At 39.7% G+C, this 230,686-nt stretch carries 202 protein-coding genes and 2 riboswitches (2 of these 204 cut by a window edge); of the genes, 82 read left to right on the top strand and 120 right to left on the bottom strand.

Features of this window, described 5'->3' with window-relative positions:
- The 14 genes from FAX86_RS08485 to FAX86_RS08420 all read right to left on the bottom strand — a co-directional run.
- On the bottom strand, window positions 1-141 hold the 5' end (the start) of the coding sequence (locus FAX86_RS08485) for a tetratricopeptide repeat protein (RefSeq protein ID WP_144392896.1). 588 nt of this gene lie to the left of the window's left edge; only the first 141 of its 729 coding nucleotides appear in the window; the start codon lies at window positions 139-141; its stop codon lies beyond the left edge, outside the window.
- 12 nt (window positions 142-153) lie between these two features.
- The gene (locus FAX86_RS08480; RefSeq protein ID WP_144392895.1) at window positions 154-405 is read right to left on the bottom strand and encodes a phosphopantetheine-binding protein; all 252 of its coding nucleotides are present in this window, start codon (window positions 403-405) and stop codon (window positions 154-156) included.
- A 43-nt stretch (window positions 406-448) separates the two neighbouring features.
- Window positions 449-1,744 (bottom strand): hypothetical protein, encoded by a 1,296-nt coding sequence (locus FAX86_RS08475; protein WP_144392894.1) that lies wholly within the window; start codon window positions 1,742-1,744, stop codon window positions 449-451.
- The gene (locus FAX86_RS08470; protein ID WP_144392893.1) at window positions 1,744-2,646 is read right to left on the bottom strand and encodes an alpha/beta hydrolase; all 903 of its coding nucleotides are present in this window, start codon (window positions 2,644-2,646) and stop codon (window positions 1,744-1,746) included. The genes FAX86_RS08475 and FAX86_RS08470 overlap by 1 nt, the downstream gene beginning before the upstream one ends.
- The gene (locus FAX86_RS08465; protein ID WP_144392892.1) at window positions 2,643-3,671 is read right to left on the bottom strand and encodes a hypothetical protein; all 1,029 of its coding nucleotides are present in this window, start codon (window positions 3,669-3,671) and stop codon (window positions 2,643-2,645) included. The genes FAX86_RS08470 and FAX86_RS08465 overlap by 4 nt, the downstream gene beginning before the upstream one ends.
- A gap of 3 nt (window positions 3,672-3,674) precedes the next feature.
- Window positions 3,675-4,175 (bottom strand): hypothetical protein, encoded by a 501-nt coding sequence (locus FAX86_RS08460; RefSeq protein WP_144392891.1) that lies wholly within the window; start codon window positions 4,173-4,175, stop codon window positions 3,675-3,677.
- On the bottom strand, window positions 4,172-5,020 hold the full coding sequence (locus FAX86_RS08455; protein ID WP_144392890.1) for a hypothetical protein: 849 nt from the start codon (window positions 5,018-5,020) through the stop codon (window positions 4,172-4,174). Before FAX86_RS08455 ends, FAX86_RS08460 begins: the two co-directional genes overlap by 4 nt.
- Window positions 5,017-6,066, bottom strand: a complete 1,050-nt coding sequence (locus FAX86_RS08450) for a hypothetical protein (protein ID WP_144392889.1) — start codon at window positions 6,064-6,066, stop codon at window positions 5,017-5,019. Before FAX86_RS08450 ends, FAX86_RS08455 begins: the two co-directional genes overlap by 4 nt.
- Before the next feature lie 3 nt (window positions 6,067-6,069).
- A complete protein-coding gene (locus FAX86_RS08445) occupies window positions 6,070-7,233 on the bottom strand; it encodes a type III PLP-dependent enzyme domain-containing protein (protein ID WP_246128524.1) in 1,164 nt (387 codons plus the stop codon).
- Between the two features lie 3 nt (window positions 7,234-7,236).
- A complete protein-coding gene (locus FAX86_RS08440; RefSeq protein ID WP_164503512.1) occupies window positions 7,237-8,715 on the bottom strand; it encodes a class I adenylate-forming enzyme family protein in 1,479 nt (492 codons plus the stop codon).
- Between the two features lie 24 nt (window positions 8,716-8,739).
- On the bottom strand, window positions 8,740-10,614 hold the full coding sequence (locus FAX86_RS08435) for an acyl-CoA dehydrogenase (RefSeq protein ID WP_144392887.1): 1,875 nt from the start codon (window positions 10,612-10,614) through the stop codon (window positions 8,740-8,742).
- Window positions 10,615-10,643: 29 nt separating this feature from the next.
- Window positions 10,644-12,569, bottom strand: coding sequence for an NAD(P)/FAD-dependent oxidoreductase (locus FAX86_RS08430; protein WP_144392886.1), 1,926 nt, complete (start codon window positions 12,567-12,569; stop codon window positions 10,644-10,646).
- 883 nt (window positions 12,570-13,452) lie between these two features.
- The gene (locus FAX86_RS22605; protein ID WP_246128523.1) at window positions 13,453-14,280 is read right to left on the bottom strand and encodes a hypothetical protein; all 828 of its coding nucleotides are present in this window, start codon (window positions 14,278-14,280) and stop codon (window positions 13,453-13,455) included.
- A gap of 464 nt (window positions 14,281-14,744) precedes the next feature.
- Window positions 14,745-15,305, bottom strand: a complete 561-nt coding sequence (locus FAX86_RS08420) for an outer membrane beta-barrel protein (RefSeq protein ID WP_144392885.1) — start codon at window positions 15,303-15,305, stop codon at window positions 14,745-14,747.
- A gap of 592 nt (window positions 15,306-15,897) precedes the next feature.
- On the opposite strand from FAX86_RS08420, the gene FAX86_RS08415 reads away from it, so the two are divergent.
- From FAX86_RS08415 to FAX86_RS08395, 5 genes are all read left to right on the top strand, one after another.
- Complete coding sequence (locus tag FAX86_RS08415; RefSeq protein WP_144392884.1) at window positions 15,898-16,893, top strand: hypothetical protein; 996 nt, start codon at window positions 15,898-15,900, stop codon at window positions 16,891-16,893.
- 66 nt (window positions 16,894-16,959) lie between these two features.
- The gene (locus FAX86_RS08410; RefSeq protein WP_144392883.1) at window positions 16,960-21,087 is read left to right on the top strand and encodes a hybrid sensor histidine kinase/response regulator transcription factor; all 4,128 of its coding nucleotides are present in this window, start codon (window positions 16,960-16,962) and stop codon (window positions 21,085-21,087) included.
- Between the two features lie 462 nt (window positions 21,088-21,549).
- Window positions 21,550-22,134, top strand: coding sequence for a hypothetical protein (locus FAX86_RS08405; protein ID WP_144392882.1), 585 nt, complete (start codon window positions 21,550-21,552; stop codon window positions 22,132-22,134).
- Window positions 22,135-22,182: 48 nt separating this feature from the next.
- Complete coding sequence (locus FAX86_RS08400) at window positions 22,183-23,850, top strand: DM9 repeat-containing protein (protein WP_144392881.1); 1,668 nt, start codon at window positions 22,183-22,185, stop codon at window positions 23,848-23,850.
- 98 nt (window positions 23,851-23,948) lie between these two features.
- Window positions 23,949-26,288 carry a hypothetical protein gene (locus FAX86_RS08395; RefSeq protein WP_144392880.1) on the top strand — a complete coding sequence of 780 codons (2,340 nt, stop codon included), beginning with the start codon at window positions 23,949-23,951 and terminating at the stop codon, window positions 26,286-26,288.
- Between the two features lie 140 nt (window positions 26,289-26,428).
- Here FAX86_RS08395 and FAX86_RS08390 read toward each other — a convergent pair whose 3' ends face one another.
- From FAX86_RS08390 to FAX86_RS08340, 11 genes are all read right to left on the bottom strand, one after another.
- The gene (locus FAX86_RS08390; RefSeq protein WP_144392879.1) at window positions 26,429-27,430 is read right to left on the bottom strand and encodes a Kelch repeat-containing protein; all 1,002 of its coding nucleotides are present in this window, start codon (window positions 27,428-27,430) and stop codon (window positions 26,429-26,431) included.
- A 96-nt stretch (window positions 27,431-27,526) separates the two neighbouring features.
- A complete protein-coding gene (locus FAX86_RS08385) occupies window positions 27,527-28,213 on the bottom strand; it encodes a pseudouridine synthase (RefSeq protein ID WP_144392878.1) in 687 nt (228 codons plus the stop codon).
- Window positions 28,213-30,075, bottom strand: coding sequence for a serine hydrolase domain-containing protein (locus FAX86_RS08380; RefSeq protein WP_144392877.1), 1,863 nt, complete (start codon window positions 30,073-30,075; stop codon window positions 28,213-28,215). Before FAX86_RS08380 ends, FAX86_RS08385 begins: the two co-directional genes overlap by 1 nt.
- A 42-nt stretch (window positions 30,076-30,117) precedes the next feature.
- Window positions 30,118-30,978 (bottom strand): methyltransferase domain-containing protein, encoded by an 861-nt coding sequence (locus FAX86_RS08375; protein ID WP_164503511.1) that lies wholly within the window; start codon window positions 30,976-30,978, stop codon window positions 30,118-30,120.
- An 8-nt stretch (window positions 30,979-30,986) separates the two neighbouring features.
- Window positions 30,987-32,192, bottom strand: coding sequence for a DUF418 domain-containing protein (locus FAX86_RS08370; RefSeq protein ID WP_144392875.1), 1,206 nt, complete (start codon window positions 32,190-32,192; stop codon window positions 30,987-30,989).
- 45 nt (window positions 32,193-32,237) lie between these two features.
- Window positions 32,238-32,915 (bottom strand): tRNA (guanosine(18)-2'-O)-methyltransferase TrmH, encoded by a 678-nt coding sequence (trmH, locus tag FAX86_RS08365; protein WP_144392874.1) that lies wholly within the window; start codon window positions 32,913-32,915, stop codon window positions 32,238-32,240.
- Window positions 32,916-32,985: 70 nt separating this feature from the next.
- A complete protein-coding gene (locus FAX86_RS08360) occupies window positions 32,986-33,372 on the bottom strand; it encodes a RidA family protein (protein ID WP_144392873.1) in 387 nt (128 codons plus the stop codon).
- Window positions 33,373-33,399: 27 nt separating this feature from the next.
- The gene (gene spoT / locus FAX86_RS08355; RefSeq protein WP_144392872.1) at window positions 33,400-35,502 is read right to left on the bottom strand and encodes a bifunctional GTP diphosphokinase/guanosine-3',5'-bis pyrophosphate 3'-pyrophosphohydrolase; all 2,103 of its coding nucleotides are present in this window, start codon (window positions 35,500-35,502) and stop codon (window positions 33,400-33,402) included.
- A gap of 204 nt (window positions 35,503-35,706) precedes the next feature.
- Window positions 35,707-35,952, bottom strand: coding sequence for a DNA-directed RNA polymerase subunit omega (rpoZ, locus tag FAX86_RS08350; RefSeq protein ID WP_144392871.1), 246 nt, complete (start codon window positions 35,950-35,952; stop codon window positions 35,707-35,709).
- Window positions 35,953-36,070: 118 nt separating this feature from the next.
- Window positions 36,071-36,688: a guanylate kinase gene (gmk, locus tag FAX86_RS08345; RefSeq protein ID WP_144392870.1), complete on the bottom strand. Its 618-nt coding sequence runs from the start codon at window positions 36,686-36,688 to the stop codon at window positions 36,071-36,073.
- A gap of 177 nt (window positions 36,689-36,865) precedes the next feature.
- Window positions 36,866-37,732, bottom strand: coding sequence for a YicC/YloC family endoribonuclease (locus FAX86_RS08340; protein ID WP_144392869.1), 867 nt, complete (start codon window positions 37,730-37,732; stop codon window positions 36,866-36,868).
- A 264-nt stretch (window positions 37,733-37,996) separates the two neighbouring features.
- Between FAX86_RS08340 and rph the strand changes: the two genes are divergently transcribed.
- Complete coding sequence (gene rph / locus FAX86_RS08335; protein WP_144392868.1) at window positions 37,997-38,716, top strand: ribonuclease PH; 720 nt, start codon at window positions 37,997-37,999, stop codon at window positions 38,714-38,716.
- An 82-nt stretch (window positions 38,717-38,798) separates the two neighbouring features.
- On the opposite strand, the gene FAX86_RS08330 is transcribed toward rph, so the two are convergent.
- From FAX86_RS08330 to hrpB, 3 genes are all read right to left on the bottom strand, one after another.
- Window positions 38,799-39,335, bottom strand: coding sequence for a hypothetical protein (locus tag FAX86_RS08330; RefSeq protein ID WP_144392867.1), 537 nt, complete (start codon window positions 39,333-39,335; stop codon window positions 38,799-38,801).
- Between the two features lie 119 nt (window positions 39,336-39,454).
- Window positions 39,455-39,652, bottom strand: coding sequence for a hypothetical protein (locus FAX86_RS08325; protein ID WP_144392866.1), 198 nt, complete (start codon window positions 39,650-39,652; stop codon window positions 39,455-39,457).
- Window positions 39,645-42,194: an ATP-dependent helicase HrpB gene (hrpB, locus tag FAX86_RS08320; protein ID WP_164503510.1), complete on the bottom strand. Its 2,550-nt coding sequence runs from the start codon at window positions 42,192-42,194 to the stop codon at window positions 39,645-39,647. Before hrpB ends, FAX86_RS08325 begins: the two co-directional genes overlap by 8 nt.
- A 135-nt stretch (window positions 42,195-42,329) precedes the next feature.
- Between hrpB and FAX86_RS08315 the strand changes: the two genes are divergently transcribed.
- Complete coding sequence (locus tag FAX86_RS08315; protein WP_144392864.1) at window positions 42,330-43,082, top strand: DUF4097 family beta strand repeat-containing protein; 753 nt, start codon at window positions 42,330-42,332, stop codon at window positions 43,080-43,082.
- A gap of 207 nt (window positions 43,083-43,289) precedes the next feature.
- Entirely contained in the window at window positions 43,290-44,915 is a 1,626-nt protein-coding gene (locus FAX86_RS08310; protein ID WP_205859131.1) for a protein adenylyltransferase SelO, read from the top strand.
- A gap of 47 nt (window positions 44,916-44,962) precedes the next feature.
- Here the strand turns inward: FAX86_RS08310 and FAX86_RS08305 are convergent, their stop codons facing one another.
- The 4 genes from FAX86_RS08305 to FAX86_RS08290 form a co-directional block, all read right to left on the bottom strand.
- On the bottom strand, window positions 44,963-45,307 hold the full coding sequence (locus tag FAX86_RS08305) for a hypothetical protein (RefSeq protein ID WP_205859130.1): 345 nt from the start codon (window positions 45,305-45,307) through the stop codon (window positions 44,963-44,965).
- A gap of 24 nt (window positions 45,308-45,331) precedes the next feature.
- Window positions 45,332-45,913, bottom strand: coding sequence for a DUF6940 family protein (locus tag FAX86_RS08300; protein ID WP_144392863.1), 582 nt, complete (start codon window positions 45,911-45,913; stop codon window positions 45,332-45,334).
- 33 nt (window positions 45,914-45,946) lie between these two features.
- Window positions 45,947-46,612, bottom strand: coding sequence for a peptidylprolyl isomerase (locus tag FAX86_RS08295; protein ID WP_144392862.1), 666 nt, complete (start codon window positions 46,610-46,612; stop codon window positions 45,947-45,949).
- A gap of 65 nt (window positions 46,613-46,677) precedes the next feature.
- On the bottom strand, window positions 46,678-47,343 hold the full coding sequence (locus FAX86_RS08290) for a YceH family protein (protein WP_144392861.1): 666 nt from the start codon (window positions 47,341-47,343) through the stop codon (window positions 46,678-46,680).
- Between the two features lie 217 nt (window positions 47,344-47,560).
- On the opposite strand from FAX86_RS08290, the gene FAX86_RS08285 reads away from it, so the two are divergent.
- The 3 genes from FAX86_RS08285 (at window position 47,561) to FAX86_RS08275 (ending at window position 50,379) form a co-directional block, all read left to right on the top strand.
- Complete coding sequence (locus tag FAX86_RS08285) at window positions 47,561-48,232, top strand: MaoC family dehydratase (protein ID WP_144392860.1); 672 nt, start codon at window positions 47,561-47,563, stop codon at window positions 48,230-48,232.
- Window positions 48,232-49,428, top strand: coding sequence for a multidrug effflux MFS transporter (locus tag FAX86_RS08280; protein WP_144392859.1), 1,197 nt, complete (start codon window positions 48,232-48,234; stop codon window positions 49,426-49,428). The genes FAX86_RS08285 and FAX86_RS08280 overlap by 1 nt, the downstream gene beginning before the upstream one ends.
- A 114-nt stretch (window positions 49,429-49,542) precedes the next feature.
- Window positions 49,543-50,379, top strand: a complete 837-nt coding sequence (locus FAX86_RS08275) for a CvfB family protein (RefSeq protein WP_144392858.1) — start codon at window positions 49,543-49,545, stop codon at window positions 50,377-50,379.
- Between the two features lie 81 nt (window positions 50,380-50,460).
- Here the strand turns inward: FAX86_RS08275 and FAX86_RS08270 are convergent, their stop codons facing one another.
- Window positions 50,461-50,841 carry an STAS/SEC14 domain-containing protein gene (locus FAX86_RS08270; RefSeq protein ID WP_144392857.1) on the bottom strand — a complete coding sequence of 127 codons (381 nt, stop codon included), beginning with the start codon at window positions 50,839-50,841 and terminating at the stop codon, window positions 50,461-50,463.
- A gap of 469 nt (window positions 50,842-51,310) precedes the next feature.
- Between FAX86_RS08270 and FAX86_RS08265 the strand changes: the two genes are divergently transcribed.
- The 5 genes from FAX86_RS08265 to FAX86_RS08245 all read left to right on the top strand — a co-directional run bounded on the left by FAX86_RS08265 (window position 51,311) and on the right by FAX86_RS08245 (window position 58,605).
- Window positions 51,311-52,561 (top strand): efflux RND transporter periplasmic adaptor subunit, encoded by a 1,251-nt coding sequence (locus FAX86_RS08265; protein ID WP_144392856.1) that lies wholly within the window; start codon window positions 51,311-51,313, stop codon window positions 52,559-52,561.
- An 11-nt stretch (window positions 52,562-52,572) separates the two neighbouring features.
- Entirely contained in the window at window positions 52,573-53,286 is a 714-nt protein-coding gene (locus FAX86_RS08260) for an ABC transporter ATP-binding protein (RefSeq protein WP_144392855.1), read from the top strand.
- A 10-nt stretch (window positions 53,287-53,296) separates the two neighbouring features.
- Window positions 53,297-55,720, top strand: coding sequence for an ABC transporter permease (locus tag FAX86_RS08255; RefSeq protein ID WP_144392854.1), 2,424 nt, complete (start codon window positions 53,297-53,299; stop codon window positions 55,718-55,720).
- Window positions 55,721-55,866: 146 nt separating this feature from the next.
- Window positions 55,867-57,261 (top strand): sigma-54-dependent transcriptional regulator, encoded by a 1,395-nt coding sequence (locus FAX86_RS08250; RefSeq protein WP_144392853.1) that lies wholly within the window; start codon window positions 55,867-55,869, stop codon window positions 57,259-57,261.
- 15 nt (window positions 57,262-57,276) lie between these two features.
- A complete protein-coding gene (locus tag FAX86_RS08245; RefSeq protein ID WP_144392852.1) occupies window positions 57,277-58,605 on the top strand; it encodes a sensor histidine kinase in 1,329 nt (442 codons plus the stop codon).
- 53 nt (window positions 58,606-58,658) lie between these two features.
- On the opposite strand, the gene FAX86_RS08240 is transcribed toward FAX86_RS08245, so the two are convergent.
- From FAX86_RS08240 to FAX86_RS08220, 5 genes are all read right to left on the bottom strand, one after another.
- Window positions 58,659-60,194 (bottom strand): AbgT family transporter, encoded by a 1,536-nt coding sequence (locus FAX86_RS08240; RefSeq protein ID WP_144392851.1) that lies wholly within the window; start codon window positions 60,192-60,194, stop codon window positions 58,659-58,661.
- Between the two features lie 224 nt (window positions 60,195-60,418).
- A complete protein-coding gene (locus FAX86_RS08235) occupies window positions 60,419-61,102 on the bottom strand; it encodes an SOS response-associated peptidase (protein ID WP_144392850.1) in 684 nt (227 codons plus the stop codon).
- A gap of 19 nt (window positions 61,103-61,121) precedes the next feature.
- Window positions 61,122-61,502 carry an acyl-CoA thioesterase gene (locus tag FAX86_RS08230; protein ID WP_205859129.1) on the bottom strand — a complete coding sequence of 127 codons (381 nt, stop codon included), beginning with the start codon at window positions 61,500-61,502 and terminating at the stop codon, window positions 61,122-61,124.
- Window positions 61,496-62,620: a ribonucleotide-diphosphate reductase subunit beta gene (locus FAX86_RS08225; protein WP_144392849.1), complete on the bottom strand. Its 1,125-nt coding sequence runs from the start codon at window positions 62,618-62,620 to the stop codon at window positions 61,496-61,498. Before FAX86_RS08225 ends, FAX86_RS08230 begins: the two co-directional genes overlap by 7 nt.
- 11 nt (window positions 62,621-62,631) lie before the next feature.
- Window positions 62,632-65,415, bottom strand: a complete 2,784-nt coding sequence (locus FAX86_RS08220; RefSeq protein ID WP_144392848.1) for a ribonucleoside-diphosphate reductase subunit alpha — start codon at window positions 65,413-65,415, stop codon at window positions 62,632-62,634.
- A 112-nt stretch (window positions 65,416-65,527) separates the two neighbouring features.
- Window positions 65,528-65,765: riboswitch (cobalamin riboswitch) on the bottom strand.
- A 129-nt stretch (window positions 65,766-65,894) separates the two neighbouring features.
- On the opposite strand from FAX86_RS08220, the gene FAX86_RS08215 reads away from it, so the two are divergent.
- The gene (locus tag FAX86_RS08215) at window positions 65,895-67,700 is read left to right on the top strand and encodes an ABCB family ABC transporter ATP-binding protein/permease (protein ID WP_144392847.1); all 1,806 of its coding nucleotides are present in this window, start codon (window positions 65,895-65,897) and stop codon (window positions 67,698-67,700) included.
- Window positions 67,701-67,737: 37 nt separating this feature from the next.
- On the opposite strand, the gene FAX86_RS08210 is transcribed toward FAX86_RS08215, so the two are convergent.
- On the bottom strand, window positions 67,738-68,085 hold the full coding sequence (locus tag FAX86_RS08210) for a DUF5362 family protein (protein WP_144392846.1): 348 nt from the start codon (window positions 68,083-68,085) through the stop codon (window positions 67,738-67,740).
- Window positions 68,086-68,579: 494 nt separating this feature from the next.
- On the opposite strand from FAX86_RS08210, the gene FAX86_RS08205 reads away from it, so the two are divergent.
- From FAX86_RS08205 to FAX86_RS08195, 3 genes are all read left to right on the top strand, one after another.
- Complete coding sequence (locus FAX86_RS08205; RefSeq protein ID WP_164503509.1) at window positions 68,580-70,724, top strand: TonB-dependent receptor; 2,145 nt, start codon at window positions 68,580-68,582, stop codon at window positions 70,722-70,724.
- A gap of 66 nt (window positions 70,725-70,790) precedes the next feature.
- Window positions 70,791-71,216 (top strand): hotdog fold thioesterase, encoded by a 426-nt coding sequence (locus tag FAX86_RS08200; RefSeq protein WP_144392844.1) that lies wholly within the window; start codon window positions 70,791-70,793, stop codon window positions 71,214-71,216.
- A gap of 3 nt (window positions 71,217-71,219) precedes the next feature.
- The gene (locus tag FAX86_RS08195) at window positions 71,220-72,170 is read left to right on the top strand and encodes an endonuclease/exonuclease/phosphatase family protein (RefSeq protein ID WP_144392843.1); all 951 of its coding nucleotides are present in this window, start codon (window positions 71,220-71,222) and stop codon (window positions 72,168-72,170) included.
- 57 nt (window positions 72,171-72,227) lie between these two features.
- On the opposite strand, the gene greA is transcribed toward FAX86_RS08195, so the two are convergent.
- The 9 genes from greA to hrcA form a co-directional block, all read right to left on the bottom strand.
- A complete protein-coding gene (gene greA / locus FAX86_RS08190; protein ID WP_144392842.1) occupies window positions 72,228-72,707 on the bottom strand; it encodes a transcription elongation factor GreA in 480 nt (159 codons plus the stop codon).
- Entirely contained in the window at window positions 72,707-75,928 is a 3,222-nt protein-coding gene (gene carB / locus FAX86_RS08185) for a carbamoyl-phosphate synthase large subunit (protein WP_144392841.1), read from the bottom strand. The genes greA and carB overlap by 1 nt, the downstream gene beginning before the upstream one ends.
- A gap of 72 nt (window positions 75,929-76,000) precedes the next feature.
- Window positions 76,001-77,125: a glutamine-hydrolyzing carbamoyl-phosphate synthase small subunit gene (gene carA / locus FAX86_RS08180; RefSeq protein ID WP_144392840.1), complete on the bottom strand. Its 1,125-nt coding sequence runs from the start codon at window positions 77,123-77,125 to the stop codon at window positions 76,001-76,003.
- A gap of 757 nt (window positions 77,126-77,882) precedes the next feature.
- Entirely contained in the window at window positions 77,883-78,686 is an 804-nt protein-coding gene (gene dapB, locus FAX86_RS08175; protein WP_144392839.1) for a 4-hydroxy-tetrahydrodipicolinate reductase, read from the bottom strand.
- A 213-nt stretch (window positions 78,687-78,899) separates the two neighbouring features.
- A complete protein-coding gene (locus tag FAX86_RS08170; protein WP_205859127.1) occupies window positions 78,900-79,688 on the bottom strand; it encodes a class I SAM-dependent methyltransferase in 789 nt (262 codons plus the stop codon).
- Window positions 79,689-79,814: 126 nt separating this feature from the next.
- Window positions 79,815-80,951: a molecular chaperone DnaJ gene (dnaJ, locus tag FAX86_RS08165; protein ID WP_144392837.1), complete on the bottom strand. Its 1,137-nt coding sequence runs from the start codon at window positions 80,949-80,951 to the stop codon at window positions 79,815-79,817.
- 107 nt (window positions 80,952-81,058) lie between these two features.
- Window positions 81,059-82,987, bottom strand: a complete 1,929-nt coding sequence (gene dnaK, locus FAX86_RS08160; protein ID WP_144392836.1) for a molecular chaperone DnaK — start codon at window positions 82,985-82,987, stop codon at window positions 81,059-81,061.
- A gap of 194 nt (window positions 82,988-83,181) precedes the next feature.
- Complete coding sequence (grpE, locus tag FAX86_RS08155) at window positions 83,182-83,808, bottom strand: nucleotide exchange factor GrpE (RefSeq protein ID WP_144392835.1); 627 nt, start codon at window positions 83,806-83,808, stop codon at window positions 83,182-83,184.
- A gap of 96 nt (window positions 83,809-83,904) precedes the next feature.
- Window positions 83,905-84,945, bottom strand: a complete 1,041-nt coding sequence (gene hrcA, locus FAX86_RS08150; protein ID WP_144392834.1) for a heat-inducible transcriptional repressor HrcA — start codon at window positions 84,943-84,945, stop codon at window positions 83,905-83,907.
- Window positions 84,946-85,117: 172 nt separating this feature from the next.
- Between hrcA and FAX86_RS08145 the strand changes: the two genes are divergently transcribed.
- Together FAX86_RS08145 and recN are read left to right on the top strand one after the other, a co-directional pair.
- Complete coding sequence (locus FAX86_RS08145; RefSeq protein WP_246128521.1) at window positions 85,118-86,005, top strand: NAD(+) kinase; 888 nt, start codon at window positions 85,118-85,120, stop codon at window positions 86,003-86,005.
- A 132-nt stretch (window positions 86,006-86,137) separates the two neighbouring features.
- Complete coding sequence (recN, locus tag FAX86_RS08140) at window positions 86,138-87,796, top strand: DNA repair protein RecN (RefSeq protein ID WP_144392833.1); 1,659 nt, start codon at window positions 86,138-86,140, stop codon at window positions 87,794-87,796.
- A 25-nt stretch (window positions 87,797-87,821) separates the two neighbouring features.
- Here the strand turns inward: recN and fur are convergent, their stop codons facing one another.
- The gene (fur, locus tag FAX86_RS08135; protein WP_144392832.1) at window positions 87,822-88,226 is read right to left on the bottom strand and encodes a ferric iron uptake transcriptional regulator; all 405 of its coding nucleotides are present in this window, start codon (window positions 88,224-88,226) and stop codon (window positions 87,822-87,824) included.
- Window positions 88,227-88,333: 107 nt separating this feature from the next.
- On the opposite strand from fur, the gene FAX86_RS08130 reads away from it, so the two are divergent.
- A complete protein-coding gene (locus FAX86_RS08130) occupies window positions 88,334-88,669 on the top strand; it encodes an outer membrane protein assembly factor BamE (RefSeq protein ID WP_144392831.1) in 336 nt (111 codons plus the stop codon).
- Window positions 88,670-88,771: 102 nt separating this feature from the next.
- On the opposite strand, the gene FAX86_RS08125 is transcribed toward FAX86_RS08130, so the two are convergent.
- Both FAX86_RS08125 and FAX86_RS08120 read right to left on the bottom strand, forming a co-directional pair.
- The gene (locus FAX86_RS08125; RefSeq protein ID WP_144392830.1) at window positions 88,772-89,044 is read right to left on the bottom strand and encodes an anti-sigma factor family protein; all 273 of its coding nucleotides are present in this window, start codon (window positions 89,042-89,044) and stop codon (window positions 88,772-88,774) included.
- The gene (locus FAX86_RS08120; RefSeq protein WP_246128520.1) at window positions 89,038-89,649 is read right to left on the bottom strand and encodes an RNA polymerase sigma factor; all 612 of its coding nucleotides are present in this window, start codon (window positions 89,647-89,649) and stop codon (window positions 89,038-89,040) included. Before FAX86_RS08120 ends, FAX86_RS08125 begins: the two co-directional genes overlap by 7 nt.
- A 167-nt stretch (window positions 89,650-89,816) precedes the next feature.
- Between FAX86_RS08120 and FAX86_RS08115 the strand changes: the two genes are divergently transcribed.
- Complete coding sequence (locus FAX86_RS08115) at window positions 89,817-90,383, top strand: HvfX family Cu-binding RiPP maturation protein (protein ID WP_246128519.1); 567 nt, start codon at window positions 89,817-89,819, stop codon at window positions 90,381-90,383.
- Between the two features lie 85 nt (window positions 90,384-90,468).
- Here FAX86_RS08115 and FAX86_RS08110 read toward each other — a convergent pair whose 3' ends face one another.
- The gene (locus FAX86_RS08110; protein ID WP_144392828.1) at window positions 90,469-90,663 is read right to left on the bottom strand and encodes a hypothetical protein; all 195 of its coding nucleotides are present in this window, start codon (window positions 90,661-90,663) and stop codon (window positions 90,469-90,471) included.
- Complete coding sequence (locus FAX86_RS08105) at window positions 90,660-91,037, bottom strand: DUF423 domain-containing protein (protein WP_144392827.1); 378 nt, start codon at window positions 91,035-91,037, stop codon at window positions 90,660-90,662. The genes FAX86_RS08110 and FAX86_RS08105 overlap by 4 nt, the downstream gene beginning before the upstream one ends.
- Window positions 91,038-91,197: 160 nt before the next feature.
- Here FAX86_RS08105 and FAX86_RS08100 point away from each other — a divergent pair, with 160 nt between their 5' ends.
- Both FAX86_RS08100 and FAX86_RS08095 read left to right on the top strand, forming a co-directional pair.
- A complete protein-coding gene (locus FAX86_RS08100) occupies window positions 91,198-91,986 on the top strand; it encodes a hypothetical protein (RefSeq protein WP_144392826.1) in 789 nt (262 codons plus the stop codon).
- Between the two features lie 6 nt (window positions 91,987-91,992).
- Window positions 91,993-92,814: a glycosyltransferase family 2 protein gene (locus FAX86_RS08095; RefSeq protein WP_144392825.1), complete on the top strand. Its 822-nt coding sequence runs from the start codon at window positions 91,993-91,995 to the stop codon at window positions 92,812-92,814.
- Between the two features lie 5 nt (window positions 92,815-92,819).
- Here the strand turns inward: FAX86_RS08095 and FAX86_RS08090 are convergent, their stop codons facing one another.
- A complete protein-coding gene (locus FAX86_RS08090) occupies window positions 92,820-93,713 on the bottom strand; it encodes a glycosyltransferase family protein (RefSeq protein WP_144392824.1) in 894 nt (297 codons plus the stop codon).
- Window positions 93,714-93,791: 78 nt separating this feature from the next.
- On the opposite strand from FAX86_RS08090, the gene FAX86_RS08085 reads away from it, so the two are divergent.
- Window positions 93,792-95,000, top strand: coding sequence for a lysophospholipid acyltransferase family protein (locus FAX86_RS08085; RefSeq protein ID WP_144392823.1), 1,209 nt, complete (start codon window positions 93,792-93,794; stop codon window positions 94,998-95,000).
- Window positions 95,001-95,005: 5 nt separating this feature from the next.
- Here FAX86_RS08085 and FAX86_RS08080 read toward each other — a convergent pair whose 3' ends face one another.
- The 5 genes from FAX86_RS08080 to FAX86_RS08060 are packed head-to-tail and all read right to left on the bottom strand — an operon-like array spanning window position 95,006 to window position 99,047.
- Complete coding sequence (locus FAX86_RS08080; RefSeq protein ID WP_144392822.1) at window positions 95,006-95,674, bottom strand: SCO family protein; 669 nt, start codon at window positions 95,672-95,674, stop codon at window positions 95,006-95,008.
- Complete coding sequence (gene cyoE, locus FAX86_RS08075) at window positions 95,671-96,576, bottom strand: heme o synthase (RefSeq protein WP_144392821.1); 906 nt, start codon at window positions 96,574-96,576, stop codon at window positions 95,671-95,673. Before cyoE ends, FAX86_RS08080 begins: the two co-directional genes overlap by 4 nt.
- Window positions 96,569-97,594, bottom strand: coding sequence for a COX15/CtaA family protein (locus FAX86_RS08070; RefSeq protein ID WP_144392820.1), 1,026 nt, complete (start codon window positions 97,592-97,594; stop codon window positions 96,569-96,571). The genes cyoE and FAX86_RS08070 overlap by 8 nt, the downstream gene beginning before the upstream one ends.
- Window positions 97,587-98,258, bottom strand: coding sequence for a hypothetical protein (locus FAX86_RS08065; protein WP_144392819.1), 672 nt, complete (start codon window positions 98,256-98,258; stop codon window positions 97,587-97,589). Before FAX86_RS08065 ends, FAX86_RS08070 begins: the two co-directional genes overlap by 8 nt.
- 21 nt (window positions 98,259-98,279) lie before the next feature.
- The gene (locus FAX86_RS08060; protein ID WP_144392818.1) at window positions 98,280-99,047 is read right to left on the bottom strand and encodes an SURF1 family protein; all 768 of its coding nucleotides are present in this window, start codon (window positions 99,045-99,047) and stop codon (window positions 98,280-98,282) included.
- A gap of 47 nt (window positions 99,048-99,094) precedes the next feature.
- On the opposite strand from FAX86_RS08060, the gene FAX86_RS08055 reads away from it, so the two are divergent.
- Entirely contained in the window at window positions 99,095-99,316 is a 222-nt protein-coding gene (locus FAX86_RS08055; RefSeq protein WP_144392817.1) for a twin transmembrane helix small protein, read from the top strand.
- A 57-nt stretch (window positions 99,317-99,373) separates the two neighbouring features.
- Here the strand turns inward: FAX86_RS08055 and FAX86_RS08050 are convergent, their stop codons facing one another.
- From FAX86_RS08050 to FAX86_RS08025, 6 genes are all read right to left on the bottom strand, one after another.
- Window positions 99,374-100,321 carry a cytochrome c oxidase subunit 3 gene (locus FAX86_RS08050; protein ID WP_144392816.1) on the bottom strand — a complete coding sequence of 316 codons (948 nt, stop codon included), beginning with the start codon at window positions 100,319-100,321 and terminating at the stop codon, window positions 99,374-99,376.
- Between the two features lie 21 nt (window positions 100,322-100,342).
- Window positions 100,343-100,891 carry a cytochrome c oxidase assembly protein gene (locus FAX86_RS08045; protein WP_144392815.1) on the bottom strand — a complete coding sequence of 183 codons (549 nt, stop codon included), beginning with the start codon at window positions 100,889-100,891 and terminating at the stop codon, window positions 100,343-100,345.
- Window positions 100,892-100,930: 39 nt separating this feature from the next.
- Window positions 100,931-102,499 carry a cytochrome c oxidase subunit I gene (ctaD, locus tag FAX86_RS08040; protein WP_144392814.1) on the bottom strand — a complete coding sequence of 523 codons (1,569 nt, stop codon included), beginning with the start codon at window positions 102,497-102,499 and terminating at the stop codon, window positions 100,931-100,933.
- Window positions 102,500-102,511: 12 nt separating this feature from the next.
- On the bottom strand, window positions 102,512-103,672 hold the full coding sequence (gene coxB / locus FAX86_RS08035; protein WP_144392813.1) for a cytochrome c oxidase subunit II: 1,161 nt from the start codon (window positions 103,670-103,672) through the stop codon (window positions 102,512-102,514).
- Between the two features lie 220 nt (window positions 103,673-103,892).
- A complete protein-coding gene (locus tag FAX86_RS08030; RefSeq protein ID WP_144392812.1) occupies window positions 103,893-104,537 on the bottom strand; it encodes a hypothetical protein in 645 nt (214 codons plus the stop codon).
- Window positions 104,534-105,163 carry an RNA polymerase sigma factor gene (locus tag FAX86_RS08025; protein ID WP_205859126.1) on the bottom strand — a complete coding sequence of 210 codons (630 nt, stop codon included), beginning with the start codon at window positions 105,161-105,163 and terminating at the stop codon, window positions 104,534-104,536. Before FAX86_RS08025 ends, FAX86_RS08030 begins: the two co-directional genes overlap by 4 nt.
- Before the next feature lie 132 nt (window positions 105,164-105,295).
- Between FAX86_RS08025 and FAX86_RS08020 the strand changes: the two genes are divergently transcribed.
- From FAX86_RS08020 to FAX86_RS08010, 3 genes are all read left to right on the top strand, one after another.
- A complete protein-coding gene (locus FAX86_RS08020) occupies window positions 105,296-105,850 on the top strand; it encodes a YiiD C-terminal domain-containing protein (protein ID WP_144392811.1) in 555 nt (184 codons plus the stop codon).
- Between the two features lie 13 nt (window positions 105,851-105,863).
- Window positions 105,864-106,700: a hypothetical protein gene (locus FAX86_RS08015; RefSeq protein WP_144392810.1), complete on the top strand. Its 837-nt coding sequence runs from the start codon at window positions 105,864-105,866 to the stop codon at window positions 106,698-106,700.
- 282 nt (window positions 106,701-106,982) lie between these two features.
- Window positions 106,983-107,573 (top strand): hypothetical protein, encoded by a 591-nt coding sequence (locus tag FAX86_RS08010; protein WP_144392809.1) that lies wholly within the window; start codon window positions 106,983-106,985, stop codon window positions 107,571-107,573.
- A 75-nt stretch (window positions 107,574-107,648) separates the two neighbouring features.
- On the opposite strand, the gene FAX86_RS08005 is transcribed toward FAX86_RS08010, so the two are convergent.
- From FAX86_RS08005 to FAX86_RS07985, 5 genes are all read right to left on the bottom strand, one after another.
- The gene (locus FAX86_RS08005; protein ID WP_144392808.1) at window positions 107,649-108,236 is read right to left on the bottom strand and encodes a nucleotide-binding protein; all 588 of its coding nucleotides are present in this window, start codon (window positions 108,234-108,236) and stop codon (window positions 107,649-107,651) included.
- 26 nt (window positions 108,237-108,262) lie between these two features.
- Window positions 108,263-109,162, bottom strand: a complete 900-nt coding sequence (locus tag FAX86_RS08000; protein WP_144392807.1) for an adenylate/guanylate cyclase domain-containing protein — start codon at window positions 109,160-109,162, stop codon at window positions 108,263-108,265.
- Window positions 109,163-109,448: 286 nt separating this feature from the next.
- Window positions 109,449-111,095, bottom strand: a complete 1,647-nt coding sequence (gene groL, locus FAX86_RS07995) for a chaperonin GroEL (protein WP_144392806.1) — start codon at window positions 111,093-111,095, stop codon at window positions 109,449-109,451.
- A 49-nt stretch (window positions 111,096-111,144) separates the two neighbouring features.
- A complete protein-coding gene (gene groES, locus FAX86_RS07990) occupies window positions 111,145-111,432 on the bottom strand; it encodes a co-chaperone GroES (RefSeq protein WP_144392805.1) in 288 nt (95 codons plus the stop codon).
- 122 nt (window positions 111,433-111,554) lie between these two features.
- Entirely contained in the window at window positions 111,555-112,028 is a 474-nt protein-coding gene (locus tag FAX86_RS07985; protein WP_144392804.1) for an FxsA family protein, read from the bottom strand.
- Between the two features lie 136 nt (window positions 112,029-112,164).
- On the opposite strand from FAX86_RS07985, the gene FAX86_RS07980 reads away from it, so the two are divergent.
- The 9 genes from FAX86_RS07980 (at window position 112,165) to FAX86_RS07940 (ending at window position 124,190) form a co-directional block, all read left to right on the top strand.
- Complete coding sequence (locus tag FAX86_RS07980) at window positions 112,165-114,141, top strand: response regulator (RefSeq protein WP_144392803.1); 1,977 nt, start codon at window positions 112,165-112,167, stop codon at window positions 114,139-114,141.
- A gap of 126 nt (window positions 114,142-114,267) precedes the next feature.
- Window positions 114,268-114,597: a divalent-cation tolerance protein CutA gene (cutA, locus tag FAX86_RS07975; RefSeq protein ID WP_144392802.1), complete on the top strand. Its 330-nt coding sequence runs from the start codon at window positions 114,268-114,270 to the stop codon at window positions 114,595-114,597.
- Entirely contained in the window at window positions 114,594-116,576 is a 1,983-nt protein-coding gene (gene dsbD / locus FAX86_RS07970; RefSeq protein ID WP_144392801.1) for a protein-disulfide reductase DsbD, read from the top strand. The genes cutA and dsbD overlap by 4 nt, the downstream gene beginning before the upstream one ends.
- 117 nt (window positions 116,577-116,693) lie before the next feature.
- Window positions 116,694-117,605, top strand: coding sequence for an ABC transporter ATP-binding protein (locus FAX86_RS07965; RefSeq protein ID WP_144392800.1), 912 nt, complete (start codon window positions 116,694-116,696; stop codon window positions 117,603-117,605).
- Entirely contained in the window at window positions 117,602-118,378 is a 777-nt protein-coding gene (locus FAX86_RS07960) for an ABC transporter permease (protein ID WP_205859125.1), read from the top strand. Before FAX86_RS07965 ends, FAX86_RS07960 begins: the two co-directional genes overlap by 4 nt.
- 13 nt (window positions 118,379-118,391) lie before the next feature.
- Window positions 118,392-120,203, top strand: coding sequence for an amidohydrolase family protein (locus FAX86_RS07955; RefSeq protein WP_144392799.1), 1,812 nt, complete (start codon window positions 118,392-118,394; stop codon window positions 120,201-120,203).
- A 6-nt stretch (window positions 120,204-120,209) separates the two neighbouring features.
- Complete coding sequence (locus FAX86_RS07950; protein ID WP_144392798.1) at window positions 120,210-121,310, top strand: sensor histidine kinase; 1,101 nt, start codon at window positions 120,210-120,212, stop codon at window positions 121,308-121,310.
- Between the two features lie 97 nt (window positions 121,311-121,407).
- Complete coding sequence (locus FAX86_RS07945) at window positions 121,408-123,570, top strand: patatin-like phospholipase family protein (RefSeq protein ID WP_164503507.1); 2,163 nt, start codon at window positions 121,408-121,410, stop codon at window positions 123,568-123,570.
- Between the two features lie 8 nt (window positions 123,571-123,578).
- Complete coding sequence (locus FAX86_RS07940) at window positions 123,579-124,190, top strand: response regulator transcription factor (RefSeq protein ID WP_144392796.1); 612 nt, start codon at window positions 123,579-123,581, stop codon at window positions 124,188-124,190.
- A 74-nt stretch (window positions 124,191-124,264) separates the two neighbouring features.
- Here the strand turns inward: FAX86_RS07940 and FAX86_RS07935 are convergent, their stop codons facing one another.
- The 4 genes from FAX86_RS07935 to FAX86_RS07920 form a co-directional block, all read right to left on the bottom strand.
- Entirely contained in the window at window positions 124,265-125,458 is a 1,194-nt protein-coding gene (locus FAX86_RS07935) for a M12 family metallopeptidase (RefSeq protein WP_144392795.1), read from the bottom strand.
- Between the two features lie 245 nt (window positions 125,459-125,703).
- The gene (locus FAX86_RS07930; RefSeq protein WP_144392794.1) at window positions 125,704-126,699 is read right to left on the bottom strand and encodes a DMT family transporter; all 996 of its coding nucleotides are present in this window, start codon (window positions 126,697-126,699) and stop codon (window positions 125,704-125,706) included.
- A gap of 123 nt (window positions 126,700-126,822) precedes the next feature.
- Window positions 126,823-127,584 (bottom strand): alpha/beta fold hydrolase, encoded by a 762-nt coding sequence (locus tag FAX86_RS07925; protein ID WP_144392793.1) that lies wholly within the window; start codon window positions 127,582-127,584, stop codon window positions 126,823-126,825.
- A gap of 250 nt (window positions 127,585-127,834) precedes the next feature.
- Entirely contained in the window at window positions 127,835-128,302 is a 468-nt protein-coding gene (locus tag FAX86_RS07920) for a DUF3450 domain-containing protein (RefSeq protein WP_144392792.1), read from the bottom strand.
- Window positions 128,303-128,550: 248 nt separating this feature from the next.
- On the opposite strand from FAX86_RS07920, the gene FAX86_RS07915 reads away from it, so the two are divergent.
- From FAX86_RS07915 to accC, 4 genes are all read left to right on the top strand, one after another.
- Window positions 128,551-129,288, top strand: coding sequence for a hypothetical protein (locus tag FAX86_RS07915; protein ID WP_144392791.1), 738 nt, complete (start codon window positions 128,551-128,553; stop codon window positions 129,286-129,288).
- A 227-nt stretch (window positions 129,289-129,515) separates the two neighbouring features.
- Window positions 129,516-129,965, top strand: coding sequence for a type II 3-dehydroquinate dehydratase (gene aroQ / locus FAX86_RS07910; protein ID WP_144392790.1), 450 nt, complete (start codon window positions 129,516-129,518; stop codon window positions 129,963-129,965).
- A gap of 47 nt (window positions 129,966-130,012) precedes the next feature.
- On the top strand, window positions 130,013-130,459 hold the full coding sequence (gene accB / locus FAX86_RS07905; RefSeq protein WP_144392789.1) for an acetyl-CoA carboxylase biotin carboxyl carrier protein: 447 nt from the start codon (window positions 130,013-130,015) through the stop codon (window positions 130,457-130,459).
- A gap of 34 nt (window positions 130,460-130,493) precedes the next feature.
- On the top strand, window positions 130,494-131,846 hold the full coding sequence (gene accC / locus FAX86_RS07900) for an acetyl-CoA carboxylase biotin carboxylase subunit (RefSeq protein ID WP_144392788.1): 1,353 nt from the start codon (window positions 130,494-130,496) through the stop codon (window positions 131,844-131,846).
- Between the two features lie 82 nt (window positions 131,847-131,928).
- On the opposite strand, the gene FAX86_RS07895 is transcribed toward accC, so the two are convergent.
- Window positions 131,929-132,717, bottom strand: coding sequence for a crotonase/enoyl-CoA hydratase family protein (locus FAX86_RS07895; RefSeq protein WP_144392787.1), 789 nt, complete (start codon window positions 132,715-132,717; stop codon window positions 131,929-131,931).
- Between the two features lie 162 nt (window positions 132,718-132,879).
- Between FAX86_RS07895 and FAX86_RS07890 the strand changes: the two genes are divergently transcribed.
- Window positions 132,880-133,821, top strand: coding sequence for a phospholipase A (locus FAX86_RS07890; protein ID WP_144392786.1), 942 nt, complete (start codon window positions 132,880-132,882; stop codon window positions 133,819-133,821).
- Window positions 133,822-133,837: 16 nt separating this feature from the next.
- Here the strand turns inward: FAX86_RS07890 and FAX86_RS07885 are convergent, their stop codons facing one another.
- On the bottom strand, window positions 133,838-134,233 hold the full coding sequence (locus tag FAX86_RS07885) for a DUF4878 domain-containing protein (protein WP_144392785.1): 396 nt from the start codon (window positions 134,231-134,233) through the stop codon (window positions 133,838-133,840).
- Between the two features lie 286 nt (window positions 134,234-134,519).
- On the opposite strand from FAX86_RS07885, the gene FAX86_RS07880 reads away from it, so the two are divergent.
- Entirely contained in the window at window positions 134,520-135,047 is a 528-nt protein-coding gene (locus tag FAX86_RS07880; protein WP_144392784.1) for a hypothetical protein, read from the top strand.
- 22 nt (window positions 135,048-135,069) lie between these two features.
- Here FAX86_RS07880 and FAX86_RS07875 read toward each other — a convergent pair whose 3' ends face one another.
- The 3 genes from FAX86_RS07875 to FAX86_RS07865 form a co-directional block, all read right to left on the bottom strand.
- Entirely contained in the window at window positions 135,070-136,146 is a 1,077-nt protein-coding gene (locus FAX86_RS07875; protein WP_144392783.1) for an SO_0444 family Cu/Zn efflux transporter, read from the bottom strand.
- Window positions 136,143-136,559 carry a Zn(2+)-responsive transcriptional regulator gene (gene zntR, locus FAX86_RS07870; RefSeq protein ID WP_144392782.1) on the bottom strand — a complete coding sequence of 139 codons (417 nt, stop codon included), beginning with the start codon at window positions 136,557-136,559 and terminating at the stop codon, window positions 136,143-136,145. The genes FAX86_RS07875 and zntR overlap by 4 nt, the downstream gene beginning before the upstream one ends.
- 159 nt (window positions 136,560-136,718) lie before the next feature.
- Entirely contained in the window at window positions 136,719-137,285 is a 567-nt protein-coding gene (locus FAX86_RS07865) for a TIGR02444 family protein (RefSeq protein ID WP_144392781.1), read from the bottom strand.
- Between the two features lie 250 nt (window positions 137,286-137,535).
- On the opposite strand from FAX86_RS07865, the gene FAX86_RS07860 reads away from it, so the two are divergent.
- From FAX86_RS07860 to FAX86_RS07825, 8 genes are all read left to right on the top strand, one after another.
- Window positions 137,536-141,087, top strand: coding sequence for a hydantoinase B/oxoprolinase family protein (locus FAX86_RS07860; RefSeq protein ID WP_144392780.1), 3,552 nt, complete (start codon window positions 137,536-137,538; stop codon window positions 141,085-141,087).
- Between the two features lie 73 nt (window positions 141,088-141,160).
- On the top strand, window positions 141,161-141,655 hold the full coding sequence (locus FAX86_RS07855) for a hypothetical protein (protein ID WP_144392779.1): 495 nt from the start codon (window positions 141,161-141,163) through the stop codon (window positions 141,653-141,655).
- 539 nt (window positions 141,656-142,194) lie between these two features.
- Window positions 142,195-144,417 (top strand): M4 family metallopeptidase, encoded by a 2,223-nt coding sequence (locus FAX86_RS07850; RefSeq protein ID WP_205859124.1) that lies wholly within the window; start codon window positions 142,195-142,197, stop codon window positions 144,415-144,417.
- Window positions 144,418-144,504: 87 nt separating this feature from the next.
- A complete protein-coding gene (locus tag FAX86_RS07845; protein ID WP_144392778.1) occupies window positions 144,505-146,406 on the top strand; it encodes a M28 family metallopeptidase in 1,902 nt (633 codons plus the stop codon).
- 454 nt (window positions 146,407-146,860) lie between these two features.
- Window positions 146,861-148,312, top strand: a complete 1,452-nt coding sequence (locus tag FAX86_RS07840) for an NAD-dependent succinate-semialdehyde dehydrogenase (protein ID WP_144392777.1) — start codon at window positions 146,861-146,863, stop codon at window positions 148,310-148,312.
- 238 nt (window positions 148,313-148,550) lie between these two features.
- Entirely contained in the window at window positions 148,551-149,018 is a 468-nt protein-coding gene (locus tag FAX86_RS07835; protein WP_144392776.1) for a hypothetical protein, read from the top strand.
- A gap of 52 nt (window positions 149,019-149,070) precedes the next feature.
- On the top strand, window positions 149,071-153,096 hold the full coding sequence (locus FAX86_RS07830) for a hybrid sensor histidine kinase/response regulator transcription factor (protein ID WP_164503506.1): 4,026 nt from the start codon (window positions 149,071-149,073) through the stop codon (window positions 153,094-153,096).
- Window positions 153,097-153,330: 234 nt separating this feature from the next.
- Window positions 153,331-153,528: a DUF6316 family protein gene (locus FAX86_RS07825; RefSeq protein WP_144392774.1), complete on the top strand. Its 198-nt coding sequence runs from the start codon at window positions 153,331-153,333 to the stop codon at window positions 153,526-153,528.
- A 251-nt stretch (window positions 153,529-153,779) separates the two neighbouring features.
- Here the strand turns inward: FAX86_RS07825 and FAX86_RS07820 are convergent, their stop codons facing one another.
- The 8 genes from FAX86_RS07820 to FAX86_RS07790 all read right to left on the bottom strand — a co-directional run bounded on the left by FAX86_RS07820 (window position 153,780) and on the right by FAX86_RS07790 (window position 160,501).
- A complete protein-coding gene (locus tag FAX86_RS07820; RefSeq protein ID WP_144392773.1) occupies window positions 153,780-154,097 on the bottom strand; it encodes a helix-turn-helix transcriptional regulator in 318 nt (105 codons plus the stop codon).
- A 12-nt stretch (window positions 154,098-154,109) separates the two neighbouring features.
- Window positions 154,110-154,559, bottom strand: coding sequence for a hypothetical protein (locus FAX86_RS07815; protein WP_144392772.1), 450 nt, complete (start codon window positions 154,557-154,559; stop codon window positions 154,110-154,112).
- Window positions 154,560-154,870: 311 nt separating this feature from the next.
- Window positions 154,871-157,528 (bottom strand): hybrid sensor histidine kinase/response regulator, encoded by a 2,658-nt coding sequence (locus tag FAX86_RS07810; RefSeq protein ID WP_164503505.1) that lies wholly within the window; start codon window positions 157,526-157,528, stop codon window positions 154,871-154,873.
- Window positions 157,529-157,742: 214 nt separating this feature from the next.
- A complete protein-coding gene (locus FAX86_RS07805; protein WP_144392770.1) occupies window positions 157,743-157,994 on the bottom strand; it encodes a hypothetical protein in 252 nt (83 codons plus the stop codon).
- Window positions 157,995-158,207: 213 nt separating this feature from the next.
- On the bottom strand, window positions 158,208-158,624 hold the full coding sequence (locus tag FAX86_RS07800) for an energy transducer TonB (protein WP_144392769.1): 417 nt from the start codon (window positions 158,622-158,624) through the stop codon (window positions 158,208-158,210).
- Window positions 158,625-158,647: 23 nt separating this feature from the next.
- Window positions 158,648-159,886 (bottom strand): NAD(P)/FAD-dependent oxidoreductase, encoded by a 1,239-nt coding sequence (locus tag FAX86_RS07795; RefSeq protein ID WP_246128518.1) that lies wholly within the window; start codon window positions 159,884-159,886, stop codon window positions 158,648-158,650.
- 12 nt (window positions 159,887-159,898) lie between these two features.
- Window positions 159,899-160,153 (bottom strand): CBU_0592 family membrane protein, encoded by a 255-nt coding sequence (locus tag FAX86_RS22180; RefSeq protein WP_164503504.1) that lies wholly within the window; start codon window positions 160,151-160,153, stop codon window positions 159,899-159,901.
- 27 nt (window positions 160,154-160,180) lie between these two features.
- The gene (locus FAX86_RS07790) at window positions 160,181-160,501 is read right to left on the bottom strand and encodes a 2Fe-2S iron-sulfur cluster-binding protein (RefSeq protein ID WP_144392768.1); all 321 of its coding nucleotides are present in this window, start codon (window positions 160,499-160,501) and stop codon (window positions 160,181-160,183) included.
- Between the two features lie 409 nt (window positions 160,502-160,910).
- Between FAX86_RS07790 and glnA the strand changes: the two genes are divergently transcribed.
- From glnA to FAX86_RS07755, 7 genes are all read left to right on the top strand, one after another.
- The gene (glnA, locus tag FAX86_RS07785; RefSeq protein ID WP_144392767.1) at window positions 160,911-162,320 is read left to right on the top strand and encodes a glutamate--ammonia ligase; all 1,410 of its coding nucleotides are present in this window, start codon (window positions 160,911-160,913) and stop codon (window positions 162,318-162,320) included.
- Window positions 162,292-163,503: a nitrogen regulation protein NR(II) gene (glnL, locus tag FAX86_RS07780; RefSeq protein ID WP_144392766.1), complete on the top strand. Its 1,212-nt coding sequence runs from the start codon at window positions 162,292-162,294 to the stop codon at window positions 163,501-163,503. The genes glnA and glnL overlap by 29 nt, the downstream gene beginning before the upstream one ends.
- Entirely contained in the window at window positions 163,500-164,912 is a 1,413-nt protein-coding gene (gene ntrC, locus FAX86_RS07775) for a nitrogen regulation protein NR(I) (RefSeq protein ID WP_144392765.1), read from the top strand. The genes glnL and ntrC overlap by 4 nt, the downstream gene beginning before the upstream one ends.
- Window positions 164,913-165,066: 154 nt before the next feature.
- Complete coding sequence (locus tag FAX86_RS07770; RefSeq protein WP_144392764.1) at window positions 165,067-166,287, top strand: tyrosine-type recombinase/integrase; 1,221 nt, start codon at window positions 165,067-165,069, stop codon at window positions 166,285-166,287.
- Entirely contained in the window at window positions 166,284-168,326 is a 2,043-nt protein-coding gene (locus tag FAX86_RS07765; protein WP_144392763.1) for a hypothetical protein, read from the top strand. The genes FAX86_RS07770 and FAX86_RS07765 overlap by 4 nt, the downstream gene beginning before the upstream one ends.
- Complete coding sequence (locus FAX86_RS07760; RefSeq protein WP_144392762.1) at window positions 168,326-170,947, top strand: hypothetical protein; 2,622 nt, start codon at window positions 168,326-168,328, stop codon at window positions 170,945-170,947. The genes FAX86_RS07765 and FAX86_RS07760 overlap by 1 nt, the downstream gene beginning before the upstream one ends.
- Window positions 170,944-171,462, top strand: a complete 519-nt coding sequence (locus tag FAX86_RS07755; RefSeq protein ID WP_144392761.1) for a hypothetical protein — start codon at window positions 170,944-170,946, stop codon at window positions 171,460-171,462. Before FAX86_RS07760 ends, FAX86_RS07755 begins: the two co-directional genes overlap by 4 nt.
- A 135-nt stretch (window positions 171,463-171,597) precedes the next feature.
- Here the strand turns inward: FAX86_RS07755 and FAX86_RS07750 are convergent, their stop codons facing one another.
- A complete protein-coding gene (locus tag FAX86_RS07750) occupies window positions 171,598-171,948 on the bottom strand; it encodes a hypothetical protein (protein WP_205859123.1) in 351 nt (116 codons plus the stop codon).
- 89 nt (window positions 171,949-172,037) lie between these two features.
- Here FAX86_RS07750 and FAX86_RS07745 point away from each other — a divergent pair, with 89 nt between their 5' ends.
- A complete protein-coding gene (locus FAX86_RS07745) occupies window positions 172,038-172,286 on the top strand; it encodes a helix-turn-helix domain-containing protein (RefSeq protein WP_144392759.1) in 249 nt (82 codons plus the stop codon).
- Window positions 172,287-173,249: 963 nt separating this feature from the next.
- Window positions 173,250-173,930, top strand: a complete 681-nt coding sequence (locus tag FAX86_RS07740; RefSeq protein WP_144392758.1) for a hypothetical protein — start codon at window positions 173,250-173,252, stop codon at window positions 173,928-173,930.
- Window positions 173,931-174,137: 207 nt separating this feature from the next.
- Here FAX86_RS07740 and FAX86_RS07735 read toward each other — a convergent pair whose 3' ends face one another.
- The 10 genes from FAX86_RS07735 to FAX86_RS07690 form a co-directional block, all read right to left on the bottom strand.
- Window positions 174,138-174,884, bottom strand: coding sequence for a sulfite exporter TauE/SafE family protein (locus tag FAX86_RS07735; protein ID WP_144392757.1), 747 nt, complete (start codon window positions 174,882-174,884; stop codon window positions 174,138-174,140).
- A 114-nt stretch (window positions 174,885-174,998) separates the two neighbouring features.
- Window positions 174,999-175,445, bottom strand: a complete 447-nt coding sequence (gene moaE, locus FAX86_RS07730) for a molybdopterin synthase catalytic subunit MoaE (protein WP_144392756.1) — start codon at window positions 175,443-175,445, stop codon at window positions 174,999-175,001.
- A gap of 7 nt (window positions 175,446-175,452) precedes the next feature.
- A complete protein-coding gene (locus FAX86_RS07725; protein ID WP_144392755.1) occupies window positions 175,453-175,698 on the bottom strand; it encodes a MoaD/ThiS family protein in 246 nt (81 codons plus the stop codon).
- Between the two features lie 22 nt (window positions 175,699-175,720).
- A complete protein-coding gene (moaC, locus tag FAX86_RS07720) occupies window positions 175,721-176,218 on the bottom strand; it encodes a cyclic pyranopterin monophosphate synthase MoaC (RefSeq protein WP_425467771.1) in 498 nt (165 codons plus the stop codon).
- Complete coding sequence (gene moaB / locus FAX86_RS07715) at window positions 176,218-176,763, bottom strand: molybdenum cofactor biosynthesis protein B (RefSeq protein ID WP_144392754.1); 546 nt, start codon at window positions 176,761-176,763, stop codon at window positions 176,218-176,220. The genes moaC and moaB overlap by 1 nt, the downstream gene beginning before the upstream one ends.
- Window positions 176,764-176,766: 3 nt before the next feature.
- Window positions 176,767-177,318 (bottom strand): molybdenum cofactor guanylyltransferase, encoded by a 552-nt coding sequence (gene mobA / locus FAX86_RS07710; protein WP_144392753.1) that lies wholly within the window; start codon window positions 177,316-177,318, stop codon window positions 176,767-176,769.
- Window positions 177,319-177,326: 8 nt separating this feature from the next.
- Window positions 177,327-178,325: a GTP 3',8-cyclase MoaA gene (moaA, locus tag FAX86_RS07705; protein WP_205859122.1), complete on the bottom strand. Its 999-nt coding sequence runs from the start codon at window positions 178,323-178,325 to the stop codon at window positions 177,327-177,329.
- Window positions 178,314-178,501, bottom strand: a riboswitch (molybdenum cofactor riboswitch). Its footprint overlaps the gene before it by 12 nt.
- A gap of 86 nt (window positions 178,502-178,587) precedes the next feature.
- Complete coding sequence (locus FAX86_RS07700; RefSeq protein ID WP_144392752.1) at window positions 178,588-179,760, bottom strand: alginate export family protein; 1,173 nt, start codon at window positions 179,758-179,760, stop codon at window positions 178,588-178,590.
- A gap of 434 nt (window positions 179,761-180,194) precedes the next feature.
- Window positions 180,195-181,397: an NnrS family protein gene (locus FAX86_RS07695; protein WP_144392751.1), complete on the bottom strand. Its 1,203-nt coding sequence runs from the start codon at window positions 181,395-181,397 to the stop codon at window positions 180,195-180,197.
- A gap of 12 nt (window positions 181,398-181,409) precedes the next feature.
- Window positions 181,410-182,678 (bottom strand): MFS transporter, encoded by a 1,269-nt coding sequence (locus tag FAX86_RS07690; protein ID WP_144392750.1) that lies wholly within the window; start codon window positions 182,676-182,678, stop codon window positions 181,410-181,412.
- A gap of 325 nt (window positions 182,679-183,003) precedes the next feature.
- On the opposite strand from FAX86_RS07690, the gene FAX86_RS07685 reads away from it, so the two are divergent.
- Both FAX86_RS07685 and FAX86_RS07680 read left to right on the top strand, forming a co-directional pair.
- Window positions 183,004-184,479: a NarK family nitrate/nitrite MFS transporter gene (locus FAX86_RS07685; protein ID WP_144392749.1), complete on the top strand. Its 1,476-nt coding sequence runs from the start codon at window positions 183,004-183,006 to the stop codon at window positions 184,477-184,479.
- Between the two features lie 146 nt (window positions 184,480-184,625).
- Window positions 184,626-186,392: a bifunctional protein-serine/threonine kinase/phosphatase gene (locus FAX86_RS07680; protein WP_246128516.1), complete on the top strand. Its 1,767-nt coding sequence runs from the start codon at window positions 184,626-184,628 to the stop codon at window positions 186,390-186,392.
- A 36-nt stretch (window positions 186,393-186,428) separates the two neighbouring features.
- On the opposite strand, the gene FAX86_RS07675 is transcribed toward FAX86_RS07680, so the two are convergent.
- Both FAX86_RS07675 and ubiU read right to left on the bottom strand, forming a co-directional pair.
- Complete coding sequence (locus FAX86_RS07675) at window positions 186,429-187,328, bottom strand: U32 family peptidase (protein WP_205859121.1); 900 nt, start codon at window positions 187,326-187,328, stop codon at window positions 186,429-186,431.
- 12 nt (window positions 187,329-187,340) lie between these two features.
- Window positions 187,341-188,330 carry a ubiquinone anaerobic biosynthesis protein UbiU gene (gene ubiU / locus FAX86_RS07670; RefSeq protein ID WP_144392748.1) on the bottom strand — a complete coding sequence of 330 codons (990 nt, stop codon included), beginning with the start codon at window positions 188,328-188,330 and terminating at the stop codon, window positions 187,341-187,343.
- A 112-nt stretch (window positions 188,331-188,442) separates the two neighbouring features.
- Here ubiU and ubiT point away from each other — a divergent pair, with 112 nt between their 5' ends.
- On the top strand, window positions 188,443-188,949 hold the full coding sequence (gene ubiT / locus FAX86_RS07665; protein WP_164503503.1) for a ubiquinone anaerobic biosynthesis accessory factor UbiT: 507 nt from the start codon (window positions 188,443-188,445) through the stop codon (window positions 188,947-188,949).
- Between the two features lie 71 nt (window positions 188,950-189,020).
- On the opposite strand, the gene FAX86_RS07660 is transcribed toward ubiT, so the two are convergent.
- Window positions 189,021-189,305, bottom strand: a complete 285-nt coding sequence (locus tag FAX86_RS07660; RefSeq protein WP_144392746.1) for a hypothetical protein — start codon at window positions 189,303-189,305, stop codon at window positions 189,021-189,023.
- A 72-nt stretch (window positions 189,306-189,377) separates the two neighbouring features.
- Between FAX86_RS07660 and FAX86_RS07655 the strand changes: the two genes are divergently transcribed.
- Complete coding sequence (locus FAX86_RS07655; protein ID WP_144392745.1) at window positions 189,378-189,806, top strand: hemerythrin domain-containing protein; 429 nt, start codon at window positions 189,378-189,380, stop codon at window positions 189,804-189,806.
- Window positions 189,807-189,809: 3 nt separating this feature from the next.
- On the opposite strand, the gene can is transcribed toward FAX86_RS07655, so the two are convergent.
- From can to FAX86_RS07625, 6 genes are all read right to left on the bottom strand, one after another.
- Window positions 189,810-190,469: a carbonate dehydratase gene (gene can, locus FAX86_RS07650; RefSeq protein WP_144392744.1), complete on the bottom strand. Its 660-nt coding sequence runs from the start codon at window positions 190,467-190,469 to the stop codon at window positions 189,810-189,812.
- 14 nt (window positions 190,470-190,483) lie between these two features.
- Window positions 190,484-191,245: a peptidylprolyl isomerase gene (locus tag FAX86_RS07645; protein WP_144392743.1), complete on the bottom strand. Its 762-nt coding sequence runs from the start codon at window positions 191,243-191,245 to the stop codon at window positions 190,484-190,486.
- A 78-nt stretch (window positions 191,246-191,323) separates the two neighbouring features.
- Window positions 191,324-192,007: a respiratory nitrate reductase subunit gamma gene (gene narI / locus FAX86_RS07640; protein WP_144392742.1), complete on the bottom strand. Its 684-nt coding sequence runs from the start codon at window positions 192,005-192,007 to the stop codon at window positions 191,324-191,326.
- A gap of 11 nt (window positions 192,008-192,018) precedes the next feature.
- On the bottom strand, window positions 192,019-192,756 hold the full coding sequence (narJ, locus tag FAX86_RS07635; protein WP_144392741.1) for a nitrate reductase molybdenum cofactor assembly chaperone: 738 nt from the start codon (window positions 192,754-192,756) through the stop codon (window positions 192,019-192,021).
- Window positions 192,756-194,291 carry a nitrate reductase subunit beta gene (narH, locus tag FAX86_RS07630; RefSeq protein ID WP_144392740.1) on the bottom strand — a complete coding sequence of 512 codons (1,536 nt, stop codon included), beginning with the start codon at window positions 194,289-194,291 and terminating at the stop codon, window positions 192,756-192,758. Before narH ends, narJ begins: the two co-directional genes overlap by 1 nt.
- Window positions 194,292-194,302: 11 nt before the next feature.
- Window positions 194,303-198,028, bottom strand: a complete 3,726-nt coding sequence (locus FAX86_RS07625; RefSeq protein WP_144392739.1) for a nitrate reductase subunit alpha — start codon at window positions 198,026-198,028, stop codon at window positions 194,303-194,305.
- 351 nt (window positions 198,029-198,379) lie between these two features.
- Here FAX86_RS07625 and FAX86_RS07620 point away from each other — a divergent pair, with 351 nt between their 5' ends.
- Complete coding sequence (locus FAX86_RS07620) at window positions 198,380-200,203, top strand: type IV pili methyl-accepting chemotaxis transducer N-terminal domain-containing protein (RefSeq protein ID WP_144392738.1); 1,824 nt, start codon at window positions 198,380-198,382, stop codon at window positions 200,201-200,203.
- Window positions 200,204-200,381: 178 nt separating this feature from the next.
- Here FAX86_RS07620 and FAX86_RS07615 read toward each other — a convergent pair whose 3' ends face one another.
- Together FAX86_RS07615 and FAX86_RS07610 are read right to left on the bottom strand one after the other, a co-directional pair.
- Window positions 200,382-202,199 carry a thiamine pyrophosphate-binding protein gene (locus FAX86_RS07615; RefSeq protein WP_144392737.1) on the bottom strand — a complete coding sequence of 606 codons (1,818 nt, stop codon included), beginning with the start codon at window positions 202,197-202,199 and terminating at the stop codon, window positions 200,382-200,384.
- 124 nt (window positions 202,200-202,323) lie between these two features.
- Complete coding sequence (locus FAX86_RS07610; RefSeq protein ID WP_144392736.1) at window positions 202,324-203,937, bottom strand: MFS transporter; 1,614 nt, start codon at window positions 203,935-203,937, stop codon at window positions 202,324-202,326.
- Window positions 203,938-204,281: 344 nt separating this feature from the next.
- On the opposite strand from FAX86_RS07610, the gene narL reads away from it, so the two are divergent.
- From narL to FAX86_RS07595, 3 genes are read left to right on the top strand one after another with little or no spacing between them, the layout of a single operon-like run.
- A complete protein-coding gene (narL, locus tag FAX86_RS07605) occupies window positions 204,282-204,929 on the top strand; it encodes a two-component system response regulator NarL (protein WP_144392735.1) in 648 nt (215 codons plus the stop codon).
- A 25-nt stretch (window positions 204,930-204,954) separates the two neighbouring features.
- Entirely contained in the window at window positions 204,955-206,217 is a 1,263-nt protein-coding gene (gene moeA, locus FAX86_RS07600) for a molybdopterin molybdotransferase MoeA (protein WP_144392734.1), read from the top strand.
- Window positions 206,217-206,960 carry a HesA/MoeB/ThiF family protein gene (locus FAX86_RS07595; RefSeq protein ID WP_144392733.1) on the top strand — a complete coding sequence of 248 codons (744 nt, stop codon included), beginning with the start codon at window positions 206,217-206,219 and terminating at the stop codon, window positions 206,958-206,960. Before moeA ends, FAX86_RS07595 begins: the two co-directional genes overlap by 1 nt.
- A gap of 77 nt (window positions 206,961-207,037) precedes the next feature.
- Here the strand turns inward: FAX86_RS07595 and FAX86_RS07590 are convergent, their stop codons facing one another.
- Window positions 207,038-207,493 (bottom strand): hypothetical protein, encoded by a 456-nt coding sequence (locus FAX86_RS07590; protein ID WP_144392732.1) that lies wholly within the window; start codon window positions 207,491-207,493, stop codon window positions 207,038-207,040.
- Window positions 207,494-207,809: 316 nt separating this feature from the next.
- A complete protein-coding gene (locus FAX86_RS07585) occupies window positions 207,810-208,274 on the bottom strand; it encodes a tRNA (cytidine(34)-2'-O)-methyltransferase (protein ID WP_144392731.1) in 465 nt (154 codons plus the stop codon).
- A 262-nt stretch (window positions 208,275-208,536) separates the two neighbouring features.
- On the opposite strand from FAX86_RS07585, the gene FAX86_RS07580 reads away from it, so the two are divergent.
- The 4 genes from FAX86_RS07580 to FAX86_RS07565 all read left to right on the top strand — a co-directional run bounded on the left by FAX86_RS07580 (window position 208,537) and on the right by FAX86_RS07565 (window position 214,855).
- Window positions 208,537-208,962, top strand: coding sequence for a tRNA (cytidine(34)-2'-O)-methyltransferase (locus tag FAX86_RS07580; RefSeq protein ID WP_144392730.1), 426 nt, complete (start codon window positions 208,537-208,539; stop codon window positions 208,960-208,962).
- A 227-nt stretch (window positions 208,963-209,189) separates the two neighbouring features.
- Window positions 209,190-210,707 carry an aminotransferase class V-fold PLP-dependent enzyme gene (locus FAX86_RS07575; protein ID WP_144392729.1) on the top strand — a complete coding sequence of 506 codons (1,518 nt, stop codon included), beginning with the start codon at window positions 209,190-209,192 and terminating at the stop codon, window positions 210,705-210,707.
- A gap of 119 nt (window positions 210,708-210,826) precedes the next feature.
- On the top strand, window positions 210,827-213,034 hold the full coding sequence (locus FAX86_RS07570; RefSeq protein ID WP_144392728.1) for a S9 family peptidase: 2,208 nt from the start codon (window positions 210,827-210,829) through the stop codon (window positions 213,032-213,034).
- Between the two features lie 291 nt (window positions 213,035-213,325).
- The gene (locus FAX86_RS07565; protein ID WP_144392727.1) at window positions 213,326-214,855 is read left to right on the top strand and encodes a cytochrome-c peroxidase; all 1,530 of its coding nucleotides are present in this window, start codon (window positions 213,326-213,328) and stop codon (window positions 214,853-214,855) included.
- A 71-nt stretch (window positions 214,856-214,926) separates the two neighbouring features.
- Here the strand turns inward: FAX86_RS07565 and FAX86_RS07560 are convergent, their stop codons facing one another.
- Both FAX86_RS07560 and nhaC read right to left on the bottom strand, forming a co-directional pair.
- Complete coding sequence (locus FAX86_RS07560) at window positions 214,927-215,481, bottom strand: TFIIB-type zinc ribbon-containing protein (protein ID WP_144392726.1); 555 nt, start codon at window positions 215,479-215,481, stop codon at window positions 214,927-214,929.
- 97 nt (window positions 215,482-215,578) lie between these two features.
- Complete coding sequence (gene nhaC, locus FAX86_RS07555; protein ID WP_144392725.1) at window positions 215,579-217,132, bottom strand: Na+/H+ antiporter NhaC; 1,554 nt, start codon at window positions 217,130-217,132, stop codon at window positions 215,579-215,581.
- Window positions 217,133-217,471: 339 nt separating this feature from the next.
- Between nhaC and FAX86_RS07550 the strand changes: the two genes are divergently transcribed.
- Complete coding sequence (locus FAX86_RS07550; protein ID WP_144392724.1) at window positions 217,472-218,059, top strand: peptidylprolyl isomerase; 588 nt, start codon at window positions 217,472-217,474, stop codon at window positions 218,057-218,059.
- A gap of 10 nt (window positions 218,060-218,069) precedes the next feature.
- Here FAX86_RS07550 and FAX86_RS07545 read toward each other — a convergent pair whose 3' ends face one another.
- A complete protein-coding gene (locus FAX86_RS07545; protein ID WP_144392723.1) occupies window positions 218,070-218,987 on the bottom strand; it encodes a MerR family transcriptional regulator in 918 nt (305 codons plus the stop codon).
- Between the two features lie 96 nt (window positions 218,988-219,083).
- On the opposite strand from FAX86_RS07545, the gene FAX86_RS07540 reads away from it, so the two are divergent.
- A complete protein-coding gene (locus tag FAX86_RS07540; protein WP_144392722.1) occupies window positions 219,084-220,154 on the top strand; it encodes a sigma-70 family RNA polymerase sigma factor in 1,071 nt (356 codons plus the stop codon).
- Window positions 220,155-220,193: 39 nt separating this feature from the next.
- Here the strand turns inward: FAX86_RS07540 and FAX86_RS07535 are convergent, their stop codons facing one another.
- Together FAX86_RS07535 and FAX86_RS07530 are read right to left on the bottom strand one after the other, a co-directional pair.
- Window positions 220,194-220,757 (bottom strand): YceI family protein, encoded by a 564-nt coding sequence (locus FAX86_RS07535; RefSeq protein WP_144392721.1) that lies wholly within the window; start codon window positions 220,755-220,757, stop codon window positions 220,194-220,196.
- Window positions 220,758-220,774: 17 nt separating this feature from the next.
- Window positions 220,775-221,311, bottom strand: a complete 537-nt coding sequence (locus FAX86_RS07530) for a cytochrome b (protein ID WP_144392720.1) — start codon at window positions 221,309-221,311, stop codon at window positions 220,775-220,777.
- Between the two features lie 397 nt (window positions 221,312-221,708).
- On the opposite strand from FAX86_RS07530, the gene FAX86_RS07525 reads away from it, so the two are divergent.
- The gene (locus FAX86_RS07525) at window positions 221,709-223,802 is read left to right on the top strand and encodes a sensor histidine kinase (RefSeq protein ID WP_144392719.1); all 2,094 of its coding nucleotides are present in this window, start codon (window positions 221,709-221,711) and stop codon (window positions 223,800-223,802) included.
- Entirely contained in the window at window positions 223,799-224,191 is a 393-nt protein-coding gene (locus FAX86_RS07520; RefSeq protein WP_144392718.1) for a response regulator, read from the top strand. Before FAX86_RS07525 ends, FAX86_RS07520 begins: the two co-directional genes overlap by 4 nt.
- 12 nt (window positions 224,192-224,203) lie before the next feature.
- Here FAX86_RS07520 and FAX86_RS07515 read toward each other — a convergent pair whose 3' ends face one another.
- Both FAX86_RS07515 and FAX86_RS07510 read right to left on the bottom strand, forming a co-directional pair.
- The gene (locus FAX86_RS07515; RefSeq protein ID WP_164503501.1) at window positions 224,204-224,932 is read right to left on the bottom strand and encodes a 16S rRNA (uracil(1498)-N(3))-methyltransferase; all 729 of its coding nucleotides are present in this window, start codon (window positions 224,930-224,932) and stop codon (window positions 224,204-224,206) included.
- A gap of 4 nt (window positions 224,933-224,936) precedes the next feature.
- On the bottom strand, window positions 224,937-226,280 hold the full coding sequence (locus tag FAX86_RS07510; RefSeq protein ID WP_205859120.1) for an adenosylmethionine--8-amino-7-oxononanoate transaminase: 1,344 nt from the start codon (window positions 226,278-226,280) through the stop codon (window positions 224,937-224,939).
- A 171-nt stretch (window positions 226,281-226,451) separates the two neighbouring features.
- On the opposite strand from FAX86_RS07510, the gene FAX86_RS07505 reads away from it, so the two are divergent.
- Window positions 226,452-228,128 (top strand): M28 family metallopeptidase, encoded by a 1,677-nt coding sequence (locus FAX86_RS07505; protein WP_144392715.1) that lies wholly within the window; start codon window positions 226,452-226,454, stop codon window positions 228,126-228,128.
- A 6-nt stretch (window positions 228,129-228,134) separates the two neighbouring features.
- On the opposite strand, the gene FAX86_RS07500 is transcribed toward FAX86_RS07505, so the two are convergent.
- Window positions 228,135-229,184, bottom strand: a complete 1,050-nt coding sequence (locus tag FAX86_RS07500; protein WP_144392714.1) for a WD40 repeat domain-containing protein — start codon at window positions 229,182-229,184, stop codon at window positions 228,135-228,137.
- 102 nt (window positions 229,185-229,286) lie between these two features.
- On the opposite strand from FAX86_RS07500, the gene bamJ reads away from it, so the two are divergent.
- Complete coding sequence (gene bamJ / locus FAX86_RS07495) at window positions 229,287-230,108, top strand: BamJ family beta-barrel-assembly machinery protein (RefSeq protein WP_144392713.1); 822 nt, start codon at window positions 229,287-229,289, stop codon at window positions 230,106-230,108.
- 5 nt (window positions 230,109-230,113) lie between these two features.
- Window positions 230,114-230,452: an Mpo1-like protein gene (locus tag FAX86_RS07490; RefSeq protein ID WP_144392712.1), complete on the top strand. Its 339-nt coding sequence runs from the start codon at window positions 230,114-230,116 to the stop codon at window positions 230,450-230,452.
- Window positions 230,453-230,461: 9 nt separating this feature from the next.
- Here the strand turns inward: FAX86_RS07490 and FAX86_RS07485 are convergent, their stop codons facing one another.
- Window positions 230,462-230,686, bottom strand: partial view of an antibiotic biosynthesis monooxygenase family protein gene (locus FAX86_RS07485; protein WP_144392711.1) — the 3' portion only. Its footprint extends 66 nt past the window's final position; 225 of the gene's 291 nt are visible here — the last part of the coding sequence; its start codon lies beyond the right edge, outside the window — the gene reads right to left on this strand; its stop codon occupies window positions 230,462-230,464.

The raw sequence follows: 230,686 nt of genomic DNA, 5'->3' as shown, positions 1-230,686 counted from the left end.
AATATATTCTTTTCTAAGTTGTTCTTCAGTATCACTGATTTCAACAGGCTCAAACTTGATAGGCGCAGCTCCAGAGAGCCACGCAATCGTATTACCGATAACAAATGAAATAAGAACAAAGATAGCAATTTTTTTTAACATAATTTTCTCCCGTTATAGAACGACTGAGTTTTCTATTAATTGCTGATCCATCTCTCTCAAAGTCGTATTTTCGTCAAAAACAAGATTTTCTGGATTCATTACATCCGGGTAGAGTTGCTCACATATTAAAATAACTTCTACAATATTTAGTGAATCGACACCTAACTCAATTAATGGTGTATCACCATCAACTTGGTCTTTATTCAACATTTGAGCTACTTGAATTTGTAAATCACCTAAGTTTGACTCTACGATCTCAGACATAACACTTCCTCTTTCATTATTATTAATGTTTAACGACAACTTTTTATTTCACTAAAACCCACTGATTCATCCGTATTAAATAATCAACTGACAATAGTGATACTGCAAAACTTTCACAAAATACGGGATCTAATTTTCGTTTTTTAATTACACCGGCAGATAGCATAGGCGCCAAATTAAACCAATCATTCACTCCCCCAGGGACACCATGCCAAAACAAACGCTGCATCGCTTCAAACACATTGAACGGTGGTTTATCTTCAATATTAAACACTGGCTTTTCGTCTAATTCATTTTGGCTACAATCGATTTGCTCATGAACCACAGTATTTGAATAATCAGCACTCATCTCCCTTATGTCGCTCAAGAAATTGGGTAGATAGTAACGACAGGTAAACCACTCATTAAACGACTTGTACCTTGCGCCATATTGATCAAACTCATTAATCAGACGTTGTTTTTTATCTGATAAATATCCTTCAAGTTCTCTCTTAGTGATCTTCTTTTTAAGAATTGGATTAATCAAAGAAAGCTTATCGTCATAATCTAAAACATGGACTTCATCCACTACTTCATTAATATTAAAACTGATTTGGTTCGTATGATTTTTTATTGCTATATAGAGTTTATTGGCAATAAAGTAGCTGGTTGGTAAACCGAGGCTTCTTGCTAGTTTTGGTATGTAATTAAAAAAGCTATTTTCTATTGAAGAACTACCAACCTCAGGTTTCCAGTCGATACGACAGGTAATAGACGGATATTTTTTAAACCAATTTTTTTCACTAATAAAAGAATGTTCACTAACTTTCTTCAATAACTTATTTGTTGAAAAGCAAATCATTTCACCTGGTGATAGCTGATCTACATTATTGATCAATGTTGCCCTATCAGTGTTGATACCGAAGAACGTTTTTTCTAAAACTCGAAATATGTTGCATTCTGCGCCTCGTTGATTTATCCAAACATTGAGTCGATCAGATACTTTCAGTTTCGACGAGCTATCACTGTAATAAATAGGAAATGAAGAACTCTCACTTCGAAAAAAAGCTAAATTTGATTTATCAGAATCAAAAAATATGAAGGAAAAATCGCCCTTAATCTTATCAACAATCGATACATCATTATTCAATAATAGACTTATCATTAGCTCTCTATCGCTACACGAGTCTTTTTGCTGCGCTAAATAAAGTAGATCTTCTCTATTATTAATCACGCCCCAAAAAATACATTGAGAGTCTTTTGAATGAGGCAAAGTTAATTCGAACTCAATATTTTTCGGCCAGGCTTTTGATTTCGATGACCCTTCGGTATTCTTGACTAAAGGTTCCAACACTTCCATTACGCAGCCCTCCTTTCTGTTGAAGATATACCTTTCAACCAGTCACCTAATGTCTTACCTGCTCCTGAAATAACGCTCATATGATTGAGTCTCGGTAGAATTTCAAAGTGGCTGAATGTATTTGGTTTGACGTACCAAGAATAAAGCATCTCTAATGCCTGACTCGAAATCACATCGTCATTATCACCAACACAGAAAAAACTGGGAACATTAATAGAACTCAGTAGTTCTGGATAATTGCGAACACTATACCCTTGAAGTAACCTGAAACTATACGACATAGCTTCATTAGGAGAAGCTTGAACAACCGCTGGGAAGTTCAATACTTTTAATTTTCTGAAAAAGGGTATAAACAAAGCAATTAGAAACTTCCAGCGACTTAGCTTAGGTAAATACCTCCCAGCTTGTTTAGGCATTTGTCGAAAATAGGGACGGCGACGAGCATATTTAATTCGGTAAACAAAGTCACCTTTTGATTTGTCATACCGGCTGGTCTCTGAGAATTCCATCATAGTTGGCGATAACGAGAAATATGCAGTGATTTTATCGCAACCGAATTGATTTAAATAACGTAGGGCAATGAGTGAACCACCCGAGTGACCACCTAGTATAATAGGAACTTTTGATTGAGTTGATAAATGCTCAATAAGATTTCCCACATCTTGCTCAAGTTGGCCGACATATTCAATATCACCTGGCGCACCACCCGATTCACCGTGGCCTCTCCAGTCAGGTAGACACACATTATATCCACTACGATTGATCAACCTGGCTAATGTTGTATATCGAACACTTGTTAAACTGCTCCCGTGATAACAAATCACCGTGCCTTTTGCGTTATCTACAGGAAACCAACGGTAGGCAAGTTTTGTATCATCTGAATGGAAATACTCAATACTCATTCGGAGAGCTCCATAATCATTTTGTTTAATTTCTTGGTATTTGAGGATTCAAAAAGTTTGAAAATATTTACCCATGAGTAATTTTTTTGCCAGTGAAAGTACAAGTTCGAAATATCTCGAAAATCTTTAGATGGATATTTCATATAGTTGCTCAGACGATCGACAACCAATCGTGTCGTTGATTTAAACTCAACGATAGTTTCAAGTTCACTTTGAAGATCAAATGTTCTTCGGTTAATCGAACCAAATTGTGTTTTTGTTTTACAGCTAGTTGCATTACCAAGAAGTAGTAGGCCAACTCGGCCTCCACCGCCTAAAGTCATTAATAGCAAGGTTCGGTCACTTGTTTCATATTCTGGCAATCGTTGTAATTCAAATATGGGCTTTAAACTCAGATAATGGTGATGGTCTATTTCATAACTAGGAAGCCAACTTTCACTTTCCAATCCATCAAGTAATGAGTCAGACCAGCTTGAGCATATGGAAAACGACACGACATTACCCGTTAACTCAGCATCACTAATTTTATGACGTAAGTTGCGCAACATTGCTTGAGCGGACTGAATACCTAGAGCTTGACTCAAAATTTGCGTGTCCAAGACAACCCACTGACTATTATCCGACTCCTTTTGTAAAACCATCAATCCCACACAAGGTTTTACTGTTAAACCGCCTTGCGCTGGTAAATTACCAACACCAACTGCATTAAGACATTCCTGCTGCAATTCTCGATTACATTCCAGAGACAGAACTAAAGCACTGTCAAACGTAGATTCGCTAAATGCTAAGAGAGCGGCATGAATACTTGTACAGGCAGCTCCAACAAATTCGATAGGAACATTGTGCGATTCTAGCCATAAAACAAACTGCCTTACCTCTTCATCAAAAAATACATTTAATTCACCAGCAGACACTAAATAAATGACGCTTGGCATTTCATTCAGCTGATTAATGTCATTCTTTAATGCATCTATAGCACTTTTTGAATGACTGGTTTGTTTTGCCCAATATCGATGAATATACATAAATTATCGCGACTTAACGCCAACAGATGAGAGATATTCTTTTAAGGGCCTAAATGCATCAGGATCTTTAATGTTATGCATTCGTAAATGGATGCTATTATCGCCAGTTTGCAGTCGAAACCGACAAATATGGTCATCAATAACCAAAAACCGTTTATCAGATTTAACTAATCTCGCCTCTTCATCAGTAATATCTTGAAGCATAAAAACTCGATCATTTAACAGAGGCTTTGGTAATCTTCCTCCACTAGGCATCGAAACTGAAACTAAAATCTGTTCCAAATCTAAATTTGAATTTAATGCGACATCAACCAGTCCAGCGAGCATTTCAAAATAATCTGAAAAACTAAGGAGAACTCGAGTCTCATTTGCTGGCAAATCTGCCATAACAGTAAAGTCATGCTCATTGAATAAAGGCATCATTCGAGCTTGCGCGAGAGTGGGTCGATTAGGAAAAGGAGTTCGTTCCAAATCGCCAATATAATGTTGAATACTTGACGTCATATCAAATTACCTTCATGTCGACTAAAATGAAAACGCGTATTAGGGCTTATATTTATCTTTGCCAAGCAGTAATAGCCATTTAGTGCAATAGAACATGCTAAAACAGAATGATTTCTTTCCGCAGGTTGCTTCATACCTTCATCAATGATCGCTAACCAAGGGTCACTCCCAAAACAATGGCCATAATCATCATGTTTATCAGGTAATCGTTTGCTATTTGCTAGCATTCGATCGAATACGGTTCGAATATGTTCAGGAAAAAAGGGTAGAGACAAAGGACAATCGGGCTCTTTAGCCGACCAACGGCGAACAATAGTTGCAAACTCAGCAGTAGAGTTATAAGTTGTCGCGCACCCAGTAATGACATCATCTTTACTGTCACCCACAGCTTCAAGCAGCAAAGTACAAACACCAAAACCAGAGTCGCCCCAATTCTCGTTATGCTGCCAAAACTCTAGTCCCAACAAATTCGCATCGACTATAGTGACAAGCATTAAAGGATTGTCAGACTGATTTAAATAATAACGTAATGAGTAGCCCCAGGAAGCACATTCATAAGCATTAACGAAAGATCTTGGTAGAGCTGAGTGAGATGATGCGAACTCTTTTGTTAATGATTGCCAATCAATTGCTCCAGAAGTAAACGGCATCTCTATCATGGTTGAGCAAACGAAGTGTCGTGCTATTCGCTCTTGATCCACAATTTCTAAATCCTCTATAACATCGAGTGTTTGGTCTTCAACTTTTTTAAGTACCGCCTGACTCAGTCCTTCAAGGCTGTAGTTTTCTGCAAATAATTGTTGTGGTAATGAATGAAAAACAGCTGTTCGTAATTCGAGACTCATAATCTGCGCCCTCGTTGCTTTTTATAGATTTCGTACAGGCAACGATATGAACTCCCTTCCATTTTTGTAAACGCCAACAAATCTCGCTGATCGAAAATTGAAGGGGAACATCCCTGTAAGACCAAGTCCAATAATAGTTCGTTACTAGCAAACTTTAGTGCCAGTACACTATCAACAGAATGTACGGAAAATACAGTATCATCAATGATTGACTGTGCTACGTGCTTTAAGTACTCAATACATTCTTGATGTGACTGTTTCAGATCAAGTCTTTTTTGATTTTTCAAATAATCTAAATAGTTCATTAAAGACAGAACAAATCGAGGTCTGCATAAAGTTAAAAAACGGTTGACGGCACCTAACCCTCCTTTGAGTAGTAGATCTTCGTCTGAAATATCGATAAGTCCTTTTACATTGCCCAATTGAAGGTCACCATCAAGAAAGCTCTTACCTATTTTTTCACTGGTTAACTGCGATGCTCGTACAGGATCAACAAGAACAGTTACTGGATAAGGCTTTCCTTGTTGCTTAGCGACCAGCATCAAAAAACCTAAATTATGAGCCTCTATACCCCATTTTTTTGCAACCTTTAACTGAGTCCCATTTTCGGTTTTTACGATTTCTGTTTTCCATTGGTCCAATGCAGCGCCGCCCATATCTGTCATCAAAAAATGACCAAAGATTCCGTCATCAACCCATTGCGTTACTGCGTCCTGCTGCTTTTCGTTCGCGGAAAGCTGCAGCATGATTGAGCCAAACAATCCTATAATGTTGTGAAAATGTTTTCCGAAGCCATCCTCTTTAATGGCACTAACCAATTCGTCAATTACAAATTGCTGTTCAAACTTCGGTAAAGACTGTTGTACGCTGGAGGGCTTTAAAGGACTAATTGGTTCAAATGAATCCTCAATAATTATTTCTGAATCAATCAATCGAGTCGTAGCGCACTCCAAAATGGAACGCATTGATTGAGGTATCGACTCTCTATCATTTATTAAATCACTTATGTACAAAGAGAATATGGATTGTGTACTGATGTTAGTCATTGCCTACTCCACTATATATGCTTGTGCTTTTGGTAAACTTAGGAAATCACCTAAGGTGTAACTTTCGTTATAAGCACCACAATGACTAAACAATAACCCATCACCAACTGCCGGCATTACACTGATATTATTAATAGCACCAATAACATCATCTCGATTACAAGACGTTCCAACAATGTAAGCTTTTCCAGTTCCGGTCTCTTTGTCGTTATCGGATTCGTAATCATTAGAAGTCAAGATCATAGGCTCTTCATAACGCCGAAAACTGTTTTCCGTTTTCGCAAGTAAGAAATTTTGTTTCATCCCACCATCGGCAATTATGTAAGATTGATCTTCGATTTGTTTAACTGAGCGAACACGGGTTAGAAAATAACCCGCAGAGGCCATAATAGCTCTTCCCGCTTCATGAGAAATTTCGATGTGTTCAGGAATTTCCTGAAGGAGATTACGATAAGCATCAAAATCAAAATCAGAAAGTTCTGGTTGATTATCAAAACCGCCTCCCAAATTTATCATTTTAATGGGGTAACCCAGCGATTTCTCAAATTCATAAATGATTTTTAAAACTGCAGTTACAGAGGACATGGCAGTTTTCACAAAAGTGTTAGAACCTTTAAAAAGATGAAATCCTTGAACTTCAATATTATTATCATTGGCCCATTTGAGACAGCGCTTGGCAGTTTCCCAGTCCATGCCAAAGTGATCACTACGTACTGATTCGTGTTCCGGCATAAATGTCTTAAGTACACAACTATTGAGCCTGAATAAGACAGGGTTAAGAGGTCGTTTACCAATAAACTCTCCCAGCATATCGAGCTGCTGTTCATTATCAATAATTATTGTTGCCTTTGAACCTATAGCTGCGCGCATAGTTTGTTTATCCATGGAGGGATTATTAATAAACTTAACACCATCACCACCAGCAATAAGATTCAACTCGCCTACAGAAGCGACTTCAATTCCGTCGGTAAACAAGTGACCGCAACGAACCAATAAATCGACACAATGATTAGCTTTTAAAGAATAAACGAGGTTTGTTCCTAATAGATTTTTTAACGTTAAAAAATTCTTTTCCACCCCTGACACACTGTACAAATAACAAGGTGTTTGAAAATTCCTAGGCTCTTCGCGCCACATTAACTTAATATTATCTAGAGAGTGAGTCATAAGCTATTCTTCCATTACCAGTTTTTTTAATTGGTTCTTATCAATTTTGCTGTTAACTGTTAGTGCCATTTCTTCGACAAACCGAACTTCTCGCGGTAAATAATCGTTATCGATGGTTTCTTTCAGCCAATGCTTGATCGCTGTTTGAGCTTCTTCACTGTTGTCACACAATTGAATAAACATTAACGCAGTTTCATCGCCATACCTATCGGTTGAGCCAATGATGGCGCAGAGACTAACATTAGCGTGTTGCTCGACTGCGCTCTCAACTTCAACGGGATATATACAAAATCCAGCTTGTTTAATTAATTCTTTAGTGCGCCCTTTAAAATAAAAAAATCCGTCTTCGTCGTAGCAAAATAAGTCTCCTGTTGCCAACCAGTTATCGTCACGATAATCGCCGCTAATAATTCTTGCACCACCACCTGAATGACTTTTCCGGTATGACTGCATAACGCCACTACCACGTACGAATAATTCTCCCACTTGGTAAGGGTCTGCTTCGACATAATTACCTTCACCAGACTCAATAAACACTCTCGCATCCAGTCCGGGGATCGGTTTACCGACAGAACCCATTTTTGCGTTCCATAATTCGGGCTCAAGATATAAAGCTCGTTTACATTCGGTCAATCCATACATAGAAAAGATTTGTAACTCGGGGCAGTGCTTTTTCCACTCACGTATCGTCGACTCTGATAAGTGTCCACCTGTGTTGGTAAGCTTTCTCAAAGTAGCTAATTTACCCTTAGCAATTCTTGCGACCTTGGAAACTGCTGTAGCCATTGCTGGTACAATGGGTATTAATGTGATGGAGTGCTTCTCGATATTCGCAATAACTTTCATAGGATTAAACTGACCTTGATACAACACTAATGAACAGTCATTAGCTAGTGCAAACAACAGTTGATAAAGTCCATAGTCAAACGATAACGGAGACAATCCTAAAATGACTTCTTCAGTATCAAGCCGCAAATAATGACTGATTGAATTTAATGAAGTAATGACATTATTGTGAGTCAACATAATGCCTTTAGGAATCCCGGTACTACCAGAAGTATAAATAATCAAAGCTAGATCGGAACCAGTAACACGATGAGGTTGTCGTAATTCAAACTGTGACAACTCAGGTTTGAAGCCACCATTACTAATCCAGTTTCCCTCTTTCCAGATTGCTTTTGCATTACTATCGTCAGCAATTACTTGCACTGAGTCCATAGCCATATCAGACTTTACAGGAACAACCACAAGTCCGGCGTTCCAGCAAGCCAAAATCATTGAAACTGAATCAATAGAGTTATCAACGAGTAATACCACTTTCTCGCCATAATTAAATCCTTTTTCATATTCATCAATATCACGGGAAGCCTCAATCAACCCCTGTTTGGATAACTCCCTTGAATTATCATCGGGAATTATTTGACCTTTGTATTGATCATCAACTACTTTCGAGTAGAGTTCTGATAACGAAAATATTCTCATCTTAGCCAACTCCATGTTTAATTCTTATGCTAATAGCTCTTCTGGCAAAAATGTTTTTTCAGATGCTATAAGTGCGCTATTGTCTTCACTTTTTATAATCTCAGCAATTGAGTAGATTTCCGCAAGATGATTCTTAATAAAGTAGGACGCGGAAGTAATCTTGGCGTGATAAAACTCTTTCATCTCTTCAGATAACTCTTTATTTTGAAGATTTTCATGAGCAATATAAGCTGATTCAAGCAATAACCAGGACAAAGTTACTTGGGCCATCATATGCAAAAAGCGAGTTGAAACTCCGAAAATCATCTCCATTTTTTGTTGCTTTATCCACAATCCAAACAACTCATGAACTTCACACAATACAGAATGTGCGTTAATTAAAGACTGAAGTTCGGTTTGTAAGTATTCTTTATCTTTTTGCTGCGAGACAAACTCGTTAATATGTTTGCTGTATAATTTGAGAAGCTTTGAGTCACGTCCCATTGCTAGCTTGTCTCTAACCAAATCGGCAGACTGAACAAAGTTGGTCCCTTCCCAAATAGATAATACTTTAATATCGCGAGCGTATTGTTCAACCGGATGATCTGAAATGTAACCATGTCCACCGTAAACTTGTATTGCTAACTCGGCAACACGCCACGCTTGATCGGACGTATATGCTTTTACTATGGGAGTTAGCAAATTTACCATTCCTGAATGTTCATAATGGTATTGACGCCATTCGGCATTTTTATCTTTACAATCGGCGTTATCTGCTTCTAAGGTTGAAGCCATACTATGATGATAAGAAAGCTTAATGATTAACGCTCGACATCCTTCAACTTTTGACTTCATCTCCAGAAGCATTCGCCGCACATCAATATGATTAATAATCGGTACGCGTGGCGCTTTTGCATTAAATGATTGTCGTATATCGGTACCTTGTAATCGAGACGTCGCATATTCAGCAGCATTAAGATAAGCGCTTGATGCCATACCAAGTGCGTATACGCCAGTGGCTATACGAGCAAGGTTCATCATAGACATTAGCTGATAAAGACCTATGTTCTCCCTGGAACCCAATAATTGACCATAACATTCTATTTCTTCACCAAATTGCAAATGCGCCGTTGCACAGCCATGGAGCCCCATTTTTTCTTCGAGCCGTAGACAGCGAACTCCGTTATCGGAGCCATCATTATTCTTGCGAGGAACTATAAAGCAGCTCAATCCGGATGTTCCTGCAGGCGCTCCCTCTACACGAGCAAGAACGATATAAACGATGTTTGATGTTAGATCATGCATACCGCTGGAAATAAAAATCTTTTCGCCCTGAATTCGATAGCGCCCATCATCTTGTTTAATGGCTTTCGTGCGTAGCCGCCCAATATCACTGCCAGCTTCCGACTCTGTCATACATAAACACGCCGAATATTCTGCATTGGCTAGCTTAGAGCAATAAGTCTCTTTAAGTTCATCACTGCCGTATTTATCAATAAGATATAGCGCTGGATTACAAAATCCTGAATAAATCATAAATGAGGGATTAGCGCCCATTAAAATTTCATTTACCGCCTGACCTACAACATAGGGAGCACCTAAACCTCCATACTCCAGAGGCGATCCTAAGGGATTCCAACCTGCGTCTTTAAACTCATTCCATGTTTCAACAAAAGCCTCCGGTAACTTTACCGTTCCATCTTTATTGAGAATACAACCCTGCCGATCACCTTGTTGATATGACGTGCCTAAATATTGCGTTGAAAATGATTTTGCGTGCTCTAACAATCCATCGATATCTTCGCGAGTAAACTGTTGAAAGAATTCGTGACGTAATAAAGTATCTTGTACCTTAAACTGTTCCCAGAGTAGAAATTGAGTATCTCTTACATCGACTTTGAATACATTTCGATTGATCATAATCCGACAGCCTTTTCTTATTATATTATTTAAGCGGTTTCCAACTCTTCCTCAACTAACTTTACAGCCTGCATCATATAGTCTTCATCCAGACCTCTGCAGAATTTTAAAAATATTGGGACAACAAATGGCATCTCGATATATTCAGATTTATCTACCCACAGTCGGTTGGCAAACTTTTGAATTTTATTTAACTCGTCTTGCTCTATGTTTTTATCAAGTACTTGAACGGCAATATCATCTGTAGCGAATGATTCTGTTGTTATTTCAACTGCGATTGAGTAGTCAAATTTTTCCATTAGCTTGTCAGCTAATGACTGCGACAATTTAATTAAAAGTTCTGGTAGATCGTCTAACGAATAACAAGGCTTATTTAAAATATCAATAAAGGTAAGATTTTCCTGAACGATTCGTCGATAACTAAAGTCCTTAAGATTTAACTTTACACCCGTAACATATAAAAATGTGTAACTCCAAAGTTTAGTTCTTAAGTCAATTCGCCAGCCATCTCGATTTTTTTCGCCCATAGAAAAAACGAAATATTTATAAAGGTCGGCTCCCGAGTCGAAAAAACCAGTATCGTTTTCACGAAAATAGCGATCTTCTTTTTTGAGAATCTTTACGGTTTCTAATAGTTGCTTTTGTAATATTTTCTCAATTGCAAGATAACCTTTTCTTAGATGGTCTTTATTTTTCCAATAGGTCAAATCTCTGTAGTTACCTGCCATATAATCCCAAGCCGGCTCAATAAAGTATGCAGCTGTGTTGTAGGCTATAACTGGAGAGCATAGTTCTGCACAATCTAATATAGGATATGTATTACAAATATGTGCATACAGTAATTGATAAATACCATGCGCAACTTTATTCGATGTTTCAACAGGATCAGATGGTAGTGGCTGGCCAATGTCTTTATCAGAATGTATGTCATCGATAATTATGTCATGCAATAAATCATTCAATACCGCAATAACATCGCCCCCACCGCTGAATAAAGGATCTAGAAAAAATGCTGCAAAACCAGTGGCACCCCAACGCTCTTCGCTAATAAATTGATTCGCTCGATAAGCTAACTGTGGCCAACTTTCAAAGTCAACGAGTGAGGCACCATTCAAAAGTTGTGACAAGCCACGATGTTGATTTAGGAATTGGATAAAATCTTGGGCTTTGCGCGGTACAGATTTGACTCGTTCACGATCAGCAACAACACCAATACTTGTCGAGCCTCCACTTAATGGAATGACCCAAATCCAATATCCATCACCAGAAAAATGAATGGTCGATAAAAAGCGGCCAAATGCTTTACTCCGCCAACTTTCATCACCCATCGAATCAATATCTAAAACACCGTCAAAACGCCCCCAGGCGGAAGCATGCTTGGGAATATCATTAGAGTTGTGCCAATTTGCTTTTCCCGTAATTAAACGGCGGCGTCCACTAGCATCGATCACCCAACGTGAATGAACCGAATATTTTTCACTTCCAAGCGTAAATTCAATTTTGTGATCTCCATTTTTCAAGTCAACATTGGTGACCTTTGCGCCCATGACAACTTGAATACCGTCATCAAGATTCATCTTAACGAGATCACGTTCTAAAATAGCTCGGTCAATTTGAAATGCAGGGTGAGGAGGTATAGCCGTCGTTCCATGCTCACTCATTTGAGTCAATGGCAAATTATGATCGGGTGTGTCGTAAAAAAAGCGAAGTCCATTTTTAGGTAGGTGATTGCGATACATGTAATTGACCAGGCCCAAACGCTTTACAAAGTAATGACCTGTCAATTCAACCGTTGCTTCTCCAACCTTGGCTGAAAATTCCGTATTAGCTTCAAGAACTAATATTTTTAATTCACTGTCTGTGCGTCTAAGTTGACGAGCTAACGTCAGTCCCGCCCAACCACCGCCGACAATAACGACTTGATAATTGTCGTCTATACAACAAGCAACTTGCATATTTACCCCACGACAAAATAATTTGCGCAGAAGCTAAAACACTGCCCGTTTAAGTTACTACTCTATGATTAATCCATTAATCTACAACTAACTTAATGCTTTTGTGTAAAGCAACTTTAACTACCGGACGTATCTATTGCTGATACTTATCCGACCTCTCCGTTGATGGTTCTAGTAAACGACAAGTAATTACCAAGGGTCAAGAGTAAAAAATGATGGGCAAGTTGTGTATGCAACTTGCTTAAACCGATAGTTAGAAAAGATTATTACGTAACTTAACTACCAACTAACTGTGTCAAAATTGATTAGATTTTTTTACCTATGCAGATAACATTTATAACTCATTATCTCTATACAAGAAGCACAAAGAAAATTGCAACATCTGACAAATAAAAGCTGTATATATAGTTTCAAAATGAAGTATCTAGTATCGAAATAAAAAGATACAAGTTGCGACAATGACCTTTTATAAGGATAAGTTTTTTTATTATCTCATTGATGGTTTTATTCGGAGGATATTAATTATATTTCACATAAAAGGCCGAGTAAAAGCACACTTTTCACTCAAATCATCTACCTTTGCAATATAGAAGCAATGTCTATTTTGATCGAATAGTTCATCATTTTATTTCAATATATCTCATCAAATTCCAGATTTCTCTAACCACTAATTGAGATTTTAAACAAGCTTTACTCTACAAATCAGAGAACAAGTGTATATTTTTCTACTGAAAGATTCCTACGAAAGTAAATACGATAATGCTCGACAAATAGAGCTTATATGAGGTTTTAAAGAGGAAGACAAATAGATAGTGGGCATCAAAATATGCCCACCTTTATAATAATGACGAATAGTTTATTCAGTCTCTATTTATTTTGAAGGCTACTTAGCAATTAAGTCAATTGGGCTGAATCTAGACTCTAATTTTTCGCTACAAAGTAAAGACTCAAGATGCTCTTGTGTCATTTCAAGTCTCTCTCGAGAATATACAGGCTGATTTACAGCTGGATATTCGTATTCTCCAATTTCAAATGACAACCAATGAGAATAAAGCATCCCATCCTCTACCCAGTAATCAAAAACAGTCCTTCCTTCTAAAGGAAAATCTGAAGAGGATAGATCTGGCGCTCCGTCATATTCAGCCCAATAAAGAACGTTTAAATAAGACTGGGCATCATACTCATACCATAGAGCGAAAGTGCCTTCTGAAACATAAGTAAAATCACTCACACGCGTGTTATAACATTCATTCTCATCATCATATACGTATAACGTGTATGTGCCTTCTTCGATTTGACGGAAATTTCCGATCGAATTACCATCTTGAGGATTTTTCCAAAAGCCAACAATTTCTGCCCAAGGATCATCATTTCCTGAATCATCATTTCCTGAATCATCATTTCCTGAATCATCATTTCCTGAATCATCATTTCCTGAATCATCATTTCCTGAATCATCATTTCCTGAATCATCATTTCCTGAATCATCATTTCCTGAATCATCATTTCCTGAATCATCATTTCCTGAATCATCGTTTCCTGAATCATCGTTTCCTGAATCATCGTTTCCTGAATCATCGTTTCCTGAATCATCATCAACCGGATCGGTAATATCGGTGCCTGATTCTGTTGTATTTCCAGAGCCGCTGCTAGGACACCCTGTTAATAATAGCGAAAATAAAAACGTAAATAATATAGAACGGACTAACATTTAATTAACTTCCTGTGGAACCAAAATAATCTCAGCGCGAAATATACAAGAAAAAACGATAAAACCTCAGTGAAAATTACCAACATTAAGATTCCATCCTTAATTTATACTTTTCAAATAAAATCTTTAACCTATTGTTTTTTAAGTAACTATCTTAAGATTATTTAACTCACTAGAGAAAATTAGGTAATTTTCACGTATTCTAATCCCATGAAATCACCTCCCTTAAAGCTGGCCCTCAGTTTACATGACAAGCTCAATAGTCCGGCTTTTGAGTATGATCAGGTATTATTTAACGACTCAATAATACAGATAGATTTAAGCCACATGGATTAATAAAATGAATTTAAACGAAGCTACAATGAAAAAGAATAATAAAGACCGGAAACAAAAAAGCGACCCAGAGGTCGCTTCAAAAGAAGTACGGATTAACTAACATTAAGTTAGTAACAGTGATTATGTCACTAAAAGTAATAAGTAACCGTCAACTCAGTTTCTTTGACGTCGGTTTTATCAAATTTGTAACTGTTAAAATTAAATCCTAACTCAATAATACTCATATTGTAAGCAAGGCCAAGTCCCCATGCGAAATCACTATCCGATGCATTGGATGTTGTCGAGGTGTGCTCCCATCGGTTTCTCCAATCGTCATATTCACTCAATGTGGTTTCTGAATCGAATTTCCAATCTAAATAACCAACTTCAGCATTGAAAGTAAATGAATCATCCAAAGGCAAGCTGTAGACAAAACTAACGTTTCTTGAAGTCAACGTAGATTCAGTGGAAATCCTTGTTGAATCATTTATGCGGGCAGAATCGTCGTATTCACCGAAATCTTTAACGCCAAACTTCACAGTAAAGTTTTCATTCATTTTATATCCGAATTCAAATCCAGTTGCAGAATCAGTATTCGCCGCGCTGTCTTGGACTTCTGTATAGCCGCCATTTAAAGACACAAAAAATCCAGACTCCGCCTGTAAACTACCGGCAATCAGTAAACATAAAGGGGCTAACAAACGTTTCATAACAATCTCCTTAAAATAAAGTAATCGAGCTCCTAAAAGACAGCGCGCATTATGGAGATAGCCTCAGACTATTGAAAGATTGTTACTTTTCAATTTTCCGACATCATGTTTAACCTGTGCGACATACAAAAACTTTGCTAGTAATATCAATAAATTGCCTTCCCTTTTTGACTCTCTGGATCGTTCTGTCTAGGTTGAAGCTTCATTAATTGGCCTTAAAATTCAATCCTCTCGCATGCGACATCCCTGAATGTTATTTCCGCTTCATAGCAGTTTGTTTAATACATCGAATTGATTAAGTATTCATCTAAAACGACCTATAGAACCCTAACCTCAAACTCTGCGTTCACTCACTGTTGAATGAGTTGTTAACAGGAAAAGTATCTAAGCCAAATATTAACAATTCCCAGATTTAAATTACTCACAAAATGCGAAGAAAATCCTAACTATTTGTTTAATAAAGATTTTAATTCCGACCAAGAAGTTAAAAGTGTGACACCTGCATCGTTGTAACTGGGTATTATTTACGAGATTTAAGCCCCTATCTCATGTATTATCTCGCTCTGAAATTATCTAGCAGGTATTAGCTATCATGGACAAGTTGTTAAAGCTTAGTTTTGCTCTTTTGTTACTATCGAGTACGGTCAACGCAGATGTCCTATACTCTTCAGGATCTTCTAACTACATTTTTACAGGATGCAATGACTGTGAATACGACGATCAATTTATACAGCATGCAATTTCAAAAGCGGAAAGTAATTACAACTATTTAATTGATGCTCCGCAAGTTCAAGAAACCTACGTAGTTGCCAATTTAAGCAGCGACCAAATGTTTGGTAATTACAAAACTGTACTAATTACGAAAACAGCTAATGTGGCCAACTCTACCTACAATGTTTCTGGCCAAGTTACCAACACGCCCTATGCAATTACTTCTTTGTATGTGCAATATCTTAACGATAAAAGAGAGTTCGTGAACCATCAATATTATCGGTTTTATGGAAGCCAAGCTCCCATTGGCACAGTTGACAATGTATTAAGTGGCTTTTCTACCTCACAAAATTGGGCCGCCAATCCAGATTTTACGCAAGACATACAGATTCAACTTAACCAATTTGTGCGAAACAGCTCTTTTAATCCTTTTAAGTTTGCTAACTCTCCAATGGCTGTCGAAGTAAGAACAGGTGATGGATATACTGCTTTATTGATTAAACAGTCCCATGAATTTTTTGCTGAATGGAAAGTTGTTTACGCAGACCTACCAGTAAATACTTATAGTCACTTATGGCATAACGACCACCCAGTCTATGACGCATCTGGCAACGTATTAACTTATGATTTTAACCCAGCGTACATGACTTGCTTTAACTCAACACAACGAGAAGTATGTCGAGAAGTTATTAATGGAGAGCCTACTGGAAATATCTTTTATCGCTCGACAATTATTGTAGGTAGTAACCCTGCAACGAAGCCACCACCACCAGCAGGATGTCCGGTGAATAACCCCAGTTGTAGGCTGCAAAATCAAGAGAGAAACCCTCTTTTGCCTCCGATTATGCCGCCTCCAATACAGTTACCGGGATTCTAATTAGTTTGTGAAAATCAATAACTTGAACTAGTATTTTTAACATATTAGTTCAAGTTACCCCTCTGCATGCTACCTCGCTTTAAGTTTGATTTACTTAATTGCTTATTAACCTTAATCAAGGTTGCAGCTTTCTTTGCCTTTGCTTTGCACTCACCTTTAAGTCATTCAATACTAACTCCAACGTTAAAGTTCAAGCACTTAAAAGATCAGTTATCACAAATCTCGATCAATGATATAGAAAAAGATAAGCTAGGGCTCATCTGGATTGCAACGAATTCAGGACTCAATCGCTTTGATGGTTACAGCGTTAAAACTTATCTATCGCAGCAAGGAAAATCAATAAAGCTCTACACAACGGAGGACCAAGATCTCTATGCCCTTACTTCTTCAGGAGTATATTTCTATGATATCGAAAAAGATGTCTTTACAGAATCACCTTACGATGCACTTTTAGATAATGCATATTCTGGCACTACTGACCTAATTATAAATAACGGAATGCTCTACTTATCGACTGATGACGGAGAAGTACTTCAAGTTAACGATAATTCGATCATACGTTTCAGTCTAAATAGTAGCATTCCAGATAAAAACCATGTTAATCATCCGTACAAAATTTATTTGGATAAGAGTGAAGATGTTTATATCGGTACTCATTATGGGTTGTGGAAAAAGCAAAGTAACGATAATAACTTCCAACTTATTTCAGAAACGAAGAACTTGACGATTCGATCAATTACCTCTCTCAATAATGACGAACTTGCGTTAGCTACTGAAGATGGTTTATTTATATTTAATAAACCTAGTAATAAAGTTAAAAAAATAAGCTTTAATAACAGCGAATTAAAGAAAGAGAATCGGCTTCGAGACGTCATTAAATCAGATAATGATACACTATGGATCGCCAGCTTTAATGGACTCATTAATTACAACTATTTAAATGATAAAGTCTATTTCTATCAAAACATACCCAGTGACTCATCGTCATTATCATCAAACCTTATTAATCAGTTGTTTTTCGATAATAATACTTTGTGGGTCGGAACAGATGCATCCGGCCTAGATTATGTCTCTTTAGATACAAAAGAATTCGGTCTTTATCAATCTCAATATCAAGACAATGAATGTTTAAGTGGCAATACAATTTACGCTATAGAAGGACAACATAACTCTCTTTGGCTTGCTGTGTGGGAAAAGGGTATTCATAAGATAAACTATGGCAATAATTCTTGTGAACTGATTGAGAAAACGAACAGTGAAAACTCTATAACAAGCAACTACGTAATTGCATTGGAGTCAACAGAAACTGATTTGTGGATCGGACAATCAGGTCGCGGCCTTAGCCGCCTAAATATAGAGTCAAATAAAATAACTAACTTTCAACAAGAAACTAGTAACCCGAACAGTCTGGTTCATCAGGATGTCTTTGCAATCAAAGAAGGTGGAGATAAAAATATTTGGATTGGTACTCTTTATGGCCTTTCTAAATACAATACTGATAAGAATTCATTTACAAACTTCCGAGAAAACGATAGTGACTTACACAGCAATCAAATTTTTACTTTAGAGATAGATAGTAAAAATCAATTATGGTTTGGCACCAAAAACGGTATTGACCTATTTGATATTCAAAATAATACTTTTACCCGCTCAGAGTTGCCCGATACAATTAAAGCATTAACGACTGAAGTTTATTCGTTAAACGTAAGTAAAAATGGAGATATGTGGATAGGTACATTAAATGATGGTTTATGGCGTATAAGCAAAGACAATGAAGTAACTAGTTGGAATAAAAGTAATGGTCTACCAGATAATACAATTTACAATATAAAAGAAGATTCATTCGGTGATATATGGGCTACGACAAACAAAGGTATTTTTAGACTAACCCCTAATAGCAATAGGATCATAGCTTATACAGCGGAGCTAGGCCTGCAGGCAAATGAATTTACCACTGCAGGCTACTTCTCAGAGAATGATAACTCCTTGTATTTTTCAGGAACTGAAGGCTTTAATAAAATTGATATAGAAAACATAAGACAAGACAACAAAAATAAGAAACCTTTGATATCAAAGTTTTTAATCGAGAATCAGGAGTATGAAATTGCAAAGAATTTAAAAATATCAAATGGAAAAGCCATCGGCAGCACGAATAAAATTGAGCTCGATTACACTTTTGACTTTATTGGTTTTGAATTTATTTCTACCGACTATTATTTCTCAGACATCATAAAATATCGATATAAGCTCAGTGGCTATTCTGAACGTTGGATCAATACAGACTCTAGTAATAGAGTTGCTACTTTCACAAATTTACCCCACGGAAACTTTCGGTTATTGATCGAGGCCTCGGACCGATTTGGCCAATTTAATGGCCCCACAACTGAGCTTAACATTCTAGTTAAGCCACCATTTTGGTTGACATGGTGGGCAAAAGTCTCATATTTATTAGCTCTGTTAATAACACCCTATTTAATTTATTTATATCGCTCGAAAGCATTAAGAAAGAAAGCACGAAGCCTCGAAATCGCTGTTAAAAAGAGAACCGAGGAACTAACTAAAGAAAAGAAGAATGTTGAGCGATTACTCGCATTCAAAAATGAAGAGTTCGCCAATGTTTCTCATGAGTTTCGGACACCTCTCACTCTAGTTCTAGGACCATTAAAAAAGCTACTCGAAAACGAGCAAGAAGAAAGTAAGCGTCGTCGAATGATGACAATCAAAAACAATGCTTATCGCCTACTGAGAATGGTTGATCAGCTGATTTTTATGGAAAAGTTTCGATTTAAAAAAGAAGTCATTAAGAAATCGATCAATGTTTCAAAATTAGTTTCGGAGTACGTAACCAACTTCCGAGATCTTGCTGCAGAAAAAGGTATTACTATCAACCTATCCAGCGAGGACGAAATTTACTTTTCAAGTATGCCTGATGCTATTCAAAAAATAGTATTAAATTTAATTTCCAATTCTCTTAAATATACACAAAAAAATGGTGTTATCGATGTATCGCTAAGATCTATCGGCGAAGAGCAGTTTGAGTTTTCAGTAAAGGATAACGGCATAGGTATCGCCCCTGACATGCATGATAAGATATTTAATCGCTACACGAGAGTATTTGACGAACGTTCAGAAAAAGTAACTGGTGCAGGAATAGGACTATCTCTAGTTAAAGAGTTAGTTGAACATCACAAAGGAACAATCCGTCTTGATAGTCAACTAAATGAAGGCTCTTGTTTTTACGTAACTTTACCCAAATCACTGCCAGAAGAGTCTAGCAAGAAAAATGAGTATAGCAATTCTATCGACGACTCTATTGATGAATTGTTCGATGTTGAGCTTGAGAACTTGAGTTCTCAAATTACCGCTGAAAAAGATAACCTAGAAAATACAGAATATGATGAAAGTATTGAATCAAACAAACTCACCGTACTAGTTATCGACGACAATCCATCTATAAGATCGTATTTAAAAGAAATTTTGCAAGAAGAGTACAATGTCTTGACATCAGAGGATGGTAAAGCAGGTATAGAAATGGCGGAAGAGCATATTCCCGATTTAATAATTTCGGACATTATGATGCCATCGTTCGATGGTTACCAAGTAACCGAAACTCTCAAGTCAAATATTCTTACTAGCCATATACCTATAATCTTGCTCACTGCACGAGGGGATACAGAATCTCGCCTTAAAGGTTGGAAAATAAATGCTGACGAGTATCTTACAAAACCATTCGATGAGCATGAATTAAAGCTTAGGGTTGGTAACCTTCTGTCAATAAGACGATTAATTCAAACGCGATACGCTGCAAGCACCTCTGAAATAGCTAGCCCAGATTCACCAGAGTCGTCCCAAAACGTAGAAGAGGAATTCAGTACTGTCGATAAACGATTTATTGACGAGTGCGAAGCCATTATTGAAAAATTCTATCAGGATAATCAGTTCTCCTCGCAAAGACTATCTAGGGAAATAGGACTTAGTGATCGTCAGCTTCAAAGAAAGCTCAAAGGATTAATTGGTCAAAGTCCGTCAGACTTCATTCGTAACTTTAGATTAAGAAGAGCGAAAACTGCATTATCGGAAGGTTTACCGATTAAAGCGGTCGCCTTTGACCATGGCTTTTCGTCAGTATCGTATTTTTCTCGTTGCTTTAAAGCTTACTTTGGTGTGACGCCGGGCCAAAGTATCGATCAGTAGTCGATTAAATCATTAAACAGATACACTCCAAACTAGCAAATCTTTCAAGTAACCCAAAAAATCGAATCAAAATAATTTCTGTCGCATTTATCACTTCGCCTAATTACTCTGTTCCCAGGTAAGGCAAGCAACATTAAAAGTTGTATAAAAATATGATTTTTACAATACAATGAATGAAATTACTCACCCATATTCTTCTTTAATAACGTCACTTTATTCTATGTGATAAAGCCTATTAGCAAATCGCCTTTTTACTCATTAAAAACAAGCAAAACCAGCACGTCAAAACCACCAAAAACCCTTCTATCTTATTGTTTTATATGAATTTTAACCTGTGTCGCATTGGTACAATGAAATGTCGCGTAAGTGCAATGCGCCAAAGTATGAATTCGCAAGGGGATAGGTATGATGCTCGCCATATTAAGTATTTCCATTTTATAAAATTTCTCAAGGAGAATTTGTATGTTTAAGAAAAAGTTTTTAATTACTTTAATGTCATTAAGTATTTTAACGGCATGCTCAGGAGGGAGTAACTCTGGATCAAGCAACCTCAACGATAATGATAATCAAGACCCTGAAATTACTCCCGAAACGGCATGGGAAAGCATAACGGGTGTTTGGGATATGGGAGCCCTCGATCGAAATCCTGGCAAATATTTTGTAATGATTGAAGAAGGAAAAATGTCTTTCGCGGTTAAAAGCGACGCTCAATCTTGTTTTAGAATAAGAGAAACAGAGTTACAACATGAATATGAAACTACTTTTGCTTGGACGACATCTTACGACTACGAAGACTATCTAGATACGCTGGACGATTTTGAGTACGAAGGAGAGATTCATTTAGATGCCTCGAGCTTTGAGGAAAACCAATTACCTGTTAAGGAAATAATGGACATATGGAAAGAAGAATCAGAGCTTAATCTTAGAGTGCATGGCCTCGAAGTAGAAGGGTTTTATTATGAAGCAAAAGTATTTGAAATGTTTAGTCTACCTAAAACTAACGTCGAAATTGCTCCATTGTGCGAGTCAAATAATTGGGATGAATAGAAACGCATAGAAGCGTTTCTAGCTCATATTTTAATTCAAGGAATTACTATGAAGTCACTTTTTATAAAATTGATATTACTTAGTTTACTCTCGATCCATCTTTCTATTTCGGCAAGCTCAGACTTACCTAGAAATTATGAAGAAAAGATTCCAATGTATTTCTTAACAGGGTATGGCAGCACTCAATATCCAGTAATGTTTACAGGAAGAGACAACAGACAATATCAGTTCAGCTCAACCTACAAAAACGAACTTATAAAATACCGTCATGTTAACCGTCAAGAGGTTGATGACATCCTCGATCAGTTCTATGTACGTTTAGGTAGCTGGAATACTCTATCAGGAGGACCACAAGATACAAATCTTAGTGATACTGATGGTGAAGCCCGACGTGAAATTGAAGATGAACTTGTACACAACAGCGAGAACAACCGCTTAGTTGTTTTGATGGGTCACAGTTACGGCGGCGATACAGCTTTACTTCTTGCCCGTTGTCTTGGCGGCGTTGATGCTGACTGCAAAACAGGCAACATGAAACGCGCCAACGATAATCCTTGGACCGTTTTATACCTCGGACTCATTGATCCAGTTAAATCTGGTGGTCGTAGAGCATCAAGAACGCCGACAGAAAATGTAATCCACTTTGACAACTTTATGTCGCCGGAACCTTCGCTCGGAAAAGCTATTCCATATAACTATCGCTCAAGCGGGAATCTAGACAGAAGTCTTGCTGGTTCCAGCTGGCAAAGTCAATTAACTTACATTGGAGACTGGTCCGGCTATCCTGTAAGAGAGTCTACCCATCAAAAATTAGTAGACCCTCGTTCAAAATATATCAGTGTCCTAATTTTTGATTCGCTGCAGCGTATCTTAAGTAAAGATTCGGTAATTGAACGTCCCAAAGGTTCGTGGAAGTCATCAAGCATAAAATCAGATTACGTCTATGCAGGAAAAGTTCCCGGAGGTTCTCTTACAGTTGCTGTTTGTCGAGATAAAGACACAGGTACACCAGGAAAACTAATCGTAGAATGGAATAAGTGCTATATCCCTCATCTTGGAAGAGAAGATGTTCGAATAGGCCACCAGTATGAAGTACTCCATAATGATGGAACCTACAAATGGGAACAATATAACAGTGTTCTTCCGAAAAACGCGGTTAAAGCAGAAGTTATTCATTATGACGAGGAACAGTATTTTTGTAAGGTTAATGGCAGTAACAATGTTGGTAAATACTTAGTATCTACAGCGACATGCTATGTAGGAATTAGCGGACGAGAAGATCTTCATTTTAAAGATTTTCAAATTTTAACCAAAGGAAATGGTGCTGGTTCAGAGACAAACGGACCAACCCTTACTCAAGGTTTTTGCACGATAAAAGCAACCTATAGTTTAACCAGAAACTGTCAAAATGGTGGAAGCTATGTTGGACCATATGCAGCAAACAAGCATGGAGGCTTCTGTTTAGAGTCGATTGGAGATTGTTCTGTAACATCAGAAATCGTGCAATACAAAAATTGCTTTGGTGATGCTGTGTATATTGGTCCCAATGCAGTTAGCAAACACTGGGGTACCTGTGCCAACGTTAGTGGCGGTTACAAGTTCGAAACTCGATACACCCTCAGTAAAAATTGTAATACCAACGAAATTTATCTTGGAGCAAATGCCGCTAATCAGCATGGTGGTCACTGCGTAAGCTTAAATACCAGCTCTAACTAGAGAGCTAATTTTAGTCGGAAAGCGATAAACCCAAGTCTTTCCGACTTTATTTTTACAATAGTGGAAATTTTTAAATATTGAGCCAATAAGGAGGATATATGAAAAATTTATTTATAGGCTTATTAACTTCTATCGTTAGCATTCATAGTTTTGCTAATTTTCAAACGTTTAATAATCTAGACGATGATTTTTATGCGCAACCCAAAAATAGAACCAATGTTGTTTATATAAATAACCTTAACGAAATTCGGACATTAAACATTCCAACAGAAGCTAAATCTGACTTTCTATCTGATTACAATTTGACTTTGCGCGATGATTTAACGAGAACAAAACTTGATTCTCCGATTGTCGTTGATCTTAATGCTGTTAGAGCAGCTTTTTCATCTAATTATATTTATACCAAAAACTCAAGCGGTACAATTGAAGCTAAGTTTTGTGATAAAAAAGTTATTAAAAAGCAGAAGCGATTTAGTGTTCCTGTTAACTTTCAAAAAGAATATAGTAAAGAATCAAATAAAGATAATGTAAACGTCGATGTGTCTTTAAATATGAAGTTGCAAGGCAGTATTGATATAAAGGTCAACTACACAGCAAAACGTCGCTGTCACATTGAGTATGGTCATAGTTATAAAAACCATGAAATTGACGCTGATATCAGCTTTAATACACCAGAAAAAGACTTGGTCTTTTCGGGTGCAGTGTTGTCTGAATTTAATAAACGCATCTATGAAGAATCATTTGTACATTCGAAGGGGGATAAAGATTTTTGGCTAGGTCCCATTTTATTTACCTTTGATTGGAAATTTTATACGTTAGCCTATCTTGATTTGGTATCGAAACTTGAAGCACAATTTGAAGTTCAATCTGGTTTAGAGGGTCGTATCAAATATGGCCGAATTTGTACAAAAAGAGAATGTGACAAACGTATAGATAGCGAAGGAAATATCATTGATGATATTATCGAGTTTAACTATAAAAACATTGATGAATCGGACTCAAAAATCAACACAAACTTTTTTGTTGATGGTGAGTTTAAGGCAATTCCAGGTGTTGAACTAAGACTAGACGTCGACTTTGAAATTTACCGAATATTTAATCCGGTTGATCTTCGAGTTGCTTTAGGCGCTAGTGTCCCTGTTACATTTAACTATTACTATGGGAACACATGCGGTGATGGGAACTGGGATGGTAAAAATGAACTAGCCCGAGGACTTTATTCTGATTTATCTTTTAATATTTACGCTTATGCACAAATGAGAGTTCATACTCAACGTATTGTAGAGGCCTTGTTACCGGTAGGTCCAGCGGTTGTACGAACGTTCATTAACAATAAAGAGCCGTATGAAGACAAAATTGTTCGCTGGGATGGTCAGCTCTATGGCACTTCATTATTCTACAAAGAGCTATCAGGCAACTCCGTTGCTCTAACACCTATCGTTGTAAGCCCACAAAATATATCGCCAAACAGTCAAGTTGCTATCCGCATGAGATCTTGTTATCCATATAGCGATAATGTGACTTATGAGATTCAATGGGGTGATACTAATGAAGTTGAACGTGTTACAGGTTCACCAAACGGTATTGCAATTGAGCATGACTGGAAGGGATTAGGAACTTACCCTGTGTCTGTGCGTGTAATAGATGATGTTATGGGTCGAGATATTCAAAGTAACTGGACGAAAGTTGATGTCAATATTACTCAGTACGGCGGCTCATCGTCCTTACCACCACAAGTTAGTAAGCAAGTGTCTAACTTGGAGTTAGCACTGTCAAATGGTGAATTGATAAAACTAGAAATCGATAAATCTATATTTAGTGATCCAAACGGAGATCCGTTGATTTTTGAATTAAGTGATGGTTATGAAGCAAGTCAGAACGGTCCAAATGAAGGACAAGGATTCGGCACCCACTTTTTAAGACTTACGGACAAAGGCGATAAATTAGAATTATCAGGACGAGAATTCAATTCACAATATAATAGTTACTACGTATATGTGAAGGCGATAAACTCGAGTGGAGCTGCTGCTTTTCATCGGGTAAATCTGAAAGTTCATCGTATTGACTACGCAAAACCAAAATTAACAAAAGGCTTTTGTACGTTAACAGCAACATATACATTATCGCGAGACTGTGGCTCAGAAGGAAGTTACGTAGGTCCATATGCAGCCAATAAGCACGGTGGATTTTGTGTTGAGTCTTTCGGAGATTGCTCTGTTAGTTCTGAGGTGACTCAAACTAAAACTTGTGGTGATGGGGCTGAGTATATAGGTCCTAATGCTGTAAACAAGCACTGGGGAAGTTGCGTAAACATAAGTGGTGGCTACAACCTCAATACTCGATATACATTGACCAAACAGTGTAACGCGAATGAAATTTACTTAGGCGCTAATGCTGCCAATAAACACGGTGGACACTGTGTCAGTTTAACTGATTAATAAGTCCTTGATTTATTCGTTACTATTAAACATTAAGATGGATGTCTTCGGACATTCATCTTAATTCAATAATAGTTACGTTATAATTAAAAACAAATGAGTTTGTTCAGTAGCCAGTATACTTTTTAAGTATCTGAAGCTTATGAGACTAACCAGACTGTCATTTCATTACTCGTTCCTTTGCCACCTGGATACTTTGCTCCACCAATAACGAAAATCTTATTATTAAAAGAGACAGCTCCCAATCCGTGACGTGGAACTAACATATCCGTTACATGCTCCCAACGATCGATAGTCGGCGAATACTTCCAAACTTTTTTATAAACACCTCCACCATTGTCAAAATACTCTCCACCAAAAACATAAAGCTCATCTTCAATGGTTGCAGCAGCTAAACCACCCTGGGCTTGAGGCATGGGTGTTTTCGTGTGCCACGAGTCAGTCTCAGGATCGTAGACTTCGTTACTACTAACATTGCCCCCGTTAACCGTTCGCCCACCAACGACATACCACTTGCCTTTGATCAATGCGCTGGCCGCGCTATTTCTCGCAGTTGGTAGAGGTGCTTTTTTAATCCATTTTTTAGTATTCGGGTTGAACGCCCAATGCTGATTAGTATCAGAATGGTCGCTCCAGTTACCATTGGTTTTACCTAGAGGTCTCCGCCCACCCGCTATATGGATATGGCTACCAAATGACATAGCTACGGTCTCACACATGGGATGAGGCATACCAACATTCAGCTTTTTCCAGCTTAATGTTTTATCATCGAAAATTAAAATATCGGATGACGCCGTCCAGCGACCTTGTTCTGATTGTATGAAACCACTCAAAGCATAAAGCTGACTATTGTGTGAGATAAGATAAGGATGATGCCTTGGTTCTGGAAGATCGTTACCAAAAGACCATTCTTCAGTCTTCAAATCAAAAACTGCGACCTTCGATGAAACCCCTCCGGTTTGTGGACTGTCAGGAGAGAGTCCGCCAGCAACAAAAATTTTATTATTGTGAAGAGCAGGATAAATTTCTTGAACTCGATAAGGTAATGATGGTTTACTCACCCACTTAGAAAATGCAGGAAGCACAATGGCGCCTGAAGATAACAGAGTTAGTGAGATAAATTCACGGCGATTAAACGTCATGAAACGGCCCTTCATTCGAAAATATTTTAAGAAGTAATTTATAAAAGCCTAGATTTATGTAGCAGAGGAGTAAAGTTATTTTAAGTAACAGAATGATTACTTATTTAACCAACCAGAAATCTTACTTTCATTTAATATCAGTAACTCCTGAAAATCCGGTTCTTGAAATTTTTCACCTTCAAAAGGTGACGCTTTAATAGTAACCAGTTCACCATTTTGCGTTTGAAATCGACAAATATAATGATGTAAGTAACAGCGATCGATAGAACTATCATTTTGTTTTCCATAACGTGTATCACCCAGTACCGGTGTTCCGTTTGACTTTAATGCCACACGTATCTGATGAGTTTTTCCCGTCAGTATATTAATGAAGGCAAGTCTTAATCCGTCTTTATAACCCAAACTGAAAAACTGAGTTATGGCCGGGTTATTCATGCTTTTTGTTAATTTAAAGTTTCCGTTACGGACGGACACCATATCTCCCTTAATCATACCTTGCTTCTTTTTAGGCTTACCTTCTGTTATCGCGATATAGATTTTTTTTACATTTCGTAATTGGAACTGCTTCGATAAATGTGCTGCCGCTTCTTTATTTTTCGCTAACAGCAAGCAACCGCTGGTGACTTTATCGAGCCGGTGAACCAGTGCCAAATAATCGAGATTGAATTCTTTTTTAAGAAGGGAGACAACTCCTTCGGCGCCGTCTGTATCGTGAACAGAAAGGCCCGCCGGCTTATTAGCAGCAATCCAATCGTCCGTTTCTTTTATAACAGGAATATTCATTAGGCGTAAGTTTGAAGTCCTATCACACCAAAGTTTGCTAAATATATCGCCATAACAAAAAATACAATGCTACTTATAAAGCCAAATATTTTTGTAATTGGATTAACCTTTGCCGTGATATAACGAATATTCTGCAGTAACCCAATTAGTGAAGTAAAAAAGTACAAGTAGGTTAATACCATAATCCCTATTGAATAAATACTCACTGTCGCTAATGCAGATAGATCTTCTGAACCCATCAATACCAAAATAAAAATTAAACTCACTATAAAGCTCGATAAAAATGGCCAGACACGAACCTGCATTGCAGCTCCTCGTTCAATCTTTTTTGAAAAGCGTCGAACGCTCCAAATAAACGCCCATAAAACATTTAATATTATCAATAAGATCATTGCATTAGAGAAAAATAACGCAGAGTAATATTCAAAGGCGGATATTTTGGAATAGTAAGTCCCATTTTTTTCAATCGCAACACCATCTTGATCACGCAGTAAAATCATAGTTGCAGCACTCTCGTTATCTAAACGAAAACGATTATTGCCAACGGGAACATAAACTTCATTCTCCCGGTTTGAAAAGGAAACTTTATCCTTTTCAAAAGAAATATTAACCTGTCCAAGAAAGTATTCCGCAAAATAGTCGCTTTCACTTCTTGGATTGGTTGCTACATAATAGCCACTATAGTCATTGATAACAGAATCATTTACAGACTTTACTTTTGGCAACTTAGGACCTGAACGGCCATAGGTAATAAACCTTCGGACTCGTTGAGTAAGCTCTTCAAGACCTTCTGAGCTATCAGAGTTTATCATCAATACATAACCCACTTTTTCGTTAGGCAAATAACCTAAATTGGAAAGCCCTCCATTAACGCCTCCATTATGACCATAGATAATAAAGTTCTTGTAGGGAGTCGAAAAGTTCGCCAAACCATAACCATTAACCAAACCACTTCTTGCTGCTAATGATGATTCAGGATGCTCCATTCGATAAATCGATTGAGGCTTAAGTAGTTGTTCGCCATTAAAACTGCCTCGATTAATTAAAAATTTAACAAAACCCGACATATCCCTAGCCGATGCATTAATTGCTCCTGAAGGTCGCATAGAAACATGCCAGTAGGGTTGCTTGGTGCCGTATGAATACAGGCTCGCAGTAAGCACCTCACTTTCAGGTTTACGAAAAGTTGCCGTCATCATATCTAAGTTATTAAAAAATTCGTGTTTTACGTATTTTTCAAAGTCAGTATTTGTAATTTTTTGAATAACGTAAGCAGCGACGGCGGCACCAGAATTTGAATAAGCGACTTTGGTTCCAGGACGCCAACGTGACTGTCGAGAATCAGGATGAAGCATAATACCTTCTTCCAAACTCAATGGCTTGGGATCATTACTTGCAAACTCAGGTAAATGTAGGTCATCCCATCCTGTTGTATGCTCCAGTAAATGGACAAAACGAACGGGATCGTTTTTCTCCCAAGGATTATCAAACTCGATCTCTGGAGCTAAATCTCTTAACGGCGTATTTAATTTCAGCTTTCCTTCTTCAACTAATTTTAATGCAGCCAAGCCAACAAACATTTTTGATATAGAACCGATACGAAACAATGTCTCAGCCGATGCTTTCCGTTGAGATTCAAGATCGGCGTATCCCATTCCAGCAACGAAGAGATCATTCTTGTCTGTTACCACAGCAATACTCAAACCAGGGATATCATAGAGGTCCATGACTTCTCGGAGCTGTAATTTAAGTTCATCAACGGTTTTCGGCTGAATCTTCTCTTCCGCCGTACTCGATGATGAATAACCACATGAGAGCAAGAAAAAGATCAACATTTTAGTTAAAAGAACTTTATTCAACATAAATACGTAAACCGCCAGTTTAATGACTTAAAAGAAAGAAAACTAAGTTTTTTGCGCAACAAAATAAGAAACCGGACGTCCATCATTAAGAGATTCAGTTCGGTCTTCAAGTATATTAAATTCACTAAACACCTCTGCCAACTCACCTTTTTTCAGTAAAAAATTAGGGTTCTTTGGAGATCCAAATTTTTCGCTACCTTCCATAAAAGTGTGATAAGCAATCAAACCGCCAGGTGTTACATGCTCTTTTAACTGTTTTAATAATGGTCGATGTAAGTATCGACACACCATGATAGCCGAAGGATTTTCTGCTAATTTTTCATTAGTATGAAATTGAAAGTCCTTTTCTAAATCAGCTTGTACACAATCGATAGCAACATTGTGGTATGCAGCCGTTCTTTGACATCGTTGTAGCGCTGTTTGTAAATAATCGACTGCGGTGACACGATAGCCCTGCATTGCTAAATAGACGCTATCTCGACCAGAACCGCTGGCTAAATCATAAATAGAGCTCTGGGGACTTAAATATTTTTTAAAATAAAGATCGCAAACGTCTTTAACAAAAGGAGCCGGACGCCAAAAGTAATTATTGCTCGCATTTCCTGTGGCCCACCAATCATTCTCAGTCGCCACATTTAATGTTTCCCAATGTATGTACTGCTCGACGGGTAGATTTCTTTCTTCAAAGAAGATTTTTGCCAAAGAGTAAGAGCGGTCATCAACAATCACAAAAAAAGACTGTGATTTATCAGGCAACTCATGCATTCGCTCAAATAGTTCATTACTTGGGATATTGACACTTTCTCGCCAATGATTGGCGAGAAAGTCGGAGTGACTTCGACAATCATAAACGGGTAAATGATTGCTTTTAATACGCGATAACAACTCTAATTGGTCAGTCATATCAAGTCTTAAGAAACTTTTCCATAAGTTAGCGCTCGCCATACTTTCTCAAGAGGTCCAAATCGAAAACGACTCAACCAAACACTTGAAAATATAAGCAAAATCATCCAAACAGCAAACGTAAAGAGCACTTGATCAAAACGTTCTAGTTTACCGTACAGATTCAATCCATAACCGTAAATAATGGTCGTGCAGATGAGAGACTGTAGAATATAATTAGTAAATGCCATTTGCCCAACCTTTGCCATTGAGCGCTTAAAAAAGTTAGTTTCAATATTTTGACTCATCCACATCAGAAGGCTCATATAACCCAATGCAGAAAAGGTACTCCCCCAATAATTAAACTGTATGCCATAAGCAATTGAGAACTGCCATGAAAAATTACTTTCAATATTGTATGTCGCGCCGATACCAGTAAGCGTAGTTCCAATAATGACCAGCATGAGTCCGCTAAATAAATAAGTTCCTCTTCGATAACTACCTCTAAAGAAGTTCGACTTGTACAACGCCATGCCAATTAAGTTCAATCCCAATATTTTAAAGATATATAACAAAGTAAATGTTTGAACCATAATGGCTTGCGAAACTCTAAAATGAAAAGCCTCTAACCAGGTTCCGGAATAGGCAGCCACTTCTTTTCCAATGGCTTCTTCACCAGGAGACCAAAACACTAATATATTGTCAGCAATTTCTTTTTCCGACATGTGTGGCAAAGCAAAGCCTTGAAGAAGTTGAAATAAAGATACTAACAAAATAAAAGAAAACCCGGTTATTGCCAAAGCCTTTACACCAACATTTCGAAAGAGATAGGCAAGCGCACCACTTAAGGAATAAGCGACTAAAATATCCCCCCACCAAATGAAATAGGCATGAATCATTCCAAAGACAAATAACCAAAACATTCGAATATAATGACGTTTACCACTGTGACCTTCTTTTGCATCAGCACGTTCGGAGAAAATTAAAATGCCGACACCAAATAGTATTGAAAATATACTCATGAATTTTTGGTCAAAAAACAAATGCGACAAATACCAAGACCAGTAATTGATACCAGTTAAGTCGCCAAAGTTGGTGGGGTTCGCATAAGCAGCGAAAGGCATGGAAAACGCTTGGATGTTCATCATGAGAATACCCAAAACAGCAATTCCACGAATAAAATCTAATGAACGCAGACGTTCTTGCAGTACTAAAGGGGCTGATTGAGAGCTCATTTACTCAAGTTCCTGTTTGTTTTCCCCTCTAGTCATAAGAGAGGATTAAATATTACGTCTTAACTCTTGCCAAGCATCGTCGTCAATATCACCCTCTTCATTGAGTTGTGGATAACGAATTTTGTGCTTTTGGCAAAACCGTTTAATTTTGGGATGCAACCATTCGAAAACTAATCGCTCATAAACTTCATCGGATATTTTTCTTGTTCCATACATACCCGCAGCTTCACGTTGCCGTTGTGCCTCATACAAAATGATCGAATTCGCCACAGAAACATTTAACGACTGAACCATTCCAAGCATTGGGATAATGATGTGTTGATCAGCAGCATTGGCTGCTTCATCGGTTACACCTTCTTTTTCGGCACCTAATAAAATACACGTTGGCTTGGTGTAATCAATACTGCGAAAATCAACTGCCTTATCGGATAAATGAGCGGCTAAAACTTGCATGCCCTGCTTTTTAACGACTTCAATACCCTCTTTAAAAGTTTCATAACGATGCGTCGTTACCCAGCGATCACTGCCCATGGCTGTTCCACTGCATCGATGAATTGCACCCTCTGCTCTCACAGCATGCACTTCACCAATACCAATAGCATCAGCTGTACGAACAACGGCCGCCAGGTTATGAGGCTTATGAACCTGATCCATAAAAACAGTTAAGTCAGGTTGGCGATTATTGAGTAGCTCATTAATCCGAGCCAGACGGTTTTCTTTCATCAACGTTATCTCTCAACTCACCCGAATTTAGCAAATTGAATTTTGTTAAAAACTTTTAATGAACTAATTGTTATTTAGATAAAACCATAATGCCGTCCATTTCGACATTGGCACCTTTCGGTAATTCTTTTACACCAATTGCAGCTCGAGCAGGATAAGGTTGTTCAAAATATTCAGACATAATTTCATTAACGGTAGCAAAACACGACAAATCCGTTAAAAAGATATTCAACTTAACAATATCGTTTAACGAACCATTAGCAGCCTCTGCAACAGCAGATAGGTTTTTAAATACCTGATGAATTTGCTCTTCAATCGAGTCGTTTTTTAAAGTCATTGACTGAGGATCAAGCGGAATTTGGCCCGAAAAATAAACCGTGTCATTCACTTTAACCGCTTGAGAATAGGTTCCAATTGCTGCTGGAGCATTCTCTGTTGAAATGATTTGCTTAGCCATAGCATCCTCTTTAATTTTATTGTTAATTTATTTGCTTCGGGTAATTTTGTTGACAAACTTATGTTTTCTAACAAGTCGAATAATGTTTGCCAAATGAACTCGATCTCTTACCGTCATTGTGAAATTCAGTGCGTTGGTTGTACCATCTTGCTGATCAATGTCGATATTAACGATGTTAGCTTCGGCTTCCGCTATGACACTGGTGACTTTCGCAAGTACACCTCGATCATTAAATACAACCACTCGTAGCTCAATGGTAAATTCGCCTTGAATACCTTCTTCCCATTGTACGGGCATGTATTTATGGTCGTCGGCCTGATGTTTCGCAACATTATTACAATCTGCACGATGTATAATGATTCCCCTTCCGGCACTTACAAAAGCAACGATGGGTTCGTAAGGAATCGGATGACAACATTTTGCATAACTGACTAACAAGCCTTCGGTGCCACGAATCGCCATCGGCTTTTTATTAGAAACATCGTCATCAACAACCGATTCTTCTTCAGGCAATAGTCGATGCGCAATAACAATTGCAGCTAACCGACCCAATCCTATTTCCGTTAAAACTTCATCAAAATTCTTATGTCGCGTTTTCTTCGCAATGCTTTGCTTCAAGTCGTCATCATAGTCATCAAGAGACTTATCGCCCAAGGCTTGATCCAGTAAACGCTCACCTAATTTGAGTGCCTCATCCAATCGGAGATTTTTCAAAAAGTGGCGTATGTTTGCACGCGCTTTACCCGTAATAACAAAACTCAACCAGCTTGGGTTAGGTTTTGCACCTGGTGCCGTAATAATTTCAACCGTGCTGCCATTTACCAATGGCGTACTTAGGGGCATAATTTGGCGATTAATTTTGCTCGCAATACAACTGTTGCCGACGTCGGTGTGAATTGCGTAGGCAAAATCGACAGGCGTCGCACCATGCGGCAAAACAATAATTGAACCGTTTGGCGTAAAGACAAACACTTCGTCGGGGAATAAATCGATTTTTACATTTTCGATAAATTCCATGGAGTCGCCCGCTCGATTTTGTAACTCCATCAAACTCTTCATCCATTCTCGAGCTTTTAACTCCGCAGGATTCGAATCGTTATTTGATTTATACAACCAATGTGCAGCAACACCATTTTCAGCCATTTGGTCCATAGAGTCGGTACGAATTTGCACTTCGATGTGTAATCCGTGAGGACCTTTCAAAGTTGTGTGTAAGCTTTGATAACCATTGGCTTTGGGGATGGCAATATAATCTTTAAAACGACCGGGAATAGGAATGTAAAGACTGTGTAAGAAGCCGAGTATGCGATAACAGGTATCTTCTGTATCGCAAATGACACGAAAAGCATAAACATCCATTACGTCCGTTAACGACGTTCGCTTTTCTTTCATTTTACGATAAATGCTGAATAAATCTTTCTCTCGACCGACCACTCGGGCATGAAGCACATCAGCTTCGAGACGTTGCTGAATATTATCGATTATCGTGTTGATAATTTCTTTTCGATTACCGCGCGCTTTTTTCACAGATTCTTTTAACACCCGATAGCGCATGGGATAACGTGCTGAGAATCCCAAGTCTTCGAGTTCACTGCGAATGCCATACATACCTAATCGCAAGGCTATTGGCGCATAAATTTCGAGAGTCTCATTAGCGATACGCCGTCTTTTTTCTGGCTTTAGTGAACCCAACGTACGCATATTATGTAAACGGTCAGCTAACTTTATGAGGATGACTCGAATGTCCTGCACCATCGCCATCATCATTTTGCGGAAATTTTCGGCTTGGGCTTCGGCACGAGTGCGGAACTTAATTTGCGTTAATTTACTAACGCCTTCCACCAAATCGGCAACTTGAGTACCAAATTTTTCCGCCAATTCTTCTTTGGTTACATCACAATCTTCAATGACATCATGTAACAACGCAGCCATTATCGTCTGCGGGTCAAAGTGATATTCCGATAAGATACGAGCCACCGCCACCGGGTGAGTGATGTAAGGATCGCCAGACGAGCGCAGCTGCCCGGCATGAGCATCGCGCGCCACAATATAGGCGTCTTGAATTTGAGCGACCTGCTCTTTATCCAGGTATGTCTCGAGCTGTTCTTTTAAACCGACAAACAGGTACAAGTGCGTTCTCCGATAAACTGCCCAAAAACTTCCGTGCGATTGAGTGAAATCAAGACCTAAAATAGGTGACTCTGCCTCACTTCCGGCTGTTTCGGGTAAGCCGATTTTCTATAAGGTATATACTCTGGTAATAATAGATCAGATAAAAGAAAGCTACCGACTGTACTCAGACTCGGTAGCTTTGTAATTCAGGTATTAGAACGATTATTCGCCGTATTCCTGCTCTTGCTCGTCTTCAGCGACATGTCCTAAGCGGTCAACATTTCCACGGTTAACCAAACCCTCTTCAATTTCGCGCAACGCGACAACGGTTGGTTTGTCGTTATCCCAGTCAACCATTGGGTCTTTGCCTTGTGTCGCCAACTGACGCGCACGCTTGGCAGAAACCAATACTAAATCAAATCGGTTGCCGATTTTATCTACGGCATCCTGAACGGTAACTCGAGCCATTCAGCTTCTCCATATATCTATGTTACGAATTCTAACTCACCGGCTCACCAGATAGGCCCTGCCGGACCCAGCGAACAGCCGCCTATAATAACCTAAGTTGATGCAAATTTCCCAGTGATTAAGCTAATAGATTGTCGATTAATTGGGCATTTCTGCGAATCTGATGCTTTGCCGTCAAACGCTCGGCGATAAATATCGATTTTAGCTCTTGTTTCGCCTGCTCGAAATCATCATTAATCACGATATAGTCGTATTCTTTGTAATGAGACATCTCTTCCTTTGCAGCGGCCATACGCTTGTCGATGACCTCTTGCGAGTCTTGTCCTCGTCCTTGAAGCCGCTCTTCAAGAGCTTCTCTGGAAGGAGGCAGTATAAACACAGACCTGGCCTCTGGCATCTTTTCGCGAACTTGACGAGCGCCTTGCCAATCAATTTCTAATATCACATCAATACCACTGGACAGCTTTTTATCGATCCATTCTTTTGAAGTGCCATAGTAATTACCAAAAACTTCCGCATGTTCAAGAAATGAACCATTACCGATCATCCGCTGAAATGTTTCCATTTTAATAAAGTGATAATCGACACCATACTCTTCGCCCTTGCGTTGCGGACGTGTGGTATGAGACACCGACACAATAATGTTTTCGGCATTCTCTAAAACCGCTTTGAGTAAACTCGTTTTCCCCGCACCGCTCGGCGCAGAAACAATATATAACGTACCTTGATCAGACATATATCAATAATCAATGAAGTGCCAAAGTAAAATGATAGCAGTATTGCGCGCGAAATTAACCCAAATATTGAAAAAGCCGATCTCCCAAGAGAACTCTCTTTATTACCAATAACGATGAATAACCTATTGTTTTATCGGCTTTTAAATTAAAACGTCGCTTTCGTGCTGGCCCAGGTTTTACTCAATATTTTGGATCTGCTCGCGCATTTGCTCAATAAGAACTTTAATCTCGACTGAAGCGGCTGTTGTTTCTGCACTGATCGATTTTGAACCGAGAGTATTCGCCTCTCGATTGAGTTCTTGCATTAAAAAGTCCAATCGCCGGCCAATCGTGCCACCCTTTTTCGTTAAGCGAGATACTTCCTTGATATGCGTTTCGAGCCGGTCCAGTTCTTCGTCGACGTCAACTTTTTGCGCCAACATGACCATTTCTTGTTCCAATCTTTCAGGTTCTAGCTCGACCTTGGCGTCCTCAAAGCGTGTGGTAATCCTGTCGCGCTGCCATTTAATGATATCGGGCATACATCCACGAACTCGAACAACTTGCTCAGTAACTCCTTCAAGTCTGGCTTGAATGATTTGAGCCAATGACTCACCCTCTCGTTGACGCATATTAATTAGCGCAGAAATCGCTTCATCGAAAGCTCCCAAAAGCTCCTTTTCTACCGCAGACGTATCGAGTTCAGTCATTTGAATCAAACCCGGCCAACGCATAAGGTCGGTAATGTTCAATGATTGATCTTCGTTCGAAATTTGCTGTAGTTTTTGATGGGCTTGCACCAATTGCTTTGCCAAAACATCATTTATCGATATCGCATCGGCATCGGTAGGAGAGTACTCCACGCGTAAACTAACATCCACTTTGCCTCGCTGCAGACGTTTGCGCAATGCATTACGCAATGAAAACTCCATGCTGCGGAACGATTCCGGCAATCGAAAATTGGTTTCTAAATAACGCTGATTAACTGAGCGAATTTCCCAATGAGCATTACCCCAAGAGGCTTTAAGAGGTTGGCGAGCAAATGCCGTCATGCTGTAGATCATGTATAGCTTCCAATATGAGATAGGATATCTGGCCTATTGTATCGGAACTCTCGACTCGCATCACCTCTGATAACCAAAGAATAAACAAGTACAAAAGCTTCATACAGATAACATGCACTATTGCGTCTCAATGTTTTATAATATGGCCAAATTCGTGAGGCAACTCACTCAAAACGACTCAAATTTAACTCTTTTATTTCGTGCCTTGGTCAGACAAATTAGAATTGTCGAAACATTGCACAATAATTATCTCAGGAGAATCTAATGCGTCCCAGTGGCAGAACCCCTAATCAGCTACGTCCGGTTTCAATCACACGTCACTTCACCAAACACGCAGAAGGATCTGTACTAATAGAAATGGGAGAGACACGAGTATTGTGTACCGCTTCAGTCGTTGATGGCGTACCGCGCTTTTTAAAAGGCAAAGATCAAGGCTGGCTAACGGCAGAGTATGGAATGCTTCCACGCTCGACTCATACGCGAAGCGATCGCGAAGCAGCACGAGGCAAACAATCGGGACGAACTCAAGAGATACAACGATTGATCGGTCGCTCACTACGAGCCGCGATCAATCTAAAACAATTGGGTGAACATACTATTCACCTCGATTGCGACGTCCTACAGGCCGATGGTGGTACTCGCACAGCTTCAATAACTGGTGCTTGCATTGCAATGGTTGAAGCCATTAACTGGATGCGCAAAAACAATAAAATTAAAGTAAATCCACTGAAGCATATGATCGCTGCGATTTCAGTTGGTGTTTATAAAGGCGTTCCAGTTTTAGATCTTGATTACGCAGAAGACAGTACTGCAGAAACCGATATGAATATCATCATGGATGAAAATGGTGGATTTATCGAAATCCAGGGCACTGCTGAAGGCGACACTTTCTCGTATGACGATTTACAAGCGATGCTTGAACACGGGAAAAATGGTATTCGAGAACTGATCGATGAACAAAAACGCGCACTTGATATGGCTTAAATTTCCAAGTATCAAATGAATCAAAAAGGCGTCTAAAAGACGCCTTTTTACTTTGTGCTAAACATAATTGATAAAATCAACACTATTGCTCTTCCCGATAATGTTGCCACTCAACCTGAACAAAACTGACTAGGCTACTAATCACTGGCTCAAGATCCTTATCATTACTAAATGGCCAATCATTCATTACAAATAAATGCCCTTCTACTTCATAGTTTCGGTTGCGAAATGCACGACCAGCGTAATCGGAAATACCCATTTTAAAAAGATCTTCATCTTCGGGAAAAGAACGCTGAACATCATCAAACCGACAAAACTTATCTTGACCTAGCACTTTTTCGCAGGGAGTTTTTCTAAAATCATAAGTAAAGCAATCCACAAAAGAGCCTGAATCATATAATGCTAAAATCTCAGCTTCGGTTTTACCTTTTCTAATTCGACTAAATGCAGCCCAACGGCAGTGGCAAACAAGGGCGGCAGTTGCAGTAACCGCTTTTGGAAGCTCTATACTTTGGTTGCACAGCATATTCACCATGCCAAGCGCATTGTCGACCGGAGATAATCGGCGATCCAGTTCTAACTCAATCCGTTGATCTTTAGAAAATTCAACAAGCAACATAATCTAGAGTCCAAATTTAAACCTAATTCTAAGTTGTCTTTGGCTTATAACTGACAATACTTTTTATAAAGCAATGAAATAATTTTATTTAACAATTATAGACTTCAATAACAGATTAGCTAGAGAGCTTTAACTTTCTTTTCTCCACATCGCTCGCAGACATAAACAGTAACTAACTTGCCTTCTTTTACATCAAACTGCTTTTCTTTCCAGATTTTCCATCGATGAAAACCACTTTTACACATAGTCGTGTGCTTTCGTTTTTCTTGCTTTTTATTTTTTCGTCGAGAGTTTGTCAGTGGAATAATATCAGCCATGAGAGTTTCTCTTCTCTAACTGTTTCTTGGTCATCCGTGTTGCCTGAGCAGACATAGGATCATCAGGCCACGGATGCTTGGGGTAACGACCTTTCATTTCTTTTTTCACCTGTTCATAGCCATTGTTCCAAAAGCTCACTAAGTCTTCCGTTATTTGTAATGGTCGACCTGCTGGAGAAAGTAGGTGAAGAACCACATTCACCGTACCATTGATGATAGTCGGTGTTTGTACCTCACCAAATAACTCTTGCAGCTTAACAGCTAACACGGGTGCAGCATCGTCTCGATAGTCTAGTCTTATATTAGAACCCGAAGCGACCGGATATCGCTCAGGAGCAAGTTCATTTACGAGTGTTTGTTGCTCCCAAGTTAATAAGCTAGAAATAGCTTGTTTCAATAACTCATCTGAAATCTCTTTAAAAGAAGAAATTCCGTTTAGAAACGGATATAACCAACGGTCAATATTGTTAGTCAAACCGTCATCTGAAAGATCAGGTAAACGACTATCAACCGAATATTTTTTTATTAAAGCAACACGTCGTCGTAATTGTTGCAACGACTTACTCCAAGGTAAAACCTTGATACCTTCACGTTTGATAAAAGTTATTAATCCTTTCGTTATTAACTCAGGATCAGGATCGTCAACACGCTTTGACGATAAGATTATTTCCCCCAAAAGCTTTTGGTGCAAAAACTCAGTTTTGTGCTCTTGCCACTCTGCAACATCCAAGGTTCGTATTTGATTAGCAAACAAAGACTCTATACGCATTTTTTCTATATTGCCTAGTAAGCGAGCAACAATACCTTTTTCACTAAACGTCATACGTGGGATAACTACAAACTCAGATAATGCTAACTCAGGTTGAGCGAGAGAAACACGCTTACCATTCCGTAATTGATATCCATCATTGATGCGTTTAGCAATACGATCAGGAAAAGCATAAGCGAGATACTCGCCGGCCATCGATACATCGATTTTCTTATCCTGTCGCTCGTGATTAAACCACCTATTCGCCTGCTGTAAAATGCGATTAACAAGACCTTTAGCAGAGCTTTTCAACAAATAGAAATCGCTTTTAGCACTCTGATCTTTTTGAGACCAATGATCTAAAAGTTCGAGCCGCATTTCAATGTTCGGATCATCTCTAAAAGAGTCATCAACAAACTCTCTTTCTTCCAACAATGCAGCCAGCAAACAGGCCGTCCACTGAAAAGATGACTCTATTAGTAAGTGTCCCATTCTCGGATGTGTGCCAAGAGAAACCATCGCTTTACCTGTCTTACTTATCTTTCCATTGTCAGTCAGCGCATTTAATTCATAAAGTAATTGTCTTGCTCGCGAAATTGACGATTCTTTCGGCTGATCTAAAAATATGAACTGCTCGGTATCCATTTCTCCCCAAAGAGCCAACTCCAAAACAAAGCTGGTTAAGTCAACACGCTGAATTTCCGGAATCGTAAAAGGTTGCAACACATCGCTCTCACTCCAAAGCCGATAACAGACGCCTTCTTTGATTCGACCAGCTCTCCCAGAGCGTTGCTCGGCAGATGCTCGTGAGATTTGACGAGTGACCAACTTGTCGAGCCCTGCACCAACGTCAAACTCTAATAACTTAACTAAGCCACTGTCGATAACCAATTCAACGCCTTCAATCGTCACGCTGGTCTCGGCAATGTTAGTCGCCAAAATGATACGTCGATATTCAACATTCGACTTTAATAGCTTGTTTTGCTCTGCTAAGGAGAGCTCACCATGTAGAGCAAAGATTTCAATACTCTGTGCTTGAAGCTCATCCATACATCCTGACTCAATTTGCTTTCTGCTCCACTCAATTTCACCGCGTCCCGGCAAAAAAACCAGAATATCGCCATGCACTTTATGAAGCCCTCGCCTGACCGCCGTAACCAAAACATCACGCCAATTACCATATCGAGGCGGTGCCAGATATTCTATTTCTACAGGAAACATTCGTCCTGAGCTATGTAGAGCCGTTGAGTTTTCGAGCCTTGCTGTTAATAAATCCGCATTAATGGTTGCCGACATAATAATCAATTTAAGATCATCTCGAATGGCCTGCTGTGTTTCATAGACCAAAGCCAAAGATAAATCGGCTTGTAAACTTCGCTCATGAAACTCATCAAAAATAACAGCACTCACGCCGGCTAATTCAGGATCATTTTGTACCATTCGAATTAACACGCCTTCAGTAATCACCTCAATGCGAGTTTGAGCGGAACACTGGCTTTCATTTCGAACACGGTACCCAACGGTTTTACCAACAGTTTCCGATAGCATATCAGCCATACGCATCGCAGCTGTTTTTGCCGCGACTCTTCTTGGCTCAACTACGATAATTTTTCCTGATTGCAATGACTTAAGAGAGAGTAAAGGAATACAGGTGGTTTTTCCGGCACCCGGCTCGGCAGATAGCACTATGCTTGAATAGACAGATATTGCCCGACGGAACTCATCAAACAGTTGAGTTATCGGTAATTGGCATTTTGCCAGAATGATATCGATTCGATTTTCAAAGGATTGCAAAGCGATTCCTGCTGCTTAAAACTCGCTTATTATATCAACGCGACATGTCCAAGACTATTTATTAACTTTATTTTCAAACCTTTTGGAAATACCGCTCGTCCAAACAAGAAAATACCTCAACGATAAGGATTAAACATGATTAAATCACTTCCCATCGCACTGTTAGCCGTCGCTGGAACTTTTGTCTCGAGTAGCTTTGCCGATATCGAAGATACAATTTCTAAAACCTTCGATATTGGAATGACAGGCAAAATTCAGTTATCCAATATTAATGGCGATGTATCGATTTCGTCATGCGATTGTGCAACGGTCTCCGTCGAGGCAACCATCAAAGCACCCGATCAAGAAGCTCGCGACAGAATAAAAATTGAAATGGATCATTCTGGCGATCGCTTGGAAATTACCACTGAATATGAAAAGCGTAATTCGAAGAAAAATAGCGGTACCGAAGTTTCTTACCAATTGATGATCCCTGCTTCCAGCAATTTAGAAGATATCTCACTGGTTAATGGCGATTTAACAATTGCTGGTATCAAAGGGCAAGTAGAAACTAACTTGGTGAATGGAAAGTTTAATGCTCAATCTTTAGCATCGAGTATAAAAGCGAATCTCGTTAATGGCTCAATGGATGTTAATTACGATTCATTAAGCGGAGTTGAATCTATCGAGCTTTCTTCAGTCAATGGCAAGGTAGAACTCTTGCTTCCATCAAATGCAGAAGCTGATATTGATGCATCGACAGTCAATGGAAAAATTAGTAATGATTTCGGTATTAGCGTCATTAAAAATAAATACGTTGGTAGCTCTATGAGTGGCACTTTGGGTAACGGAAGTGTCAATATTGATATCGAGACCGTTAATGGTCGTATCAAAGTTAATCGCCGATAACGTTTATTACTTTACCGTTCGGGTGTGCCATTTCAGCTCACTGAATGCTCACACCCTTGATACCTCAGTTTTATAAAAAAACTGACTTTCATGCCTTTTAAATCCCATAAAGTCCTAATTTTTACAATTCATAAATCACTTTATTCACGAATAGACCAGTCCATTTATTAAGCGCAATGCCCATAAATAATTTGGTGTTTAGTTTCAATGCTGGACACTGCTAAACTGGCCTTTAGTACAATCAATCAACGTCGTTCTCATAGAGACTTTATGGAATATTCATCGCAACAACTCACCAATTCATTTTCCGAAGCACTCACCGGGAACCCGAGTAATAGCAATACTCCCCAGCAAACCCCGGGGCTTTTATGGCATTGCAGTGAGCCAACACCGGTGAGTAATCCTAACCTTATTGCTTATTTTGATGAAGTTGCTGAGTTATTAGGAATAACACCTTCAGCTATGCAATCCGACGACATGTTGGCACGATTGAGTGGTAACCAATTATTTTCCGGATTTACCCCCTACTCCGCTTGTTATGGTGGTCATCAATTTGGTCATTGGGCTGGTCAATTGGGTGATGGTCGGGCAATAACCATTGCCGAGCTGACTCACAATAACCGACGTCATGAATTACAGCTAAAAGGCGCTGGACTTACCCCTTATTCCAGAACAGCCGATGGCCGCGCTGTTTTACGCTCTTCGATTCGCGAGTTTTTATGCAGTGAGGCAATGCATCACTTGGGAATTCCAACCACTCGAGCGCTTTCTTTGGTTACGACGGGTGATTCCGTCATTCGAGATGTAATGTACGATGGTCACCCTGCACCAGAGCCTGGAGCAATCGTTTGTCGAGTAGCTCCCTCTTTTATACGTTTCGGTAATTTCGAATTACCAGCGGCCAGAAATGAACAGGATAATCTCAATCAGCTGATCGACTTTACGATTGAACATGATTTTCCAGAAATATCAGGAACTCGAGAACAAAAGGTTGCCAAGTGGTTTTCAGAGGTTTGCCAACGAACCGCTAAAATGCTCATTGAGTGGCAACGTGTCGGTTTTGTTCATGGTGTTATGAACACGGATAATATGTCCATTCTTGGGTTAACTATCGATTATGGTCCTTATGGCTGGCTGGATGAATTTGACAGTCAATGGACACCCAATACAACCGATGCTCAAGGTAGACGCTATCGTTTTGGTAATCAGCCTACAATTGGTCGGTGGAATCTTGTTGCACTTGCAAATGCACTTGCAAGCGTTATTGAAGATGTTGAAATATTTAAAGTAGGCATTGGGCTATTTGACATGACGATTAGCCAGGGAATGCTCAGCATGCAATGCAATAAATTTGGTTTAAACAACGTCAAAGAGTTTGATGAGAAAAATGCAGGAATCATTAACCGTGCTTATGAACTCATGCAAAACTCAGCCGTCGACTTTACGCTATTTTTTAACCAACTCACCAAAGTGGATTTGGAAAATCCAAGTGTCGATAGTTTGCTTGATACTTTTTATGAAGACACATCGGATTTAGACGATTTTTCTTCCTGGCTAAAGAGCTATTGCCAAATTATTCGAGAAACGAACGTTGATCGTGATGAACGCCACGATACTATGGAAAAAACCAATCCGAAATTTATTTTACGAAACTATTTGTCGCAACTGGCCATTGAAAATGCCGAAAAAGGGAATTGGGAAGAGCTGTTTAAACTCATGGAATTACTTCGCTCGCCCTACGAATTAAAAGATTCAGACTTAAATTATGCGACAAAACGTCCAGAATGGGCCAAGCATAAGGTGGGATGCTCAATGTTATCGTGTAGCTCTTAAGCAGAAAGCGAAACTACCAATCGACTTTGATAGTTTCGCTTAATAAATTACTGGCTTGTATCACCTTCTTCTGTTGGCTCTTCTTCCATTGCTTCCTCAGATCCTTGACCTTCTGTTTGAGCAAGTTCCTGGCAAGACCAACCCCATCCCTCTTGTTTTTCAACAAAAGCCTGGTACTTACTTTCACAATAGCCAGATTCGCCCACCGCACTCCATAGAACCTGCATGCCGCTATCTTTAGTATATTGGACTTCACAAGGTACTTCGGTTTGTTCTGGATATACTAAATCGATTTTCCGTTGTTTGTCGCCATGCTCACAAATTGTTGTCCGATTTTCGATAGCAAACGCTGAACCTGCAACAAGTAATGTCATTAATATTGTGTATTTCATTTTAGTCTCCTTCGTTGTCCAAGCTTAGTATAGTTGCTTATAAGGCAAATATTGATAATATATTGGTCGTGAATCAATTCGAACATGAAGCCAGGCTACACCATCGCCCGATGTATTGAGCCAAATAGGTTGAGAGCTCAATCTCTCCAGCATTGTCTCACTCACTAATCGCCATAAACTGCACTTTAAATCTTCGTCAGCTTCTCTTAGAAACTGCGCTAAATGACAAAAATTTCTAGATTGAAGAATATTAGGAACCACCAAAGTTGCGTCAGCTCCTAAGTTATCAAACGACAGCACTGATAAATTACAAGCTTCCAGATACGCTTTAAAAGGTGTGTAATCGGGTGCTCTATCAAGCTCTGGAGCATCGATAACAACGCACTCAAATGGCTGTTCAAGATTAGATTTGGTCAACGCTGGCATTTCCCATCGAAAGGCAACAAAGCCAACGCCAAGCAATGCTTGCGAAAAGAATTGTACGAAGTACTTATTGTTTTGCCATAAATTTAAAACATCATGAAAACTCAGAAAAGACGATGGCGAACTCAACTGGATTAAGTATCCAGAATCGATTGTTTTCTTGTTCGCCAACCATTGCACCATTATTAACTCCAAATTTACGAATTTGGATAACGTTTACTTTTTATCTGTCACTTTAATACTGGCGTTTTCGATAAATACTTTTTCTTTCGTTTTACCCATGCGTGAACCCAATTTCTCTATTTCTTTAAGTACATCCATGCCTTCAACCACTTCGCCAAATACAGTGTGTCGACCGTCTAAATGCTGAGTCTCTCTAAATGTAATAAAGAATTGACTTCCATCGGTACCTGGCCCGGCATTCGCCATACTCAAAATGCCTGCTTTATCATGTTTGGCATTCTCACTGTATTCACCTTTATACTGATAACCGGGATTGCCAGTGCCGTTGCCACGTGGATCGCCACCTTGTGCCATAAATCCAGTAATAACACGATGGAAAGTTAAGTCATTATAAAAGCCAAGACGTGTGAGATAGATAGTGCTTGAGACATGCATTGGCGCAACATCGGGCATAAAACGAATGACAATTTGACCTTTGTTAGTTTTTAAATACCAAAGATAATCTTTATTTGGGGTAAAAGTTAACTTAGGCGGCTCAGTAAGTTTTTCTTTCCAGCCAGGCTTTACTTTATCAACCTTCTGTTCCGCAATAAACGCATCGATTTGCTCGATTGCATCATCTTTCGCGGGTCCACAACCAACCAGTACCAAACAAAATAATCCCAACCCAAAATACGATAAATAATTCTTATTCAACATTTCTAATCTCTTATTTTAATAAATACAAAATCTAAAAAACGCCAATAGTTTAAGGAAACAAATTTTTATAAATATTGATGACTCTGCGCCAGCTGCTGCTTGATGAGCTGAATCTCTTCTTGCAGTTCTGCCACTTTATTTTCTAATGATTCGATGCGCAGTAATTGTTCATTACCTGAAGGCTCGACAGCTCTATCATCTGCCTCTACAGCCGAAGAGGATTTCAACTCACCCATTAAATGTCCCCATCGCGCCTCGCGCTTACCCGGCTCTCTAGCAAGTTGAACAACGAGTGCTTTGGGTCTTCCTGCCATAGCCCGCAAAGTCTCTTCAACCTCAACCACCGACTCAAACGAACACATTCTTTGAGTTCGAGTTCTTAATTCTCCCGGAGTTTGTGGCCCACGCAGAAACATAACGCAAATAATGGCTTTTTCTTGATCGCTCAACTTTAAGTCACCAAATTCCGTATTGCAAAAACGATGCTGATATTTTGCGACTCGACTGCCAAAACCGGCTGCTGACGTCACCAAATGGAGACTTGTTAACTCATCAACAACATTTTGAACATCGCTTTCTGTTAAATTCATAACAGGTTCGCGATTACTCTTTTGATTACACGCATTAACCAAAGCATTAAGCGATAATGGGTATTGATCGGGCGTAGTGACTTCTTTTTCAAGAAGACATCCGATGACTCGTTGCTGCTCTAAACTCAATTGATGTTCCATGAGAATTCCTCATAATTTAGGAAGTTAAAAGCAATTCGCACTATTTTAACCTGTTTTAAAGTGTTTGCTATCAAATTATGAGTAGCGTCTTATAATTACTCAATAGCTTTTCAAACAAAATAGAAATTAGTGTAAAATTGATCGAGCTGTTATTCAATTCGGACTGACAGCTGTTCGCCCAAAATTAACACCGACAATAAATTGATGTGGAACGGTTATGCGTGTTTTAGAGTTTATTCGAGAGAAAACAGAACAGCTGCAAAAGAACAATGCGGAATTTCGTGCCAAATTAGAACCCCAATTTAAAAATTTATCCGATAAATTTTCACAGACCGTTTCTAACACTTTAAATAATCCATGGGTGTCATTATTTAAACCGACGGATGATGAGCCACATGAAGAAAAGCCCATTGTTCAAGTCCCCGAGGCTGCAAAAGTTTACGAAGAACTCCATGAACAATTGAATCAAGAAACCTTTGTGGGTGACTGGTTTATGGTCGATCAAGCTTGTATCAATCAGTTTGCTGCAGTCACTGGCGACAAACAATGGATTCATACCGAGCCCGAACGTGCCGCAAATGAGTCACCTTTTAAAACAACCATTGCCCACGGATTTTTAACTCTCTCACTCATTCCAACCTTAACCGACGCTGTTAATTCCGAAAATAACCCTTATCCAGGCGCCAAAATGGTTGTTAACTACGGCTTGAACCAAGTTCGTTTTCCTTTTCCTGTGAAATCGGGCTCACGAGTCCGAGCAAGAACGACACTGGTGGGTTTAACGCCTATGAAACGTAGTATTGAAGTGGTTAATGAGGTTAGTATTGAGGTTGAGAATAGCAAACGATTAGCCTGCGTTGCTCAAACTGTACTACGCCTTTATTTTTAATGCGATTAAAATCGGCTTTTAGTTTTTTACCTTTATTCGCGTCAATTTATGCCATAACTCCGCTTGCCGTCGATATGTATTTGCCAGCTATGCCGCAAATGGCAGATAGTTTCAGCACGGGCATCAGCGAAGTGCAATGGTCATTAAGTATCTTTTTAGCAGGCTACGCACTTGGAATGTTATGTTTCGGTCCGATGGCTGATCATTACGGTAGAAAAGTATTTCTGCTCGGCGGCTTAAGCGGCTTTTTAGTTACAACTCTAGCGCTCGCTTTTGCGCCAGATATTCAAACCTTCATTACACTCCGCTTTTTTCAGGCTCTGTTTGGTGGAGCCGCCACAGTTGTTGTTCCTGGAACAATACGAGATCTATTTGGTAAAAGTACGGCCAAAGGCATGTCTTATGTCTCTATGGCAATGATGATTGCTCCCATGCTTGCGCCAACCATTGGCAGTATTATTTTGGCTTGGTCAGAATGGCAAGCCATATTTATGATTCTTACAAGTTACGCGGCCCTTATTTTATTTTTTGCCATTTTTAGGTTTCCATTTTTACCCGCCAGATCACAATCGCACTCTAACGTTATTTACAGTGTATTCAGAAGCTATCGTATTGTTTTGCTAAACACTTCCTGCCTTCCTTTCCTGCTAACTACCATGTTGACTACTTTTGTATTCTTTACTTATATCACTTCTGTTTCTTTCGTTTACATCACTATTTATGGCGTTTCAGAACAAGTATTCGGAATTCTATTTGGCGCTAACGTCGCCGCATTAATGTTAGGAAACTTGATTAATGCCAGACTGGTTAATCGATTCAGTCCCATTCAAATGTTACGAATGGGGCTTTTATCAGCGAGCATAGTGACATTATTTCTCACCTGGATCCTCATTCACCAAGCTTCAATTGCTTATTTGATCGTCAGTATTTTTGCGCTGATGGCTAGTTTGATTATCGTTTCAACCAACTCCGACGCTTTGGTACTAATAAGCTTTCCGCGTCAATCAGGCACTGCGACGGCAGTTATAGGCAGCCTTAAATTTGGCGGCGGAGCGTTTTCCGGGCTCATACTTTCTTGGCTTTACGATGGTTCAGCGGCTCCCGTCGCTTTGGTTATTGGGTCAGCAGTAACAATAATAATACTTTTACACCTGGCCATTCGGCTATTTAAACTTCCCATCCCAGGCACTAATTAACGTCTTAATCGCATTTTTCTATGTATCCGGTATTCTTGACAACTAAATCCAGTGAGCATCGCTCTAACTCCTGTTATCATTAACCTATCGTAATAATTAAACTGACTTCGCACTATGGTTAAAGTTGGACAGTATAATGAGTTAGTCATTGTTGAGAGAACGCCATTTGGCGTTTACCTGAATGCAGGCAATCAACGGCTGATATTCGCAGACAATACAATTGTCTCTAAAGATAAAGATATCGGTGAAAAAGTTCGCGTCTTTGTTTACGAAGCTTCCGATGGAGAGCTCAAAGCGGCAAATGATGAAGTGCTTGCTGGCGTGGACCAGTTTGCTCGATTAACAGTTAAAGAAGTGAATCAAGTTGGTGCATTTTTAGACTGGGGATTACCGAAAGATTTGTTTGTGCCTTTTGGTGAACAGCACCAAAAGTTGAAAGAAGGTCAAGCTCCCGTTGTTTATATTTATAACAACAAAGCCGATGGTCGCGTCATGGCGTCCACAAAAATAGAAAAATTCCTGGATCGTACCGAACATCAGTATAGCCAAGGCCAACCGGTGAAATTACTCATTCTCGACAAGAGCGATCTCGGAGTTAAAGTCATTGTCGATCATAAGTACGGCGGCTTAATCCATTTTGATGATATTCATAAAACCCTAAAATACGGTCAAAAAATCGATGGCTACATAAAGAACATTCGGCCTGACAGAAAACTCGATATTTCACTTGAAAAACCGGGTCTGCAAGGCAGAGACGATTTGGCCGACAGAATTCTCGCTAAACTCAATGAACACGATGGCGTTTTAACCATTTCAGATAAAAGCCCACCAGAACTCATCTCAAAAGTTTTTGGTGTCAGCAAAAAACAATATAAAGCTGCCCTTGGCAAACTTTATAAAAATAAACAGATCGAAATAGAAAATAATTTGGTTCGGCTAGTGAAAAAGTAATATTTAAAAGCTCAATAATTAAATAGGGTAATTATGAAATTGCCCTAGAGCTTTTATATTTTCCTTGCAAGTTCTGGCGTATTATTCCTCTTTACAAATCCATTCTATGGCTTCGGGCAAAGTTTTAAATAAATTAAAATTTCGATTAAGTTTTTGCGGCGCAATTGAAAGGTACAAACTCAATAACGTTTGTTCAGTCGAGTCAGAATTGACAAAAACAACTTTGAGATCATCATTAGAATTTTCAAACCTGCCTCTAATAAAATCGATTAAAGCCTGAATGTCATCCCCCCCCCAATCAAGAATGGCTTTTTCAAAGTTATAAAGTCGATTGTATTGTTCGGAAAACTCTTCATGCTCAACAACCGCCCGCATGATTTTTGTTGAGTCTTCTAATGTAATCGTGCCACTAATAGTAACCATTAAAAAGTTTTTGTCCGGAAAAAATTCAATAGAAAACATAATGACAAACTAAAAAGTTAGCTGAATTCAAAGTTTAGTTCGTATTGAGGTAACTTCAAATATTGGTTGAAATATCATCTCACCTGTTCATAGCGAGTTTTAACAATGGGTAAGAGCCGATTTACAAACGTAAATACGTCTTTAACTTAAAATTAATACCAACTTAAATTAAACATAAAATAGTCGCCAAGCACATCTTTAATCTATCTTAAGAAACCTCCCCTCTTCCAAGCTCGATAAAAACAACTCAAATTTAAAAGTAAATTAACTCGCCTAAACCAATAAACCAGTTACTTTGAAGTGTTCCACTTTCGGGACGATACACTCAGGACAGGTGTCCCAGAAGTGGGACAGAAAATACTCTTAAATAACAAGAGTTTAAAATATTAACATAAAAATCAGTAACTTAAACGACTGGCATAGGAATCGCACTATATCCAATATTGTTTAAAAAATTTGTTTTGATGTTATGGATATTGTTCGCAAAAAGAAGGTTTCAATCATTCAGAAGTATCGATGGTGGCTAACCGCCTTTACCATTATTTTAGGCGTTGTTTTGCTAGCTCCTAGAATAGTTAATTCTGAATATGAACTCGATAGTCAGCGCCTTGTATTCGGCAACGTTGAGCATGGTGTCTTTGAAATAAAAGTGCGCGGACCCGGTGTGCTAACTCCCAAGGATATTCGCTGGATATCATCTCCCGTTGAAGGACGAGCCGAGCGCGTGTTGGTAAAACCTGGCGCAATAGTCAGTAAGGGAGACGTGCTCATGATATTAAGTAACCCTCTACTACAGCGCCAATTAGAAGAAACGCAATGGGAACTAGAGGCTCTTGAAGCAGAGCATGCAGCAGCAAGTGTCGAACTAGAAACACGTTTACTCGATCAACAAGCCGCAGTTCTTAACGCAAAGTTGAATTACCAAAGTGCAGCCATGCGATTAAAAGCTGAAGAAACATTAATTAAACGAGGAACTCAAGCAGTATCGCAGCTCGACTATGAAAAAACCAAATTAGAAGTTGAGCAATATAAAGCACGCGTGAGCATTGAACAGCAGCGTCTAGCCAAGGTAACGCAAAACGTAACGGCACAAACTAATGCCCGAAAGGCTCGCTTGAATAAAATGAAAAAGACGCTGGAACGAGTGCAGGAGCAAGTAAATAACTTAAGTGTCAAAGCCTCCATCGACAGCGTAGTTCAAGACGTTGCAATTGAATCTGGCCAGCAAGTTGTTTTAGGAAGTAACTTAGCAAAACTGGCAAGACAAGACGAGTTAATTGCCGAAGTTCAAATTCCAGAAATTTCTATTGGCGATGTCACCGTTGGACAAAAAGCCCAAGTTGATACGCGTAAAAATAAAATAATTGGCACAGTAACTCGAGTTGCGCCATCAGTAAATAATGGAACGGTACAAGTGGATATTGAATTCGACGTGCCACTTCCATCCGACGCTCGTCCCGACTTAAGCATTGACGCTGTAATTATGATAGCCGAAAAACCGAATGCGCTTTTCGTGCGCCGCCCCTCATTCGCCCAAAGCAATAAAGTAACGCAGGTCTTTAAAGTCACACAAAGCGGAATTGCAGAAAAGACAACCGTTAACTTTGGACAAGGCTCAGTGCAATACATCGAGGTTGTAGAGGGATTGAAAGCAGGCGATCGCATCATTGTTTCCGAAGATACCGAATTCAAACGATTTAACAAAATTTCAATTAACTAGAGGCCATTACTATGTCAAAGCAAACACTTATTCGACTCAATAACTTGAAAAAAATATTTTACACTGACGAAGTTGAAACACATGCATTGTCAGACATTCAATTGTCTATTAACTCAGGTGAATTCCTGTCGATTTCAGGTCCGTCGGGCTGTGGTAAATCAACATTGCTTTCTATACTCGGGTTGCTGGACACTCCGAGTGAAGGCGAATATGTTTTAAATGGACATTCAGTCGTTGATCTTACTTCTGCGCAAAGAGCCGCTATTCGAAACAAAGAAGTGGGATTTATTTTTCAATCGTTTAATTTAATTAGCGACCTTACCGTTGAAGAAAATGTTGCTTTGCCACTGACCTATAGAGATAACCTAAAAAAAGCCGACATCAAATCTCAAGTAAAGTCGGCGCTAGAAAAAGTGGATATGGCCCATCGCTCGAACCATTTTCCATCGCAGTTGTCCGGAGGACAACAACAACGTGTCGCTGTTGCAAGGGCTATTGCAGGAAATCCTTCCATAATACTCGCGGACGAACCGACCGGAAACCTGGACACTAAAAACGCCGAAGCTGTGATGCAGTTGCTCGAAAAACTTCATTCAGAAGGCGCCACTATCTGTATGGTAACTCATGACCCTCGTTCGGCAGAACGAGCAGAGCGTATCGTTGAGATTCTCGATGGAAAAATAATCGCAGACTCAATTACTCACAAATCAACGGCCGTTGCTTAGGAGAAGTCTTATGAAGTGGTTATTTGATTTAAAATACGCCTATCGGATGCTTTTAAAAAATCCGGGATTTAGCGGACTTACAATTGCTGTTATGACAGCCGGGCTGGGCTTGTGTATCTATATGTTTTCGTTCATACAGTCGGTCATGTTTCGCCCATTACCGTTTGAGAATGGCGACAAGATGTATGTTGTTGAAGCTGAAATAGACGGCGTTTTCTACAACAATGGTTCACTCCTGTTACACGACTACCAAGAAATTAAACAACAGACAGACAGTTTTTCAATCATTGGCGCTTACTATCCTTCGACCGCAAACTTAAGTAATGGTGATCGAGCCGAGCGTTATGTAGCAGTGAACACCACAGCCAATTTATTCGATTACACAGGCATTCACCCCATTATGGGACGAACGTTAACACCAGAAGACAACCAATCGGGCGCCCAAAAAGTTGCTGTTATCGGGTATCGTCTATGGCAAGACTATTTTAATGGCGCGACTGATATTATCGGAAAAACAGTAAAAAATAATGGTGTGGTCACCGAGATTGTCGGAGTAATGCCTGAAGGTTTTCGATTCCCGATAAATCACCAAGTTTGGATTCCGATGACCGATGATCATACTCGGCTCTCTCGAACCGAGGCACCAAATGTCTCTGGTTTTGTTTTATTGAAAGACGACGTTTCTCTCGAACAAGCAAGCCAAGAAATCAAGACGATCATGACCGAACTGGAAAAACGCTATCCAGAAACAAATAGCAGAACTTCTGGTTATATTACGACTTTCAAAAAAGCCGTCATGGGCAACGGATCGGAAATGATTATCGGCATGATGTTGACCGCGGTTTTATTCGTTTTGATACTCGCCTGCGTGAATGTTGGCAACTTGCTATTTGCACGCGCCAATGAGCGCGCCAAAGAAACAGCCATTCGCGTTGCACTAGGTGCTCCACAATATCGACTAATCATGCAAATGATGTGGGAGAGTGTCATTATCTGCACAATTGGCGGACTCTTTGGACTTTTTGGGGCAGCTTGGGCACTAGAGCTAACCGTTGATACCCTACCATCATTAATGCCTATGGAAGTGCCTTACTTTTGGACACTTGAGTTAGATGCGGAATTAATTGCACAAACGACACTAATCGTTTTACTCACATCTTTCTTAACTGGAATTGTTCCAGCCTGGAAAATGTCTCGCAGTGACTTTAACGCGGTATTGCGTGATGGAACTCGAGGTGCACTAAGTAAGCGAGCTGGCCGCGTCAATCAAATCTTGGTTATTGTCGAAGTCGCATTGTCGTGTGTATTACTGTGTATGTCGGGTGTTTTGGTTGTTCTGCTTCAAGAAGTGGATCAAACTTATTATGGCGCCAACCTGGACAACAAGTTAAAAGCACGAATCGGTTTACCTGAAATTAGTTATGACGATGATACATCGAAAGAAACTTATTTTTTGCAGTTATTAACACGACTTAAAGACAAACCCGGTGTTAAAAGTGCGGGGGCCATGTCCAGCCTGCCTGGAGAAGGAGCTTGGTACACCACATTCGAAACAGATGGTCGAGAAGTGATTGAAAATAATTACCCCAGAGCTCATTTGATAATCAGTTACACGGGGACAATGCAAGCATTGAATATGCCGTTAGTAAGTGGTCGTTATTTCAACATAAACGATCGCAAAGGCAATCAACGTGTCGCAATCGTTACTAGAAGTTTGGCTGAAAAATACTGGCCAGGAGAAGATCCTTTAGGCAAACAATTACGATGGATTGAGACGGACAATAAAGAATGGATCACCGTTGTCGGAATCGTTAACCATACAATTCATGGCCAACCCTACTCTATGATGAAGCATCGCCCTTCAATTTATGTTCCGTACAGTCAGCAACCGAGCCGATTTATGGACCTCTTTATTGAAGTTTCTGGAAACCCTAACGATTATCGCCAAGTCCTATCATCCACAGTGAGTAGCGTTGATCCTGAAGTTCCAGCCTATAACGTTAATACTATTGATGACGCCCTACAACGCAGTACCGGAGGCATGTTCTTTATTCGAAGTTTGTTCAGCGTATTTGCATTGTGTGCGCTGCTACTCGCCTCCAGCGGTATCTATGGTGTATTAGCTAACAGTACGGCTCGCCGTACTCAAGAAATAGGTATTCGACGAGCCATCGGTGCCAGTGACGAGAAGATTCTGTCAATGATGATGCGCCAGGGCTGGTTCCAATTGAGCATTGGTTTACTATTTGGTTTACCGCTGGGTTATCTTACCAGCTTAGGTTTCGTCCAACTGGTGGGACCGGAAAGCTCAAACTACCTTTGGGTATTCCTCTTCATTCCTACGACTATCGCAATCGTTGTTTCTTTAGCGACCTTCTTCCCTGCGAAAAAAGCAATCCAAATGGAACCCAGCAGTGCTTTAAGATATGAATAAAGAGTTAACATCATAGCAATCATCAAAAAACGGCGGCAAGGACAGCTGTCGTTACTTGACACTGGATGAAGCCCTCGTAGTTTTCCGCTACACTCATCTCAGGCAAAAGTTAATATAAGTCGTAACTAAAAAAAACGGAGTAAACGTTGAAACATATTCTCATCGCTGATGATGATCACAATATTTTATCAGCACTGAAGATGTTACTGTCGAGTCAAGGCTATAAAGTCTCCATGGCCTCACAACCGGAGCAAGCTTTAGAACTTGCAAAACAATTTGAGTTTGATGCGATATTACTTGATCTTAACTACAGTCGAGATACCACATCAGGCCAAGAAGGAATCGACTTAATTAAATTAATTCGCTCAGAAAATAAGAGTGTACCCATTATTGTTATGACCGGTTGGGCAACTATCGACCTAGCAGTGAATACTATGCAAGAAGGGGCCTCGGATTTTATTCAAAAACCTTGGGAAAACGATCGTTTACTGCAAACAATTAACACACATCTCAGACTCGCAGAGCAAATCAAAAAGAGCGAAAAACTGATACGTCAAAATGAAATCCTTAAAAGTGACTCCGATCAATCCTCACCTATTATTGCACAATCCAACGAAATGAAATATTTACTTAGCACACTAGAGCAGATTGCCTCCAGTGATTTAAACGTTGTGATTACCGGAGATAATGGAACGGGTAAGAGTCTTTTAGCTGAATACTTACACAATCATTCTGAACGTTCCCAATCACCTTTTATATCAGTCAATATGGGAGCCATCTCAGAATCGCTATTTGAAAGTGAAATGTTTGGTCATATTAAAGGTGCGTTCACCGACGCCAAAGAAAATCGAATTGGACGATTTGAACTTGCCGATAAAGGGTCATTATTTCTCGATGAAATCGGTAATATCCCTACTTCACAACAAAGTAAATTACTACGCGTTTTAGAAAGCCAACAATTTGAACCTGTAGGTAGTTCAAAAACAAAAACCTCCGATGTTCGAATTATAGCGGCAACCAACGCTGACATACAGTCAATGCTCGCATCTGGAGAATTTCGCCAAGATTTGTATTACCGCCTAAATGGCATTGAAGTTCGAGTTCCCTCTTTAAGCGAACGTCCAGATGATATCTTGCCCCTCGCGGAGCATTTTTTAAAACAATATGGAAAAAAGTACCAAAAGCCGAACCTATCTTTGTCAAAAGAAGCCGAGATGCTTCTAGTCAATTATTCCTGGCCTGGTAATATTCGTGAACTACGCCAACTGATTGAACGGGCAGCAGTATTGGCAAAGGAATCAACCATCCAGCCAGAAGCCATGTTAATGCCATCCAGTGCAACAACAGCCCCAAAAAAATCATCTTCATCAGCTAATAACGCAAAGCTTTCCGATAATGACTCTCTGACTCTTGAAGATCTTGAAAAACAAATCATTCAACAAAGAATACAGCTTTTCGATGGTAATATGTTAAACGCGGCAAAATCGTTAGGCTTGAGCCGTAGTGCATTTTACCGCCGAATCGATAAGTATAACCTTTAAGAGAACCGTTCTACTTTGAAAAGACAAAAGTTTGAAATCAAATTACTCTCTTATCTACTGATCGCAACGCTACTACCTGCGTGCTTACTAGTAGCAACATTACTTTATTATGACACATCTATTTATTTAATTGGCTTCATTACTTTATTATTGCTTCTAGTTACAGGAATTAGCGCTAATAAACTCTATGAGAAAATACAAAACCAATTTTTAACACTATCAAATATTCTAGAAGCCATTACTAAAAACGACTATACCATGCGTAGTCGTTATTACAACGAAGGCGATGCACTCGGACAGTTAGTCAAACAAATCAATCAATTATCCGACACCTTGTCGAAACAAAAAACACAAGCAGCTGAAAGCCAACAACTGGTTAAGACGATCGTACAGCAAATTCATGTCGCGATAATAGCGTTGGATGAACATAAGAAAATAACGTTAGCTAACCCGGAAGCTCAACGTTTGTTTGGTAGATATGACCATCAAATTATTGGCCATACTCTTGATAGCCTCAACATCAACCTTTTAGAAAACATCGGTCGCGAAGCAGTAAAAGAATTTCAATTTCCAGGTCGCAGTGGTCACTTTCAAATTATAAAAGATCAGTATTTCGACGAGGGCAAGAGACACGACATCTACTTTTTAACCGACATAAAAGTACTATTACGCAAACAAGAGCGAGAATCTTGGCAAAAATTAGTCCGCGTTCTTAGTCATGAAATTAATAATTCATTAGCTCCTATTTCATCTTTTGCAGGAACTATTAGAAGCATTGCGAAAACCCAGTCGTTAGAACAAACGTTTGCTGAGCAGCTAAATGAATCGCTTTCTATCATAGCGGAACGCGCCAACGGCTTAAAAAACTTCATCGACACTTATCGTCAACTCACAAATACTCCCTCGCCCAATAAGCAACCACTAAATTTTAATAAAATCGTCCATCAAATTGCGTCGTTGTTCGATGATAGCCATTTCGAGACACAACTTGATGTTCAAGATGAAATTGTCGCAGATGCGACTCTGCTCGAACAGGTATTAATTAACCTAATAAAGAACGCTAAAGAAGCTCAAAATGATTCAGATAAAGCCATCACTATAAAAAGTCATCGCATGAATAACAGCTTTTTGATTGAAGTTATGGATAAGGGCTCAGGCATTCAAAACAGTGATAACTTATTTACGCCATTTTATACAACTAAAAAATCAGGCAGCGGTATCGGTCTTGCTTTGTGTCGGCAAATCATTGATGCACATGATGGTTTCATTTCCATCACAAATCGAAAGGATACTCAAGGTTGCACTGTTTCCATTGAACTTCCAGTAGAACAAAAGAAAACATAAATAAAAGCCCGGACATCCGGGCTTTATTTACAATCAAATAAGAAATTACAAGCTTATGGATAAACATAGCTCGCCTGAATACCCAGTGGAATTCCTAACCACCAGTAAATCAGTAAGAAAATCGTCCAACCAACCATCAGAGCAACACTGTAAGGCAACATCATAGAAATAACGGTTCCGATACCGGTTCCTTTCACATACCTTTGGCAATAAACCACCACTAATGGGAAGTAAGGCATCAGCGGGGTGATAATATTAGAGGTAGAATCACCCACACGATAAGCAGCCTGTGTTAAATCAGGTGATATACCTAGCTGCATTAACATGGGCACGAAAATAGGTGCTAACAATCCCCATTTGGCTGAACTCGATCCAACAAATAAATTGACGATACCCGTCAAAATAATAATTCCAATAATAGTAACAGCACTCGGTAACTGAAGCGCTTTCAAACCTTGCGCGCCTTCAATTGCCATTAATGCGCCTATATTTGACTGCTTGAATGCATCAATAAATAAAGCACAGAAAAAAGCCATAACCACATAGTAAGCCATCGAGTTCATCGACTTAGTCATTGCATCAACCATGTCTTTACTCGATTTAAAAGTACCTGACATAAACCCAAATACAGCACCAGGAACAATAAACAACAAGAAGATTAGAGGAACTATCGATTGCATGATTGGCGCACTAAAATCAGCCAATTTTCCATCAGCCGAACGCAATGGAGAATCATCGGGATAAACGGAAACAAAAAGTAAAACCAGGCCGATTAACATCACCAAAGAAGCAGCAAAGAAGCAACGCTTGTCTTTGCTAGTAATTTCGCCGAACTCAGGTAAATCATCACTGTTTGAATCAACTTTGGTTCCGGCAAGACGCGGCTCAACTATTTTGTCCGTAATATACCAACCTAATAAAATAATGAATAAACTTGAAGCTGAAGTGAAAAACCAATTGTTCAAAGGATTGATTTGCATTCCGGGTTCAATAATTTGTGCGCCCGTTTCGGTAAAACTTTGTAATAATGGGTCAATCCCCGAGGGTATAAAGTTGGCACTGAAACCGCCACTAACCCCAGCAAACGCTGCGGCGATACCTGCAATAGGATGACGGCCCATTGAGTAATAAATAATCCCTGCAAGAGGAATAACCAAAACATAACCAGCATCGGTTGCGGTATGGCTTACAATAGCAATCAAGATAATAGATGGTGTTAGTAACGCTTGTGGCGTTACTTTCAACATCATTTTGAGCCCAGCGTTAATGTAACCAGAATGCTCAGCAACCCCAACACCCAACATTGCAACTAACACCACGCCAAGCGGCGCGAATCCGGTAAATGTTTTAACCATTCCGGCAAGAAATGAAGCTAACGCATCACCAGTTAAAAGATTTTTAATTTCAATGGCGCCACCAGTACGAGGATCGATCGCTTCAAATGTCATATGTGACATAATCGCAGATAAAACCCATATAAGAACCATGGAAAACAAAAAGATCATGGCAGGATCGGGCAGTTTATTACCTGCTCGCTCGACACCATTTAGTATTCTCATTATTAGAGTTGGCTTGGTGAGTTCGGACATCTTTTCCTCCTGTTCGCTCACTCTTTCTTTACTTGGCAAAAATAGCGTATAAGTTGCCATCAAACGACAGCAAGCGCAAATCCTTTGCCCGAATTAAGGCCGATAAAGCTCTACATTAAAGAAAAAATTCAATTACGATGAGTTTAAGCAGTACAAATTGGTGAAATTTTAGTTAATCGATTATCGAACCAAAGTATTTCATTAAGAGATTATCAAGTATGACTTTAGTCAAACAATGACAAGTTGCCTTGTGAGAAAGGCTCTGCACACTCGGGTCCTTCATTGCGGGGATTCTTTGCTGTATCCCCAACGGGATAATGTAACAATCCTGTATATTCTCGCGATTCCAAACTCGACTGCAACTCATCTTCACTACTGTTTAGCCATAAAGCCCATTGCTCTTTTTCTAAGATCACAGGCATACGATGATGAATTGGCTTCATTAGAGAATTAGCCTCGGTCGTAACGATACTAAAATTCAAATAATCTTCAGACTCAGACTGGTGATGAGTCCATATACCAGCCATCATAAAAACGTGCCGATCTTCGTATTGAAACAGGTGCCAAGGCCGCGTTTTTTGCGAAGAGTCTCCTTTAGGTTCATAAAAGCCATCGGCAGGAACCAAACAACGTGTTTGATGTGCGGCTTTAGAAAACATTTTGCTGGAAAAAAGTGTTTCTCCACGCGAATTGATTTTAGCAAACGAGAGCTTTGCCCAAGTTGGTCGAAACCCCCACTGCATGGCAACTAACTGTGGCTGCCCGTCATTATTTATAATAACCGGACATTGCTGCGAAGGCGCAATATTATACCGCGGCACAAATTGACTAATATCCTCCCAGTATTGATTCCAAGGAGTATGATTAGCCCAATCAGGCTGATTACGAAGTAGATAACGTCCGCACATAATTGGTATTTAATCCGAGTTATTGACTATCCGATTGAATGAGTCGCTTATTTCCTTGATTATCCACACTAACAAAAGTAACTCGAGTTTCAAATAATTGCTTATCCGATCCTTTGCGGGTTCCCGTTACAGAAATATAGTAAGTGAGTGATGTTTTCCCTTGCTTTTCCAGTTCAACGTTAAAGCAAATGATTTCACCGCATTCAATGCGATGTTTAAACTCAACATTATCGAGCGCTATCGTTACAAACCGATGGTTGGGAAAATGTAAATTGGCAGTAACGTAGGCCATTTCATCGATCCACATTAATAAATAACCACCAAATAAAGAACCTTGGTGATTCATATGTTCAGGCAGCACCAACTTGTGATGCTGCTTTGATTTACCTTTGCTTACCACTGAAGCGCAGCTCCTGTTTGGTATTCAGTTACTCTAGTCTCAAAAAAGTTTTTTTCTTTACGCATATTAGCTTGTTCATCCAACCAATTTAACGTATTACTTGCACCGGGAAAAGGTTCTTTAATTTTAAGTTGCTTAGCTCTTCGGTTGGCAAGAAAACGGAATTGCTCACTATGGGATTCATACGAATAACCCAAAATAGGTTCGGGTAAAAGAAACTTAGCATATTCGTTCTCGGCAGCCTCTGACTCTAACCACATCTCTTCTAATGCTTTGGGATCTAAAGACACACCTTCTTCTTGAAGGATTTGCTTAACGACACGAATTCCAAAAGCACAATGCAAAACTTCATCGCGCATAATGTACTGTAATTGCTCGCCGGTTCCTTTCATTAAGCCTCTTCGTTGTAAAGAAAATATCGGACTAAAACCATTATAAAACCAACACCCTTCAAATATAGCAGCGAAGAACAAATAAGACATAATAAAGAGCTCAAGATCATCACGGTTTTTCAAGTTAATCGATGGGTCCATTACCGCATTGAGTCGACGATTCGCTATTTTAATTTTTCCATTTATCTGTGGAATTACACGATAACGATTGTATATTTCGCTTTGTTCTAAACCAATTGTTTCAATGCAATGCTGATAAGTCCAAGTGTGTAACGATTCTTCATAAACCTGTCTTGCCTGATATATTTGCAATTCAGGAGCACTCATTTTTTCCATCACTGCCAACCCAATATTTCTCATCGCAAGAATATCGGATGTCGTTAAATACGCTAAAACATTTTCATATACATGCTTTTCCTCTAAGGTCAGCTTATGGTGATAATCATGAACATCTTGCGTCATATTAATATCCAGAGGCGTCCAATGATTTTTATTTGCATTGAGAAAAAAGTCCCAAGCCCATGGATACTTAAATGGTGCCAACTGATTAACATCTGTCGAACCATTGACAACTCGCTTATCATCCGGGTTAATAGGTCGTATAGTTTCTAATTCTTCAGTCAATCGTTCTTCCACCTCGTTACTATTTAAATTTACTTCAATTTTATTCGAGGTTAATGGTGGAATCGCTGCGACTAAAGGATTATCCCAGTTTAATGTTTTCATTTCTTTCCTCCTTATTGGCACGCTTCGCATTCTGGATCATTAATATTACATACATTCACCATTTCATCAGATGCACTTTCAGCGCAATAGTTCGATGAAGCAATCGTTCCTTTATGACCTTCTGATTTTTCAGAGTGTGTTGCACCTAACGACCGTAAATAGTAAGTTGTCTTAAGTCCACGAGACCAGGCCATTTTATACAAGTTATCTAACTTTTTACCCGACGGCTCACTCATATAAAGATTTAAACTTTGAGCTTGATCAATCCATTTCTGTCGGCGAGCGGCAGACTCAACTAACCATCGTGGATCAATTTCAAAAGCGTTCAGGAAAAGATTTTTAATCTCTTGTGGAACGCGCGAAATAGATTGAACTGATCCATCGAAATATTTAAGGTCATTTGCCATAACACTATCCCACAGTTTATGTTTTTTAAGAGTCTTTACGAGGTGATGATTAGCAACAACAAATTCTCCTGACAAATTCGATTTAACAAATAGATTTTGATAAGTCGGCTCAATAGACTGGGAAACACCAACAATATTTGAGATAGTTGCAGTCGGTGCGATCGCCATGACATTGGAATTTCGCATTCCATTTTTTCTAACAAGATCACGTAATGGCCTCCAGTCCAATTGGGCCGTCATATCAAATGAACAGTAACTGTCGCCTCGCTCATCTTGAAGTTTTTCCAATGAGTCAACTGGAAATATATTTTTGTGCCAAAGCGAACCTTCATAACTTTCGTACTTACCACGCTCTGCAGCTAATAATGCTGAAGCTTCAATGGCGAAATATGAAATAATTTCCATACTGGAATCTGAAAAATGAACAGCATCAACGCTGGCATAAGGAATATTAAGTTGATATAGCGCATCTTGAAATCCCATAATTCCCAAGCCGACTGGACGATGCTTTAAGTTAGCGTTACGAGCTTTTTCAACCGGGTAAAAATTTATATCAATAACATTGTCGAGCATTCTGACAGCAGTGCGGATCGTTTGTTGTAACTTCAATTGATCAATACCATCATCTTTAATATGCTGACTTAAATTGATTGAGCCTAAATTACAAACAGCTATTTCATTTTCATTGGTGTTTAAAGTTATTTCCGTACATAAGTTGGATGAATGTACAACTCCTGTATGTTGTTGAGGCGATCGAATATTGCAAGCATCTTTAAATGTAATCCACGGATGTCCCGTTTCAAATAGCATCGAAAGCATTTTTTGCCATAATTGTTTAGCGGGTATTTGTTTAACTAATTTAATCTCTCCCTGATCTGCTTTTCTCTCATACACAAAATATCGTTTTTCAAATTCTCGGCCATATAGCTCATGCAGATCGGGAACATCATTCGGAGAAAATAGAGTCCAAATTTCATCGTTAATTACGCGCTTTATAAATAAATCGGGAATCCAGTTCGCCGTATTCATATCATGAGTCCGGCGACGTTCATCTCCAGTATTTTTTCGAAGCTCTAGAAAGTCTTCAATATCCAAATGCCATGATTCAAGATAAGCGCAAACGGCACCTTTCCTCTTCCCACCTTGATTGACAGCAACAGCAGAGTCATTAACAACCTTAAGAAATGGAATCACACCTTGCGACTGTCCGTTCGTCCCATTTATATGAGCGCCAAGCGATCTTACTGGTGTCCAGTCGTTTCCTAAGCCTCCCGCCCATTTTGAAAGCTGAGCATTATCGGCTACAGCTTGATAAATACTGGATAGGTCATCATCAACTGTCGTCAAATAACAACTAGATAACTGCGAGCGACAAGTACCAGAATTAAACAAAGTCGGTGTCGAACACATATAGTTAAAAGAAGACAAAACATTATAAAACTCAATAGCGCGTTCTTCTCGACGTTCTTCTTTTAATGCTAGCCCCATCGCAACTCGCATAAAAAAAGACTGCGGTGCTTCAAATCGTCGCTGTTGCCAATGTAAAAAGTATCGGTCAAACAGAGTTTGTAAACCTAAATAGGTAAACTGTCGATCTCGCTCAGGTTTTATAGCGATGGCTAGCTGTTCCAAGTCATAACTTAATAGTTCGCTATTAAGTAATTCTTTATCGACACCAAACTGGATTGTCTTTGAAAAAGTTTCTAAATAGAAATTATCATTTGATGGTGTGATAGAAAATTGCTCAGCTATTATATTCTGCAATGATTGATTGAGAAGTTGAGCACAAACAAAGGAATAATTGGGCTCAACTTCAATCATTGATCGAGCTGTCATAATTAAGGCTGAAACAATATCATGCTGATTCATTCCATCATATAAGTTATTTATGGCTAAATCGAAAATATGTTCAGGCTCAACATCAGAGAGGCCAGCGCAAGCATCAACTATATCTTGCTTTATCCTCGAAAGAGGATGTTCTGATAACTGTCCATTTTCTAATTTAACAGTCAGTGTCTCTTCCGACTTACTTTTATCAACCGATATATCAGGCACTCTTTTTCGAGCTCTTTCCTCTCGATATAAAACATAGGCTCGAGCAATTTGTTGTAATCCTTGACGCATAAGACCAAGTTCTACTTGATCTTGAATATCTTCAATATTGATAATTCCACCGTCAGGCATTAAGCGCCGGAATCGCGATACGATATCATTAGTAATATTCGAGACAACGCCATGAACTCTGGAAGAGCCTGAAGCAGATTGCCCCTCGACGGCTAAAATTGCCTTTGTAATTGCGGTAGATATTTTTTCGGGCTGAAATGGTACGGCATCGCCGTTACGTTTACTGACTAGAATGTTTAATTGTGCATTGTTGTGAAAAGTCATGTCGCGTCCTCTGAATTTAGTGTTTCACCATTCACGAAACAGGACACGCCATCGCCTTCGATTAAAAACCGAAAACAACCAGTACACGTGCACAATACCTTAATTCGCGAAGGCGTTGTATTTCACTTTGGCAGGTCTTCGGACTTATGAGCTTGCCTGGAGATCAGGCTCCTCAAGTAACGACTTCCCACATTAAAAATGCAGTGTCTGCATTGCCTTACAGCAAATGCATGTTACTTTTGTTCTCAAATACCGCTGCGCGTCAGTTCTGGAATTACACCAGATTCCCTCTTAGCAGCTATAACGTATGAAGATTAATCGTTCAGACGGTCAAATCACATACATATGGTAGCTAAACCAAAGTTTACGCACTATATATTGGTACACATTCTAGAAACAAGCAAATTTTTATTTGGCATTTATCGTCAAACACGACACAATCACGCTTACAAGTAAGTCAACAAACGAAGAGACGAGATATGCGCGGAGGCCATTTTCCAAATTACGAGAATCAAGACGTCAGCTGGAAAACATTAAAACAACTTATTCCGTATTTACTTGAATTTCGTACACGCGTGTTCTTCGCACTTTTTTTCCTGATTGGTGCCAAAGTAGCCAGTGTCACTGTTCCCTATCTTTTTAAATTGGTTGTCGATGATTTAAATGCAGAATCAACCAGCCAAGTAATCGCCGTACCTATTGCGTTAATTATTGGCTACGGCGCAGTAAGGTTAGCCAATGTTTTATTTGGAGAAATTCGCGACACTTTGTTTGGTCGTGTTACAGAACGAGCAATGCGACGCATTGGGCTTACTGTATTTAATCACTTGCACTCACTAGATCTCGATTTTCATTTGAGCCGCCGTACTGGAGGAATTGCTCGAGATATCGAACGAGGTACTTCAGGAATTAGTTTTCTATTACGATTTATGGTGTTTAACATCATCCCTGTGTTACTCGAGATTGCATTTGTTATCGCTATATTTTTGTACAATTACGATGGTTGGTTTGTCGCCATAATTATGAGTTCCATTTTGGCCTATATTGCTTGGACCGTAAAAGCTACCGAGTGGCGAACTCGATTTATTCGAGAAGCAAATGAAGCCGACTCCAAATCAAATACCGCTGCCGTGGATAGTTTATTAAATTATGAAACCGTAAAATACTTTAATAATGAAGACTACGAAGCCAAGCGCTACGACACAGATTTAGCAAGCTGGGAAACGGCTCGACGCAAAAATCGATTAACACTATTCGCTTTGAACAGTGGTCAAGCAACTATCATCGGGATTTCGATGACTGGTATGTTACTCTTGGCTGCACACCATGTTTCTCTCGGTAATATGACTCTGGGTGACTTCACCGCAGTAAACCTTTACATGATGCAAATTTTTATGCCACTTAATTTCTTTGGCTTCGTTTATCGTGAAATGAAAGGCTCGATGGCAAATATTGAACAAATGTTCAGTTTGCTGCGCCAAAGCCCAAATATTAAAGACGCAGAAAATGCTAAAGATCTGAACGTCACTCAAGGAGCCATTAACTTTAAGAATGTGTCGTTTCATTATACGGATGATCGACCAATCTTAAAGAATATTTCACTTACCATTCCAGCCGGAAAAAAAGTAGCTTTTGTAGGAAGTAGCGGTGCCGGAAAATCGACATTAATAAAGTTGCTCTATCGCTTTTACGATCCCACTTCAGGCCAAATAGAAATTGATGGTCAACCCATTAGTAAAGTCACGCAAAAAAGTTTACGTAAAAATATTGGCATCGTTCCACAAGATACAGTGTTATTTAATTCAACAATTGGTGAAAATATTCAATATGGGAATATTAATGCAACAAATAAGGAAGTTAATACAGCTATTGAGCATGCTTATTTAAGTAGTTTTATCGAGCAACTCCCAGACGGACTTGAAACACTAGTTGGAGAAAGAGGATTAAAGCTATCAGGAGGAGAGAAACAACGCGTAGCTATCGCACGTACTATTCTAAAAAAACCACCGATCATGCTCTTTGATGAAGCCACATCCTCATTGGATAGTAAGTCAGAAAAATTTATTTTAAAAGCTATCAATGAAGTAGCAGTTAACCATACTAGCGTGATGATCGCACATCGATTATCAACCATTGTTAATGCCGATATAATTTATGTTCTACACCATGGTGAAATTATCGAGTCAGGACAACACAACGAATTATTAAAATTAAATGGCCACTACGCTTCTTTATGGCATCTACAACAGGAAGAAGAGAAACAAGACTCAGCAGAGCCAGTATGATATTTAAGCTTGGTGATCCATGTGTTATTTTAATGACTTAAAGCGACTTTATGGCATTAGCAATAACTTCTACACCGTCAAAAGCAAAAAGCCAAACAGCCATTGATGTAAGCATTAGCAACAAAAGAGTACTTATGATGACGAAGTGAGTTTTAAGTTTTGACAAACTCATCATTAAAGCCGCTGCGTCGTCGGAGATATAAGCTTTTTCGATAGCAACTGCTGATTGAATCAGTGTAATCCCTGACCAGATAGGCAACCAGGCAATAACAGTTCCCAAAATAGTTAAAGCTAAACAGATTCCATATAAAATAAGTACGACACCGACAAACTTCATCCATTTTCGACCGGTAAAAAGTGACTCACTCAACGAACGAACATCCATTTACACTTCCTCTTTATTATTATGTAGAGCCTTTTTAACTTCGAACCTATCAAAACAGGTCTTTTCAAACAACTCCTTTGCGCTTCAACTAATAGACAAACCTACAATTTATTATAAATTTCACACAAGTTTCACGATACCAATTCGAATTATTCTATTTTGAAATACTCATCAATAAATCAATTACTGAATAATATTTCTATTAAAAACAATGAATTAGACCATCTGTTAAAAATTAATTGCCAAACATCAGTATCGCGCTCTGAAAAGACATTTTAACAATCAACCTAAATCCGGAAAAAAATCAACTATACTGATATTCAATGATTTTTGTTCGATGATAGAGCACTTTAAATCAAATAAAGTCTTTTTAGTCAATAACTTAAGGCTGTATCCTTTTTATGTCCAACTTGGGTTGCGTCCTTGCAAGCTGTGTCTTCTGTCTAGTTTCTGTTGATGTCTTTTCCGACAAAAAAGAGATTTGGGACATGAGTATGGATGAATTACTGAAAGTTAAAGTAAAGGTTGCCTCTAAAGTTGAAACAGAAGTATCACAAGCACCCGCCACAATTTCGTTTTTCGATAGTTACTATATAAGTCGTTACGGCCACGAAGTCATAAATGATTTACTCTATACACAACCAGGCTTTGCTCCGGCACAAGATTATGACAGGCCAACCGTCAGCTTTCGCGGTAACTTTGATAGCTGGAGCAACAATCATATCTTGCATTTAATTGATGGCATTCCCTTCAATGACAACTTGTACGGCACCGCTTACACTTGGTTAACACCATTATTTTTTAGCAAAAATATTGAAGTTATTCGTGGCCCAGGCTCCGCTTTATATGGTTCTTACGCAACGAATGGTGTAGTTCAGATGAATACACTCAAAGCTGCAGACTTGCACGGACGAGTCTATTCACGATGGACTCTACCAGGCAATAACCATCAGCAACGTTACGAGGTTATGAGTGGCGTTGAAAAGGAATACTTTGATTTTATATACGCTTACAGCTTCAACAAAAGCGAGGACTACCAATACAATAGCTTTGATGGTTCTGGACGTATTGCTACGTTAAGTGCTCCAAATACAGGGCGACCACAAGCTTTAAAGTTATCCGTTAACAATGACCAACAAAGCGATTATTTTTGGGCTAAAGCGACTATATCAGACAAATGGCAAATACAATTTCACAAGCATGGATGGGATTTTCAAACAGGTCACGGTTGGTTGTTTTGGATTCCTGACTTTGATGAAAATATGGTTGAAAGTCGTCATATATTGTCCTTGACCTACAAATCACAAAATAATAACGGTACTCAATATGAATACTTACTTAGATATCAAAAACACGATATTTCATGGAATCAACGTTACTACCCCAATGGAGCGTTTGAAAATTATTATCCAGCTGGCATGTGGGAATACCTAAAAACAGCTGCAGAAGATTTATTATTCCGAGCTCAAATTACTCAGTTTTTAGATGAGACCTCAGGGCTATCGTTAGTTGCTGGGTTTGAAAGCGATTATTTTTTATATAGTGGAGATAAAGAGCACTACAGTAATGTTAATGTCGACTCACTCAACTTCGAACCTTTTCCAAACAATGAATTTCGCTCACTCGGTCCATGGCTCGATTATCTATTTGACGAACCAGTAATAAATACTGCGATATATGCACAATTAATGACAGGAGATTTTCTCGATGAACAAATTGAGTTGACGTTGGGCTTACGTTGGGACCAAGTCTCTCTTAATTATCGAACAGTCACCGAAGATCCTATCGAAAAGATAAGCAAAACATCTTCACAACTTAGTCCCAGAGTTGCTATTGTCTATTCCGTACTACCTAACTACTCAATGAAATTTCTCTCGAGTAAAGCATTTCGCGCACCGACACCAACAGAAATGGGAGGCGCTCACACATTCTCTTTAGCTTCGAATATTACTGAGTTGAAACCAGAAAAAGTGATAACCTCAGAAATTGGCGGCAACTGGACAATAAATGACTCTTATAATTTATCGTGGAATTATTTTATAACGGAATTTAAAAATCAAATCGCTTACTCAACAACGAACTTCAACCTTAGTACCAATATTTTTTCTACGAAAAATTCTGGAGTTGAATTTGAAATTCAAGGACAACATAAGAAAGTTCACTGGTTTGCCAATGCTACTTTTACTCAACGCGATAAAGAACGAATTCTGGCCTTTGACGATAATGACATTCCAGAGTTCACCCCACACCCCAACGATCTAAAATGGTATCCCAAATTACTTATTAACACTGGGGTTTCAATTGAGCTAACTGATGGATGGTTAATCTCAACAAATATCCACTACCACGATAAAGTGAAAAGAAGAGCTAATGAGCAAGGAAATCCCGGAGGTGAACTTCCATTCGGAGTTTCTGTTCCCTTAGATTTTAACCTCGACGATCACCGGCCTAAAACTCTCGACTCTTGGGTCAATATAAACATGAAACTGTCTTACGAAATAAATGAAAAAATTAAGTCACATTTAAAAATTGACAATCTATCTGATTCAAATCAATCATTAGTGAAAATCGGCCCCTATCCATTTGATTATGAACAGCCAGAAAGAAACTTAGAGCTTTATTTTACGGCAGAATTTTAAAAAAGCGATCGAGGTTTTGTTTGGAATTTATTAGAATGAAGAAAATCTTCAACGTTTAAGCGTGCTATGACGACATCTATCTGGAAGAAAGACACCTCAATAGAAAAACTCAATCAAAGGAACGAAAATACCTTAGTTAGTTTTTTAAAAATGGAAGTTACTGAACTGGGTGATGATTATTTGATTGTATCCATGCCAGTGAATAATACGACGCATCAACCACTTGGCCTACTTCATGGTGGAGCATCAGCAGCACTTGCTGAAACCGTCGGCAGCATCGCATCAAATATTGCCGTCGATGACAATCATTTTTGTGTCGGTATGGAAATTAATGCAAATCATATTAAAGCGGTTAGGAATGGCACAGTCTATGGAAAAGCATCTCCCATTCATATTGGTAAAACTAGTCATGTATGGGATATACGAATTACTAATTCTCGAGATGAACTTATCTGTATTTCCCGTTTAACTATGGCTGTCAGGAAAAAATAAACTTTGGTTAGGCTTCGTATAGTTTTACGTAATTTATTATGGATAGGAACTGCAGGCCTGACTATTTTTTTCGTCTTTAGCACTTTCTTTCAATGGCACCGCTTGATAGAGCTATTTAGTCACTTCAAATTACTTTATCTATGGATAAATCTAGCGCTTTTGTTACTAGCAATAACGATAAAACAATGGAAAATCACATTAACTCTGTCTGTTTTAGCAGTCCTTAATCTACATTCAATTCTTATTTGGAGTATAAATCAACCTCAAAATGAATTAAATGGAGATAGTGTTAAATTACTTCACGCCAATGTTTATTTTCGCAATCATGACTACGATAAATTATCCGAACTAATTAGTAACGAAAATCCTGACTTGATAATGTTGCAGGAGTTTAACTTTGAGTGGCAACGTAATTTATCTTCATTAAAAAAGACGTACTCACATAATATAGAAGTCCCGAGACACGATAGCTTTGGCATCGCCGTTTACAGCAAAAGGCCACTTATCACTTTAGAAGAACGCGTATGGGGAGATGCCGGATTGCCAAGCATCTATGCTGAGCTTATGCTGGAAGGAATAAAAGTAAGCCTGGTTTCTACACATCCATTACCTCCAATTTCTTTCGAATACTACACTCAAAGAAACCAACAAATCGAAAAAATAATAGCTGACATGGCTCTGATTAATCAGCCTAAAATTATTTCTGGAGACTTTAATTTAAGTTTTTGGTCGACTCAATATCAACGTCTGGGTTTGGATAAGTACAACAATACACGAAAAGGATTTGGAACCTTACCAAGCTGGCCAGTTCAAGCTCCTTTATTCTACATTCCTATCGATCATATATTGGTTTCAGATGAGCTTAACTACACCAATACGAAAACAGGTCCCGATATTGGCTCGGATCATTTACCTGTAATAACGGAAATTAGTTTAAAGAGAAAGGAAGGTTAAATTCAAGCAGGCTGATAATAGAACAGCAATCTATTTACCAGCCTGACTTAGCCAAAATTAAATATATTTAACTTCAGCTATTTCATAATCAACATCACCACCTGGAGCACGAACGGTGACTTCATCACCTTCACTTTTACCAATAAGGGCACGTGAGATTGGCGAAGAAACAGAAATTTTGTTCTGTTTTATATCAGCTTCATCCTCTCCAACAATTTGATAAGCAACTTCTTCTTCAGTATCAATATTAATTAAATGGACTGTTGCACCAAAAATAACTTTTCCATTATTGGTCATTGAAGTCACATCAATAATCTGAGCATTAGAAATTTTTCCTTCAATCTCTTGAATGCGACCCTCAATAAATCCTTGTTGCTCACGAGCAGCATGATACTCAGCATTTTCTTTTAAATCGCCATGTTCTCGAGCTTCAGCAATTGCGGCAATTACTTTTGGTCGAGCTTCCATTTTTAAATGCTTCAATTCCTCGCGCAACTTGTCTGCGCCTTCTTTTGTCATTGGAACACGATTTTGCATTATGATAACACCTTCTTATGTAATTCTTGTACAGACACAACCTTTTCTCGAGTTTGTCGTTGTATCGCTTGAGTCGTTGCAAGTGCTCCAGCCAAAGTTGTTGTATAGGCTATTTTATGCTGCAACGCTGTTCTACGAATGACAAAGGAATCAGCGATAGCTTTGTGTCCTTCCGTTGTGTTGACGATATAATTAACTTCTTCATTTTTAATCAAATCAACGATATGCGGACGCCCTTCATTTACTTTATGAACGGTTTGGCAAGGAACGCCTGCTTCAACTAATGCTCTGGCTGTTCCCGAAGTCGCCACCAATTCAAACCCACATTCGATAAGAGCTTTCCCCGTATCTTTTAGTTTAGCTTTATCCGAATCTCTTACACTAATAATTGCACGACCACCTTTGGGCGCTTGAGAGCCTCCTCCCAATTGAGCCTTATAAAAAGCCTCACCAAAACTCTCACCGACACCCATCGCTTCGCCTGTTGATTTCATTTCTGGTCCAAGAATTGGATCGGAACCGGGAAATTTATTAAATGGGAATACAGGTTCTTTAACCGAATAATAAGGAGGAATAACTTCATCGGTAACACCTTGCTCTTTCAACGAAACACCAGCCATAACACGCGCTGCAATTTTTGCTAAAGGAACGCTGGTCGCTTTAGAAACAAAAGGGACGGTTCTTGAAGCGCGAGGATTTACCTCTAACACATAAATATCGTCACCTTTAATAGCAAACTGGGTATTCATTAAACCGCGAACTCGCAATTCTTTTGCCATAGCTGCAACTTGGCTGCGCAATTCATCTTGAATTTCTTTTGATAGAGTGTGCGGAGGAATAGCACATGCAGAATCTCCAGAGTGAACACCGGCCTGTTCTATGTGTTCCATAATTCCACCGATCAAACAGTCTTCACCATCAAAAATACAATCAACATCAACTTCGATAGCGTCATCCAAGAAGCGGTCAAGCAAAACAGGAGATTCATTCGAAACGCTCACAGCCTGACTCAAATAACGGCGTAATTCCTCTTCAATGTAAACAATTTCCATTGCCCGCCCTCCGAGTACATAGGAAGGACGAACAACCAATGGATAGCCAATTTCTGCCGCTAACCGAAGACCCTCTTCCATATTTTTTGCAGTTCGATTTGGTGGTTGCTTAAGGCCTAGCTTATCAATCGCCTTTTGGAAACGCTCTCTATCCTCGGCGCGATCGATAGCGTCTGGCGAAGTTCCAATTATAGTAACACCCTCAGCTTCTAAGGCTCGGCAAATTTTTAATGGCGTTTGGCCGCCGTAGTGAACAATAACGCCTTTGGGCTTCTCTTTGGCGACAATTTCTAAAACGTCCTCTAACGTGACAGGCTCGAAATACAAACGGTCAGACGTGTCATAATCCGTAGAAACAGTTTCTGGATTACAGTTGACCATAATTGTTTCATAACCATCTTCTCTCATTGCCAGTGCAGCATGCACACAACAATAATCGAACTCGATTCCTTGCCCTATTCGATTTGGACCGCCACCCAAAACCATTATTTTGTCGCGATCGGAAGGATTGGACTCGCACTCTTCTTCATACGTTGAGTACATGTATGCGGTATTCGTTGCAAATTCTGCTGCACAGGTATCCACTCTTTTATAAACCGGATGGACATTGTGAGAATGACGTAACTTTCGAATTTCTTTTTCAGATGCTCCAATGAGTTCACCCAGACGAGCATCAGAAAATCCTTTACGCTTGTACTTAAGAAGCATCTCCGTATCGACATCTCCCAACGATAATTTGGCAAATGCATCTTCAAGCTGAACGATTTCTTCAATTTGAACTAAAAACCAACGGTCAATATTGGTAAGTTCAAATATTTCTTCCAGCGAATAACCAATGCGAAAAGCGTCAGCAATGAACCAAATTCGATCAGCACCGGGAACAATTAAATTCTGACGAATATAATCTTTAGCATTATCTTTATCAAAATTAGTAACAGGATCAAATCCAGACTTGCCTTGCTCCAATCCTCGAAGAGCTTTCTGCATTGATTCTTGAAGTGTTCGGCCAATTGCCATAACTTCACCAACGGATTTCATTTGGGTGGTTAAAGTTGCATTTGAATTCGGAAATTTCTCAAAGTTAAAGCGAGGAATTTTAGTAACAACATAATCAATACTAGGTTCAAAAGATGCAGGAGTTTTACCGCCAGTAATTTCGTTTTGCAACTCATCAAGTGTATACCCAATCGCTAATTTGGCAGCAACTTTTGCAATTGGAAACCCAGTTGCCTTTGAAGCTAACGCCGATGATCGAGATACTCGAGGATTCATTTCAATAACAACCAGACGACCGTCTTTAGGATCTACCGCAAATTGAACATTTGATCCGCCTGTTTCAACACCAATTTCACGCAGTACGGCTAAGGAAGCATTACGCATAATTTGATATTCTTTATCCGTCAACGTTTGCGCTGGAGCAACAGTAATTGAGTCGCCTGTGTGAACGCCCATTGGATCGAAGTTCTCAATTGAGCAAACAATAATGCAGTTATCGGCTTTATCACGAACAACTTCCATTTCGTATTCTTTCCAGCCAATTAAAGACTCATCTATCAACAGTTCATGAGTTGGAGAAAGGTCGAGTCCTCGCTCACAAATCTCTTCAAACTCTTCTCGATTGTAAGCAATACCGCCCCCGGTTCCGCCCATAGTAAAAGAAGGTCGAATAATACAAGGAAAGCCTACGTGCTCTAATACTTCGTAAGCATCCTTCATGCTATGCGCAATACCTGAGCGAGGCATATCTAATCCAATGCGACGCATTGCTTTGGCAAATAAGTCTCGATCTTCAGCTTTATCAATTGCTTCGCGATTTGCACCAATCATTTCGACGCCGTGAATTTCTAAAACGCCACGCGATGCTAAATCGAGTGCACAGTTCAATGCCGTTTGACCACCCATTGTTGGCAACAAAACATCAGGCTTTTCTTTCTCAATAATTTTTGCAACGACTTCCCAATGTAATGGCTCAATGTAAGTTTCATCCGCCATCTCAGGATCTGTCATTATGGTTGCGGGATTCGAGTTCACCAAAATAACTCGATAACCTTCTTCTTTTAACGCCTTACATGCTTGCGCTCCCGAGTAATCAAACTCGCAAGCTTGTCCAATAACAATTGGACCGGCACCCAAAATAAGTATGCTTTCGATGTCTGTACGTTTTGGCATTATTTATTGCACCCCTGGTATAAATTCGATTTTCAACTTCACTTCGTATGAGTTTGAGCAATAACGCGTTAATCAGCGATTGGCTTGCATAAGTTCGATAAAGTGATCAAACAAAGGCGCCGCATCATGCGGGCCAGGACTGGCCTCAGGATGCCCCTGAAAGCTGAAAGCAGGTTTATCGGTTCGATGAATACCCTGCAAACTGCCATCAAATAAAGAAACATGAGTCGCTTTTATTGTCTCGGGTAAAGTTTTTTCGTCAATTGCAAAGCCATGATTTTGAGAAGTAATCATAACCACATCACGCTCGATATCTTTGACAGGATGGTTCGCACCGTGATGTCCGAATTTCATTTTTATCGATTTTGCACCACTAGCCAATCCCAACAATTGATGGCCAAGGCAAATTCCGAATATCGGAATATTTTTATCCAGAAAAGTTTTGATCGCATCAATGGCATAGGTACATGGTTCAGGGTCACCTGGACCATTCGATAAGAAAATTCCATCGGGATTCATTTTCAAAACATCTTCAGCAGGTGTTTGTGCTGGAACAACAGTAAGTTCGCAGCCACGCTCAACAAGCATTCTCAAGATATTATTTTTTGCACCAAAGTCGTAAGCGACGACTTTAAATTTCGACTCAGGAGCTTCTTGATAGCCACTATCAATTTTCCAAGTAGAACTTTTCCATTGGCTACTGTCCTTACAGGTCACTTCTTTGGCTAAATCCATACCTTTCAAACCGGGAAACTCTTTCGCTGCTTTTAAAGCTTTTTCTTCGTCAATATCTCCGGCCATAATGGCACCAGCAAGCGCACCCTTCTCACGCAAAATACGAGTTAATTTTCGCGTATCAATATCAGATATACCCAAGATATTGTTTTGTTTTAAATAGTCAGAGAGAGAGAGAGTATTGCGCCAATTGCTCGCAACTAATGGTAAGTCTCTAATAATCAGGCCAGTTGCCCAAATAGCTTTGGACTCAACGTCTTCTTCGTTGGTTCCAGTATTCCCAATGTGTGGATACGTCAGCGTAACCATTTGTTGAGCATATGAGGGATCGGTAAGAATTTCTTGGTAACCAGTCATCGACGTGTTAAAGACGACTTCTCCGACAGACAGACCGGTTGCTCCGATTGCCTTACCTTTGAAAAGGGTTCCATCTTCTAGAATTAAAATGGCGGGTTGACTCAAAAGGGACCTCCAGTAATGCTCCAGATACACAAAAAGCGGAATTCAACAACCTGGATTCCGCTTTTTTCAATTCGACTCGTACTGAAATTGTCCGCTTAGGACAAAATCGGTGTATTCTAAGCGATCGCTACCGAGCTTGTCCATTTAAGCCAATTAAGAATGTTGTAAATTATTGATTTTAAAGAAAAGAAAAAGGCGACTTTCGTCGCCCTGTATCCTTCAATCTTCATCCTGAAGTCTGCGTCCTTGACGTTCCATGTTTAACCCTTCCTGGGTATTAGTCCTTGTAACGAATCCTTTCTTCACTCCGTGATAAAGTATATCCGATTTCCCTTCACATCCTTTTGTCCTTGTTTCCTAAATCCCTTCCTATCCAATTTCCTTTCAGATAGCCTTCATCCATGCTAGCCCGTCCTGAGCTTGTCCTTGATTGCAATCCGTTGCCTGCCTGATGAGTTAAATATTAAATCTTTCAGTTTTTTGAACAAGGTGCTTTAAGCTGTTCAATAAACAAACAAACCAAGAGTTCAAAAATATTCCCATATATATCAACAAGTTAAATATTCCTGACACAATAACTCAAGAATTTCATAGGTATTAATTTGGTAAAGTCGCAATGAGGCTTGAGATATGGCTTACAGAACCAGGGGGCAATAACGATAGAACATAGAATGGTAAACAGTTATCCATTTACCATTTTGGTAAAAAATAATAGAGCTCCGAAGGTGATGACGCTTGGAAAGAACTTCAAAAAAGATTATTTAATATCCAACACATCCAACATGTCATAAACGCCTGGAGGTTGTTCAACAAGCCAACAAGCTGCCTTAACAGCTCCAATAGCAAATGTTTGGCGACTTTGGGCTTTATGAGTGATTTCGATTTCTTCTCCAGCCATGGCAAAGAGAGCAGTATGCTCTCCAACAATATTTCCTGCACGAATCGCTGAAAATCCAATCGACCCTGGTTTTCTAACAGCATCTTTTCCGCAACGATCAAACGCAGCAATTTCACTAAGCCCTTTTCCCAATGCTTGAGCAATTACTTCGCCCATTCTCAACGCTGTTCCTGAAGGAGAATCTTTCTTATAGCGGTGGTGCGACTCTATTATTTCAATATCTGATTCATTTCCAATCGCTTTCGTCACCAACTCAAGAATTTTTAAACTGAGAGTTACTCCGACACTTGTATTAGGCGCCATCAAAACCGGAATTTTTTCTCCCAAAGACTCTATTTCTTGTTTCTGCTTATAGCTAAATCCTGTTGTGCCAATAACAATAGGAATGCTCAATTCTGCACTTTGTTTTGCCGTCATTACAGAATGCTCTGGCATACTAAAATCAATTAAAACATCAACATCACTTTTAATTGAAGATAAATCATCCACTAATGGTATTTTAGAGGTCAATTCGGGAAACTGTTGATTAACTAAGCTACCTACCCAACTGTGTCCTTGTCGTAACACAGCTCCACCCAAATGCACGTCGCGACTTTTATCAACAGCTAACATGATTTCTTGGCCCATACGACCAGTACAGGCATTTACAGCAATTTTTGTCATAACATTAACCTAACAGAGACTCTTATAATTATTGTAGCAAAGTCAATCGCGTTACTTTATAACGAAATAATAGCAACGTTTATTAAGCACTAAATACTATCAGTCTGGTTCATTCTTGTCTTACTGCTTAACTTAGATTTGTATCAAAGCTCTTTTGCTAAGTTTCTATTTTCTGATAACAGAAATAAGTTTCCAAAGGAAATTAACACAATATTATTTTTTCAATGCACTCAAGGAATAAACTAAAGGGAGCTTTCCTTCCAATCCTTCAATTTGAAATCCATGTTCTGAAGGAACGCTTTTTCCTAGGCAGTCATATGGAGAATAATCATATTCATCAAAAGAATCCAATATCAGTCCCGCTTTTTGAATCGCATTAAACACTTCAGAAAGACTGTGATTCCAACCATATTCTTTTAAAGGTTGCTCCAATTGACTTCCGTCGGTATAGCTATTAGTGACCGTTTCAATAATGGGCTCTTTATTAAAATAACTGTAAACAACTTTGGATAAATTATTATCAAACATCCAAACAACAGGATGAAACTCAACGAAAACTAATTGACCGCCTGGCTTTAGAAGATAACTCGCCATTTCAAACCAGCGCTCAATATCGGGGTGCCAACCTATCACTCCATAGGAAGCGAAAACCACATCAAATTTTTGTTCTACTTTTTTATCTAAAGTTAAAATATCAGAAACAACAAACTCAGCATCTAAATTAAGCCGCTGATTCAATTCACGAGCCTTATCAATCGCAGCATCTGATATATCAACTCCAGTTACCTTTGCCCCCATTCTCGCAAGCGATAGAGAGTCTTGCCCAAAATGACACTGCAAATGCGCTACTTTTTTACCATTCACATTACCTAGCAACCCAAGTTCAATGGAGTTCAACGAATTTCGACCAGCTAAAAAGCTTTCGTTATCATAAAATTCAGAGTTTACATGAGCATCAACTCGCTGGTTCCATAGCTCCGTATTAGCTTTAAGGTAATTCACTATTCTTATCCTTTCTTATTATATTGATATTTAGAATAAAAAAATCTTGCACCTCATATTAAACCAATTGTAAAAAATGTGCATAAAAAAAGGCGCCTAAAGCGCCCTTTTTAAATCAATTTATGGTTACTTGGTCATTCCTTCCCAAAAGTTTTTTACGCCATCAAACCAACTTTTCGACTTTGGGTTGTGTCGTTGATTACCACTCTTTAACGAATCTTCAAATTGCCGCAATAAATCTTTTTGTTCTTTACTAAGATTCACAGGAGTTTCCACAACCACACGACAATACAAGTCACCTGGAGTCGATCCACGCATTGGCATTACACCTTTTCCACGTAATCTAAAGAGTTTACCCGACTGTGATTCCGCTGGAACTTTTAAATTCACTCGGCTATCTAACGTTGGAACTTCCAACTCGCCACCCAAACATGCGGTGATGAAACTGATAGGTACTTCACAGTACAAGTCATTTCCTTCTCGTGTAAATATTGAATGTTCTTTAACATGAACCTGAACATAAAGGTCACCAGGTTGTGTTCCAGGACCTCCTGCTTCACCTTCTCCAGACAATCGAATGCGATCGCCTGTATCAACACCTGCAGGAATTTTTACGGATAATGTTTTTTCTTTACGGGTCCGACCTTGGCCGTTACAGGTGCCACAAGGATCTTTAATCATTGAGCCCTGGCCGTGACATTTCGGACAAGTTTGCTGAACAGAAAAGAATCCTTGCTGCATTCGAACTTGGCCAGCACCACCACACATATCACAGTTTGTTGGTGATGTACCTTTTTTCGCGCCACTACCGTCACAAGTTTCACAAGTGACATAAGTCGGAACATGAATTTTCGCCTGGGTTCCATGAACCGCTTCTTCTAACGACAACTCTAAGTTGTAACGTAAGTCAGCGCCTCGACGTTGCCGATGGCCACCACCGCCACCCGCACGACCGCCAAAGATGTCACCAAATACATCTCCAAAAATGTCGCTAAAACTAGCTCCGCCTGCACCACCGCCAAATCCGCCTTGCGATGGATCAACACCAGCATGACCGAATTGATCATATGCCTGTCGTTTTTCGGCATTGGATAAAACTTCAAAAGCTTCTTTTGCTTCTTTAAATTTATCTTCGGCATCTTTTGAGTCTGGGTTGCGATCAGGATGATATTTCATCGCCAAGCGACGATAGGCTTTTTTAATATCCTGCTCACTTGCCGATTTATCAATACCAAGTATTTCGTAATAATCGCGCTTCGACATACTGCTTTAGTCCAATTTAAGTTTAAGCATTAATAGAATTCAGAGACGAAGGCGCGGACTGAATAGCCCGCGCAACATCGATACCTCTTTATAAACCTCAGAAGAAATTACTTTTTCTTGTCATCAACTTCTTCAAATTCAGCATCAACAACGTCATCACCAGCATTTTGCTGCTCGCCGCCTTCAGCTTGCCCTTCAGCAGCTTGTGCTTGCTGTTGCGCAGCTGCATACATGCGCTCTGCCATTTTTGCAGAAGCTTGCGAAAGAGCTTCTGTTTTCGCTTCAATCGCTGCTTTGTCGTCACCCTTGATAACTTCTTCAAGATCTTTAATGGCTGCTTCGATAGCTTCTTTTTCGCCATCTTCCATTTGAACATTTTCATCGTTCATACTCTTACGAGTCGCATGGATTAAGCCGTCAGCTTTGTTACGAACATCAATAAGCTCTTGGAACTTCTTATCTTCGTCAGCATGAGCTTCTGCATCTTTAACCATTTTTTCAACTTCATCATCCGATAAGCCAGAAGAAGCTTTGATTACGATGGATTGCTCTTTACCTGTTGCTTTGTCTTTGGCAGAGACATTCAAAATACCGTTCGCATCGATATCGAATGAAACTTCAACTTGTGGTACTCCACGAGGTGCTGGCGGAATATCTTGCAAATCAAACTTACCTAAAGATTTGTTTTGCGACGCTTGCTTACGCTCACCTTGCAACACGTGTACCGTTACTGCGGTTTGATTATCTTCCGCTGTTGAGAAAGTTTGCGAAGCCTTCGTTGGAATCGTTGTATTTTTCTCAATCAAGGTCGTCATAACACCGCCCATCGTCTCTATACCTAGAGATAGTGGAGTTACGTCTAATAATAATACGTCTTTTACATCACCAGATAATACAGCGCCTTGAATCGCCGCGCCCATGGCAACAGCTTCGTCTGGATTAACGTCTTTACGTGCATCTTTACCGAAGAACTCACTCACTGTTGACTGAACTTTCGGCATACGAGTTTGACCACCCACCAAAATAACATCGTCAATATCAGAAACATTTAAGCCAGCATCTTTCAATGCCATTTTAACAGGCTCTAAAGTGCGCTCAACTAACTCATCAACAAGCGATTCTAATTTTGCACGAGTTAATTTTAGATTTAAGTGCTTAGGCCCTGTTGCATCAGCAGTTATGTAAGGAAGATTTACATCTGTTTGCTGACTAGAAGATAATTCTATCTTCGCTTTTTCAGCAGCTTCTTTTAATCGTTGCAACGCTAATGCATCACTGTGTAAATCGATACCCGACTCTTTCTTAAACTCTTCAGCTAAGTACTCAATAACTTTAAGGTCGAAATCTTCACCACCTAAGAAAGTGTCACCGTTTGTTGAAAGAACTTCAAACGTGTGCTCGCCTTCAACTTCAGCAATTTCAATGATTGAAATATCAAAAGTACCGCCACCCAAATCATAAACAGCAATGGTGCGGTCGCCTTTAGCTTTATCCATACCATAAGCTAATGCAGCAGCTGTTGGCTCATTAATGATACGCTTTACATCTAAGCCGGCAATTCGACCAGCATCTTTTGTAGCTTGACGCTGCGAATCATTAAAGTACGCAGGAACTGTAATGACAGCTTCAGTTACTTTTTCACCTAGAAAATCTTCAGCTGTCTTTTTCATCTTTTTAAGGACTTCAGCAGAAATTTGTGGTGCCGCTTTTTTGTCGCCTTTTACTTCAACCCAGGCATCACCATTATCCGCTTTAACGATTTTATATGGCACCATCTTAATGTCTTTTTGTACGACATCATCTTCGAATCGACGACCAATTAATCGCTTAACCGCAAACAAAGTATTTTCAGGATTTGTTACCGCTTGTCGTTTGGCCGATTGACCAACTAAGGTTTCCCCGTCATCTGTAAAAGCAACAATTGAAGGCGTAGTTCGTGCGCCCTCTGCATTTTCGATGACACGAGGATCTTTACCGTCTAAAACTGCGACACAGGAGTTGGTAGTTCCTAAGTCGATTCCAATAATTTTACCCATGTTACTTCTCCAATCTCTAAATCTAAAAAACTTAAATCTAACTTTGGTTTTCAATCGACTTATCGCTCAATCGCTTTCGACTCAAAACCACACAATTCATCTTGATACTTTATCTTGGGGCTTTTTTGATCAATTCAAGGGAAATCAGCGAACTTTTGTTAACAATTTCCAACTCAAAAAAGCAAGCAAAAAACTTATGCCTTAGTATCAACCGTCGGTGCTTTACCTTTATTTACAACCACACGAGCGGGGCGCACTAAGCGACCATTCAGTGCATATCCTTTTTGGAACACAGCAATAACAGTATTCGGCTCAACTTCAGGATTTTCTTGCATCGACATAGCTTCATGCAATTCAGGATTGAAAGGCTCACCTTGCGGATTTAGTTGCTCTACATTTTTCTTCGCGAGGACATCAACAAACATTTTGAGCGTTAACTCCATACCTTCTTTAAGCGCTTTTGCTTCATCGCTTTCAGCTGGTTGAGCTAAGCCTTGTTCCAAACTGTCTAATATTGGAAGTAAGCTTTCAACAAAACCTTCTAAGGCATATTTGTGCGCATTTTGTACATCTCGCTCAGCGCGACGACGAATATTGTCTGCCTCCGCTTTTGCACGAAGCGCATTTTCCATGTGCTCTGACGCAGTGGCTTCTGCCTGTTGAAGTTTTGCCATTAAAGACTCTAAAGACTCATTCGCCTGAGCTTCATTGCCTTGCTCTTCAGTTGCTGCAACTTGTTCTGCTGCTGTTTCTGCAGTTGAGCTCTCCGAATTCAAGTTTTCAGAATTCATTTCAGTTTCATTGTGCGTTTGCTCTGACATTGAAATACCCCATTTTTAGCTCGCGTCAGATTGATTCAGATAATCGAATGCCTTGATTTTCGCAAGGATAATCAAGAGATGGAGGGTATATGGGGACTACTCTGGCTGATTCAAGGCCGATGAAAGTAATTTTGCGGTAATATCAACAACGGGAATAACTTTGTCATAGTACATTCGGGTAGGCCCAACAACAGCAAGAACTCCAACCGCGCGCCCCTCAAATTGATAAGGAGCGGTGACCACACTGCAGCTATTAAGACCGTCGGTTGCACATTCTTCACCAATAAAAATCTGCATACCTTGCGCTTCTAGGGCTTTATCCAGCAGGGCAAGTACATCCTGTTTCTGCTGAAAGGCGTTAAATATAGCCTTGAGATTATCTAGCCCTTCTTCGCCCTCCGCTAACTCGAGCAAATTTCGATCGCCTGCCAGATGGTAATCGTCATTCACTTGGTCAGTGGCTAATCCCTGCTCAGCCAATTCAATAGCGTGTTGCATATGTGAATCCAGAGCCTGCTTTTCTTCTCGCATTTTTTCGAGTAACGTTTTACGCGCAACAGCTAATTCTTGACCAACCAGATATTGATTGACGATATTAGTGGCCTGAACTAATTCAGATGGGGTAAAGGCTCGCTCAGAATAAATAACCCGATTTTGTACTTCATGATCATCCAACACCAGCACCACTAAAATGCGCTTTTCCGTTAATGGCATAAATTCCATATGTTTTATGCGTGTCACACGACGACTCGGCATTTTAACCAAACCAACCATTGACGTAATTTCCGACAATAACTGAGATGTACTGGTCAATAGTTCCTCGGTAGTTTTGTGAGCATCAAATGCTCCCGTTAATTGCTGCTTAATACCTGAGTCTAAATCTTTTATAGTCAGCAAATTATCAACAAAAAGGCGAACACCTAAGTTGGTTGGAATCCGACCTGCTGACGTATGCGGAGAGGCAACCAAGCCTTGTTGTTCTAACTCACCCATGATATTTCGAATCGTTGCTGAACTGACCGATAAGTCAGATATCTCAGCCAGCTTTCCTGAGCCAACAGGTTGACCGTGCTTTAAGTAGTTTTCTACCAGCACTTTCATTAGCTTGTGGGCCCTGGGGCTTAAGTTTGAGCTCATGAATATCAGTTAAGAGGTTATATTATAAATTCTATTAATTATGTTTATTGTTATATTGGTCATCAACAAGCGTCAAGTGCCTATATATTAATTCTTGAATTATTCACAAGGTAGCGGTTAGAGTAATCGCCAAGCCACTCATCACACCCGGCCAACCTAATTCGGGAACACTATGAAAAATAATAACCTGATGTTTAAAAATATTGGTATTGTCGGCAAGCCTAGAAACCCGCAAGCCGCCGAAACGATCCAAACTTTGCATGATCATTTGATTACTGAGGATTGTGAAATTTGGGTTCAAGACTCACTCTCGGGCGATCTTAACTCAGACAAAGCACATTTTATCGCTCCCGATAAGCTGGGACAGTCAGTCGATTTAATTATTGTCGTTGGCGGCGACGGAAGCATGCTAAATGCAGGCCGAACCCAAATTCAGCATCAAGTCCCCATGGTTGGCATCAATCGAGGCCACCTCGGCTTTCTCACAGATGTTCGTCCCACCGAAGTGGTTGAACGCATCAGTGAGATTCTAAGAGGACAGTACCGCGCCGAAGACCGCTACATCCTAAATGCAGAAGTTATTCGCGACCAAACGATTATTGGCCACTCAACCGCAGTTAACGAAGTCGTTATTCACCCTGGTGAAATAGCCAAAATGCTAGAGTTTGAACTGTTTATTGATGATCACTTTGTTTATAGCCAACGTTCCGATGGCCTTATCATTTCAACGCCTACCGGTTCAACGGCCTATGCGCTTTCTGGTGGAGGACCAATCATTTCTCCCCAGGTCGATGCGCTGGTTTTAGTCCCAATGTTTCCACACACCTTATCAAGCCGACCGATTGTTATTGACGCGAATAGCGTTGTCGAATTGGCTCTAGCTCAAGATAGCCGCCACTCTCCGATGGTTAGCTGTGACGGGCAAGAAAACATCGGACTAACTCCTGGTGACCGAATAAGAATTAAAAAACATCCTCAACCTATGCGAATCTTGCATCCAGATAGCCACGACTATTACGAAGTATTGCGTAGAAAACTGGGTTGGGGGCACAAACTTTAAAAACAAATGTCGAAACGAACAATAAATTAGCAATTTGAGCAAGATATCACTTGATAACTACTCAAATAATTAGTACAAATCACCTATCCGGCGTTGCCGGTTTAATAACCGCAGGAAAGGTGATTTGCGACTATGCTGGCATCCATTCAAATTAAGAACTTTGCCTTAATCGAACAACTCGAACTCGATTTTCAAACCGGATTAACAGTTATAACCGGAGAAACGGGAGCTGGAAAATCAATTGTAATTGATGCTCTCGGACTTGCTCTAGGAGAACGTGCCGAATCATCAATGATTCGATTCGGTCAAGAAAAGGCCGATATCTCGGCCTGTTTTCATGTTTTGCCAAATTCACTCACAGCCAAGTGGCTCGAGGAAAATGAGCTGGATGAAGGGGCTGACTGTATCCTTCGTCGCGTCATAGCCAAAGAAGGCCGTTCGAAATGCTTTATCAACGGCCGGTCAGCGACACTCTCAATGCTTAAAGCTTTAGGCGATACTTTAGTCGATATCCATGGCCAACATGCGCATCAATCGTTACTTAAACCGCATCAACAACTGGCTCTCCTTGATGAGTTAATTGACGACGAAAGCGTATTATCTCAAATTAAGCAAATTGCCACGGACTACAAAAGAGCAGCACGCCAACTGGCCACTCTTAAAAAAGACACGGCACAACGTGAAGAACGAGCCGAACTCTTGTCTTATCAATTACAAGAATTGGAAGCATTCAACCTCAGCAAGGAGGCGATAGAAGAACTAGAGCAAGAACACGCTCGCGCCTCCAATATTCAAGAGTTGACTCAAACCACGCAAATGGCGCTTAACGATTTGTTCGACCAAGAGCCTAATGTATATGGCCAACTTCAACACCTACAACAACAATTTAACGATTTGGCAGCAAAAGATCCGGCTCTACAAAGCATTAGCGATCTAATGGCAACCACCACCAGTAGCCTGGAAGAAGTAAAAGCGGAACTAAGACATTACGAAGGCTCTTTGGAAGTTGATCCTGAGCAATTTAACGAACTCAATGATCGCCTGACGGCGCTGTTTGATCTAGCTCGCAAACATAAAGTAGAAATGCATGAACTGCCTGAAGTTCAACAAGCTATAAAGACAGAACTGGAAGCACTGCAAAGTGACTCAGCTGAAACAACCGAGCTCGAAAAAACATTGCGTCAACTTGCGGAGGATTACCAAAACAAAGCGCAAAAGCTAACCAAATTGAGAGCTAAAACAGCCAAACAACTCAATAAAGATGTGACCAAACACATGCAAACGCTCGGTATGGAAGGCGGTCAATTTGAAGCCTGTTTTCAGGAAAACAAAGAATCCTTTTCAAAATTCGGTGCCGAACTGGTCGAGTTTCAAGTTACCGCCAACCCTGGACAGCCACTTCAATCATTAGCTAAAGTCGCATCAGGCGGCGAATTGTCACGAATTAGCTTAGCCATTCAAATGATTACCGCTAAAAAGCGTGTCACGCCTTGCTTAATATTCGATGAAGTTGATGTTGGTATTGGTGGGCAAACAGCTGATATCGTAGGCCGTATGCTCAAAAACATTGCCGAACACGCACAAGTATTGTGCGTTACGCATCAACCGCAAGTGGCAGCCAAAGGTCACCAACATCTACAAGCTAATAAAACACGACTCAAAGATGCAACAGAAACTGAGATGAATTGCTTAACAGAAGATATGAGAGTTGAAGAAATCGCCAGAATGGTAGGCGGCCAATCAATCACCGAGTCAACGTTAAGTCATGCAAAAGAATTACTAGCCAGCTAAATACTGGCTAGTAGAAAAGAAGTGTTTACTTGTCTTTTGGCTCAACATAGAGCACAAGTGAGTGATCGACCAAATCATAACCATGAGATTCGGCAACTTCTTTTTGAAGGCGTTCAATAGTTTCACTGTGAAACTCAATCACTTTTCCTGTTTTCATACAAACCATATGATCGTGATGCTCACCACGTTCAATTTCAAATACAGAGTGCCCACCCTCAAAGTTATGACGAACGACTAGGCCAGCTTGTTCAAACTGAGTCAAAACACGATACACTGTCGCAAGACCCACTTCTTCTTCTGCTTCCATGAGTGCTTTGTATACATCTTCCGCGCTCATATGAGGATCTTCGCTATTTTCAAGGATTTGTAAGATTTTGACTCGAGGTAAGGTGACTTTTAACCCCGCCTTTTTCAACTGTTGGTTGTCCAAAGATCACTCCTGTTTGCTATCTAATGGTATGTGTTTTGGGTCAATTACGGATATAATACCCAGTTTGGCGGTCGAACCCAAAACGAAATTAATTAAAAGAGATCAAAATGCGTATATCTGCTGTAATTTTAATCGCAACGCTTCTTCTGACGGGAATGAGTGGCTGCTCTATCTATAAAATGAACATTCGCCAAGGCAATATCATTGAGCAAGAAGATGTATCTCAACTGAAAAAAGGTATGACAAAAGCTCAAGTTCAGTTTTTATTGGGTAAGCCTTTGGTCAATGACTCTTTTGACGATAACACTTGGTACTATTTAAACCGCTTTAAAAATGGTCAAACGGGAAAGATCACCCAGCAAAAACTCACTATAAATTTTTCGGATGGGAAATTGATTAAAGTGAGCGGTGACTTTGATGTCCCAGAAGGAATCAAATCATAGCAGATTGAGCATTTCCGTTCGGTGCCATTACTCGTCGCCGACGGAGAAGCTTTTTTCTTTATCACCAGGCAAGGTTATAAGCGGAAGCTCAAGCTTAAATGCTTACTGTGAGTCATCCTTTTTGCCCGTATCTGGGTTGTTCATTTCTTGGAATTGCGTCAACAATTGCTGTTTGACCTCACTAGGCATACGCCTACCGCGCACCCAATATCGAACTGATGCATCAGTTAGCTTCATCTGTTTAACATAGCGGCGACATTGCTCACAGATAGCCAGATGCAATTTCAGTCGCGCGCGCTTGAGCATAGGCAGGTCTTCATCCAGCTGATAACTGCATTGTTCACTAACTTGCTTACAACTGGGTAAACCTAACATTTGCCCTCTCTCTCAAATCTATCAATTACTTGAAGTACCTTATCTCGTGCACGATGCAAGAGAACTCTGACATTAGACGAAGTAACTTCAAGAATGTTACAAATTTCATCCAACTCATAAGATTCTGTCTCACGAAGCATAAGTGCAGCTTTTTGCTTCTCAGGCAATAGATCAATGTGTTTCTGTATGCAATTTTTTAATTCATCTGCTTGCATCAGCTGATCGGGTGAATCTGCGTGCCAGCTTGAAGTTGTCGTTTGCCAATGCCCAACCGAGTCAAATCGAGGATCTGTCGACCAGGAATCTTCGATCTGCTCAAGAGATACATTGCGCGATTCTTTACGACGACGAGTTTTCGCCTCATTCGCTAAAATTCTCATGACCCAACTTTTTAGACTGGAACGGCCTTCAAATTTAGGTAAAGACTTTAAAACAGAGATCCAAGTTTCCTGTATGACTTCATCTGCAATCGCATCACTCGTGATGGAAGATGCAACATAATACATCGAGCCATACCACGCATCCATGACTTGCTGGAAAGCAGATGAGTCTTGATTGAGCAGTTGTTTAATCAATTGATCATCGGCGGGTAATTTATCAGACACATTGATTCCTACAAAGTGGGTGATATTCTTATTTCTTTAGCCCATTGATTTTAGGCCAATTTTAACGCGAATAACAATAATGAGTGACAACGCTGGCAGATTCAGTGAAACATTTCTCGACTTGCTGCATCTTTTAAAACAACAATATTGATTAAAAGGTAAAAACAGTGCAAAAAATAATCGAACTATATAAGACGGCATTAAATGGTCTCTCTCACGCTTCTGGACTTGGCCCATTATTTCTACGAGTTTTCCTGGTGTTTCCATTTTACATGGCAGGTAGTACAAAATTAGGTGGCATCGAAGGTACGGCAGCCTGGTTCGAACATTCTCTCGAGTTGCCCTTTCCTCTAGCAATGGCCTACCTTGCAGCGATTACCGAGTATTTAGGCGCAATACTACTGGCAATAGGACTGGCGACTCGATTTATCGCAATTCCTCTAATCATAACTATGTTAGTTGCCGCTTTAACAGCGCATTGGGATAATGGCTGGTATGCCATAGCCCAGTCTTCAGATCCTGAAGTAAGTAAACGACTTAATGCAGCACGCTCCATTCTTCAAGAGCATGGAAATTACGACTGGCTCACCGCAAAAGGTAGTTTTGTTATTTTAAATAACGGCATTGAATTCGCAGTCACCTATTTAGTGATGCTCATATCGCTCTTCTTTACAGGCGGTGGAAAATACTTCAGTGTCGATTACTGGATTGGTCGAAAATTCTTAAATAGATAAAACAAGATAATAATTCACTGACGCTCATATACTAAGGCGTGAAATGCGCCTTTTTAGATAACCCTTTAAAAATAAAGAGTTTTACTCAACTAAAATCTTCATTTTCAGGCTGCTTCCTTCGCTCTTGATAAGCACGCCTAACACGATAAATCACAGCACCAAGAAAAATAAGTAACATACCTATCAATCCAGTATTAAAGCCAAATTCGAGATATAAAAATTCGGGCCCTACTAAAAATACGACTCCAATAAGAATAATAAGACCTAAAAAATACTTCATTCGTAACCCTTAATCGCAAATATTAAGAGTGCGAGCCAACCAACAATAAATGCAACTCCGCCTATCGGGGTAATGGCACCTAACCATTTCATTCTTGTTAATGCAAGACAATACAAACTACCAGAAAAAATAACGATTCCGATTACCCAGCTAATACCAGCGACCTTAAGCGAACTTGACGTTACATAGTTTTTCATCAAAATGGCTAATATCATTAGAGCCAAAGCATGAGTTGTTTGATATTGAACAGCTGTTTCCCATATTCCTTTGGCGTAATCATCCAAACGAGACTTTAACCCGTGTGCTGCAAAAGCACCCAATATCACAGACAAAGCACCAAATACTGCTGCAAGAGCAAGATAAAGCTTATACATCCTATTCTCTCGTTATTTCATCTGTAGCAATACTAACATTAACTTTTTAATTTAAGGAGGGAATCGTTTAGAATGACAATGATCTTAGTTACTATTTATGGCTAATACATCCCTTAGTTTTACAGGAAACTGCCAAAACATTAAAACTTCTGGAAAAATAATGACATCCTTAGACAAAGTTCGATTTATATTTAGTGTTACAACCGGTAGAAGTGGCTCAAACTTCATTACCGAGGCTTTGTCTTGTTTACAAAATGTGGTGAGCGTTCATGAACCCAAACCACGTTATGATCGAGTAATGCGGATTGTTCAACACTACCCTAATGTAGCCAGCCAATTTTTAATAGAAAAAAAATTACCAGCAATTGAACGTCAGGTGAAAGCAGGTGATATTTATTTTGAGAGCAGCCATTTAATTTCAAAAGGATTTTTAGAGCCTTGGCTTTCCATAGATAATTTACCCACACCCGATCTCATTTGTTTAGATCGTCCGTTGCGAGAAATAAGTTTAAGTTTCAATCAACTCAATAGTATTCCCGGTAGGACTTTGAATGGACTCACCTATCTATTGTCTCCGCAAGACCCTAACACACTTACAACTCTAAAAGATTTGTCTCAATACAATGATTATCAGCTGTGTTATTGGTATTGCCTGGAAACAGAGGCACGCAAAGATAAATATCAAAAACTTATTGAATCAAAAGGTGGCAAAGTCGCTCGCGTGTCAGTGAATACAATTAAACAACTCGATGCATTTAATAGTTTCCGGGAAAGTCTCAATTTACCCGGCTTCAGCCTTTTAGGCCAAAGGAAATTTTTAAAATTAGCCAATCAGAGAGTTAATGCTAAATCTGAAAAAAAATCCGCCTTAGCTTATGATGAAAATCAGTTAATGGATTGGGAGAAGCAAGTGGAAGAAAATTTAACTCTTCGTAATCCGTCGAAATAGGTGCCCATGAAAATATCAGTCATATTTACCACTTACAATGCGCCATTATGGCTTGAGAAAGTACTTTGGGGGTACAGTGTTCAAACATATAAAGATTTTGAAATCATTGTCGCTGATGATGGATCTGGACCAGAGACAAAAGAAGTAATTAATAAACTTCAAAATGAAACAGACTTAGATATTAACCATTTATGGCACGAAGATGATGGTTTTCGTAAATGCGAAATATTAAATAAAGCTATACTAGCGGCAAAATACGACTACTTAATATTCTCAGATGGCGACTGCATACCTCGTGCTGACTTCGTTGAAGAACATGCAAAAAATGCGAAACCAGGCGTATTTCTGACAGGTAGTTGCATTCGGCTCCCCATGTCCACGAGTGAAACCATTACCAAAGACGACATATTGTCGAACACTTGTTTCGACTGGGAGTGGCTTACTAAACATGGTTTGCCGACAACTCGAAAAAATATCAAACTAAAAGCAAAAAAGCGTTGGTCTGGTATTCTAAATACGATTACTACAGCAAGAACAAATTTTACCGGAGGAAATGCATCAGCTTGGAAAAAGGATATTCTAGAAATCAATGGATTTGACCAGCGAATGCAATGGGGCGGACTGGATCGAGAAATTGGTGTTCGATTAAAAAATCTGGGAATAAAAGGAAAGCACATTCGTTACAATGCGCATATTATTCACCTAGAACACGCTCGCGGATATAAAGATCCAGAGATGGTCAGAAAAAATAAAGCATTACGCAAACATAACGAAAAAAATAAAGTGATTAAAACTGAGTACGGAATAAATTTATTAAACGAGGAATAAATCATTTACTCCTGCATCCTTCTGATTTTACTGCGTACCCGTGACCAAAAAGAATCTTTTTTGTATCGCCCTTTATGTATATGGCGAATTTGATAAACACCGGGAACTTCAATAGGTGTGCCTTGCGTGCCTACCAACCAGCGGAATGCTCTGTCTTCATAACATTTACACCAGTGATCCGCAGGTGTTTGATATAAAGATAATCCCTCACAATAGCCTATAGCGCGTGCAACATCACCATGAACGATCTGAAAAGCACCTTTGGCTCGGTCTCGAGAATGAAGTGAAAACTGGTCCGATTCAATATCCACCAATTGAGGTTTTCGCCCCGCTTGAAGCATCGGATCGGATGCAGCCAACATCGGCGTCGTACGTTCCTGTCGCGGAAATAACAAAGTATCTGTTCGGCCTTGCAACTGCTCACATAATGTATCAAGGCATCCCTCATGAAAAATGATGTCACAATCCGTGTACCAAACCCAGTCCGCTTCTGTCGATCGAGACGCCCAGTTACGGCCAATTCCACGACGGAACAACTGTTCTTTTGGTAATGGCTGCCAATTCCAATTTACATTCGAAATTCGGTGTTGAGAAAAGAACTGCAATAGTTCTGCAGTATCTTTGTCTGCTTCAGAGTAAAAAACAGTAACGGTTACTCGCGTCGTTTTTGGAGGGTGATTAACAAAAGAACTCAACTGATAGGCCAACATGTTAGAATATTGCCAACAATGACTAACAATTTCTAAATTCAATGGTCCATCCAGTTTCTTGCGATTTTCAACTTTAGGAATCGGGTCTCGAAACCAAGACGCAGGCAACATACCGCTCGCAGCCAAGCGAAAGAAATAACCTAAAAATCCATCATACCAGCGTTGTGGATAAACTTTAGTTTGCTGCATTAGTAAACGATCACTTTAAGACACTATTTTCGGTGTATAATAGCACATAGCCGTTGAACGAGACATAAATCGATAACAATGCCAAACACTTCGCCCAATCAACCTAATTTTTATGCTCCCAAATACTGGCCAACGCATTTCTTTTTCTTTCTAATGAAAGTCGTGGCGCGTCTACCTTATAGCATGCTAATTCGTCTTGGCGAGTGGTTCGGTCTTTTCATGTATAAATGCGTCAAGCAACGCACACGCATTGCAAGAATCAATATTCAACGATGTTTTCCAAACCTGCCAGTGAATGAGCAAGAGGAACTAGTTAGAGAGAACTTAATCTCGACGGGTGTTGGTATGATGGAAACAGCAATGCTTTGGTTTGGTCCAGACAGGCAGTGGGATAAGCATTTGGAAGTCATCGGTATGGAACATCTTGAAGCCGCACAAGCAGAGGGAAAAGGCGGTTTAGTTTTAGCATTTCATTTAACAAACCTCGAAGTCGGTGGCTCGTTACTAGGTACTCAATTTCAACTTGGTGCACTGTACCGTCGCAATGAGAATCCAGTAATCGAACACGCTATGGTTGAAGGACGAAAACGATTTGTTCACCCGATTCCAAGAGAAGCAACAAGAGACATGGTTAAGTGGATAAAAAATAATGGCTTTGTCTGGTATGCAGCTGACCAAGATTACGGCAGAAAACAAAGTATTTTCGTCCCTTTTTTCAATATATCGACAGCAACAATTACGGCGACAACACGTTTCGCAAAACTGACTAAAGCCCCTGTTATACCAATGACTCAACGCAGAATTGGTCGAGATAAAGTTCAAGTAACACTCTATCCGCCTCTAGAAAATATTGGTCAAGATCCTGATCAAGACGCGCGAGCAATAAATGAATTTCTAGAAAAGTATCTCGAGCAATATCCTGAAGATTATTTATGGGTGCATCGCCGCTTTAAAACTCGTCCAAATCTTGACGACCCATCTTTCTATCCTAAGAAAAATAAAAGTCGACCGGTTACCCCTGAGCGATACAAAAACATTCTAGAGGGTGCTGAATGGATAGAAGAAAAAGACGGTGTTCCAGTAAAGTTAAAACAAAAAAATGCGATTGTGTATTTTGTATATCAAAAAAGTTTTCTCGACCGAATTCGTTCAGCAGGTAAGAAGTTTGCTCAAACGCTATCGGACGAATACCTCGATGATCGGCATTTTCAATTTCAAGGTAGAGTTAGAAAATGTGATCACAAAAAATGCGAACTCGTCTATCTCGAAGCCGATCCTATAGAGTAGAAAATTTATCGATAGTTATTACGAATAATCGCGTAATCTTCTACCATTTGAGGAATATTATACTCGTAACCTTGAGTTGGATTTTCCATTGACTTGCTAAAAAAAGCATGTCGGTTACCATCAGGATCGACTAAAAATATTTTAGCCGTATGATCGACCAAGTAATCTTCCTGTTCTTCATTCACTTTATAATAAACCGCACCAAAAGAACGGGCAAAGGTTTCTAATTGCGAATGCTCTGCTGTTGCGCCAACGAAGTCAGGATTAAATGCTTTTGCATAATCAGACAAATTAGTCGGTGTATCTCTATCGGGATCAACTGAAATCAGCACCATTTGAGTATCAAATTGAAACTCTTGAGGTAAATTTTGATAAAAGGAGTTCATTGCTGACATTGTTGTAGGGCAGACATCAGGGCAATAAGTATATCCAAAAAAAACAAAGCTCCACTTTTCACTTAAAAAATCACGAGTTAAAGTAGTATCACCTGATTTAAGTGAAAAATCGGGTACTGGACGAAATTTTGGATAAACCATCGCGTTTTTGGGCTGCTCTTTTTGATTACTAAAATCCAAGGATAATTCATTACCTGACATGGAGAGTATGATTAATCCAATAAGGATAACGGCTAAAGTAATCGACGAATAAACAGTTATTTGTTTTAAATAATTCATAAGTATATCGGAAAGTAGTGATCAACTAACATGACAATAAACAAAAGCATTAAATACACAATAGAAAAACCAAAAGTTTCCATCGCAAGACCAGGACGATCAGCAAACTTCATTCTAAATGCATACACTAAAAAGATAATACCAAGTGCTGTTGAACCCAATAAATATATGAGACCGAACATTTGGATTAAAAAAGGTAATAAAGTCGCTAACAACAACAGTACCGTGTAAAAGATGATATTAATTTTGGTAAACTCGATACCGTGGGTTACTGGCAACATAGGAATATCTGCCTTAGCGTATTCATCTTTACGATGAATAGCCAGCGCCCAGAAATGAGGAGGCGTCCAAACAAATATAATTAACACCAGCAATAGAGCTTCCGCTGGAATTTGTCCATTATCACCAGTTACCGCAACCCATCCTAATAGCGGTGGAATAGCCCCCGAAAGACCACCAACAACAATATTTTGAGGGGTTGCCCGCTTCAGGTACATCGTATAAATGAAAGCATAACCCACGAGACCAAAAAACGTTAAAACTGCCGTTAGCAAGTTTATCCAAACAGCTAAAATGAGCATTGACGAACAAGCTAAAACAGCACCGAAAATCAATGCCGATCTTGGGTCAACCATTCCAGTAGCAACAGGTCGGTTTATTGTTCGACTCATTTTTGCGTCGATTTTGGCATCGACAACATGATTAACAACTGCTGCAGCACCTGAAGCCATACCAATACCGAGAGTCCCTAGTATCAAAATATCGAGAGGTACCATACCAGGAACAGCGAGAAACATTCCGACAACTGCTGTTAGTAAAATTAGCGCGACAACTTTGGGTTTGCATAACTCAAAGTAATCACGCCAACTTGGAGCTACAGCAACTACTTGAGCGTTAGACATTAATTGACTCCATTTTTTTATTTTCGCTCACCCAAATTAACGTTCTCAGTCCAACCAATGAAATCAATAAAAAGGCAGCGACTAGATTATGAGCTACTGCATTGGCTAGAGGTAAATCAAAAGTAACATTGATAACGCCTAAAGTTATTTGTATTGCCAATGTAAGAGTGAGCAATCCAGCAAACTGTTTAACAATTCGAGTTTGCGCTCTTCGAAATAAAATCCAAAGAATAGTGAGAATTAGAGCCGTAATAATCATTGCTCCAATTCGATGGCTCGCATGGATAGCGACTTTAGCTTCATTGCTCATCACACCATACTGATAAGTCTCTGCACCATGTCCCCAAAACTGGAAGCCTTCGGAAAAATTAGTATATTGAGTCCACCCATCAAAACAAATCGGCAAATCTTTACAGGCAAGCGCCGCATAATTAGCACTCGTCCAGCCTCCTAAGGCAATTTGAAAAACAACAGCGATTATTGCGAGTGATATAAGTGACTTTGAACGAATGATACCTGGGGCAACGTTAAGTGATGGTTGATATAGACGAATAGCTAACATAACTAACAAAGAGAAAGTAGCGAATCCTCCTAATAAATGCCCCATAACAACAGAAGGATGAAGCTTTTCAGTAACTGTCCAGGCTCCAAGAGCGGCTTGAAATATAATAAGTACTAAAAGTGCACTCGAGAGTTTTAAACATGCATCTCGTTGGCCACGCTTTTTGAAAGCAAGTACGAATAAACCCAGAACTAATAATCCTAAGGTCCCAGCAAAATACCGATGAACCATTTCTGGCCAAGCTTTGTGTAATTCATAAGGTTGTTCAGGAAAAGCCTGATTTGCTTTGGCAATCGTTTCTGATTTTAGTGGTATGCCAACAAATCCGTAACATCCCGGCCAATCAGGACATCCCAAACCAGCATCGGCTAAACGAGTAAAAGCGCCAAGACCAATAACAACGACAACAAATGAAAGAGCAATTAGGGTTAAACGTTTTTGAGTTTTATTATTCATTTTTTGAGCTCACATCTAAAACACGCATAACTCGACTTATATCAGAGCGAAGGCCTTTACTGTAAATTGGTGCTTCTTCTTTAGAGTTAATCAAATCATATTTTAAAAATATATTGCCTAAAGGATCGACTAGATAAATAGCATTAGCCGGAATAGGAAGACCATTTAAACCTCGACGATCAGCTGGATTTTGAATTGAGTTTAATGCAACTTTACCAGAATCAATTCTTACTCGCATTGTGTCAACATCGAGCCATTCATCGAAAAGCTTTGGACTTTGCTGGTTGAGAACCAATAAAAAATTATTCTTTTTCGTATTTTTACCGAGTCCGAGATGAGTTTGTTGCAATAAAAAATAGTTAGTTTGGCATTGCTCATTGCAGGTATTTTGATCCATGACCAACAACCAATTCCACTTACCCATATACTTGCTGTTTTCCCAGGCACCAAAGCTAGTATCGACAATGTTTAAGTCCTCAATGTGCCAAGGCTTGTCTATGATTTCACCATGACTTTTTCCGCCACCAGTAAACCAATTGTTGAAGTAAGCTAAATAAGCAAATAAAACAGGAGAGATAAATACAACAGCTAATGCAATAAGCGTTGCTCGATTTTTCTTAACGTTAGCCTGTGTATCTTCACCAGGAATTTCTTTGAAATCCATAATACGACTCTTTTAATTTTCTTATAGTTTTTCTTTTCTTTTCACACTCAATACAACGAAAATAATCATCAAGGCAACCGCCAATCCAAACCATTGTACTGCATACGCGATGTGCTTATTCTCTGACATTGAGACAATACGCCATTCTCGCGTAAATCCATGAGGACTCTTTGGTGAAAGTCTGATTATATAAGGTAACGCACGCGTATTCATAGTCCCTAATATGGTAGATAACAGCTTATTATCACGACCTTGAATAACCCATTGATTTTGCTTTATTTCGGCAATTGCATTATCAAATAAAATCGGCTGACCTTTGCTAAAATACGCATATCCTTGGTCTTCCCACTGTTCGGGAGCAGATTTAACATCTGGCAAATAGCGTCTGTCAGGTAATGCTTCAACCCAACCTCGATTAACCCATACGATGTTACCACTTAACAATTTCACCGGCGTTAAAATATGGTACCCATCTCTGCCGTTAAAAGGTTCGTTAGCAATATAAACGGTAATGTCACTAAATGGTGACCCCGAAAACGTTACCGGTTGATAATCTTGAACTGAAAAGTTCGATTGGTTAAGTTCAACAGGAGGTTTTAATTGCTGAACTTTGTAATGCTCAAGTAATTCTTTTTTTTCTTCCGCTCTATTAAGTTGCCAAGTTCCTAAACTAAAAAACAAATATTCAAACACGACAAGTGCTAACAGGAAAACGAAGTTGAGTTTTAAGACTCGCTGAGTTCCTGGCAACGATGAAGTGATTGTTAATTTTTCGAAGTGTCTTATCATATTTATCAAAGTATAATGCTGTTTAAATCGAACAGCTGGAGTCACCAATGCTCGGAACAGTCATTATAGTTATACTTCTTTTGGCCATTGCTTTTAATTTATTTCGCGGACTTTATTTTCTGGTAAGAAGTGAAGGGCGCGGGAAAAAGCACGTTGTTAATGCTCTCTCTTGGCGAATTGGATTATCCATTTTACTTTTTTTATTGCTCTTCGTTCTTAACTACTTTGGTATTATTGAATTGCACTCATTACCCAGAGCACCACAATAAAACTATTTAAACTTTTAGTAAGCCGAGCATTTCTGCTCGGCTTTTATTTCTTATTTATTATATGGCGTAAACGAAAACAAATAGGAATAACCAAACAACATCAACAAAATGCCAATACCAGGCTCCTGCTTCATATGCAAAATGATTTTCAGGCGTAAAGTGACCTTTCGAGCAACGAATTGACAGAACGATTAAAAAGATGGTTCCAATCGTTACATGCAATCCATGAAAGCCCGTTAGCATAAAGAAGGTACTACCATAAATACCTGAACCCATTGTTAATCCCAAGTCCACGTAAGCGTGATAATATTCATACGCTTGCAAGCACAGGAATATTGCACCAAGAAGAGCTGTTAGCCAAGTGAACAATATTAGAGTAGGCCGATTTCTATCGATTAATGCATGATGCGCAATTGTTAATGTCCAAGAGCTCGTTAATAGAATTGCTGTGTTAATTGCTGGCAATCCAAAAGCACCCATAGCAGAAAATGAAGCGCCCGCTCCATCTTTCGCTTCTTGCGGCGTAACTGTTAATGGCCATAAATTTTGAAAACCAGGCCATTCTAAAACAGCTGTCATCGCTTTATGACCATCAACACCCTCTCCTCCTAACCAAGGAAGAGCGAATACTCTAATGTACCAAAGTGCGCCAAAAAAGGCGGCGAAGAACATTACTTCTGAGGTAATAAACCACATCATACCTTGACGATATGAACGATCTAATTGAGCACTATTCATATTGGCCATTGATTCCCTAGCAGCTGTACTCCACCATTTCCACATTAAATAGAAAATGATAAATGCGCCTATTGCCAATATATAAGGACCCATTGAAGCCATAATTGAAGGTAATGAGCCTTCCTCAGCCTTAACAACTCCCGTAGTATTGTGAATGTAATTTCCGGCACCTAAAACAGTTACAAATAGGCCAACGGATCCGATTATCGGTAACTTACTTTGTTCGGGCACGTAATAATTTGTTGGTTTTTCTACTTTTTCACTCATTACGAATTCTCCTTGAAAGCTCTATCGCTGCGACAGCGAGCTTGAACTTTTGGATGTTGCATTAAACAGTACGTACGACAAGGTTAGCGTATGAATATGATCAGGTATTTCAGGATCAATATAAAACTTCATTGGCATATTAATCTCTTCGCCGGGCTTAAGTGTTTGCTGATCAAAACAGAAACACTCCGTTTTATTTAAGTAAAAAGACCCCTGACTTGGAGCAACGCTTGGTACGGCTTGTCCTGTGATAGTGCTTTTAGAATAATTCTTAGCATAAAACACTACCTCATTTAATTCGCCTGGATGCACTTCGAGCTTTTTAATAGTTGAATTAAATTTCCACGGCATTTCACGATTAATATCAGTAATCAATTCAACCGTTATGGTTCTGCTTTTATCTGCTTCGACAGACTCATACAGCTCTTTACTTACAAGGACTTTACCGTTAATTCCCGTAATTTCACAAAACACGTTATATAACGGAACCATTGCAAATGTAAAAAGAGTCATCAAACCTAGAAGACCAATAACCTTTTTAACTACTTTACTATTTTTACGTTCACTCATAACAACATCCAGCGGCCCCCAGTTCTGGGGGCCAACGTATTATTTCACTTCTGGCGCTTGCTCAAACGAATGATAAGGCGCAGGTGAAGGCAAATGCGTAAACTCTAAACCTTCAGCACCTTCCCAAACCTGATCGGTTGCCTTACCTTTTCCACCTTTTACACAGTTAATTACAATGTATAAGAAAAGGAGCTGACCGAAACCAAGCATGAAAGCACCAATTGAAGACAATTGATTAAAGCCTTCAAACATCATGTTGTAATCGGGAACACGACGTTGCATTCCCGCTAACCCAGAAAAGTGCATCGGGAAGAACGTAATGTTTACCGCGATAATCGAGAACCAAAAATGAATTTTCCCTAAAGTCTCGTTATACATATTACCGGTCCACTTTGGTAACCAATAATAAACCGCAGCAATGGTCCCAAAGATAGCTCCAGGGAAAAGAACATAATGGAAATGTGCAACAACAAAATAGGTATCATGGTATTGCTTATCAACTGGAGTCATAGCCAGCATAACTCCGGACACACCGCCTAGCGTAAACAGCACCACAAATGCCAAAGCAAACAACATGGGTGTTTCAAAAGTTATCGAACCTTTCCACATGGTTGCGACCCAGTTGAATATTTTAACTCCCGTGGGAACTGCAATAATCATGGTCGCGATCATAAAGTAAAGTTCGCCAGCTACCGGCATACCAACAGTAAACATATGATGTGCCCAAACAACAAATGACAAGAATGCAATTGATGCTGTTGCATAAACCATGGAAGCGTAACCAAATAGCGGTTTTCGGCTAAAGGTTGGAATAATATGCGAAGCGATACCAAACGCAGGTAATATCATGATGTAAACTTCAGGGTGCCCAAAAAACCAAAATATATGCTGGAACATGACTGGGTCGCCACCGCCTGCTGCATCAAAGAATGACGTACCAAAATGTCGATCGGTAAGCATCATTGTGACAGCACCGGCAAGAACTGGCATCACCATAATTAATAAGAACGCAGTGATAACCCAGGTCCAAACAAACATAGGCATTTTCATCAACGTCATTCCTGGCGCTCTCATATTGAAAACGGTCACAATAACGTTAATTGCCCCCATAATGGATGAAATACCCATCAAGTGAACACCAAAGATGAAAAAGTCAGTTGATGCGGGTCCATACTTGGTTGAAAGCGGAGCATAAAAGGTCCAACCAAAGTTAGGAGGGCCATCTGGGAACAGTTGCGGCACCAGAGATAATAACAACAAAGAAAATGCAAATGGCAAAATCCAGAAACTGAAGTTATTCATTCGAGGCAAAGCCATGTCTGGCGCACCAATTTGCATTGGAATAAGCCAGTTGGCCAAACCAACGAAGGCTGGCATTACCGCACCAAATACCATAATTAACCCATGCAGCGTTGTTAATGAGTTAAAAAAGTTTGGCTCAAAAAATTGCAGACCCGGCATAAATAATTCTGCTCGAATGAGCAATGCCATTAGTCCACCAATTAAAAACATTATGAATGAGAACCACAAATACATGCTGCCGATGTCTTTGTGATTTGTTGTAAACAACCAGCGTGAGATACCGGTTGGATGATGATCGTGTGCCATGATTCAGTCTCCTTAATTACCGGCTTTTAGTTCTGTGACACGAGCTGGTTGAACTACATCTTTCGTATCATTACCCCAAGCATTTCGCTCATAGGTAACAACTGCTGCAATTTCAGCATCAGTAAGCTCTTCACCAAACTTTGGCATCATATTTTTACCGAGAACAATAATATTGATATGTTCATCGATTTTGTCAGACTCGATCGCTATCTTGCTCCCTTTTAATGCAGGGAAAGCACCCAGTCCCTCACCACCTTTCTGGTGACACATAGCACATTTAGCGTCGTATACTTCTTTACCTTTCGCCATCAGATCTTCCATTGACCAATTCTTGGCTGCGGCTTCTGCAGCTAATCTTTCAGCTTCAGCTTTTTCCGCAAGCTTTGTTTCGACCCATTGGTCATATTCAGCTTGAGGTAATGCTCTAACAACAATTGGCATAAACCCATGCAAAGCTCCACATAACTCAGCACATACTCCGCGATAAACGCCAGGCTTATCAATACGCGTCCAAGTTTCGTTAACAAATCCAGGAATCGCATCCATTTTGACGGCAAAATCAGGCATCCACCATGAATGAATCACATCAGAAGATGTAAGAAGGAAACGAATTTTTTTACCTACCGGTAAGACAAGTTCATTATCAACTTCTAACAAATAATTTTCGCCTTTCTCAACCGGCTCGTTATTTCTGTTGTCATAAACTTCAACCGGAGTAGAAAGTCTTGATGCAAACTTTACACTGCTATCAAGATATTCATATTCCCAATACCACTGCTTGCCAGTCACTTTAACGGACATGTCTGCTTTTGTGGTGTCTTCCATATCGAGCAAAAGACCAATAGCAGGTTTTGCTAAATAGGCTAAAATCAAAATAGGAATGACGGTCCAAATGATTTCAAGAGTGGTACTGTGGCTAAATTTAGCCGGTGTAGGATGATTCGACTTCCGGAAACGAATCACTGCAAAAAGAATCGCAGCAAATACTAAACCTGCTACTGCAAGCATAATCCAAACAACCTCCATGTGGAGGTCAAAGACACGTTGCGAGTTTTCAGTTACCCCGGGACGAAGATTAAGTGTCGAGTATTCAGGCTCTGCTGCACATAGACTGCCTATAAACAGTGAAACGAACAGCACGAAGCCTGACATTACCTTTCTTAGTAATGACATTGTGCGCTTTCTCCATCAACAACCTAGGTCAAAAGTACTGACCTTATTTATTTTCTAGTTTTTGTATATCTTCTCGTTTTTATTTGCTCGGAGGGGATCCGAGCACCCGACAACCATACATTAAAACGATGGGAAATAGCTATCCCAATTTGAATTGGAAGCGCACAAAAATCGCAGCAAATGACCTTAACTCACAAAGTTTGACGAATATTTGTTCTCGTTATTTTAAATGCGGTTTAATGTATTGCTTAATGGGATAGTCGGGGTACTGTTTAACAAAATGTTTTAACTCTTTATTCATTTCATTAAATTGCCCTGCTTCAGCAAGCGAAATAATTTCACTTATCCACTTATCTCGTTCATGCGAATTACGATTTAAGTTATCACTTATATTAATATCATTCGGTGAGTCAAAATAAATCTGAGTATTTCCAAGTTGTTCGGAATTCGCAGAAGATAAAGTATTTTTAGAATATTTTTCTCGTAAATATCGCGCATCTTGCGCTGCATCAGAAATAATTTTTTCACCTTCATTCTGAGATGCTGTAGACAGTTTATCTGAAATTGCTTGTACTCCAGACATACCGTCATGTTTAGGTGCAATCACTGGCCACATAACGTGCGCTAAAGTTAATGTCATTACAAAGGCACCAGCAAATGAAATAGGTAAACGCAACTTATTCCAAAAACTTGAACGATAAATACTTTTTTTTGCATTTTCTAGTTCAACAGAGGCTTCTCGTCGCGCTGCAGCATTAATTAGTTTATCCAAGTCAGAAGATGGCTTCTCATTCGAACTACGTCGATATAACGATAAGATGGCTTCATCTTCAGATTGATAAGAATTATCATCATGATAACTCATAGTTTTAACTCTCCTAGCTGCTGACGCAGCTTGTTCATCGCATAGCGTAATCGGCTTTTTACCGTTTCTCTACTTATCCCTACGACTTCTGCAATTTCAGCAAGCGACAAATGTCCTTCTTGCTGCATTAAAAACGCTTCTCGTTGATCAAAAGGCAATTGATTAACAGCTTCTTTAATTGCTAACTCTTTTTGCTCTTGCTCAAGAGTCGACTCCCCCAATAAGGGTGCTCCGGACTCTTCAACCAAAGCTTGATTATCACCTTCAGCTCGCATCGCATATTGCGCTGATGAAAGATGACGATAATGGTCAATTAAACGATTGTGAGCAATTCGGTATAAGAAAGTTGTGAACTTAGCGGTTTGCTGATAACTCTGTCTTGAATTAACAATTTTAATCCATACTTCCTGAAACAACTCTTCTGCTAAATCATGACTCGAACAATGACGAACAAAATAACGAAACAATCCGCCCTTATGCCGCTCATAAAGTCGCTCAAAGGCACCCGCTGAGCCAGAGCAATATTGGCACATCAAATCTTCGTCGGAATCATCGACTACTTGTTTTTCCATGCTACCTACATCGGTGGTAAAACTTCTGGTTAGCTTCAATGATATAGAATTCATTGATCCCTGTCTCGCTTTGTCATACGTCATTATCACTATCCAAGTTTGCTGCCTCGAAGGTCGATAAAACAGAATCAACCGTTTAATCTTCGTCTGCAACTTGTTGATAGTACAATCGAGCAAACACCTAAAATGGGGTTAAAATTCCATGGATTATTTGATTTACTCACTTTCGAGTCTTCGGTTTTAATACTAAAAGAACTAAAATACAGAATTATCGTAAAATCAAAGTCAGTGATTATGCTTGCTAAAGACTACTGGACCCAAAAAATTCATACTGAAATTCCAGCAACTAAACTTTTGAATATTCAAATAGATTCTCTAGATCCAGACGCCATTTCAGTCTCAGCCCCTTACGAGCTAAATTGTAATGGGCACCAAACTGGATTTGCTGGAAGTATTTATACTTTAGGCATAACGACAGGCTGGACACTAATCTCTAATCGTTTAAAGGAAGAAGGTATTGAAGCAACCGTTGTGGCTGGGCAAGCAGACATAAAATACAAAGAACCCTTACGAGGTGATCTAATCGCCCACACATCATTTCCTGAAAGCCATCCAAATGAAAAATGGCAAATAAAATGGAAAGCCGGACGCTCTTCAAGACAACGACTGAGAATTGGCATCGGTAATGGAAATATTGAAGCAGCTGAAATAAATGCTACTTTCTATATAAAGAAGCTGTGACTCGACGAATTTAATGCAAAATAAAACTCTATTTTTCTTGGTTTGTTACATAACTCAATTATTCCTTTTTAATTCGTCCGGCTATGCGCAAGCAGAAAAAGAACCTCCAGATGAGAAAAATGCAACGGAAAATCCCAGAAGTGCCAATACACCGATATTAATCGAATTGCAGAAGCCATCCGAGCTGATTGCTAAAGTTTATTCCGAAGACAGTGTAAAGTGGATAAAAAAAGACAACCCTAAAGCTTTAATTATTCAATTTCCTAATACAATTCCAATTACCTATGGTCAATTACTCTTTATTGCCGATCCTGGAATCGCGCCCGGAAAGTCTGGATTCTACAAAAATCTGAGTGATCAACTTCCACTTCTCGGTTGGAACTTCAATTACTTGTATTCGGACGAGCAAAGCTTTGAACTAAATACTGAGAATTCCAACACGTATTCAACAGAACTAGTAGTTAAAGCAATAGATACTATTCAATCAGTAGCGAATGATGAGTTATTTATCATTGTACGAAGCCGATCGACCTCAGATATCATTAAACTACTTCCCCAATTATCCAGTAAATCAAATGGTGCTGTATTCGTTTTAGATTCAATGGAGTCGCTTAGTAAAGAGGAAAATCGACAAGCATTAGTCGATTTTGGTCAGCCAATTTACATTCTTTATCCAAATGATATTGAGACAACAGCAAAAAGTTGGCTCAAACAAATAAAAGATCAATCACAAAAGGTCAAAACAACGGATGTATTCCCATCTCAATTTCATCTAGATACCGAAGCAAACTTTTTTGCTCATCGAATTCACGGATGGCTGAAACAACTAACATTAGAAAATCCGAAGTAAAGCTGTCTTTATGATTGATAACTAAATGCGCCATACAAAACTTATTTTCGTCTTTAATCAAGGTTAAAAACTCTGATTAAACTTCTCTTAAATCGTTACCAATTTTCATACCAATTAACTTAAAAAGGACTAACGTCACCCCAAAATCAAAAAAAATAATAAAAAAATGGATTTTTTTGCTCTTTTTTAAGATTTTTTTATTGATTTTTTTTGAAATTCACATACTTACGCTATAAACTTTCATTTGAGCTCGTTCACTCATTAATTTTTTGGAGGTTCACCATGGCTAAAGGTGCTGTTAGAAAAAAACGTAAGGCAACTGCTAAAAAGGCAACTGCTAAAAAGGCAGCTCGTAAAAAAGTTGCACGTAAGGCAAAAGCAAAAGTTGCAGCAACTGGTTCAACAGCAAAAGCATTAGCGGCTGCTGAAAAGGTTGCAGCTAAAGCAACAACCGCTGCTGAAAAAGCCGATAAGAAATTAGCGGCTGCGCAAAAGAAAGCTGACGCTGCTAACAAAGCTTTAAAAGCAAAACGTGATGCTGCTAAAAAACGCAAAACAGCTGCTGCTAAGAAAGCGGCTAAAAAAGCAGTTGCAGCTAAGAAGAAAGCGTCTGATGCAGTAAAAGCAGCTCGTGATGCGGCGAAAGCAGCAAAAACCGAAGCAGCTTCAGCTGTATCTTCTGTTAAATCGATTCAAGGCGTTGCGAGCAAAATGGCAAAAGCATCTGCGAAAGCTGCTGCCGCTGTTGAGAAGTTCCGCTCTAAGCAAGATGCTTCTCTTGCAAAACTTGAAGCAAAGCTTGTAAAAGCTGCTGCAAAACCTAAAAAGAAGAAAAAAGCGCGTCGCAAGAAGAAAGCTGCTGCAAAAAAATAAGAAGATCACATCAAAGTGATAAAAAAGGGACCTTAAGGTCCCTTTTTTCTTATTAAATTACTATCAATAACTACATTAAGACTTCGCTACACGACTAGCCTCAGCGTGTAGTCCCGAATACAAAGATTCAAATAACCTCAACATTTCTTTCCGAGCTTCATTTGCCCCATATAAGTCGGTATCAAAGACTGTTTTTCCCATAGAGATGGCTCGCGAATAGATACTTCTATCTTTAATCAAAAATGCACCTTCAGAATACATTCGCATTGCCAGCATTCTTTCATCATGTCGTCTTACATCAACGGCATTCACACACTTAAGAATTTGCTTATGACGCACATGACGAATCGACTTATTCACTGCTCGGATGTCTAGAACACAGGCACGCATGGGTACAACAACTAAATCACCTTCAATTTGAATATCAACTCTTGGAGGTAAGTCATAAAAGATAATATCTCCGTAAGGTGTTACAGGAGGCATCCCTTTAAAAACTGAAAATGAAAGCTGCTTGTCATTAAAAACATCGACCGCAGACTGCTGTGGGTCAAGATCACATACTATTGCTTTTTTTCCAGAAGCATAAGCTGCTGCTGCTAAATTAAGTGCCAGGGTTGTTTTTCCGACGCCACCTTTAGGTGACCACAAAGAGACTCTTTTCATACTTAGATACAAAAACGCATATAGTTTTAAGCCTCAAACCGAATAGTTACGCCATCATCTGAATTATGCGAAGCACCTAGGCTAATCGTACCTCCACCGAGTAATGGCAACTCCTCTCTGCGTAAATAAATTTCCTGTGCTTCATCCGGTTTAATGTAGGTACCGTTTGTACTGTGATCAATCAATACAAACTTACCTCTGCGATAAACAATTTGGCAGTGTTCTCGAGAGACTAGTTCACTATCAATAAATAGAGATACCTGTTGCGTGCTTCGACCAATTACGTAAGGTGTATCATTAACCGTTAAGCAAAACCGTTCGTTTTTGAACGTTAAATGAATATGTGACTCATCAAGGTGATCCGAAACATCTTTAGAGGAAAAAACTTGTGTATCCGAAAATCCTGCCGATGGTGTTTTCCAAAACAGACGATGAATTGTTGAATGATTGCTAGCCCCCTTAATAGCGACCTGATCATATTCTTGAGTAACACTACGGATAGCTTCAGGAAGTTGAGCAATGACACTATCGGTTAATAAAATCTGAGAGCTCCGAGCAATTCCAGTCACAAAAGCGGCATCATTAACCGCTTCGCCGAACAAATCGGAAGAATCTTCAATTGTTTTACCAAATCCAATTCCAATTCGTACACCCAGCTGCATTCCCTCTTCCGATGACTCAACTTCTTGTTGAATCGCCATTGCTGCTTTGCAAGCTTTTTCACTATCATCGAAACAAGCCATAATCTCATCGCCAATGGTTTTAACGACTCGACCTTCAAATTTTCGGGTGTTAAACACCATGACTTTTAAAATCTTATCAATTCTAGCCTTAGCTTTCGCATTGCCTTCACTTTTGTATAGAGCAGAACTGCCAGAAACGTCAGCAAATAGGATTGTTCGCTTTTTACCTCGCGAGAAAAGCATTAATCGACAGCACCCGTAAGTTTACTATTTAGTTAAGATAGACAAGTTAGAACGAATTTAACAAATCCGACTGTGTAACGCTACTCGAAAAAGAAATAGACATCTCGATTTGAGCACTTAGTCGTTCTTTGCTCAGTCTTATTCGATAATTATCAGGAGGTTTTTAGAGTTGAATGACGTATGACTTTTCATTCGCAGATATATGAGAATTTACCATTGAACTTGGTAATAAAAAAGCCCCGCATCTGCGGGGCTTCAAGACTTCTGAGCTAATCAGGGGGATGAATTACATCATTCCACCCATACCGCCCATGCCGCCCATGCCGCCCATATCTGGCGCAGCTGGCTCATCTTTCTTTGGCAAGTCAGCAACCATTGCTTCAGTCGTAATCATTAGACCTGCAACAGAAGCGGCGTGCTGAAGAGCTGAACGGGTTACTTTAGTAGGATCAAGAATACCCATCTCGATCATATCGCCGTATTCACCTGTCGCAGCGTTGTAACCGAAGTTACCTTCACCTTTAGCAACTTCATTCAAAATAACAGAGGCTTCATCGCCAGCATTAGTCGTAATTTGACGAAGTGGAGATTTCATTGCACGAATAGCAATATGAATACCTGCGTTTTGGTCGTCGTTGTCGCCTCTTAGCTCTTCCAATTTAGCAGCAACGCGCACTAACGCAACACCACCGCCAGGAACAACACCTTCTTCAACTGCAGCACGAGTCGCATGTAATGCATCTTCAACGCGCGCTTTCTTTTCTTTCATTTCAACTTCAGTTGCAGCGCCAACTTTAATCACAGCAACACCACCTGCTAACTTAGCAACGCGCTCTTGAAGCTTTTCTTTGTCGTAGTCAGAAGAAGTTTCTTCAATTTGCTTACGAATTTGGCCAACACGACCTTCGATATCTTTAGCATCACCACTTCCATCAACAATAGTTGTATTTTCTTTAGTGATAGATACTTTTTTTGCTGTACCTAAATCGTCAAGTGTTGCACCTTCTAAAGAAAGACCTACTTCTTCAGAAATTACAGTACCGCCAGTTAAGATAGCGATATCTTCAAGCATCGCTTTACGACGATCACCAAAACCTGGAGCTTTAACAGCAGCAACTTTCACGATACCGCGCATGTTATTAACAACAAGAGTCGCTAATGCTTCGCCTTCAACATCTTCAGCAATAATCAATAATGGCTTGCTTGCTTTTGCAACATTTTCAAGAATAGGTAACAAGTCACGAATGTTAGATACTTTTTTATCAAACAATAAAATGTACGGGCTTTCTAGTTCAACAGACATGCTGTCTTGATCGTTAATGAAGTATGGAGAAAGATAACCACGATCAAACTGCATACCTTCAACAACGTCTAGCTCATTATCGAGACCAGAACCTTCTTCAACAGTAATAACACCTTCTTTACCAACTTTTTCCATTGCGTCAGCAATGATTTTACCGATGTCGGTATCGGAGTTAGCTGAAATTGTACCTACTTGAGCAATTGACTTGTTATCAGAACAAGGAACAGAGAGAGATTTCAACTCTTCAACTGCCGCACGAACCGCTTTGTCGATACCACGTTTTAAATCCATTGGGTTCATACCCGCAGCGACAGTTTTTAAACCTTCGTTTAAGATTGCTTGAGCAAGAACGGTTGCCGTTGTTGTTCCGTCACCCGCAACGTCAGAAGTTTGAGAAGCAACTTCTTTAACCATTTGCGCGCCCATGTTTTCGAACTTACCTTCAAGCTCGATTTCTTTAGCAACAGAAACACCATCTTTAGTTACTGTTGGCGCACCAAAAGACTTATCAAGAACAACATTTCGACCCTTAGGTCCCAAAGTGGTTTTTACAGCATTTGCTAAAACATTGACGCCTTCGACCATTCTTGAACGAGCGTCATCTCCGAAAAGAACTTCTTTTGCAGACATTTGATATTCCTCTTTAAAATTTGGTTGTGAATTGTTTGAGTTCTATGGCTTACTCGATGATCGCCATGATGTCGTCTTCACGCATCACTAATAACTCTTCACCTTCAACTTTAACTTCAGTTCCAGCAAACTTACCGAACAATACTTTGTCGCCCGCTTTTACAGCTAATCCGCGAACGTCACCGTTGTCTAAAGGCTTACCGTTACCGACAGCAATTACTTCACCACGGCTTGGCTTTTCTTTGGCATTATCTGGAATGACAATACCACCCGCAGAAGTAGTTTCATCTTCTAAACGACGAACAATCACTCGATCATGTAATGGACGAATGCTCATTGAGTCATCTCCCTAATTAGTGTTGGTTAATGTAATAAAAAGAACGTTACGTTCGATTGGCGTATAATATGGGGACAAAATTTTAGCACTCAACCCCCTAGAGTGCTAAAAATTTTACATTACTATTGATCATCACGGGAATAGTCGCCATCAATGGTTCGACCTTTCTCTACACCTGAATGCTTTTCTGCTTCTTTTTGAGTTTGCTGTGAATGATATGAATATTGAGTTTGAATGTGAACCTTAGACTTAAAGCGCTTCATAAGAAGCGTAAGTACCAACTTTCTTGTTATTGGGATTAGGCAAAATAAACCGACAAAGTCGGTCAGTAAGCCCGGCGTAATCATTAAGGTTCCCGCCATAAGAATAATAATACCCTCTGCCATTTCACGAGAAGGTAGCTCACCTTGTGATAGTTTTGTTTGTACTAATTGCCAGGTTTTTATACCCTGCCTCTTAAACAGGTTGTATCCGATAAAAGCGGTTGTGATAATAAGCCCCAGTGTTGGTAGTGCTCCCCAGAGCTCCCCCACTTCGAGCAAAATCACAAGCTCAGTGAAGGGAATGACGACAAAAAGCACTGGCAACCATGACATAGAGAAACTAACCTTAGTATTTGAATTGAAACTACTTTGTAGTAGATGGGCGTTTACCGGACCCAAATGGTAAACCAAATGAGGCAATTATTAAAATTTGCCCTTGAAATCGAGTGAGTCGAGACCAATTGCCGATATGAATAACGTGTTAAACGATCAGTCCAATGAAGAGTTCAAAAAAATCATTTGTCGTCGTGTTCCTATCAAACTTCAGCAGTTTGCACGATTACTCAGTGAACTCGCCGAGTCTCAGATCGATGTGGTTCGCGTTAAAGCGATGGAAAGCCAAATTCGTAAAACCAAAGAGCTTTGCACTGAATATGGCGCCGAATCCACAGCTAACTTACTCACTCGTATTAGTTCTCAACTGACTCTCGACAACGAAACGTTAGAGTCGCAAAAGCCGCTTATTAGACGATTTATCGATCGGCTGCACAATCATGCCGAAAAGCTTAAACAGGGCCAATTAGAGACCAGTTCTGGTGCAACACTGCGAGAATCAGCAAACGACTCAAATGAGCCTACTGATGAAACTCACGAGCAAGGTGATGCACCTGAAGCACATCAAGAGCCAGATATTGACACTCATTCACCAAAAGCCGACTCGGAAGAGCTCGATTTACCAAATCAAGAATCACTTGAACCAGCTCCATCTGAAATCGAACCAATGGATGCTGAGCCTGCTGCAGAGGCCCCTGATACAGCAGCAGAACACAAGATGAAGCCGGACTCAGTCGAGCAGACAGCACCTGAATCTTTCGATACGCCCGAACAAGATGTTCAACCACGTGGACTGGTTGAAATTAAATCCGAATATGAATTTAAACACAGTATTATTGATGAAGCACCGGCAACTCCTACATTCATTGAGAGTGGAAGTGAGCTTACCGTTTATTGGTGCATGAATGACGAAAAAGCTTTTCAGCACGTCAGAACTCAAATTCAAGACTTTGGCTACGAAGTCGAGAATTTACAAATCAATGCTGCTATAGAGCAATCCGCAGGTAACTCTCAGAAAGTTGTAATCACTCAACTAAACGACTTCGATGACGACGTTGAGCAGCCTATAAATGAAACCAGTCATTTAATTGTTCTGGCTGAACACGACACATTAGAACAACGATTAAAAGGAATTCGACTAGGCTCGACGCTATTTTTTGCTAATCCAGTTGATTCCATAAAACTCATGGAGCACCTGGAGGAGTTAGAATCGTCCAAAAAAGCCGATGCTTTCCGTGTCGCGGTTATGGAAGATTCTAAAGCACAAGCCAAATTCAATGACAAAGTTTTATCTTCAGCTGGTTTTGAAACATGCATTATTATTGATCCAATGGAGTTGCTAAACTCTCTGAGTAACTTTGACCCTGAAGTCATATTTATGGATATGCAAATGCCCGGCTGTAACGGCATTGAGCTCACCAAGGTTCTCCGGCAACAAGAACGTTTTAAAACGGTCCCCATAGTCTTTCTATCCGCCGAAGAGAACCACGACAAACAAAGAGAAGCAATGACATCCGGTGGCTCTGCATTCATTGCAAAACCCGTGAAAAAAGATCAGCTATTGTTCACTGCAGAACTTTATGCACGACGTACTCGCAATCTTGAACCTCATCTTGCTCGAGACTTCCAAACCGGGCTAAATTCATCGGCGCTATTGAAAGAACAACTCACCATAGAAACAGAGCGCGCCATGAGACAAAACGACAGTATGTTTTTGGCTCTCATTGAGATGAATAACTTAACCGAACTCAATGAAAAGCACGGTTATGCATTTGGTGAAAGGGCAACTCAACAATTGGCCCGGTTGCTTCGTCAGCGTTTAAGAAAAACCGACTGTATTGGCTTTTTCGACACCCATCGCATTGGCGTTATATTAAACCACTGTTCAGACCAAGAAGCCGAATCAATCATGAGCTATCTCACTCAGACATTTGCCGGAACTCCCGTTGCTTATGAAAATAAAAATGTTCATGTCACTCTGTCAGTCGGTATTTCAAAATTGGGGACCGATTACGATGTTCAACGGCTGGTAAAACGCTCAGAAGCGGCTCTCAGCCAGGCTCAAAATCAGAGCGAATCTCACTTAATTTGGGCCGACGAAACACGTAAATAAACATTGATACCTATCAGGCATTTTATCGACTCAATCACAAATCGTTCGAAAAATCGCCGGAGAAGGCCCTGCTTCGTGTAAAATCATGACAAATGTCTGTCGAAACTCACTTTTGAGACGAATAAAATGCAACAAACGGACGATACCATCGTCTTATTAACGACGGTGCCCGATTTGAAAACTGGCCAACTTTTGGCACAAACATTAGTAGAGCAAAAGATAGCGGCCTGTGTAAATCTGTTACCAGTCATGCAATCGTACTATCTTTGGCAAGGTGAAATTGAGTGCGACAATGAGCAACAACTCATAATAAAAACCGAAAGTTCTCTACTCAATCAGGCAGAAACATTAATTAGAAAACATCATCCTTATGAAGTGCCCGAGCTTATTGCAATTAAGCCAACAGCGATGGGCGAAGACTATTTAGAGTGGTTAAAGCAGTGCTTACAGAAATGAAAAAGTTTACTTATATTTGTGTTCTTGCCCTTATGTCAGTTACGGCAATGGCAGCGGAAAAAGCAGATTTATCTAGCTTATTTGGAAAGTCAGACGACTTTCTTGAAGTCGATGAAGCCTTCCCTATTTCAGTGGAGGTTTTTGACAATGAGTTGATTGCAACATGGAAAATTGCACCGACTTATTATCTTTACCAGCATCGACTTAAAGCTCAGCTAAAATCCGCAGAAATTGGCCAGGTATTTATGCCTGAGGGCAAACATAAAGTTGATGAATATTTTGGTGATGTACAAATCTATACCAAACAACTTCAGCTCAGCATTCCATTTAAAACTACTAACACAAGCTTTGCAGCTGAACTGGAGTTTCAAGGCTGTGCCGAAGCCGGGCTGTGTTACCCTCCTACCAGTCGGTACTTTAAAATTGATATTACTTCAAAAACAGCTCGCTTAATGGAAAGCAGTGATTACGACTCTTTCAGCGGTAATAAAAGTCAACAATGGTCTGCTCCAGCAAAAGAACCCCAATTCGGTAAAAAAGAGAACGGAGAAAAAGGAACATCTGCCTCGCAAAAAAAATCAACGTCTATAAACAGCGGGCCAGCATCAACACAGATAAATGATTCTCAATCGGATAAAAAAGAATTTGTATCGGAAAAGGACGTTATCCTAAACACATTAAATGATTCATCAGTGATCGTCGCATTTTTTACACTCATTATATTGGGTGTTGGTTTAGCATTTACACCATGCGTTTTCCCGATGATGCCTATCATCTCAAGTATTATTGCTGGACAAGGTAAAGATATAACAACTTCAAAAGCGTTTTTATTGTCGTTAGTTTATACACAAGCCATGGCCATACCCTACATTATCATCGGCATCATCGTAGCAGGGGCAGGAGCAGGTGCGACATCGGCACTGCAGTCACCCATAGCAGTTTCCATCGCCGCAGTAATTTTTCTTATTCTATCGCTCGGCATGTTTGGCTTTTTTGAAATCCAACTACCTTCATCTTTGCAAAATAAACTCAATGCCGTCAGTCAAAAACAACAAAGTGGTAGCTATCTTGGTGCGGCAATTATGGGTGCGATATCAGGTGCTGTCGTTTCTCCATGTGTCACCATTCCGCTTATCGCCGTTTTAACTTGGATCAGTACCGTTGGTGATGCCTTCACCGGAGGTATATACCTTTACGGTTTAGCTTTAGGTATGGGTATTCCATTAATTATGATTGGTGTTGGTGGTGGTAAAGTTTTACCCAGAGCCGGAGCCTGGATGAATGCCGTCAAAAGCGCCTTTGGCGTTATTATGATCGGAGTCGCGCTCTATATCACCAAACATCTAATTCCTGGACAGCTCAACTTGGTGTTATGGGGAATATTATTCACAGTATGTGGAATATATATGGGAGCCCTAAAACAAGTCGAGTCAGGCTGGCCTACATTCTGGAAAGGTATTGGTGTTGTACTATTAATTTATGGTGGAACATTGATCATTGGTGCTGCAAAAGGCAATACATCAATTTTCAAGCCTTTAAGCAATTCAACTTCAAGTCACTCGATCACGCAAAGCAATGAATCAACGCCACAAAACAAGGAATATGTCGATCATGCTGGTTTCACTCTGATAAAAACAAGTGCTGATCTCGACCGTTATCTAGCACAGGCAAAAGCGGAGAATAAAACGGTTATGCTCGACTTTTTCGCCGAATATTGTACCGCTTGCTACGAATTTGCCGAACTGACTTTTCCTGATCCAAAAGTGCAAGCCGCTTTATCGAATACAATATTGCTTCAAGCCGATGTTACTGCCGGCGACGACGCAGACAAGGAGCTGATGGATCGCTTTACAATTTTTGGTTTGCCTTCCATTCTCTTCTTCGATAAAGAAGGTAACGAAGTCAGTGGACTAAGAGCCGAAGGATTTGAAGACGCAGAGACCTTTACTGCGCGCATTGATGCCGCCATCGGCGATTAAAAACACCAAAAATCAACTTCCCCTTTTTATGACAAATGTCATCTTAAATTGATGACATTTGTTTCTGCACACACCTCCTCCTAATTGAGATACTTTCGTTATGGCATAGGAGGACTCATGAACCAAAACAAAACCCTGATAAAAGTCGAAAACGTCTCCAAATCCTTTGGCGATATAAAAGCATTACGCGGAGTATCAATGTCGCTTCAAGCAGGGCAAGTCATTGCTTTACTCGGCGAAAATGGTGCAGGAAAAACAACGTTAATTAATCATTTACTAGGACGAGAAACTCCCGATAGTGGCTCAGTTTCTATCGCAGGCCATACTCCTGGCAGCTATCCCGCTCGGCAAACTATCGGTGCGGTACTGCAGTCTGCGGCGATGCCCGAAACCTTAACGGTCAAAGAGCATATTGAACTATTCAGTAGCTATTATTCATCACCTCGAACACTAACAAACACCTTAGAAATTGCCGGCCTGACAGAGCTTCAAAATCGAAAATTTAAAGCGCTTTCTGGAGGTCAAAAACAACGTGTTCTTTTTGCTATAGCAATCTGTGGCCAACCTCCCATTATTTTACTGGATGAGCCAACTGTCGGCTTAGATGTACAGTCGAGAAGACAATTTTGGCAATGCATACGTAACTTGCGAGAGCAAGGAACCTGCGTATTGCTGACGACGCATTATTTGGAAGAAGCCGATGCTCTTGCTGACCAAGTGTTACTGCTAAACAAAGGAGAAATTGTTCATCAAGGCTCTTCAGAGTCATTAAAACAACGCCTTGGCGGAAAACGTATTCGGTTTACCTACAGTGATCCTACAGCAGCTTTTGAACACTTACCTGCAGTAAATCATGTGATGTATCGCGGTAGCCAAATAGAACTTATTAGTGAATGCGCTGAAGAAACAGCCACAGCATTACTAACACAATATCCCACACTCTCTGATTTAACGATAGAACAAGTGTCATTGGAAGATGCATTTATTCATTTTTCAGTTAAAGATAATGATAAGGAACTTGCGGCATGATTTCTCAAATAAACTCTATGCGTCAATCGGTAAGCTTATCGAACATACTCTGGTTAGAAACACGCAATGAAATTTTAAAAACTTTTCGAATGCCAGCTTTTGTTATACCCAGCTTAATTTTTCCAGTTATGTTTTATGTCTTTTTTGGTGTGCTTTTTAACCAATCGGGAGCAGACGGCAACATGTCTCATTACCTTATCGCCACTTACGGTGTTTTTGGCATAATGGGACCCGCATTATTTTCATTCGGCGTTGGCGTTGCTGTTGAAAAAGATCAAGGCTGGTTTGCTGTTAAACGATGCTCGCCCATGCCAATAAGTGCGTACTTTATATCTCGAATACTAACATCAATGATTTTCGGACTGATTATTGTCTTAGAGCTTTTTATCATTGGTGCCGTATTTGGTGATGTGGTTCTGACGAGAAGCCAATGGATTCTAACTCTAGTTTCTTTATTGCTTGGAACGTTACCCTTTTGTGTACTCGGTTTGTGGATCGGTTTAACAATAAAAGGCCAAGCAGCGCCTGCAATTGTTAACCTTATCTATCTACCAATGGCATTTCTTTCTGGCCTATGGATTCCACTCGGAGTATTTCCAGAGTTTATGCAAAACGTAGCCTGGATATTTCCGGCTTTCCACTTATCTCAAATGGTTTTATCGATTCAAGGTTTAAGCCTAGGTTTTGATTTAATTTGGCACTTACTCAGCTTAGTTACAATGTCCGCAATTGCGTGGCTGCTTGCCGCTCGCGCATTTAATAAGCACGCATAATTAAGGAGCTAGCATGAGTTACTCTAAAATTGGGATCGCTTTAGCAACACTTTTGGTAATAGCAATAATTATGTTATTGCCAACTCCCAAAGATAATAAACAATTAAATAAAGAACTCTTAACCGAAAAATCTAATAGCTTTCGCATTAAAGATGCCGTTTGGTTTGATGGAATAAATTGGAATAAACATGACTTAGTCGTCGTTAACGGTAAAATTGTCGATAACTCAGCAGATATCCAGGATGATTTACTTACCGTCAGTTATAATGATAAATTTATTATTCCCGGATTAATTGACGCGCACACCCATACTTGGGGCAATGCATTAAAAGACGCACTCTCTTTTGGCGTGACGACTGAGCTCGACATGTTTACCCAGCCAGAGGTCCTTAGTTCAGTAAAATCACAACGCCACGAATCAGTCAAAACAGATCAAGCTGACTTATTCTCTGCTGGCGTCTTGGCCACTAGTCCAGGAGGGCATGGAACGGAATATGGATTTGATATCCCAACGATTGATCATCCTGATGCTGCAGAGTCATTTGTTAAAGCACGCATTGCAGAGGGTTCTGATTATATAAAGATTGTATATCACCACAAAACAAAATATGGGCCCTATACTTCTATAGACTTCGCTACATTAAAAGCACTAATTGATGCAGCAAAAAAATATAATAAATTGGCTGTTGTTCATATTTCAGACTACCAATCAGCAAAAGAAGCCGTACAAGCAGGTGCAGATGGCTTGGTTCATTCATTTGGTGACAAAGAGGTCGACGAGTCTTTAATTGCACAAATGAAAGCAAAGAGAGTTTTTATTATTCCAACACTCACAATGCTTTCAAGTCTGTCAGGTATTAAAAACAACAGCTTTATAGTGGAAGAGTCGACCCTATCAACAGTCGTTTCTAAATCACAAATCAACCAACTAACGCAAACTATCGACGCCTCATTTCAAAACAATGACGCACTAGAAATTGCTAAAGAAAATGTGGCAAAGATGCACTCTGCAGGAATCAAGATATTAGCAGGAACCGATGCGCCTAACCCTGGAGCAGCCCATGGGATAAGTTTACATCAAGAGCTTATTTTACTTACTGAAAGTGGGCTTTCTCCAAATGAGGCATTAATCTCTGCAACCTATGCGGCCCACTCTGCATTTGGCTTGAAAAACCGCGGACATTTAAAGCCCGGAGCCAAAGCTGACTTTCTTATATTAAATGAAGATCCCAGAATTAAAATATCAAATACCCAGTCTTTATCGTTAATCTATAAAAATGGCTATGCAAAAAAACTGGAAGTCAAAAAAAATATAAGTACTCCAATTCAAGGCACACTCGCTGAATTTACTAAAGATCTGAGCACAAAAACTAAAATTCCACTATTTGCAACCAGTGACAAAATGGCAAAGGGTAATTCTGTTGCCAAAGTAAGCTGGAGTAATAAAGGATGTAACCAAAGCGGCAGCGCAAAAGTTAGTGGCGAAATAAAAAGCGGTTTCCCCTTCCCTTGGGCTGGAGCAATGGTTGTATTTAGCTCCGATATGTCAAAAACCTTCGACTTCAAAAATAATACCAGCCTGGATTTTGAGTTTGGTGGAGAAGCAGGAAACTATCGTCTTTTCATATTTGTCAAAGGCATACAAAGACCGAAAGAAATTCCCTTTGAGCTACCAAACACATCCATTAATAATTGCAAAGCTATCTCTATTAACCTGAAAGACTATGATAATATTGACTGGTCTTCAGTTACAGGTATTGCATGGGTAGTAAACCCTAACCGTGGTAAGTTTGACTTTTATTTGGATGATATCGTACTTCGGTAACCATATATGAAGCTTTTGAGTTATATTCATAATTTTTTATTACCACCGCAACATGATCAAGGTTACTTGCCTTACGTTTGGTTAAGTTACCTTGGCATCTATTTTTTTAACTATCTATTTCGCCCCCCCAGTGATACAGAGGTTATTACAACACTAATAATCATTCCTGTTTTTTTAGTAATCTATTTTTCGGCCTTTCGTCGCGATGGGCTTTCTCTGGTAATACATATAATACTGCTCTATTTGATAGGCATATATACATCGCAAGAAAATATTGGTGGAAGTGTGTTTATAGTCTATGCGGCTTCATTTTGTGCGCAGTTTGACAAAGCTAAGAATGGCTTTACCATGCTTATTGCATTAATAGCAGCCACTGCTTTCTATTCGTTTTTATTTAACCTATCAAGCTACTTTTACTTGCCGGCTATATTTTTTAGCATTTTAGTTGGCGGCAGCAATATCTATTTCTCTGAAGTTTCCAAAAAGAATCAAGTTATAAAGAAATCACAAGAAGAAATTGAAAAGCTGGCAACAACGGCCGAGCGCGAACGAATTGCCCGCGATTTACATGACGTAATTGGCCATACTTTCTCACTGATTACCCGAAAAGCAGAACTCGCTCGAAAACTCGTCGATAAAGACGCAGAAAAAGCAAAAGCGGAAATTCTCGATATTGAACTAGAAAGTCGCCGTGCACTAAGTCAAGTTAGAGAAGCTGTGTCAGGATACCGAAAAACAAACTTAAGCAACGAGTTGCTTGCAGCAAAGAATTTATGTCAAATCTCGGAAATTGAATTTGAGGAAGAAGTAAAATCTTGCGACCTAAATGAGTCAATAAGTAATTCGCTAGGATTTATAATTAAAGAAGCTTTTACCAATATTTCTAGACATTCATCCGCCGATAGCGTGAGAGTAAAGTTTGATATTATTTCTGGAAATTACCAACTCGAAATAAAAGACAATGGTTCCATTAAAAGCGATACTCCAATTACCTTTGGCAATGGACTAATCGGTATCAAAGAACGTGTACACCAGTTAAATGGCTCCCTAAACATTTCAACCAATGAAGGATTCAGGTTAACAGTGTTAATACCGGTCCATTCATAACAACATTTATAACTAAGCTCTCGGCAGATTTTTGCTAAACTAAATCTTTAAAAGCCATTAAAACAGACAAGTATAATGATAGATTATGGACGCCTTATTGAAAAAAATTAGTTTACTCCTTTTCTTATTACTCTCAGCAGAGTGCTTTGCAGAGCGATTGAAGGTCGGACTTGCTTTAAGTGGAGGCGGAGCGAGAGGCGCTGCACATATTGGAGTTCTCAGAGAACTTGAAAAGCACTCTATACCGGTTGACTACATCGCTGGTACGAGTATGGGTTCAATCGTGGGTGGTTTATACGCTAGTGGATATTCTCCAGATGAAATTGAGAATATAGTTAAAACCATTGATTGGCAAGCTGGCTTTGAGGACGAAGTTAAGAGGTCAAATCGTTCTTTTCGTCGGAAACTCGATGATCGAAGGTTTATATCTAAACTGCAACTCGGATTAGATATTGAAGGTTTGAAGTTACCTGCAGGCATCGTCTCAGGTCAATCGGTCGGTATCATCTTAAACCGACTATTTGCACCTGTTTCACATATTCAAAATTTTGATAATCTTCCTGTACCTTTTCGCGCCGTCACTACAGATTTAGCTACCGGCAATACCGTCATCATAAAATCTGGATCAGTTGCAGAAGCAATCACCGCCAGTATGTCAATTCCGGGTTTTCTGGTACCCGTTTCTAAAAACAAGCAATTACTAGTCGATGGCGGAATAGCAAATAATCTGCCTATTTCTGTTGTTCGAAACATGGGAGCGGATATTGTCATTGCTGTTGATATAAGCACGCCTCTTTTTAAATCAGATGAACTCAATGATGTTGTTGACGTTGCCGAACAACTTACCAGCATTCTGACAAGAAAGAATACTGAGCAACAACTAAAACTATTAACTGATAAAGATATTCTTTTACTTCCCGAATTGGACGGCATATCGACATCCGATTTTGATATGGCTGAAGTTGCTATTCCTAAAGGTGAAGAAGCTGTAAAAAACTCAACAAAGATAAAATTGTTAGCTCAAAAAATGGAAGGTATTGACTTCAAGAGAAGACAAAAGCCAATAATTTCAAACGAAACTGTAGTAATTAAAAATATCGTAATCAACAATCCCACATCAGTTTTAACATCACAAATACTCAACGTTTTAACCATTCAAAAAGGCGATATTTTCTCCAGAGAAAAGCTAGAAAGCAATATCGAGTTAATCTATGGTCTAGGATATTTTAGCCTAGTTCAATATTCAACAATAATAGAGGATGACTCTGTTGTTATAAAAATAGATGTTAAAGAAAAAAGCTGGGGGCCAAATTTTCTTCGACTCGGTTTTAGCTTCAGTGCATCCGAAGATATTGATAATAAAATCAATATATCTGCCAATTATTTAATGACTAATATAAATAAGCTTAATGGTGAGCTTTCTTTAGGAGTAACCCTAGGAAACGACCGAGACTTCGATATAAGCTGGTATCAACCGTTAAGTACAGTTTGGTCACCTTTTTTAGACACAAGATTAAATATATCTTCTGATCAGTTTAATTTTTTTGATCAAAACCAATTGATTGCTGAGTTTACGGTTGATTCACTTTCAGGAGATATTGCGCTTGGTACAGAAATAGGGAACTGGGGTGAAATTCGATTTGGAGCACATTATCTAGATGGGACTCTCGATCAAAAGATTGGCATACCCGTTATTGAGGAAATTAATTATCAAGATGCATATCAATATTTCAAAGTAGAGGTCGACACGCTAGACAGCTTACACTTTCCAAAAAATGGTTTATTACTTCAATATTCCTATTTACGTAGCAACGAATCATTAGGCTCTGAGTTCAACTATCGACAAAGTAAGTCGCGATTACTTAAAGCATTTGAATGGCATAATAACTCAATAACTTTCGGTGCTAATTATTTTAGAAGCAAAGGTAGCTTCATACCACTCAATGCATTTCATCGTAGTGGTGGATTGCTTAATTTTAGTGGTTACGAAATAAACCAACTTTCTTCTGAGAATGCGGCAAATGCATTTTTAGTGTATATGCGTCGAATTAAACCAGCACCACTTTTGGAAATGTACTTGGGCATATCCTACGAGCAAGGTCAAACATGGAATAAACCGGAGGAATTTGACTGGGACAATGCTATTGAGGGATATAGCATTTTTGCAGGCTCCGAAACTTACCTCGGACCCTTTTATATTGCTTATGGTAAAAATGATAATTCTTCGTCATTTTACATTATGCTTGATAAACTTTTTTGAGAATAATAATGAAAAATAGAATTAAAATAGTTATCGCCGAAGATCAAAGTATGCTTTTGGGAGCTCTCGCTTCATTGTTAGATTTAGAAGAAGACTTTCAAGTAATTGCAACGGCAAAATCAGGAACAGATGCTTTAAACTTGGTATTAGAGCTTTCACCAGATATTTTTCTAACCGATATAGAAATGCCAGAAATGAGCGGCCTTGATATTGCTAACGAATTATTTAAAAGGAACAAGTCGACCAAAGTTATTATCCTGACAACCTTCAATCGAGTAGGATATCTAAAACGTGCAATGGACTCTGGAGTAAAAGGCTACTTATTAAAGGACTCTCCTAGTGATTCATTAGCAGACGCAATACGAAAAATAGAATCTGGTCGAAAGGTTGTTGATCCTGAGTTAATAACAGATGCTTGGGATCAAGTGGATCCACTAACCGAAAAAGAGCGTGCTGTATTGCAAAAAGCAGAAGCAGGCTTATCGACACAGGCTATTGCAGAACAATTAAATCTATCGCACGGTACAGTTCGAAATTACTTATCCAACGCAGCCAGTAAGCTCAATGCAGCGAATAGAGTTGAAGCAGCGAGAATTGCTCGTCAAAAAGGTTGGCTCTAGTTATCTTATTGTTATGGTGTAAAAGCGCTATATTTTTCAATAAACTTCCACTTTCACACCATAAGATAAATTATTTATGAAACCTTAGTCTTATAACGGTGCTGGACCGCCACCATTGGAACATTTTGGCACATAGATTGAGAAATTATACCAAGTACCTGCCCGTCCATTTGAATAGCTCTAACTCTCATACTATGACGTTTAGCAGAGTCCGTTGTCGAATAACGCATTGCATTAGCACTTCCACGATAACGCTGATACCAAAGTCCACTAATATTTCTCTCTAATTCATATATCGTGTTTGCGCCCTGACTTTCCCGATTGATAAATCCTTCACGAGTATAATAACGGCAAGCTCCATATTCATAGCGGGCCCAAGAAACATATGGTTCTACGATAGGAGCACCATACATATATCGCAGTGTTTGTTTATCAATTCGAGTTAAAACGTCTCCACCTGTCGGCAAAGTCGTTTCATTCCCTGTACTATCTAATCGAGTTATTGTTGGCTGTGAGTTATCGATTGCAAATGCGTAGCGATGATAATGCATAATTGAATTAAAATCATAAGGTGTTGAAGTATCTTTAATTATCGTTCCACTCCTTTTATCAAAATTATCTCTTTTGTCACGCTCGATGTTATCGAAATGAATTCGAATGTATCTATCACGATCAGTTCGAGACTGTTCATGCCACATCCCTAGTGCGTGCATCAACTCGTGCTTTATGGTACTTAATCCCGTACAGCCGGTATCTAAGTTTAAGTTTTGGCGACCACCTTTTCTGCCTACATTAGAAAAACATCCATCTTCATTGTCAGTAATATAAATATAATTTCGATGACTTGTTCTTTGAACAAAAGTAATTCGAGCCGTACGTTCCAACGTACTCATAGCTGCATATATTCTGTCTTGCTCAAACGTAGAAAAAGCGCCTGACTCAATTACAAATGGCACTACACCCGATGGCCATCGTGAATTACTAACATTACCCGAAGCGTCTTTTTGTGAACTTAAATACACGGCTTCCTGATATGTTCTTGCTATCTTATCGGCTTTGCCAAGCAATATATCACCTTGATGTATTGCATTTCCGTCAAATCTCTTAAAGCTAACTTCAATAATTTCCATCTGCTGAGTTTTATCATTGAAAACGGAAATGTATCCAGTTTCGACTTTCTCTGGTAATGGTGCGTTTTTAATAGAATATAGCGGACCGCTAAGCGCAACCACTAAAAAGCCTACAACAGCTTTCATATTTAATTTCATAATGAATACCTTTTATTTAGTTCTTTTTTCCGTGTAATTCGTATTTATCCTTGTTTTGAAATTCCTATTGGGGAGAAAGGAAACAAAAGCATCGACATCCTAATAAATATCTCAAATCAATCAACTCTTGTTCCCTTTATGAGACAAAGACTTTTTAAAGGCAAAAAAAAACCCCGCATCTGCGGGGTTATACTGAGACCAAATTCAACTTAACCAGGGAGTAAAGCGAACGGTACTACTAAAAATTATTTTACAGCAACTGGCTGAGCTTCTGGCACAAATGCGTCTTCTTTTTCATCGGAAATATTAGTCTGCTCAAGCATTTCTTGCTCTATGAAAACCGACTTTTGTTTAGGCTTGCTTTGACTAACAATAACACCCATCAACACAATCAACGCACCAACGTATTGCAACCCAGATAGCTTTTCGTCAAGTAGCAGCCACCCAAAGAATAAACACGCTAGCGGTAATAGATTTAACCATGCGCCAGCTTGGCTAGCAGTCATCTTACCAAGTGAAAAGTTGTAGCAAGTGAAAGCAAAAATATTAACGCCCCAAGCTAGAAATAAAACCGCCATTGCACCGTCCCAAGTGATCGATGCGGGAACTGTATCACCACTCATTAACACAGCAGGTAGAAAGAAAACGCTACCGACAAATGTCTGAATGCTCGTTAAAAACAGTGGCGAGTAACGATGCATCAACTTGCGAGCAATCAAGCTATACGCAGCAGCAAAAGCAATCGCAAAAAACTCCAGAATATTTCCAAGTAACGGATTTGGTGCGCTTTCAGACGCTTCGCCTGAAACAGATAGCAACACAGCTCCAAGTACTGCAATAATGCAACCCGCAATGAGTCGTGCCGATACTTTCTCTTTCAGAAAATAGTAGGCTGCAACAGCAACCATTAATGGCTGTAGTGCGGTTATCATTCCTGCTTCAGAAGCAGTAGTATAAGTAAGGGCCAAGCCTTCGAACACGAAATATAAGCAAGGTTCACACAATGCCAACCCTAAAAACCAGACCCAATCACCTTTCTGGTACTTTTCGTTTCGAAATGCAGGAATAAAAAAGAAAAGAACCGCGCTTGCCAAAATCATACGAAGAAACACGGTTAGCATCGGACCAAACTCAGCAACAGCCACTTTCATGAAAACAAATGAGCTAGCCCAAACGAGGATAGCAATAATTAGTGCCGGTAACGCCAATTTATGAGCGTTGTTTTGCGAAACTTTCAACATGCTAACCTCCTCAATATCGTTAGGTGTGGCCACCAATTGACCAACAAATCACCAGTTGAGGTATATTAGCGACTCAATTTGAGATTGAGAAACGAAAGTTTTTAAGGCCAGACATTAAAAATTCTAATGCGAAATAGAGGTCGAACCAGATTGCCGGTAAATGATATTTTTTAATTGCATAGCAAGCCATTTTGGATCGTCTTGCGGCAAATCATGTCCAGCCCAAGGGTGAACATAACTATCTGAATTATAAAACTTTATTAAGTCTCGACTGCAGTCTGGATTAACTAACCGGTCGCCTTCAGAATAGATGATTGATAATTCAGGAAGCAAAGCTCTTGGAGGCGGTGAGAATTTGAGTGCCGCCCAGATCTGCTTAATCTGATTTGTAATTGTTACTGGATGGAGAAGTTGAATTTCAACCCAACGACGAATAATCGTTTCATCTACCGGCCGAGTATTACAAGTCATCCGATAGACTGCACGCTCTTTTGCCGCAATCGAGGGTCTAAAAATAGCACCGGGATGATTAATCGCTTTATACGCAAGTAATCTTTTGTAGAATGGCGTGAGGTTACAACTGGAATTAATGGCAACCACATGACTAAAAGTTTCAGGTTCCAATGCAGCCCAAGTTAGAGCGAGCATGCCGCCTAGTGACAAACCAACAATAACCGCAGGCTCCTCAGAGCGGGATAACTGCTGTGAAAGCAGAGGAATGTAATCTGCCAATGCGGTGGGACTCGGCTTCCGGTGCAATATACCAGCGCCCGGCAAATCAGGGGTTTCAATTGTCGAATCAGGAAAAACCGCCTTAATTTCATTTAATAGCGGAGTCCAATGAAGCTGATCGCGTCCGAGCCCTCTCAACAATATAAAACGCATCTTAGTACCAATCGTCTCGATTTACTTAATATCAATAAATACGATAGAACAGCCTCTATCGATGGGGTGAACCATTGCTCTATCTATAACTTTGGACCCCACAATTGAAAAAGTCCATGTTTATCCAGATTACAAATAAGTAAATTTAGGGTCTGATAACTTTTACCCAAAATTTTGTAGCTCAGATCACAAAATTAGAAAACACTATCAGAGAATTCAAACCTTAAAACAATTTTATGGCCAGTCGGCTTTATACCAATACGTCCAATTGACCGCCAAGACTTTGCGCCTGACGCAATTGTGAGATACGTCGATCAAGACTACGCTCTACGCGTTCTAAATTACGAATTTCTCGCTCTATGGACTCGTTCCTATCCTGTAAATTATCTTGGCGCTGAACGACACTTTGCTTTTCATCTGAGAGAGACTCAATTCTAATTTGTCGACCATCAACATCGACCGGCTGAGCAGCCGTTCTGAGTTGTTGCTCTTCTGACTTAATGCTTTCTATATTGCTATCAATCAAAGGAGCTTCTATCTTCCCAGTATCACTCACTTCAATGTCTGTCACTGATCGTGGAGTTTCTGCTGGTTCGATGGTAAAAGGACCGATCTTGTCGGCTGGTATTGGCGAAGATTTACCGTCAATAGTAATGGTTGGACGAGAACTTTGCGCCGTAAAATTCGACAGTTGGCTAATATTGGTCAATGTAGTCAAAACACACCTCCGCCTGACCTTTTTAGTATAAGCAGGCATTCCTACATTGACTATCAATTTGAAATGTATGCAACAAATTATTCTGTCTACTCATTCCGCTTAATTCAAAAACGAATTAAAAACGCACCCATCTCAAATCAAAATACCTTTTAAAGCCCAATTATTTCAAACGACTTGAAGCAATTCATGTTAACTTTGGGGCTAATTCAAAAGTTTCGGTTTTAAAAATAAAGTTAAGGATCATGAATATGAAACGCTACTTATTTTTGTTCATTCTCATACTCTCGAACTCTCCGCTTTTCGGAGCACCAATAGAACTCTCGATCAGAGTATTAGCTAAAGATGCAAAATTTATTGGCTCAAGCATGCAGGGCGCAGAAGTCACCGTTACTGATATATCTACCGGTAAAACTCTTGCAAAAGGCCTGACAGAAGGTGGCACAGGGAATACAAAAATAATTATGAAATCCGCACACAACCGCGGAGATGTTCTTAGTAGTAAAGAAAGCGCCTCTTTTAATACAACATTAAATATTTCTCAGCCGACCAAAGTTAAAATTTCAGCGAGAGGCCCAATGAACCTTGGCGAAAACTCAATGACAACAACAGTTGAGTTATGGCTCATTCCAGGCAAACACATGAATCAAAAAGACGCCATTATGTTGGAGTTACCAGGCTTCTATATTAAATCCCAACTCAACGAGACCAAAACCCCAAATACGGCCTCCGTTACTAGTGAAATTAGAATGATGTGTGGCTGCCCGATTGAACCAGAAGGACTTTGGGATGCTAATAATTATGAAATCACAGCCTATCTTCTAAAAAATGGTAAAGAAATATCACGAAAACCCATGAAGTTTGAGAAGACGAGCTTTTTCTCCGCGGATTTTAATCTTACAGGTCCAGGAAAATACGAAATTGTTACCTTTGCATACGACTCTGCGACATCGAACACAGGCGTGGACACTTTACAGCTCAATAAATAAACTCTAGTTAACTAAAGCAGCCCTTTTAAGAGGGTTGCCACTTACTCATCCGACCACAAGCGTAACAAACTTGCGGCTAAATGCCGCAAAATTGCATTAAACGTGACAAAATTCCGCAATTAATCTAGACTTGCTCACTCAGCTGATGCAATATTGTCTCACTAAATTAAGTTTTACTCGTTTATCGATTTTCGCCGCAATATCGCAGAAAAAGAGTGAATAAATCTATGCGAACATTTTTGCTGCTAAATGGCCCTAACCTAAATCTTCTCGGCACTCGTGAGCCGGAAAAGTATGGTAGTGCCACATTAGAGGAAATCGAGCTACAGGTTCAAAGCTGCCTTAGCAAATACAAGATCAACGTCGAATGCTTTCAAAGCAATGCAGAACATCTATTAATTGAAAGAATCCATTCGGCGAAAAATGAAGAGATTAATTACATTTTATTTAATCCCGCAGCGTTTACACACACTAGTGTTGCATTGAGGGATGCATTACTTGCGGTCGATATTCCATTTACGGAAATACATTTAACAGACCCAAAATCGCGAGAACCATTTCGACACCACTCATTTTTTTCTGACATAGCAAAAGAAGTGGTTTCTGGTTTGGGTGCAAAAGGTTACTTGATTGCCGCCGAAAATGCAGCGCAAGCACAAATTGCTGCGACTAATTAAAAGATTTAATAAAACAGCCCATTTTTTAAATAAGAAGGTTAAAAACTATGGACATTCGTAAAGTTAAAAAGCTCATCGAATTACTCGAAGAGTCCGGGGTTTCAGAAATTGAAATTAAAGAAGGCGAGGAAAGTGTTCGGATCAGCCGAAATGGTCCAATGTCAGCAGCTCCTGTTGCAGCACCTGCTCCAAGTCATACCGTTATACCGGCAACGGCTCCCGCAGTTGCAGAATCAGCAGCACCATCTGATGCTCCTTCAGGCGAGCCGATAAAATCGCCAATGGTTGGTACTTTTTATCGAGCCCCTTCCCCAGGTGCAAAGCCATTTGTCGAAGTTGGCGATAAGGTCAACAAAGGCGATACGCTGTGTATTGTAGAAGCCATGAAAATGATGAATCACATAGAGTCTGAAGTTTCTGGAACGGTAAAAGCCATTCTGGTGGAAGACGCAGAGCCCGTCGAATTCGACGAAGTTCTTTTCATTGTTGAATAACTTAAGCGCATAACTAAAAAGATTAGGTGGACTCATGTTAGAAAAAGTCCTGATTGCCAATCGGGGAGAAATTGCGCTAAGAATACTTCGAGCGTGCCGCGAACTTGGTATAAAAACTGTGGCAGTGCATTCCACAGCAGACGAAAATTTAATGCATGTTAAATTAGCAGACGAATCCGTGTGCATAGGCCCACCCTCGCCGATGCAAAGTTATCTTAATATTCCAGCAATTATTGCGGCAGCCGAAGTAACAGACGCAGTCGCCATACATCCGGGATATGGTTTTTTAGCTGAAAATGCAGACTTTGCTGAGCAAGTAGAAAAGTCTGGCTTCACCTTTATCGGGCCGAAAGCAGACACGATTCGTTTGATGGGAGATAAAGTTTCAGCCATTGATGCAATGAAAAAAGCAGGCGTACCTTGCGTACCAGGCTCCGGCGGACCACTGGGCGAAGACGAGCAAGAAAATAAAGCTATCGCAAAACGCATTGCATATCCTGTCATTATAAAAGCATCTGGTGGTGGTGGCGGTCGCGGAATGCGTGTCGTACGAAAGGAAGAAGATCTTATTTCATCCATTGCATTAACCAAAAACGAAGCTCGTGCTGCTTTTGGTAATGATATGGTTTACATGGAGAAATTTTTAGAAAATCCTCGCCACATTGAAATTCAAGTCCTCGCAGATAATCATGGAAACGCCATCTATTTGGGCGAGCGTGATTGTTCAATGCAAAGACGCCATCAAAAAGTTGTTGAAGAAGCACCTGCTCCGGGTGTGACTGAAGAAATGCGTAGCTTTATTGGCCAGCGTTGTGTTCAAGCTTGTAAAGAGATTGGTTATCGCGGTGCAGGAACTTTCGAGTTTCTGTATGAAAAAGGCGAATTTTATTTCATAGAAATGAACACTCGCGTTCAAGTTGAACACCCAGTAACAGAACTCATTTCTGGCGTAGACATTATCAAAGAGCAATTACGAGTTGCTGAAGGTCAGCCCCTTTCATTTAAGCAAACAGATATTAAGTTAAAGGGACATTCCATTGAGTGTCGTATAAATGCTGAAGATCCTGAAAACTTCATTCCATCACCGGGCACAATAGGCACTTATCATGCACCAGGTGGACCAGGAGTACGTTGGGATTCTCACATATATGCCGGCTATAAGGTTCCACCCAATTATGATTCAATGATTGGCAAATTGATTACCTATGGTGAAACACGTGAAGTTGCGATGGCTCGAATGCAGATGGCACTAGAGGAAGTTGTTATTGGCGGAATCAAAACCAATATTCCTCTACAAATAAGAATTATGGCCGATGAAAACTTTCAAAAAGGTGGTACTAATATTCACTACCTTGAGAAAAAGTTAGAACTTGAAAAAGAAAGTTAAATAGCTTTTAACATAAATAAAGCCGCATTTTCGCGGCTTTATTTTTTAAACTCACAAAGTTTTTCTTTCACGAATAAATCAATTATTTAAACTCTATGCTGGTATTGCCCAGTGCTCTTTTAACAGCTATTTTTTGATTTTTCCCCATCAATATTTTCCATTGACGCCAAGTTTCTGAAGCTAAAATACGACGTTCTTTTCGGCACCAGACTTGATGATATAATCGCTTAATTTCTTTGTTTGTATCTGGTGAGCGTTGCAATAATTCATTGGCCAAACTTAGCGAATCAGATTCAGGTGCATCACTTATTTTTGTCACCAAGCCAAGCGATAGTGCTTCTTCTGCACCAATGATCTTAGAAGTCATCGCCAATTGCATTGCTCTATCAGCAGCGAGGCTTTCACGTAGAGCTAAGGTTCCACCCATATCAGGAATCAATCCCCAACGCGTTTCCATAATAGATAATGATGCGTCCTTATGAGCAATTCGAAAATCTCCCCCCAAAGCAATTTGCATCCCGCCACCCCAACATTTTCCATGTATTTCCATAATGACGGGAACTGCTAATCGGCGCCAACCAACAACCACTTTCTGTGCCAAATTAGCGTTTCCAGGTAACCACTTCCAAAGTAACTTAATACCATTGATAGGACTTTTTAAAACAGACTTTGTATCTAATCCAGAGCAAAAGCTTTCGCCAACACCGGATACAATAACAACTCGAATGTCCCGATTTTTTCTTATTTGACGAATCACTCGATTAATTGATTTAAACATCGCCATGTCGAGAGCATTGTGTTTTTCTGGTCGATTCAGCCGAACAAAACCGATATGATCTTTAACAGTAAATGAAACTCTTTCGTTGTCCATTCTTCAATGCTCTAGTATCGTTAAAATTGTTAATCAAATAAATTTAGAGTTCCGCTAATTAAAAGCAGCGTTCTATATTGAATACTGTGTCAATATTTTAATTAGCAAGACGATAAACACATGATACACTTCTGTGGATAATAACTCATATTAACACTATTCATGAAAGCATTCATAACACTCATCATTTCATCGACGCTTACTTTATCAGCGTATGCTATTAGTGAACCAGAGCAAGAATCTGGAAACGTTGAGCTGACATTGAAAAGTACAGAAGAAAGCTCAAATGACCATCATCAGTTAGTAAAGAAAAGAATCAAAAATGAGCTTGATGCTTATGACAATACATTTGCGATTATTCCGCATAAAGTAAATTATATTCTCCCGTTCACGTATCTTGATAATCCTAACGAAGCGCCTTTTGCTGACTCCAACCGCTCACTTATGAATGCGGAAGTTAAATTTCAAGTTAGCTTTAAAGTTCCTGTTATTAAGTCGACTTTCTTTGGCGATAATGGTTATTTATTTTTTGGGTACACCTCTCAGTCAGTTTGGCAAGCCTACAACACAGATGAGTCAAGCCCATTCCGAGATACCAATCACGAACCTGAAATAATGATGATGTTTACAACAGAGCAATCATTTTGGGGCACTCGAATACCCTTAGTTACTTTCGGAATATCCCACCAAAGTAACGGACAGTCTGGTAATTTATCCCGTAGCTGGAATCGACTTTACACCAATATTTTGCTTGAATACGAAAATTTCTACATCAGTTTCAAACCCTGGTGGCGTATTCCGGAGCGACAAAAAGAAAATGAGTTCGACGTAAAAGGCGACGACAACCCGGATATTGATGACTATTACGGTTATTTTGAGCTTCGAGCTTTTAGAAAGATTAATGAGAATGAACTGTCCATCATGATTCGAAATAATTTGCGTTCGGATAACAGAGGAGCTGTCGAAATTAACTACTCATACCCCTTTTCAAAAAAGGTACGAGGTTATGTTCAAGTATTCCATGGCTATGGAGAAACTCTTCTCGATTATAATTATAGAAATACGCGGTTAGGAATAGGAATAATGTTAAATAATTGGCTCTAAAGCTCAAACAAGAAAGCTACCAGCGAGACCAACTCATCGGATTGACATACCAATTTTCGCCCACTTTATGCATTTGAATTGACAGTAAGCGACGCTCTCCATTATTAAACTCAACCTTGACTCGTGCTCTAGCACGATCGTCTTTTTGATAATGATCCGTCACCGCTACTAAAGATATATCACCGCGAAATTTGCGCGTATTACTTTTTGCAGTTGAGTCCTTCTTTATAAAAAGCGAGTAATCATCCGTTGCGTTGTAGTCCTTTTCTTGTACTAGCTGCTTGAATCTTGGCAAATTAGCATAATAAACAGCTTCAACGTATTCTTTCGCTACAACTTTGGGGTCAGACTGATCCACACCACAACCAATCAAAACAAGGCTAAATAACACTACGATAAGTACTCGACTCACTACATGACTCGCATTTTTTCATCTTTTACGGGGTACTTATAAGTATAAGCGCCCTTTTCAATATCTCAAATAAATCGGCAAATCAATTACAATGTCGGGTTATAAGCTTTTTTCAAAAACCGAAAAGTAGTTGGTGAAATACAATTTCACAGATTAATTATCCTTGATAATTGAAAAGCTTACCCATTTGGTGAATGATACAACTTTGTTATCCTTTGAGATAAACAGTTAACCCCTTACTACGGACTTATTCCGTTAGCTAAAGTATCAGCATTTTGGATGTGATATGTTAAAAACTCTGCTTTTAATCGGCTTAATCAGCTCAATGAGTTTCGCCTCTGAACCACGCTCCGACAATCGTGAGAAATTCATTTACATTATGCCCGATGATCGGGGCTGGCAACTGGTAGAACAATGCACGCGCAGTGTTTATTATCCAGAAACCTTTTGGCGAGTCACCGAGGCGCAGGTCGACGCAATTGAAAAGAGACTGGTGAAACACCTGGAAAAACTCAAAGAGCAAAAAGCGAGTTTCGTGCCAGAAGCTCTGAACAATTACAAACGCCAATACATTGGCTTTGAATTAGAAGGAGAGTCCTATTTCTACGGCAACTTTTTCCCAAAAGATGCTGATTTAGAAGTCGACCCGATTCGTCGTGGAGTTGTGACTTGCCGAGGTGACAAACGATATTGGGGATTTTTATTTAATATCGATACCTTTAAATTTGTTACTGTCGAGCGAAACGACAAAATGGTTAAACCACCTGGCGCCTGGGATCCCAAACGCTCGAAACCGCAGGAACCCCAAAAGTAATTTTATGAAATAAACTCGACACTTATAAAGTTTCGGGTTTTGAAAACCATCGATTACGAATAGAGCCTATGAGGCTCTGTACAATAAATCCGGCTAATATCAAAGATAAAGCGATCTCAAATCCATTGTAATGATGCACAGAGTCAACTCCTGAAACAATAGCATTTTGCCATTCAAACCGCTGTAGAAGGAAGTCGGTAAGAAAGCCGAATCCTAAAGCGCAGAAAATGACGCCAAATAAATAGGCAAATAAAGCCTGACCACCCAGCTCTTTTTTAATGATGCCTAATGTTCCGATATTGGTGGCAGGACCGGCTAACATAAATACCAAAATAGCCCCTGGCGATACTCCTGCAACCAGAAAACCAGCAGCAATTGGCGTTGAAGCAGATGCACAAATGTACATAGGAATACCAATGACCGCCATTATCAGCATTGCATATAATCCACTACCCCATTGCGCTAGCCATTCGGTAGGAACAAAAGTTTGAATCAAAGCGGCAATGACGATTCCAAAAATTAACCAACCGGCGATGTCTTTGAGTAATTGTCCAAATGCATAATTTAATCCACCTATTGCATCTTCAATGAAAGAATTTTTCTTTTCAACCGATGAGCCACAACAACTGGGCTGAGTCACTTTCGACGCGCAACAACCGCTGTCATTTTTAACTCCTGTATCCTGAGTAAATTCCGTCGAGTACTCTTTCACTAAAAAACCAGAAACAATCGCACTAACAATCGCTGCGATGGGACGAATAATTGCCATAAAGGGCCCCAGCAAAGCGTAAGATAAGGAAATAGAGTCTGGACCAGTTTCTGGCGTCGACACTAAAAACGAGACAGTTGCTCCTTTAGATGCGCCAGCTCGCCGTAATCCCAAAGCAGCAGGAACTACTCCGCAACTACAAAGAGGCAGCGGGGCTCCGATGACCGCTGCTTTTAAAATGCTGTAGCGGCTATTTTTTCCCAATTGACGATTCATCCAATCGGCAGGAATGAGCACCTTCATCAACCCAGCTATGATAAGACCCAAAATCAACCAAGGTGCCGATTCCAGCCAAATAGACGTTAAATTATTGATAAATTCGGTAATCATACGCTGGCTCCCACAACATCATCTAACGCTTTTAAAATCGTACATTGCTCAGCAGATGCATCGCCACCATCGCACTGTTTATATAATTTGAGTAATGCAGAGCGCATACGAGTGAGCTCTTGAATGCGCTGATCAACTTCTTCTAACTTATGTCGAGTTACTTCTTTAACATCTTCACAAGACTTTTCATCTTTGTGAGAACGTAGATCCAACAATTCTTTAACACTATCGAGACTAAACCCGACTTGTTTAGCATGCTTTATAAAGCGCAAACGCATTATATCTTCATCAGAATAGAGGCGATAACCAGATTGCGAGCGCTTACTTGGCTCTGCGAGCCCATTCTTATCATAAAATCTAAGCGTATCGACAGAAAAGCCGCTTAATAGAGCTGCTTGCTTAATCTTAAACATAATTAACTTAATTTGATGATCAATGAGTAATTATTATAAACCCTGAAGTTAACTCCAGTGTCAAATAGTCCACATTTCAAGGATCAATCAAGAGATTGCAGAATTAATTAGCCGTAATGCTTTCCTGCAGTGCGTATTATCGATTAGACGGCCAACTAATTAAGCAGCTAATTCTTTGAAAGGAAAATGAATTAAAGTATTAATTAAATCTTGTTGCGCCTGAAAAATCTCGCGGCAAGTCTCAGGATGCAAATAACGACAATAAATATCCAAGTTTTCATGCGCTACAAAATCTAACTCAATGGGATGTTCCACAATAGGTTCCACATTACCGGGTAAAATAAGATGCTCATTCGCATATTCAATAATCACATGTTGCACTTTTGACTCAAGAGTTAACTCCGTGTCTAACAATGCCTGACGAACATCGTGCATGTCGGCAACTTCTTGATGAGACACTTTTGCTAAAAAAGTTTTCCTAAACTGACGAAACTCCTGAACTCTCTCGTCGGCGACCGATATTGCGTCAAGTAACCCTTCTACCTGCTTGGTACTAATTACTTTTTGCGCATGCGTTGAGTACCAAAGCAAAAATAAAATGACATTAATATTTAGGTCAAAGTCATCCTGAAGCTTTAAACACGCTTCTTCAATATTGTCCTGCTGATAAAACTCAAAGCTGAACTGCCAAAATTGCTGCCTGTCAAAAATTGCTGATTCGGTCATTGAAATCCTCCCCCGACTAACTATAGCAGAGCGACGCTATTTGTATTGTGACAATTTTTCATAAGACACCCAAAATGCCATACATTGGACCAGAGTAAAATACTAAACACTGACCGTGTTAAAATTATGTTAATACCACTTTTTGGTTGTCATTTGGCAACATTATTCTTAGCGCACATTGGCTTTTCTTATCGCATTCGTTATCGTACTACTCTTCACATTGAATCACAGCCTTATAAGAGACATTACTTTGAATAATTGGAAATTTTGGGTTGACCGTGGTGGGACATTCACTGACATATTAGCGATTTCTCCTGATCAGCAACTGCATTCCGCCAAATATTTATCTGAAGCGCCAGACCATTACGAAGACGCAGTTTTGTTTGGCATTGAACAGTGTTTACAACAGGCTGGTCATCACAACAATGAGATTGACGTTGTTAAGATGGGGACGACTGTCGCCACTAACGCACTACTTGAGCGGCGCGGAGAAAAGACACTGATGGCAATCACTCAAGGCTTTGGAGATCTATTAACCATTCGAAGCCAACACCGCTCGCACTTATTTAGACAGCATATCGAAAAAGAGAAACCTTTATATAAAGGTGTTATTGAAATTGAAGAGCGTATTGATGCCCACGGCAAAATAACTCAATCACTTAATAAAGAAAAAACAGTGCAAGCCCTTCAATCGTTTTACGATAATGGATTTCGATCCATCGCAATTATTTTGATGCATTCTTGTACTAATGCAAAACATGAAAAAGCAATTGCGTCACTCGCAAAAAATATTGGCTACGAACATATCTCGCTATCTCATGAAGCCAGTCCTTTTCCCAAAATATTGCCACGTGCAGAAACTACGGTTGCCGATGCTTATTTATCACCGGTTCTACAACGTTATTTGTCAAAGCTGCAAAATCGGTTAGGGCAAACACCAATGCTGTTTATGCAAAGCAATGGCGATCTCACCGATCTGAAAAACTTTCATGGAAAAGATGCCGTATTATCAGGACCAGCCGGCGGTATTGTTGCTATGGCTAGAACAGCTGAAAAAGCCGGTTTTGATAAAGTCATCGGATTTGATATGGGCGGCACATCCACTGACGTATCACTCTTCACTGGACAATTTGAAATTTCTCAAGAGAATGAGATTGCCCAAATTAATCTGCGAGCGCCTATGCTCGCGGTTCATACCGTTGCCGCTGGTGGTGGCTCCCGACTTTGGTTTGATGGTCAGCGTTTTCGCGTAGGACCTGAGTCAAGTGGCGCTTATCCCGGCCCAGTCAGTTATGGAAAAAATGGCCATCTATCGGTCACTGATATCAATGTCTTATGTAAAAAAATTCGTCCTAAGTTTTTTCCCAAAGTCTTTGGCGAAGATGGTCAACAGCCGGTCGATACAGCAGCCTGCGCTAAAGCATTTGAAGAATTGACAGAACAGGTCAATAAAGCAACACAAATGAATCATACACCTCTTACATTAGCATCAGACTTTCTGAAAATTGCAGTCAACAGTATGGCTAACGCCATCAAAACCATCTCCACCCAAAAAGGAATTGAATTAAATGAATTTGCCATTAATGCTTTTGGTGGCGCCGGTGGTCAACATGCCTGTCTCGTTGCCGAAGAATTAGGTATTAAAAAAGTTTTTGTTCACTCACAGTCAAGTTTACTTTCTGCATTTGGAATGGGATGCAGTTATATCGGCAAAGAACACAATGAATTTTATGGAACCCAGTTAACCAATGAATTGCTGAATAAAATAACAACTCTTTCAAAATCAGTCATTGAGCGTCAAGAAGCGGAACTACTTAAACAAGGCAGTAATGTCACCTCAAATATCTTATTGCATATACACTACGAAAATTCCGAACAAACGATCATTTTGGAGTTATCAACGCTCGACTTACTCAAGACTGAGTTTGAACAACAACATCAACAGCAGTTTGGATTTATCAATGAGTCAACACCAATAATTATCAAACAAGTCGATTTCAAATCGACTCTTGAACAACCGCTCTTCGAAGAGCCTGATCAGTTTTCTCATAAAGCAACGATAGAGACTCACGATGTCTGGTTCAATAACCAATGGCTACCCACTCAATACATTCCCACAGATTCAGTAACGCTTAACGAAGTCATTGCTGGACCAGCAATATTATTTAATCAAACAACAACATTAGTCATCGAGCCTAACTGGCAAGCAAAAAAAATTAAAGGCAACCACTTTATTCTCGAGCAAGTTAATTCAGCAGCAACCATTGAAAAGAACGATACCCAGCTGACCCCAACACGATTAGAAATTTTTAATAATCTATACATGTACATCGCTGAACAAATGGGCGCCGTTCTACAAAAGACGGCTCACTCCGTAAATATTAAAGAACGACTGGATTTTTCATGTGCGATCTTCAATAACAAAGGCGACTTGATCGCCAATGCTCCTCACATGCCAGTTCACCTGGGCTCCATGAGCGATAGTGTTCGCCATATTATTCATAATAACTCTGACATTAAGTCGGGCGACTGTTTCATGTTGAATTCTCCCTATCACGGTGGAACTCATTTACCCGACATCACTCTTGTCTCTCCAGTTTTTATCGCTGAAAACCTTCACTACTGGGTCGCATCTCGCGGCCATCATGCTGATATTGGTGGAACCACACCCGGCTCCATGCCAGCGTCAAGCCAAACAATTGCTGAAGAAGGTGTGTTGATTGATAACTTTAAACTAGTCAGTCAAGGCAAGCTCAATATTGAGTCGTTAAGAAAATTGCTGCTAGAGGCCGAGTTTCCAGCACGTAACTTTGAACAAACTCTAGCTGACTTAAAAGCACAAATTGCAGCAAACCAACGTGGTATCAAAGAACTATTAAACGCAGCGGAACATTATGGAAACCAAACAGTTAGTAAATATATGGACTATGTTCAAGACAATGCAGAACAAGCAATTAAGCAAGCAATAAAAGCGTTAGCGCCTGGCACCTTCGAATACCCAATGGACTTTGGCGCAAAAATCCAAGTCGCGATTAACAAGGTAGATGACGATCATTTAGAGTTTGATTTCACCGGTAGTAGCGAACAACAATCAAATAATTTTAATGCTCCTTTATCGGTTACCCGTGCTGCCGTCTTGTATGTATTAAGGAGTTTGGTAACCGACGATATTCCACTCAACGAAGGATGCTTGAGGCCGGTTTCATTAATTGTTCCAGAAAAAACCATGCTCAACCCAAAACCTCCAGCGGCGGTCGTTGCTGGTAACGTTGAAACATCACAAATCATAACCGATGCAATTTTTGGTGCGTTAAAGCTTCAAGCTGGCGCTCAGGGAACCATGAATAATTTCACGTTCGGCAATAAAACCTATCAATACTACGAAACCATTGCCGGCGGGTCTGGCGCGGGCAATGGGTATTCCGGTACCGATGGTGTTCAGACTCACATGACCAACTCTCGTATCACTGATGCAGAAGTAATTGAACAACGCTATCCTGTCGTACTAGAGGAATTTTCTGTTCGAAAAAATAGCGGCGGACATGGTAAATATTCGGGAGGAGAAGGTCTCACTCGTCGATTTCGCTTTCTAGAGCCAATGACAGTGTCTATATTATCAAATAATAGAAAACATGGTCCTTTTGGACTTGCTGGAGGAAACCCTGGTGCTCCTGGCTCAAATAAACTCCTCCGTTCCAATGGAGAAACCCAAACGCTGACTGCTTGCTGTGAAGTAAACGTAAATGTTAACGACCGCTTAGAAATTAAAACGCCAGGTGGTGGTGGTTATGGCGAACAGTAGTTCGCGGCAAATAATAATATAACAAGATTCATTTTAACAATGTCACAACTGTGACTTTTTAGGATTAAAAAATATGCACTTTAGTAAAATACTATTTTTAACCATGGTACTGGGACTATACGGATGTGGATCGAAGTCGACCAATGAAAATGACGGTCCACTCATGGACAAATCTTTACAGCTATTTACTTATGGTGATGCTTACAAGCCATTAGAAAAAAAATTAAGAATTATTCATGGCAGAGAGCTGGCGCAAGCTATCGACGAAAAACTAATATTTGCAGCAACTCAATACGAGGGCGATGGTAGAGACATATCTGGATTTACCACCACATTGCGCGTCACTTTTCTTTACGCTCAAAAATCTCAGAATGAATGGCCATTGGAACTGAAAGCACATTATATATTAGAAAACGATGGCAAAACTATTTTCAATGAGGTTTACCAAGTAACAGCAACTCAATTCAATGCGTCATCGGTTTGCCAAGGTTGCAACTCGGAAACAGCAGCCTTAAAAATGTTAAAAAATAAAGTACTACCCGAACTAATATTAGCGTTAAAAAAATAACACTTTTATTCTCGCTCGTTGATAACGAGCGAGATATTTTCTGTGCACTGCGACATACACCCTCAAAGTTGTATAACCAAGATTCAAACATTCAGTGTCCACCTAACCTTCAACCGAAGCTTTAATTTCTTTTCTTCCAAGTTAAAAACATCTTCAACTTTTATTGAACAAAAAAAGAACAAAAAAATTAAGAAAAACTTAACTAAAATGAAAAAATCAGTTTGTTTTTTAACCACCTCAATTTTCACAAACTGATCAACCTGAGATAAATATTTTCATATAAAGAATTGCGCCTCGATATCTCACAAATATGTGAATATTCACACTAGTTTTTGCGATTTTTTTAAAATTTTTATTTGAGTCATCGCTGTTTAATTTCTATTCTACAGACTGCGTCTTAGGTGCACCTTGATGCTTTAAATCGCATGTGATGAGTTGGACAAACGCGTTGTCCAAGTTGTCGATGTCATGATCGATGTGAACAATCGCGATTTAAGTTGTATCTGCGATTATAGAAATTACAACTATAAGGATACGTTATGTACATCAAACCTAAGCACGCGCTCAGTGCTATCGCTGTTGGAGTAATGTTTTCTGGTAGTGTTCTGGGGGCAGACAAACACTACTTGAACGAACAAAATAACTATTTAACCGCACTTTCAAAATCTGGAGCAGGCATCACTGCTGCTGAACCTGCTAAATTTATCGGACTTAGCGAAGGTAACTCTTTGAAAGCCCGTAAAACCTATCGAGACAGTAACGGACAAACCACTGTTCGTTACACTCAAATGTACAAAGGTCTTCCAGTCATTGGCGACGACGTTATTATCACTCGCACCGGTGACGGAAGTTTCAAACACGCTCACGGTTTTGCCATTAACGGCATAGCAAACGACTTAAAAAGCACGAAAGCAAAAATATCAAAGAAAGATGCGCTACGTGTTGCTAAACAAGCCAGTGCAAACAGTGTTTCAAAACGAAAAGTTCATTTCGAGAATGAAAAAACTAAATTGGGTATTTGGCTTGATGAGTCAAGCAAAGCGCGTTTAGTTTATGAAGTTACTTACGTTCAACACGCTGACGAACCTTCACGTCCTTACATGATTATCGACGCTAGCACTGGTGCTATCTTAGATAAGTACGATAACCTTCAGCACGCTACAGGGCCAGGCGGAAACGTAAAAACAGGTCGTTATGAATACGGTGTTGATTTCCCAGAATTAGACGTGAGTCAATCTGGCAGCACATGTACGATGAATAACGCCAATGTTAAAACAGTGAATTTGAATGGTGGTACAAGTGGTTCAACGGCATACAGCTTTGCCTGTCCAGAAAATACCTTTCAAGAAATAAACGGCGCTTACGCACCATTGAATGACGCACACTACTTTGGTGGTGTTGTTTTTGATATGTACAGCGACTGGATGAACACAGCTCCACTCAGTTTCCAGTTAACGATGCGCGTTCACTACTCAAGAAACTATGAAAATGCTTTCTGGGATGGCAGTGCAATGACCTTCGGTGATGGTCGAAATACTTTCTACCCATTAGTTAGTCTTGACGTTTCTGCACACGAAGTCAGCCATGGTTTCACTGAGCAAAATTCAGGTCTAGTTTATCGCAACCGTTCAGGTGGTCTAAACGAAGCTTTCTCTGATATCGCGGGTGAAGCGGCAGAGTATTATATGAAAGGCACTAACGACTGGTTAGTGGGTGCCGATATCTTTAAGTCGAACGGTGCGCTTCGTTATATGGCAAACCCTCCTCAAGATAATCGCTCAATTGGGCATGCTGATGATTACACTTCAGGAATGGATGTGCACTTCAGCTCTGGTGTTTACAATAAAGCCTTCTACTTGCTAGCAACAACAGCAGGTTGGGATACTAAAAAAGCTTTTCAAATTTACGCCCGTGCGAACATGCAATATTGGACAGCCAACACTAACTGGGACCAAGCTGGTAACGGTGTGTTAGATGCAGCATGTGACTATGGTTTCGACGTGAATGACGTTAAAGCTTCACTTACTGCAGTGGGTGTTAACTCAAACGTGAGTAATCCAAACTGTTCGACTGATCCAGATCCGGATCCAGATCCCGATCCAGATCCAAGTGATGACGTGCTAGAGAATGGTGTTCCAGTTTCTGGTATCGCAATGTCACGCGGTGAAGACAAAGTTTGGACCATGGAAGTACCTGCAGGTGCAACTAACATTTCTTTCAGCATCTCTGGTGGTTCAGGTGACGCAGACTTATACACTCGATTTGGTTCTGCACCAACTGATTCATCTTACGACTGCCGTCCATACAGAAACGGTAACAATGAAACTTGTACTGGTTCTCAATCAGGTGGCACTTACTACGTACGCATAAAAGCTTATAGCAACTTTAGCGGCGTAACCTTAGTAGGTAGCTTCACCGGTGGTGGTGACCCAGATCCAGATCCAGGCCCAGGTCCAATCGACGAAACTATCAGTGACATCGACTTAGCTCGCGGCGAATGGTACTACCATGAAGTAACTCTTGTAGAAGATTATGCCGACATGACTGTATCAATCTCTGGTGGTTCTGGTGACGGTGACTTATACGTCCGTCAAGGTGCACAACCAACTACAGGTTCTTACGATTGCCGACCATACCGTTGGGGCAATAACGAGACTTGTACTTTCAGCGCACCATCAGCTGGAACATGGTACATAGGTATAAGAGGATATTCGGCCAGTTCAAATATCACTCTCAATATCACAGCTAATCCAAACGAATAGCTGGCAAAAAGAAGGGGCACATTAAGTGCCCCTTCTACTTTGTACTTCCCTAATTATTTAGCAACACGACACCTCAGGTAACGCATTATGAAACAGTTAACATCACTCTTGATGTTAATTGCAGGCAGCTCTTTAGCAATTAACGTCTATGCAAAGCAAGGCGATCCAACTGGCAATGAAAAAGTATGGATCACCATCGGAAACGACGTAGCCACTCAAGCTCAAAACAAGAAGTCTTTTGATCTAGATATCGAATTTTTACCGGCATCTTTACACAAAAATAATAGCAGCGCTCGAGTCGCCAGTTTACCCGCCAACCAAATCGACAAATTGAGTCATCTAATGCATGACTCCTTCAATCGCTGCGGCGGATTCTTTTTCCATGAAAACAAACAGCAAGCGATTAGCTATGCCAATAGCCTAGTCACTAACGCACTGACAACGGTTGAATACCCAATCGATAACCCTCAAGAAGTCAGTACAATGCTGGGTGCCGTAACAAAAACTAACCTCACTTCTACCGTCAATAGTTTGAGTAGCTTTAATAATCGCTATTACACGCAACAATCCGGCGTAGATGCTGCTAACTGGATTCGCCAAGAGTGGCAATCCATTGCACAAGGTCGATCCGATATTTCTGTCGATCTTTACAATCACAGTTGGGCTCAACCTTCTGTAATTGCTACCGTAACCGGAAGCACTAATCCCGATGAAATCATTGTCATTGGTGGTCACCTTGACTCAATAAACCAATTCAACCGTTCATCTGGACGTGCTCCTGGAATGGATGACAATGCTTCTGGTATTGCCGTCCTCACAGAAACACTGCGCGCTATCGTTGAAAGTGGCTATCAGCCCGCTCGAACGGTTCAGTTTATGGGTTACGCCGCCGAAGAAGTAGGTTTACGTGGCTCACAAGCAATCGCCAATCAATACGAGTCGGAAGGCAAAAATGTTGTCGGCGTTGTGCAATTTGACATGACTGGCAATAAAGGAACCGCCAACCGAGACATCGTTTTCATGACCGACTATACCAACAGCGGACAAAACAACTTTATGATGCAAATATTAGATACTTATTTGCCTGATGTTGTTTATGGTACTTCGCAATGTGGCTATGGCTGTTCTGATCATGCCTCTTGGCATAACCGTGGATTTGCGGCCTCAATGCCATTTGAATCGAACATGGGCGACTCAAACTCACGCATTCATACCGCGAATGACACCAGTTACGACGTCGATCATTCATTCAACTTCCTAAAATTATCTGCGGCCTTCGTTGGCGAGTTTGCAAGTGATGGTGGCGGTAGCGATGACGATGATGATAATGGCGATGACACACCACCTAACGAGCTGGAAAATGGTGTTGCTAAAACAGGCCTGTCAGCATCCCAAGGTAACGACATCACTTTTACGATGAAAGTACCCGACAATGCAGAAAACATTAGCTTCGTTATCAATGGTGGCAGCGGAGATGCCGACTTATACGTAAGATTCGGCTCAGAACCCACCGATTCAACTTACGATTGTCGCCCTTACCGAAATGGCAACAACGAAACTTGTAATATGGATCGCAATAATGGTGTCTACCACATCCGTATAAAAGCCTATCGTACCTTTAGCGGCTTATCGCTCACCGGAAGTTACACAGCCGATGATAATCCTCCACCACCTCCGCCTCCTGATGATTCTATTGATGATACCATTGAAAACATCAGTGTCGCGCGGTCGGCTTGGTATTATCATACCGTCGAGATTCCAGCCGGTTTCGACAACTTAAATGTCAACATTTCAGGTGGAAGTGGCGACGCCGATTTGTATGTTAGACGAGGCTCACAACCGACAACCAGCAGTTACGATTGTCGACCCTACAAATGGGGCAATTCAGAATCCTGTAGCTTCAACTCTCCAGCAGCTGGAACTTGGCACATTGGTATTCGTGGCTACGAAAGCAGTTCAGGAATTACATTAAACATCACAGGAGAATAACTTTCTCCAACAAAAAAAGATCCGGGCAACCGGATCTTTTTTTATGCATTCAACATTGCTTTCTTCACAGCGAAAGAGCATCCCTTTTTCCCTAAGGAGCTCCTCGCTCGACTTAAATTCCTTGACACTCTCAGATTCCATTCCCGTGTCAGGTCTTTAAAATGATGGCACTTAATCGCTTCAAAAACATCAGTAATTTTAAAGTTCTTATGTAAGACATTTGCTGTTCTCAAATCAAAATATCGCATGACCGGAATTTGAAAAAAGATTTTGTTAAATTCTACTCAACTGCAATAGGCGGTTTTCCTAAGCTCTAACTAACGTCATTTCATCTTCCAATAAACAACTTTGAAAACACTCATATCATTGAATAACTCGAGTTTAGAATGTTTAATCATTGACTCAATCAATACAACTTCTAAGATCTAAATATACCCACGACATAATAGTGACTATGAAATTAAAAAATACACAGCTTTTGAAAACTCAATCATTCATTAATGGTGCTTGGCTCGAATCCACGAAAACCTATGCTGTTTTTAATCCCGCAGATAATTCAGAAATTTGTAAAGTGAATGACGATGGTGCTGCTCAGGTTGAATTAGCTGTTACAGCAGCTCGCGCTGCACAAACTAAATGGTCAAGAATCACAGCACTGGAAAAACACGATATATTAATCGACTGGTATCAACTAATAATGAAACATCAAGACGATCTCGCTACCATTATGACGTACGAGCAAGGCAAACCACTTGCGGAATCAAAAGCTGAAATCGCCTATGGTGCAAAATTTATTCAATGGTATGCAGAGGAAGCCAAAAGAGTGAATGGCGAAATATTGCCAGCTCCTAGCAACGACCGACGAATCAGTGTGATTAAGCAGCCGATTGGAGTCGTTGGGATGATCACTCCCTGGAACTTTCCCAGTTCAATGCTGACACGAAAAGCGGGACCCGCCCTTGCGGCAGGTTGCACTGTTGTTGCCCGTCCGGCAAGTGAAACCCCTCTATCAGCATTAGCGCTTGCTGAGCTCGCACAACAAGCGGGCATTCCTGATGGCGTATTGAATATTGTTGTCGGAAAAAACTCGTCGGAAATGGGCCGTGTATTAACTCAACACCCAGACATAGCAAAGTTTTCGTTCACAGGTTCTACTAACGTTGGCAAAAAACTTTTAGAACAGTGTGCTTCTACCGTTAAAAAAGTATCTCTAGAATTAGGCGGTAACGCTCCTTTTATTGTTTTTGACGATGCCAAACTCGACAAAGCTGTCGAAGGTGCATTAGCTTCTAAATTTCGTAACACAGGACAAACCTGCGTTTGCGCCAATCGAATTTTGGTCCAGTCGACAATTTACGACAAATTTTGCGAGCAGTTGACGGAAAAAGTGAAGCTATTAAAAATGGGGAATGGTATGGAACCCGATATTGAAATCGGCCCAATGATTAACCGAAAAGCACTTTCTGATGTGAATAATTTAGTAAAAGAAGCGACACAAGCTGGAGCGGAAATTCTTATCGGTGGTAGTCCACTCGACCGAGAATCGAACTTTTTTCAACCAACTCTCATTAAAAATGTGTCTCAATCAATGTCCATTGCACAAAATGAAATTTTTGGTCCTGTTGCACCAATAATCTCTTTTGATACTGAAGACGAAGCCATTGCACTCGCAAACGACACTCGCTATGGTCTCGCTGCCTACTTTTACGCCAGAGATATTGGCCGCTGTTATCGTGTGATGGAGCAGCTCGAATATGGAATGGTTGGAATTAACGCCGGCGTTATATCCAATCCGATGGCTCCCTTTGGTGGTGTGAAAGAATCGGGTATTGGCCGCGAGGGCTCGCACTACGGAATTGAAGAATATCTCGAAGTAAAGTACGCCTGTTTTGGGGATATTGAATAAATTTTAACTCATTTAAAACCATTCACTCAGCATTGTAGAAATCAAAGAAAACATGGATGTTTTTCAACCGTTTTAATCTGACTCACTGAATTTTAGTTTAATATTCACACAAATCGTCTCACCAATAGTAGTTAATGTCTGACCTGTGTTAATTTATGCCCGCCAAAAAAAGTACCATTAAAGCTGCCTTTAAGGCAGAAACAGTCAGTCAACATATAAAAATACGAATAGGTGAATTATGAAACTGTATGGATTAATTTTATTAACCATAACGACTCTTTGCTCAAATCTTTATGCCAATGAAAAGTTAGTCGTCTATCAAAAAGATCTATCCCAATCTCAGGTCGATGTATTTTGTGATTCGATTGACTGCATTAGTGTCGTACCGGTAAGAGATCACGTAACCGCTGAGTTAATGATGCAAGTTACTTATCGATATACTCGAGAAATTACTCGCCCTGTCTTTTCACTCGATATGCAAGAATCAACCGCACGCATTTTCTGTCGCGAAATCGACTGTTTAAATATTCGCCCCAGCGACACTCGAGATGGAGAACATGCAGATAGACTTCAGAGAGTTACATACGAATACTATAGAAAAATTGAAAGTCGTGAACTTTGTCATTACAACGAATACAGCTGCAATCCAAATCAAGATGCAGAAGAAGATAAAGAATCCGATATTACCCGAGGCCCTCGATCTTAGTAATCGATTATTTATTAGCCATTAAATGTTAATAAGATATCTCTCTTTATTCATGCTGACACTAATTTCCCAATTAGTGTTCAGCCTGACCTCCCCACTTTTCATAACGACACCGAATAATTTCGATGACATTTCTCAGATTGAAGTCACCGATATTACGCAAGATGTGCATGGTTTTATGTGGTTTGGAACTAAAGATGGGTTAAATCGATACGATGGCTATAACTACACCATTTATCGACCAAACAAAGAACAATCAAATTCACTTATTCATCACAATATTTATCGGCTGCTGAACACATCGAATAATCATTTACTCATCGCGACAGCCGGTGGTTTTCAGCGCTACGTGGGAAACCAGGCTTTTGATGATGTCGATGTTTACAACTATCAAGGTCAATTAACGCACAAAGTAGCGGCAATAGAACTGTTTGAAACACAAACAGGAGATATTTGGGTCGGGAGCGTAGATGCCGGAATCACCATTTTAGATAAAAACCTTAAGCCGCAGAAAAACTTCAATACAAATAATAGTGTGCTCAAATCCGACTACGTCACTTCCTTTAGTGAAGACAAAGCGAACAACGTTTGGATTGGAACCAAAAAAGGTCTGTATGTATACGATGCCTTTCAACGTCGTATTTTAAGCGCGGGTAGTTTCAATCCTGCTCTTAGTTCACTGGATAATACTCGTATCAATGCCCTTGTGACCATTAGCAATCAATTATTCATCGGCACATCGCAAGGATTAACTCAATATAACTTTGAATTAAATAAAATATCCATAATTTTAGAAAATAGCTCTCCATCAATTTCGAACAATTATATAACAAAGCTAGTTTACCTAGACTCGATTAACGCACTTGCTATTGGCACTCTCAATGGACTTAATCTTTTTTATATTGATTCAGAAGTAATCAGTCAATATACCAATAATACGATCACCCATAACCGAGTTAAAAGTAGCAATATCTATTCATTATTTGTTTCGGCAGACGACGTGTTTTGGATTGGTGGAAGTGGAGGATTAAATAAATCACCCTTAGAGGCTCGCCAATTTGGCCATTATGTTAAAAACAACTCTTTGTACCCTTGTGAAGGCTTCACCGACTTTTATGCCGTTGCTATCGAAAACAAACATAATATTTGGGTTGCCTCTTATTCCGGCCCTTTGATGAAGCTTAACTTAAAATCAAATACTTGCGAGACATTTAACCGCATCAAAATTGAGGATAGAGAAACTTCTCTCAATAACATACTAGCCATTAAAGTAACTTCGTCAATTGATGTTTGGCTAGCCACTCGTCACTTGGGACTATTACACTTAAACCCTCAAGCCAAAAGTTTTAGCTCTATTTCAGGAATCCCCAAATCAGCCAGAATAAAAAGCTTAACGGAGAACAAGTCCAATCTTTTCGCAACAACTTACTACGAAGGTACCTACCGAATAGATAAAGCAACTAAAATTGCCGTTAAACTCTCATCAAAAGAGTCATCTCTTAATGGCCATGTTATTTACAGCACTTCTGACAACTCATTATTTTTAGTCGACCGTAAATTTGGACTCTCAGAAATCACAGACCAGGGAGATATAAAACGCATCTTTGAGAATGAAATTAAAGAGACTCCTTTTAAAATCACATCTATAACAGAAGATCAAAGTGGGAGCTTATGGATATCAACTCAAGGATATGGATTATACCAATACGATCGACGTTCGAATAATTTTGTAAATTACTCTGTTAACAACAGCCAAATTTCGAGTAACCTATTGTGGCAAGTGATGGCCGATAATCAAAATCGAATTTGGACATTCGGAAGCAAAGGAGTTTCCATACTTAACTTGAATAGTAAAAAATTTATCAATTTTGATAGTAAAGATGGCTTACAAGAAAATGCGTTTACTCCGACCGGAGACTTTAACCGCCAAATCAATATGATGTTAACCGGCGGTATTAATGGATTCAATTATTTTTCACCGTCTCACATCACTGACGTCACTCCTTTTTTATCGGTAACGCTTACAAATATTAAAGTCAATAACCAACCTTTTCAGGGAAAACCAAATACAGAAAAAGGCACCATTCTTGATTATCAAAACAACAATCTATCATTTGGCTTTTCAAGCAACAACTTTACTCACCCCCAAAAAGTAAAATTTTCATACCGTTTGCTTTCTAATAACGAAAGCTGGATTGAAACGACAGCCAATGAAAGAATTGCTACGTTTACGAATTTGACACCAGGAGACTACGAGTTCCAGGTAAAAGCGAGCGACACCACTGGAAGTTGGCCCGAGAATTACACAAGCTATAAATTCACTATAGAAGCGCCATGGTGGATGCATCCGGGTGCATATTTTTTCTACTTAGTGACAACCGCGATATTGTTATTTTGCGTCATCAAATATCGAGAAAAACGGTTAACTAAAAAAGCAAAGGAACTTGAATTAATTGTAAAAAACAGAACTTACGAACTTAATCAAGAAAAACAGATTGTCGAACAACTACTTTCTCGAAAGAACGATGAGTTTACAAACTTTAGCCATGAATTCAGAACACCTCTGACACTAATATTAGGCCCCTTAGAGAAACTAAAACAAGAGTTACCCAGTCAATCTGAGCTGAAACTAGAATCTATTCAGCGAAACGCCAACCGATTACTCAGAATGGTGGACCAAATGCTATCTTTGGAGACCTTTCAGATTCAAGCAATAACACAAAAACATTCAATTGCAGTTGGAAAAACCATTCGATTTATTGCCGACGCATTTAGTGACTTAGCTTTTCAAAAAAACATTACCTTTAATGTTGGCACTATTGATGATGTCACATTTGATTTTACACCAGATGCCATTGATAAAATCATTCTTAATCTACTCTCGAATGCACTGAAATACACACCACCTGGTGGGCAGGTGTTTATCAGCGCAAAGCGGGATAATCAAAATTACGTTATCAATATCAAAGATACCGGTATCGGAATCCCAGTAGATAAACAAGAACAAGTCTTTGAACGCTTTAACCGTGTGCTTAATGAAGATAGCGAACGGGTTGTCGGCGCAGGAATCGGACTGTCGCTAGTAAAGAACTTGGTAGAGCATCACCAGGGCAATATAAAGCTTATTAGCACGCCAAACAAAGGAACTCTCTTTGAAATTAGCTTACCCATCATTAATGAAAAAACAAACAATTCAAGCAACGACCATAAAAATTCAGAAATCGTCTCGACAGAGCTAGTTAGTCTGAATAATGAAATAAGACACTCATCGAATAAAACTCCAGAAGCAATGGATGATGACTCGAGTAAACCAACTCTCTTAATTGTTGAAGATAACTGGGAGTTAAGACAATACTTAATTGACAGCTTCTCAAATCACTTTATATGCGACGAAGCGAGCAATGGAAAGCAAGGTTTTGCGCGAGCAATCGCTAATGTTCCAGATATTATCATTTCCGATATTATGATGCCCGAAATGGATGGGTATCAGCTCGTTGAAGCGTTACGATCTAACGAAATAACGTCTCATATTCCAATAATATTATTGACTGCCAAAAATGACAAACAGAGCCGATTAAAAGGTTGGGAACAGCAAGCCGACGAATACATAGCAAAGCCCTTTGATATTGACGAGCTAAGCTTTCGGGTAAAAAACCTACTCGACATAAGAAGTATTTTAAAGCGTCGCTTCCATGCATCAACGTTTCAAAAGGATAAGGAACTAAAACCCAATAAAGAACTAGTGCAACAATCAAAAGAAGCAGCCTTTATTAATAAAATGAACGCCATCATAGAAAATAATTATCAAAACGAAAGCTTTCGAATGAGCCTTCTAGCAAATGATATTGGCGTAAGCGAACGGCAACTTCATCGAAAGCTTAAAGCAATTATGGACTTAACTCCTACTGAGTATTTAAGAAGTTTTCGTTTAAATAAAGCCAAAGAATTATTGGCCAAAGGAGAACCCGCCAGTAATGTTTATTTGGACGTTGGTTTCAGTTCTCACAGTTATTTTGGCAAATGTTTTAAAGCTCAATATGGCTGCTCTCCTTCTGAATATTCTAAAGAAGAGTTTTAACTTTATTTTCGCCATTTTGCGACAAAACATCCCAACCGTTCCTAAGCTGTTAATCCTTCTACCTATTTTTGTAGTCTAATTTTTCCCTCACTATAAAAATGTAAATTTTCACATATTGATAATGCGATACTGTGCAATAGTAACAATCACTTTTCCTATAAATGTGAACTGGTTCACGCTATGATCCCCAAAGATTCAAAGTCTGACGTATAGTTAGTACTTAGAGAGTAACTAATGGACAAAAAAATGAACCAAGCTGCACAACAAATTGATCTGAACGATGAACCATCTCGATTTGTACAAAAAGATGGTCAATGGTTTTTTAAAACTCGTGAGCGCCGTTTGATGGGACCTTACGATACAGTAGAAGAAGCGAGCCAAGCGGTAGAAACTTACGTTTCCCTAATGGATATACGAGGACCTCGGCCTTAACATTTCAATAATGCAAATGAGTATTCAATACTTGTTTATGAAATAAAATTTTCCTTCAATCCCTTTTATTTTTATTCAAAATCGAATTAATTAATGAATTCGATAACTTTACATCTTCCACATTCTTATTTCGAGATTAAATCTAATCTTTAATTCTAAGATAACCTATTGAGCTAAACTTATTAACTTTAAATAATCACTCGATAGCCATTTTTTGCTCACTAAATACTGTACCGAAAACTTCAACAAGCTTAAGATAAATTATAAAAAGATAAGATAAAAACAATTGTCGTAAAGACACCAAGTAATAATCCGGCAATAAATAATAGGAACATCAGCATTGGGATATTAAATTTGACCTCTTTTATTTCTTTTTCCCCCTCGAGCAAGTCTTCTCGTGATATTTCTAACACTGCACACAACGCAGAAGCCGTGTCCATTGAAGTCACTCCTTTACTTTCAATACGCTGAATAGTTCTTGAACTAAGGCCGACAATGTCAGCAAGATGTTGCTGGGTCCAACCTCTTTTTAATCGCTCTTTTTTTAAGAGCTCACTATTAATATTCATAAGGGTAAACTATTAATTAAGCAAAAAAGTAGAGATTAAAGACTGTACAAATACTGAAATACCCAGAATCGAGAATCCCAAAAGAGCGTGGATGGCTGCTGTATACTGAAAGTCACGCTTAGCGAGCTTGTCATTTTCATCGTATAGACGAAACTGATTAGAGTCGATTAACTGCTTATTTTTTATCAGTTGGCATATTCCATCGACCATTCCAGTCCAGCGAAATTTAATTTCATATTTTTCACCTAAATAGGTGAAAGGATGGTTGGTCAATGTCATCTTTTTAGAGATCTTTTTTCCATTAACAAAAACAAAAGTACGCCAAAAGAAATTTGAGAAATAGACATCTATTGTTAAGTCGCCATCAGACATGTGAATCCAATTACCGTCGACGCACAACTCGCGAAAATCAATGTTTTGATCAACAGTCCTATTTGCTGAATCAGTTTGATACTTAGTCATTTAAAATGTCTCCAATACATATCGTTTCATAATATTGTATTTAGATTATTAATAGTTACTACGTCATCAAGACGACATGCAGAAAAACAACCCGACACTCACACGACAAAAGCTTTATCTTATTGATATTTAAGTATTTTTTATCCAAGATTGCTCACGCTGCCATTCAAAAATCAACTTTCTTAAGCGATAAGCTTAGTTTCCTCGACATGAGCGTTCCCCAACTTTCCTTTATCTTACTTAAAAGTGATGCCAATCGGACGAGTACTTTGTCGATTTTCTAATCAGCTAATAAATTGCTTAAAACACACTTAAATTTTCTCAATGGCTTTGAACAAGTTTTCCAATTGAATCGGCTTGGATAAATAATCATTCATGCCGCTTTCAAAGCAACGCTCTATGTCAGATTTCATTGCATTTGCTGTTAGTGCAATAATCGGTATTTTTTTAGCCTGAGTTTTTGCTTCATGAGCCCGTATTTTCTTGGTCGCTTCGTAGCCATCTAACACTGGCATTTGGCAATCCATGAAGATACAATCGAAACTGGAATTGAGGAACTTTTCAAAAGCCTCTTCTCCGTTTTCTGCAATTTCAATAGACTCAACAATTTTGGCTAGCATGGACTTTGCCACAATCTGATTGGTTTTATTATCCTCTACCAGAAGAACTTTCTTTATTGTGGTTACCAGCTGAGAACGTGTAGATGTGAGACTTTCAATAGACTTTGATAAGTCAGCATAAGTTAACAATCGGTTGAGCTGAGAATTATCAAATATTCGTTCAAACATACTGACAATCTTAAGGCTCTCAGCAGGCTTCAAAAGAAAGCCATTAATTGAACCGATGTTATCGAGTTGATCTTTTATATTGGCAGAAGATAACATCACAATAGGATTTGCAAACCCGTTTTTTCGCATCGCTGAAGCCAACTCTATACCATCCATTTCTGGCATCATAAAATCTGTCGAAACAGCATCAAAGGAAATTTCATTGATAGATTCCAATGCCTCTTTTGATGATGAAGCTAAGGTTACGTTTGCTCCGTGATGTTTGAGTAAACTTGACGTAATTTCTCGACCTATATCATTATCATCAACCACCAAAATTGATTTGTTTTTTAGTTCATTCATATCACTTTGCTCTTCCAATTCTCCTTGAGCAGAAAGTGCCGCGACAATATTGAAGCTGAAATTAGAGCCCTTCCCTTTTTCGCTCGTGCAACTAATTTGACCTCCCAACATTTGTACTAGCTTTTTAGAAATCGCTAGTCCTAGCCCTGTACCTCCGTATTTTCTAGTCGTTGAAGAGTCTTCTTGCGAGAATTTTTCAAAAATATTGGCGATATGTTTCTGATTAATTCCAATCCCTGTATCAATCAAAGAAAACTGCAAATTAAATCCATTTTCACTTCTCTCATTAACAGAAACTTCAATAACTATCTGACCTTGCTCGGTGAATTTGAGCGCGTTATTCGTTAGGTTACTTAAAATTTGTCTCAGACGAACAGGATCAGAAAATATATACTTTGGAACATTGGGTTGAATTTTTAATAGTACTTCAACTTTATTTTCCCAAGCTTTCAAAGATGCGAGCTCCGCAACCTCCTCAAGAAGCAATCTAAGATTAAAATTGATGTAATCTAAGTCAAGTTTATCGGCTTCAATTTTAGAGAAGTCAAGAATGTCATTAAGCAAATGAAGCAAGGTTTCAGATGAATTATGAATGATATTAGTAAATTTTCTTTGTTCCGAATCTAACTCGGTCTCTTGCAAAAGTGTATTCATACCCATAATACCATTCATTGGCGTACGAATTTCATGACTCATATTTGCAAGAAACTCAGACTTAAGTTTATTGGCCCGTTCAGCCGACGCTTTCGCTCTCTCAAGTTTTTTAGCTTCGCGTTTTTGCTCTGTAATGTTATGAATCGTCCCGAGAAAATGGACTCCATGAGGTAGCAGCATTTCACTAACACTTAATATAATAGGTATTTCATAACCGTCCTTATGAAATACCGTTAACTCTCTTGATTTACCAATTACTTTTGCCAAATGAGTTTTTAGATATTCTTGAATATAACTGTCATGATTACTGCGATGTGGCTCAGGCATAATAATTGAAATATTATTTCCAACTACCTCTTCAATGGTATAGCCCAACTCTTTTGTTAGTGCCATATTGGCCGATTGCACAACTCCATGTTCATTAATGACTAAAGACGGGTCGGGTGTTGAATTAAATACCGTTTGCAACTCTATATCTGTTTGAAGCCGCTTAGTTTCGTCTTTTTTAATCTTCTTAATTAAAGAGTTCCCATATAAAGTCGCCCCAATCACCATGAGTACAATAAATCCACCGATTAACCACTCAAATGCTTTTAATCTCTCAGCTTGAACCAGTTGATTGTCAATATAGTCGAGTTGCATTTTTTGGATTTCAGATGAAGCAATGGCAATATGACTCGCTAATTCAGCATAATGTCTATCCATCGTCGACATGTGTGTGGCCGCAATATCAACGTTTGCATTCTCTATTTCTCGAAAAATAAAGGAAACCTCAGCGTCCAACTGTTCAAAACTGCGATACGAATCATCTAGACTAGAAATAATTCTTTCTGTAGAGTCAATCAATGGATGAGTTAGAACTGACTTTTTTAGGGCGTCATATTTATTTAGCAGTGTTTCTTTCGCTTGATCGTAGTTAGCTCTCTCCTTGGTAACGTTTAAAGAGTCAAACACATTATTTCCAGGCCCATTAAGTATTAATGCTTTATCAGCCAAGTCCGACATCTCTGTTTGTAACTCAGCCCACAGCTTATTTTCGTCAACGGTATTGTAATAAAGACCGATAATTTCCTTATTAAGATACAAGCTTGCGACCACAGTAATAATGTCAAAAAGCGCCAACGCGAGATAAGCATAAAACCATCTTGGCTTTTGGGTTTTTATCGAGTTAATATTTTCGGCCAATTTAGAACTCTCCATCTGTCTAAAAATAGTTTAGTCCTGCCATTGTGTTAATCAACAATCTCATATTGATATCAGCAACACTGAATTAGGAAAGTGATTGAAAAAAGGTAAAAAGAGTCAGCAAAAATCTGAAAATACGTCCTTCAGATGTCCTTTCAAGAAGAATTAGTAAAGAGATGGTTATTAGATAATATATAGGGAGAAGTCAGAGTCTCTACTTCATAAATACTTTTCCACCAATCATTTTAAACGCAGGAGTACCACGAATAAGAGTCTCTCTCCCAAAGACTTGCTCGCATTCAGGACAGGTTGCGGGCACTTTTGTAAAATCTTTAGAAATCCGTTCTTTAAAACATTTAACCAACGCGCCTTTGCCTCCTTTTCGATAGGTGTACAGCTGTGCCTTACACTGACTGCAATAAATATCGACAGTTTTGGTTGGTCCTTTTTTGTTAGGTTTTGCCATTTAAAATCATAAATAATTAATTTTTGATACAAGCCTAAATTGATAATTTGAAAATATCAAATACAGAGAAAGTTACAATCAGTACAATTGCTGACTTCTATTTCCCAAAACAATATATATGCTCCAAAAAAATTAAAAGGGACTATTACAGCCCCTTTTGATACTTCATTTAGAAAAATAGGTATGGATAGATGCAAAACATCTATAGCAATATTAACCGTCTATTTTAAATTCCATGGTATAAAACAGTTCTTTATCGAGCATTAACTTTCCATTGTTATTCGGTAATTTAAAAGTCCATTCGGAGAGTGCTTTTAAAGCCGCATAATCAAACTTCCCTTGAGGCACTGACTCAATAACTCGAACATTTTCAACTTTTCCAGCGTCATTAAGCAGAAAACCAAACTTTACGTGCCCAGAGATTCTTTTTATCGCTAAATCTCTTGGATAAAAAGGCGTAACAACAACACATGGAATTGCCTCGTTGTTGTCTCCTTCCACTCGGTCTGACTCATCTATTAACCCACAGTCATCTAATTTTTTCTTACCAGAAAAAGCGGTATTGCCATTCGAAGTGCTCTGACAAGCAGCTAGTAGAATGGTAAGACTTAATACGAGTAATATTTTCATTTATATATTTCCTTCTCTAATAGTTAAACAAGTTGCTTTAACTCAAAATTTTCATTCGTCAATTGCTCTGGTTTAACGTCTATCTTTTTTGCCAGCAGTTGTTTGGCAAACATAAATTCTTTAGGTCGGTTAATGCAATCTGCAGCTAGTAATTTGCCACCTTTTAAATACCAAGCGACAAAACTGTCATTGCCATCGGCAGGATCTCCGCGAAGAACAACTTGGTCGTACCCCGTATTGAGTCCCGCAATTTGTAGCTTTATTGTATATTGATCGGACCAAAACCATGGCAGTGAAGCGTATTCTGTAGGCTTACCGCAAATACTGGCCGCAGCTGCCTTTGCCTGTTCCATCGCATTGGGTACAGATTCCAAACGTAAACGAGTATCTAACAGTTTATTCGGGTGATTCGTATTATCACCAGCTGCAACAATATCGGGATCGTCCGTTTGCGCAAATTCATCAACCCAAATGCCATTATTCGTTTTTAAACCCGCTTGAGCTGCAAGCTCTTCATTCGGGCGCACTCCGATTCCAACTATAACTAGATCGGCTTCAAATACGGTTCCATCGGTACATACAACTTTTTCAACAACTTTGTTATTACCTAAAAACTCAGCGACTTGCTTATTTGTAACGATGGAAACACCTTGTTGATGATGTTTGGCATGAAAAAAGTTAGATACTTGTGGTGCTGTTACTCGCTGAAGAACTCGACCTGCAGCTTCAACAACGGTCACCTCGTGATTCAATTGTTTCAATGATGCCGCAGCTTCGAGACCGATATACCCGCCACCGACAATAAATATTTTCTTGGGAGAATCTAATTCTCCTTTTATACGACTCACATCGGCAAAATTTCTTAAATAATGAATTCCCGCTAAGTCGGTACCGCAAATTTCTAACTTTCGAACTCGAGCTCCGGTGCATAGAGCAAGCTTGTCGTACGAAATAATTTCTCCGGTTTGCGTCTCTACCGTTTTCGCTTTGCGATTTATTTTTGCGACTCGAGTTTTCAGCGCAAATTCGATATTTTGCTTTTCGTATAAAGTTTCTGGACGTATGTAAACATTCTCCAGCTCTTGTTTTCCTGCAAGTAACGCTTTCGACAGTGGTGGTCTTTGGTAAGGCAAATAGGCTTCTTCAGAAATAATTTTAATTCGGCCTTGCCATCCCATTTGACGAAGACTAATGGCTAATTGAGCTCCCGCATGACTGCCACCAACAATCAGACAAGAGTTTTCTTTATCGCTAATGTCCACCGTGAATACTCCTTAAGATTGTTTTTTCTTTTTTACAACACGGATAATTCCAATGGCACTAATTGCTAACCAAAATAGTTGTAGAATGAGTGCCGCCAGATTAAATGAGTAAAAGACGGAGATGAGTACGAGCACAGCCCCTAAACCATTGAGGATGCTATAACTCATAGAGTCGCTTTTTATTTTTTCGATTTGCAAAAAGAAAAAGGCGCCAATTATCAATAAAGATCCTAAAGCGCCAATCGCGTCATACCATTCAAAAGCCATTGCGTTATTTGCAAAAAAGTTTAGGCATTAATACTGTGACTCAGGAATACGCACCGTCATTCCGTCCATTTCTTCAGTCACAAAAATTTGGCAACTCAAACGGCTGTTATCTTTTGGTTCGTTCACTGCCGTCAGCATTTCTTTTTCCATGCCTTCCGCATTGCCTGTTACCGGAAGATAAGATTCATCAACATACACATGGCAAGTAGCACAAGAGCAACAACCGCCACACTCTGCTAAAATTCCATCAATCATATTATCCATTGCACCGTCCATAACGGTTTTTCCAACGTCAACATCGGCTTCGTATTCATTACCCGCATGATCAATGTATTTAATTAACGGCATGATTTCCTCAACACTTTACTTATATGGGTTACAATTTTTTGAGCGCATATTGTAGCGGACTCCAAACGAATTAACATCTTCCCTGATTCCGTTGTAAATAAGGCAGTTAATTCACATCGCTTACCTAGGTATTCAATAACTTATTAGTCTGCCAAACGCTTTTTTATTACAAAGCAAATCGAGCTAACAATAAGGAGCTCCTGACCAAACACCTTTTTGGTGCACACCAACACCAAATCACCTTTGTGGTGCATAAAACTTTCTATTTTTGCTCTTCCATCTATACTCAAATGCACTCCAGAGTCGATTCTCTGGCAGGCGCCTCCCCAAATTGGGGATTGGCACGACGCTTGCTTTTCAGCAGAACAAAAAAATTAAATCCACTAGACTATAACAACCGGAGATAACTATGTCCGTCGCAAATGTCATTGACATGATTAAGGAAAAAGGCGTTAAGTACGTCGATTTACGTTTCACAGACACCAAAGGAAAAGAACAACACGTTTCTATTCCTGCTAGCCAAGTTAATGAAGATTTCTTAAACGAAGGCAAAATGTTCGATGGCTCTTCAATTGCAGGTTGGAAAGGCATCAATGAATCTGACATGGTCTTAATGCCAGATACAGAAACAGCGGTTATGGATCCTTTCTGTGAAGATCCAACGCTTAACATCACTTGTGACATCTTAGAACCTTCAACTATGCAAGGTTACGATCGTGACCCACGCTCTATCGCTAAACGTGCAGAAGAGTATTTAAAATCGACTGGTTTAGGTGACGAAGCGTATTTTGGTCCAGAGCCTGAATTCTTCTTATTTGAAGACGTTCGTTTCCATACAGACATGGCCGGTTCATTCTTTAAAGTTGATTGTGAAGAAGCGGCATGGAACTCAGGCAAAGGCTATGAAGACGGAAACACAGGTCACCGTCCTCGCGTAAAAGGTGGTTACTTCCCCGTTCCTCCTGTTGATTCTTCGCAAGATATTCGTTCGCAAATGTGTAACATCATGGAAGAAATGGGCTTAGTTATTGAAGCACATCACCATGAAGTTGCAACAGCGGGCCAAAACGAAATTGCTACGCAATTCAATACGTTAGTTAAGAAAGCTGACGAAATTCAAAAGTACAAATACGTTATTCACAACGTTGCTCACGCTTATGGCAAAACAGCGACCTTCATGCCTAAGCCTCTCGTTGGCGACAACGGAAGCGGTATGCACGTACATCAGTCTTTCAGCAAAACAGGTGAAAATGTTTTTGCCGGAAACAAATACGGCGGTTTGTCTGAAGAAGCACTTTTCTACATCGGTGGAATCATCAAGCACGCTCGCGCGTTAAACGCTCTAGCTAACGCTTCTACTAACAGTTACAAACGATTAGTTCCAGGTTTCGAAGCTCCTGTTATGCTTGCTTACTCAGCTCGTAACCGTTCTGCTTCTATTCGAATTCCACATGTAAACTCAGCGAAAGCACGTCGAATCGAAGTTCGTTTCGGTGACCCGACAGCGAATCCATACTTGTGTTTCGCAGGTATGTTAATGGCTGGTCTTGATGGAATTAAGAACAAAATCCATCCTGGCGACGCTATGGATAAAGATTTGTACGATCTTCCTCCAGAAGAAGCAGCAGAAATTCCAACGGTTGCATCTTCATTAGAAATGGCGCTTGATGCGCTTGATAAAGATCGTGCGTTCTTGACTGAAGGCGGCGTTTTCAGTGATGACTTTATCGATTCGTATATCGCACTGAAGAGCGAAGAAGTTCAACGCTTACAAATGACAACTCACCCAGTTGAGTTCGACATGTACTACAGCGTGTAATCATCAATACTCGCGAAAAGCCCGGTTAATTGCCGGGCTTTTTTTTGCTTATTCGGTCATTCAAGCAAAACACAAAGCACCATACTGGTGCACCAAGACAACAATGAACTATAATGGTGCAATGATTCCTATTCAAATTGATAATGTTTACCGTCTCTTGCAAACCTCCATCGTGATGGTTGATGAGTCGCTTCGCATACTGTGGCTCAACGACGCCGCAGAAGCGCTGCTGGCGCAAAGCTTACGTCGGGTACAAACGCAGCCGCTGATGTCGGTATTGGTTGCTGGCGATGTAACAGAAGAAATTCTGCATCAGTGCTTCCAACAGAAAGGCCAGTGGCAAATGGAAGACGCGACACTGGTGACCGCACAGGAGGAGTGGCAAGGGTGCCACATATCATTGAATTACCAACATTTGGAGCATACGCCAGTTATTCTGCTTGAAATCATGTGTGCACGTGAACAAATGAGCATCAGAAAGGAATACCAACTGCTGGACCAAAACAAAGTCAGTTTATCGATGGTGAGAAATCTTGCCCACGAAATTAAAAATCCGCTTAGTGGATTACGAGGCGCAGCGCAGTTACTGGCCAGGAAAGTCCCAGAAAACCTCGCTCGTTACACAGAAGTCATAGTCAGTGAAGCCGATCGACTACAAACACTGGTCGACCGAATGCTCACGCCAGCCAAAGTCGAAAAGCGCAAAGAAACCAACATCCACTCACTGACCGAGCGCGCTATTGAAGTCGTTGAGCTTCAAACGGACAACAAAGTTACTATTGTTCGCGACTATGATCCAAGCTTGCCAGAGCTCAACATCGCACCCGAACAAGTTTATCAATCCTTGTTGAATTTGATGAACAATGCCTGTGAAGCCGTTAGCTTTGAAGGTGAAATAACCCTACGTACTCGTGCAGTACATCAACACTCAATCGGGCCAAAACAGTTTCGCATCATGGCACGAATTGATGTGGAAGATAACGGCCCTGGAATTTCAGACGAACTTAAAGACGTTATTTTCTTTCCAACTATCAGCGGTAAACAAAGTAGCGGGCTTGGCCTGGGAATTGCGCAGTCGCTGATAAGACAAAACGACGGCATTATTGAATATGAATCGGCACCGGGAAAAACCTGTTTTTCCATCTATTTGCCGTTCATAAATAAAACGGAAGAGCAAACATGACCGATACAGCCAATGTATTAGTTATCGATGATGATAATTCAATCCGCTGGGTACTCACTGAAGCTTTAGAAGATGAAGGTTTTACGGTGACCGCAGCGGCTAATGCTGACGATGCGCGACGATTAATACGCGACCATCCTTTTTCCGTCGTATTGAGCGATATTCGCATGCCAGGCGATGACGGACTTGTCTTACTAAAAGAGCTGAAGCAGTCCCATCAAGAAATCCCAGTAATTATTATGACAGCGCATAGTGATTTGGAAAGCGCTGTGAACGCCTATGAATATGGTGCTTTCGATTATTTACCCAAACCTTTTGATGTTGATCAGGCCATTGAGCTGGTAAGTCGTGCAGCCCATGTTCACAAAGATGCTGATGCCCCAGGAAACGAACTCGAAGCCCCCGAAATGCCAACCATCATAGGTGAGGCTCCTGCCATGCAGGAAGTGTTTCGTGCTATTGGTCGACTGTCTCGTTCAAACATCTCAGTGCTCATAAATGGTGCATCCGGAACCGGGAAAGAATTAGTTGCTCGTGCACTTCACCAACACAGTCGCCGCTCAACCGGTCCCTTTGTCGCACTAAATATGGCCGCCATTCCTAAAGACCTCATTGAGTCCGAACTATTTGGCCACGAAAAAGGAGCTTTTACCGGTGCCAGCCAGCGATACCTTGGGCGCTTTGAACAAGCCGACGGTGGAACGCTGTTTCTTGATGAAATCGGCGATATGCCGCTCGAAACACAGACGCGTTTGTTACGCGTTCTTTCCGAAGGAGCCTTCTACCGAGTGGGCGGCACCCAAGCCATTCGAGCCAATGTTCGCGTCGTTGCAGCAACCCATCAAGATTTAAGTGAACTGGTGAAACGTGGAAGTTTCCGTGAGGATCTTTTTCATCGCATTAATGTCATACGCATTCAATTACCAACTTTAAAAGAAAGAATCACTGATATTCCACTTCTCGCGAAGCAGTTTTTAAGTGAAGCTGCGAAAGAACTGGAAACAGAACCCAAACAATTAAGTCGAGAAGCCGAACAACAGCTGATGCAATACGAGTGGCCAGGCAATGTTCGGCAACTCGAAAACGTTTGCCGCTGGCTAATGGTTATGTCGTCCGGTCGTGAAATCATGGCAGCCGATTTACCATCGGAAGTAAAAAGCATGACAACACCAGAATCCAGCAATTTACCGGTCAATCAAAACTGGCAATCCGCTTTAAAACAAAAGCTGGTACAGCAAGTTGAATCAGGCGATCAGCAAGCACTCGAAAATATTCAAGAAGAGTTCGAAAAGATTTTGATAGAATTAGCGTTAACCATTAGTGATGGACACAAACAAGACGCAGCCAAATTACTCGGCTGGGGCCGAAATACCATCACTAGAAAACAGAAAAAATATCAAACTCAATAACGCGAGTTCTATAAATGCTCAATATTGTTCTCTATCAGCCGGAGATTCCACCCAATACCGGTAATATAATGACCTAGAATTGCAAGGATAATTTATTAGGTTACCTCGAAATATTTGCTACTTTTAAAACAGTAGCCATTATTTGAGTTGACCAATGAAACGAATATTACTTAGAGATATCGCACTTGAAAATACGGAGATAGGCGAATTACGTATATTTTTAGATGACAACAATTGCGTGATCTTACTTCCACTTTTATGGCAAATACACCTAGCGAACACCGAGTCAATCTTTGATTGGATCACAACTGCTAGAACACCTTCTTTAGGAAAATTAAAAAGAACGCCGAGATTTATCTCAACCTCATTCACTACTAAACCCATCTCAAAAAATACTGCAGAAAATTATATTGGTCACCTATACCGCTTCATATTATATGTCAATGAAAACAACAAAAAACAAGGCATAAACGTACATAGGTTAGAGAAAATTGATTCAGAATTTTTGAGCGGTTATTTAAACTCTTACCTACCACTTCAACTCCACTCGATTAATTCATTAAAAGCACATTGCTCCGCATTAAGTGCATTCTATAATTTTCTTTTTTCACTAGATCTTATAGAGCCAAACAACATTCCTGTAACGAATATATATTCCCAAACAAAGCTGCTTATTTCTCAGAAAGATTGTTCCAATTCAAGAATAAATTATATATCCAAAGATGATAGGCTGCTGCTTCTAGAATCTTGTAACTCCCTAAGAGATCGATTAATACTTCGAATGGGCTATGAAGTCGGAATGAGAGCAGAAGAGAATACAGGTCTGATTCTAAAGTCTCATCGATCAAGATTAAAAGTCAATATAGGTTTGCTTGAACTGTTTCAACAACTTGATTCCGACTCAACAACAAATAGGTTTCGTTTTTTATTAAATGGAAAATATACAAAGCGTGGTCGTTCCAGATACATATATTTTGACCGTTCTCTACTAAAAGCCATGAAAACTTACTATGAAACTGAGCGTCACGAAATTGCTTCCACATCACGAACTCCAAGCGACACACTCTTTATCAGATCCGATAACGAAGGAAAAGGAAAGCCTATTAGTAAATCGCATGCTTCAACCGTATTTAGAAAATGCAAAGAATCACTGCCCCATCTCCATCAAGCGTCTTCATATCACGATTTAAGACATACATTTGCAACCGAATTATACCATTCAGAACTATGCGATCAGTACGGAAGGGAAACTCGCTCAGAAAGTGCCGCCTTATTGACCGTATCTAAAAGACTAGGACACAAAAATACATCGACTACCACGCGATATATTCGTTTAAGACAGCTAATGTTTTATATAGAAGGTATAAATCAGTGAGTAACTCAATCCTAATTAACTCTAAAAAACGTTTATTTACTCAACTTGGATTGTCTAGCAAGTTAGAATCTTTCAAAGAAGATTCAATCTATAAACGAAGAATCATTAACTCTATAGTTGAAGCATTAAAATCGGAGTGGTGGGCGAGCATATCTCAAGGTTCTCGCGACAGCTATCTTAACGGAGTAAAAATATTTGTTAAATGGTTAACTGACGATGAAGTAACCAAAGACAATTACTTTCATGTGCTCAATAGATTCCAACTTTCGCGAATAACTCAGAACAAAGTTAAGCCACAATCCACTGGTGTTTCAAAAATCATTAGATTATTTAATGAAAGCCTTCTCTCAATAAATCAATCAAGCCTTGAGGCAATAAATATAAATAGCATTATTGATAATACGAAAGTCGCGTTATGTGAAAAACCTAAACCTACTACGCTTACGTCATTCTTTTCGAATTCTACGTGGCTTAGAAGTGTTCTTGGAGAAAAGGCATACCTTAAACTTGAAAGCCCAAGTCGCTTGGTAACATCATTCTCTATAGCAGCCGCAACATTATTGCACAGTATTATTGATTCAAAGAGAAAAATCTCGTGTTTGCTTGAAGATGACAAAATTAGCTTTTCCCCAAAAAGCTATAAAAACATACAGGAAAGGACTGAGTACCAAAGTTACTGCAAGAAAATTTACAACGTGCTTAACAAGTCTACTACCTATACGAACTCTTATCTCGAATTATTCTATCTGGATACTTTGTCAAGTAAGGATTCTTCGAGGCTTATTTCCGCATTATTGTCCAATAACGAACATAAACCGTTATCCATAAAAACCAAATCATTCCTCAAACCTTTGATATTTTCTAAGGAATATCTATTTTGTCCGAGTCCTATTGAGCAACTTTTGTTTGCATGGATCTGCGCTTCACTTGCAGTACAACCTAGCAACATCGCCTCTTTAAAAAAATCAAATTTTCAAATTAGTTACAATAGAAATAAAAATCCGATTTTGATTCAATGCGAATATTATAAGTCAAGATCAAACATTAGGTATACAAGCCCAATAGTTGATATTCGCTCAATTGAAGGAAAAGCAATATTTCTCTATCTAAACTATTGTAACTTTGAAGGCAACGCTCTGTTTACTCACAACATCCAAAAATTACACTACCTAACTTTTGCATCTCATGACACTATATCAACAAGATTAAGCAACATTTGGCAGTCCACCTATTTTAATAAAGAATATTCAAAAAATATTGAAGCAAGGTCAGCATCCAGTATTTTTATCGATGCATTTAATGCTTTTTCGAAATACGGAACCATTTCATATCATACATGGTATCGAGAAAAAAAGATAAGAAATCAATGTACTACGTCAAAATCATATAGATCTGAAGTAGAGTATCCGATTCCTGCATATTTTTTCACTTTGCAAGCAATTAAGACATCAAGTGTGTATTCTCGCTCAGATAGATATAGAGAAAGCGACTTAATTAATGTCAATTCACATACAAACAACGTTGAGAAGTTACATTATCTAACGGATGAAAATAAAGACTGGATAAATCAACATGGCCGAATAACTAGACTTGTGCTTAACGATCTTGAGAAGGTAGTCTACAAACCCAGCTTGAACAAAGCTGTTTATAGAATCAATGATATTTTACTTAGAACAACTCTAATTAATGGAAAAAGCTCTCAGAAAAGCTTCCCAAAAAACTCTTCTGTTTGTGAATCGACAAGATTTTTCCAGAGCAATACGCTTTCTAATGAAGATATTCTGGTTATCGAATCTCCAGAAAGTGTGGTGTATATGCTGCATTATATACTTGAGGTTGAAAATAAATTTAATATACTGCTAAATAATTGCCCAACATATTTTGAACAAACAGTGCTTCCTAAAGTAGAGTGGATGAATGTTATTCTACATGAATACATAAAACCTACTGTATTTAAGTTAGGAAAATCTGAGTATAATAAAATAAAGCACGTACTACCTCCTCTATTCACTAACGAAGCTAGAGGCGGAGTAGCTTAATGAACGTTTCGACCAGCCAAAAGATTTCTCGAACACTTGAAAGTAAAAATACGCAATTACAAAATATCCTAGATCAACTTCCCGGAAAAAATAACTTAATCCATCATGATACTTGGAGATTTGAAGCTAAGCCACAAGGGTTTACAGCTGATTTCACTTCACTTAGTAATATAAGCATCGATTTCAACACCGACTCTAATTCAAAAGCAATTGCCAAAAGCTTCTTTCTATTTATGAGCGCGGGAAAAAATGGAATTGTGACATTGAGAAATATATTTGAATCAATAATAAAAATCTTTTTCTACTTACACAAAAATAAAATTAATACTATTAATAAAAACGACCTAAAAAGTTACTTAGAGTATATATTATCTCACTCAATGAACAATGGAGTACCTGTCCCTAAAGTGACTCCTTTAAGTTACCATGTCTCGCTTACTGCTATGAATACCAATGAATGGAATAGTGTAAGCAAAATTCATGGTTTACCATTTTTATTTGACCAAAACTTTAGTAACAGAATGATACATAAAAGACTAAAATTTATTTTCGAAAGTAAGTACCAGGGAGACTTGACTTTTGGAGACTGGAAAGATGGCGGCTCTCTAAACAACTTAACATTGGATTACGGAAAGTTTTATGTTGAACATTGCGCAAATATATTCGACAAACACTTCTCAGTCGCAGCATCTATCGGCTGGACTCTACTAAAAGTTAGAAAAATCAGCAATAAAGCTGGATTCTTTTATAACGATAAAGGAACAATGGGAATTCTTCGTCCAATATGCAGGAGCTTTCTGGAAGGATTGACTCCAAATCAGTTATGTAAAAGATACAGAAGAAACTTAGGTTTAGAAAGGCTTTTCGAGCTTCATAAAGAAACGATCATTGCATTTAAAGGAATTCAATCTCTTTTGTTATCCAGAAAGACAATTCTTGAGGAAAAGAACATAAGAGATATTGCCAATAGAGCTGGTTTAGAATCTTCAGAAGAATATATCGTACCATCTTTAACTGCATTAGTTGAAATTTATGTAGATAGAATAATCCAATCAAAAGCCCCTGAATTCAGAACCAATCCTAATCCTGAGAATGATTTAAGTAAGAGCCTTCATTTGGAAGGCCGAAGTATCAATCTTTTTTCAATAGTACAACCAATGTTTCAAGAGTTAGTTGACAATTGCAATCCAAGCGTTCCAAACAGATCGTTTTTTCGGAAATTTGGGTTAGAGAGATCTGGTTCAAAAGGAGTTACACTGTCGGATCAATATATCAAACTTATCGAGGATGCTGGAGCAACTTACTTTGTCGCGATAACGGGTTGGCGAGAGAGCGAATATGGATTTAGCATTGCAAATGTACACACAGATTATAATAGAGATATATTGGACCAATCAGCTAATCCATTAAGATTTTCAGTAAAGTGGTATGTTCCTAAAACAAACGGCGATATTAAGCTCAACCGTGAAATTTCTTATAAGGCCTATCAAACACTAAAGCTCATGAGCTTTTTAGTTTTGGCTGAGTCATTGCGTCCCTGCTTGTATAGATTCCAGTCCAGCGCAAAGAATATTTATAATTCAGCGGAGTTTATGAAAAGAACCGTTAGAAATGCTTGGGCACACTTTGTAAGCCACTACCAGCCCTTTACTGAAATATCAAAAAAATTCTCTAGTATATCTGACTTAAAAAAAGAACCAGAAAATACATTCGCACCTGATTTAGTTCATGCGTACATCACCGCTAAAACTCAGATTGAAAGAGTTCGATTTCTAATCGAATACGACAAGCGTAGAAATCTCATTCCTATGTTTCGAGAAGGTAAGTTAGCAAAAGAGCACTCAGATCTTCTAGAGCAATATTTATCACCAAGTACTTACAATTATTTACAAAATACGGAATCAAAGCATCCTACTTTAACAAAAGATGTTATTACGGAATTACTTACAGATTGCCTCTACCCCACAGTTCATGCATTTAGACATATGTGGGCAGAATCTGTATATCGTAGATTTGATGGTGACATTGGATGGATGATTCGCTCTAGTTTTAAACATATATCTCATACTCAGTGGAATGCATACGTTGATAACAAAGACAACTATTGGCAGCATCAGAACGTTAAACGCGAGGTTATAACCTCTATCGTCAATAACTACATCTCTAAAAGAGGGCATGATTATTCAGGTGCCTTTAGTAAGCTTTTACGAAGAATGTTTTTAAGAACTCATGTTAAAACTGTTCAAGAAATAGCTGATTTTTGCTTAAAAGAGATCATCGATATTAAATCTAGTCCTTGGGGATATTGCTTATTAAGCAGACGAAGCATGTTTAGAGCAAAATGCGCTGTCGGAGGAATCCCAGTTAGACATAATGCAACACCAAGTTTGTGCCTTGGCTGTTGTAATAACTTAACCCAGTCTGGTAATACAGAAGGTATATTGCTAGGCATCGCTAATGATTTAAGTATTCTTAATTCAACAGAAACCTTAGAACCACTATACATGGCATCCCAAAAAGTAGTTAAGAAGGCACTTGTTCACCTAATTGATTTAGGAGCAGATCCTTTAGTAATCCAAACAATTAAGACATCCTTGGAAAACAGGCCTAAATTCTTATGAAAACAGCTCTCGACTTGATAAACTTAAAAGCAAGCAAGAAGAGTAAAGTTAATAGGATACCTAACTGGGCATCAGACAAAAACATCTCTCTGAAAGCATTCCACTTCATTATTGAACAAAAAGATGAAAAGTTGAGATATATTAAGATCCATTCTCTACGTAAACATTATAAGAGAAAGTCAAATTATCAAATATTCGCCAGTGAAGTTGCGAGACACGTTGGCGTAAAACCGACTACATTAACTTCTTCTTCCTCATATTCAGCTGAATTGAAAAAGTTCTTACTAGATGTCAATAAACATCTAGTAGATGAAATGGATAAAAAATTGTTAACGCATGATAGAACAATGTCTAAAGGAATTAATCAACATCCTAAAGCCGATGTCTTGAAGGAGTTAAAGCATTACAAAAGGCAACTCTCTACATTAAGATCAGAAAATGCTTTAGAACAGGTAAATCTTATGGTGTCAAAACTCTCGCTTCCTGTTAAAAGAAAGCTAGGTCTAAATGTTTGAGCAGATAAATGTTTTAAGAAAGATGCATGAGATTAATTCTTATTCTGCTAACTTTCTTCAAGTTGAGTTTAAGCGATGCCCATTTCGGCGTTAACTTATTCAAGGCGAACTTACTCTAGAAAGAGCATAAATAACCTATCTAATCAACCACCAATCAACTTTTAAATTAGTTTTTGCCTTTCTCATAGAAAGCAAACCGCCTATCACCAATCCAAGGCAAACCGGACCAACTAAAAAACCAACTACCATTGCTGCAATTGCCCACAAAGAGCCAAGATAGATAGTTACTAAATAGAAAGACAACAGTGCTAATCCGTAGAAAAGGCCAACTTTTAGGTTTCGCTTACCATCCTTGTAGACTTCCAGACGCGTTTTTCCAGTAGAACTCCCCCATCTAGCACCACATCCTGCGCATAAAGTGGCTTCATTTGGCACCTCGGTTCCACACAAACCACATTTACCCTGGTGTATATCATTTTTAATCACTATCGGACTCCCTTATTAGTTAGATTTTCTATCAAATCGATAGTGTACCTAATTTGGGTACACTGGCTATTCTAACAATAATTCGCAGAATGAAAAAAGCGATATCATCTAATGCCTACTACCGCCTTGTGATGTGGTTAAAGGAATCTCGAAATTTGAGAGGCTTGAGTATGCGAGAATTAGGCGAAAGAATAGATGAACCGCATTCTTTTGTTCAAAAAATTGAGAGTATGGAGCGGCGCTTGGATGCGTATGAGTTGGTTCAATACTGCAAGGCTTTAGATATTGATCCTCATGATGCTATCTCAATTCTAGAAAAATCTTCACCTTTGCATTAATTACCCAAATATTTGAATTGCCTTCAAAGAATACAGTGCTTCTACAAACTTTCTGCTTACTCTACAATAATTACAACCCTAGAAAATAACTACTGGTATAAGCAGATGCCGTTTTGTTATTTAGGACAAATATAAATTAAAAGAGCGAATATTACTTATTTCAAATGAAAGTTACTCAATAGAAGTAAAGTTTATTAATAACTAATAAAAGTTGACAATCATATTCCTCTTAGTCGATCATCATATAATGAGAAAGATATCCCAAAGAGAAGCGAAGAAATGCGCCGTTCGCGAGCATGAGGTTCGTTTATTGTCCGAAGGAAAGATATCTGCCATCGAACTGATGGAACGTAATTTCTGTATGAGCGGTATTGTACTCTCTAATTACCGCAAATCCGACGGGAGTTTTAATCTCTTTTAAAGAAATTATTACTACTAAAATCAGTTAGGATATATTTTTAACATTTATAATTGCTTGTTGTATCTGAGTCAAAAATACAACTAATATTCTTATATGGTAAACGAGTGTTGAATTGATTTAACTACTCACTTTATCTACGATGCTCAAGTTTAATGATTTCTGGCTCTTTATTTAATTCTTATAAAATTAGCCATACCTCTTAGAATTAACTATAAAATCCTTAGGAAGTATATAAACCTTTAAGGTAATCCCTACAAAACTCTATATTCGCTTTTGTCCAGATCTAACCCATTCGGGTTATTGTCTAGTTTTAGTGTATATTTCATACTTTGCAATACTGTCCTTTAACGAAGCATCTTTAAACAGGCACCCTCGAGATGATTGTAAGTCGACATTTTAATATCGGAATCAAGTTATCGCTTGCTGCACAATTTAAAAAGACGAAACCGTATTATTGGGAAAGTAAGGTCCTATACTTTGTGCATTTAGACCACATTCTATAACTCTGTTTTTACGAGTCAGATTCTCTTCATCGGGAAGCTATGATACTAGAGAAGCAAGTATTCATCGACGGTCGAGCTTATACTCATACGTATGAAAACATTCGACTGTCATCTTCTATGCCCGGCGCCGCAACTTTCATTCTAACCGAGAAGCCGGAAGGTCAAATGCTCCAATACCATATAGGGTATGATTCTGAGGGCTTATTCTTGTATTTTACTGGAATTGTAGTATCTACGCTCTTGGTCTCGAATAATTATTATGAAGTCAAATGCTTAGAGCTAACGAGCTTGTTAAATTGTACTTTTAATTTCAATGTAAAGACTCCTACATTACGCCAAGTTTGCTCCGAATTTTCGCAAAGAACAGGATTGTTGTTTGATCTACCTTTTAGAAAATATATGATCCGAAAAATATCGATATCGTCCTATATTGGCCATGGATACCATTTGATGAATTCTTTTGGAAGTCTTTTCAATATTCCAATGTATACTTGGCATCAACGGCAGGATGGTATGGTTTTCGTTGGAAGTCAATTCGATGCACCTAGCTATAATAAAACCTCAACTCTCAACAACGATTGGTATGTTACAATGCTCTCTGGCAATGTTGCAGAAACTCCTCCACTCCCTGAAATTAGACCAGGAGTAAATTTGAGCGGTCTCGGAATTGTTGAGTCAGTTACCATTTTACAAAGTATTATGAAAATCAGATGGAAATGATAAAAAATTGACTTCTTAATCTTCGCGTCTCGGCGACAACGAAAATGTCAAAACCAATATTCTACACTCCATCATAATTTGTATTGATAGCCTCTCCTCACACTCTGATGAAAGCATCGTTTTAGATCTGTAATGAATCCTGTAATAATTCATCCATTTCGGTAATTCTCGCTAAACATTTAGTTCGTAACGCAAATATACGCTAATTCAGACAAAACTAAGAACCATTTTTATACCTGAAATAAATAGTACAAATCCAAGCACTATTCTTACAAAATTATTATTAAACAAATCACTTCCAAGTTTAGCTCCAATTATTCCACCGGCCAGAACACTTAAAAACCAATAAGAAGATACACTTGGAATATTATTTCCAGAGGCAACATAGCCACATAACCCCATTATAGAATTAACTAAAATAAACAATGCGGCTATACCCGATATAGTTTTAATGCTCGCCCATTTTGTAAATAAGAGCAAAGGACTTAGAAATATTCCCCCGCCAACACCTGTCAAACCGGATAAGAATCCTAATCCGGCACCTGTTCCAAACAATATTGAATTTGAAGCAGGCTGCTTCGTCTCTTCGTACTCCTGTCTTGAAAAAATTGAATAATACGCCGAGAACAAAAGTACAATCCCAATAATAGGTTTGAAATACAAGTCTGAAATTTGTATAGAGCCACCCAAATAAGCCATAGGAATTGATGTTATTGTAAGTGGCCAGAACAAATTCCAATTAAATGCTTGTTTTCGAAAATAAAAGAAAACTGCAAGTGATGATACTGCGACATTCATTAACAGTGCCGATGGACGCATCAAATCAGGTGACATGTTAAAAAGCGCCATGACTGCCAAGTATCCAGAAGCTCCTCCGTGACCAACAGAAGCGTATAAAATGGCCATAAGCAAAAAAAGCAATGGCAAAAATAATTCTAGCTCTAACAAACTCAACTTTCGACCCTATCAAAATCTACTTACAATCTTTAAAGAAGACTAAACAACAACCAGCAATTAATTTTATGTTTTTTGCTAGAGCACTCACCACCGTATAATTTAATACTCTAATTACCAACTATCACGAGCAGAATAGTCTTTAATTTCAGATTCTACCCATCGAGAAATATTTTTGTTAACCGTCTCCTTTTTCCAAAATGGAGCTTCGGTTTTTAGAAAATCCATAATATATTGTGCAGCACGAAAACTATCATCACGATGTCGTGAAGATACGCCTACGAATACAATTTGATCATTGATACTTAAATGGCCGACTCGATGATAAACTCGAACCCGTCCAAGATTCCACCGTCGCTTTGATTGTTCAACAATCTCGCATAATACTTTTTGAGTCATAGCTGGATAGTGCTCCAAATACAGTTCTGAAACATTATTTCCTTGGTTAAAGTCTCGAACAAGTCCCACAAAAAACACTACGGCGCCATCACTCGCATTATCGTTAATTAACGCCTGGTACTCGTCAGCAACAACAAAATCTTGTTCAGATACACGAATCATGAGTAATCTACCCGCCCGTTACTGGTGGAAAAAAGGCAACTTCCATTCCATCTGTGAGCTTGGTATTTTCAACTACCATTTCTTGTTCGACAGCAGAAAGTAAGTTACCGGATAACGCAGAGTGCCAAATTTCATCCTTTTGCATCAGTGTATCTTTTAAGTCGAAAAGCGTTAGCCCACTTTCATAATCTACTTCAATAGATTCGCACTTCAATCGCTCTCTAAGTGACGCAAAAAATAATATTCTAATCATAATTTAACTCTCTTCTCTAAAGCTAAGCGCGCTTCCAATCGCCGCTTTTTCCGCCCGACTTTTCCAATACTTTAATTCCATCAATCACCATCACTTTATCAACGGCTTTGCACATATCGAATAATGTTAAGGCTGCAACACTGGTGGCCGTTAGCGCTTCCATCTCAACACCGGTTTGACCATTTAATTTACACAGCGATTCAATACGAACGCGTGAATTGGCACGATCAATTTGAAAATCTACTTTGATTTTTGTCAGCATCAATGGATGACAGAGTGGTATCAAATTTCCACATTGCTTAGCCGCTTGAATTCCGGCGACACGTGCCACAGACAAGACGTCACCTTTGGCATGCTCGCCGCTTGCGATCATATCCAGAGTGGAAGTCAGCATGTTTACGTAGCCTTCGGCAATTGCAATACGAGTAGTGATGGCTTTTTCTGATACATCCACCATGGAAGCTTCACCGTTGGCATTAAGGTGCGTCAGTGACATATCTTGTTCGGTAAAGTTACTCATTAGCCTCGAGTCTCACACAGTTCTACGTTCGCCTGTTTGAGATGAGGCACAAAATTGCAGGGTTTATGTGTGGCATCTAATTGTTGTTTAATGATGTCGTCCCAACCTGTTCGGCAAGCATTGGTTGAACCCGGCATACAGAACATAACAGTACCGTTTGCCATACCGGCGATCGCCCGCGACTGTACGGTTGAAGTACCAATTTGCTGGTAAGAAATTTGACGGAATAATTCGCCAAAGCCTTCAACTTCTTTATCAAATAATATTTTAAGTGCCTCTGGCGTCGAGTCGCGCATAGTGAACCCTGTTCCGCCAGTGATAAGTACCGCTTGAACATCGTTAGATGCAATCCAGCGTGACACTACAGCGCGCAGTTGATACACGTCATCTTTAACAATGATATGCTCCACCACTCGATGGCCTGATTCGCGCGCTCGCTCTGCTAATAACTGACCGGATGTATCGTTTGCTTTGGTGCGAGTATCCGATACAGTTAGTACAGCAATGTTGAGTGGCACAAACTTGTTGGTAGACAAATGCCCCATACTTCACCTTTCGATTTCAATTTGATTGAGTTGCTCCAGTTGCTCTGGAGTATTTACATTAGCCAAACATTCAGATCGACTGCAGGCAACGGGTCGAGCTGCAATAAATCTAAAAAAGGCTTTAATTGATCGATCCGATTCCTCATTACTTAACACATTTTTCAAATAGCCCATCGCATCGGTTGTGAGGTTTACTAACATTGGAATTTGCGAGTCTTCAAAATAGATGCTTTCGTTTTGCTCCGCGTGTTCGATCAATTCTTTCAATAGTTCGCTATTGAGTAGCGGCATGTCTACCGGAATCACCAGAAAACGATCTTCTTTTACTCGATTCGCTACCGAATACAAGCCAGATAGTGGCCCTTGCTGCGGGAAATCGTCCGCCAGTCCACCGAATTTTTCACCACTAATAATTACTTTATCGCAGCCAGCATTAATTAAAACTTCAAGTGCATAGTCGAGTAATGTTTGATGTTTGTGTACAGGATGTTGCAAAGTTGCCTTATCCTGTTTCATTCGTATCGATAGTCCGCCAGTTAAAACCACACCAATCATCGAACCGACTAGCCTCCTAACATGGCCAAATGCCGAGTCAAACCTGAGTTGCCTTGATGCAAATAATGGGAGACTTCTTTCTGAGCCACATAGGTTCGAATTTGCTGCTGTAATTGCTCAGTGTCATTAGCGTCACAGAGATGTCTAAGAGGTAATCCCAGCTCGCCAAACAGGCAAAGATGCAATTTCCCCTGCGACGAAATTCTCAATCGATTGCAACTTTTACAAAAATCTTTGCTGTACGGCATAATTAAACCAATGCGACCTTGATAGTCGGAATGTTGAAACTCTTGCGCAGGTCCCGCGCTTTGACTGCGTATTATTCGGGTCCAGCCTTGAGTCAGTAACTGCTCTTTTATACACTCACCCGACACATGGTTGTCTTGGAAGAACTGCTTGTTGTCACCCGTTTGCATTAATTCAATAAAACGTAACGTGAAGTCTTTGTCTTTCAACCATTGTAGGTAACTGGAAAACTCTTGATGATTAAATTGACGTAATAACACCGCATTAATTTTTATTTTTTTAAGACCACACTGTTGTGCGATTTCAATACCTTGCAAAATTTCATTAAGCCGGTCGTGTCCGGTAATGGTTTTGAACATACGAGGATCGAGACTATCAATGCTGACATTGAGGCGATCCAATCCGGCGGCGATCCAGGATTCTATTTTTTGTGGCAATTTATAGCCATTAGTGGTTAAGGCAACCGACTCAATGCCGGGGGTGTTTTTACACACTGCAATAATGTCGGCGAGATCCTTGCGCAGGGATGGCTCTCCCCCAGTGATACGTACTTTTTTTGTGCCGAGTTTGGCAAATGCGTGAACGATTTTTCGAATTTCATCGAGTGAAAGCGCGGAATGGCAATCGCTACCCTCAGCCTTTTGATAGCCGTCGGGCAAGCAATAGTTGCATTTGAAGTTGCAGACATCAGTTACTGACAATCGCAAATAATGAAACTCGCGGCCATAACCGTCCTGCAGAATGTTGCTGGTTGATTGCATATTACGCCTTTCCAAATACGGGAGGCCAAGCCATTTCTAACTTAACCCTGGTAACCTAGTATTTCGATAAATCATACGAACTAAAAAGATAGAATATCCAAATACGGGTTACGGCTGAAAACGCATACCATTTTAATTTGTGACTTAGCGTTTAAAGCTCGGTGTTAATATAAAACTAATATACCCTTATGAGACTCGAAGCTAAATACCCCCAAAAGGGTAAGAGCGCTATATTTGCGCCCTTGAAATTAAGGCTAAGCGATTAGTAATTTGCAGATAGCATGAGCCACAATTTATTGGTATCTACTGCAAAATCATCTGAGCTGTAACTTGCGTACTTCGCCAAGAAGCCATAATTGTCATTGATTTTGAAGTTAGCCACTAAATCAATCTCACTTCCGTAGTTCGCACTACCAAAATCTGCTGCAAAATCATGATAAATCACAGCTAACTTGGTGCTGCCCACTTTTCCTGCCAACTTGACGTAGGTATCTTGCACACCGGTGTCTGGAGTTGACAAAAACATGTCGGCAAATCCTTGAAACTTATGGAGCGTTGCCAACGGCGTGGTAAACCCTTTTACGCCATTGTCACTACCTAAAACTTCATATCCAACGGTGACAGAGACGGGCTTAAAGTTCAGCGCTAATTCGGCTAATAAATAATCCGCTTGGTAATCGACTGCGGCATCACCATCGTCTGACTGAGTGGCCCACGCGAGATTCCAGCTTGCCATTCCTGCTTTACCTTTGTAGTCCAATCCCACCGTGGTAGAGCCTATCGCTGCGGCGTTATCGGCATCTAAAGAAACACCAGTAAAGCCCAAGCTATGGTCTTCATTTAATTGATAGCCGCCATGAAGCACATGATGATTTCCAAAAATATTAGCATCAAGAATATTGTTTACGTTATGAACATAAGCATAGGCCAGGTCAAAATCACCGAATTTTTTACTGACTAGAATTGCATCGTAGGTCTGCTCGTTTTGACGCCAGCCCACTCCACCTACAAAGCGTTGACCGTCCAGATTAATGCGTTGTCGTCCTATCACAGTCGTAAGACCTTCGCTTGAATACGCGAGGTTAGCCTGATTCAAATCAGTTCCTTCAGGATCAGCCACCACCGAATACTGAGTCAAGCCATTGGTTTTACTGTTGTAGTCATCAGCTAGGGCAGCTACGTTATCCATCTCAACATTAAACGTCCAGTTTCCAAAGCTTGCACTGCTAAACGACAAGCGTGTTCGATTGGTAAATGCATCGGCATTTTCTAATGCATTGTCTTGATCAACATTTTCGTAGCGAGCACGAAACGTTAGTTTGGCATCACCATTTTTAATAGCATTAGCAAACGAAACTTTTTCTGCTAACACAGAACCAGAAAAAGCCACTGATACGGCAATCGCTACTTGAGTCACTTTTTTTAATGCGTTCATAATCACACCTTCGAACTTTTAGTTTAATGCTTATTTTTTAAAGCAATTTAAGGTAATCCGTGACTAAGAGTATTCTCATACTGGATAAAGAGTTTGATATAAGTCAATAATTACACTCAAATATTGCAGACTACTCACTTAGAGATAGTTTAATTTTTTTCTTATACCTATTATGAGGATATCTAAATGTATTGGCGTAGAGCCGTCTGAACTTTTCTTCGATTCATAAAGCATTTTTCATCTAAATTAAGAAGTAATAATCAATAGAATAATTTTAAGAACTGTTGTGAAACTTATGATTTAGTTTTAGTGACAATACCTATCAGTTGTTGCTACAGAATTCGCCAACCTTGCAGCAAAACTTATCCCTACCGAACATATGGGATGTATTATCAAAGAAAGTATGCTTTCGCACGAAGCAAAAGCAGAAAATATCAACCCGCTTTACCATCAACCCTTGCTTTGGTTAAGATAAGGAAGTATCCCAACACAAAAAAAAGAAACGCAAGCACCCATAATAAGCCGCTGATAGATATTAGAGTAAGATAATGTTGAGGCAGTAAAACAACAGCCATTGTTCTTAAAAATGCTGCGATAAATATAATCGCAAAGGCAGGAAACATCCATTTAGGCCCCACAATCGCTCGTCCTGTATGCCCTAAAGAAACACGACTAATCATCGAAAGAATCATTGCTCCCATTCCTCCGACTGTTAGCATGTGCCAACCGATACTAGCAGCAACAAAGTTGAATGCCCAAGACAGTGCTAAGAACAAAAAGGCCACTAGAACGAACAGATAGGCAAGATGCAATGTCCAAAGCAAGGATACATTAAGCGTTATCCAGAACCGCCAACGCCACCAGCGCACAAGATTTAAAATCGCGGCCGACACAAACAATGTTGCGACAACTTCTTTTGGCATCCTGTACACCATGCCAGAGAGAAAGCTAAATAATAACAACCAGCAACTTCCTAATGCCAATCGCTCAAGCCAATTTATTGCAGCAACTCGTTGGGTTTGTGTTCCATTCGCGGTAAAAAAAGGAATAACTCTGCCGCCAATCACCAATATAAGTAAGGCAACCAATATAAGTCCACTTTGCGTAGCCTGAATGATTAACGAGTGATTATGATTCATATGTGCCACATGCATCATTCCATTTATAAAGGCAAACACCAACAACAGTGGAACAAAAAATAAATTTCGTGTTTGTTTTACTTTTATCAATGGAACCGCAAGAAAAATTGCTGCAATCAATAAGAAGCTAATGTCGATCACAGCTAGCAGAAATCCAGAGAAAGTATCGCCCAAGAAAAAGCCAATACGAGCTGCAAGCCACAATATCAATAATATTAATAACGGAAATCCACTGATGCTTTTTATCCCGGTCCAGTTTTGAACTGCCGTCAATAAGAACCCAACTACTATTGCTGCAATAAAGCCAAACAGCATTTCGTGAGTATGCCAAAACACAGCGCCGCCGTATAAATCAAGTGTCAATTGCCCACGAAACACTAAGACCCAGACGGCAATTGCAAACGCCGAATACATTGCACCAAATAAGAAAAATGGCCGAAAGGCTAAACGCAATAACGGAACCTTCGAGCTCTCGGGAGAAATCAACTGTTCAAGCATAACAACTATCGATTATTGTTTTAAAAAATTATTGGCAATGGCTTCTCGTAACAATCGTTTTCGTTGTTCCGATTTTATTGAAAAGTACATAACCATCATACAAAATGCGAGAATGCCATACAGCAACATAAAACAAGCTGTATGAATCCCTACAATATCAACCGCCACACCAAATAGAATGGGTAAGGTAAAGCCACCTAGGGCTCCAATTGTAGCTACGGCCCCCCCGACACTGCCCATATGAGCTGGATAATAATCATGAATAATTTTATACACACTGGCGCGACCGAATCCCTGAGCAACGCCAATAATTAATACCAAGGCAGTGAACACCCAAACATTGATCTCGATATAGAGCTTTACGTCTTTTTCGACGCCGTGAATGGTCATAGTGGTTGGTGGATAACTTAAGAAAAACAGACACACCAAACAAACCCAGAATACTCCCCAGTTCACCGTTCTCCCTCCATAGCGATCGGAAAACCATCCACCCAGAGCACGAACCATCGAAGATGAAGTAACAAACAGAAGAGTTAATCCCATAGCCGTTTCAATATCTAATTGATAGGCCCGCATATAGTATTGAGGAAGCCATAGCAGTAACGCTAAAAAGCTGCCAAACACAAAATAATAATAAAGGCCGAAACGCCACACCTGAATTTCTTTCAATGGTGCTAAGTGATGCGAAATTGTTGTATCGCGCTGTTGTTTCATATAGGCGGTTTCTTCTGGTGCTAACAACGCAAATATCAAAGCCATGAGCAGCATACCCACGGCATAAAAAATTCCAATACTATCCCACCCCCAAAAGCGAATCACCAAAGGCGCAAGTGCCAAGGTAATGGCTGCGCCTGCATTACCAGCACCAAAAATACCCATCGCGTAACCTTGCTGCTTGCTTTCAAACCAAACCGATACATAGCGAATACCGATGGTAAAGGAAACACCCGATATACCAGTAATCAGCCCTATTAATATATATCCGGTGTAGGTTTCGACCCAGCGAAGCATAAAGATAGCTGGCACAATCAATAACATTTGCCATAAGAATAATTTTCGACAGGAGTAGTATTCGCAGAGTAAACCAACGGGAAAGCGCAGCAAGGCTCCAGTGAGCATTGGAGAAGCTAGTAATAAACCAAACTCAGTAGACGACAAACCCAAAGTTTCTTTAATTTGAATGCCCATCACGGCATACAGCGTCCACACTGAGAAGTTAGCTGCAAAAGCCAAAGTCGCTAGAATTAACACACGCCGCGCTTGTGAATTTTGAGAATCCATAATTGACTCTTAGATGTACCGTTTGACTAGTTTATCGAAAAACATGCAGGGTTAGTGTAACTACTACCAATAAAATCGCCAGGTAATTAAGCACCAACCAACACTACTCCTTTAGTGTGACATGCAACCAGAGTACCCGTCTCAGCATCAATTCATCCCCTACCACTTTGGGAGTATCTCACACATTTTTTGAGGATTTGAGGCACATTGCAATTTGATACAGGTCAATCTTCCTGTGCGATAGTTAATACACTATCGATTTGCGAATTAGCCAAAAGGCGTAACCCGAAATTTGTTACATGTAGGCATGTAAGGGGAAAGAAAGATGTCAAACGAAGGTAAAATCAACCTACTCAACTTTAAGGATCCCAAGATTAAAACGCTCCACGTTACCTGGTTTGCGTTTTTTCTCAGCTTTGTGGTCTGGTTTTCACACGCTCCATTAATGGTTTTTATCAAAGACGCCTTTGATCTAACCACGGCGCAAGTCAAAGCCCTGTTAATTTTAAACGTCGCGTTGACGATTCCAGCACGGATTGTTATTGGCATATTAGTCGACAAGTTTGGGCCTCGTATTGTTTACAGCGGTCTACTGATCATATCCAGTTTTATCTGTATTGGTTTTGCGATGGCCGATAGTTATCAGGCGTTAGCACTGTTTCGATTCTTACTTGGATTCGTAGGTGCCGGTTTTGTGATTGGTATTCGAATGGTGGGTGAGTGGTTCCCTGCTAAACAAGTAGGTGTGGCAGAAGGTATCTACGGTGGCTGGGGGAACTTTGGTTCTGCCGCTGGCGCAATGACCCTGCCTACTATTGCACTACTTTTTGGAGGCGAAGACGGCTGGCGTTATGCACTCGGTCTAACCGGCGTGTTAGCGGGCATTTATGGTATGTTCTATTACACAGTTGCGCGCAATACTCCCAAAGGCTCTACTTATTTTAAACCTAAAAAATCAGGCGGACTTGAAGTTACCAGCAAGGGTGATTTTTATTTCTACCTGTTAATGAACGTCCCAATGTACGCAGCGCTTGGCGTGTTGGCTTGGAAACTTTCTCCCGCCGGAGTCGCACTGCTAACGCAAGAAACCATGTACATTCTTTGGGTGGCTCTAGTGGTACTTTTTGCAGTACAAACTAACGCCATTTACAAAGTAAATAAAGAAAACTTAACGCACGGTGTACCTGACCTTGAAAAATACAAGTTCAAGCAGGTAGCTATTCTGGATGTGGCCTACTTCGTTACCTTTGGCTCTGAACTGGCGGTTGTGTCTATGTTACCACTATTTTTCCTAGAGACTTTTGAAGGACTTGATCCGGTTAAAGCAGGTTTACTTGCATCGGGTTTTGCATTTATGAATCTGGTGGCACGTCCTACCGGAGGATACTTCAGTGATAAGTTTGGGCGCCGCAAATCTCTGATGTTTTTAATCGGAGGATTAGCAATTGGCTACAGTGTTCTTGGGAACATCGACAGCAGTTGGTGGATTCCGGTTGCCGTTATTGCCACAATGTGTTGTTCTTTCTTCGTGCAAGCAGGTGAAGGCGCTGTATTTGCCATAGTGCCCTTGGTTAAACGCCGCATGACCGGACAAATCGCAGGAATGGCTGGTGCATATGGCAATGTAGGTGCTGTCACCTACCTCACCGTACTAAGCTTTGTTGATTACAGCACTTTCTTCTTCGTGATATCTGCCTCAGCCGCGGTTATATTTCTTGCTTGCTGGTTTATTGATGAGCCCAAAGGCCAAATTGCGGAAACCTTACCCGATGGCAGTGTACATTTAATCGATGTTGGTTAGTGAACAACATTCGGTAACTCAAAATCGCCACATACTTCTTGGAGTATGTGGTATTTTTGCTTTAACTACTCCACACTAATAAGCGCAAGTACCAAATAGATCAAACAAAGTTCTTCGACCCTAACGGTTTACTTGGAAAAAATGTCGTGAAAGAATCAAACGATAGCACAGCGGAATCAATGCAAGACCATCAGACCAAACTATTATCTGTTGCTATCGGCAGTTGCTCAAGAGCCGGCAAAAAACCCAGTAATGAAGACTGCGTTGCGTATCAAATACCTAACAACAACTATGAGCTGGAGCACAAAGGGATTGCAGTAGCTCTCGCCGATGGCGTAAGTAGCGCCGAAGCAGGCAAAGAGGCAAGCGAAACTGCCGTTAATAATTTCATCAACGATTACTATCAAACTCCGGATACCTGGTCGGTCGCACACGCCGGACAGAAAATTCTTACCTCCATTAACTTAAAATTATTTCGAAGAAGTCACGAGTTCACCAATGAAGAGAAAGGTTATCTCTGCACCTTTAGTGGCCTTATTATTAAGTCACGTATCGTTCATTGCTTTCATGCCGGTGACAGTCGTATTTTTCGATATTCAGGCGGTAGCTATTCGCAACTAACTCGTGATCATATCGCCAATATCGGCAGCGGACGCAGTATTCTGGCGCGAGCAGTAGGAATGGATAACAGTTTACAAATCGATTACTTGAAACAGCCGTTACAACAAGGCGACCTGTTCCTGATAACGTCTGATGGTGTGCATGACTTCGTAACTGAAGAACAGATAGTTAAAGTGCTAACTTCGCAAACAACTGCACAACAAAAAGCAGAGTCGCTAGTCAGTCAGGCACTACAGCAAGGCAGTGATGACAACGTCAGTTGTGCGGTTATCGAAGTCTTACAGTTACCCGAAGAAAGTCTGGACGATTACAACACAAAGCTGACTCGACTCCCGTTTCCTCCTTCCCTTGAACCGGGCATGAAAATCGATGGCTTTATCATCAAACATGAAATTTTCGCAAGCAGTCGCAGCCAGCTCTACTTAGTAGAGGAGGAAGCGCCCCATAGACTTATGGTGATGAAAACACCATCGGTTAATTATGAAGACGACACCTCCTACATCGATCGCTTTATTCAAGAAGAATGGATCGGAAAGCGAATCGACAGTCCTTATGTCGTAAAAATTTTAGCGCAAAAATCGAAACGAAATTTTCTCTACTATTTAATGGAATACATCGAAGGTGAAACATTAGAAAAATGGATGGCGAAACATCGATTCCCTAGGCCCAAAATTGCAATACAAATTGTCGACCAAATTGCGAAAGGACTAGCCGCGTTTCACGATCAAGAAACCATTCATCAAGATATGAAACCCGGCAATGTGATGATTGATAAACATGGAGAGGTAAAGATTATCGATTTCGGTTCAGTTTATGTTGCAGGTATCGCCGAAGTGTTTCGTCCCATAGTTCATGAGCACGCACTGGGCACCGCATCTTACTCCGATCCTCAATATTTACTGGGTATCAACTCGGGAATTCAGGGTGACCTCTATGCACTAGCCACCATTACTTATGAACTCTTCACCGGCGAGCTTCCCTTTGGTGATAAAATTGAAGAATGTCGATCCGCAATGGACTACGATAGGCTGCGTTATCGAAACGCCAATCAATTTAACCCGGTAATACCAGCCTGGTTTGATAGAGCCTTACAGCGCGGGCTCAAATTCGATTTGGAACAACGGTATCGAACGCTCGATGCTTTTCTGCAAGATTTACACGAGCCCAATCCTGAATATCTACTGGATGATCCCAATTACACAAAAGATAAAAGCAAAGCGCTTTTTTGGCAAATAATTTCCGGGTTCTGGCTATTAACGCTGATTCTCCTGTATTTACTATTCTCAAGTTAAAATCGAACTAACAACTGATTCTTTGGGGAAACACTGCTATACAGAGTGAATCCCGGAGATACGGTGCCAGTATCCGTTAGAATCATTTTCCGCGTTAAAAAACTGCTCTGCCGCTTGTTCACCAGATAATACACTTCTAAATTTAATTAAATCCTTTTGTATATCAAACTGTTCTGGGCTTAACCGAATCACATCTGCGACCTTTTGCACCGAAGTCAAATCCTTGATTAAATTTTGCTTTAGACCAGACATGGTTTGAATACCATTCATCACAAATAGTTTTTGACCTTCCTGTGATCGAATTGTTTTTCCCGCCGGGTAATTCAAACATATGCGCTGACAATCATCCTTTGGTCGATCCTCGGATCGCGCAGTAAAACATCGCGCCGAATAAGCCAAGGGCATATGACCATAAACAAATACCTCGGTGTCAAAAACCGCTGCAGGATGATAATTTTTTCGATAGTTACTAAGACATTCATTAATTACCTGACGCGACAATTCGAGTGGCGGGTTCCACCGCACCATGCCCAGAGAAAACAATTGATGCAGCGCCTGATGATTAAAGAGATTCAACGCAGCACCCGCAACAAAAGGCAATCCACGCTGTTGACATAAATGAACCGCCGCCATATCGTTTGCTTCTATTAAGTAATCGCTAGAATTGATCAGTTTTGATAGAGCTTTGTATTCGGAAGCCGCCTCTAACAAGGTGAGAGTTGACAAGACTACCTGTTTACCCTGAGCCGATATATGTTCAGACAATGCCAGCCAATCTTTAAGCGTTAACTCTCGACGTTTCGAACATACGGTTTCGCCTAAATAAACAATATCAAAGTCGCTTTGCGCGACTGTATCGTAAAACTCAATCGTTTTTTGTCTGTCCCAGTAATATAAAATGGGACCTAATGAGAACTTAATCGCGCTCTTACTCATATTCGACTCCTGTTATTGCCACGCTCGTTCGTATGCTCCTAACGTCGTTTGTTTGCCTTCGGACAAACGAGCCAGTGAAGCTTTCCAGTCGTCTTTGACTTGCCAGTCTCCTGACCGACAAGCGTCGATTGCTTCACGCCATACTCGAGTAATTTGCTCTACATATGCCGGGCTACGCTGACGACCTTCAATCTTCAACGATACAACGTTCATTGACATCAACTGAGGCAGTAATTCTAAACTGTTTAAACTGGTGGGTTCTTCAAGAGCATGAAAAATCTGACCATCAACGTCAAACCTTCCTTTGCATAGTGTGGGATAACCGGCCGCTTCATCGTCAGTAAAGCGATCAATCAACATATCATTCAACCGAGTTTCTAGTTGCCCGTTAGATTCTTTCCATTCTACAAACTTTGCAGGTGAACAAGCGCCACACGAATTAGGCGATTCCCCTGTCAAATAAGAAGATAAAAAGCAACGTCCTTCAGCCATAATGCACAAACTACCGTATGCAAAAACTTCCAGAGGAACCGAACATTGATCACTCAGCGACTGAACTTGCTTGATTGACAATACGCGCGGCAACACCACGCGGTCGATCGCATAATGTTGGTGATAAAACTCAATAGCTCCCGGATTGGTCGCCGATGCCTGAACTGACAGATGAAGTTCGACTTCGGGATAGTGTTCACGCACATATTGCAGTAACGCAATGTCGGCAACAATTAAAACATCAACACCTAGCTCAATGGCATTATCTACAGCAGCATACCAATGTTGAATTCGTTCGGGTTGCGCAAATGTATTGATCGCAACATGAATCCTTTTATTAGCTCGATGGACAATATCAACTGCTGCTATCAGCTGCGACTTAGTAAAGTTAAGACCAGCGAAGTGGCGCGCATTAGTATCATCTTTAAAACCAATGTATACAGCATCGGCTCCGCTATTAATCGCACGCTTTAATGACTGAAGGTTTCCGGCAGGACACAACAATTCCATACTTGCTTCTCATGTTATTGATCTGTCTCATGAAAATTCATTGAAATTTAACTTAATATTTCAAAATAAATTAGTCTGGACAAACGCGTTTAGCTTATATAGGTATCCTAAAGTGAAGTCATCAATACAACAATTAGCTTTAGTAGGTATAAATTTGGGTAACAAAGTACCACTATCGCTTAGAAATTTGGTATTAAAACCTATTTCGAGTCGAATTCATCGAGCAATTAACCGAGAAACTCTTACTCAAATTCGAGGCAAAAAAGTAACACTTGAAGTAATTGATTTAGAAAATATTTTTTGCTTTGTGGTTCAAGATAAAACGATTGAGCTAATCGATGGCATTAGCAAACCGGATGTTACATTTCGAGGAACTAGCAATGCATTAATTTCACTACTGCTGCAAAAAGAAGATCCAGACGCATTGTTTTTTACTCGACAGTTAACAATACTGGGTAACACCGAGCTAGGACTCGAAATAAAATCCATCTTTGATAATATAAATATCGATCAGTTACCCGGTATCATAAGTTACGGTTTAGAAAAGCTTTATTCAATAACTCAGCAACCAGTTCATATTAAAAGAGAACCATCCAGCAGGACGAATCCAGATCCTTGATTTACATCGATAATTATCAGGATAGCTGAGAAATTTACACCCCTGAAAAGAACATATAAAATTCTGCTAATTTAAAGAACACCATTCTTCTTCAGCGCCGCTTGCGACTTAATGGCGATTTTACTCAGCTTATTTAAATCACCGAGCTGTACACGCTCACCGCGAGTTACTTTATCCTCCCAAGATTCAACTGTCATAATCAAATATTCAATAATTTTTTTGGGACAGCCGTAACAATCGTCCACACATATTATTTGATAATTGACCTGGTCGATAACTTCAGCTCGAATCTGAGAAATTAGCTCATTCATTGCTACATAAGTACTAGGTTTTCTTGGGTTACTATTACTACTCACAATATCTACCGATCACGAGGTATAGCCATTAGAAAACACAGTAAATATACTTCTTGTTAGGAGGTACATACAATGTCCGAACAATTTGTATATTCTTTTTTTCAAGCCGATCATCAACGGTTGGATATCCTCTACAAGAATTTCAAGCAAAATCTAGAAATTGATTTAGTAGCCGCAAAACGGTTCTTTAAAGACTTTAAAGATGGACTTATCCGCCATATCGAGTGGGAGGAGGATCTATTGTTTCCGGTATTTGAAATAAAAACAGGCATGACGAATCGTGGGCCTACGGCGGTTATGCGTAAGGAGCATGGTATTATTATTTTCTTACTGGAACAGATGCATGAAAATTTTAACATTGTAACCATTAGCCAGACCATTGGTGAGTTAGACAGTATATTAAATGCTCACAACCAAAAGGAAGAGCGAGTATTATATCCTGAAATGGATGAAATTTTTTCCAAGGATGAGATTGCCAAGCTGGTCGTTGCATTAAAATAACGATTAACGAACCACCACAGGCCGAGTGCTTGAGGTGGTTTCGAACAATTGATATATATTATGCAGCTGCTCCCGACTGGATTGAGTTACGCCTAAATCTTTTATCAGACCATCTTCGATACTATAGATCCATCCATGAATGCTTAATGATTTTCCGCGATCCCATGCATGTTGCGCGATTTTCGTTTTCGCAATATTAAATACTTGCGTTTTAACGTTTAGCTCACAGAGGCGATTCACACAGTCATCTTTTTTCAAAGATGTTAACTCTTCTTGGTGGTGAAAATAGATATCTCTGAGATTGCGTAACCAGCTATCAACCAATCCCACCTCGTCGTTTTCGAGAGATGCTCTCACTCCACCACAACCATAATGACCGCAGACAATCACGTGCTGTACCTTTAACACTTCAATTGCGAATTGAATAACAGACATACAGTTAAAATCGGTATGGATGACTATATTGGCAATATTTCGATGTACAAAAAGTTCACCTGGGGCCAATCCGACAATTTCGTTTGCCGGTACGCGGCTGTCAGAACAGCCGACCCAAAGGTATCTTGGTGTCTGCTGCTTAGCCAGGTCCTTGAAAAAGTTTTCGTCTTGCTCTAACCGAAGTTTGGCCCATTGACGATTATTGTTCATTAGATCAGAGAGTGACATTGTATTCTCAGGGCCTACTGCATTGCGTTACGTTCATCCACTCCGAGTTCGATACCTTTGATTTCGGACTCAATAATTCTTCGGGCAATGTATTGTGCGATAGATTTTCTTTGAACTTTTTCGTTCAGGTAGTTCTCAATTCGATCAGAAACCATTTCAAACGGTAATTGATTACCATCGACTTTCCTCACAATATCTACCACATGCAATCCGTAGCGACTTTCAATTGGCATAGTAACTAAACCAGTTTCAAATCGCTGCAATTGCTCTTCAAATTCTGGTACCGTTTGCCCTTTACTAAGTTGTCCAAGGCTACCACCAACTTCTTTCGATGGACAGGCAGAGTACTGTTTAGCCAAGCTCTTAAATGCAGCTACATCATTTTCAAGTGTTCGAATTAAGGTAACGGCTAACTCTCGCATTTCATCGCGTGTTTCAAAATCATCGGGTGCCGCTTGCAGTAAGATGTGCCGAACTTCCAATAACGGAAAAGTCACGAACTTTTCTTTGTTACTTTGGTAGTAGGTCTCACAATCATTGGCACTGGCAACGGGAGACTCTACGTCAGTTTGCAAAACTTGTTCAACAATTTCATCGTTCATCTTTTCGCTTTCTTTTATCAACGTGAGTTCTACTGCGCGCTGACGGAACAATTCGTCAATAATTAACGATCGACTCGCTTTGAACTGTGCTTCCTCAAGTTGCTCTGCAGGATGGTACTGCATTTCGTTAAAAATTGAGTCTTTAGGGATCTCGATTTTATTAACGGTGATCATCTCTTTCTTCCTCTTTAAGGTGGGCAACTGCCCACCTGTTTAAACTAAACTAACGATTATTTTTTTGAGTCAAAGAGACTAGCCTTTAGAGCGTACAATTTGATAGCTACGGCGAACGTATTTTACCGGCACGCTCCAAATATGCACCAGTCGACTGAATGGAAACACAACGAAAAGCGTCATACCCAGAACAATGTGTAACTTGAAAATAATATGAACATTGGCTATGGAGGAAGCCGCTTCAGTACCATTAAAAATTACCAACTGCTGTGCCCAGTGCATCAGCTTTAACATTTCACTACCATCAAGATGGCCCATCGAAACAAAAATACTAATTAAGCCAAGTATCAATTGCGCATACAGCAAAAACAGAATGGTTAAATCCATCTTTGAAGTATTAGCACGCACTCGAGGATTGGTTAATCGACGTTTGATCAAAATAGTAAGACCCGCAAAGCAGATAATACCGAATAAGCCACCGGCTCCCATTGCAACTTTTTGTTTAAACGCAGCAGAAACACCCAGGAAATCCCAAACCTGATGTGGTGTGAGTAATCCAACAAAGTGTCCAATTAAAATCATGATCACGCCAATATGGAACAGTCGAGATCCAATTTTAAGCTGTTTACTTTCCAACATCTGGCTGGAACCTGTTTTCCAGGTATATTGATCGCGATCATAGCGAATTAAACAGCCTAACAAAAAAATCGCAAAGGCAATGTAAGGGTAAAGCCCGAACAAAAAATGATTCATTGAGTTCATTGTGTATCTCCTTAAGATGCCTGAGATGCATTATTGTTAGTCAAATCTAGATTGCTCGCATTGACAAAACCAATAGGAACATCAGCTTGTTTACTTTGCTTTGCGGTGGGCCGCATTTGGTCGGAACCACAACTACTGTCTGGACCAAAGGTGACCATTTCTTCTTCCCAAACTTTATCGATGGCTTTTGGCGTGTCATCGCGTTTTTCGTCAGCGATTTGCGCTTTTACATCTTCCAGATCGACTTCTGCTTGAGACCAACTAAGCAATGCTTTAAATAAATATGAGTAGAGGCTATCGCGCTTTTCTAAACGAACTGCAAGCACGGCTAAAATGTGCGCTACATCTTGCAACCAATGTTGCGCATTTTCTTCGCCCTGGGTCGATAGAAACTCAAGAAACAATGGAATGTAGTCAGGTAACTCTTTTACCCCTATTTCCAAACCGGCTTCTTTGTAATTGTGTTGTAAATCTATCATGGCCTGACCGCGATCGCGCGACTCACCGTGAACGTGTTCAAATAACAACAGCGATAAAGCACGTCCACGGTCAAATAAACCTTCGTAGTAAGCTTGCCAGTCCAATAAAGATTGAGGACGAAAATGCGCAACGAACTGGTTTAACTGATTTTTTCCAGATTGATCCAAATTGGTATCACTGTCGATAATTGCAACAATCTCATCCAAATTTTTGTAAGCCTGCTCTGTCGGATAATCGAGCAGCAACGAAATAACGCGTAATGCTTTCATCAGTCAATCTCCACTTTAACTGGAATTACTTGACGCACGGTTTGTTTTTTCGCACCGAATAAGTTGGTATCACTGGTTCCGTTAGAACAACCATTACCAAAGCTAAATCCACAACCGCTTTTCATGTCGTAGGCATTTTCAGCGTAGGCTTTATGACTGGTAGGAATTACAAAACGATCTTCGTAGTTCGCAAGCGCCATGTAGCGGTACATTTCTTCTACCTGATGTTTTGAGATACCTACTTGCTTTAACACTTCGATATCTTCAACTCCATCTACGTTTTGCGAACGTTTGAAAGCACGCATCGCAATCATGCGTTCTAAAGCTCGAACCACTGGCGCTTCATCACCACCGGTCAGCATGTTGGCAAGATACTTCAATGGAATGCGTAGCGATTTCAAGTCTGGTATTTCACCGTTCATACCCACATGGCCTGCTTCAACCGCTGATTGAATCGGGCTTAATGGCGGTACATACCAAACCATGGGTAATGTTCGGTATTCAGGATGCAGTGGTAAGGCAACTTTCCAATCCATCGCCATTTTGTAAACTGGCGAGTCAACAGCAGCATCAAGCCACGCTTGTGGAATACCTTCTTTCAACGCCGCTTCGATCACTTCAGGATCGGTTGGATCTAAAAATATATCGCACTGCGCTTCGTAGAGATCTTTGTCGTCAGCCACCGATGCCGCTTCTTCAATGCGATCAGCATCGTAAAGCAACACGCCCAGATAACGAATTCGACCCACACAAGTTTCGGAACAGACCGTTGGCTGACCACTTTCTATGCGCGGATAACAGAAAATACATTTTTCTGATTTACCAGTTTTCCAGTTGTAGTAGATTTTTTTGTATGGACAACCCGAGACGCACATCCGCCAACCACGACATTTGTCCTGGTCAATTAGTACAATACCGTCTTCTTCGCGCTTGTAGATTGCACCTGAAGGACAGGAGGCAACACACGCAGGGTTTAAGCAGTGCTCACATAAACGTGGTAAATACATTAAGAATGTATTTTCAAATTGCCCGTAAATATCGGCTTGAACTTGGTCAAAGTTTTTATCGGCGCGACGTTTTTTAAACTCGGTACCTAAAATTTCTTCCCAGTTAGGACCCCATTCAATTTTTTCCATGCGCTGACCGGAAATCAAAGAACGAGGACGCGCTACCGGTTGATGTTTACTTTCACCCGCTTGATGCAAGTATTGATAGTCGTAATCAAACGGCTCATAGTAATCATCAATTTCTGGCAAATCGGGATTGGCAAAAATGTTTGCCAGAATTTTGCGTTTACCACCTTGACGCGGCTCCAACTTGCCATTTTTGGTACGTTTCCAACCGCCGTTCCATTTGTCTTGATTCTCCCACTCTTTGGGATAACCAATACCGGGTTTACTTTCCACGTTATTGAACCAGGCGTATTCCATACCTTCACGCGAGGTCCAAACGTTTTTACAAGTGATCGAACAAGTGTGGCAGCCGATACACTTATCAAGATTCAGGACCATGCCTATTTGTGCTCTTACTTTCATTGTTTCGGCTCCTACTCTGTATCTAACCAGTCAACTTTATTCATTTTGCGAACCACGACGAACTCGTCTCGGTTACAACCCACCGTACCGTAGTAGTTAAAGCCATAGGATTGTTGGGCGTAGCCACCAATCATATGTGTTGGCTTCATGACTGCGCGTGTGACCGAGTTATGAATGCCGCCACGAGTATTGGTAATTTCCGAACCGGGTACATTCACAATTCGCTCTTGTGCGTGATACATCATTGCCATGCCTTCAGGTACACGTTGTGATACAACGGCACGGCAAGCAATAGCGCCATTGACGTTAAACACTTCAATCCAGTCATTATCTTCGATACCGGCTTTTTCAGCGTCGCACTCACTCATCCAGACGATCGGGCCTCCCCGTGATAGCGTCAGCATTAACAAGTTATCGGAATAAGTTGAATGGATACCCCACTTTTGATGCGGCGTGATCCAGTTGAGCGCAATTTCACGATTACCGTTTGGTTTTTTGTTCATGATGGGCGCGGTGGTTTTTAAGTTAATCGGTGGTTTGTACACACACATGGTTTCACCGAAATCACGCATCCACTCATGATCTTGATAGAACTGTTGTCGCCCCGTTACCGTTCGCCATGGAATGAATTCATGCACGTTGGTGTAACCTGCGTTGTAACTAACGTGTTCATCTTCAAGACCTGACCACGTGGGTGAAGAAATAATTTTTCGTGGTTGTGCTTCAATGTCGCGGAAGCGAATTTTTTCTTCTTCTTTTGGTTTAGCTAAATGCGTATGATCGCGACCAGTAAACTCGCCTAATGCACTCCACGCTTTTACCGCAACATGGCCGTTTGTTTCTGGCGCTAGCGATAAAATCATTTCAGCAGCATCTATGGCACTCTCTAGTTTGGGCCGACCTTCGTTAGCTCCTTGTTCGGTATGCCGTAAGTTGAGGTCACCCAAAAACTTAACTTCTTCTTTGGTATCCCAGCTTATGCCTTTACCGCCATTACCAAGCATCTCCAACAACGGCCCAATAGACGTGAATCGTTTGTAGGTATTGGGATAATCACGTTCTACCTGAACCATCGCTGGTGCAGTTTTTCCAGGGATTAAATCGCACTCACCTTTCCACCAGCTTTTTACACCAAAGGGTTGTGCAATTTCAGCTGGCGTATCGTGCAATATGGGTAAGGTCACTAAATCTTGTTCAACACCAAGGTGGCCTTCAACGGTTTCCGAGAATTTTTTAGCAATTCCTTTGAAAATATCCCAGTCACTGCGTGCTTCCCAGGCAGGATCAACCGCTTTGGTTAATGGATGAATAAAAGGATGCATATCCGATGTATTCATGTCATTTTTTTCGTACCAAGTAGCCGTTGGCAATACAATGTCAGAATACAAACAGGTGGTCGACATACGGAAATCTAGCGTAACCAGTAGATCGAGTTTGCCTTCGGGTGCTTGGTCGTGCCATTGCACGTCTTGTGGTTTTTTGCCACCAGATTCACCTAAGTCTTTACCTTGTAATCCGTGTTTGGTTCCGAGTAAATGACGCAACATATATTCGTGACCTTTACCGGAAGAACCCAATAAATTAGAACGCCAGATAAACAAGTTTCGAGGATAGTTTTGCGGATTGTCTGGGTCTTCACAGGCAAACTTCAAGTTACCTTCTTTGAGTAACTTAACCGCATAGTCTTTTGGATCCAATCCCGCAGCTGCAGCATCTTTGGTTAACTGTAATGGATTCATACCTAGCTGAGGCGCTGAAGGTAACCAACCCATTCGTTCCGCACGAGTGTTAAAGTCGATGATCGAACCACTCCACTTTTCTTTGTTGGCGTAAGGCGCAACCACCTCACTCATCTCCAGCTTTTCGTAACGCCATTGATCAGAATGGTTATAAAAGAAAGAGGTGCCGTTCATATGACGTGGAGGACGCTGCCAATCAAGTCCGAATGCCAGCGGTTGCCATCCGGTTTGCGGGCGCAATTTTTCTTGCCCTACATAGTGCGCCCAACCACCACCAGATTGTCCAACGCAACCACACATAATCAGCATGTTGATCAGGCCACGATAATTCATGTCCATGTGATACCAGTGATTAAGAGCGGCACCGACTATTACCATGGAGCGGCCTTTGGTTTTATCGGCTGTGCGTGCAAATTCTCGCGCAACGCGAATCACATCTTTCGCTGGAACGCCAGTGATCTGTTCCTGCCAGGCGGGAGTGTAAGGAATATTATCGTCATACGAAGATGCACAATTGGCATCGTCGTAACCATTAGCAACACCATAGTTCGCTAACGTTAAATCGAATACCGTTGCGACTTTCACAGTACGACCATCGGCCAAGATCAAACTTTTTACCGGAACTTTACGTAATTGAACTTCGTCATGATCGGTATGCGCAAAATATCCCATCTCGTGCTCGTTGGCTCCAAAGTAAGGGAAAGCAACCTGCGCAATTTCGTCGTGATCACTTTTAAGACTCAAACGCAGCGTTACTTCGTAACCGGTCTTACCGTCTTTCTGTTCGATGTTCCATTTACCTTTTTCACCCCAGCGATAACCGACCGAACCGTTGGGTGAAATGAATTCTCCATTGGCATCATTCAAACCAATAGTTTTCCACTCAGGATTATTTTCTTGCCCAAGATTGTCAGCAAGATCGGATGCGCGTAAGAAGCGACCTTGAGTTAGTCCTTTATCACTTTCATCGAGCATTACCAGCATTGGCATATCGGAGTAGCGACGCACGTAGTCAGTAAAGTATTCGGAAGGATTGTCGCGATGGAATTCGCTCAGTATCACATGACCAAACGCCATAGCTAGTGCCGCATCAGTTCCTTGCTTAGGAGCCAGCCAGGTGTCACCAAATTTTGAGCACTCGGAATAGTCCGAAGTAATGACACAAGTTTTGGTACCTTTGTAACGCGCTTCCGTCATAAAGTGCGCATCGGGCGTACGCGTTTGTGGAACGTTTGAACCCCACATAATTAAATAGTTGGAATTGTACCAGTCAGCCGATTCGGGAACGTCAGTTTGCTCGCCCCAAATTTGTGGTGATGCTGGTGGTAAATCACAGTACCAGTCGTAAAAACTGAGACAGTTGCCCCCGATCAGACTTAGGTAACGAGCACCTGCAGCGTAAGACACCATAGACATGGCTGGGATTGGTGAGAAGCCGGTGATTCGATCAGGACCGTAAGTTTTTGCAGTATAAACATTTGCTGCTGCGATGATTTCATTCACTTCAGTCCAACTGGCGCGAACGAATCCACCTAAGCCACGTTGCTGCTTGTAGGACTTTGCTTTTTCAGAATCTTCAACAATTGATTTCCAAGCATCAACCGGATCTTTGTGTTGCAGTTTCGCGGCACGCCATAACTCAACCAGTTTGCGACGAATTTTGGGATGTTTTAACCGATTGGCGCTGTATATGTACCAAGAATAACTGGCACCGCGAGGGCATCCTCTAGGCTCGTGATTCGGTAAGTCAGGACGGGTGCGAGGATAGTCAGTTTGTTGTGTTTCCCAAGTGACTAGCCCGTCTTTGACATAGATTTTCCAACTACACGAACCGGTGCAGTTTACTCCATGCGTTGACCGTACAATCTTATCGTGCTGCCAACGACGACGGTACCCTTCCTCCCAACCTCGGTCTTCATCGGTGGTGACACCATGACCGTTTGAAAAGGACTCTTCTTTGCGTTTAAAAAACTGCAATTTGTCCAAAAAATGACTCATGTTTTACTCCTCGCAAAACGACATACGCCGCTAAACAATCTGAAATCTGATAAGCTAACTAACACTGATTAGCAAATTCGATAACTGCTCTGCTTCTATTCAATTTGCAGTTTAGGTTAAGGTAATAACTATAATTTGATGCAGATCAAATCGCAGCAGCGGGAAAATTTGGCTCTACTTCAGATCTACCACTTAAGGGGTAATGCGCTTCTTTAAAAAGCCGTTCATTTTGAGCCTTGCAGCGAAAGTATTAAGAAATCAGTCCGTTTTTTAATAAACTAGACTCTTTGGTGGTACTCCAAAAGATTCTATTTGGTAAATAAGAGTAATTATCATTTGGTAACAAAATTGATGTTCAAACGAATTCAAGACTCAATAATCTTTCGCATAGGCACTATGATGAGCCTTCTTATAGCGTTGGCACTATCCAGCATGATATCGTCATTCTTAATTTCAGAAATGGCAGACAATGATGCTGCGGCAGTGAACTTGTCAGGTTCTCTACGAATGCAAAGTTACAAAATGCTAAATAACCTAGTTATTCAAAGTTCAGATTCAAATAAACTAGAGGTATTCTTAATCTCGCTCGAAAAATTTGAGCGAAGCCTCAACTCTCCCACGTTAAAACTCGAAGTATATAAATCGTCTGAGTCGGAAATATCCAATCAGTATGAAAAGGTGAAAAAACTTTGGAATGACAGATTTAAACCCGCATTAATAAAATTAGAAGAAGGAGCTCTTGACTCTAAGGATTCGCAAATCATAGCGAATGAATTTGTCGAGCAGGTAGACCTGCTAGTTTCTTACTACCAATCCGAGGCAGAGCGAAAAATTAGACTGTTACGTTTAATACAAGTTATTGCACTATTCAGCACTTTTGTTCTAGTTTACTTTGCGTTAACTTCCTTACGACGGACGGTAGAATTCCCGCTCCATGAGCTTACACAATCGGCAAGAAAAATAAGTGGCGGAGACTTTACCGCTCAGGTCAATGTAAAAAATAGTGATGAGCTAGGAATTCTCGCGGATACCATAAATAAAATGTCCGGCGCTCTGTCTCAAATGTACGGAAAGTTGGAAAAAAGAGTTGAGGAAAAGACTTTCGAATTACAGCGAAGTCGAAACGCTTTGGAGTTTTTATTAAACGCATCTAAAGAAATAACAGCAAAAAAGTCGGAAGAAATGGACTTTGAGTTGTGGACAGATCACCTTTCTAAGATTACCCAGTTAAAATCCATTGATCTGTGCTTAACAACTGCCGATGGAACTCAACCTTTTTTACATGTGCTTACGGATCTGGAATGTCATAATCCAGAATGTAAGCCCGTTAACTGTGCCACTTGCTTAGAAGGCGCTCCTTTTACAGGTGAACTTCCCGTAATTTCTTTTCAGCTAAAAAAGAATGACATCAATTATGGAGTTCTCACTTGTACTTTACAGCCAAATGAAAAACTAGAGCTCTGGCAGGAACAAATTCTTGAATCATTCTCTGATTTAGTTGCATTATCACTTAGCTTCAAAAACCAAGCTGACCAAGAGCGTCGCATGGCCTTGATGACGGAACGTACAACGATCGCTCGAGAATTACACGATTCATTAGCTCAAGCATTGTCTTACTTAAAAATACAAGTAACTCGATTAAAGCGGGCCGTAGCTAAAGACGGTCAAGAAATGATTGTTGCTGAAGTGATTGAGGAATTACAAGAAGGGCTAAACTCCGCATATCGCCAACTACGCGAGCTTCTTACAACTTTTCGCTTACAACTTTCTGGAGTTGGCTTACAATCTGCACTTGATGAAACAGTCGAGCAATTTAAAGAACAACGTCCGGAATTTACCATTAAATTGCAATACAAGGTTAGCAACGTTCCTTTTACACCGAATGAAGAAATCCACTTATTGCAACTAGTACGAGAAGCCACTCAAAATGCAATTCATCATTCACAAGGCAATCAAGTGACCATTGAGTTTAAGCAAGGAGAGCAAAAAGATGTAGAACTGTCTATTATTGATAATGGTATTGGTATACCCGAATCGCCTGAAAAAGTGAACCACTACGGTTTAGCTATAATGCAAGAGCGTGGACGCAATCTAAATGGCTCACTAAAAATTCAGAGATTGAATCAGGGAACAGGTGTATTTTTCAAATTTTTACCGAGTTACTTGAGAAGTTAGAGGCAATTAACTAATCTATAAAATAGATTACATATAGCCTTTATAATTTTATTATTTACTATCGTTACACCGCATATATCAAGCTTACGCTGTAGGTTGCTATTGATCACAGTGTATGAACTATTTCCCGATGCTGAGCTTTTATACTATCAAGCGATAGTCGAAGTAATTATATTTCTCAATCCTCTCCGCGCATGTGCTTTTCCCAAATCTCATTGGATTTAAAGTTTCCGTTTTTTGCACCTATATAGTGATTAAGCCACTGAATTTCTTCGGGGAGTTCATCGAACAAATCGGAAACAATAAGTTCGATAATTTGCACGCTTAAATTGGAATTCAATCTAGCGGCCAATATTTTTCGAAAATCAGCTATGGATTCAGGTTTAGAGTAAAAACCTCCATATGCTTTGACTTGAGATTGTAGGTCATATTCATTTGCATTCGACTGATAAATTTCTGACTCACTCAATTTTCCCAAATGAAAAATATTGTTACGTAAATAAATAATTGTTAATGGAATATTATTCTTCAAGCAATGAACTAGTTCGTTGTGCTGAAAATTAAATCCGCCATCACCGCATATAATCAAAACACGATCATTTAGGTTGTTATCCTTTAAGTACTCACCCAATGCACGCGCATAAGGTATGCTTGTCCCCATAGCGGCGTACCAAGGATTCGATAACCAACTACGGCCAGTTTGTGTGGCACGGTTAATAAGTGAATAAGAAAGAAACAAAGAGTTTCCTACTTCCGGTAAATAGATGACACCATAAGGTAATTTTTCAGTGACAGCATTAATTACAGCTGCGAGGTTTTTAAGTGATATTTTTTTACTTGAATCAAGGTCATCTTTATATAGAAGTCGATTGTGGCGTGATGCAAGAAAAGATTCTATTAATGCATTATTGTTAAAGCTAAACGATTGCTTTGATACTGTTTTTATAATCTGATAAAGCCCTTGCGATCGTTCAATTGTGCCTTTTAGTACCGTTTTATTTGCAAAGCTGGCAATGAAATCGGTGTTGCTAAGAAATGCTCTACTGGTATCTTGCGGAATAATGCTGGTTTCAATTTCCAGAATATAATCGACACCTTGCTCCACCAGCTTGCGCAACTCAGGCATGGTGAAGGCGCCATTGTAAACCCCCAAATGGATCTCGTCATCGGCATAGATTCCACGAGCCAACCAGTTCGATACCATAGGAATACCACTCGCTTTGCAAAAGTAATACAGGCGATCTTTAAGCGGCGAATTATGTTTAATGTTTTCTCCGACCAACACCAATGGCGATTTTGACTGCTGCAATTTCTCGATTACGTGGGCGGTTATGTCATCGGCACCACTTAACAATATATGTTCGCAATGCAGTTCTTCTTTTTTGCAGGGCAAATTTAATGTTTGTGTGGGTGCATATATTATATCACGTGGTACTTCAATAAATACCGGTTGTCGTTCGAGATATGCGTGTTTTACCGCATTGAAAAACTGTGCACCAGCCATCGATGGTTGTTCAGGATTGCGAGCACCCTGTAAACGAATCGACTTAACACCGATAGCATTAAACGCATTGAGCGCGGCGTCGTAGTTGATATTCCACTCATTACCTGAACTAGAAACATGATGAAGGGCAACTCTATCAATCTCGCTTTCACCCGGTGCCCCCGAAAGAATTACTAGAGGAAGTCGTTCTGCTTTTGCTAAAGCAGCTGCCGACAGACAAGGTAAACTACCAACCGTATAGGTTACTAACACACAACCCATGCCAGTCACTTCCGCTTGCCCGCAAGCACAAAAGGCGGCGTGCATTTCGTTGCTGGCAGATTTTATTGTAATTTGACTTTCCAATCCTTTGATTAAATTTGCAACGAAGTCTCCACCAATACCATAAATGGAATTAATCGAGAACAGCTGCATCACCTCAACCATTTGTTCGGCGAGTGTTTTCAACTTGCTGTCGTACTTATGACCAAAGTTTTCAGCTATTGTTGGCATAGTTAAAACTCAAATTTTCTGGTTTATCAGCCCATCACCCATTCTTTTCGATTCACGGGATAAGGTACTTCACTATTCATAAAAAAGGCCAATATATATTGGCCAATGTTGTCACTGAATGAGTTTAAGGGTTATAAAACTCGCCTGATCTACGAAGATAGAACCACCAGTTAATGAACAGGCAAACTCCATAGAAAATTGCGAATCCAATTAGGGCTACTTCTGGAGTAGTTGCAGTAATCTGCTCACCAATAACTTTCGGAATATAAAACGCTCCGTATGCTGCAACGGCAGATGTCCATCCCAACACCGGTCCAGCTTGCTCTTTTGGAAATACCATAGCAATTGTTCGAAATGTTGATCCATTACCAATTCCTGTCGCAGCAAATAGAATCAGAAATAAAATAAAGAACGGAATAAAGAACTCTTCTGGTGTTGCCGAGGCATAAGCAGCTTTCATGTAATAGGCAACCCCTAACGCCGCACCAACCATAATGACTGAGCATACTTGGGTCACTAATGCACCGCCTAATTTATCTGAAATCCAACCACCAACAGGACGAATAAGTGCGCCTATAAAAGGTCCCATCCAAGCATACATTAATGCACTTGGTCCGTTAGGATTAATGGTGTTATGAGTCATCACGCCATCAACCATAACATGGCTATAACCAAAGATAACTTTGATTGCCAACGGAAACGATGCTGCAAAGCCAATAAAAGAGCCAAATGTCATGGTGTAGATAATACTCATTACCCAAGTATGTTTATTATTAAATATTTTGTATTGGCGATCGAGTGACTGTCGAATTTGCCCAGGCAATATCTTTAAAGCAAAGACCGTTGCACCAATTACACCAACAAGCACCAGCTCTTTTGGGACGCCAAAACCAGAGCCATTCGCTTTTTCTGGAAGCATTAACCACAACCCAACGGCCGCTGTGATAAAACCGATAAGCAACATAAAGCTGATAGTCATAAATGAAGAAATCGGATTACCTATATCAGGAGACACTTCTTTGGTACGAATATTATTCATACCAAACCAACCAAAAAACGCTAGCGGAACCAAGAATAATAACCAAACGAACCCAGCATTTTGAATCCAAGTTTCAGATCCTGCTTCAATTTTTCCAATCAGTGTTCCTGACGAATTAACCAAAATCATAGGGTCGCCGCCCATTGCACCAAAAGCGCCAAAGGTCATAAATAGTGGAACAAGAATTTGCATAGTTGTTACACCAAAATTGCCTAAGCCAGCGTTTAACCCCAGAGCTAATCCTTGCTGTTTTTTTGGATAGAAGAAACTGATATTAGACATAGATGCTGCGAAGTTCCCCCCTCCGATTCCCGAGAGTAATGCTAACGCCTGAAAAATCCACAGCGGTGTATTTTTATCTTGGAGCGCAATGCCTGCACCAAAAGCAGGTATCATTAGCAATGCAGTAGTAAAAAATATTGTATTACGACCACCACACAATCTAATGAAAAAGCTACTCGGAATACGGAGTGTTGCGCCAGTCAATCCAGAGATTGCCATTAAGGTAAACAGCTCAGACTTTGCAAATGGGAACCCTAAGTTCAACATTTGCACTGTTATAATACCCCAGTACAACCACACGGCGAATCCACATAGTAGACTTGGAATAGAAATCCAAAGATTTCTATTCGCTATTTTTTTACCATTAGATTCCCAGAAAGCGCTGTCTTCGGGATCCCATTTTTCTAAGTCGGCCATAATTTACTCCGGAAAAAATCTGGTTTATGTAAGAACAAGGCCAACTATCATAAAGCGCAACATTAAAAACAATTACCTATTTTAGGTAGGAAGTAATTGTGTCTAATCTACTTACTTCTAAAATTTGCACATAATAACCTCTGAAACTACCTATTTTTAGGTAGGTATTGATTAGTATTGGTACTTCCTATGGCATATAGAAACCAGTACATTATGCGTATGCGCTAGCGACCAAGCAGAGAGTTAAAAATTGATTCAGGTCAAAGAAATAGTTCCCACACTTGCTTTTCGTATACGCATACACAGATAATCTATATTAGTAACATTATAATTCGGGAATACTTATGAGTGCAGCAAGTGTGTTTATGATTGATGATCACCCTCTTTTCCGAAAAGGTGTCCATCAGTTAATTGAAATGGAAGATGATTTAGTTTCAATTGGAGAAGCAAGTTCAGGTGAGGACGCCATTCATCAATTGAAAAACATACCAGAAGAGCCCGATCTTATTATTCTAGACCTCAATATGCAAGGAATGGACGGGCTCGAAACTCTCCGTTCTTTGCGTGCAATGGGTATCTCATCGAAGATTATTATGCTTACAGTTTCAGATAACGATGCGGATGTGATTGATTGCATTAGAGCAGGAGCTGATGGATATCTTTTAAAAGATATGGATCCAGAAGATATTATTGAAAAAATCAAGGCCGCTACAATTGGAAAGTTGGCCATAAGTGAGCGACTAACAGAAGTATTAGCAACAGCATTAAGAAAGCCCGATAAAGATAATGGTAATTTATTGTCTTCACTTACCAGTCGAGAATTGGAAATACTAAATCGAATATCACGGGGCTTAAGCAATAAATTAATTGCCCGTGAATTGGATATTTCAGATGGAACAGTAAAAGTTCACGTGAAGCATTTATTAAAAAAACTGAACATGAAGTCACGAGTTGAAGCTGCTGTTTGGATGGTCAGTCAAAAGAGAAAATAATTAGGTTTAATTCGGACATTTAAATATGACTTCAGATTGCTGTTTTCAAAAAGGCTTAATGACATTTGCTCAAGCAAAAGAAAAATTGCTAGAGCATGCCAGCTCAATTACTAAGACGAGTAATGTTCTAATAAGTAAAGCTCTAAACTCCACTCTGGCAGAAAAGATTTGCTCTCCAATAAATGTTCCTGGTTTCGACAACTCTGCTATGGATGGGTATGCAGTACGTTTGAACGATGTACTACGTGACAACAAAGCTGTTTTAGTTGGCAAATCGTTTGCGGGAGCTCCATACGAGGGAGATATAGGACAAGGCGAATGTGTACGAATAATGACAGGAGCTATGGTACCAAAGGGTGCAGATTGTGTTATCAAGCAAGAAGATACATCGCAACAAGGTATAGCAAAAATTAATGAAATGATATTTTTTAATAAAATCCCTAGTACGCCAGTAAATATTCGGGCCGCAGGTGACGATATTAAGGTTAATCAAACAATACTAGAACCTGGACGAAAGCTTACTGCTGCTGATATCGGTTTACTTTCGTCATTGGGAGTTCGTGAGATCGAAATCTTCGACTCCATAAAAATTGCAGTATTCTCTTCTGGAGATGAACTCATAGATTCAAACGAAGCATTAGAAGCAGGTAAGATATATGATAGTAATAGACACACGACAATAAGTATTTTAAAGCAGTGCGGCTTTCAAGTAACCGATCTAGGGATATTACCCGATGCTCCTGATGTAATTAGTAACGCACTGAACAACGCAAGTAAAAAGGTGGATGTGATCATTACATCTGGAGGTGTCTCTGTCGGTGAAGCGGACTATATAAAGAGCATAGTTGAGCAGCTGGGAAATATTTCACTTTGGAAAGTGGCAATGAAGCCAGGGAAACCATTCGCGTTTGGAAATATTGGAGACTGTCATTTTATCGGATTACCAGGAAACCCTGTCTCTAGTATGGTAACTCTAATGCAGTTGGGACTCCCTTTTCTTCGAAAGTTGCAGGGGCAACTCGCCAAAGATCCAGGCTATTATTACGCTCGACTTACTAGAAAAATTCAAAAGTCACGAGGCCGTTATGAGTTCCAACGTGCATATATTAGTTTAAACGATACATTTCGATGGGAAGCATCACCAATCAGAAATCAAAGCTCGGGAGTGTTATCATCAATGAGCCAAGCCAATGGGTTTATAGTTTTAGAACCAGAAGCTGAATGCGTAGAAGTTGGTGAGTTGGTCAAAGTTCAAAGATTCAATGATTTACTTTTTGTGGAGTCTTAATGGAACTTGATACGAAAGAACTTTTACATTATGCGCGGCAAGTTATACTTCCCGAAGTTGATGAAGTTGGGCAGTTAGCATTAAAGAGAGCTGAAGTTGCAATTTTTGGAATAGGTGGACTTGGTTCACCTGTATCTTTATACCTTGCAGCATCTGGAATCGGCAAGATTCACCTAATTGACCATGATCAAGTTGAAACTTCAAATTTACATAGACAAATTGCGCACGGATTATCAAGTAATGGACATTCTAAAGTAAGTTCGGCCGCCAAGCGTTGTGTAGATTTAAATCCTTATATTGACATTAACCTCATTGAAGAACGTCTTGAGAACATAAATGATTTTAGTCAGTTTGCTAACTGCAACCTTATAATCGATTGTTTGGACTCCGTTAATTCTCGTAAACTTTTGAATGAACTCAGTATTCAACTTAAGATTCCAATGGTGAGTGGCTCAGCTATTCGCTTTGAAGGACAATTGAGTGTTTTTAACTTGAATAAGGCATCTCCTTGCTATGATTGTGTATATCAAAACATCGGGAATTTAGATGAAAATTGTTTTGACAAAGGAATTATGGGACCTGTCGTAGGAACTATTGGCAGTTTACAAGCAATGGAAGTAATAAAAATTATACTGAATATAGGTCAACCGCTGGATGGAAAACTTCTAATCTATGATGCAAAAAACTCATCAATTCAAACTTTAAAAGTATCTAAAAATAAAAAATGTCATTGTAATAAATAACTTTTCAGTGATGCTTTTAGGACTTATTGTTAAAGGTGAAATTTATCATTTATATCTAAACGTATTTTGAATACTATTCAAATGTAATAATTCCCATTTCTCTTATAAAAGCAAACATGACGATTTAACTCATTACTTCTCCTTTCAACTCTCGAGTCAAAACACTCATAGAGCGTTTTGTTCCCAACTAATAAGTATTCGAATCCAACAATAAACTCTTCGTTGTTTTTTACACAATTAACCACGACTATTTTTTCAAGTTGATGGAGCTCCCATGAACTAGAGTTGTTTAACACTGGAGGACTGAGTATGTTTACATTTACAATTTTCTTATTTTTATCGATAGCCAAATCTTCTAAACATTCTAATTTTGTTGTCCAAATAATATTTTCAAATCCAGAGTGAATTTCGAAAAGACAAACTTGGAATACTCTTGATAAAATTGTTTGTCTCATAGAGTGCCAATATTGATTAGTAGATTCAACCAATGCACTCGGAAAGAACTCTTGCATACATTCAGATGTTTGAAACATAAATACTCGTAGTTTCGAGCAGAACTTTGAATTCAATAGCTCGCCGTACCGATAATGGGTACATTATAGCGTTTTTCAATTTTAGAAACAATTAAGCACTTTCCATAATTCATGAATTAGGAATTTATAAAACAATAAAAAATCATTTCTTTGTTCATATTCAAGGCTCAGTTTCTATAGAATACGATTGAAATATTTTTTACTTTATCAAGCTGTACGATAAGAGAATAGATTAAACTTCTTAGCGGATTGAGTTTAGAGGCAATGTTTTATTAAAGAAATTATTTACCAATACTTTCTAACTAGAAATATAGCTTTAAATTCCTCCTTCAAAATTCACCTGTCGCCAAGCCTCGTAGCTAACAATTGCGACTGCATTCGATAAATTCATGCTGCGATTTGTCTTCAACATAGGTATTCTTAACCTTGAGCTAGGTTGAAAAGTATCCATTACTTCAGGTGGTAATCCAGCTGTTTCAGAGCCAAACAATAGAACGTCTCCAGATTGATAATTAACGCTATGATAAGCACAACTACCTTTAGTCGTAATAGCAAAAATTCTACGTCCTTCTACATGTTTAACGAATGATAAATAATTCTCATGCCTAGTGACATTCGCCAAATCATGGTAATCAAGTCCTGCCCTACGTACTTTTTTTTCATCTAAATCAAATCCCAAAGGCTCTATTAAATGTAAAAAAAATCCGTTATTCGCAATTAATCGAATTATGTTTCCAGTATTTGGAGCAATTTGAGGTTCAAAAAGAGCAATATGAATCATCTTTAAATTTCAAAATTTGTAATAATTTGACCAATAAATTATACAGGAAATGCTCCCTTATAACCTATTGATAAACTTATATTTTTATTTATGTTAACCGAATTGTAATAAACGTGATTGCATTGGTAAATAAAATTTTATCTTAGGTTATTTTTTGTAGGTCTCTTTTATTGAGGTTAAAATCGACTTTGCAGTATAATTTTCAATTAAATTTCAACTAGTTACAATACCACCTAAATTATTTGAACAATTTTAGGTCACTATAAACAATCATATTATTCGTCTGTGCGCTAATACAGGCTTTCAACTTCATTTAATCAAACCTTTCGGATTTGAGCTGGACGACAAACGCATGCGGCGCGCAGGCCTCGATTATCATGAGTGGGCTAACGTCAAAATTCATGAAAACTACGATGACTTTTTAAGTTCAGAAAACCCAAAAGTCCTTTATGCCGCTTCGACAAAAGGCACACAAAGATACGACAAGCCCAATTATCAACCTGGCGACTTTATAATGTTTGGTCCCGAAACTCGTGGTTTACCGCAAGACGTTCGAGAAAGCTTACCCGCAGAGCATGTTGTTCGACTACCAATGAAAGCAGACAGTCGCAGCTTAAACCTCTCTAACAGTGTGGCCATTTTTGTTTTCGAAGCTTGGCGGCAACTAGACTTTGAAGGCTGCCAATAACCGCATTTATTTGGATCAATTCCAACGAAGCCAGTTCGAATCTGGCTTCTATCCAACTCTTTGAATTAACTTAAAATCTTAATTAACCTTTAGCAAGTCCCTTATTGTGCTCAACAAACATCAGACCTTTAATGGCTACTTTCGTCGCTTGATTTCTGCCATAATATTATCCCTTGCTAATATAACTTTTAGCACGTTCGATATAATCAAAGGCTATTGGATCTTCTATGAATCTCGAGAAATATTTCGAACCTTTTCGTCAACGCATTGTTGGAAACGACTTACATATTGATATAAACGGAAAAAAGACTCCAGTTGTATACGCCGACTGGACTGCGAGCGGCCGTTTATACCAACCGATTGAAGATTACATGTCGAAGACTATTGGTCCTTTTGTTGCCAATACTCATACCGAAACAACCTATACTGGCACCACCATGACTCATGCCTATCACGAGGCACAAAAAGTCATTAAAAAACACGTAAATGCTGATGACAACGACGTCCTCATTGCCGCAGGTGCAGGCATGACCGTTGTCATAAATAAATTTCAACGCATACTCGGATTACGCATTCCAGAAAAATGGCAAGCGCGTATTAAAATTCCAGAAAATGAAAAGCCGGTAGTTTTCATTACGCATATGGAGCACCACTCCAACCAAACAACGTGGAATACTTGCGAAGTAACCGTTCAAATGATCCGTCCAGATTCAGACGGTTTACCCGATCTGAAACACTTAAAAGAACTCCTCGAAAAGTTTGATGATCGTCCTTTAAAAATTGGCGCGTTTACCGCCTGTAGTAATGTAACTGGGATAAAAACGCCCTATCACGAGATGGCTGAAATAATGCACGATCATGGCGGTCTTTGTTTTGTCGACTTTGCTGCATCTGCACCTTATGTTGATATAAACATGCACCCCGCCAATCCAAAACAAAAGCTCGATGCTATTTTCTTTTCACCGCATAAATTTTTAGGCGGTCCTGGCAGCAGTGGTATTTTAATTTTTGATAAAAAACTTTATCAAAACAAAGTGCCCGATCAACCGGGTGGTGGCACTGTGACTTGGACCAATCCGTGGGGCGAACAATGCTTTTTCGAAGATATTGAAGTTAGAGAAGACGGTGGAACGCCAGGATTTTTACAACTCATTCGTGCGGCACTAGCTGTAAAAGTTAAAGAGTCGATGGGCGTTGATAAAATTGAACAACGTGAAAAAGAACTGCGCGAGCTGTTAATGGATGAGCTTTCAAAAAACTCAAAGATTAAAATGCTCGAAGACAATGTCCGTAGTCGATTATGTATTGTTTCATTCTATGTTTTAGGGTTACACCATAACTTAATTGTTCGTTTGCTTAACGACCGCTTTGGAGTACAGACTCGAGGTGGCTGTTCTTGCGCCGGAACTTACGGCCATATTTTATTAGATGTTGATCAAATTACTTCTTCAGCAATTACCAGTAAAATTGACTCTGGTGATTTGACCGATAAACCTGGTTGGGTACGCGTCTCCTTCCATCCGACCTCAAAAGATGAAGATGTGATTCGCGTTGCTAATGCAATTCATCAAGTTATAGAAAATGCTGAAGAGTGGTCAAAAAACTACTCCTTTAACACTGGATCAGGTGAATTTGAACCGAGACAAGATCATATTGATTATCTTTCCATTCATGACTTTGATCCTATTGGCCAAGAAGAAACCGAAACCAAACGATGGCGTAAATGGTTTCATAAATCGGCTTAATCAAGCACATCTAATATCAATTTGTCCTATTAGGTACTTTTGTGCCTCATAGGACAGACTTGAGCTTACTCACTCGACTTATTACACTCAGTCCTTTCCATTCAAACCAGGATAACAACATGAAAAATAGAATCCTCGTTGGCCTGATTATTTTATGCTCATACTCATTTGCAGATCAGCTAACACCCGAACGAATCTATTCCTCTCCGAGTCTTTCGGGAGAAGCGCTAAGAGGTGTTCAACTTGCGCCAGATGGCAGCCGAGTGACTTATTTAAAAGGCAAAGAAGACGACTATGAACGTCTAGACCTTTGGCAATACAACATTAAGTCAGGAAAAAATGAATTATTATTTGATTCCAATAAACTGCACGCTGGTAACGAAAAACTTTCTGATGAAGAAAAAGCACGACGAGAAAGAATGCGCTTAAGTGGAACAGGTATTGTCTCTTATCAATGGTCAAAAGACGGAAAAGCCCTTTTATTTCCTCTCGCGGGAGATATTTATTATTGGCAGGTCGGTAAAGATAACGCAAGGAAGATCGTTTCGACACCTGAATTCGAAACAGATATCAAATTTTCTCCTCAAGGGAATTTTGTTTCTTATATCCGAGAACAAAATCTTTATATTTTCAATTTAAAAACAGAAAAAGAAACGCAACTCACAACAGAAGGTGGCGGATTAATTAAAATGGGGATGGCTGAATTTGTCGCCCAAGAAGAAATGAAGCGTATGACCGGATATTGGTGGTCACCAGATGAGACAAAAATAGCGTTGACGCGTGTTGATGAGTCTCCCGTTGAGGAAGTTACACGTAGCGAAATTTATGCCGATGAAATAAAAATGATAAAACAACGCTATCCTTTCGCAGGAGAAAACAACGTTGAGATTTCATTAGGCATTACATCAATTAAAAAACCTAATATCAAATGGGTCGACCTAGGATCAAACAAAGACATTTATCTTCCAAGAGTTCAATGGACTAATAATAGTGATCGTTTAAGCTTTCAAGTTCAAAGTCGAGATCAAAAATCGTTAGATCTTAAAACGGTGGCCTGGCCAGAAATGAAAGTTAGCCAGCTGATTTCCGAGAAAAGCAAAACATGGATTAACTTACATGATGAGTTAACCTTTCTTAAAAATAAAGAAGGCTTTTTATGGGCGTCAGAGCGTGATGGTTTCAAACATATTTATTGGTTCGACGACCAGGGCAAACTCAAAAACCAATTAACTACGGGCGACTGGGTCATTGATGAAATAAAATATGTCGATGAAAAAAATAACCTCATCTATTTTACAGGAAGAAAAGACTCTCCTTTAGAGCGTCATTTATACCGAGTCTCATTTAATGGTGGAAAGATAGAAAAAATTAGTGAGCGTAGTGGGTTCCATAATGTAAAGTTTGCGTACGATGGAAGCAGCTACACCGATAACTTTTCTGATGCAAATACCCCGCCACAAGTATCGCTTCACAGCTCTGATGGAAAACGACTCACATGGTTATCGGAAAATAAAGTTGATAAAGATCATCCGTTTTATCCATATAAACAATCTTGGATAAAACCCGAGTTTGGAAACTTTAAAACGGATGACGGTACGAAACTTTATTACCGCATGTATAAGCCAGCTGAGTTTAATCCAAATAGAAAATATCCTGCTCTAGTGTATTTATATGGCGGACCGGGAGTTCAACTTGTGACGAATCGCTGGGGGAGAATGTTACCTCAATATATGGCGCAACAAGGTTATGTCGTTTTTACCGTTGATAACAGAGGCTCCAAATATCGCGGCAAAGCATTTGAAGATCCTATTTATCGCGCCATGGGGAAAATTGAAGTAAACGATCAGATTGAAGGTGTTAAGTTTTTACGCAAGCATTCATGGATTGATTCCAATCGCATTGGTGTTTATGGACACAGTTATGGAGGTTACATGACTCTAATGACTATGTTTCAAGCACCCGAATATTTTCAAGCAGGAGTTTCCGGTGCGCCAGTAACAGATTGGCGTTTATACGATACCCATTACACCGAACGCTATATGGGTCACCCAGAAAAAGACAAAAAGGCTTACGAAGAATCGTCAGTATTTCCATACGCTACGAACCTGTCAGGCCCTTTACTCATTTATCATGGAATGGCTGATGATAACGTCTTGTTCAAAAACAGTACAAAGCTCTACAAATTACTGCAAGACAATAATATTCAATTTTATATGATGGATTATCCAGGCAAAAAGCACAGTATTAGAGGCAAGCAAACCAGCATGCATCGATTGAATATGATTAGAAGCTTTTTCGACTCACACTTTGATGTTAAACGGCTCTAGAGAATGAAGAAGATTACCTCAGTAAACCGAGGTAATCTTCTAAAGTTTTACTTATCAAAAGCGAGTCTCTCATGTCACTTGGTTAATCCAGACTTCGTCTGCAAATTATATTTCTCACTTTAATTTCAATACCCCTTCGCGGTTAAAACAGCAAATTCACAGCACCTGCATACCCAGCAAATCTCCACATAAAATATTTTTGTGATTTTTGAGAAAAAAGTAGCTATATTCACTTACAGACAGTAATGTCTTTTCAAATGAAATCTCATATAAAAATAAAAGGTGTGCAACATGGATAAAGGTCTGTCACTCTATCAAAAAGGATTGAAGCTCTCCCTAGTAAGCGTAGTAACATCGATGCTACTAAGCGGTTGTGATTCATCAAGCCATTTAACTAACGAACAAAAGTTAGATAAGCAATTACAAGACAAAATCGAAGTGTTTAACTTAACGGGCGATCCATCTAAAAATCGAAATCTGCCAACAATCGAAGAACCACTCTCTCAGCTCGGAATGAAACTGTTTTTCTCAAAAGCACTCAGCGGTGAAATGGATGTCGCTTGTGTCACCTGTCATCATCCAGTTTTGGGAGGTGGGGATAATTTATCTTTGCCCATTGGTGTTGATGCAGAATTCTCTGATTTACTAGGAGATGGTCGACACCATAGTAGTTCTGGAGATCACTATGATGGCGGACCGACAGTACCTCGAAATGCTCCAACCACATTCAATATAGGAATGTGGGACAAAGTTCTATTTCATGATGGTAGAGTAGAAAGCCTGGGCGGTACACCTGGACAAAATGGCAATGACGGACAAGGCATAAGAACTCCCGACTCCAGCTTTGGAACTGCTGATGAAAATGCAGGAGAGAATTTAACCATTGCTCAATCACGCTTTCCTGTAACGTCTCCTGAAGAAATGAAAAACTTTGGCGCCATGGATGGAACTACTAATTCAGAAATACGCGCTTATTTACAGCAACGACTAGGAAGTTATGGTACACCTCCGGGATTAAGTTTATTTACAAATACATGGCTCGAAGAATTTCAATCTGCTTTTGAACAACCCACAGCGACAGCAGAAGAGCTCATTACATTCGAGAATATTACCAAAGCAATAGGTACTTACGAAAATTCACAAGTATTCATTAACAATGACTGGAAGGAATATATTGAAGGCAAGAAAGATGCACTATCAGAATCGGAAAAACGCGGCGCGATTTTATTTTTTAGTTCAAAAGAAGAGAAAGGAGCGAATTGTGTTTCATGCCACAGTGGTGATTTCTTTACCGATGAAGACTTCCATAACATTGGTATGATTCAAATGGGACGTGGTAAAGGCGATGGCGAAAAAGGTAATAATGACTTTGGTCGATATAGAGAAACTAGCGACGAAAATGATCGCTTTGCTTTTAGAACTCCTTCACTTTTAAATGTCGAGGTAACAGGTCCATGGGGCCACGCTGGAGCGTATACCACCTTAGAAGCAGTTGTTCGCCACCATTTGAATCCACAAATTGCACTCGATAATTATGACTGGTCTCAAATTGATCCAAATATTCAGGCAGTCGATATGGTTACCAATACACAAATGGCAATCGACAAATTGAACTCAGATAGAACCGCCAGCCGTGATGTTATTGAAATAATCGACTTATCGGATGAGGAAATCGATGACTTAGTTGCGTTTTTAAAAACGTTAACCGATCCTTGTGTTCTGGAAAGAGAGTGTTTATCTGATTGGATCCCCGATGCAAGTGACTCCAATCCTGATGCGATGAGGCTCAATGCAGTTGATAATAATGGAGACTACCTTTAGATAGCATTAGCCGCTGGCAATATTTTTTCCAGCGGCAATTCAATGCAAAGCAGTCAAAAATTACCAGGGTTTTATTTATCTTTATGAGCTAGATAAAAAACTATTTCGGCACGCTTTGGATGGCTATCCAACCACTTTTTAAAATCAACAACAGATTGAGTATCTGTGTCTCCGATAACTTTCTTGAGTCGATTCTCCCGGTTTACCTCGGCTTGCTCTTTTCTTAATCGACTTTGCCAAGCTTCTGTAAACACTTTTGGCATTTGATGCTGAACATCCAAAGACTCGAGGAGCTCCCATTCGCCACCATCTAACCAAGCCTCATCACAAGTACTGCACAGATCTAATCGATTATGAGTACATCCAGATATTTTATACTTGAGCATTATTTTCTGACATTTAGGACAGGACAAAGCTGACGTTGTATCTTTGATACTCTCTTTATCTAGCTCCGCCTTTTTCGCTTTAGTATCAGTGTCAGAGTCGAATAAATCTCTTTCAGCCCAATCTCTGTAATATAAGAGCGACACGAGAATACCATTACATTGATCACATCCTAATACGGGAAATCCCTGTTCTAATTTTGTTGGCTTCAAAACCTTTGATTTACATTTTGGGCATTGCATGCTTTTACCTTTCCGAGAAAAGAAAAGGCGGTCTTAACTGACCGCCTTTTTCATTGCGTTTATCGGTTCATTATATACGAAAAAAGATATACAAAAATCAGGCTTTTTCTTTCAATGGCTTCCCATGAGGTCCTAATTTTTCAATATCTTCATGAACATGAGAGTCGTCCGACACTGTCGCTCCATCTTTACCATAATGAGCGATTTCTTCTCCGCTTTCCTTCCAGCCACGAATTTCTTCTTCTGTAGCTTTAGGTGAAAACAAGCCAGTTACCGCATAAAAGATACCTATTACTGGAGCCAGCCAACAGGCAAAAGCCAGTGGTATATAAAGGAGATTCTCAAAGTTACCCTCAAGGATACCTAGACCAAGTGCTGTAATAACAAAGGCACCACCCGCATTCCAAGGGATTAGTGGCGACATCAGTGTTCCACCTTCTTCGATACCTCTCGATAAATTCAACGTTGAATAACCCATTCCACGGTATGCTGGTGCGAACATTCGTCCTGGTAAAGCAATAGACAAATAGGGATCGCCGGCCACTAAGTTAGTAGAAAACGCGGTTCCGATAGCAGCACTTTGCGTACCCGCAAAACTGTGGACTTTAGATTTAATGCTACTAATAATGGATTGTAAGCAACCTGTTTTTTCTAGCGCGCCTCCGAAACCTAAAGCGATTAAAATCAACGAAATGGTCCACATCATCGATTGAATACCACCACGATTGAGTAGGCCATCAATCTCTTCGTTGCCCGACTGAATACTGTATCCATTATTCGCGAAACTAAACAAAGACTGTAGATCTTGACCTTGTGCAATAGCCGCCGTTAAACCACCAACAACCACACCAGCGAATAAAGAAGGAATTGGCGGATATTTTTTAATTGCCAATACCATAACAACAAGTGCAGGGAGTAGCACCCAAACCGAAATAGCAAAGTTCGCATCTAACGCAGTTGTAATACCATTTATTTTTTCAAATGAAACACTCTCTGTATCAACAACAAAGAAACCAACAAATAGATAGATTACTAAAGCGATCAACATTGCCGGAATAGTGGTTGGCATCATGTTTTTAATATGGTCAAAAACATTCGTACCGGTCACAGCCGGAGCTAAGTTGGTTGTATCAGAAAGCGGTGATATTTTATCGCCAAAAAAGGCTCCAGAAACTACGGCGCCGGCTGTCCAATACATGGGCATATCAAATCCCTCTCCAATTCCCATTAAAGCCAAGCCAACTGTTCCAACCGTTCCCCATGAAGTACCTAAAGACACAGAAACTATTGCGCAGATAAGCATGGCAGCAGCAAGAAATAACTCGGGAGATATAATTTTTAAACCGTAATAAATAATGGTTGGCACCGTTCCACTGGCAATCCACACGCCAATGATCATCCCAACCGTGAGCAGTACGGATACCGATGGCAATGCAACATGAATAACGTGAAACACACCTTCTTCAATATCTTTCCATTTTAATCCCTGGTATATGCCAACAAGACTGGTTATTGCGAGACCAATGGCGAGTGGGATGTGGGGTTCGAATACCTCGAAAATAAAAATTTGAGTACCGAGAATGAGCAGAGTCAAGACAACCGGCGTTAATGCTAACAGTAAGCCTGGGGTTACTTGTTTTGTCTCTTTCATTAAAACACCTCTTTATCGGATTATTAGATGCGTGTTTTGTCTTATTGTTTCTTATTATCTCTGACAAACACTCGAATGATCGCGGCTGTTAACAGCCCTGAGAACAAGTTCTTACAACGCACACACGACGAAAGACTGAGCCATCTCCTAGTGCATTTGCAAGTACTCACTCACTGATTAACCTTTATAGCTAGGTTATATGTTGAGCGGTTATTATTACACATCCTGTTTTTAAAGTCATATCGCTCCACGACCTTAACTTTATGAATTGCTAATTAAAGGTTTGGAATAAATAAAAATTTAGATATGATGAATCGGAAACCATCGAGAATAAAAATTATGACAAGAACTCGTGCATTTCTAGTTTTAGCTTTACTAACGATTACAACGCTTGTTGACGCTAGCGACAATCCAAAAGTGAAATTCACCACTTCTTATGGCGACTTTATCGTTGAGCTTTATCCTGAAAAAGCCCCTATAAGCGTGCAAAACTTTTTATCGTATGTTTCTTCGAAACGTTATAAAGATGCTCACTTCTACCGAGTTGTAACGCAAAAAAACCAGCCAGACAACGAGATAAAAATTGAAGTTGTACAAGGCGGTTTAGGTTGGGATCCACATCCCGATCGTCAGGCCTCGATAAAGCATGAACCAACAAACCAAACGGGAATCAAACATACGAATGGCACGATATCAATGGCTCGGCTTGAACCTGGGTCTGCTGATGCGGAGTTTTTTTTCTGCATTGGCGAACAACCAGAGCTCGATTATGGAGGAAAGCGAAACCCGGATGGAAAAGGCTTCGCAGCGTTCGGCAAGATTATTGACGGAATAAACACGCTGCAAACAATTCATCAACTTAAATCTAAAAAACAACTGCTAGTAAATACAGTACCAATACAAATAGAATTAGTTCACAACCAATAACACTACCGACTTATTTATCGAGCTCCAAATCATCCATTTGCGCTACACCTAAAGTCATCTTGGTTAAGACTGTTCGCATTGTTTTTAAATTCTCAACAATGTACTGATGAACCGTAGCGTCTTTGGGAGATTGTCGCTCGCAGCCATCGCTGTATTTTATAAACTCATTAATTTTTAAGTACAAATCACCAATATGTTGTGGACATTCGCAATAAATAGAGTTTTCTGAGGTCAACAAGTTATTGAGTTGCTTCTCTGTTAATTCCTGTTGCTCTTCGACGTCAATACTTAGAGATTTAACATCGGTTCTCTCGACAATACCTCGAATCAATTCAGCACTTAATTCCTCAACGATAACTTCAATACCTGCTTTTTCAAGTCTTTGCTTAACCTCTGTCGACACATGTCGATTGAACAAATAAATCTTTATTTCATTAGGTACTTGCAGTCTAGTTGAGTACAACAGCTCTTCGATTTCACTACTAATCTCTTCCAATTCGATCAAGACGGCGTCAGGAAAACTAGAGGTTCCCTCAATTTCTCGAATTAAACTCGGCAATTCACTTATAACTCGATATTCACGATTTGTTCTTGCTCGAAACATCCAGTGAGCCAACCTTTCACCGTATATTAAGATGCTTTTTGCTGAACTTTGAGTCTGGTTCGAAGGTTCATCGATCGAACATACATGTATTAACTCGTTCACCGACATTGAAGCAATATCAGAAATCTTAAATCCCTTATCCAAAGCTTGCTTGATCAGTTTCAGCTTCTCTATCTCGCTTGATGTATATATTCGTCGACCTTTCTCATTCCTTGCGGACAGCTTTAGGTCATAGCGTCTCTCCCACACCCGAAGGACATGAGTAGAAATACCAACCAGTCTTGCGACGGTACCAATGGTAAAAGTTCTTTGCATACTAGACATAATATAAACCGTTAACTACTTGTCTAATACCTTTACGATCGGAACAGTCAAATAGAGCATACAAATACTTAGAATTCATTATTAAGGAGCAAATACATGCTCTCTCAAAATAGCAAAGACTCTAGCGAAATACAGTTCTTCCAATTAGCTTCAAAACACGCTTTACTCACAAAAAAGCAGGAGAGACAGCTGTTTCTTCAGTTTGACGAGCTCATGAATCACTGGATAGTTACAATAGCTCCATACATCGCACTTGGAGAAAAACCTTTCGAAAAACTAACTAATAGACAACATATAGACATAATTAAAGCGAGCTCTTCTAATCAAGAGATAAACTCGAGCAACTTGGAGAAAACATTGGAAATAGTGAGAAACAACTATCCTTGTGTTCAACTCCTCCAGAAAAAGACGCAGGCACTAACACGCCTCGACCAAGGACAGGTACTAGACAAGTTAAAAAAGCTCAAATTAAGAGTCGAGACAATCATTGAAACGCTCACTTTCCATAACTTGCGACTTATAATAAAAGTCGCCATGCAACATAATTTTTTAAAATTACCTATTATGGACTTAATTCAAGAGGGAAGTATTGGACTACTGAAAGCGATTGAACGATATGAGATTAATCAAAATACTCGTTTTTCAACCTACGCTTGGTGGTGGATAAAGCAAAACATTACATTACATGTCAGAAAACAAGGCGGCATTGTCAGGAAACCCGAAAATATCGTTGACCAAATGTTAAAACTTTTAAGAAAGTACCCTTTAGGCGACTATGCTAACCGATCTCGTATTAAAGAAATTGCCGAAGAAGAACAAACCGAAAGCAAAGACATTGAACAACTATTACAAATGGCTGCTCCTGATATCTCTCTGGAACAACCTATATCAGCCGATGAGGGTAGTGACTTTTATAACTTGCTGAATGATGATTCGACCCGCCCAGACAAATTACTAATATCGGATCGTAAGTTGGAATTGTGGCTGTCAAAATTACCCCAACCAATGAACACAATTATCACTTTAAGGTATGGACTTAAAACTGGCGAAACACACAGTTATCGGGAAATAGGAGTTGTCATAGGAAAAAGTACGGAACGCACTCGACAACTTGAAAGTGAAGCCTTAGAAAAACTCAGAAAGATTATTCAAATTGAGCAACATTAAGGCGCTCTCTTCTGTTTGCAGAGCGCCTTAACCCCTCACCTACTGTCTAATACCTTCAACATGTAATGACAAATACACCGTTTGCGAGGCCTTTCCTAACTTTTCAGGAATCCCAAAATCTTTCAAACGAAACTCTGTTTCACCCGCAAAGCCAACTCGATAACCGCCCCATGGGTCATCACCTTCGCCAACTTTGGTTGTATCAATAGTGATACTTTTTGTCACTCCATGTAGGGTTAAATCACCGACCACTTCAAGCTTACCATTGCCTTTGTCTTTAATTTTAGTACTGACAAATGTCGCTTCTCCAAACTTATCTGTATTTAAAAAATCACCGCTACGCAAATGCTTGTCTCGCTCAGCATGATTTGAATCAATACTTGTTGTATTTATTTTAACTTGTATTTTAGAATCTTCTGGCTTTGCTTTATCATAAGAAAAACTACCTGAAAAATCGTTAAATCTTCCTGTTAGCCAAGAATAACCTAAATGCTGAATTTTAAAATTAATTGAAGCGTGAGCGCCTTTAGTATCAATTTTATAATCTGCAGCCAGCAAACCACCAGAAAATAGAATTGCTAAAAGAAAAGTTGTTAATTTCATATGAGTCTCCATTAGTATTAGAACATTCTTTTTAAAGTTGAATCTTTGTCAAAAAAGTGATGCTTAAGTGCGGCCAAGGCATGAATAGCGACCAACCCTATCAAACCAAAAGCAAGTAACTCGTGAATTTCTCCTGCAAGATCTTCCTGGTTTTCAACAAACTGCCCTAAAGATGGTACTTCGAACCAATTGAAAACCGAAATACCTCTTCCATCAGCCGTAGAAATTAAATAACCAGAGATAAAAATGGCGAATAGTAAAACGTAGATAATAATGTGGGCAATATGAGCGGCGATTCGTTCAAATCGAGAGTGGCTTTTTAAAGGTTCAGGCTTAACGTTAAACCAGCGCCAAACTAAACGAAAAATAATAACGACCGTTAACAGAATACCAACACTTTTGTGGTAATGAGGGGCATCTTTGTACCAGGTACTATAATAGTCAAGCTCTACCATCCATAATCCGACTCCAAACATGGTAAAAACAACAAGCGCGACCAACCAATGAATAACCTTTGAAATCAATCCGTATTGCTGTTGCGTATTTTTTATCATTGTCAAATTCCCAAAAAATTCTTGCGACTATTCTACGACAAAACCCAGAGAAATCTATCAACCCTAATCGATGCGAATGTTCGAATTTATAGATAATAACCCTTCGCCCAAAATGGTATCGACTTTAGCTTTCCACTCAAAATTCGACAATCAAAGCTATCACTTTGCTCATGAGAAACATCAATCATAATACTCTTTAATTACCAATAAGAATAAACAAATAAGTTTAAAGATTCGGATATACCTATTTAATTGAGTCACAAGTTCGCAAATCTCAATTTGTGACTCGGTTCATTGATTTAGCATAAAAAGGCAGAAATCTCATACTAGAAATTTTAATACCTAAAACTTGAACTAAACTAAATAGAAAAACTGCATATCGCAAATTGTGAGCAGTATGAATCCAATTCATCCAACAAATCCAGCTGAGACCTCTAAAAGAGACCTCAACGCCTATTTCGAAGCCCTACAGCTTACGAGAGCGACGCCTATTGTCCGTATGTTTCTGGCACTTGGCATCACAATAGCGATCGTCAGCATATTTCATGACTTGATTCTTATCAAAAAATACATCGATTCGGTGATCGTTGTCAGAGTTATCATGGCATCCATTTTAGGAGCCTTACTTTATTTTTTCTGGACTCCAATAAAAGCATTAAGACTATCACTGAATACCGTTGTATTGATGTCTTTCGTATGTGTGTCAGTGTCTTTCACGGTTATCTATGCAGTTTTAAGTGAGATGCACTACATCATTACAGTGAAACTATCACTATGTCTTTTTGCTCTGGTTATAATACAAATGGGAGTACGAATTGTTGTCTACGGAAGTGCAATTATTACCTTAGTGCCAACCGCATTATTTTTCTTTACCGACACAAAATCGACAACCATTTTCAGCATTTTTTTGTTCCACACTATGTGGAGTGGATGTGCAATCTTAGCCGCGCATTTACTTCAAGAACATAATAAAAGAATGTTTTTCTTTGAACGTCAGTTGTACGAAATTAATCGAATGGCCGTAAAAGCCCAGGAGGACGAGTCTAAAGCGAGTCAAGAAAAATCGCGGTTCGTTGCTAATATGAGCCACGAAATTAGAACGCCTTTAACGGCAATCATGGGTTACTCTGAGTCATTAATTAATGATCATAATAGCTACAAAGAGATTAAAAATGCTCTTTCAGTGATTCACAGAAATAGTCAGCATTTGCTTTCAATTACAAACGACGTGTTGGACTTATCCAAAGTTGAGGCAGGGAAACTACAAATCAATCCTGAACCAAGCTCATTATTTTCGGTCATTGATGAAATAGAGTCACTTCTTCAAAAACAGGCAGAAGATAATCATGTGGAACTCATTATTAAGTATAACTACCCTCTTCCACTAGATGTACTTTTTGATCCTTTAAGGCTTCGCCAGGTGCTTTTTAATATTTGCAGCAACGCAATAAAGTTTTCTAAAGGAGGCAAAGTACAGCTCGAAGTTTCAGCTAATGACAACATGAAAATTTTGATTTTCCGAACCATCGACAATGGTATTGGCATGGATCAACAAACTGTTCGGAACTTATTTCGTCCCTTCGCTCAAGGCGACATTAGCACAACGCGACGTTATGGAGGCACGGGCCTCGGATTATATATTGCGTTTCAACTAGCAAAGCGAATGGAAGGTGATATTAAAGTTATAAGCGAACCAGGAAGTGGAAGCGAGTTCTCGTTGATATTGCCGTTAAAGGAATCACTTGACACTATTTGGGTTGAAGACAAACCTGTACAGGTAAAATCTCAATCTAGCTATGAACAGACGGTTAACTCATTAAGTGGTACTGTTTTATTAGCCGAAGATCAACAAGACAATCAACATCTAATAACTACTCTACTTACTCGACTAGGTTTAAAAGTCACTGCAGTTGAAAATGGAGAGTTGGCCCTGCAAAAGGCTTTATCTGAACACTACGACGTTATTTTGATGGACATGCAAATGCCGGTAATGGATGGTTTTGAGGCCACTCAACTTATGATCCAGTCAGGCGTGAAGTCCCCCATAATAGCTTTAAGTGCCAATGTTATGAAACAAGATATCGAAAAATACATTAAAATCGGTTGCAAAGAGAGCTTAAGCAAACCAATTGATAGAAAAGAGTTATATCAATGCTTAAAACAATATTTAAAGTCTCCTGAAGAAAAGACTGAAGAGCCTATTGATTTTTACAACACTGATGCGATAAAAAAATTATCTCGAGATTACTTAATTCGACTCGAAAAAGACTATAATGAATTGAATGATGCAATAGAAAAAATTGAATGGTCTGCACTTTCTAAACCGGCACACCGCATTAAAGGTGCTGCAGGCAACTTTAATTACGACGGTGTTAGTGCCGCCGCCGCAGATATAGAAATTGCCGTCAAAGACTGCCAGAGAGCCGTCCAGTACGCTTTAAAACAAATTGAATCAGACTTATTATCGGAGCAAGAGAACAAGCAAGCATGAATGACGAGAATATTCAAAAGCCTGTTCGTGACATCCTGATTGTTGACGACAGTTTTGATGTACGGGCCATGTTAAAAGAAGTACTTCGAATGCAAAAAATCACTAATGTTGATGAAGCTCGTGATGAGGATACTGCAATCGAAAAACTTTATCGATTCAATTACAAGCTTATATTTCTCGATATAGAACTAGAGTCTGGAAATGGCATTACTGTGCTAAAACGGATAAAAGAAAATATTCCTAGAACAAAAGTTATTATGGTTAGTGGTTTTAACACTCCTGATAACGTACGAAAAGCAATAATTAATGGTGCCGATGGTTTTATCGCTAAACCCTTCACACCAGCAAAAATTCTTTCAATTTTAGACGATTTAGCATTAGCCAGTTAACTCAGCAGATCGTTAAACATCTCCAAAAATCGATTGCATAATTGCGATAACTGCCAATCCGGCGGTTTCTGTTCGAAGTATTCTTGGGCCTAATTTTACACTTGAGCATCCGTTTTTTTCGAAAGCGCTCACTTCATCATCAGTTAATCCACCCTCCGGACCAATCACTAATGAAAAATGAGTCGAACGCTCTAATTCAGCAATTCTCTTTCCTGAATGTGGGTTGAGAATTAACATGAACTCATCAACTTCAGAGTCACCCACTAACTCAGGCAAAGATTTGGGACGATTCAATTTAGGAAGCTGGTTTCTACCGCATTGTTCACAGGCACTGATAATCACTTTTTGCCAATGATTTAATTTTTTCTCTAGCCGGTCGGTACTCAACTTAACACCACAGCGCTCGGTAAAAATTGGAGTTATTTCAGTCACTCCCAGCTCTACAGATTTTTGAATCGTAAAGTCCATCTTATCTCCTCTTGCTACAGCCTGATAGAGATGTAATTTAAGTGGAGATTCATTATTGGATGACTCCTGTCGATCAATCGATACTTTCACTTCTCTTTTATTTATAGAGTCAATTGTCGCATGATAAGAAAAACCATCACCATTAAAAACAATAAGCGACTCTCCTTCTTTCATTTTAAGAACCGTTATTAAATGTCTTACTACATCTGAAGGTAAGGAGACTAATTTATTCTCCGCCAGTTCATCGTCGACAAAAACTCGGTTTAAACGCATGAGCTTAATCCTTAACGGCCTTATTAATACCATCCCAAGCGACACGAGCTAACAGTTCAATTTCTTCTTCTGTAATAACATAAGGAGGCATCATGTAAACAACATTAGCAAGTGGGCGCAATAAAGCTCCTTGGGTCAGCGCATGTTGATAAACGCGAATTCCTCTTCGCTCTCGCCAATCGAATGCCTCTTTAGTCTTTTTGTCTTTCATCATTTCAATAGCCAAAACAGTACCTGTTTGCCTGACATCTCCAACAAAAGGATGATCAACAAACTGCTCTGCCACCTCTGAAAGCTTATTAATGAGCTTTTTATTATTTTCTAAAATAGGTTCTTGCTCAAAAATGTTAAGAGTTGCAACTCCCGCCGCGCAAGCTAAAGCATTTCCTGTATAGCTATGAGAATGTAGAAATCCTTTTAAACTTGAATAATCATCATAAAAAGCTTCGTAGATTGACTCTCGAGTCAATACTGCTGCTAAAGGCAAAAAGCCGCCCGTTATACCTTTAGAAACGCACATAAAGTCTGGAACAACATTCGCCTGTTCACAGGCGAACAGCGTACCTGTCCTACCAAACCCAACCGCGATTTCATCAAAAATCAAATGCACATTAAATTCATCACACAAGTCACGAAGCTTAGTTAGATACACCGGATGATACATTCGCATATTGCCAGCGCACTGAATCAGAGGCTCGAGTATAATAGCCGCTGTTTCATGATGATGCTTTTCAACAAGCGAACGCATTTTTTCAAATTGCCGCAAAGAATAATCATACCAAGACTCTCCTTGTTCACGATAAAAGCAATCTGGAGAAGGCGCCATAATCGTGTCAAATAGCATTGGTCCGTAGGTTTCTTTATATAATGCAACATCACCTACAGATAGCGCTCCCACTGTTTCACCATGATAACCATTCGACAAGGCAATGAATTTTTGCTTTTCTGGGCGACCAATATTTTTCCAATACTGAAAACTCATTTTCAATGAAACTTCTACAGCGGCTGAACCACAATCAGCATAAAACACTCGATCCAATCCTTTGGGTGTAATTGCCACGAGTTTTTCGGCTAACTCGATGGCGGGTATATTGGAGCATCCTGAAAAAATGACATGCTCTAGTTCTTCTGCTTGTTGCTGAACGGCTCGTTTGATTTCGACTCTACCGTGTCCAAACAGGTTAACCCACCAACTGCTGATTGCATCAATATATCGATTTCCTTGATCATCAATTAAATAGACTCCATCACCTTTAACCATTGGGAGCAATGGATAAATTTCATGCTCTTTCATTTGTGTGCATGGATGCCAGAGTACCGATAAATCACGCTGCGAAAGTGAGGACACAATCCACCTATTTTTTGTTAAACCAATTAATCAGCGCTCATTATAACGGTGAATTGAACACCAAGAAACGCTAGCAAGGTACTATATTTTATAACTTGTTACGAACTAACACTGGCGTTTTACGCCACACTCGGTACTCTTGTATTTCCGTCTAAGAAAACTTTCTAAATCATGCGCAATACGATTTCATTAATAGCAATTCAAATTTTAGTACTTGCAACTAGCTTAATATTAGCTGGGTGCAAAGAACCAAATATCTCAATTAAAGAACAAAGCTCAATACCGGAAGTCAATCAAAATTCTTTGAGAGCCCATATTTCATTTTTAGCCGACGATTCTTTGAAAGGCAGGGCCACGGGCTCTGAGGGTTACAATATAGCAGCCAAGTATGTTGCTTCCCATTTTCAACAATACGGGCTTAAACCCGCTGGCTCAGGGGATAGTTACTTACAACCGATTCAATTTCGAGAAAGGCAGCTGAATATCGAAGCCACAAAATTAACTTTCAACAAATCTTCGACAATTAATCTGCAGTTACCTGATGATTTTGTCACTCGCGGAAATGAAGTAGCATCAGAACAAAAATTAACGGCTCCTTTAGTTTTTATTGGTTACGGTATTAAAGCACCCGACTTCAGTCACAACGATTATGAAACCATCGATGTTACAGGAAAAATCGTCGTTATTATGCTAGGAAAACCAGCCTCCTTTGCTTCGGAAAAAGGAGCACACTTAGCAAATGTGAGGGAAAGAGCACGTGCTGCGGCCAAACATGGCGCGGTTGGTGTTTTATTATTACACACACCCGCAGCAGAAAAACGCTATCCTTATGAGCGCATTAAGAAGACCTTAAATTCTCACTCAATCGACTGGCTTGATGAAAATGGAATACCAGGAAATAGTATTCCAGAACTAAAAGGCAGTGCTTTATTAAGTCAGACTGCTGCAAGTTTATTATTGAGTGACTCAGAGTATACCTTTGAATCCTTACTCGAGAAGATAGAGAAAGACGAACCACTTCCAAAGTTCGATTTAGATTTTACCGCGACAATTCAAACGCAAACAAAATTTAAAAACATTACGAGTTATAATGTAGCAGGCTTTATTGAAGGAAGTGATCCCGAACTAAAGCATGAATACATTCTTTACACTGCGCACCTTGATCATCTTGGCGAATATCACTCACTTGAACCACTGGAGTCAGAAAAAGATATCATCCATAACGGAGCCCTCGATAACGCAAGTGGCACGGCAATAATGCTTGAAACCGCCCGGCTTTTTTCTACTAATCCACCAAAACGTTCAATTCTGTTTCTCGCTGTCACTGCTGAAGAAAAAGGATTACTCGGTTCAGACTTTTATGCCAAAAATCCAACGGTGCCAATTGATCAGATCGTTGCCAATATAAACTTGGATATGCCGCTGATTTTGTATCCCATTGGTGATGTTATTGCCTTTGGTTCTGAACATTCCACGATGGAAGATTTTGTTCAAAAAGCTGCAGAGACAGTTAATTTGCAATTATCACCGGACCCAATGCCCGAGCAAAATATTTTTACCCGATCTGATCATTACTCTTTTGTTAAGCAGGGTATACCCGCCGTATTTTTAGTGCCCGGATTTAAATCTCTTGATGATTCAGTTAATGGTGAAGAGATGTTTCAGAAGTTCTTTGCAGAACACTACCATCAACCCAGCGATGAGAGTTCTTTACCAATAAATTATGAGGCAGGAGCTGTTTTTACTCAGGTTAATTATTTAATCGGCAAGGAAATTGGAAACAGTAAAGAGCGCCCCCGTTGGCATGAAGGTAACTTCTTTGGTGAAACTTTCGCTAAAGAAAATTAGGTTTCATTACTCGATGATTTGATCCTTTGCACTATCAATTTCTTCAAGTTCTTGCTCACTTGATAATTCCTGGAGCGACCATTTTTGACCAAATCCAGAAGAAGCCTCAGTGAGCAAGTGCTGCTCATCAGCATCAAATGCTACAGCCCAAACAATCGCTCCGGTTGGTTTCCAGACATCTCGAGTCTTTGCTTTCCAGGAGCCAAGCTTTTCACCATTTCGAGTAGACCATAATACGATATCCTTATCCGGTGCGCCGGTGGCAATCCTATCGCCCTTCATTGAGAAGACAGCGGAAGTTGTTACATACTCTCTGGGTTTTAATTGCAATCGAGTCACAAGAGAACCATTTGTTAGGTCCCAAATAAATGCATTGCCGCGGGTGCCAGATGAAAATGCCAGATCACCGCGCGAATCAAATTTAACCAAAGTTACTCGAGTGTCGTGCTCAAAAACATAAGTCGGCTTACCTGTCTCTGTATTCCAAACAATAGCACGGCCGTCACTTGCCCCACTTATCGCCCATAACCCATTTGCTGACATATCAATCGATGCGACAGGTTCTACTCGATGCGCCGTAAATTCTAAACGACGCCCAGTTTCCATATTGATATGCACAACTTTTCCGCTTCTCAGTCCTAGAAGGACATGTTTTCCTGAATCAGATAAGGCCACCGCAGATATTTGAGCTGGCGCTTCCCAGTAACCATAAGCTTTCCCTGATGAAGTATCCCAAATCACAAAGGTACGATTATCAGCGGTAATTGCCCGAGTTCCATCCGGGGAAATCGCAGTAGCAATGATACCGCTCTCAGGGTTCTCATTATGCCGCCATTGAAACAGGAGTTCATTTTTTTCCAAATCCCAAAATCCGGCCTGATGATTCACTGAACTCACCAGTGCAAATCGACCATCTTTTGAGATGGAGGCGTCCAAGGTTCCAACCGCAGAATGTTGCCAGGTCGCCACCGATTCTGGCGTAGAATCGCACCCGGTTATGAAGTGGACACTTATTACGCACAGCCAAATCGCCACTGGATTCACAATTTTTATCATGAGAAAACTCTATCAGACAGCATCGTTTGCTTTTTAATATTATGCCGGTAGACTGCTCATTCTAATTAAAGCAATCCATTTACTTACTGTAGGGGAATTTTCGTGAAAAAACTAATCTCTGTCGCTGTGCTTTCCGCGCTGCTTGTAGGTTGTAACCAACAACAAACCACTGAAAACAAAGAAGTTAAAAAGGTTGAAGTTGTTAAGCCCACAACTGAAGCAGAGAAGCAAAGTTATGCTCTTGGCGCAATGTTCAGCACTCGCTTAATCAAAGATACCGGCAATGTCGGACCTGATGCATTAAATTACGACATGCTTAAGCAAGGCTTTATAGATGGCGTTGACGGTAAGTCAGTATTCACTGACGAAGAAATTTCTCAGCATATGGCAGCGCTTCAACAAACCATGCAAAAAGCAATGCAAGAAAAGCAACAACAAGAAGTTGCCGTAAACAAAACTGCTGGTGAAGAGCACATTAATAAACTTAAAGCAGAAGACAGCGAAATTAAAGCCGCAGAAAGTGGTACCGGACTTTATTACAAAGTTATCGAGAAAGGCGACGCCGAGAGCTTCCCAGAAGCAACTGACGTTGTAAAAGTTCATTATACAGGCACTTTAATTGACGGCACCGAATTCGATAGCTCAGTCAAACGAGGACAACCTGCTGAGTTTCCACTTAACCGAGTTATTTCAGGTTGGACAGAAGGTCTTCAGTTAATGAGCAAAGGTGCAAAATATCGCTTCTACATTCCGTCTGATTTAGCTTATGGAGACCAGGGTCGACCAGGAAGCATTCCTCCAGGCGCAACGTTGATTTTCGATGTTGAATTGATAGATATAAATCCTGAAGCATCAGCTGAGGCGCCAAAAGACAGCCATGAGCACGCCAAAGCAGAAAAGAAAACTGAAGAAGCTACTCAGTAATAACGATGAGTAATCAGCCAGTTCGCATCAAAACATACGATGAGTTCTGGCTCTTCTATTTGCGAGAGCACCAGCGTTCAGCCTGTCGTGCTCTTCATTATCTCGGCACAACGCTTGCTCTTGCCACACTATCATTATTTATCGCTTATCAACTATGGGGCTGGCTCTGGCTACCACTGATACTTGGCTATACGCCTGCTTGGATTGGACATTTTTTTATCGAGAAGAACCGCCCAGCTACCTTCACCTACCCCTGGTGGTCATTCATTAGCGATTTTAAAATGTTGTTTTACGCCATCACGGGAAAGCTAAACAACGAATTGAATAAAGCAACCAAAAACTGATTTCAAACTTTAAATACGACTGCTTTTTAGAATCTTTATTTTCTCAGCGCCTTCCATAATAGGCGACAGCTCTTGAGTTAGCGCCTTTCGCTCATCACTCGCATCCCATAGATTCCAGTTTTCCAAATTGTCCCATGCAGCAATGATAAAAATTTTATTTTTGTCATCCATATCAAAATATAACTCCCCTCCCATGAAACCTGGCTTACGTGTGGCTTCCTTTTTCGCGCGACG

Source organism: Pleionea sediminis, from assembly GCF_007570825.1.
Classification (GTDB): Bacteria; Pseudomonadota; Gammaproteobacteria; order Enterobacterales; family Kangiellaceae; genus Pleionea; species Pleionea sediminis.
This window is presented reverse-complemented; position numbering and strand designations above follow the sequence as displayed.

Excerpts from the sequence above, each read along its gene's own strand:
- FAX86_RS08480 (WP_144392895.1), bottom strand. The coding sequence starts at position 405 with ATGTCTGAGATCGTAGAGTCAAACTTAGGTGATTTACAAATTCAAGTA.
- FAX86_RS08475 (WP_144392894.1), bottom strand. The coding sequence starts at position 1,744 with ATGGAAGTGTTGGAACCTTTAGTCAAGAATACCGAAGGGTCATCGAAA.
- FAX86_RS08470 (WP_144392893.1), bottom strand. The coding sequence starts at position 2,646 with ATGAGTATTGAGTATTTCCATTCAGATGATACAAAACTTGCCTACCGT.
- FAX86_RS08465 (WP_144392892.1), bottom strand. The coding sequence starts at position 3,671 with ATGTATATTCATCGATATTGGGCAAAACAAACCAGTCATTCAAAAAGT.
- FAX86_RS08460 (WP_144392891.1), bottom strand. The coding sequence starts at position 4,175 with ATGACGTCAAGTATTCAACATTATATTGGCGATTTGGAACGAACTCCT.
- FAX86_RS08455 (WP_144392890.1), bottom strand. The coding sequence starts at position 5,020 with ATGAGTCTCGAATTACGAACAGCTGTTTTTCATTCATTACCACAACAA.
- FAX86_RS08450 (WP_144392889.1), bottom strand. The coding sequence starts at position 6,066 with ATGACTAACATCAGTACACAATCCATATTCTCTTTGTACATAAGTGAT.
- FAX86_RS08445 (WP_246128524.1), bottom strand. The coding sequence starts at position 7,233 with ATGACTCACTCTCTAGATAATATTAAGTTAATGTGGCGCGAAGAGCCT.
- FAX86_RS08440 (WP_164503512.1), bottom strand. The coding sequence starts at position 8,715 with ATGAGAATATTTTCGTTATCAGAACTCTACTCGAAAGTAGTTGATGAT.
- FAX86_RS08435 (WP_144392887.1), bottom strand. The coding sequence starts at position 10,614 with ATGATCAATCGAAATGTATTCAAAGTCGATGTAAGAGATACTCAATTT.
- FAX86_RS08430 (WP_144392886.1), bottom strand. The coding sequence starts at position 12,569 with ATGCAAGTTGCTTGTTGTATAGACGACAATTATCAAGTCGTTATTGTC.
- FAX86_RS22605 (WP_246128523.1), bottom strand. The coding sequence starts at position 14,280 with ATGTTAGTCCGTTCTATATTATTTACGTTTTTATTTTCGCTATTATTA.
- FAX86_RS08420 (WP_144392885.1), bottom strand. The coding sequence starts at position 15,305 with ATGAAACGTTTGTTAGCCCCTTTATGTTTACTGATTGCCGGTAGTTTA.
- FAX86_RS08415 (WP_144392884.1), top strand. The coding sequence starts at position 15,898 with ATGGACAAGTTGTTAAAGCTTAGTTTTGCTCTTTTGTTACTATCGAGT.
- FAX86_RS08410 (WP_144392883.1), top strand. The coding sequence starts at position 16,960 with ATGCTACCTCGCTTTAAGTTTGATTTACTTAATTGCTTATTAACCTTA.
- FAX86_RS08405 (WP_144392882.1), top strand. The coding sequence starts at position 21,550 with ATGTTTAAGAAAAAGTTTTTAATTACTTTAATGTCATTAAGTATTTTA.
- FAX86_RS08400 (WP_144392881.1), top strand. The coding sequence starts at position 22,183 with ATGAAGTCACTTTTTATAAAATTGATATTACTTAGTTTACTCTCGATC.
- FAX86_RS08395 (WP_144392880.1), top strand. The coding sequence starts at position 23,949 with ATGAAAAATTTATTTATAGGCTTATTAACTTCTATCGTTAGCATTCAT.
- FAX86_RS08390 (WP_144392879.1), bottom strand. The coding sequence starts at position 27,430 with ATGACGTTTAATCGCCGTGAATTTATCTCACTAACTCTGTTATCTTCA.
- FAX86_RS08385 (WP_144392878.1), bottom strand. The coding sequence starts at position 28,213 with ATGAATATTCCTGTTATAAAAGAAACGGACGATTGGATTGCTGCTAAT.
- FAX86_RS08380 (WP_144392877.1), bottom strand. The coding sequence starts at position 30,075 with ATGTTGAATAAAGTTCTTTTAACTAAAATGTTGATCTTTTTCTTGCTC.
- FAX86_RS08375 (WP_164503511.1), bottom strand. The coding sequence starts at position 30,978 with ATGACTGACCAATTAGAGTTGTTATCGCGTATTAAAAGCAATCATTTA.
- FAX86_RS08370 (WP_144392875.1), bottom strand. The coding sequence starts at position 32,192 with ATGAGCTCTCAATCAGCCCCTTTAGTACTGCAAGAACGTCTGCGTTCA.
- trmH (WP_144392874.1), bottom strand. The coding sequence starts at position 32,915 with ATGAAAGAAAACCGTCTGGCTCGGATTAATGAGCTACTCAATAATCGC.
- FAX86_RS08360 (WP_144392873.1), bottom strand. The coding sequence starts at position 33,372 with ATGGCTAAGCAAATCATTTCAACAGAGAATGCTCCAGCAGCAATTGGA.
- rpoZ (WP_144392871.1), bottom strand. The coding sequence starts at position 35,952 with ATGGCTCGAGTTACCGTTCAGGATGCCGTAGATAAAATCGGCAACCGA.
- gmk (WP_144392870.1), bottom strand. The coding sequence starts at position 36,688 with ATGTCTGATCAAGGTACGTTATATATTGTTTCTGCGCCGAGCGGTGCG.
- FAX86_RS08340 (WP_144392869.1), bottom strand. The coding sequence starts at position 37,732 with ATGATCTACAGCATGACGGCATTTGCTCGCCAACCTCTTAAAGCCTCT.
- rph (WP_144392868.1), top strand. The coding sequence starts at position 37,997 with ATGCGTCCCAGTGGCAGAACCCCTAATCAGCTACGTCCGGTTTCAATC.
- FAX86_RS08330 (WP_144392867.1), bottom strand. The coding sequence starts at position 39,335 with ATGTTGCTTGTTGAATTTTCTAAAGATCAACGGATTGAGTTAGAACTG.
- FAX86_RS08325 (WP_144392866.1), bottom strand. The coding sequence starts at position 39,652 with ATGGCTGATATTATTCCACTGACAAACTCTCGACGAAAAAATAAAAAG.
- FAX86_RS08315 (WP_144392864.1), top strand. The coding sequence starts at position 42,330 with ATGATTAAATCACTTCCCATCGCACTGTTAGCCGTCGCTGGAACTTTT.
- FAX86_RS08310 (WP_205859131.1), top strand. The coding sequence starts at position 43,290 with ATGCTGGACACTGCTAAACTGGCCTTTAGTACAATCAATCAACGTCGT.
- FAX86_RS08305 (WP_205859130.1), bottom strand. The coding sequence starts at position 45,307 with ATGAAATACACAATATTAATGACATTACTTGTTGCAGGTTCAGCGTTT.
- FAX86_RS08300 (WP_144392863.1), bottom strand. The coding sequence starts at position 45,913 with ATGGTGCAATGGTTGGCGAACAAGAAAACAATCGATTCTGGATACTTA.
- FAX86_RS08295 (WP_144392862.1), bottom strand. The coding sequence starts at position 46,612 with ATGTTGAATAAGAATTATTTATCGTATTTTGGGTTGGGATTATTTTGT.
- FAX86_RS08290 (WP_144392861.1), bottom strand. The coding sequence starts at position 47,343 with ATGGAACATCAATTGAGTTTAGAGCAGCAACGAGTCATCGGATGTCTT.
- FAX86_RS08285 (WP_144392860.1), top strand. The coding sequence starts at position 47,561 with ATGCGTGTTTTAGAGTTTATTCGAGAGAAAACAGAACAGCTGCAAAAG.
- FAX86_RS08280 (WP_144392859.1), top strand. The coding sequence starts at position 48,232 with ATGCGATTAAAATCGGCTTTTAGTTTTTTACCTTTATTCGCGTCAATT.
- FAX86_RS08275 (WP_144392858.1), top strand. The coding sequence starts at position 49,543 with ATGGTTAAAGTTGGACAGTATAATGAGTTAGTCATTGTTGAGAGAACG.
- FAX86_RS08270 (WP_144392857.1), bottom strand. The coding sequence starts at position 50,841 with ATGTTTTCTATTGAATTTTTTCCGGACAAAAACTTTTTAATGGTTACT.
- FAX86_RS08265 (WP_144392856.1), top strand. The coding sequence starts at position 51,311 with ATGGATATTGTTCGCAAAAAGAAGGTTTCAATCATTCAGAAGTATCGA.
- FAX86_RS08260 (WP_144392855.1), top strand. The coding sequence starts at position 52,573 with ATGTCAAAGCAAACACTTATTCGACTCAATAACTTGAAAAAAATATTT.
- FAX86_RS08255 (WP_144392854.1), top strand. The coding sequence starts at position 53,297 with ATGAAGTGGTTATTTGATTTAAAATACGCCTATCGGATGCTTTTAAAA.
- FAX86_RS08240 (WP_144392851.1), bottom strand. The coding sequence starts at position 60,194 with ATGTCCGAACTCACCAAGCCAACTCTAATAATGAGAATACTAAATGGT.
- FAX86_RS08235 (WP_144392850.1), bottom strand. The coding sequence starts at position 61,102 with ATGTGCGGACGTTATCTACTTCGTAATCAGCCTGATTGGGCTAATCAT.
- FAX86_RS08225 (WP_144392849.1), bottom strand. The coding sequence starts at position 62,620 with ATGAAAACATTAAACTGGGATAATCCTTTAGTCGCAGCGATTCCACCA.
- FAX86_RS08220 (WP_144392848.1), bottom strand. The coding sequence starts at position 65,415 with ATGACTTTTCACAACAATGCACAATTAAACATTCTAGTCAGTAAACGT.
- FAX86_RS08215 (WP_144392847.1), top strand. The coding sequence starts at position 65,895 with ATGCGCGGAGGCCATTTTCCAAATTACGAGAATCAAGACGTCAGCTGG.
- FAX86_RS08210 (WP_144392846.1), bottom strand. The coding sequence starts at position 68,085 with ATGGATGTTCGTTCGTTGAGTGAGTCACTTTTTACCGGTCGAAAATGG.
- FAX86_RS08205 (WP_164503509.1), top strand. The coding sequence starts at position 68,580 with ATGGATGAATTACTGAAAGTTAAAGTAAAGGTTGCCTCTAAAGTTGAA.
- FAX86_RS08200 (WP_144392844.1), top strand. The coding sequence starts at position 70,791 with ATGACGACATCTATCTGGAAGAAAGACACCTCAATAGAAAAACTCAAT.
- greA (WP_144392842.1), bottom strand. The coding sequence starts at position 72,707 with ATGCAAAATCGTGTTCCAATGACAAAAGAAGGCGCAGACAAGTTGCGC.
- carB (WP_144392841.1), bottom strand. The coding sequence starts at position 75,928 with ATGCCAAAACGTACAGACATCGAAAGCATACTTATTTTGGGTGCCGGT.
- dapB (WP_144392839.1), bottom strand. The coding sequence starts at position 78,686 with ATGACAAAAATTGCTGTAAATGCCTGTACTGGTCGTATGGGCCAAGAA.
- dnaJ (WP_144392837.1), bottom strand. The coding sequence starts at position 80,951 with ATGTCGAAGCGCGATTATTACGAAATACTTGGTATTGATAAATCGGCA.
- dnaK (WP_144392836.1), bottom strand. The coding sequence starts at position 82,987 with ATGGGTAAAATTATTGGAATCGACTTAGGAACTACCAACTCCTGTGTC.
- grpE (WP_144392835.1), bottom strand. The coding sequence starts at position 83,808 with ATGTCAGAGCAAACGCACAATGAAACTGAAATGAATTCTGAAAACTTG.
- hrcA (WP_144392834.1), bottom strand. The coding sequence starts at position 84,945 with ATGAGCTCAAACTTAAGCCCCAGGGCCCACAAGCTAATGAAAGTGCTG.
- FAX86_RS08145 (WP_246128521.1), top strand. The coding sequence starts at position 85,118 with ATGAAAAATAATAACCTGATGTTTAAAAATATTGGTATTGTCGGCAAG.
- recN (WP_144392833.1), top strand. The coding sequence starts at position 86,138 with ATGCTGGCATCCATTCAAATTAAGAACTTTGCCTTAATCGAACAACTC.
- FAX86_RS08130 (WP_144392831.1), top strand. The coding sequence starts at position 88,334 with ATGCGTATATCTGCTGTAATTTTAATCGCAACGCTTCTTCTGACGGGA.
- FAX86_RS08125 (WP_144392830.1), bottom strand. The coding sequence starts at position 89,044 with ATGTTAGGTTTACCCAGTTGTAAGCAAGTTAGTGAACAATGCAGTTAT.
- FAX86_RS08110 (WP_144392828.1), bottom strand. The coding sequence starts at position 90,663 with ATGAAGTATTTTTTAGGTCTTATTATTCTTATTGGAGTCGTATTTTTA.
- FAX86_RS08105 (WP_144392827.1), bottom strand. The coding sequence starts at position 91,037 with ATGTATAAGCTTTATCTTGCTCTTGCAGCAGTATTTGGTGCTTTGTCT.
- FAX86_RS08100 (WP_144392826.1), top strand. The coding sequence starts at position 91,198 with ATGACATCCTTAGACAAAGTTCGATTTATATTTAGTGTTACAACCGGT.
- FAX86_RS08095 (WP_144392825.1), top strand. The coding sequence starts at position 91,993 with ATGAAAATATCAGTCATATTTACCACTTACAATGCGCCATTATGGCTT.
- FAX86_RS08090 (WP_144392824.1), bottom strand. The coding sequence starts at position 93,713 with ATGCAGCAAACTAAAGTTTATCCACAACGCTGGTATGATGGATTTTTA.
- FAX86_RS08085 (WP_144392823.1), top strand. The coding sequence starts at position 93,792 with ATGCCAAACACTTCGCCCAATCAACCTAATTTTTATGCTCCCAAATAC.
- FAX86_RS08080 (WP_144392822.1), bottom strand. The coding sequence starts at position 95,674 with ATGAATTATTTAAAACAAATAACTGTTTATTCGTCGATTACTTTAGCC.
- cyoE (WP_144392821.1), bottom strand. The coding sequence starts at position 96,576 with ATGTCTAACGCTCAAGTAGTTGCTGTAGCTCCAAGTTGGCGTGATTAC.
- FAX86_RS08070 (WP_144392820.1), bottom strand. The coding sequence starts at position 97,594 with ATGAATAATAAAACTCAAAAACGTTTAACCCTAATTGCTCTTTCATTT.
- FAX86_RS08065 (WP_144392819.1), bottom strand. The coding sequence starts at position 98,258 with ATGGATTTCAAAGAAATTCCTGGTGAAGATACACAGGCTAACGTTAAG.
- FAX86_RS08060 (WP_144392818.1), bottom strand. The coding sequence starts at position 99,047 with ATGATAAGACACTTCGAAAAATTAACAATCACTTCATCGTTGCCAGGA.
- FAX86_RS08055 (WP_144392817.1), top strand. The coding sequence starts at position 99,095 with ATGCTCGGAACAGTCATTATAGTTATACTTCTTTTGGCCATTGCTTTT.
- FAX86_RS08050 (WP_144392816.1), bottom strand. The coding sequence starts at position 100,321 with ATGAGTGAAAAAGTAGAAAAACCAACAAATTATTACGTGCCCGAACAA.
- FAX86_RS08045 (WP_144392815.1), bottom strand. The coding sequence starts at position 100,891 with ATGAGTGAACGTAAAAATAGTAAAGTAGTTAAAAAGGTTATTGGTCTT.
- ctaD (WP_144392814.1), bottom strand. The coding sequence starts at position 102,499 with ATGGCACACGATCATCATCCAACCGGTATCTCACGCTGGTTGTTTACA.
- coxB (WP_144392813.1), bottom strand. The coding sequence starts at position 103,672 with ATGTCATTACTAAGAAAGGTAATGTCAGGCTTCGTGCTGTTCGTTTCA.
- FAX86_RS08030 (WP_144392812.1), bottom strand. The coding sequence starts at position 104,537 with ATGAGTTATCATGATGATAATTCTTATCAATCTGAAGATGAAGCCATC.
- FAX86_RS08025 (WP_205859126.1), bottom strand. The coding sequence starts at position 105,163 with ATGAATTCTATATCATTGAAGCTAACCAGAAGTTTTACCACCGATGTA.
- FAX86_RS08020 (WP_144392811.1), top strand. The coding sequence starts at position 105,296 with ATGGGGTTAAAATTCCATGGATTATTTGATTTACTCACTTTCGAGTCT.
- FAX86_RS08015 (WP_144392810.1), top strand. The coding sequence starts at position 105,864 with ATGCAAAATAAAACTCTATTTTTCTTGGTTTGTTACATAACTCAATTA.
- FAX86_RS08010 (WP_144392809.1), top strand. The coding sequence starts at position 106,983 with ATGGCTAAAGGTGCTGTTAGAAAAAAACGTAAGGCAACTGCTAAAAAG.
- FAX86_RS08005 (WP_144392808.1), bottom strand. The coding sequence starts at position 108,236 with ATGAAAAGAGTCTCTTTGTGGTCACCTAAAGGTGGCGTCGGAAAAACA.
- FAX86_RS08000 (WP_144392807.1), bottom strand. The coding sequence starts at position 109,162 with ATGCTTTTCTCGCGAGGTAAAAAGCGAACAATCCTATTTGCTGACGTT.
- groL (WP_144392806.1), bottom strand. The coding sequence starts at position 111,095 with ATGTCTGCAAAAGAAGTTCTTTTCGGAGATGACGCTCGTTCAAGAATG.
- groES (WP_144392805.1), bottom strand. The coding sequence starts at position 111,432 with ATGAGCATTCGTCCATTACATGATCGAGTGATTGTTCGTCGTTTAGAA.
- FAX86_RS07985 (WP_144392804.1), bottom strand. The coding sequence starts at position 112,028 with ATGTCATGGTTGCCAGTGCTTTTTGTCGTCATTCCCTTCACTGAGCTT.
- FAX86_RS07980 (WP_144392803.1), top strand. The coding sequence starts at position 112,165 with ATGAATAACGTGTTAAACGATCAGTCCAATGAAGAGTTCAAAAAAATC.
- cutA (WP_144392802.1), top strand. The coding sequence starts at position 114,268 with ATGCAACAAACGGACGATACCATCGTCTTATTAACGACGGTGCCCGAT.
- dsbD (WP_144392801.1), top strand. The coding sequence starts at position 114,594 with ATGAAAAAGTTTACTTATATTTGTGTTCTTGCCCTTATGTCAGTTACG.
- FAX86_RS07965 (WP_144392800.1), top strand. The coding sequence starts at position 116,694 with ATGAACCAAAACAAAACCCTGATAAAAGTCGAAAACGTCTCCAAATCC.
- FAX86_RS07960 (WP_205859125.1), top strand. The coding sequence starts at position 117,602 with ATGATTTCTCAAATAAACTCTATGCGTCAATCGGTAAGCTTATCGAAC.
- FAX86_RS07955 (WP_144392799.1), top strand. The coding sequence starts at position 118,392 with ATGAGTTACTCTAAAATTGGGATCGCTTTAGCAACACTTTTGGTAATA.
- FAX86_RS07950 (WP_144392798.1), top strand. The coding sequence starts at position 120,210 with ATGAAGCTTTTGAGTTATATTCATAATTTTTTATTACCACCGCAACAT.
- FAX86_RS07940 (WP_144392796.1), top strand. The coding sequence starts at position 123,579 with ATGAAAAATAGAATTAAAATAGTTATCGCCGAAGATCAAAGTATGCTT.
- FAX86_RS07935 (WP_144392795.1), bottom strand. The coding sequence starts at position 125,458 with ATGAAATTAAATATGAAAGCTGTTGTAGGCTTTTTAGTGGTTGCGCTT.
- FAX86_RS07930 (WP_144392794.1), bottom strand. The coding sequence starts at position 126,699 with ATGTTGAAAGTTTCGCAAAACAACGCTCATAAATTGGCGTTACCGGCA.
- FAX86_RS07925 (WP_144392793.1), bottom strand. The coding sequence starts at position 127,584 with ATGCGTTTTATATTGTTGAGAGGGCTCGGACGCGATCAGCTTCATTGG.
- FAX86_RS07915 (WP_144392791.1), top strand. The coding sequence starts at position 128,551 with ATGAAACGCTACTTATTTTTGTTCATTCTCATACTCTCGAACTCTCCG.
- aroQ (WP_144392790.1), top strand. The coding sequence starts at position 129,516 with ATGCGAACATTTTTGCTGCTAAATGGCCCTAACCTAAATCTTCTCGGC.
- accB (WP_144392789.1), top strand. The coding sequence starts at position 130,013 with ATGGACATTCGTAAAGTTAAAAAGCTCATCGAATTACTCGAAGAGTCC.
- accC (WP_144392788.1), top strand. The coding sequence starts at position 130,494 with ATGTTAGAAAAAGTCCTGATTGCCAATCGGGGAGAAATTGCGCTAAGA.
- FAX86_RS07895 (WP_144392787.1), bottom strand. The coding sequence starts at position 132,717 with ATGGACAACGAAAGAGTTTCATTTACTGTTAAAGATCATATCGGTTTT.
- FAX86_RS07890 (WP_144392786.1), top strand. The coding sequence starts at position 132,880 with ATGAAAGCATTCATAACACTCATCATTTCATCGACGCTTACTTTATCA.
- FAX86_RS07880 (WP_144392784.1), top strand. The coding sequence starts at position 134,520 with ATGTTAAAAACTCTGCTTTTAATCGGCTTAATCAGCTCAATGAGTTTC.
- FAX86_RS07875 (WP_144392783.1), bottom strand. The coding sequence starts at position 136,146 with ATGATTACCGAATTTATCAATAATTTAACGTCTATTTGGCTGGAATCG.
- zntR (WP_144392782.1), bottom strand. The coding sequence starts at position 136,559 with ATGTTTAAGATTAAGCAAGCAGCTCTATTAAGCGGCTTTTCTGTCGAT.
- FAX86_RS07865 (WP_144392781.1), bottom strand. The coding sequence starts at position 137,285 with ATGACCGAATCAGCAATTTTTGACAGGCAGCAATTTTGGCAGTTCAGC.
- FAX86_RS07855 (WP_144392779.1), top strand. The coding sequence starts at position 141,161 with ATGCACTTTAGTAAAATACTATTTTTAACCATGGTACTGGGACTATAC.
- FAX86_RS07850 (WP_205859124.1), top strand. The coding sequence starts at position 142,195 with ATGTACATCAAACCTAAGCACGCGCTCAGTGCTATCGCTGTTGGAGTA.
- FAX86_RS07845 (WP_144392778.1), top strand. The coding sequence starts at position 144,505 with ATGAAACAGTTAACATCACTCTTGATGTTAATTGCAGGCAGCTCTTTA.
- FAX86_RS07840 (WP_144392777.1), top strand. The coding sequence starts at position 146,861 with ATGAAATTAAAAAATACACAGCTTTTGAAAACTCAATCATTCATTAAT.
- FAX86_RS07835 (WP_144392776.1), top strand. The coding sequence starts at position 148,551 with ATGAAACTGTATGGATTAATTTTATTAACCATAACGACTCTTTGCTCA.
- FAX86_RS07830 (WP_164503506.1), top strand. The coding sequence starts at position 149,071 with ATGCTGACACTAATTTCCCAATTAGTGTTCAGCCTGACCTCCCCACTT.
- FAX86_RS07825 (WP_144392774.1), top strand. The coding sequence starts at position 153,331 with ATGGACAAAAAAATGAACCAAGCTGCACAACAAATTGATCTGAACGAT.
- FAX86_RS07820 (WP_144392773.1), bottom strand. The coding sequence starts at position 154,097 with ATGAATATTAATAGTGAGCTCTTAAAAAAAGAGCGATTAAAAAGAGGT.
- FAX86_RS07815 (WP_144392772.1), bottom strand. The coding sequence starts at position 154,559 with ATGACTAAGTATCAAACTGATTCAGCAAATAGGACTGTTGATCAAAAC.
- FAX86_RS07805 (WP_144392770.1), bottom strand. The coding sequence starts at position 157,994 with ATGGCAAAACCTAACAAAAAAGGACCAACCAAAACTGTCGATATTTAT.
- FAX86_RS07800 (WP_144392769.1), bottom strand. The coding sequence starts at position 158,624 with ATGAAAATATTACTCGTATTAAGTCTTACCATTCTACTAGCTGCTTGT.
- FAX86_RS22180 (WP_164503504.1), bottom strand. The coding sequence starts at position 160,153 with ATGGCTTTTGAATGGTATGACGCGATTGGCGCTTTAGGATCTTTATTG.
- FAX86_RS07790 (WP_144392768.1), bottom strand. The coding sequence starts at position 160,501 with ATGCCGTTAATTAAATACATTGATCATGCGGGTAATGAATACGAAGCC.
- glnA (WP_144392767.1), top strand. The coding sequence starts at position 160,911 with ATGTCCGTCGCAAATGTCATTGACATGATTAAGGAAAAAGGCGTTAAG.
- ntrC (WP_144392765.1), top strand. The coding sequence starts at position 163,500 with ATGACCGATACAGCCAATGTATTAGTTATCGATGATGATAATTCAATC.
- FAX86_RS07770 (WP_144392764.1), top strand. The coding sequence starts at position 165,067 with ATGAAACGAATATTACTTAGAGATATCGCACTTGAAAATACGGAGATA.
- FAX86_RS07760 (WP_144392762.1), top strand. The coding sequence starts at position 168,326 with ATGAACGTTTCGACCAGCCAAAAGATTTCTCGAACACTTGAAAGTAAA.
- FAX86_RS07755 (WP_144392761.1), top strand. The coding sequence starts at position 170,944 with ATGAAAACAGCTCTCGACTTGATAAACTTAAAAGCAAGCAAGAAGAGT.
- FAX86_RS07745 (WP_144392759.1), top strand. The coding sequence starts at position 172,038 with ATGAAAAAAGCGATATCATCTAATGCCTACTACCGCCTTGTGATGTGG.
- FAX86_RS07740 (WP_144392758.1), top strand. The coding sequence starts at position 173,250 with ATGATACTAGAGAAGCAAGTATTCATCGACGGTCGAGCTTATACTCAT.
- moaE (WP_144392756.1), bottom strand. The coding sequence starts at position 175,445 with ATGATTCGTGTATCTGAACAAGATTTTGTTGTTGCTGACGAGTACCAG.
- FAX86_RS07725 (WP_144392755.1), bottom strand. The coding sequence starts at position 175,698 with ATGATTAGAATATTATTTTTTGCGTCACTTAGAGAGCGATTGAAGTGC.
- moaC (WP_425467771.1), bottom strand. The coding sequence starts at position 176,218 with ATGAGTAACTTTACCGAACAAGATATGTCACTGACGCACCTTAATGCC.
- moaB (WP_144392754.1), bottom strand. The coding sequence starts at position 176,763 with ATGGGGCATTTGTCTACCAACAAGTTTGTGCCACTCAACATTGCTGTA.
- mobA (WP_144392753.1), bottom strand. The coding sequence starts at position 177,318 with ATGATTGGTGTGGTTTTAACTGGCGGACTATCGATACGAATGAAACAG.
- moaA (WP_205859122.1), bottom strand. The coding sequence starts at position 178,325 with ATGCAATCAACCAGCAACATTCTGCAGGACGGTTATGGCCGCGAGTTT.
- FAX86_RS07700 (WP_144392752.1), bottom strand. The coding sequence starts at position 179,760 with ATGAACGCATTAAAAAAAGTGACTCAAGTAGCGATTGCCGTATCAGTG.
- FAX86_RS07695 (WP_144392751.1), bottom strand. The coding sequence starts at position 181,397 with ATGCTTGAACAGTTGATTTCTCCCGAGAGCTCGAAGGTTCCGTTATTG.
- FAX86_RS07690 (WP_144392750.1), bottom strand. The coding sequence starts at position 182,678 with ATGGATTCTCAAAATTCACAAGCGCGGCGTGTGTTAATTCTAGCGACT.
- FAX86_RS07685 (WP_144392749.1), top strand. The coding sequence starts at position 183,004 with ATGTCAAACGAAGGTAAAATCAACCTACTCAACTTTAAGGATCCCAAG.
- FAX86_RS07675 (WP_205859121.1), bottom strand. The coding sequence starts at position 187,328 with ATGAGTAAGAGCGCGATTAAGTTCTCATTAGGTCCCATTTTATATTAC.
- ubiU (WP_144392748.1), bottom strand. The coding sequence starts at position 188,330 with ATGGAATTGTTGTGTCCTGCCGGAAACCTTCAGTCATTAAAGCGTGCG.
- FAX86_RS07655 (WP_144392745.1), top strand. The coding sequence starts at position 189,378 with ATGTCCGAACAATTTGTATATTCTTTTTTTCAAGCCGATCATCAACGG.
- can (WP_144392744.1), bottom strand. The coding sequence starts at position 190,469 with ATGTCACTCTCTGATCTAATGAACAATAATCGTCAATGGGCCAAACTT.
- FAX86_RS07645 (WP_144392743.1), bottom strand. The coding sequence starts at position 191,245 with ATGATCACCGTTAATAAAATCGAGATCCCTAAAGACTCAATTTTTAAC.
- narI (WP_144392742.1), bottom strand. The coding sequence starts at position 192,007 with ATGAACTCAATGAATCATTTTTTGTTCGGGCTTTACCCTTACATTGCC.
- narJ (WP_144392741.1), bottom strand. The coding sequence starts at position 192,756 with ATGAAAGCATTACGCGTTATTTCGTTGCTGCTCGATTATCCGACAGAG.
- narH (WP_144392740.1), bottom strand. The coding sequence starts at position 194,291 with ATGAAAGTAAGAGCACAAATAGGCATGGTCCTGAATCTTGATAAGTGT.
- FAX86_RS07625 (WP_144392739.1), bottom strand. The coding sequence starts at position 198,028 with ATGAGTCATTTTTTGGACAAATTGCAGTTTTTTAAACGCAAAGAAGAG.
- FAX86_RS07620 (WP_144392738.1), top strand. The coding sequence starts at position 198,380 with ATGTTCAAACGAATTCAAGACTCAATAATCTTTCGCATAGGCACTATG.
- FAX86_RS07615 (WP_144392737.1), bottom strand. The coding sequence starts at position 202,199 with ATGCCAACAATAGCTGAAAACTTTGGTCATAAGTACGACAGCAAGTTG.
- FAX86_RS07610 (WP_144392736.1), bottom strand. The coding sequence starts at position 203,937 with ATGGCCGACTTAGAAAAATGGGATCCCGAAGACAGCGCTTTCTGGGAA.
- narL (WP_144392735.1), top strand. The coding sequence starts at position 204,282 with ATGAGTGCAGCAAGTGTGTTTATGATTGATGATCACCCTCTTTTCCGA.
- moeA (WP_144392734.1), top strand. The coding sequence starts at position 204,955 with ATGACTTCAGATTGCTGTTTTCAAAAAGGCTTAATGACATTTGCTCAA.
- FAX86_RS07595 (WP_144392733.1), top strand. The coding sequence starts at position 206,217 with ATGGAACTTGATACGAAAGAACTTTTACATTATGCGCGGCAAGTTATA.
- FAX86_RS07590 (WP_144392732.1), bottom strand. The coding sequence starts at position 207,493 with ATGTTTCAAACATCTGAATGTATGCAAGAGTTCTTTCCGAGTGCATTG.
- FAX86_RS07585 (WP_144392731.1), bottom strand. The coding sequence starts at position 208,274 with ATGATTCATATTGCTCTTTTTGAACCTCAAATTGCTCCAAATACTGGA.
- FAX86_RS07575 (WP_144392729.1), top strand. The coding sequence starts at position 209,190 with ATGAATCTCGAGAAATATTTCGAACCTTTTCGTCAACGCATTGTTGGA.
- FAX86_RS07570 (WP_144392728.1), top strand. The coding sequence starts at position 210,827 with ATGAAAAATAGAATCCTCGTTGGCCTGATTATTTTATGCTCATACTCA.
- FAX86_RS07565 (WP_144392727.1), top strand. The coding sequence starts at position 213,326 with ATGGATAAAGGTCTGTCACTCTATCAAAAAGGATTGAAGCTCTCCCTA.
- FAX86_RS07560 (WP_144392726.1), bottom strand. The coding sequence starts at position 215,481 with ATGCAATGCCCAAAATGTAAATCAAAGGTTTTGAAGCCAACAAAATTA.
- nhaC (WP_144392725.1), bottom strand. The coding sequence starts at position 217,132 with ATGAAAGAGACAAAACAAGTAACCCCAGGCTTACTGTTAGCATTAACG.
- FAX86_RS07550 (WP_144392724.1), top strand. The coding sequence starts at position 217,472 with ATGACAAGAACTCGTGCATTTCTAGTTTTAGCTTTACTAACGATTACA.
- FAX86_RS07545 (WP_144392723.1), bottom strand. The coding sequence starts at position 218,987 with ATGTCTAGTATGCAAAGAACTTTTACCATTGGTACCGTCGCAAGACTG.
- FAX86_RS07540 (WP_144392722.1), top strand. The coding sequence starts at position 219,084 with ATGCTCTCTCAAAATAGCAAAGACTCTAGCGAAATACAGTTCTTCCAA.
- FAX86_RS07535 (WP_144392721.1), bottom strand. The coding sequence starts at position 220,757 with ATGAAATTAACAACTTTTCTTTTAGCAATTCTATTTTCTGGTGGTTTG.
- FAX86_RS07530 (WP_144392720.1), bottom strand. The coding sequence starts at position 221,311 with ATGATAAAAAATACGCAACAGCAATACGGATTGATTTCAAAGGTTATT.
- FAX86_RS07525 (WP_144392719.1), top strand. The coding sequence starts at position 221,709 with ATGAATCCAATTCATCCAACAAATCCAGCTGAGACCTCTAAAAGAGAC.
- FAX86_RS07520 (WP_144392718.1), top strand. The coding sequence starts at position 223,799 with ATGAATGACGAGAATATTCAAAAGCCTGTTCGTGACATCCTGATTGTT.
- FAX86_RS07515 (WP_164503501.1), bottom strand. The coding sequence starts at position 224,932 with ATGCGTTTAAACCGAGTTTTTGTCGACGATGAACTGGCGGAGAATAAA.
- FAX86_RS07505 (WP_144392715.1), top strand. The coding sequence starts at position 226,452 with ATGCGCAATACGATTTCATTAATAGCAATTCAAATTTTAGTACTTGCA.
- FAX86_RS07500 (WP_144392714.1), bottom strand. The coding sequence starts at position 229,184 with ATGATAAAAATTGTGAATCCAGTGGCGATTTGGCTGTGCGTAATAAGT.
- FAX86_RS07490 (WP_144392712.1), top strand. The coding sequence starts at position 230,114 with ATGAGTAATCAGCCAGTTCGCATCAAAACATACGATGAGTTCTGGCTC.